The organism is Bradyrhizobium sp. USDA 3364, assembly GCF_054056355.1.
In genome coordinates this window covers 1632501-1863186 of record NZ_JBSRYG010000002.1, presented here as the reverse complement: position 1 = coordinate 1863186, position 230686 = coordinate 1632501, and the positions used below count along the sequence as shown (strand labels likewise).

Here is a 230686-nt window from a genome sequence, read left to right as displayed (position 1 = left end):
TCGACGACAGCGCGATCCGCTACGGCTTCGTCAGCGTCGACATCGACCGCGCGGCGCGCATCGCCACCATCTCGATCAAGGCGCCGGAAGCCACCGCGCCCGCCGACATCGACGGCATGATCGCGCAGGGGGCTTCGTTCTGGCCGCTGCAGGTCGCGCGCGAGCTCGATGACGCGATCCTGCATCTGCGCATCAACGAGCTCGAGATCGCGATGCTGGTGTTCAAGAGCCATGGCGACCGCGCCAATGTCGTGTCCTATGACGCGTTCCTGGAGGCCAACAAGGCACACTGGCTGGTCAACGAGGTCAGGCATTACTGGAAGCGCGTGCTCAAGCGCATCGACGTCACCTCGCGCACGCTGGTGACGCTGGTCGAGCCCGGCTCCTGCTTCGTCGGCACGCTGGCCGAGCTCGTGTTCGCCGCCGACCGCTCCTACATGCTGATCGGCCAGAAGCAGGGCGACAACCGTCCGCCGCCAGCGATCGAACTGACGGCGATGAATTTCGGGCCGTACCCGATGAGCCACGGCCTGACCCGGCTGCAATCGCGCTTCCAGGCCGACCCGTCGGATCTGGAGCGCGCGCAAGGCGCGATCGGCAAGGCGCTCGACGCCGAGGAGGCCGAGGAGCTCGGCCTCGTCACCTTCGCGCTCGACGATATCGACTGGGACGACGAGGTCCGCGTGTTCTTCGAGGAGCGTACCTCGTTCTCACCCGACGGCCTCACCGGCATGGAAGCCAATCTGCGCTTCGTCGGACCCGAGACCATGGAATCGAAGATCTTCTCGCGCCTCACCGCGTGGCAGAACTGGATCTTCCAGCGGCCCAACGCGGTCGGCGAAGACGGCGCACTGCGCCGCTACGGCACCGGCCAGAAGGCGCAATTCGACATGACACGCGTTTGATTTTGTGTCCCGGGCGCAGCGCGGCACGCGAGTGACGCGCTGCCCGGGACACACATGGACCACGAATGAATGGGTCCCGGCCCTGCGGCGCACCGCTTCGCACCGCGTCCGGGACGCGAAACCCAGCAAGGAGCACGCCATGAACATGAACATCATGAACGTCGATTACTCGACCAAGATTCCGAACAATGTGAATCTCGCCGAGGACCGCCAGGTGCTCAAGGCGCTGGAGGGCTGGCACCCCGGTTACATGGACTGGTGGAAGGACATGGGGCCGGACGGCTTCCAGGAATCGCTGGTCTATCTGCGCACCGCCTATTCGGTCGATCCGCGCGGTTGGGCCAAGTTCGACTACGTGCGGATGCCCGAATATCGCTGGGGCATTCTGCTCGCTCCGCAGGAGGAAAACCGCGTCATCCCGTTCGGAGAAGACTACGGCAAGCCGGCCTGGCAGGAAGTCCCGGGCGAGCATCGGGCGATGCTGCGCCGCCTGATCGTGATCCAGGGCGACACCGAACCTGCCTCGGTCGAGCAGCAGCGCCATCTCGGCAAGACCGCGCCCTCGCTCTACGACATGCGCAATTTGTTCCAGGTCAATGTCGAGGAAGGCCGCCATCTCTGGGCGATGGTCTACCTGCTGCAGAAGTATTTCGGCCGCGACGGCCGCGAGGAGGCCGACGATTTGTTGCGCCGCCGCTCGGGTGACGCGGATTCTCCGCGCATGCTAGGGGCCTTCAACGAGGCGACGCCGGACTGGCTGTCGTTCTTCATGTTCACCTACTTCACCGATCGCGACGGCAAGATGCAGCTGCACTCGCTGGCGCAGTCGGGCTTCGATCCGCTGTCGCGCACCTGCCGCTTCATGCTGACCGAGGAAGCCCACCACATGTTCGTCGGCGAGACCGGCATCACCCGCGTCGTGCAGCGCACCTGCGATGCGATGAAGGAAGCCGGCATCACCGATCCGAACGACATCGCCAGGATCCGGGCGCTCGGCGTGATCGACCTGCCGACCATCCAGAAGAAGCTGAACCTGCACTATTCGCTGTCGCTCGATCTGTTCGGCTCGGAAGTGTCGACCAATGCGGCCAACGCCTTCAACGCCGGCATCAAGGGCCGCTACAAGGAAACCACGATCGAGGACGATCATCAGCTCAAGAACTCGACCTATCCGGTCATGAAGCTGGTCGACGGCCAGATCAAGCTGGTGGACGAGCCGGCGCTGACCGCGCTCAACATGCGGCTGCGCGACGACTACACACAGGATTGCGTCAAGGGCATGCTGCGCTGGAACAAGGTGATCTCGACCGCGGGCATCGACTACAAGCTCCAGGTGCCGAACACCGCCTTCCACCGCCAGATCGGCGAGTTCAAGGACGTTCATGCGACGCCCGATGGCATCCTGATCGACGACGCCACCTGGGCGAGCCGCAAGAACGACTGGCTGCCGTCGACGGCGGACGGCGACTTCATCGCCTCGCTGATGAAGCCGGTCACCGAGCCCGGCGAGTTCGCCTCCTGGATCTCGGCGCCGAAGGTCGGCATCGACAACAAGCCCGGCGATTTCGAGTATGTGAGGATCGAGAGCTGATCCTTTCGAGCACGATCCGGAAAAGTTTGAAGCGGTTTTCCCTCGCGACAAACGCCCAAGGCGTTTGCGCGGAGATCGTGCTCAAACAAAAAACTGGGTCATGATGCGGGATCGCATCATGACGTGACAGTTCCTCTCCTCCCGGAGGGGCCGGAAAGGGGTGAGCCGAAAAGGTCCTGGCTCGCCCCTTTTCTTCTTTGAAAGCAGCGGTTTTTACCCCGCGATCTCCAGTCCCGCGGTCGCGTAGACCACGCCGCCATCGACCGCGATGGTGTTGCCCACCACATAGTCGCCGGCGCGGGAGGCGAGATAGATCGCGGTGCCCGCCATGTCCTCATCGCTGCCGACCCGCCGCGACGGAACGCGTTGGGCGACTTCATCCGCATGATCGCGGGCGGCGCGGTTCATGTCCGACTTGAAGGCGCCGGGCGCGATCGCGGTGACGTTGATGTTGTCCTTGATCAGCCGCGTCGCCATCCGGCGCGTCAGGTGGATCACCGCGGCCTTGCTCGCGGCATAGGAATAGGTCTCCATCGGGTTGACGAAGATGCCGTCGATCGAGGCGATGTTGATCACCTTGCCCGGCCTGTCATGCGAGGCCGCCGCGCGCAGCGGCTTGGCCAGCGCCTTGGTCAGGAAGAAGATCGACTTGACGTTGAGGTTCATCACCTTGTCCCAGCCGCTCTCCGGGAATTCGTCGAAGTCCGCGCCCCATGCCGCGCCGGCATTGTTGACCAGGATGTCGAGCTTCGGCTCGCGCTTGATGATTTCGCTCGCGAGCTTGTCGCAGCCCTCAACGGTCGAGATGTCGATCGGCAGCGCGATGCATTCGCCGCCATAGTGGGCGGTGAGCTCCTGGGCGGTGGCCTCGCAGGGACCTGCCTTGCGCGCGGTGATGTAGACCCTGGCGGCGCCCTGCGCGAGGAAGCCGGCCGCGATCATCTTGCCGATGCCGCGCGATCCCCCGGTCACCAGCGCGACGCGGCCTTGCAGTGAAAACAGATCCTTGAACATGCGCTCCTCCATTGCGTTGCCGATGGTTCTGGGCGCGGCCGCGGATCGAGTCAAGGAGAGGTGGGAGGCGTAGCCCGGATGAAGCGCAGCGAAATCCGGGGCAGAATTATCCGGTCAAGAGGTCGTCCCGGATTGCGCTTCGCTGTATCCGGGCTACGTCCTGACCTCCCCTTGAAAAGGGGAGTCGCTTTGCTCGCAGAGCAAAGCGGGTGGGGATCTGCTCTCTCCTCAGACACCGTCGTCTGTGGCTGACTCCCATCCCGACCTTCCCCCTTTCAGGGGGAAGGAGAAGACGTAGATCTGAGGCGGTGTATCCTACGCGCGCGTCACGCCGCATCGATCCGGCGGAAGCCGTTCCACACCGCGGTGGCGGCGCCGGAGGTCAAGACCGGCAGCAGGCGCGCGTCTTGGTAGTTGCCGTTCAGCGAGACGCGCTGCAGCGCGGTCAGATGGTCGGCGCTTTCGGGAAACAGCATGCCGGGCCGCGTCGTCACCGCGGTCCGAAAGCCGATCGACCTGGCGAGCGCGAATTCGCGCTGGCCGGCGGCGATCCTGTCGCCATAGGGATAGGCGAGATGCAGCGCCGGCCGCTGCAGGGCATCCTCGATCCGCGCCCGGCTGGTGGCGAGCTCGAACGAGGCGATGGTTTCGCTCTGCTTGGCGAGATTGCAATGCGTGATGGTGTGCGCGCCGATGGTGACCAGCGGATCGTCGGCGAAGCCGCGCAGCTCGTCCCATGACATGCACAGCTCGCGTGCGATGCCGGCCTCGTCGACGCCATGGCGGACGCACAGCGCGGAGATCTCCGCCTGCATCTCCTTCTCGCCCGGCAACGAGCGGAGCCAGTCATGCATGCGGCCGAAGGCGGCCTGCTTGGCCTGCGGCGTCGCGGTATCGAGCCGCGTCATTGTACCGTCGATCGGCACCTCGATCGCGGGCGCTGCCGCGATCACCCGCTCCAACGCGATCCACCACAGCTTGCCGCAGCCCTCGGCGAAGTCGCTGGCGACAAAGACGGTGAGCGGCGCGCCGAACTCGCGCATCACAGGCAGCGCGAAATCGCGGTTGTCGCGGTAGCCGTCGTCGCAGGTGAGGCAGGCGAAGCGCCGCGCGAAATTCCGTTCGGTGAGACGGCGATGTGCCTCGTCCATGCTGACAACGTCGACGTCGAGCGCACGCAGATGCGTCAGCATCGCGTGCAGGAAGTCCGGCGTGACCTCGAGATGATGATTCGGCTGGAACGCGTCATCGCGGCGCGGGCGGACATGGTGCAGCATGAAGATGGCGCCGACGCCGGCGAAGATCGGCCGCAGCAGGATATGCGCACCCGAGAAATACAGCGCCTCCATCCCGGCACGGATCACGGTGTTGCGGAGTTGTTTCATGAGGGCGCGGGTCGGCCGATTTGCATTCCGCCGCAAACTTAGCGAAAGACCACTGAAGAAACTGTTATCCCGGTCCAACACGGCGCCCCCGCCATGGCGCTTGATTTGGGGTTTGACAGTCAGCCAAGGGTTTGTTTTCTCTCTGGTTCTCGACCCGCAGGACGCTGGATGCACGGACTTTTCAAGTGGAGTAGCAAGTGGTGGCCGGGGGTGATTCCACTGGTCGTCCTCTGGGGTATCGCGGCCTGGACCTCAACGGCAACGGTCGAAGCGGATCTCGCCGCGCGCTCTAATGCCGCACTCAAGGACACCGTGCTCGACAAGCGCCGCATCAGCGTCGACGGCCGCGACGTGACGTTTGCGGCCAATGCCTTCTCCGAGGACGGCCGTCTCAGCGCGGTGGCGTCGGTCGAGGCCGTGCCCGGCGTGCGCCTGGTCAACGACGAGACCCACCTTGTTCCCGAAGCCAAGCCCTTCGTCTGGTCGGCCGAACGCGACGTCGTGCGGGTCACGCTTGGCGGCAATGCGCCGCTGCCGTCGAGCAAGAGCAAGCTGGCCGAGGCCGCGAAGACCAGTCTCGGCGGTGTCGAGGTGGTGGATCAGATGGCGCTCGCCCGCGGCGCGCCGCAGCGGTTCGATGCTGCGGCGCTGTTGCTGCTCGACCAGATCGGCAAGCTGAAGGAAGGCAAGATCACGCTGACCGACAACAAGATCAATCTCGCAGGCATGGCGCGCGAACTCGGCGGACGCGAAGCGATCGCGGCGGCGCTGAAGAACCTGCCGGAAGGCTATTCGATCGCCGCCAACGACATCAAGGCGCCGCCTTACGTCTTCCAGGCCTACAAGGACCCGGTCGCGCTGACGCTGACACTGACCGGCTATGTGCCCGACAACAACGTGCATGCCGCGCTGGTCGCCGCCGCCGGTCGCAAGTTCTTCAGCGAGAAGGTGGTCGACAACCTCAAGGCCAGCATCGGCGCACCGTCGGGCTTTGCGGCGGCGGTGGTGCCGGCGCTCGGTGCGCTGTCGCGGCTGTCGACCGGGACGCTCGTGGTGTCGGACCGCGAGGTGAAGCTGTCGGGCGATGCGCTCTACGATGCCGCAGCCGGCCAGATCCGCGACGGGCTCGGCAAGGACTTTCCGCAGAACTGGCAGTACAAGGCCGAGGTCACGGTGAAGCCGGCGGCGGCGCCGGTCGATCCCACCGTGTGCCAGCAGCTGTTTTCCGAGATCCTGTCCAAGGGCAAGATCCGCTTCGAGTCGGGGAAGGCCGACATCGTTCCTGATTCCGCCGGTCTGCTCGACCGCTTGATCGAGACCGCGATGCGTTGCCCCAATGCGACGATCGAAGTCGCCGGCCACACCGACAGCGACGGTGAGGAGGCTGCCAACCAGGCATTGTCGGAGCGCCGCGCGCAGGCCGTGGTGGATTACCTCGTGCGCGCCGGACTGGCCGCCAACCGTTTCACGCCGATCGGCTATGGCAGCACGCAGCCGCTCGCCGGCAACGAGAGTGACGACGGCAAGGCGCAGAACCGCCGCATCGAATTCGTGGTGAAGTAGCAATGACCGTGCTTGCGACATTCTTCTGGGGTTGGCTCGTCGGCGCAGCGTTGCTCGGCTTCTGCATGGGCTGGATCGCGGTGGTGCACCGGGCGCAGGGCGTCTCCAGGGTCTGGATCCGTTGGCTGGCCCTGCTCGCCGCGGCGCTGGTGGCGGCGTCGTTCGCCCGGATCGTGCCCGGTCGGTTCGGCTACTGGCTCGATCTGTTCCTGGTGATGTTCGCGCTCTATCTGGTCGGCTGCGCGATCGGCTCCTGGCTGCGCGACTGGGTGGTGTCGCGCAGCAAGCCCGCGAGCTGACCCTAAACCCCTTGATCCATCGGACCTGACCGGCGCCGCCGTGCGCGGCGCGCGCCGCATGCATTTTAGTGCTTGACATCAATACGTACGTACGTATTAAATCGCGGCCATGCCAAAACCCTCTCTCCGCGATGCCATCCTCGATGCCGGCCTGAAGGAAATGTTCCGGACCGGCTATCACGGCACCAGCGTGCGCGACGTCACCGCCGCGGCCGGCGCGCCGCAGGGCTCGTTCACCAACCATTTCCGCTCCAAGGAGCTGTTCGCCTCCGAAGTGCTCGACCGCTACTTCCTTTATGTCCGCGGCCTCGTCGCGGAAGCACTCGGCGACACCACGCTGCCGCCGCGCCAACGGCTCCGCCGCTATCTCGATCTCATCACCGGCAAGCTTGCGCATGACGGCTTCACCCGCGGCTGCCTGATCGGCGATTTCAGCCTCGAGGCGTCGGGCTCGAGCGAGATGCTGCGCGAGCAGCTCGATGAGATTTTCCGGGAATGGCGCGCGCCGTTCGCGGCCTGCATCACTGAGGCGCAGGCGCAGGGCGAGATCGCGTCCGACTTCGATCCCGACGAGCTTGCCGATTTCCTGCTCGCATCCTGGCAGGGCGCGATGCTGCGCATGAAGGTCGAACGCAGCGCGGCCGCGCTCGAACGTTTCAAGACGATCGCATTCCAAACCGTGTTCAAGGAGTTGCCATGACGACATCTGCCGATATCAGCCTGCATCATCGCGCCGTGCTCGGAAGCACGATGGCCTATCGCGAGCTTGGGCGCAGCGACGCGCCGCACGTGCTGTTCCTGCACGGCAACCCGACGTCATCCTACATCTGGCGCAACATCATGCCGCTGACGGCTTCGGTCGGGCACTGCATCGCACCCGACCTGATCGGCTACGGCCAGTCCGGCAAGCCCGACATCGCCTACCGCTTCTTCGACCATGCCGACTATCTCGACGCGCTGATCGACGAGCTCGGCATCACCTCGGCCTATCTCGTCGCCCAGGATTGGGGAACGGCGCTCGCCTTTCACCTTGCGGCACGCCGCCCGCAACTGGTGCGCGGGCTCGCCTTCATGGAGTTCATCCGCCCGATGCGGGACTGGTCCGACTTCCACCAGCACGAGAGCGCGCGGGACACGTTCCGCAAATTCCGCACGCCGGGAGAGGGCGAGGCGTTGGTCCTCGACAACAATGCGTTCGTCGAGCGCGTGCTGCCCGGCTCGATCCTGCGCAAGCTCAGCGAGGCGGAGATGGTGGCCTACCGCGCGCCGTTTGCGACCCGCGACAGCCGCAGGCCGACCTTGGTGCTGCCGCGCGAGCTGCCGATCGCAGGCGAGCCTGCCGATGTCGATCAGGCGCTCACCGCGGCGCATGCGGCGCTGGCGGCATCGACCTATCCGAAGCTGCTGTTCGCCGGGTCGCCCGGAGCGCTGGTGTCGCCGGCCTTCGCCGCCGAGTTTGCAGCAACGCTGCAGCATTGCGCCGTGATTCAGCTCGGCGCCGGTGCGCACTATCTGCAGGAGGATCATCCGGAGGCGATCGGCCGCTCGGTCGCAGGCTGGATCGCCGGTATCGAGGCCGCCAACGCGCAACGCCGCGCGGCATGAGTGGATGGGAGAGCACGCCATGACCGATCTCGCGATCACCTATTGCCGTCCCTGCGGCTATGAGAAGCGCGCCAGGGAGGCCGCCGCGCTGCTGCGCGAGCGCCTCGGGCTCGAGGCGGAGCTGGTGCCCGGCAAGGGCGGCATCTTCGCGGTCACGCTTAACGGCAAAGTGATCGCCGGGCGGGTGAAGGGACATTTCCCGGATGCCGCGGAAATCGTCACCGCGGTGGCTACCGCGCGGGCATAATATGATGCACGGGCTTGCCGATCGCCGTCGCATGACCAATGCGGCGGCGATTTTGCTGCTTGGGCGCCGCGCCGTCGCGCCCGCTCACCGTAGTTTCCCGGATGGCCTTTCGCACCATTCGGCGGGCTAACTGCCGCACGTGTATGTCAAGGCTTGTCGAAGACGGCGAGAAACGCGAATATTTGTGCATCCGATGTCATGAATCATCCCTAATATCTTGAAGATGCGCGTTTTATCGTCGTTTGACGAATTCCACTCCGGTCTAAAACGCGCTACACGGGACAGGACACAGCGAAGCGTCGGCGGGGTTCGCCCGCAAGCCGTCGTCGCGGGATCGCAATTCGAGGTCTAGATGCTGGAAGCAATACGCAGGGCGATGGCGTTTCTGCGCCAGAAGCAACTCCTGCACCGGCTGGGTGTTGTCATCAGCATCGCCGTCATCGGCATCGCCTGCTACGTCCTCTATCACATGCTGCGCGGCATCGACACCAACGAGGTGCTCGAGGCCATCAAGAGCACCGAGCCGCGACAAATCGCGCTGGCGGGACTGTTCGTCACGGCCGGCTACTTCACGCTGACCTTCTACGATCTGTTCGCGGTGCGCGCGATCGGCCACGCCCATGTGCCCTATCGCATCAATGCGCTCGCGGCGTTCACCTCCTATTCGATCGGCCACAATGTCGGCGCCAGCGTCTTCACCGGCGGCGCGGTGCGGTACCGGATCTACTCGGCCTGGGGACTGAACGCGATCGACGTCGCCAAGATCTGCTTTCTCGCCGGCCTGACCTTCTGGCTCGGCAACGCCGCGGTGCTCGGGCTCGGTATCGCCTACCACCCGGAGGCGGCCGCCAACATCGACCAGCTGCCGCCCTGGCTCAACCGCACGGCGGCATTCGCCATCATCGTCGCGCTGGTCGCCTATGTGGTCTGGGTCTGGACCCAGCCGCGGGTGGTCGGCCGCGGCCCCTGGACCGTGACCCTGCCGGGCGGTCCGCTGACGCTGCTCCAGATCATGATCGGGATCGTTGACCTCGGCTTCTGCGCGCTGGCGATGTACGTGCTGGTGCCGGACGAGCCCAATCTCGGCTTCGTCGTGGTCGCGGTGATCTTCGTCTCGGCGACCCTGCTCGGCTTCGCCAGCCACTCCCCCGGCGGGCTCGGGGTGTTCGACGCCGCCATGCTGGTCGGCCTGTGGCAGATGGACCGCGAGGACCTGCTCGGCGGTATGCTGTTGTTCCGCCTGCTCTACTATATTGCCCCGTTCGTCATATCTGTAATCTTGCTGACGTTTCGGGAGGTTATCGTCGGCGCCCGACTCAAACGGCTGCCGCAGGCTGATTCGGGTCCCCGCGCCGAGCCGCATCATGAGGCGGTTCTGGTCCGCAAGCGCGGTGATTCCGGCGTCTGATGACGCGGCCCGATGCCTCCCCGAGGGAAGGTCGATGTGACCGTGCCGGGGCGAGACATGAACCGACGGGAAGAAAGCCGCCGCAATGGCAATTGACGATACGCCGCAGTCCATTTTCTCGCCCTGGCCCGACCGGCTGCGCCATTCCGCGCTGATCCTGCTGGCCGCAGCGCTGGCATTGAGCGTGGTGGTGGCGCTCGGCGAATTGTCGCTGGTGCGCGCCTGTGCGGTGTTCGTCTGCATCGCGGCCGCGGCGCTGGTGCCATGGCGGCTGCATGATGCCGGGACCTCGCGCGAGGACGTCCGCGGCGTCAATCCGGTGGAGGCCGCAGCGGTCAGCGCCGTCGTCGCCGGCATGCCGGATCCGGCCGTGCTGCTCGACCGCGCCGGCCGCGTCATCCATCTCAACGCCGCCGCGGCGCAGCTCGCGCCGGCGCTGCGGCGGAACGAATTGGCGCAATTTGCGCTGCGTTCGCCGGAGATTATCACCGCGTTGCGCGAGGCGATCGCGACCACCGAGCCGCGCCGCGCCACCTACACCGATCACGTTCCGGTCGATCGCTGGATGGAGCTCGTCATCACGCCGGTGCCGGTGCCGACCCAGTTCGGCGGCACCGAGAAGTGCATGCTGATGACCTTCCACGACCTGACGCCGCTGCGCCGGGTCGAGGAGATGCGCGCCGATTTCGTCGCCAATGCCAGCCACGAGCTGCGCACGCCGCTCGCCGCCTTGTCCGGCTTCATCGACACGCTGCAGGGGCCGGCACGCGACGACGCACGGGCGCGCGAGCGTTTCCTCGGCATCATGCACACCCAGGCCACCCGCATGGCGCGGCTGATCGACGACCTGCTGTCGCTGTCGCGGGTCGAACTGTCGGCCCATGTGCGGCCCGAGGCGTCGATCGACATCGTGCCGATCATCCGCCAGGTGGCCGACGGGCTCGAGGCGCTGGCGAGCGAGCGCCAGGTCGAGATCGAGGTCGACCTGCCCCAGACCCCGGTCGCGATCGCCGGCGACCGCGAGGAACTGCTCCGCCTGTTCGAGAACCTGATCGAGAACGCCCTCAAATACGGCGCCTCGGGGGGCCGCGTCATAGTGTCGCTAAGTCAGACCGTTCCGGGCGCATCGGGCGAGGGGGCCCCCGAAATCCGTGTCCTGGTACGGGATTTCGGCCCCGGCATCGCCCCTGAGCACCTGCCGCGGCTGACCGAGCGCTTCTACCGGGTGGACGTCGGCGACAGCCGCAACCAGGGCGGAACCGGCCTCGGATTATCGTTGGTGAAACATATTCTTAACCGTCATCGCGGGCGTCTGTTGATCGAGAGCGTGCCGAAAAATGGCGCGACTTTTACCGCCTGCTTTCCCCGACCGAAGACCCCGTTGATACCTCAAAGCTAAGCCTTTTCAGCTGCTTAGCTATGTCATCCAACTGTCATCCAACCTTCGTAAAAGCAGCACCGACCGCTCCTAGATGGACCGGCGTGAGCGCGATCGGGCGCATTCGGCGCTTCGCTCACAAGATGGAGACGACCCCATGAATTTCATCAAAGCAATCGTCGCTGCCGGCATGGTCGCCGCTTCGACGTCGGCCTTCGCTGCCGATATCACCGGCGCGGGCGCGACGTTTCCGTTCCCGATCTATTCGAAGTGGGCTGACGCCTACAAGAAGGAGACCGGCAACGGTCTGAACTACCAGTCGATCGGCTCCGGCGCCGGCATCAAGCAGATCCAGGCCAAGACCGTGACCTTCGGCGCCACCGACGCGCCGCTCAAGGCCGAGCAGCTCGAGAAGGACGGCCTCGTCCAGTGGCCGATGGTGATGGGCGCGATCGTTCCGGTCGTGAACGTCGAAGGCGTCAAGTCGGGCGATCTCGTGCTGTCCGGCGAAGTGCTCGGCGACATCTATCTCGGCAAGATCACCAAGTGGAATGACGCGGCGATCGCCAAGCTCAATCCGAAGCTGACCCTGCCGGCCGACGCGATCACCGTCGTGCGCCGTTCGGACGGTTCGGGCACCACCTTCAACTTCACCGACTACCTCTCCAAGTCGAACGCCGACTGGAAGTCCAAGGTCGGTTCCGGCACCGCGGTCGAGTGGCCGGTCGGCGTCGGCGCCAAGGGCAACGAAGGTGTTGCCGGCAACATCAGCCAGACCAAGAACGCGATCGGCTATGTCGAATACGCCTATGCCAAGCAGAACAAGCTGACCTACGCCGCGTTGGTCAACAAGGCCGGCAAGACCGTGCAGCCGACCATCGGCGCCTTCCAGGCGGCTGCCTCGAATGCCGACTGGGCCAAGGCCCCCGGCTACTACGTGATCCTGACCGACCAGCCGGGCGATGCCTCCTGGCCGATCACCGCGGCGACCTTCATCCTGATGCACAAGGACGCGACCGATAAGGCGGCCTCGCAGGAAGCGCTGAAGTTCTTCAAGTACGCCTTCGAGAAGGGCGACAAGGCTGCCGAAGAGCTCGACTACATCCCGATGCCGGACTCAGTCGTCAAGCTGATCGAGAAGACCTGGTCGTCGGACATCAAGAGCTAAGTCTGACGGTTTGAATACGCCTGTGCCGCCTCTCGGGGCGGCGCAGGTTGAGCGGATAAGACCCGGGCTCCATCACAGCGGCAACAAACGCGGGTGAGGCCCGGGGTTCGCGCTCTCGGAGGCGCAAGCCGGAACGACGCCCGGCCTCATATGCGTCCGTAAAGATCGCTTCGGGGCGTGGCGGTTTGTGCAGGTTCAAATAAAAAAGAGGGGATAGGCGTGGCAGACATGGCTGTTCAGGGCGATGTAATGGAAGCCGCGGGACCTTACGATCGCGCCAAGGCCCTCAGCGCCTTCAAGCTCGGTGATCTCACCTTCTACTGGATCACCCGCATCTCGGCGATCTCGGTTCTGCTGATCCTCGGCGGCATCATCCTGTCGCTGATCGTCGGCGCCTGGCCGGCGATGAAGGAATACGGTTTCGCCTTCCTGTGGACGCAGCGCTGGGCGCCTTCGGCCGATCCGCCGGTGCTCGGCGCGCTCGGCCCGATCTACGGCACGCTGATCACCTCCGTCATCGCCATGATGATCGCCATTCCGGTCGGCATCGGCATCGCCGTGTTCCTCACCGAGCTCTGCCCGCAATGGCTGCGCCGCCCGATCGGCATCGCGATCGAGCTGCTCGCCGGCATCCCCTCGATCATCTACGGCATGTGGGGTTTCTTCGTGCTGGGCCCGTTCCTGGCCAACACCTTCCAGCCCTTCATGATCAGGATCTTTGAGGGCGTTCCGGTGCTGGGCGCGGTGTTCGCAGGTCCGCCGTCCTATCTCAGCCTGTTCAACGCCGCGCTGATCCTCGCGATCATGGTGCTGCCCTTCATCACCGCGATCTCGGTCGACGTGTTCAAGACCGTGCCGTCGGTGCTGAAGGAAGCCGCCTACGGCATGGGCTGCACCACCTGGGAAGTCGTCCGCAACGTCGTGATCCCCTACACCCGGGTCGGCGTGATCGGTGGCGTCATGCTGGCGCTCGGTCGCGCGCTCGGCGAGACGATGGCGGTCACCTTCATCATCGGCAACTCGTTCCGCATCTCGTCGTCGATCTTCGCGCCGGGCACCACGATCTCGGCGGCGATCGCCTCCGAATTCGCCGAGAGCGACGGCCTGCACCAGTCCGGCCTGATCCTGCTCGGCCTGCTGCTGTTCGTGCTGACCTTCTTCGTGCTCGCCGGCGCCCGGTTGATGCTGATGCGGCTTGAAAAGAAGGCGGGGAAGTAACGCCATGAACCCGATCTACAAGTCCCGCCGCCGCAGCGACATCGTCATTCGCGCACTCTGCGTCGGTGCGGCGCTGTTCGGCGTCACCTGGCTGGCGCTGATCCTGATCACGCTGCTCTATAACGGCATCGCCGGCCTCAGCGTGCAGCTGTTCACCCAGAACACGCCGCCGCCGGGCTCGACCGATGGCGGCCTGCTCAACGCCATCGTCGGCTCGGTCATCATGACCGTGATCGGCGTCGGCATCGGCGCGCCGCTCGGCCTGTTCGCCGGCACCTACCTCGCCGAGTACGGCAAGCACGACAAGCTCACCTCGGTGATCCGCTTCATCAACGACATCCTGCTCAGCGCGCCCTCGATCATCATCGGCCTGTTCATCTATGGCGCGGTCGTGGTCCCGATGCGCGGCTTCTCGGCGATCGCCGGTGCGCTGGCGCTCGCCGTCATCGTGATCCCGGTCGTGCTGCGCACCACCGAGGACATGCTGCTGCTGGTGCCCAATCCGCTGCGCGAGGCGGCCTCGGCGCTCGGCCTGCCGCGTTCGCTGGTGATCAAGCGGATCGCTTATCGTGCGGCCCGGTCGGGTCTGATCACCGGTGTGCTGCTGGCGACCGCGCGCGTCGCCGGCGAAACCGCGCCGCTGCTGTTCACCGCGCTGTCGAACCAGTTCTTCAGCTGGGATTTGACCAAGACGATGGCCAACCTGCCGGTGACCATCAACAACTTCGTGCAGAGCCCCTACGCCTACTGGAAAGAACTGGCGTGGAGCGGCGCACTGCTCATCACATTCACCGTGCTCGCGTTGAATATCGGCGCGCGTATCCTTGGTGCCGAAAGGGCCGCAAAATGACCGAGCTTTCCGTCTCCACGACTGCCGCGGGCCACGTTCCCCAGGTTCCGCTTCCGGAAGCGCCGCCGAAAGTCACGGTGCGCAACCTCAACTTCTATTACGGCGAGCACCATGCGCTGAAGAACATCAACCTGACGCTGGGCACCAACCGCGTCACGGCGTTCATCGGCCCGTCGGGCTGCGGCAAGTCGACCCTGCTGCGCATCTTCAACCGGATGTATGATCTGTATCCGGGCCAGCGCGCCGTCGGCCAGCTGATGCTGGACCAGACCAACATCCTCGATCCCAAGCTCGACCTCAACCTGCTGCGCGCGCGGGTCGGCATGGTGTTCCAGAAGCCGACGCCGTTTCCGATGACGATCTACGAGAACATCGCATTCGGCATCCGCCTCTACGAGAAGATCTCGAAGTCCGAGATGGACGACCGGGTCGAGAAGGCGCTGCGCGGCGGCGCGCTGTGGAACGAGGTCAAGGACAAGCTGAACGCCTCCGGCCTGTCGCTCTCCGGCGGCCAGCAGCAGCGGCTGTGCATCGCGCGCACCGTGGCGGTGCGTCCCGAGGTGATCCTGTTCGACGAGCCGTGCTCGGCGCTCGATCCGATCTCGACCGCCAAGGTCGAGGAGCTGATCCAGGAGCTCTCCGAGGACTACACGATCGCGATCGTCACCCACAACATGCAGCAGGCGGCGCGCGTCTCCGACAAGACCGCCTTCATGTATCTCGGCGAGCTGATCGAGTTCGACGACACCAACAAGATCTTCACCTCCCCGAGCGATCGGCGCACCCAGGACTACATCACCGGCCGGTTTGGTTGACCGGGCTGAGGAGACAAGCGATGGCTTCTGAACATACCGCCAAGGCATTCGACAGCGACCTGCAGGAGTTGACCCGCCTGGTCGCCGAGATGGGCGGCCTCGTCGAACGGATGATTACCGAATCGGTCGATGCGCTGATCCGTCGCGACGTCGCGCTCGGCAAGCGCGTGGTCGCCGCCGACATCGACATCGACAATCTGCAGCGCGTCATCGAAGAGCGCGCGGTGCTGACGATCGCCCGCCGCCAGCCGATGGCGATCGACCTGCGCGAGATCGTCAGCGCGATGCGAGTCGCCACCGACCTCGAGCGGATCGGCGACCTCGCCAAGAACATGGGCAAGCGCGTCGCGGCGCTGGAGAGCGATTTCCAGCCGTTGAAGCTGATCCGCGGCCTGGAGCACATGACCGACCTCGTGCTGTCGCAGGTCAAGTCGGTGCTCGACGCCTACGCCGCGCACGATCTGCCGGCGGCGATGAACGTCTGGAAGGGCGACGAGGAGGTCGACGCGATCTGCACCTCGCTGTTCCGCGAACTGCTCACCTACATGATGGAGGATCCGCGCAACATCTCGTTCTGCATCCATCTGATGTTCTGCGCCAAGAACATCGAGCGCATCGGCGACCACGCCACCAATATCGCCGAGACCGTGTTCTACATGATCGAGGGCCAGCAGATCACCGACAAGCGCCCCAAGGGCGACATGACGACTTTTGCCACCACGGTGCCGGGTAACTAGGGCATGATCTCCAATAGCGGAAACCGGATTGTCTTCGCGACAAAGCGTTTGCGCGAGGATCGTGCTCGAGAGAAGTGAGCGTTTCGGTTTGCGTCTGGGCAACGGATCACCACAAAGAAAGAACTTAGACCGATGAGCGCACGCATTCTGGTAGTCGAAGACGAGGAAGCGCTGACGACGCTGTTGCGCTACAACCTCGATGCGGAAGGCTACGATGTCGAAACGGTTGGGCGCGGCGACGATGCCGACACCCGTCTGAAGGAGCGCGTCCCCGACCTCGTGGTGCTCGATTGGATGCTGCCGGGCCTGTCCGGCATCGAGCTGTGCCGCCGCCTGCGGGCGCGGCCCGAAACCAAGCAGCTTCCGATCATCATGCTGACCGCGCGCGGCGAGGAGAGCGAGCGCGTGCGCGGGCTTGCTACCGGCGCCGACGATTACATCGTCAAGCCGTTCTCGGTGCCGGAACTGCTGGCGCGGGTGAAGGGCCTGCTGCGCCGCGCGAGCCCGGAGCGGCTGGCGACCGTGCTGACCTATGGCGACATCGAGCTCGACCGCGAGAAGCGCCGCGTGGCGCGCTCGGGCCGTCCGATCGATCTCGGTCCGACCGAGTATCGTTTGCTCGAGTTCTTCCTCGAGCATCCCGGCCGCGTGTTCAGCCGCGAGCAGCTTCTCGACAGCGTCTGGGGCCGCGACATCTACATCGATGAGCGCACCGTCGACGTGCATATCGGCCGCCTGCGCAAGCTGCTCAATCCGGGCCGCGAGCAGGACCCGATCCGCACCGTGCGCGGCGCCGGCTATGCGCTCGACGACCGGTTTGCCAAAGCCGAGCCGCAACCGTAACGGCGGCTGGTGATGTGAGTTGGTTCGCTATCACGTGAGGTGAGCACACTGTCTGGCTCCCTCCCCCCTTGCGGGGGAGGGTGGGGAGAGGGGTGAGCCCCGGGCTGTGGCGTAAGGCGTGTAGCGACGTCCTCAACCGAACCGACGGTGCATTCTTCGCGATCGATAATCAGCGGAGCAAGCGGTACCCCTCTCCCCAACCCTCCCCCGCAAGGGGGGGGGGAGGGAGCCCGACGTGCGTGCTCACCTCACGTCGTGCGCTGCGCTCCATCCGGGCTACGCATCACACAAAAAATCCCCGCTTGCGCGGGGATTTGTTTTGCAGTCCAGGCTAGCTTCCCGAGTGCTACTTGATCTGTGGTTTCGCCGACGGCCGGCGGCGATCGGCGGCGGGCTGGTAGGCGACGCGCGAGTGATGCGCGCAATAGGGCAGGCCGGCGAGCGCCTTGCCGCCGCAGAAGAAGAATTCCGGGCTCGAGGGATCGCCGACCGGCCAGTGACAGGTGGCCTCGTTGAGCTCGAGCAGCGACAGCCGCTGGCTCATCGGCACCACGTTGTCGTAGGAGATCGGATCGGGCTCCATCTCGACCTCGAAGGCGTGCGCGAGCGCGGTGTTGCCGCGCGAGACCGGGCGCGCCACCCGCATCATGTGCTGAGCGGGACGCGCCTTGCGCTGCCGCGGCGCCGCCGTGGAGGGTGCTTTGGCGCGACCGGAGAGGCCGAGCCGGTGCACTTTGCCGATCACGGCGTTTCGCGTCACATTGCCAAGTTCCGCTGCGATCTGGCTGGCCGAAAGGCCAGACTCCCAGAGCTTCTTCAGCTGCTCGACGCGATCGTCGGACCAGGTCAATACCGTCATCGCATTCTTCCTTTCGCATGGCGCCGGCCAGTCATTGGAGCGGCGCTGCGAGCCAAATCTGGACAAATATCCCTGCGGCCAGAATCCCTTAGCCCTCGCCGGGCACGGTGTTGCGCCCGAACGTTTACGCGAGACACGAAGGCTACTTAGAGGGTCCAGTACTGCCGCACGAGATGTCGTACCCGACAGGCCAAACGCTACAATATGGCGTGACTCTGGCGCAAGAGTCCGCGGCCGTGCGTCCACATGTTCCAGCACAGTTAAGCATTGCAATGAGGCTTTTCCACCGCACCGGAATGCTACGGATTGTGTACGCTGCGCATCGCAGGAAGGCCGGCAAACGGCGGCTCCTGGCGATTGACACTGACCCGCCGCAGCATAGAATGTTGGCCACGTGCCGCCCGCAAAGGCGGCCGTTTTGTTTTCCGAAGCTGGCCGTTGCTGCGCTGGCGTCAATGCGCGCGGCAATTGTCGGCCTCAAACCGGCAGTGAACGCCATGACCAACGTTGCCTCGTCGCATCTGCTCCCCGTCTTCGCCCGGGTCGATCTCGGCTTCGAGCGCGGTGAGGGCGCCTGGCTGATCGCAACCAACGGCGACCGCTATCTCGACTTCACCTCGGGCGTCGCGGTGAACGCGCTCGGGCACGCGCATCCGCATCTGGTCAAGGCGCTGCAGGAGCAGGCGACCAAGCTCTGGCACATGTCGAACCTGTTCAAGAGCCCGGACGGCGAGGCGCTGGCCGCGCGGCTCTGCGAGCAGAGCTTTGCCGACTTCGTGTTCTTCTGCAATTCCGGCGCGGAAGCGATGGAGGGCGTGATCAAGCTGGTCCGTCATCATCACTTCTCCAAGGGCCACCCCGAGCGCTACCGCATCATCACCTTCGAAGGCGCCTTCCACGGCCGCACGCTGGGCACGCTGGCTGCGACCGGCTCGGCGAAATATCTCGAAGGCTTCGGCCCGCCGATGGATGGCTTCGACCAGGTGCCGCACGGCGACATCGAGGCGGTCAAGAAGGCGATCGGCCCGCACACCGCCGGCATCCTGATCGAGCCGATCCAGGGCGAGGGCGGCGTACGCTCGGCGCCGCAGGCTTTCTTCAAGGCGCTGCGCGCGCTGTGCGACGAGCACGGCCTGCTGCTCGCCTTCGACGAGGTGCAGACCGGCATGGGCCGCACCGGCGACCTGTTCGCCTACAAGCGCACCGGTGTCACGCCGGACGTGATGTCGCTGGCGAAGGCGCTCGGCGGCGGATTCCCGATCGGCGCAGTGCTGGCGACCGCGCAGGCTGCGGCCGGCATGGCGCCGGGCTCGCACGGCTCGACCTTCGGCGGCAATCCGCTCGCGGTCGCCGCGGCCAATGCCGTGCTCGACGTTATGCTGAAGCCCGGCTTCTTCGATCACGTCCAGAAGATGTCGCTGCTGCTCAAGCAGAAGCTCGCTTCCGTGGTCGACCGCTATCCCGGCGTGCTGGCGGATGTGCGCGGCGAGGGCCTGTTGATCGGCGTCAAGGCGGTGGTGCCGTCGGGCGACCTGATCGCCGCGCTGCGTAGCGAGAAGCTGCTCACCGTCGGCGCCGGCGACAATGTGGTCCGGTTCCTCGCGCCCTTGATCGTGACCGAGGCCGAGATCGACCAGTCGATCGCCTCGCTCGAGCGCGCCTGCGCGACATTGTCGGCGCCGCAGCCGAAGAAGGCGGCCGGATAATGAGCAAGCCGGTGCGTCACTTCCTCGACATCAACGAGCTGCCGCTCGGCGAACTCCGCAACATGCTGTCCGCCGGCGCCGCCATGAAGGCGCGGCTGAAGGCGCATGAGAAGGGCAAGAAGCCGCTCGAGGGTAAGACCTTGGCGATGATCTTCGAGCGCCCGTCGACCCGCACGAGGGTGTCGTTCGACGTCGGCATGCGCCAGCTCGGCGGTGAATCGATCATGCTGACCGGCGCCGAGATGCAGCTCGGCCGCGGCGAGACCATCGCCGACACCGCGCGCGTGCTGTCGCGCTATGTCGATGCGATCATGATCCGCATCCTCAACCATGACGCGCTGCTCGAGCTCGCCGCGCACGCCACCGTGCCCGTCATCAACGGCCTGACCCGGCGCTCGCATCCCTGCCAGGTGATGGCCGACCTCATGACCTATGAGGAAAACCGCGGCTCGATCGAGGGCAAGACCGTGGCCTGGACCGGCGACGACAACAACGTGCTGGCCTCCTGGGCGCATGCCGCCGAGCGGTTCAAGTTCCAGCTCAATGTCGCCACCCCGCCGGAGCTGTCGCCGAAGAAGCCGATGCGCGACTGGATCAAGGCGACCGGCGCGCCGATCATGCTCGGCACCGATCCGGAGGCCGCCGTGCGCGGCGCTGACTGCGTCGTCACCGACACCTGGGTGTCGATGGGCGACAAGGAGGGCGAGCACCGCCACAACGTGCTGCGGCCCTATCAGGTCAATGCCAAGCTGATGTCGCTCGCCAAGCCGGACGCGCTGTTCATGCACTGCCTGCCCGCGCATCGCGGCGAGGAGGTCACCGACGAGGTGATCGACGGGCCGCAATCCGTGGTGTTCGACGAGGCGGAAAACCGGCTGCATGCGCAGAAGGGCATTCTGGCCTGGTGTTTCGACGCGGTCGCGTAGGTGTCTACAACTGTCGTCCCGGCGAAAGCCGGGACCCATACGCCGCGGCCTGTGAAAAAGGCGCAAGGGGAGACGCCTTGTGTCACAACAAGCTCCTGTGGTGATGGGTCCCGGCCTTCGCCGGGACGACGATCTCTCGTTGAGTGAACCCCTTTATTTCATGGTCCGAGACCCCAGATAGAGCGCCATGGTTTCACAATCCCCCGACATCAAAATCACCACCACCGAGGCGCCGGTTCGCGCGCCGTCAGCGGTTCCTGTCGACGATGCCGTGCTGGCCTTCGAGGTCGGCGCGCTGGATTTGCGCGGCCGGCTGACCCGGCTCGGCCCCGCGCTCGACGAGATCCTGCACAAGCACGATTATCCGCCCGCGGTCGGCAAGCTGCTCGGCGAAGCCATCGTGCTGACCACGCTGCTCGGCTCGTCGGTCAAGTTCGAGGGCCGCTTCATCCTGCAGACCCGGACCGAAGGTCCGGTCTCGCTCTTGATCGTCGATTTCCAGGCGCCCGACCGGCTGCGTGCCTATGCGCGCTACGATGTGGCGCGGCTCAAGGACGGGCAGAGTTCGGGTGAACTGCTCGGCAAGGGTCATCTTGCGATGACGATCGATCAGGGCTCCAACACCAGCCGCTATCAGGGGCTGGTGGCGCTCGACGGCGGCGGCCTGGAAGAGGCGGCGCACGAATATTTCCTGCGCTCGGAGCAGATCCCGACCCGGGTGCGGCTCGCGGTCGGCGAGGAGATGCGCGGCGGCGAAGGCGGCAAGCTGCACTGGCGCGCCGGCGGCATCCTGCTGCAATTCCTGCCCAAGGCGCCCGAGCGCGCCAAGCAGGCCGATCTGCATCCCGGCGACGCGCCGGAAGGCACCGTCACGCACTCGGTGCCTGACGATGATGCCTGGGTTGAGGGTCAGTCGCTGATCTCCACCGTCGAGGACGTCGAGCTGATCGATCCCGATCTGTCCGGCGAGCGGCTGCTGTACCGCCTGTTCCACGAACGCGGCGTTCGCGTCTTCACCCCGCAACCGCTGCGCGCGCAGTGCTCCTGCTCGCGCGATGCGGTCTCTGCGATGTTGAAGAGCTTTGCGCCGAACGATCGCGCCGAGATGGTCAAGGACGGCAAGGTCGTCGTGACCTGCGAGTTCTGCTCGTCGGTCTATGAATTCACGCCGCAGGAAGCGGGCGTCGAGTAAAAGGCCTGTCGTGGCCGGGCATAGCCGTCCGACAGGACGGCGTCGCTTCCGCTAGCCTATGACCCGGCCATCCATCACTTCAGAAAAAACTTCGTTTGTCAGGATGGATCGCCGGGTCAAGCCCGGCGATGACGCTTTGTGCGCGTCAGTTCAGCACCCTTTTCCCATCCGGGCTCGGGCTGTCCAGCGAGAACGTCGGCACGTCGATGTCGAAGCGCTCGCCGGCTTCGGTGACCATCTGGTAGCTGCCGGTCATGAAGCCGGAGGCGGTCGGCAGCGGCACGCCGCTCGTGTATTCGAAGCGCTCGCCGGGCGCGAGCACCGGCTGCTCGCCGACCACGCCCTCGCCGCGCACCTCCTGACGGCGGCCGGTGGCGTCGGTGATGATCCAGTGCCGCGTGCGCAGCTGCACCGTTTCCGGGCCCGAATTGACGATCACGATCTTGTAGGACCAGAAATATTCGCGCCGGTCGATAGACGAGCGCTCCGGCATGAAGTTCGGCTCGACGGTGACTTCGATCTGGCGGGTAACGGCGCGGTACATACGGGTCGATCCGATGGTCTTGGTGCGTGATCCGCTTTCGACCGGATCACACGCAAACGGGCACCTATCATAGCCAATTGGTCCGCCGGAACCAATCGCCTGCCAGGCCGTGAAAAGCCGCCCCAGACCCCGGCGCGTTCATCGCGGTTTCAACATAGTTCCGCTCTAAAGCGCGGCCGCATGCCGCCGCACTCTGCGCTTTGTCGGGAAGTCGCGGACCGATATTATCTTTTCAACTGGGCATGCGGGCGTCCGCGGCCGACACGGTGTTTGATGAGCTCGATTGCCGATCCCATAGCCGGTTCGCCGGTGGCTGATGCCAAGACCGACGTCAAGACGGACGCCGAGATCAAGGCGAAAGCCGTGGCGGCGGCACCTGCGATCACGCTGCCGGCAACCGGCGAGCGCGAGCTCCGGCTCGACCTGTTCCGCGGGCTCGCGCTGTGGCTGATCTTCATCGATCATCTGCCGACCAATCTTTTGACCTGGCTCACGATCCGCAATTACGGCTTCTCCGACGCCACCGAGATCTTCATCTTCATCTCCGGCTATACTGCGGCCTTCGTCTATGGCCGCGCGATGCTGGAGGGCGGCTTCGTGATCGCGACCGCGCGCATCCTGCGCCGGGTCTGGCAGATCTATGTCGCGCATGTCTTCCTGTTCACGATCTTCCTCGCCGAGATCTCCTATGTCGCGACCTCGTTCGAGAACCCGCTCTATAGCGAGGAAATGGGGATCATGGACTTCCTCAAGCAGCCCGACGTCACCATCGTGCAGGCGCTGCTGCTGCGCTTCCGCCCGGTCAACATGGACGTGCTGCCGCTTTACATCGTGCTGATGCTGTTCCTGCCGCTGATCCTGTGGCTGATGAAGTGGAAGCCCGATGTCACGCTCGGTCTTTCCGTGCTGCTCTACGCGCTGACCTGGCAGTTCGATCTTTATCTGTCGGCCTATCCGAACGGTTTCTGGGCGTTCAATCCGTTCGCCTGGCAATTGCTGTTCGTGTTCGGCGCCTGGTGCGCGCTCGGCGGCGCGCGGCGGATGTCGCGCATCCTGTCGTCGAACATCACGATGTGGATCTGCATCGTCTATCTGGTCGCCGCGTTCTTCGTGACGATGACCTGGTACGTGCCGCAGCTCGGCCACATCATGCCGAAGGTGATCGAGCAGTGGATGTATCCGATCAACAAGACCGACCTCGACGTATTGCGGTTCGCGCATTTCCTGGCGCTTGCGGCGCTCACCGTGCGCTTCCTGCCGCGGGACTGGCCAGGGCTGAAATCGCCCTGGCTGCGACCTTTGATCCTGTGTGGCCAGCATTCGCTTGAGATATTCTGCCTCGGGGTCTTCCTCGCCTTTGCCGGTCACTTCGTGCTTGCCGAAGTCTCGGGCGGTGCCGCACTGCACGCCTTGATCAGCGTCTGCGGCATCCTCATCATGTGGGGCATGGCGTGGATCATTTCGTGGTACAAGCACTCCGCCGACAAGAGCGCTTCGAAAAAGGGCGCCGCCGGCAACGCCGATCTGGCGGGAGGGGGAGCATGAAGTCCGCACGGACGATGCTGGGCCTGATGGTGCTGGCCGCCACTTTGGCGGCAGCGCCCGCGCGCGCCGGCGACACGCCCGAGCCTGCACCGGCGCCACCCTGCGACGTACCCGCCTATCTGCTGGCAAGCGAGAGCGCGCTGCCGAAGGTCACCGAAGCGGTGAAGGCCAACCAGCCGCTCAACGTGCTGGTGGTGGGCAGCCGTTCCTCGACCATTCCGGGCAACGAGGCGAGCGCCTATCCGGCCGCCATGCAGGCGGCGCTGAAGGAAGCGTTTCCGCAGGCCACCATCGATTTATCCGTAGAATTACAGGGAAAAAGCACCGCCGAGGAGACCGCGGGAACCCTTGTTAAGCTTGTTGAAGCAAAAAAGCCTACTTTGGTTATCTGGCAGACCGGAACTGTGGATGCTATGCGAGCAGTCGATCCCGACGACTTCCGTGCCGCCATCAACGACGGCGTTGTTGCGTTGCGGGGCGCCGGGACTGACGTGGTGCTGGTCAATCTGCAATACAGCCCGCGTACGGAGACGATGATCTCTGCACCGCCATATCTCGACAATATCAAGGTGGTGGCGCAGCAGCACGACGTTCCGCTGTTCGATCGATTTGCGATCATGAAGCAGTGGAGCGATACCGGATATTTTGACCTGTTCAGCACCGCGCATGGTGTCGACCTGGCCAAGAAGGTTCATGCCTGTCTCGGCCGCGCACTGGCGAAATTCGTGATCGATGCGGCCCATCTGGGCCCGGTGCAGCAGAATTAGAGGAAGCAGAGTAAATGCGTTTTGCCTTCCCTTTTGGTTTAGCCGCAGCGCGGAGCTTGTGTGCCGTTGCGGCGCTGGTGCTGCTCGCGCCGCTCGCGGTCGCGCCGTTGTGCGCGCAGACCGGCCAGGCCGACCAGCATGCCGCGTTGTCGTCTGGCGCCAAATCTGAAACGACAAAGGCCGAGGCTGCAAAGCTTGATGAATCGAAGCCCACCATCGTCGCAGCCGAGGCGGCCACCCAGCAGCAGCAAGGCGGCGTCGCAGCAAGCGCGTTCGACAAGGTGAAGCAGGTCGCGAAATCCGCCAGCGACATCTTCCACCGCGTGCCCTGCCATCAGCCCAAGGGCGTGCCCAACACCACCGGCTCGCTGCCGCATGTCGCGGCCAAGCTCGCCGCCGGCAAGCCGGTCGTCATCATCGCGTTCGGCTCGTCGTCGACCCAGGGCTATGGTTCGTCGGCGCCGGAATTCACCTATCCCAACCGGCTCGCCGGACAGTTGCGGCGGCAATATCCGTCCGCCGACATCACCGTGCTCAATCGCGGCAAGGGCGGCGAGGATGCGCCCGAGATGATGACGCGGTTGCAGTCGGAGGTGATCGACGTGCATCCCGACATGGTGATCTGGCAGGTCGGCACCAACGCGGTGCTACGCAACCTCGATCCCGCCGAGACCGCCAAGCAGGTCGAGGACGGCGTGGCGCGCCTTCAAGCGTCCGGCGCCGACGTCGTGCTGGTCGATCCGCAATATTCGCCGCGCGTCACCGAGCGACCCGAAGGCGCGCGCGGCATGGTGAAGCTGCTCGGCCGCATCGCCGCGCTGCGCCATGTCGGTATCTTCCCGCGCTTCGAGGTGATGCGCGACTGGCATGAGAAACAGGCGATCCCGATCAGCGATTTCGTCACCGCCGACGGCCTGCATATGAACGACTGGGGCTATGCCTGCTTTGCCCAGCTGCTCGGCGACGACATCATCCGCTCGGTCGGCGCGATCAAGATCGGCGTCAACGTCCCGGCTGACGTGCGGACCTACCGGCCGATGTGATCGGCGTCTTCCCTTTTTTAGTCCCGTCACCCTGAGGTGGCCGCTTCTTCAGCGGCCCTCGAAGGCCGACGGCCCGGCTGGTGACCGATTCATCCTTCGAGACGCGCTTCGCGCTCCTCAGGATGACGGAGCTGAAAGCTGTTCCCCCAGCTTGACCTCGCCGCGGTAATCCGCTCCCTTGGCGCCTCTGCCAAGCCTCAAGGGAAACGCTCATGTCTTTCGTGCTGGCCATCGATCAGGGCACCACATCGTCGCGCGCCATGGTGTTTCGCAGCGACATCTCCATCGCTGCCGTGGCGCAGCAGGAGTTTCCGCAGCATTTCCCGGCCTCAGGCTGGGTCGAGCACGAGCCGGAGGACATCTGGACCTCGACCGTGATAGTGTGCCGCGAGGCGCTGGAGAAGGCCGGCCTCAAAGCGAAAGACATCGCCGCGATCGGCATCACCAACCAGCGCGAGACCACCGTGGTGTGGGACCGCGCCACCGGGCAGGCCGTGCACCGCGCCATCGTCTGGCAGGACCGCCGCACCGCCGACATCTGTGCCAGGATGAAAGCGGAGGGCCACGAGCCCGCGATCTCGGCCAAGACCGGCCTGATCATCGATCCCTATTTCTCCGGCACCAAGGTCGCCTGGATCCTCGATCACGTGCCGGGCGCGCGCGAACGCGCCGAGCGCGGCGAGCTGTTGTTCGGCACCGTGGACTGCTACCTGCTGTGGCGGCTCACCGGCGGGCGCGTGCACGCCACCGATGCCACCAACGCCTCGCGCACGCTGCTGTTCAACATCCACACCGGCGCCTGGGACGACGACCTCATCAAGCTGTTGCGCGTGCCGCGCTCGATGCTTCCCGAGGTGAAGGATTCCTCCGCCCGGTTCGGCGAGAGCACCGCCGACCTGTTCGGCGGCCCGATCGCGATCTCCGGCATCGCCGGCGACCAGCAGGCGGCGACCATCGGCCAGGCCTGCTTCGAGCCCGGCATGATGAAGTCGACCTACGGCACCGGCTGCTTTGCCTTGCTCAACACCGGCACCACGCCGGTGGCCTCGAAGAACAAGCTGCTCACCACCATCGCCTACCAGCTCAATGGCCAGCGCACCTACGCGCTCGAAGGCTCGATCTTCGTCGCAGGCTCCGCGGTGCAGTGGCTGCGCGACGGGCTCGGCATCATCAAGCACGCCGCCGAGACCGGCCCGCTGGCCGACAAGTCTGACAGCATGCAGAGCGTCTACCTGGTGCCGGCCTTCGTCGGCATGGGCGCGCCGTACTGGAATCCGCGCGTGCGCGGCGCGCTGTTCGGGCTGACCCGCAACACCGGCCCGGCCGAGCTCGCGCATGCGACGCTGGAGAGCGTCTGCTACCAGACCTTCGACCTGTGGGCCGCGATGCGCACCGACTGGCCGGAGGCCAACGCCGCCAACACCGTGCTGCGCGTCGACGGCGGCATGACCGCGTCCGACTGGACCATGCAGCGCCTCGCCGACCTGCTCAACGCGCCGGTCGACCGTCCGATGATCCAGGAAACGACAGCGCTCGGCGCCGCCTATCTCGCCGGTCTCGACGCCGGCGTCTATCCGGAGCCCGCAAAATTCGCCGACAATTGGCGGCTCGAGCACCGCTTCCGCCCGGCGATGAGCGAGGCGACCCGCGACCGCAAGCTCGCCGGCTGGGCCCGCGCCGTGAAGGGCGTGCTCGCGAGCGACGAGGGGGAGTAGTTGCACTCGTGCGGCAGAGTCTTTTCACCTCCCCCGCAAGCGGGAGAGGGGGCGCAGTATCGCTGCGGCTGAAGACGTCTCATAACCAATAACAACCATCGGAGAACAATATGAACACGGATATCAACCGCGTCACCAGACTGCTCACCGCCGCGCTCTGCGCTGCAACACTCGCCGCACCCGCCACCGCACGCGAGAAAGCGAGCCCGCTTGTCGCGGCGCGCGAGATCAAGACCGACGTCGCGGGACTGAAGGCACCAGGCCAGATCCTGGTCGACGTCTGGGGCATTCCGCACATCTATGCCGGCAACGACCAGGACCTGTTCTTCCTGCAAGGCTTCAACGCCGCGCGTGACCGGCTCTGGCAGATCGATCTCTGGCGCAAGCGCGGGCTAGGTCTGTTGGCGAAAGACTTTGGCCCGGCCTATGCCGAGCAGGACAAGGCGCTGCGCCTGTTCCTCTATCGCGGCGACATGAACGCGGAATGGGCCGCCTACGGCCCGAAGGCGAAATCCTATGCGGAAGCCTTCGTCGCCGGCGTCAACGCCTATGTCGCCGACGTCAAGGCGGGCAAGCGTCCGCTGCCGATCGAATTTCGCATCGCGGGCACGATGCCAGATCTCTGGTCGGCGGAAGACGTCGTGCGCGTCCGCAGCCATGGCCTGACGCGCAACGTCGCCTCCGAGGTGAAGCGCTCGCTGGTCGCCTGCGCTGCAGGCCTCGATGCCGATCGCTTCCGCGTCAAACTGGAGCCGGCCTGGACCACCAAGATCCCCGATGGGCTCGATCCCTGCAGCGTGCCGAAGGGCGTGCTCGCGGCCTACGATCTCGCCACGCGCCCGGTCAAGTTCGCCGCCCCGAAGGACCAGAAGGCGGCGCTGGCGCATGATCCCGACCAGTTTTTGGCCGAAGCCGATCAGCAGCGCGACACCATCGGCTCCAACAACTGGGTGATCGCGGCATCGCGCACCGCGACCGGACGTCCGATCCTCGCCAACGATCCGCATCGCGAGCACTCGGTGCCGTCGCTGCGCTACATCGTCGGCCTCAACGCGCCCGGCATCTCCGTGATCGGCGCCGGCGAGCCAGCGCTGCCGGGCATCTCGATCGGTCACAACGACACCATTGCGTTCGGCCTGACCATCTTCAACGTCGACCAGGAAGACCTCTACGTCTACGAGCTCAACCCCGACAATCCGAACCAGTACCGCTTCGGCACCGGCTGGGAGGACATGCGCATCGTGCACGAGAAGGAGGCGGTGAAGGGCGAGGCCGATCGCGACCTCGAGCTGAAATTCACCCGCCACGGCCCGGTGATCTTCGTCGACGCCGACAAGAAGCATGCCTTCGCCGTCCGCTCGATCTGGTTCGAGCCCGGCACCTCGGCCTATTTCGGCTCGTCCGACTACATGACCGCGAAGTCGTGGACCGGCTTCCTCGGCGCGATGCGGCGCTGGGGCGCGCCGTCGGAGAACCAGGTCTATGCCGACACGTCAGGCAATATCGGCTGGGTCGCCGCCGGCAAGACGCCGCGCCGCACCAGCTTCGACGGGCTGATGCCGGTGCCCGGCGACGGCCGCTACGAGTGGCATGGCTTTCTGTCGCTCGACGAACTGCCGAAGCTGTACCAGCCGAAGCAGGGCTTCATCGCCACTGCCAACCAGATGAACCTGCCGGCGGACTATCCGGTAGGCGAGCGCCGGGTCGGCTTCGAATGGGCCGACAGCGCGCGCTGGCAGCGCATCGTCGAGGTGCTGCAGGCCAACAGCAAGGTGACGCTGGCGGATGCGATGGCGTTGCAGAACGACGACACCGGCATGCTCGCGCGGCGCCTCGTCGCGCTCTTGAAGCCGCTCACGTCTGACGATGTCAACGTCAAGAAGGGCCTCGACCTCTTGAAGGCGTGGGACGCGCGCGATGCCGAGGATAGCGCCGCGGCCGCGGTCTACGAGGTCTGGATCGCAAACCACCTCGGCCCGGTCTTGCTCAAGACCACGGCGCCGAAGGCGGCCGAGCTGATCGCGCCGGAAGCCTCCAGCATTTCCGCCATCGTCGGTTATCTCGAAAAGCCTGACGCGGCGCTCGGCAGCGATCCGGCAGCGGAGCGCGACCGCGTGCTGCGCGACAGCCTCGGCGAGGCGGTTGCCGACGTGGCGTCAAAGCTCGGGGATGATGCGTCGACCTGGCGCTGGGGCCGCCTGCATGTCGCGCAGTTCAATCACGCGCTGATGCCTCTCGCCGACAAGGCCACTGCCGTGCAGATGCAGGTCGGCCCGCTCGCTTATGGCGGCGCCGCCAACGTGCCGCGCGCCGCCACCTACCGCCGCTCCGACTATCACCTGACCTCGGGCGCCTCGTTCCGCATGGTGCTCGATGTCGGCAATTGGGATGCGAGCCGCACCATCAACACGCCCGGCCAATCCGGCGATCCCTTCAGCGGCCACTACCGCGACCTCGCACCGCTCTGGGCGACGGGCCAGTATGTGCCGCTGCTCTACAGCCGCGGCGCGGTGGAAGCCGCGACGGCGGAGGCGATCACGCTGACGCCGCGGTGAGGGGGAGCGTACGTCTCACTGGCTGCGCCACAGACTCACTGTCGTCCCGGCGCAGTCCGGGACGACGGCGAATACGCGGCGCTGCATTGCCTCTGCGGCGACATGCGGATATCTCCCGCCGACAACGTAGAGAAAAGGTCGCGCGATGCTGCTGCCCGACGGTTACTCCGACATCCCCCGCGGCAAGATCGCCGCCGTCGTCACCTATCTGGAAATGACCGCACGCCCACTGCTCCGCGATGATCCGCCCGGCGCGTGGCGCCTGCGCAAGGTCGATCCGCCCGCGCTCGACTGGTATCGCGATCTCTACCGCCGGGTCGGCGAACAGTGGCTGTGGTTCACCCGCACCGGGCTGGATGACGCCGATCTCGCCGCGCGCATCCACGCGCCCGGCATCGAGCTCTACGGGCTGGCCGTCGATGGCCGTGATGAAGGCCTGCTCGAACTCGACTTCAGCGAGCCCGGCAATTGCGAGCTGCTCTATTTCGGCGTCACCGCAAAATTCATCGGCACCGGCGCCGCGCGCTTCCTGATGAACCGCGCCCTCGAGATCGCCTGGTCGCGCGATATCGGCCGTTTCTGGGTGCACACCTGCACCTTCGACCATCCCGCAGCCGTCGCGTTCTACCAGCGCTCCGGCTTCCGTGCGTTCAAGCGGCAGATCGACGTGGCGGATGACCCGAGGCTCGACGGCAAACTGCCGCGCGACGCGGCGCGGCATGTGCCGGTGATTGCATAGCTCGTCCGGTTGCAATGCGGCGCAGCCCATCTACGATGGTGCAAAGCGCAACCTTTGACCCCGGCGTAGCCGCAACCTCGAAAGCCCCTGCTTTCGTGGGCGGCAGTTTGCCGCGGCATGACCGACGAGATGACAGATGTTCCTGATCGGCCAGTACGACTCGCCCTTCGTCCGCCGCACCGCGATCGCGTTGCGGCTTTATGGACTGCCGTTTGAGCACAGACCGTGGTCGACCTTCGGCGATGCGGAGGAGATTGCGGCCTACAATCCGCTGCGGCGGGTGCCGACGCTGGTGCTCGATGACGGCGAGGCGCTGATCGAGAGCGGCGCGATCCTGGATTATCTCGACGAACTGGTCGGGCCGGAGCAGGCGATGATCGCGCGCTCGGGCGAGGCGCGGCGCAAGCATCTGCGCATCACGGCGCTGGCGACCGGGCTTGCCGACAAGGCGGTGAGCCTGATCTACGAGCGCGTGTTGCGCAAGGAGCAGTTGAAGCTTTGGGTCGAGCGTTGCGAGGCGCAGATCGCGGGCGTGCTCGCGGTGCTTGAGCAGGAGCGGGCGGCGGTGCGGTCGCCGTACTGGCTGGGCGATCGCATCGGTCACGCCGACGTCGCGGTGGCCTGCGCGCTGCGCTTCACCGGCGAGGCGCATCCGCATCTGTTCGATGCGCGCTATCCGGCGCTAAGGGCCCATGCCGCGCGCTGCGAGGCGCTGCCGCCGTTCCAGGAGATCGTGCAGCCGCTGGCGCCGCCGAGCGGTTAGGCTCCGGCTCCATCCATTTGAATCGAGAACCATCCTCATCGCCGTCGTCCTGGCGAAAGCCAGGACCCATTACCCCGAATCTTCTTTGCTGCGCGATGCTGGGGCCGACATCCCCTTCATCACCAAGCGCGGTGGTTATGGGTCCTGGCTTTCGCCAGGACGACATCGGTGAATGCGGAGCCGGCTATGGTCAGTCGCGGGTAATGCCTACTCACCACTCCCCGCGTCCGCGCGACCCCGCAGCGCTTCGGGCTACCCATTGCTCACCCGATCTTCTATGGTGACTTGTTCGGGTCGCATGCGGCGAACTCGATAATTCCATGATATCAAAGGCTTAAGGCTCGGATCGAAGCCTTTGGAGGGCGGTTTGACGCGGTATATTTCGACCAGGGGCGAGGCCCCGGTGCTTGGCTTCTGCGATGTGATGCTGACCGGGCTTGCCCGCGACGGCGGGCTCTACGTGCCCGAGACCTGGCCACAGCTGTCGCATGAGACCATCGCCGGCTTCTTCGGCCGGCCCTATTGGGAGGTCGCGGTCGAGATCATCCGTCCGTTCGTCGCCGGCGAGATTTCCGATGCCGAGCTCGGCCGCATGGCCAACGAGGCCTATGCCACGTTCCGTCATCCCGCCGTGGTGCCGGTCGACCAGTCCGGGCCGAACCAGTTCATGCTCGAGCTGTTCCACGGGCCGACGCTGGCGTTCAAGGACGTCGCGATGCAGCTGATCTCGCGGCTGATGGATCACGTGCTGGCCAAGCGCGCGCAGCGCACCACCATCGTGGTCGCGACCTCGGGCGATACCGGCGGCGCCGCCGTCGAGGCGTTTGCCAATCTCGACAATGTCGACCTCGTCGTGCTGTTTCCGAACGGGCGGATCTCCGAAGTGCAGCGCCGCATGATGACGACGACGGGCGCGGCCAACGTCCACGCGCTGGCGGTCGAAGGCACCTTCGACGATTGCCAGGCGCTGGTGAAGGAGATGTTCAACAACCACCGCTTCCGCGACACGGTGGCGCTGTCGGGCGTCAACTCGATCAACTGGGCGCGCATCGTGGCGCAGGTGGTTTACTACTTCACCTCGGCGGTCGCGCTCGGCGCGCCACAGCGCACCGTCGACTTCACGGTGCCGACCGGCAATTTCGGCGACATCTTCGCCGGCTATGTCGCCAAGCGGATGGGGCTGCCGATCCGCTGCCTGCGCATCGCCGCCAACGTCAACGACATCCTGGCGCGCACGCTGAAGACCGGCATCTACGAGGTACGCGAAGTGCACTCGACGACCTCGCCGTCGATGGACATCCAGGTGTCCTCGAATTTCGAACGGCTGCTGTTCGAGGCGTCTGGCCGCGACGCCGATCAGGTCCGCCGCCTGATGGGCTCGCTGAAACAGTCCGGCCGCTTCGTGCTGCCGGATGCGACGCTGGCCGCGGTGCGCCGCGACTTCGACGCCGGCCGCGCCGACGAGACCGAGACTGCAGCCGCGATCCGCGCCGCCTGGCGCGAGGCCGGCGATCTGGTCGATCCACACACCGCGGTGGCGCTCGCGGTCGCCGACCGCGACACGTCGGACTCGGGGATCCCGAACATCGTGCTGTCGACCGCGCATGCGGCCAAATTCCCCGACGCGGTCGAGGCCGCCTGCGGGGTCCGTCCGCAGCTGCCGGCCTGGCTCGGCGGGTTGATGACCAAGTCCGAGCACATGACGGTCATGAAGAATGATTCTGCCGAGGTCGAGCGCTTCGTGCTGTCGGTCAGCCGTGCCGCCAAGCAGGGAGTTGCCTGAATGAGCGTCGAGATCACCAAGCTGCCGAGCGGCCTGACCATCGTCACCGACACCATGCCGCATCTGGAGACCGCGGCGCTCGGGGTCTGGGCCGGCGTCGGCGGGCGCGACGAGAAGCCGAACGAGCACGGCATCTCGCATCTGCTCGAACACATGGCGTTCAAGGGCACCGCGCGGCGCTCCTCGCGCGAGATCGTCGAGGAGATCGAGGCCGTCGGCGGCGACCTCAACGCCGGAACTTCGACCGAGACCACGGCCTATTATGCGCGGGTGATGAAAGCGGACGTGCCGCTGGCGCTCGACGTGCTGTCCGACATCCTCGCCAACCCGTCCTTCGTGCCTGACGAGCTCGAGCGCGAGAAAAGCGTCATCGTGCAGGAGATCGGTGCCGCGCAGGACACGCCCGACGACGTCGTGTTCGAGCATCTCAACGAGCTCTGCTATCCGGACCAGCCGATGGGCCGCTCGCTGCTCGGCACCGCCAAGACGCTGAAGGCGTTCGACCGCGACATGCTGCGCGGCTATCTCTCGACGCATTACCGCGCCCCCGACATGGTGGTCGCCGCCGCCGGCGCGGTCGATCACCGGCGCATCGTCGAGGACGTCACGCAGAAGTTTTCGAGCTTCGACGCCACGCCGGCGCCGAAGCCGGTGCCTGCGATGTTCGGCAAGGGCGGCTCGCGCGTGGTGCATCGCGATCTTGAGCAGGCGCATCTGACGCTGGCGCTCGAAGGCGTGCCGCAGACCGACCCGTCGCTGTTCTCGCTGCAGGTCTTCACCAACACGCTGGGCGGCGGGATGTCGTCGCGGCTGTTCCAGGAGGTGCGCGAGAAGCGCGGGCTGTGCTACTCGATCTATACCTTCCACGCACCCTACACCGACACCGGCTTCTTCGGCCTCTACACCGGGACCGATCCGGCCGACGCGCCGGAAATGATGGAAGTGATCGTCGACGTCATCAATGACGCGGTCGAGACCCTGACCGAGGCCGAGGTCGCGCGCGCCAAGGCGCAGATGAAGGCCGGGCTCCTGATGGCGCTGGAAAGCTGCTCATCCCGGGCCGAGCAGCTGGCACGCCATGTGCTGGCCTATGGCCGGCCGCAGACCGTGGACGAGCTGGTGGCGCGGATCGACGCGGTCTCAGTCGAATCGAGCCGCAACGCCGCCCGCGCCCTGCTGGCGCGCAGCCGGCCCGCCGTTGTTGCCCTCGGCAGCGGAAGGGGTCTGGACACGGCGGTGTCTTTCGCGGAAGGATTGACGAAGTCGAAGGCAAAGACGCTGCTGCACTAAGGGGGCCGCAAGGCTCGGGGCAGGGTGTCACGCCCGAATGGGCGGGGGAGTGTTGGGCCATGGCCCTGTTTCGTTTGCCGTCTAATGGACCCGCTGCATTGATGCCGCGTGGTCACGGGCTGCTGCTGCGGGCGCCGCAGATGTCGGATTTCCCGCAATGGGCGCAACTGCGTGAATTCAGCCGTGCCTATCTCACGCCATGGGAACCGATCTGGCCGTCCGACGACCTGACCCGGGCCGGCTTCCGCCGCAGGTTGCGCCGCTACACCGAGGACATCGCCGCCGACCGCTCCTATCCGTTCATCATCTTCCGCGAATCGGACGGGGTGATGATCGGCGGGATCACGCTCGCCAATGTGCGCCGCGGCATCGTGCAGGCCGGCACGATCGGCTATTGGGTCGGGCTGCCGCACGCGCATCGCGGCTACATGACGACGGCGCTGCGGGTGCTGCTGCCCTCGCTGTTCGGCGAGCTCAACCTGCATCGCATCGAGGCGGCATGCATTCCCTCCAACGCGTCGTCGATCCGGGTGCTGGAGAAGTGCGGCTTCACCCGCGAGGGCCTGGCGCGGCGCTATCTCTGCATCAACGGGATCTGGCAGGACCATTTGCTGTTCGGCCTGCTGCACGAGGATTTCCGCGGCTGAATCCTAAGCCTATTGGCTGATGGCGATGCCCTCCCGGATGCCTTGGGTTCGCCGCCATTGCCTTGTTATAACGCCCGCGAAACAGGAACCGGGCTGGAGATTTGAGGATATTGATGGGTGACAGGGTGATCAGGTTCGCGCTCGCGGCGGCGGTATCGATCGGGCTCGGTGCGACCCTGCTGCCGTCAGCGGCGTCCGCGCAGTCGCTGAGCGACCGCTTCAAGAGCCTGTTCGGCGGCGGCTCGTCTGACCAGGACAAGGCGGCCAAGCCCGCAGCCCCGCAGCAGCTCAACGACGCCGACGCCGAGCTGACCTGCCCGCCGGTGCAGATCCGTTCCGGCGCCTCGACCTATTCCGTGGCCGCGGCGGGCAAGGAGGCGGTCGGCAACGACCTCAAGTTCCTCGCCTCGATCACGCGCACGGCACGACAGTGCAGCCTGAACAGCGGCCAGATCACGGCCAAGATCGGTATCCAGGGGCGGATCATCGTCGGTCCCCAGGGCGCGCCGCCGACCATTCAGGTCCCGCTTCGCGTCGCCGTGGTGCAGGGCGGCGTCGGCGAGAAGACCATCATGACCAAGGCCTACACCACCACGGTGCAGATGGACGAGAGCGGCAGCGTGCCGTTCAGCCTGGTCGCCGAGGATGTCGTCTATCCGGCGCCGTCGCCGGCCGACAACGACAATTACATCTTCTATATCGGCTTCGACCCGCAGGCCCTGAAGCCGGAGCCCAAGCCCCGTGCGCCGCACAAGAAGAAGTAGCGGCAACACAAAAGCGTCCCGCGTGGTGAAGCCGGACTGGAACAAAGAAAAAGGCCGGCGCGATCAGCTCGCGCCGGCCTTTTCTTTGAAGGAAGTGAGATCGCGTCAGTTCAGCTTGGAGCGGACTTCGGCGATGCCCTTGCCGACGAGGTCGTCGGCAACCGAGCCCTTGACCGACTGCGACAGGATGGTCGAGGCGGCGGTCACGGCGGCGTTGGCCGCGGCGGCGCGGACATCGGCCACGGCCTGGGCCTCGGCCTGGGCGATCTTGCTCTCGGCGGTCTTGGTCCGCCTTGCGACAAAATCTTCCATCTTGGTCTTGGCATCGGCCGCGATCCGCTCGGCTTCGGCCTTCGCGCTGGAGACGATCTCTTCGGCCTCGCGCTCCGCGCTGGCGCGGCGCGCCTTGTACTCGCCGAGCAGCTTGGCGGCCTCGTCCTTCAGACGGCGGGCGTCCTCCAGCTCGGCCTTGATGCGCTCGGCACGGTGGTCGAGCGCCGTCAGCAGGGTGCGATGGACGCCGAGATAGCCGAACACGACCAGCAGAATGACGAAGGCGATCGCAACCCAGGTTTCCGGTTCGTAAAACATCGTCTATCCCTTCAACGACGCGTCGACGGCGCTGTTGACCGCATTGGCGTCCGGCGTGACGCCGGCGAGTTGCTGGACGATGGCGCCGGCCGCATCCGCCGCGATGCCGCGGACATTGCTCATGGCATTGGTCCGGGTCGTTGCGATCTGCTTCTCGGCATCGGCGAGCCTGGCCGCCAGCTTTTCTTCCAGCGCCTTGCGCTCGGCTTCCGAGGCCGCGTTCAGCTTCTCGCGGGTCTCGTTGCCGATCGCCTGCGCGTTGGCACGCGCATTCGCCAGTTCGGTTTCGTAGGCCTTCAGCGCCGCGTCGGACTCGTCCTTCAGCTTCTGCGCCTCGGCCAGATCGCCCTCGATCTTGTTCTGGCGTGCATCGATCGTCCCGCCGACGCGCGGCAGAGCGATACGTGACACGATCAGATAGAGCGCGACAAATGCGATCGCCAGCGACACCAGCTGCGAGGCGAAATTGGACGAATCGAACGGCGGAAAGGCTCCGCCGTGATGTCCGCCATCGGTCTCGGTGTGGGCGCCGGCTTTCTGGCCTTTTGCCTCGCCATGACTCTCAGCCATGGTGTTCTCCTGTTGCTGTCATGCGCGCCGCCCTTGGTACGACCTTTGGGCGGCGCGACAGGTTACCGCTAGAGCGGAACCGGGGTGCCGCTCAGAGCGGAACGAACAGCAGGAGCAGCGCGATCAGCAGCGAGAAGATGCCGAGCGCTTCGGTCACGGCGAAGCCGAAGATCAGGTTGCCGAACTGGCCCTGAGCGGCCGAGGGGTTACGCACCGCAGCGGCGAGGTAGTTGCCGAAGATGATGCCCACGCCGACGCCCGCGCCGCCCATGCCGATGCACGCGATGCCCGCGCCGATAAGTTTTGCTGCTGCCGGTTCCATATGTAGCTCCTTGAGAAAGATAGACAGATTGGTGGGTGGAGATTCCCCGGACCGCTTAGTGTCCCGGATGAATGGCGTCGTTGAGGTAGATGCAGGTCAGGATCGCGAACACGTAGGCCTGCAGGAACGCGACCAGCAGTTCGAGGGCGTACAGTGCGATGGTGAGCGCCAGCGGCAGCACGCCACCGACCCAGCCGAGCGCGCCCAGCGAGAAGCCGAGCATCGCGACGAAGCCCGCGAACACCTTCAGTGCGATGTGGCCGGCCAGCATGTTGGCGAACAGACGAACGCTGTGCGAGACCGGCCGCAGGAAGAACGACAGGATCTCGATGAACATGACCAGCGGCAGGATGTAGATCGGAACGCCGTGGGGGACGAAGATGCTGAAGAATTTCAGGCCGTTCTTGTAGACGCCGTAGATCAGGACGGTGAAGAACACCAGGAGCGCGAGCGCCGCGGTCACGATCAGATGGCTCGCGATCGTGAAGGTGTAGGGGATGACGCCGACCAGGTTCGAGACGCAGAGGAACATGAACAGCGAGAAGATCAGCGGGAAGAACCTCATGCCTTCCGCGCCGGCCGTGCTGCGAATCGTGGTGGCGACGAACTCGTAGGAGATTTCGGCGACCGACTGCAGCCGGCCCGGAACCAGGTCCCGGCCGCTCGCCAGCATCAGCAGCGCGATCAACAGCACTGCGATGAACATGTAGAGCGACGAATTGGTGAAGGCGATCGTGTGATTGCCGATGTGGCCGAGCGTGAAGAGGGGCTCGATATTGAACTGATGGATCGGGTCGATTTTCATCCGCGCGGCTCTTGGTCCACCGGCCGTCCTGCCGGTTATCGAATTTCAAATGTCGTGACTTCCGCCAGCGCTCAACGCTTGCCCGAGGCCACGCCCGCGGACCTCACCACGTTGACCACCCCGGCGACGAAGCCGAGCAGCGTTAACACGATGAATCCGAATGGCGACGTCGACAGCAAACGGTCGACCCCCCAGCCAAGCGCCGCTCCGACGGCAACGCCCGCGATCAGCTCCGAGGAAAGACGAAAACCGAGCGCCATCGCCGAAGCTCTGGCGGCACTGTCCCCGCTTTCAGTACCGGATTGATCAGTCTTGCTCCTGCGGCTGTCGCGAATTTCTGACAACCGATGATCGAGACTTCCGAGCCTTGCGGAAAGCGCAGCTTCGTCAGGCGACGAATGATCGCGACTTCCATTTGCGTCGTCGTTGGTGTTTCCAGCCATGCTGCAAACACTAACTGAAGCCGCGGATGATGGAAATTGCGCCCGTCCCCGTCAAAAGCCGCGCGGACCATACTTACCACGTCTAATCAAGTCAAGATTGCGTCGTAACCAGTTATTGCTTTGATTCTGCTGGATTTATCTGGAGATATTCAAGGTCAGAGTGACGCAGTGATCGCAGTGCAACAGCTTGCGCGGCATTGAGCGATATTGCGCGGCTTTTCCCGCTCTGCTGGGATCAGCGAAAGTCCCGTCCTCTCGTGCAGTCAAGGTTCCGCATGGCGCGCCAGATCGACTACTACTTCTCGCTGCAATCACCCTGGGCCTATATCGGCCACAGGCCCTTCGTCCAGCTCGTAAGCACTTACGATCTCAAGGTAAATTATCGGCCCGTGCTGCTGGTCGATCTGTTCTCGGAGACCGGCGGACTGCCGCTCGCCAAGCGCCACCCGGTGCGGCAGCGCTACCGGCTGATCGAGTTGCAGCGCTGGCGCGACAAGCGCGGTCTGAATTTTCATCTGCAGCCGGCCAACTGGCCGTTCAACGGGCGCCTCGCCGATGGCGTCGTGATCGCGGTGCTCGAGGCGGGTCTCGACCCCGAGCCGTTCTTGCGGCGGGCCTATCCCGCGGTGTGGGAGCAGCAGCTCAACCTCGCCGATCCCGCAACGCTGGTGAAGCTCGCCGACGATGTCGGCCTGCCCGGCCGGCAGCTGGTGGAGCGCTCGGGCAGTGAGGCGATCAGCGCGGCCTATGAGCAGAATCGCCAGGACGCATTGGACGCCGACGTGTTCGGTTCGCCAGGATATGTGCTCGATGGCGAGGTGTTCTGGGGCCAGGACCGGATCGAATTGCTCGAAGACGCGTTGAAGTCGGGCCGCAAGCCCTATAGCTCTGAGGTCTAGGGGCAGGGAATCAGGTTGAGGCGGAGCAAGCCATGCCCATCGCGATGTCGCCATCGAAATTGTCGATCGCAATTGCTGCCGTCCTGTTCTCAAGCGCCGCGGCAATGGCGCAAAGCGCGCCCGACACCGAGAACGGCCGCTACGCGTTGTCTCCGGCCGGCGACGGCTTCCTGCGGCTCGACACGCGCACCGGCGCGGTCTCGACCTGCACCAATTCCAACGCCGGCTGGGCCTGTTACATGGTGCCCGACGAGCGCGCAGCGCTGGATGCCGAGATCGGGCGTCTGCAAGCCGACAATGACAAGCTGAAGGGCGAGCTTGCCGCGCGCGCACCGTCGGCCAAGACCGACGAGGCGTTGCCGAAATCGGACCAACTGAAGAAGCCGGAGTCGAAGACAGCCGAGGGCGAGCGCAAGATCGAGATTCCACTGCCGAGCGACCGCGACATGGATCGCGTGATGTCGTTCGTGGAGCGGGCGTGGCGGCGGCTGATCGAGATGGCCAACCGGGTGCAGCGCGACGTCAACGGCGGCAAGATCTGACGTGACGTCGGCGCTGTCTCTACAGTGTCGTCCCGGCGAAAGCCGGGACCCATACGCCGCGGCTTCTCGATTTCGACGACTCGGAGTTGATGTCTCGCCTAACCAATGGGCATAGGTGGTTATGGGTCCCGGCCTTCGCCGGGACGACGTGTCGAGAAAGTACAGATGAACTCAACGAGAATGTCGCGCGCGGCGCTATCTTCCATCACGGCGAACAGTATCGTGTCGTCGCGCTTGACGGTCGAAACGCAGGGCACAGGCTTCACCGACATCACGCGCGAGGTCGCCAAATTCCTGCGCGAGGTGCGTGCCGGCGAGGGCGCGGTCACGCTATTCATCCGTCACACCTCGGCCTCGCTGACGATCCAGGAGAATGCCGACCCGACGGTGCTGGTCGACCTGATGACGGCGCTCGACCGCGCCGCGCCGGAGAACGGAGGCTGGCGTCACGACACCGAGGGTCCCGACGACATGCCGGCGCATATCAAGACCATGCTGACGGCGACCTCGCTGCAGGTCCCGGTGCTCGATGGCGAGATGGCGCTCGGCACCTGGCAGGGCATCTATCTGATCGAGCATCGTGCCCGCCCGCACCGGCGCGAGATCGTGCTGCAATTCATCGGCGCCACGCGCTGACGCGTTCCGCTGCTATTCAAAACGACATCGGCCGCGGATCGCTCCGCGGCCGATGCATATTGACCGAACCGTCGACCGTCAGGTCTTGGTGATGTCGACGTCCTTGGTTTCCGGAATGAACAGCGCGCCGACCACGACGGTGATTGCCGCGAAGATGACCGGATACCAGAGACCGGAGTAGATATCACCGGTCGAGGCGGTGATCGCGAACGCGGTCGCCGGGAGCAGACCACCGAACCAGCCGTTGCCGATATGATAGGGCAGCGACATCGAGGTGTAGCGGATGCGGGTCGGGAACAGTTCGACCAGCATGGCGGCGATCGGGCCGTAGACCATGGTGACGTAGAGCACCAGGATGAACAGCAGGCCGATGACCGAAGCCACCTGCGGACGGAACACGTCGAACGGGTTCGACATCTTGACGATGCCGGGGTCACCCGCCTTCGGATAGCCCGCGGCCTGCACCGCCGCCAGGATCGCGGGGTTCGACGTCTTGGCGTCCGTGTACGGCACTTCCTTGTCGTTGACCAGGATCTTCACCGGGGAGCCGGCCGAGCCCGGCACCGTCGTGTATTTCACCGACGACTGGGCGAGGAAGGCGCGGGCGGTGTCGCAGGGCGCCGTGAAGACGCGGGTGCCGACCGGGTTGAACAGGTCGCCGCAGCCTGCGGGATCCGCCACCACCTGCACCTTGACCGTCTCGTAGGCCTTCTCCAGCGCCGGGTTGGCGTTGGTCGTGATCATCTTGAAGATCGGGAACAGCGTGAGCGCACCGATCAGGCAGCCCGCCAGGATGATCGGCTTGCGGCCGATCTTGTCCGACAGCGCGCCGAACACCAGGAAGAAGCCGGTGCCGAGCAACAGCGACCAGGCGATCAAGAGGTTGGCGGTGTAGCCGTCCACCTTCAGGATCGATTGCAGGAAGAACAGCGCGTAGAACTGGCCCGTGTACCAGATCACCGCCTGGCCCATGGTCAGGCCGAGCAGCGCGAGGATCACGATCTTGGCGTTGCTCCAGGTCGCGAAGGCTTCGGTCAGCGGCGCCTTGGAGGTCTTGCCCTCTTCCTTCATCCGCTGGAACACCGGCGATTCGTTCAGTCGCAGACGGATCCAGACCGAGATGCCGAGCAGCAGCACCGACACCAGGAACGGAATGCGCCAGCCCCACTCAGCGAAGTCCTTTTCGCCGGTGAGGGTTCGGGTGAACAGGATCACCAGCAGCGACAGGAACAGTCCGAGCGTCGCCGTGGTCTGGATGAACGAGGTGTAGTAGCCGCGCTTGCCGGGCGGTGCGTGCTCGGCAACGTAGGTCGCGGCACCGCCATATTCGCCGCCGAGCGCGAGGCCCTGCAGCAGGCGGAGCGAGATCAGGATGATCGGCGCCGCGATGCCGATGGTCTTGGCATTGGGCAGCAGGCCGACGATGAAGGTCGACAGACCCATGATCAGGATGGTGACGAGGAAGGTGTATTTGCGGCCGACGATATCGCCGACCCGGCCGAACACGATGGCGCCGAACGGACGGACCAGGAAGCCCGCGGCGAAGGCCAGCAATGCGAAGATGTCCCGGGTCGCCGGCGGATAGTCGGAGAAGAACTGCGCGCCGATGATGCCGGCCAGCGAGCCGTAGAGATAGAAGTCGTACCACTCGAACACGGTGCCGAGCGACGACGCGAGGATGACGAACCGCTCATCCTTCGTCATGCCGGCGGGCCGCGCCGAAGTTGCCGTCATTGTGGACATCTGGATAGCTCCCCCCCGAATTGTTGCTGATGCTCGCCCCCGGCTGGCGGGTCAGGGCCAAATGAGCCCTAGGCTTGGTTTCAGGGTAACATCGCAGTGAAACCCGCCCCAATAAGACTTTTGGCTTTTGCACGCCTGAACCTATCTTGAGAGGTGAGAGCTGGATGGAACGCCCCGGCGTGCGTCTATTGCGGCGCACAAGCTAGGCGAGTTAACTGCGTTGGCATCTGGTATTATCGGGCCCTTGCGTGATACTGCCGCGCGGGCGACAACCGAACGGCGCGGGCTCAACAAAAGCCCGCTTGTGGGACTGAGATGACTACTCCTGCCAATACTCATCTTGTCATCGCCGACGACCATCCGCTGTTCCGCGATGCGTTGCGTCAGGCGGTGTCGAGCGTCGTGAGTTCGGCCACGATCAGCGAGGCCGGATCGTTCGAGGATCTGACTGCGCTGCTGGAACGGGACTCCGAAGTCGACCTGATCCTGCTCGACCTGAGCATGCCGGGGATCAGCGGCTTTTCCGGCCTTATCTATCTGCGGGCGCAATATCCGGCGATCCCGGTCGTCATCGTCTCCGCCAGCGACGATGCCGGAACCATCCGCCGCTCGCTCGATTTCGGCGCCTCCGGCTTCATCCCCAAGCGCTTCGGCGTCGAGACGCTGCGCGATGCCATCATGAAGGTGATGGAGGGGGATGTCTGGGTTCCGCCGGACACCGATCTGTCGGCGGCCGGCGATCCCGACATGACCCGGCTGCGCGACCGCCTGGTGACGCTGACCCCGCAGCAGGTGCGGGTGCTGATGATGCTGTCCGAGGGGCTGCTCAACAAGCAGATCGCCTACGAGCTCGGCGTCTCCGAAGCGACCATCAAGGCCCATGTCTCGGCGATCCTGCAGAAGCTCGGCGTCGAAAGCCGGACGCAGGCCGTGATCGCCGCCGCCAAGATCGCCGGCGGCCAATGGCGCCAGGGCACGCCGTCGACGTAGGTCCCGGTCAGCTACAACTGCGATTGCCGGGCTCGAACCTCGGCATCGCGGGTCAACGGGCGGCGCGAATGCGCGTCCGATGGCAGGCGTCCGCGACGTCATCCAGCTCTCCACCTGAAGTGTGCGTTGGTCGAAAACCGAGTATCCTGCCCGGCATCGGCCCGTGAGAGGCCGTTTGCTTTTGGGGAGAACGCTATGATCTCTGCAACTCGTGTCGCCGGAATGTCTCTGGCTGCGGCAATCCTTCTCGGTGCCGGCGCTTTCAATTGCGTTCAGGCCAAGCCGCTGATGATCGTCGGCCTGGACGAGAAACTGTTGTGGGACGACGACGGCAAGCCGGTGTTGTCAGCGTCCGGCAAGGATCAAGTGCTGATAGTCGATCTCGCCGATCCCGAGAACCCGAAGATTGCGGCTTCTCTCCCATTGAAGAACTCAGTGGTCGGTCCCCCGGTCAACGTCGCTATCGATCCGACCGGAACAGTGGCGCTGGTCGCGGATTCGGTCGACGTGGTCAAGGAGGGCGACGCTCTGAAGCAGGTGCCGGACAACAAGATTTATGCGATCGATCTCAAGACGACCCCGCCCAAGCTGGCGGCGACCATTACTGGCGGAAAGCAGCCATCAGGGTTGAGCTTCAGTCCCGACGGAAAGATGGCGCTGGTTGCCAACCGCGGGGACAACTCGATCAGCGTACTTTCGGTCAACGGCACTGACGTCAAGATCAGCGACACGCTATCGATGCCTGACAGTGTCGCGCATGTCGCGTTCGCGCCAGACGGCAAGCACGCGCTCGCTGTGCGTTTTCCCGCGCACAAGATATCGGTGCTCGATATCGCCGGCGACAAGGTCACCTACACCAAGATAGACCTGCCGGCCGGTCAATGGCCTTACAACGTCGCAGTGACCCCGAACAGCAAGATCGCGTTGACGTCGGACAATGGCAACGCGGGCGCGTCGGACGGCAGCGTCGACACGACAAGCGTCATCGATCTCGAAGCGAAGCCGCCGCGCATCATCGATCGCGTGGTAGTCGGCGATGGACCGGAGGGGCTTGCCATCAGTCCGAAGGGGGATCTCGCAGCCTCTGTGATCCTGCGCGGCTCGAACATGAAGAATGCGTTCTTCCACGAGAAGAACGGCAGCGTCTCGGTCCTGAAGATCGACGGCAAGAAAGTGACCAAGACCGGAGATATCGAAGTCGGCGGACTGCCGGAGGCTGCGGTGTTCACGCCTGACGGAAAATACATCCTAGTCGGGAACTACCTCAGCCAGGACTTCTCGGTCCTCAAGGTCGACGGAACAAACGTCACCGACACAGGCAAGCGGTTTCAGGTGCCAGGGCACCCTGCGTCGGCCAGAATGGGGCCGAACTAAACCGTCGCTTGATGATCTTGCGCTGGAGCATGTGGTTTCTGGTTGAGCCGGCCACACCACATGCTCGCTTCACCTCTCCCGCTTGCGGGCAGGGCAATCGCATATGACGTCCGCAAACTCTGGGGCTGACGTTTCCGCGTGCCGCGGCCGGGCTTGTCCCGGCTATCCACGTCTTTCCTCAGATGCTCACTCCGCCGCCACCATCTGCTGTGTCCGCCACTGCCCGAGCAGGGCGCGCAGCGACGCGGGTTTGACCGGCTTGTTCAGCACGGCGATGTTTTCCTCACGCGCGGCGGCGCGTACCGCCGGGCTGCGGTCGGCGGTGATCAGGATCGCCGGGATGTTGTCGCCGAAGCGGCGGCGGATCTCGCGGATCGCGGCGACGCCGTTGCCGCGGTCGAGGTGATAGTCGACCAGGACGCCGGTGACGCGGCCGCCGGCGGCCTCGATCGCGCTGATCGCACCGTCGGCATCGAGCACTGCGATCACCTCGGCGTCCCACGCCGTCAGCAGCGTCTTCATGCCGTCGAGAATCGCGGGATCGTTCTCGATGCAGACGATCAGCGAGCCGCTCATCGGCGTCTTCGACAGCGGCGTCGCGCTGGTGACGGCGGCGGTATGGTTGACCGCGGTCGCGACCGGCACCGTGACCGAGAACGCCGAGCCGCCGCTGACATTGGCCGAGATCGCGATGCGGTGGTTGAGCACGCGCGCCAGCCGCTCGACGATCGACAGCCCGAGGCCGAGGCCGCGGGCGATCCGGGCGCCCTGCTCGAGGCGATGGAATTCCTTGAAGATCTCGCCGCGCTTCTGCACGGGAATGCCGACGCCGGTGTCGAAGATGCCGATCTGGAGCGTATCGCCGCGGCGGCGGCAGCCGATCAGCACGCGGCCGCGCGGGGTATATTTGATCGCGTTGGAGATGAAGTTCTGCAACAGCCGGCGCAGCAGCGAGCGGTCGGATTCGACCGGCAGCGAGCAGGGCACGAAGCGCAGATCGAGGCCCTTGTCGCGCGCGATCGGCATGAACTCGATCTCCAGCGAGCGCATCAGGTCGGCCATCCGGAAGCTCGTGATCGCCGGCGTCATGGCGCCGGCGTCGAGCCTGGAGATGTCGAGCAGCGCGCCCAGAATGTCCTCGATCGCCTCGAGCGAGTCGTCGATGTTCTCGACCAGGCGCGAATCCTCGCCGCCGTTCTGGCGCTCGACCAGGCTCGTGACATAGAGGCGCGCCGCATTGAGCGGCTGCAGGATGTCGTGGCTGGCCGCGGCCAGGAAGCGCGTCTTGGAGGCGTTGGCGTCTTCCGCGATGCCCTTGGCGAGCGCGAGCTCCGAGTTCAGCCGCGTCAATTCCTCGGTGCGGTCGCGCACCCGCTTTTCCAGCGTCGCATTGGCGCGCTCCAGCGCCTCGGCGGCTTCGAAGCTCGGCGTGACGTCGGAGAAGGTGATGACGAGCCCGCCGCCCGGCATGCGGTTGGCGCGGACCTCGATCACCAGATGGCGGTCGGTGAAGCGTTCCAGATAGGGCTCGCCCTCGGTGGTGTAGGCGCGCAGCCGCTGTTGCAGCAGGCTGTCTCCGTCGCCGGCCGACGGCGGACTGATCGCGCCCATGAATTCGAGGATCTCGGGCAAGGGTATGCCGAGCTGCACGAGGTGCGGCGGCAGCCCGAGCAGTTCGGAGAACTGGCGGTTGGAGCAGATCAGCTGCAGATCGGCGTCGAACACCGCGATGCCCTGGCGCACATGATTGAGCGCGGTCTGCAGGATCTCGCGGTTGAAATGCAGCGCGGCGTGGGAATCGTCGAGCAGCTTCAGCGCGGCCTTGGCCGACACCGTGCGCCGCTGCAGCAGCAGCGACATCACGAGGCGCGAGGACGCCGCGCCGATCGAGGAGGCGATCAACCGCTCGGCGTGCTGCAGCAGCTCGAAATCGGCCGGCGCCGACGCCAGCAGCACGACATTGCGGTCGACGGCGAACGAGGCGAACGCCTCGCGGGTGCGCTCGGGGCCGAGATATTGCGTCACCGTGCTCTGGATGTCCTGCACCGTCACCGTGGTGCGCCAGCGGCGGAAGCTCGGCGCGATCGGCGCCAGCGCGTTGGGCACGAACACGTCGGCCTGCAACAGCTCGATCGAGGACGGCGCGCCCGCCAGCGAGAACAGCACATAGGTGAGGATGTTGAGCGCGAGGCTCCACAGCACGCCGTGCAGCAGCGGCGGCATGTCGGCGCCGAACAGCGCCTGCGGCCGCAGCGCCTCGATCCCGAACGGCCCATGCTGCAACAGCATCAGGCCGGCGGTCGAGTTCTCCAGGAAGCTCGGGATGAACAGCGTGTAGAGCCACATCGCGAAGCCGGCCAGCATGCCCGCCATGGCGCCGCGTGCGGTGGCCCGGCGCCAGAACAGGCCGCCGAAGAAGGCCGGCGCCAGCTGGGTGATGGCGGCAAAGGACAACAGGCCGATCGCGACCAGCTGGGTGTTGCCGAGCGCGCGATAGTAGAAATACGCCATCACCATGATGGCGAAGATCGAGAAGCGGCGCGCCTTCAGCAGGAAATCGCCGAAGTCCTTCTGGCCGGCGCCGATATCGTCGCTGCGCGGCAGCACCAGCGGCAGCACGATGTCGTTGGAGACCATGATCGACAGCGCGACGCATTCGACGATCACCATCGCGGTCGCCGCCGACAGCCCGCCGACGAACACCGCGAGGCTGAGCAGTTGCGAATTGCCCTCGATCGGCAGCGCCAGCACGAACATGTCGGCATCGACGGCGCCGAACGGGAAAATCACGAGGCCGGCGATCGCGATCGGGATCACGAAGATGTTGATCACGATGAGGTAGAGCGGGAACAGCCAGCGCGCCCTCGTGACCTCGGCGGGCGTCGAATTCTCCACCACGCTGACATGGAACTGGCGCGGCAGCAGCATCACCGCGCAGAACGACAGCAGCGTCATGATCAGGAAATTGCCGATCGACGGCACATATTCGATCGCGCGCACCGCCTCCGGCGTCTTCAGGGCGCGCTCGTAGAGCTCCACCGGAGAGAACATCCAGAAGGTGACGAAGGCGCCGGCGGCGATGAAGGCGACCAGCTTGACGATGGATTCGGCGGCGATCGCCAGGATCAGGCCGTGCTGGTGCTCGGTGGCGTCGGTGTGGCGGGTGCCGAACAGCACCGCGAACACCGCCATCGCCAGCGTCACCATCAGCGCGATGTCGCCGATGATCGGGACTTTCGAGAACGCCTGATCCTCGCTCAGGATGGTCTCCAGGGACGAGGCCATCGCCTTGAGCTGCAGCGCGATGTACGGCACCGAGCCGATGATCGCGATCAGCGCTACCGTCGCCGCGACCGCCTGGCTCTTGCCGTAGCGGGCGGCGATGAAGTCGGCGATCGAGGTGATGTTCTGCGACTTGGCGAGCGCGATGACGCGGCGCAGCAGCGGCGTGCACAGCCCGATCATCACGATCGGGCCGACATAGATCGCCAGGAAGTCGATGCTGGTGCGGGTGGCGAAGCCGACCGAGCCGAAGAAGGTCCAGGAGGTGCAGTAGATCGCCAGCGACAGCGGGTAGATCCAGTGGCTGGCACGGCCGCGCTCGCCCGGCGGCATCCGGTCGCCGCGGCTGGCAATGAAGAACAACAATCCGATGTAGGCGAACGCCGTGGCGATTACGCCCCAGTCGTGCAGCATCGCTGCTCATCTCCTGTCCCGGCCGCCAAAAAGGGCCGGATGTCAGGATTATAACGCAAAGGCCGGCCGCGCGATGCACGGCCGGCCCAAATTCGCAGCTTGAAGCGGATAGGGTTACTCGGCGGCCAGCGGCTTCCGGTGCAGGGGCAGGCCGAGCCGGTCCCAGACCTGGAGCAGGGCCTCGGCCAGCGCGTCGATCAGGCCGTCGTCATGGTAGGGCGAGGGCGTGATGCGCAGCCGCTCGGTGCCCTTGGCGACCGTCGGATAGTTGATCGGCTGGATGTAGATGCCGTGGTCCTCGAGCAGCAGGTCGGAGGCGCGCTTGCACTTCTCGGGATCGCCGACGAACAGCGGCACGATATGGGTGTCGCTCGACATCACGGGCAGGCCGGCGGCGGTCAGGATCGCCTTGGTGCGGGCGGCGCGGTCCTGGTGGCGCTCGCGCTCCCAGTTCGAGGTCTTCAGGTGGCGGATCGCGGCGGTCGCGGCCGAGCAGATCGCCGGCGGCAGCGCGGTCGTGAAGATGAAGCCCGGCGCATAGGAGCGCACCGCGTCGATCACCTCGGCCTTGCCGGCGATATAGCCGCCGAGGCAGCCGAACGCCTTGGCCAGCGTGCCTTCGACGATATCGATCCGGTGCATCACGCCGTCGCGCTCGGCGATGCCGCCGCCGCGCGGGCCGTACATGCCGACCGCATGCACTTCGTCGAGATAGGTCATGGCGCCGTATGTCTCGGCGAGATCGCAGATCTTGCCGAGCGGCGCGACGTCGCCGTCCATCGAATAGAGGCTCTCGCAGACGATCAGCTTCGGCCGGTCGGGACCGGCGGCGATCAGGAGCTCTTCGAGATGGGCTGTGTCGTTGTGGCGGAAGATCTGGCGGTCGCAGCCGGCCTGGCGCACGCCTTCGATCATCGAATTGTGGTTCAGCGCGTCCGACAGGATCAGGCAATTCGGAATGAGCTTGGCGAGCGTCGAGATGCCGGTCTGGTTCGAGACATAGCCCGAGGTGAACAGCAGCGAGGCTTCCTTGCCGTGGAGGTCGGCGAGCTCGGCCTCGAGCTGCACCAGCGGATGATGGGTGCCCGCGATGTTGCGGGTGCCGCCGGCGCCGGTGCCGACCCGGGTCGCGGTCTCGACCATGGCGCCGACCACCTTGGGGTGCTGGCCCATGCCGAGATAGTCGTTGGAGCACCAGATCACGACGTTGCGGCTGCCTTTCGGCGAATGCCAGGTCGCGTGCGGGAAGCGTCCCGCGATCCGCTCGAGGTCGGCGAACACCCGATAGCGCCGCTCGTCATGCAGGCGGTTGAGGGCGGTATTGAAGAACTGGCTGTAATCCATCGGCAAACCCAGAAAGCGGAACCTGACCGGAAGAAACTGCATCTTCTTAGAGCTTTTCCAGCTCTAATGTCCATGCATTGGCCCACATCTGGGCATGCGTTGCAGTTGGGCAAATTGCCCTAGTTGGCTCCGTTCGGTCTGTTTTGCTCAAATCGACCGGGACGCCGCCGCCCCGGCCCGGCTCAGGTCGTCCTGAAGCGCAGCATGCCGTCGTCGTGCATTTCGGCCGTCAGACGGCCCTCGACCAGCATGTAGTTGACATGGGCGACCAGTTCGCCGGCCGCAAAGCCCATCTGGTGCTCGTCCAGCACATGCTTGTGGAACACCACGGGCACCAGTTCCTTGGAGGTCTGCGGCACCTCGCGGCAGGCCTCGGCGATCAGCCGGCAGCGCTCCTCATGGTGATCGGCGAGCTGCTTGATCCGGGTCTTCAGCCCGTAGAACGGCACGCCGTGGCCGGGCAGCACCATCACGTCGTAGGGCAGGGTGGTGGTCAGGCTCGCCAGCGAGGCCAGATATTCGCCGAGCGAGTTCTGCTCGGGCTCGACCGCCCAGACGCTGACATTGGGCGAGATCTTGCTCAGCACCTGATCGGCGGACAGGAACAGCTTGTCGGCGGCGCAATACAGCATCACCTGGTCGAGCGCGTGTCCGCCGCCGGTGATCACCTTGAAGCGCCGCGTGCCGATCACGACCTCGTCGCCATGGGTGAGGCGGTGATAGGACGGCGGCAGCACCGACACGCGCTTCAGGTAGTCCTGGCCGCGGCCGAGCAGTTTCTCGGTCAGGTCCTCGTCCATGCCGTGGCGGCGGAAGAACAGCCGCTGCGCATTGCGCCGCTCCTCGGTGCCGCGGTTCTGGTGATAGACCGATTGCAGATATTCCACCTGCGACATGAACAGCGGGCAGTCGAAGCGCTCGGTGATCCAGCCGGCGAGACCGACATGGTCGGGGTGCGAATGCGTCACGATCAGCCGCTTGACCCTGACGTGCGTCAGCGGTCCCTCGAACAGCGTGGTCCAGGCCGCGATCGATTCCTCATTGCCGAAGCCGGCATCCACCATGGTCCAGCCGTCGCCGTCGGCGAGCAGGTAGATGTTCACATGGTTGAGGCGGAACGGCAGCTTCAGCCGCGCCCACAGCACGCCGGGGGCCACCTCCACGACCTGGTCGTGGCCGGGATGATTTTCCCAGGGGTATCGCAGTGCCTCCGCCGAGGAGTGCACGGGGTCGGTCTTCTTGTCCATGCTACGGGCTTAGCGGCACACGGGCCGCCGCGCCAGCCGAAAAATCAGATAGTCGTCCGGAGAATTGACCCATTCCCGTAGCCCGGATGAAGCGAAGCGCAATCCGGGGCAGCCGGTCCACGACGCGCGGCCCCGGATTTCGCTGCGCTCCATCCGGGCTACGGAATATCGGAGTTACGCCGCGCGGATGTTCGACAGGAAGCCGTCGATCTCGGAGCGCAGCACGTCGGCCTCGCGGCGCAGCGCGTCGGAGGCGCTCAGCACCTCGCCGGCAGCAGTGCCGGCCTCGGCCGAGGCGGTCGAGACGCCGACGATGTTGCTCGACACCTCGCTGGTGCCGCCCGCCGCATGCTGGATGTTGCGGGCGATCTCGCGGGTCGCCGCGCCCTGCTCCTCGACGGCGGCGGCGATCGCGGTGGTGACGTCGTTGATCTCGCCGATCGTGCTCGAGATGTTGCGGATCGCGGAGACGGCCGTCGTCGTCACCTCCTGCATGCTGACGATCTGCTGGCGGATTTCCTCGGTCGCCTTCGCGGTCTGGCTCGCGAGGTTCTTGACCTCGGAGGCGACCACCGCAAAGCCGCGGCCGGCCTCGCCGGCGCGCGCCGCCTCGATGGTGGCGTTGAGCGCCAGGAGATTGGTCTGCGAGGCGATGGTCTGGATCAGATCGACCACGACGCTGATGCGCGCGGCGTTGTCGGCAAGCCCCTGCATCGTTGAGTCGGTGGCGCTGGCCTCCTCCACTGCCTTGCGGGCGATCTCCGCCGAGGTGACGACCTGGCGGCCGATCTCCTGGATCGACGACGACAGTTCCTCGGTGCCGGCCGACACCGTCTGCACGTTGACCGAGGTCTCCTCGGCGGCGGAGGCCACCGCGTTGACCAAGGCGCTCGACTGGTCGGCGGTCGCCGACATGCTCTGCGCGGTCGACTGCATCGAGTTCGCCGCGGTCTGCAGGCTGCCGAGCGCGCTGCGGACGTTGGACTCGAACGCGACGATCTGGGTCTCCATGCGCGAGGCGCGCTCCGCCTTGGCGCTGCGGTCCTTGTTCTGGTTCTCGGCGAGCTCGCGGCTCTCGATCATGCTCTCGCGGAACACCTGCAGCGCGTCGGCCATGACAGTGATCTCGTCGCGCTGGCGGCTCTGCGGGATCTCGGTGTCGAGGTCGCCGTCCGACAGCAACTGCATCGAGCGCTGCAAACCGCGGATGCGGCGCAGGATGTTGCGCCCGACATAGAGCCAGACGAACAGGAACGAGCCGACCAGCGTCAGTGCGCCGAGGCCGATCATGACCGTGGTCGCGAGCGAGATCTGCTGCCGCGCCTGGAAGGTCGACGCATCGGTCTCCTTCTGCACGGCGTCGACCAGCTGCTGGACGCTGATGCCGAGCCCGACATTGAGCTTGCGGGTCTCTTCCAAAATGGTCTGGCCGTAGTCGATCGAGTCGAGCTCCTTCTGGCGGATCTTGAACACGCCGGTCTTGCCTTCGCCGAGCACGAGCAGCTTCGTGGCGGTGTCGCGCACGGCGACGATCGCCGGATTGTTCGGCAGGTCTTCGAGGTTGGACTTGACGCGCTCGCGGCCCTTCTTGAACTCGGCCTCGATCGCATCGAGCGTCTCGCTGGAATTCGCCGACAGCGCCGCGGTCATGTCCGCGGCCATCAGATTGCCGGCGGCGAGCACGTTGCTGATCTGGCCGACGGTGCGGGCCGCCTCGGTGGCGTCGTCGGCGGAAACTTCGGCCGCCGCGAGGATCGCGTTGAGCCGGGTCTGCGCGTCGAGCATCGCCGGGCTCGCGGCGGAGACGAAGGCGGCCTGCGCCTTGCGCAACGCATTATACTGCTTGTCGCGCAGCGCGCCGACCTCGAGCCGCTCGCGTGCCGCCGAGATCAGGCTCTTGGTGGCCTCGTCGGTGTTCTTGACGTTCTCCTGCAGCGCGCTGACGACGGATTTGTCGGCGCCGAGCTCGATGATCTCGCCGAGCTTGGCATTGGTCTGCTGCGCGACCTCCTGCACCTTCTTGGTGCGGTCGTTCAGCGCGTCCTCGCTCTGCACGGCGAGCAGGCCGGGACCCTGGGCTGCGAGCGAGGCGCTCTGCGCCGACAGTTGCAGGCTCGCGGCAAGCCGCGGAATGTCGCGGCCGGAGAGATCGCTCATGGTGCCGCCGAGCTGATGCAGCACGATGCCGGCGCCTGCGCTGATCACGAGCGCCATGCCCGCGATCACCGCGAAGGCCGCGAACAGGCTGCCCCTGACGCCCATCTGCGGCAGGCGGATACGCTTGAGATTTGGTTTGCCGAGCTTGAACCGAAACGCCATTGCCCCCGTGTCCCCCTGAGCACTACTCTTGGATGTTTCCCCGGCGCGGGAGTATCGGTGCGGCGGGTTAACAAAATCGGGAAAATTGTGGCGATCTGCCGGATTTTTCACGACTTGCCGCGCTGTCATGGTTCGCTGTGCGGAATCGGTGCACGCGACCGGACGCAAAAAAGGCCGGCGTGAGCCGGCCTTTCCACTCTTGGTTGTGGTGTCGGCTTCCAAGCCGTGATTCCATCCGGTCCGTCATTGCGAGCGCAGCGAAGCAATCCATCGCGCAGCAAGTCCAGACGTGGATTGCTTCGTCGCTTCAGCGCAAAATTGGCTTTGCAATTTTGTCGCGAGCTCCTCGCAATGACGAGGATAGATTCACCTCAATAGCGGCCGTAGGCGGGGCCGCCGAGGTTGCCGAGATTGAAGCGGTAGTTGAGGCCAGCCTTCACCGTGTGCTCGTCATTGTGGAAGCTGCCGACCGGCACCAGCGCGCTGGGCGCGGTGAAGCGGCTGTCGCCGAAGTCGTAGTACTGGTACTCGACCTTGGCCGACCAGTTCGGCGCGAACATGTACTCGACGCCGCCGCCGATGGTCCAGCCGTTGCTGTGATTGTCGGTGAGCGCGAAGCCGACCGGCGCGCCGCCGAGCGTTACCGTTTCGTTGTTGTCGGAGTAGGCGTAGCCGCCCTTCACATAGATCAGGCCCGGGCCCCAGGTGTAGCCGACGCGGCCGGTGATCGAGCCGATGCCGCGCTGGTTGTTGTTGTAGACATAGCCGCCCGGGAAGATCGCGTTGAGCTGGTGGCCGCTGAGCCAGGAGTACTGGCCTTCGAGGCCGATCACCCACATCGGCGACAGCTGCCAGTCGTAGCCGCCCTGCACGCCGCCCATGAAGCGGGCATCGGAGTCGGACAGCGCGAGGCCGTTGAAATTGTTGTTCTGCGAGAACACGCCGCCGAGATGGCCGCCGAGATAGAAGCCGGTCCAGTTGTAGAGCGGCGCGGCGTAAACGGGCGCGGGCGCCTGCTGGTAATAGCCGCGGGAGCCGAGGTCGGCGGCCTGGGCGGTCGCGCCAAAGGCGGCGACGGCAGCAACTGCGGCTGCGGTTGCGAGCAGGAACTTCTTCATGGGGGCAGTCTCCGGACAAGTCATGAGGCGCAGCGTGAATGGCGCCATCCATGAGCGATGCGTTAGACCGCATTTGAATAAAATGCTGTCACCGGAACGCTGCTCGGAACGCTAAGTCGCACCGTTTGCGCTTAAACGTTTTCTTGTGCCTAACGAACCCTTAAGCCGGGATGAAGGAAGGCTTAACGCGCCGCGCGCGACAGGCGTCACAAGACCCTCATGGTGAGGAGCGCGAAGCGCGTCTCGAACCATGAGGCCCGTTCTGTGGCCTACATCCTTCGAGACGCCCGCTCTGCGGGCTCCTCAGGATGAGGGGACATGGCGTTCTGACGCAGTAGAGTTAACCGGCCTGTCGGCTAGGCGAGCCGCTTGCGCACGTCGTCGCGCATCTGCTCGCGGAATGCCTCGCGGCGCGCGGCACGGTCCTTGACCGGCACGTCGTGGCGATCGAACACGTCGAACTTCTCCAGGATCGGATAGTGCTCGCTCGCCATCGCCAGCACGCGCAGCAGCCCGGCGACCTTCGCCGGCGGGCCGGTGACTTCCCACCTGCGCAGCTTCTCGGCGCCGCCGGCGCCCGTCAACCCGCACAGCTTCGCCATGTCGGCCACCGTCAGCTTGCGGCCGATCGCCTCGCCGAGATGTTCGCGCAATTTCCTCAGTTCTGGGCCGGTCACTCTTAGGTCCGCTCCGCGATGGCAAAATGTGAAGTGAGTCACATGACGTGCTCGGGATGCAGGCTATACGCCGCGCATGCGACTTCTAGAGCATGATCCGGAAAAGTGCGAAGCGGTTTTCCGAAAAGATCATGCTCAAACAAGAAGCCAAAGTGCGACGGCACTTCAACCTGAGTTCATCGCGCCTGAAGGGAATCCATCATGCACGGCATCATCGAAAGCCTCAGCCCCGAGCACGGACAGATCGATTGGACATGGGTCGGCAGCGTGTTCGCGTTCTATATCGTGCTGATGATCGGCGGAGCAGGGTTGTTGCTCGCGCATTGATCCGGCTGACGCGGCGGGGCGCGTGCTCATCGCGGCGATCGTTGTTGCGAAAGATCCTGGTGCTGCCAGACAGGATTGAACTGTCGACCTCTCCATTACCAATGGAGTGCTCTACCACTGAGCTACGGCAGCATGCCCGGGAAAAATTGAATCGGCCCCAAGGGCCCGTCCAAGCGGGCGGTTCTTGCCACAGGCCTCCCTTTCGCGCAAGCGAAACAGCGCCCCTCTTGCCGGTGAAATCGGCCGAATTGGCGTTCCGCGGCGGCGAATGCGTCCAATCGGGCCGTTTTCGGCCGGAATCGGTTCCCTAATCCTGCCGGAAGGCTCCCGATCCGCCAAGTCAGCGAATCATGCCGTCGCGTGCAACTGGCCGACCGGGCAGGGTGCGCGGGCTGCGGCCATTGTCTATGCTCGCCACGTGCAGGGCGTCGGCGGTTCGAGAGTTTTGAAATGACAGGCGATCGGGACAGAGGCGGCGGGCCGGCCGGGGCCCGCGTGAAGGATTCACGACAGGATCGTCTCAAGCTGGCGCTGCGCGAAAATCTGAAGCGGCGGAAATCGCAGGCGCGCGGTCGCGAGGATGTGGCTTCCGAACCAGCCCATGTCTCGCTAGATGACGGCCCGGACGACGACGGCGGAAGCGAGCCTGGCCGCTAACCCGGCTCGCAGGTGTGGTGCAAAGAGAAGCGGGTCGCCGACATGGCTATAGTAGAAGACACGACAATCAACCGGCTCAACGCAACCGCCACCGCCTTCCCGCGCCATGAGCAGACCTTTCCGACCCTGACCGCGCATGAGATCGAGCGGATGCGCCGCTTCGGCGAGCCGCGCTCGTACAAGGACGGCGAGGCGCTGTTCGAGACCGGCAAGCCCGGTCCCGGCATGTTCGTTGTGCTGTCGGGCAGCGTGTCGATCACCCAGCGCGACGGCCTCGGCCGTGTCACGCCGATCATCGACCAGGGGCCGGGGCAGTTTTTGGCCGAGATCGGCCAGCTCTCCGGCCGCCCCGCGCTGGTCGACGGCCATGCCGACGGTATCGTCGAGACCTTGCTGCTGCCGCCCGACCGGCTGCGTGCGCTTTTGGTCGCCGAGGCCGACCTCGGCGAGCGCATCATGCGCGCGCTGATCCTGCGCCGCGTCAGCCTGATCCAGGGCGGCGCCGGCGGGCCGGTGCTGATCGGCTCGGCGTCGGTCGGCAACATGGCGCCGCTGCAGAATTTCCTGACGCGCAACGGCCAGCCGCATCACGTGCTCGATCCCGAGGCCGACACCGATGCCGCAGATCTCATCGCGCGCTATTCGCCGACGCGCGCCGAGATGCCGCTGGTGGTCTGTCCCAACGGCACGGTGCTGCGCAATCCCTCCGAGATTGCGCTGGCGATGGCGCTCGGCATGATCGGCAACAATACGCAGGACAAGCTCTACGACGTCGCCGTGGTCGGCAGCGGCCCCGCCGGGCTCGCCACCGCGGTCTATGCGGCTTCCGAAGGCCTGTCGGTCGCGGTGTTCGATTCCCGCGCCTTCGGCGGCCAGGCCGGCGCCAGCATGCGGATCGAAAACTATCTGGGCTTCCCGACCGGCATCTCCGGCCAGGCGCTGGCCGGGCGGGCCTTCAACCAGGCGCAGAAATTCGGCGCCGAGATGCTGATCCCGGTCTCGATCAAATCGCTCGACTGCTCGAAGGCGTCAGGTGCGTTCGCACTCGATACTGCCTGCGGGCATAAGCTGCGCGCGAGATCGGTGGTGGTCGCAAGCGGCGCGCGCTATCGCCGGCCGGTGATCGACAATCTCGAGGCCTATGAGGGCCGCGGCGTCTGGTACTGGGCCTCGCCGATCGAGGCGCGGCTCTGCGCCCAGCAGGAGGTCGTGCTGGTCGGCGGCGGCAACTCCGCGGGCCAGGCGGCGGTGTACCTGTCGGCGCATGCCCGCAGGGTCAACATGATGATCCGCGGCGGCGGGCTCGGCTCCAGCATGTCGCGCTATCTGATCGAGCGCATCGAGGCGACGCCGAACATCGAATTGATGTTCAACACCGAGGTGGTCGGGCTCGAAGGCGCGGAGACCCTGGAGCGCGTGCGCTGGCGCAGCCGGCTCGCACCCGACGAGTTCACGATGGATATCGGCAATCTCTTTTTGTTCGTCGGCGCCGATCCGGCGACCGGCTGGCTCGAGGGCTGCGGGGTGCAGGTCGACCGCGGCGGCTTCGTGAAGACCGGCATGCAGAACGGTGAGGGCGCGCGCGCCGTGCCGCTGCTCGAGACTACGGTGCCCGGCGTGTTCGCGGTCGGCGACGTCCGCTCCGGATCGGTCAAGCGCGTCGGCGGCGCGATCGGCGAAGGCGCGCAGGTGGTTGCTGCCCTGCATGGCTATCTCGCCGATGCCGGGAGTCCGTCGTTGTAGTTGATAGTCGATGCGACGAATGCAGAGAGTCCCGTCATCCTGAGAGGCTGTGACCCTATTTGAAGTTAGCAGCTGCGGCAAAAGCGGGATTGGGCTTTGACGATTTGATGGCCAGGCTTCAAGCTGCAGCCTGGAGCAGGCGGTGGCCGGCCAGGATGTTGTTGGTGAGTGCGAACCAGCGCAGGACCGTCTGGACCTTTTTGAGGCCGCGTACGGTGAACTGCTGCAGGCCCCAGTTGCGGAAGCGAGCGTTGATACACTCCGCCTGGGCTCGACGCTTGTAGATCGACTTGCCACGTGGGCTCTTCATGCGGGCTCGCCAGGCGGCGACGCCGGGCCCATCGTTGTCGCGTGGCTCATATGGGTCGCGCTGGTGCTTGCTGCGTGAAGGCGGCCCGTAGACCTTGATGCCGCGGTCAGCCGCCCACTCGGTATCCTCATTCTTGTTGAAGCCGCCGTCGATCAGCAACCGCTTCGGCCATCGGCCATGGCGGCGGTTGATCTCCTCCAGCATCGGCCGGGCCAAGCCGCGGTCGGAGCCGACGGTTTTGACGTCCGGGATGATCACGATCTGGCCACCGGCGACGGTCGAGAGCTGGCAATTGTAGGCGGGGCGGAAGCCGCCATCGGCCATTTTCATGACGCGGGCATCGGGGTCGGTGGTGGAGGCGCGCGGCTCCTTCTGCTTCTCGACCTCCTTCTTGTTGGTCTTGCTGCGCCGTTCGCGTTCCGCCTCGATCTCGGCCAGCTTTTTCAGCGCTGCCGCCACGCGCTGCTCGCGTTCACGCAGGGCCCGTTCGTTGGCCGCAGCGATCCGCCGGCTGCTGGCTTGCGGATCGTCGGCTGCTTCGTCCTTCAGCTGTCGGATCAATCGTTGCGCCTTGCGCAACTCCTTGTGAAGCTTCCTGCGGCGGCGGAACGACTTGCTCCCAGCCGAGGCACGTACCCGCACTCCGTCCTGCGCCACCTCATCGAGGTCGATGATCTCGGCCACCGACAGGCTGGCGATGTTTTCGCTCAACAGCCGATCCAGAAGCTCCGGATGCGCCGTGCGGAAGTCGGCAAGGCCGTGATAGTTCACACTCACCCCGCCGCAGAGCCACCGATAGACGTCGTGGCTCTCACACAGCCTGGCCAGCGCTCGCGCGCTGCCAACCCCCTCGCTCGTCGCATAAAGCCACAGTGCCAGTAAAAGCCGCGGGCTCGCCGGGGCCTGTCCCGCCGTGTGGGTTCGAGCTCTAATCGCCTCTTCAAGCTCGCCCAGATCAAGCTTCTCGACGTAAGCCCAGATCACCCGGACTGGATGATCGGCGGCTACCAGCGCCTCCAGATCGACTGCCCGAAGCTCGATCTGATCGCGTACCGGTTCCCGCATCCGCGGCTGCCCCGGATCGCTCTCCCGCTCAGCTTTCTGTACCGGAAGATCGGCAAACAGTTCGTCGCCAGGCATCGCTGCACCTCTCGGATAGTACAGCTGCAGGAATCACTCCGCGTAGGAAAACTCAACCCTCATCCCGAACAAAGATTCACACCCTCTGAGGAGCCGCGAAGCGGCGTCTCGAAGGATCGACGGCCCCGCCTGTGGCCGATTCATCCTTCGAGACGCGCGTTCCGCGCTCCTCAGGATGACGGGTTAAAAAAGACGCACAAGCAAGAGGTCACAATGTCAAAAGGCTGCACCCATCTCGCCGGCATCCAGGACGTCACGCCGAGCGCGCTCGGCTGCGAGGAATGCCTGAAGAGCGGCAGCCGCTGGCTGCATCTGCGGATCTGCCGCAGCTGCGGCCATGTCGGCTGCTGCGACGATTCGCCGAACCGCCATGCAACGGCGCACTTCCACGCCACCGGCCACCCCGTGATCGAGGGCTACGATCCGCCGGAAGGCTGGGGCTGGTGCTATGTCGACGAAGTGCTGTTCGACCTGTCGAAACGCAGGACGCCGCACAACGGACCGATCCCGCGCTACTATTGATTCAACGTCTCACGACGACCACGTGCTGCGGTGCGTGACACCGGCGCGAAATTTTTCAGCAAGCGCCGGCATTATTTTCATGCGATGTCGGCCATCCTGCCATCGAACCATGTAGCAATTTTCAAGGACGCATCGTAACGTGGTGCGGGTTCTCAACGGGGAGTGCGCCACATGTCGACGATCGTGCTTGTGCATGTCATTATCAGCCTGATTGCCATTGTCGCCGGTGTGATCGTGATGTTCGGCCTGCTCGGCTCGCGCTCGATGCCCGGCCTGACCTCGATCTTCCTCATCCTCACGATCCTGACCAGCGCCACCGGCTTCGTGATCCCGCCGCTGGTGACGGAGAAGCTGCTGCCGTCGCACATCATCGGCGGCCTCTCGCTGGTGCTGCTCGCGATCGCCTGCATCGCGCTGTATGCGATGCAGCTCAGGGGCGCCTGGCGCCCGGTCTATATCGTGACCGCGATGGTCTCGCTCTATCTCAACGTCTTCGTGCTGGTGATCCAGAGCTTCCTCAAGATCCCTGCGCTGCAGGCACTGGCGCCGGCGGTGCCGCCGAACCCGCCGGCGGGGCCGGTGTTTGCGGCGATACAGGGCATCGTGCTGGTGTTCTTCGCCGTGATGATCATCGGCGCCTGGCGCCGGTTCAGGCCGGCCATGTTCGCCTGATCATTCCGGGGCGCGCGAAGCGCGAACCCGGAATCTCGCAACCCAAACTTCTGGATTCCGGGTTCACGCTGCGCGCGCCCCGGAATGACGATCAGCTGAAGGAGTGCTTCAATGCCCACCATCACCACCAAAGACGGCGTCGAGATCTTCTACAAGGATTGGGGTTCGGGCCAGCCGATCGTGTTCAGCCATGGCTGGCCGCTGTCGTCGGACGACTGGGACGCGCAGATGCTGTTCTTCCTCAACCACGGTTTCCGCGTGGTCGCTCATGATCGCCGCGGCCACGGCCGCTCCGCCCAGGTCGCCGATGGCCATGACATGGATCACTATGCCGATGACCTCGCGGCCGTCACCGCGCATCTCGACCTGAAGAACGCCGTGCATGTCGGGCATTCCACCGGCGGCGGCGAGGTCGTGCACTACATCGCGCGCCACGGCGAGAGCCGGGTGGCGAAGGCGGCGATCCTCAGCGCCGTGCCGCCCTTGATGGTGCAGACGGCGAACAATCCCGGCGGCCTGCCGAAGTCGGTGTTCGACGGCTTGCAGGCCCAGCTCGCCGCCAACCGCTCGCAATTCTACCGCGATCTGCCGACCGGACCGTTCTACGGCTACAACCGGCCCGGCGCAAAACCGTCGGAAGCCGTGATCCAAAACTGGTGGCGGCAGGGCATGATGGGCGGCGCCAAGGCGCATTACGACGGCATCGTCGCGTTCTCGCAGACCGACTTCACCGAGGACCTGAAGAAGATCACCGTGCCGGTGCTGGTGATGCATGGCGACGACGACCAGATCGTGCCCTACGCCGATTCCGCTCCGCTCTCGGCCAAGCTTTTGAAGAACGGCACGCTGAAGACCTACAAGGGCTTTCCGCACGGCATGCCGACCACCGAAGCGGAGATTATCAACGCGGACCTGCTGGCGTTCATCAAGGGGTGAGGCGGCTGGCTGCGCTCGCCGAGGAACGCTGAACTAAGCGCGGCCCTAACGACTGCGACGTGAGGAGGCCACAGGCGGTAGGGTTCCCTCCCCCCTTGCGGGGGAGGGTTAGGGAGAGGGGCCCACACGACGCGCTCTCTCGAAATGCCCTTCGATGATCGGTTGCGATGCCGATCGCTTCATCGATCATCTCGCCCGGGTCACACCCCTCTCCCCACCCTCCTCCGCAAGGGGGGAGGGAGCCTGACCGCAGTGCTCACCTCACTAGGGCTGATGCGCTAATCTACGTGCTCCGAGGACGCGGCATCCCCGCATCCGGCGAGAAGGAGCTCATCGCATGAAAGTCGTCCTGTTCGACCGGCATGGGTCGGGCAGGGCGTGCCGCGCGAATGCCTGCTCGATCCCCATGTCGAACGCCGTCGCCCTCAGCTCCTTTGCATGGGGTTGTTTTCGATATTTGCTCGTGCGCTCGCCGGTTCCCTCGATCGGCATTTCCTCGCGGCCGCGTGGTACCTCCGGCGGCCGAAGGCGTTATAATTACCGCCATGTTCCCACCCGCGCCGCTGAAACTGATCGCTCTCGACGCCGATGACCTCGCGGTCATCTCCGCTCACGTGCAGGACGCCCGCGTCCAGCCCTCCGACATCATCTGGCGCCAGGACGAGAAGCGCCTGGTGGTCGGCCTGAACCGGCTCGACTGGGAGCAGACCCTGTCCGGCGGCACCTGCTCGCGCCGGCTGATCGCCGCGCTCAGGTTCGACCGGGTGCTGGCATGCAAATCGCGCAATATCGACCTCGAAGCCCCGGAGGCGGCCCTGGAACTGCTCGGGATCGAGTTCTATGCCTCCGACCCGCCCGGCGGCAGCGCGCTCTTGATGTTCGGCCATGGCGGGGCGTTGCGGCTGGATGTCGAGTGCCTGGAGTGCGAATTGACCGATCTTGGGGATGACGATCTCGGGATGGCGGTGGGTTAGTTAACCGTCGTCCCGGCGAAGGCCGGGACGACGGCGCGTTGTGTGTTTTCCAAGGGTTGACGGCCATTATCCGCCGCGCCATTGAGCAGGGAGCCGAACTCCTCCTAAGAAAGCCGTCATGCCCGTTCGCCTGGACCGACAGAGCGCCGATTTCGACCAGCGTTTCCGCGATTTCCTGGCGGCCAAGCGCGAGGTATCGGCCGACGTCGAGCGCGCCACCCGCGCCATCGTCGACGACGTGGCGGCCCGCGGCGATGCCGCGCTGCTCGAGGCGACCAAGAAGTTCGACCGGCTCGATATCGACGCCGCCGGCCTGCGCGTCACCGCGGCCGAGATCGACGCCGCGGTTGCGGCCTGCGACCCCAAGACGGTCGAGGCCCTGACATTCGCCCGCGACCGGATCGAGACCTTCCATCGCCGCCAGCTGCCGAAGGACGAGCGCTTCACCGATGCCGCCGGCGTCGAGCTCGGCTGGCGCTGGAGCGCGGTCGATGCGGTCGGGCTTTATGTGCCCGGCGGCACCGCCGCCTATCCGTCCTCGGTGCTGATGAACGCGGTGCCGGCCAGGGTGGCCGGCGTGCCGCGGGTGGTGATGGTGGTGCCGGCGCCGGACGGCAAGCTCAACCCGCTGGTGCTGGCGGCCGCCCATCTTGGCGGCGTGTCCGAGATCTACCGGGTCGGTGGCGCCCAGGCGGTGGCCGCTTTGGCCTATGGCACGGCAACGATCGCGCCAGTGGCAAAAATCGTCGGTCCCGGCAACGCCTATGTCGCCGCCGCCAAGCGGCTGGTGTTCGGCAAGGTCGGCATCGACATGATTGCCGGCCCTTCCGAGGTGCTGGTGATCGCCGACGCGACCTCCAATGCCGACTGGATCGCGGCGGATCTTTTGGCGCAGGCCGAGCATGACGTCAGCGCGCAGTCGATCCTGATCACCGACAGCGCGCGGCTCGCCGCCGATGTCGAGCGCGCGGTCGAGGCGCAGCTCGCGACGCTGCCGCGTGCGGCGATCGCGCGCGCCTCGTGGAACGATTTCGGCGCCGTCATCATGATTGCAAAACTCGACGACGCGGTCGAGCTCGCCAATGCGATCGCCGCCGAGCATCTGGAGATCATGACCGCGGACGCCGAGGGCCTGTCGAAGAAGGTCCGCAATGCGGGCGCGATCTTCCTCGGGCCGCATACGCCGGAGGCGATCGGCGACTATGTCGGCGGCTCCAACCACGTGCTGCCCACCGCGCGCTCGGCGCGATTCTCCTCGGGCCTCGGGGTGCTTGACTTCATGAAGCGAACCTCGATCCTGAGGTGCGGGCCGGATCAGCTTCGTGCGCTCGGGCCCGCCGCGATGACGCTCGGCCAGGCCGAGGGTCTCGATGCCCATTCACGTTCCGTCGGATTGCGCCTCAATCTCTCATGAACAAGCCACCAGACGACGAGGATTCCAACAATCGCATCGTCGCGGTGACGCTCGACGAGGAATCGATCGGCCGTTCCGGGCCCGACATCGAGCATGAGCGGGCGATCGCCATCTACGATCTGGTCGAGCAGAACCTGTTCGCGCCCGAAGGCGCCGCCGGGCCGGGCCCCTACACGCTGCATATCGCGATCACCGGCAACCGGCTGATGTTCGATATCCGCAAAGAAGACGGCTCGCCGGTGGTCGCGCATCTGTTGTCGCTGACCCCGTTCCGCCGCGTCGTGAAGGACTACTTCATGATCTGCGACAGCTACTATCAGGCGATCCGTACCGCGACACCGGACAAGATCGAGGCGATCGACATGGGCCGTCGCGGCATCCATGACGAGGGCTCGCGCACGCTGCAGGAGCGGCTCAAGGGCAAGGTGCGCGTCGACTTCGAGACCGCGCGGCGGCTGTTCACGCTGATCACTGTGCTGCACTGGAAGGGTGAGGGCGCATGATCCCGAAAAGTGGGTACCGGTTTTCGGTCGCGACAAACGCAAGCGTTTGCGCCGAGATCATGCGCCAAAATAAGAGGCGCATGATCACGATCATGGTCTCTGTCTCGCTAAACGACGGGGGCGTACCCCGGTCGAAAAAAGCCTGATCGCATGGAAGCGCCGCGCGCGCGCAACCCCCAGGCCGTGCTGTTCGCATGCGGCCACAACGCCGTGCGCTCGCCAATGGCCGAAAGCCTGCTGCAGCACATGTTCCCGCAAGGCGTCTATGTCCGCTCGGCCGGCGTCAAGAAGGGCGAGCTCGATCCGTTCGCGGTCTCCGTGATGGCCGAGTTCGGTCAGGACATTTCCGGCCACAAGCCGCAAACCTTCGAGGAACTCGAGGATTGGGAGGGGCTGAACTTCGACCTCATCATCACGCTGTCGCCGGAGGCGCATCACAAGGCGCTGGACCTGACCCGCACGCTTGCCGCCGATGTCGAATACTGGCCGACGCATGACCCGACCGGCACCAGCGGCAATCGCGAGCAGAAGCTCGCCGCCTATCGCGAGGTCTGCGACGGGCTCTTGATGCGGATCCGCCGCCGCTTCGCCAAGGCCGGTGCGGCGAACCTGTGAGGCGCTCGGTGAGGTTCCGATTCGCAGAACCGGCCCTTGTCGCCAGACTGACAAACAGCTGTGCTTATGGGGCCTTGTCTCCAAGCGGGAGCGCGATTCGCGGCCGGTTCCAAGGTTGTGCATCCATGCCCCATCCGATAGGTTCCGCCCGCGTCCGTCCCCCCGATCCAGCCCAAAAGCCCGCATGCTAGGCCGTCCCAAATTCGTTCTTGCTTCCGGTTCGCCGCGGCGGCTGGCCCTGCTCAACCAGGCCGGCATCGAGCCCGACGCGCTTCGCCCGGCCGATGTCGACGAGACCCCGCGGCGGGGCGAGCTGCCGCGCGCCTGTGCCAACCGCCTGGCGCGTGCGAAGGCGGACGCGGCGCTGAAGTCGGTTCAGCTCGACGACGATTTGCGCGGCTCCTTCATCATCTCCGCCGACACCGTGGTCGCGGTCGGCCGCCGCATTTTGCCCAAGGCCAATCTGGTCGACGAGGCCGCGCAGTGCCTCAGGCTGCTGTCGGGCCGCAATCATCGCGTCTACACCGCGATCTGCGTGGTGACGCCGCGCGAGGCGTTCCGCCAGCGCCTGGTCGAGACGCGCGTGCGCTTCAAGCGGCTCAGCGAGGACGACATCCAGGCCTATATCGGCTCCGGCGAATGGCGCGGCAAAGCCGGCGGCTACGCCGTGCAGGGCATCGCCGGATCCTTCGTGGTCAAGATGGTCGGCTCCTACACCAACGTGGTCGGCCTGCCGCTCTACGAGACCGTGACCCTGCTCGGCGGCGAAGGCTTTCCGATCCGCCACGGCTGGCTCAACGCCGTCGCGGTGTGAGTTCGAGGAACCTCGCGTCTTCAACGCCCTTGCATCTCGATTGATGTAAGCTACGTCCGAGCCATGACCGACCAGCCCCGAACGCCCCCGGCTACCCCGCGCGCCTGCCCGATCTGCGGCAAGCCCGTCGAGCTGGCCTTCCGCCCGTTCTGTTCGTCACGCTGCCGCGACGTCGACCTCAACCGGTGGCTGACCGGCCGCTATGTCGTTCCCGGCCGCGAGGACGACGAGGAGGACCCGGAATAGCCAAGATTCCCAACAAGTTGGGGAAACTTCGGAATGCGGGCCTGCCACGCCGAAGCCTTTGGCGAAGGCGGGTGGACACAGCGCCCCGACCTCTCTATAAACCGCCCGCTCGCTCCGGCCTTTTCGGCCCCGCGGGTTTGCCCAGGTAGCTCAGTTGGTAGAGCATGCGACTGAAAATCGCAGTGTCGGTGGTTCGATCCCGCCCCTGGGCACCACGCTTCGCCCTTGCGGGCTACGCGTGGCGGGGCCACGCAAGATAGCGACGCGATGCGTGTCCGGCGTAGCTTGAGCAGAGCGAAGAAGGACTTTTCCTCTCATGGCCGATTTGATCGGCTCGTGGCCTGGACGAGCAGACCGGTGAATTGAGCCACCTACCGATAGTCCTTGTTGTTGATCGTCTTGCTGTCCTTGCCTTCGTCTCCGCCGGTCGGCATGCATTCGACCTGCACGAGGTCGGGATAGAGCTCCCAGGATCGCACCAGAAATTTCCGGCGCACGCCGTAAGAGGTGATGACGCAGCGGTTCAGCACCGGGCTGACGGCGGCGGCGACGTAGCCGGGATAGAACAGTGAACCATGATGGAGGATGCTCCAGATCTCGTTGAACCAGGTCGCGCGCACCCGGAAGGTCACGGTGTTCTGCTCGGTGCAGGGCAGCGTCTCGCAACCGTAGACCTCGTGGACCTCCTGGCCTTCGGTTTGCGAACTGGAGAGGTTCTGGGAGTTGGAGAGATAGAGCTGCTCGTCGCGCTGCACGGTCGCCAGGTACCACGGCAGGGTCGCCGCGACCGTCACCGCGCCGTAGACGACGTAGCAGACGGCGATCGTCGCGAGGATCACGATTCCGCCGCGCGCCTTGCTGAATTCCGGATCGCCATAGGCGTCCTTGGCGTAGACGCAGCGCGCCCATAGCGCGCGGTAGCCGGCGAATAGCCAGCGCACGAAGCGGTAGATCCGCCAGGTGACCGGCGCGATCAGCTTCAGGTAGATCCATCCGCAGGAGCGGACGAACTGCGACCAGAACCGGCCGAGCATGCTCAGTTCGCGGTGGGCGCGCCCGATCTCGGACTGGTCGTAGGACTTCTTGGCCTCGTAGGCCTTGGTCTTGAAGTCGGACAGCGTCTTGTCGATGCCGTCCAGCAACGCATTGGCGTCGTCATGCGGCTTTTCTGTCATGGGGGATCCAGCTCGACGTGAAATTGCGGCTCGTGGCATCGAAGCCGATGTCGAGCGTGCCACGGAAGGCGGCGTCCGCCATCGTCTTCTCGACGATCATGGCTTCGATGCGTTTGATGCGCCCCGGCAGGCCGCGCGCGCCGATCTCGGGCGAATAGGTCTTGTCGCAGAACTCGCGCAGCTGGGCCTCGGGGAAGCGCACCTCGATCGATTGCGCCATGTAGAAGGCGTTGATGCGCGAGATCTCGCGGAACACGATCTTCTCGATCGTGTCCATGTTGAGCTTGTGGAACAGGATGATGTTCTCGCGGCCCTCGAAGCGGTTCAGGAATTCGGTCCGGAAGGCCTTCTTCAGGTCGCGGATGGTGAGCTCATAGGCTTCATCCTGGCTCAGATCGCCGGGACCGGTGCCGACCCGCAGCGCATGATCCGCGCCGATGTTGGTGGTCATCGGCATCACCACGTCGCCGAACTCGACCTTGCGGCCGAGATTGTCGCGGCAGCGGCCGTCGTCGAGGATGTTGAGGCAGATGTTGAATATGTCGGGGTGAGCTTTTTCGATCTCGTCCCACAGCATGACCTGATACGGATTGGCCCGCACCGAATTGGTCATCTCGCCGCCGGCCGCGAAGCCATCGTAGCCCGGAGGCGCGCCGATCAGCTTGGTGACGTCGTTCTTCTCCATGAACTCGCCCATGTCGTAGCGGTTCAGCGCCTTGTCGGTGTCGAACAGGGCTTCCGCTAGACCCTTGGCGACCTCGGTCTTGCCGACGCCGCTGGCGCCGCAGAACAGGAACGGCAGCGGCCTGTCGGTGCGCCGTCCGCGCCGCCAGACCTTGACCGCGCGATCGACATGATCGAGCACGTCGTCCTGGCCGAACACGCGCCGCTTCAGTGAGCCGTGCAGATTGAGCAGCTTGACGGCGTCGTTCTGCTTGAGCTTGGAGGCATCGATACCGGAGATCAGCGAGAATTCGTCGATCACCATATCCGCGGTGAACAGCAACCGGTCGTTGATCTCCTTGGTGACGGCCTTGTACTTCACCCGATTTTCGTCGACGGCCGCCTGGGTCCGCGCGATCTCGCCGCGTAGCTGGAGGATCTCGGGCGTCGCGTAGCCGGAGGCTCTCGCGATCAGGTCGAAATCGGCATCGCCGGCGGAAGCCTTGCCGGCGGGCTCGTCGAGGTGCCGCTTCTTCTCTTCTTCCTCGAGCGCGCGCAGCTGGGCTTCCATGTGTGCGATCGACTTCTCGCCGTCGCGTTGCGCCGCGTAGTAGTCCTTGATCCTGGCCTGGTATTCGGCGAACTCGGCCTTGTGGCGTGCGATGGCGGCGCGCACGGCAGCGGCCTTCTCCTCGTTTCCGGCGGCCGACCCGCTGGCCGTGAGGCGCGCCAACTCCGCCTCCAGCTGCGCGAGCAGCGGCGGCGTCGAATGCGCTCGCAGCAAATAGCGCGCCATGCCGCGATCGAGCAGGGTGCGGGTGCGCGCAGGCTGCGCCGCGGTCAGGCCGGTGTCGAGCGAACGATACTTGCTCGACATGTCGATGGCGGCCTTGACCGCGGCCGGATCAATCCGGACCTCGTAGTTCTCCTCGAGGTCCTTGGCGCCGTGCAACGCGATCTCCTCGAGTTCGGCGCCGACCGGCTCGGTCAGGTCCATCAGCGTGAAGTGATCGCGGAAGTCGGAATGGCACTTGAGGACCTGCGTCAGGTCGGCCTCGCGTACTTCGAGGAAGACCTGCGTCTTCTTCGCCTTCACCATTGCCGTCAGCGCGTTGACGATGTGCATCAACCCGCTGTTGCGCAGCGCATCGATCAGATCGAGCGTGTCCTCGACGATCAGCACGCTGTCCGGGGTGCGGTTCAGGATGGCGAAGATCGCCTTGAACTGCTTGACGATCGCGTCGTTGTCGCCGAGCCCGAACAGGCCGTCGGTGTCGAGCCAGAACAGCCGCTTGTTGACGATGTCGAACGGCGCGTCGGGGTCGGCCTTGCGCGCCTGCAGCGCCTGCGCCAGTGTGGTGATGCCGACGCCGCTCGGGCCGGAGACGATCACGCTGTTGGCTTCCATCCGCGTCAGGATGGTGCATAGCTCCTCGAACTTCTCGGTGCGGCCAACCAGCTTGAAGTTCTTCCGGCTGGTGAGCATGTCGCTGCCGGTGATCAGGAAGTTGTCGGCCATCGGGATTCCCATCAGTCAGGCTTGCAGGTGCGGAAGGCCGGACCGGCAGTGCCGGTCCGGCGAGCGGGGTATCAGATCTGCCCGAACGTGATTTCCTTGTCGTCGACCGGCTTCGGCGCCGCGGCAGCGGTTGACGCGCCGGCATCCTTGGCGTCCATGCCGATGCTCTCCTGCAGCCGCGCACGGACGGTGGCGGTGACGTCGCTGAGCTCGCCGAGCCGGCTCTGGATGTTGGAGAGCCCGTCTTCGCGCAGCTTGTTGGCGGCCTGCAGCGATTCGGCGATGTTCGACATCGACTCGACCTTCTCCATGATCCGCTTGGACGCCTCGTCGACCTGCAGCGCCTGGCGGATGACCTCCTTGTTGGCGACGTCGTCGGTCACCGCATTCATCGCCCGCATCGAATCGCGCACGCTCTCCGAGGCCTCGTTGAGCGCCGAGTTGTTCAGCGCCTGGATGGTGGTGTTCAGGCTGGTGGCGACACTCGCGATGCCGTCGCTGGAGAGTTCACGCAGGTTGACATTCTGCTTGCCGAGTGCGTCGTGGAAGGTGTTGGCGTCGACCGCGTCCTTCTCGAGATCGGCCACGGTCTTCTTGGTGCCGCGCCCGCTGTCGAGCAGGGCGGTGACGTGGCGCTCGAAATCGTTCTTCTTGCGCTCGCGCTCGAGGCGGGCGAGCGTATCCTCGCCCTCCCGCGCAGTCGACAGCGCTTGCACCTTCTCCTTGTTCGCCGCGCTGGCGAGGTCGATGCCCTTGTCGAGAATCGCGACCACCGTGATCATCTGCGAGTTGATCTTGACCAGCTTGTCGGCCTGGCCCTCGATCCCGCCGAGTTCGTCGCGCAGCTCCGAGACCGTCACCTGCGACTTGTCGATGTAGTCGAGCGCAGCCTTGATGATGCCTTCGACGCGCTTGACGTGCTCGGGCCCCGAGATGTCGAGCATCTTGCGGACCTGGTCCTTCTCGGCCTTGAACTTGCCCTGCTTGGCGTCGCGCTCGGCCTTCTCCGCGATGATCGCCTTCGCCTTGTCGCGGCAGGTCGTGAGGCCCTCGATCCGCTTGGCGATCAGCAGCTCCTTGGCGGCGATTTCAGCCTGCGCGGATTTCTTGATGCCGCCGAACAGGCCGGTCTGCGTCTTCAGCTGGGCGATGTCGCGCTCGAGCATCTCCTTGTCGGAGGTGATCTGCCGCGCTTCGGATTCGATTTCCGAAGTCCGGTGGTCCCAATCGGCTTCGCGCTTGCGATCGTCCTCGATCTCCGCGAAGGTATCGAGCACGACATTGTCGCCGGCGGTGCGCAGCGTGTAGAGTGCGTCGAGATTGTCGACCAGCGGCCGGATCATCTCGCGGAAGTCGAGAACGCCCTTGTTCATGTCCGCAAAGGTCTGCTTCATCTTGGCGAAGACGGTCGTCGACGACAGCTCGATCAACTTGCGCTGCATCAGCGTGCGCTGCTGCGCCAGATATTCCTTGTAGGCCTCGAGCTGCTTGACCGACGCCTTGCACTCCTCGGCAAGGTCGGGCGAGAGCAGGGCGCCGATCTGGCGGCTGCGCTCCTCGGGCGCGACTTCGGGGTTGAAGACGATCTTGGCCACGGGGTTGGCGGTGATGTCGACGGGCGCGGCCTGCGTCGCCTGCTTCGGCGCCATCCGCGCCTTGATGGCCTCGTTGACGGCAGTCGATTCCGCGAGTTTCGGGGATGCAGAGGTAGACATTGCAGTCGTCTCCAGGTGGGGCGGCTCCGAGCGGGAGCCGCATGGGCAGCGCGGGCGTTCAGGCCGCGTTGCGGGAAATCGTCCTTGGGCGGGCAAACATGAGAAATCCGGCCGGTGCGGAAGCTAGATGTGACTCATGGGCCACACAACCATAGGGGAGTTCAAATTCGAGCGGTTAACCAAAGGAAGCCGCGACATTGTTTATGCATCGTTCTGCGATTGCTGTGTGTTTCAGCCCAGAAGGAAGCTCATTGTTTTGTTTTCGCTGGTTGTTTTGTCGCTTCGCGGCCGGTCTGGTTCGATTGAATATTTTGCGGGCCGGTTCTGAATTGATGCGAGGGGTCTCCGACATTGGTCGCTCAGGACATGCGCCCTCTGGTTGACGCCCGCAAGGTTCGCACGGCGATTTGAACTCGCGATCCGGAATCCGCAAGTATCCAAGGCGTAAGCATTTGATTTTATTTTTAAATTGTCATGATCTGGCATTGCCTTACAGGCGATTCCGTTTCGCCGGTACCCGGCGCGCCTCGCGTTCAATGCCGGCGGCCACCAGCGGCGCCTGGTCGGCGGCGACGGGCGGGGAGAAGACGAAGCCCTGCACCAGGTCGCAATCGAGCCCGCCAAGCACGTCCAGTTCGGCCGGCAGTTCGGCCCCCTCCGCGACCACGGTCATGCCGAGCCCGTGCGACAGGGCGATGATGCCGCCGAGCAGTTTGCGCTTCTCCGGCGCGGCGGAGATGCCGTCCACGAAGGCGCGGTCGACCTTCAGCCAGTCGAAGGGCAGGCGCGTCAGATAGCCGAGCGAGGAATAGCCGGAGCCGAAATCATCCAGCGCCAACCGGACGCCCAGATCGGAAAGCGCCGTCAGCGTGCGGCTGATCCGCTGCTCGGTATGATCCACAAACAGGCTTTCGGTCAGCTCCAGGCAGAGCAGCTCGGCCGGAAAGCCGGTCTCTGCCAATGCAACCGAGACAGCGGCCTCGAAATCCACGTTCCAGATCTGCGCCGGCGAGACGTTGACCGAGACGGAGCGCGGCGGCAACCCGGCATCGAGCCAGGCGCGGCCCTGCCGGCAGGCCTCGCGCAGCACCCACACGCCGAGCTCGACGATCAGCCCGGAGCTCTCGGCGATCGGGATGAATTCCGCCGGCGAGATCGGTCCGCGTTCGGGATGGGTCCAGCGCAGCAGCGCTTCGAAGCCGGTGACGCGGCCGGTCCTCAGGTCCACCTGCGGCTGGTAATGCGCCTCGAGCGCGCCGGCCTCCACGGCGTGGCGCAGATGCCGGCCGAGATCGAGCCGCTGATCGACCGCCTGGGCATAGACCGGCTCGAACAGCTGCGCCCGGCCGCGCCCGGCCTCCTTGGCCATGTAGAGCGCGAGGTCGGCGTTGCGCACGGCTGTCTCCGCCGTCGCCCCGTGCTCGGGCAGGCGGGCGATGCCGATGGTGGCGCCGACGCAGGCCTCGCCCTCGGTGAGGTCGACGGGGACGGACAGTCTGCCGATGAGCCGATCGGCAAGCCCGGTGAGCGCGACATCGGACATGCCGCGTCCCTCCGCCAGCACGGCGAATTCGTCGCCGCCGAGCCGGGCGATGAAGGCGCGCGGCCCGAGGTCCTGCCGCAGCGCCGCCGCCACCTGGATCAGCAGTTTGTCGCCGGCGGCATGGCCGAGGGAATCATTGACCTCCTTGAAGCGATCGAGGTCGATCAGCAGCAGCGCGCCGCTCCGGCCTTCCAGGGCGCAGCCTTCGATCAGCGCGGCGAGCTGGCGGGTGAACAGCGCGCGATTGGCAAGGCCGGTCAGCGGATCGCTGTAGGCGAGGTGCTCGAGCTGGCGCTCGGCCTCCTTGCGCTCGGTGACGTCCTGCACGGTGCCGATGATGCCGATGACCTTGTCGTGGGCGATCTCCGCCTTGCAGATCACAGCCAGATCGCGGGCCGCGCCATCCGCGTGCAGGATGCGCAGGTCGGTGGCTTCGGTCCTGCGGGTGCGGAGCACCCGCTTCTGCACGTCGCGGAAGCGATCGGCGTCGCCGCCCAGGAAACGAGGCCTGATGTTCTCGTCGGTCGGCTCGAACGTATCGGGGTCGAAGCCGAGCAGCTGGTAGAGCTCGGGCGCCCAGACTGTGCGGCCGGTGTCCAGCCGGTAGCTCCAGGTGCCGATCTTGCCGAGTTGGTGGGCCTCCTCCAGCGCCCGCGTGCGCTGGTCGAGCAGCGCCTTGGCTGCCCTCAGCTGGGTGATGTCGCTGGACGTGCCGCGATAGCCGAGAAAGCTGCCGTCATCGGCGAAGATGGGCTTGCCGCTGGTGCAGATGCTGACGCGCGACCCGTCCCGGCCGATCAGCGTATAGGTGAAGTCGCGAAAAGGGCGATGGGCCTCCATATCAGCCCGGTGCCGCGCCATCGCGTCCTCGTCCTCGGGCGCATAAGCCAGTTCCCAGCGCGCCTTCCCGCCGGAGGCCACCGTCTGGAAGGCGGCATTGCCGGCAAGCGACTTCGGATAGGGCAGCAGCCGATGCGCGGCGTCGCTCTCCCAGCACCAATCCGAGGCGGTAGAGACAAAATCGGCCAGCCGCTGCTCGCTTTCCGCCAGGCGCCGCAGCGCGGAGGTCTCCTCCGTGACGTCGCGGACAATGCCGGACACGCGGCGAACCTGACCCCGCGCGTCGAATTCCGGTTCGCCATGCACCACGCAGTCGAGCACGCTGCCGTCGGACCTGCGCAGCCTGGTCTGCACCGCATAGCGCTGCCCCTCCGCCCAGCAGGCCGCGTAATGCGCCTCCAGAACCGTCCGGCTTTCAGGCAAATAGCGCTCGCGCACCGTGGCGATGGGGATGAAGCCGTTGACCGTCTCGAATTCGTAGAAGGCGGCGAACTCGGGCGATATCCAGACATCGGTCGCAGCGGCACTATGCGACTCCCAGTAGCCCATGCGGGCCATCCGCATGGCGTACCGCAGCGACCGTTCCTCATGCCAGCGGCGACGCGCTACCCGAGTGGGGGCCTGACCTTGCGGCGATTTGCGAGCGGCCATCGGTCCCCAACCAAAACGCCAGCGTCCAATTACGCGGCGAATTCGATAGCACATCGCGCGACAACCTTGGAGCGATCCAGGTCACAGTCGGGGGGTCTTCGGCTGATTTGGTATAGTATCGGTGAATCCTGCAACCAGCATCAGGTGCGCAGAGGAACCTAACCCGGATGAAACTTTTGTTGTCGCGGTAAAATTCGGATTGCCTTGGCATCCCGCGCACGAAGGACGCTTCGAAGATGGCCAAAAAATTCAAAATCGGCGATCACGTCAGATGGAATTCCGAGGCCGGCCGCGTCTCGGGCACCATCATCGCGGTTCACACCAGTGATTTCGACTACAAGGGGCACATGCGCCGCGCCTCGGAGGCTGATCCGCAATACGAGATCAAGAGCGACAAGACCGATCACGTGGCGGCTCACAAGGGCAGCGCGCTCCATCATGCCTAGCAAGGACGGTGCCCTTCCATTCTTCACGATCGGCCATTCAAATCGAACTCTCGAGGATTTCATCGCCCTCGTGACGGGAGCCAAGATCGACCGTGTCGTCGACGTCAGAACGGTGCCGCGGTCGAGAACCAATCCGCAGTTCAACACGGACGCGCTTCCCGAACCGCTCAAGGCCGCGGGCATCTCCTATGAGCACCTGGCCGATCTCGGCGGGCTGCGCGGCAAGGCGCGCAGCGTGCCGCTTTCGGTCAACGGATTCTGGAGCAACGAGAGCTTTCACAACTACGCCGACTACGCCCTGTCGTCGCAGTTTCACGCAGGGCTGCAGCACCTGCGCGACGAGGGGCACCGGCAACGCTGTGCGATCATGTGCGCGGAATCGGTGTGGTGGCGCTGCCACCGCCGCATCATCGCCGACCATCTGATTGCCGCCGGGGAGACCGTCGTCCACATCATGGAGCAGGGCCGCCTCGAGCCCGCCCGCCTGACTGAAGGCGCCGTCGTGCAGAGCGACGGCACGGTGGTCTATCCGGCGACGGGGCAACTCGATTTGTGAGGTCTGCGAAGCCTGCGGACGTTGCCCTCGCGCCGCGCGCCTCACTCCACGCTGCGCTTCCAATAGCCGGTGCCGAGCTTGCCGGTGATCACGGCGGTCGCGTCGTGCACCTCGTAGGAGCCGGCATCGCTGTAATTCCTCAGCCCCTTCAGCGCGTGCAGCGTCCAGCGGCCGTTGGCGAAGGTGACGGTGCCTTCGTGGGATCGCGCCGAGCGGAACGGCTCGGCGTGGAATTTGTAGGTACCGTCGGCCATGATCTGCCAGATCCAGCGCGACTGGCCGCGGCCGCTCGCGACCATGATCTCCCAGGTGCCGACCAGCGCGGGATCGATGGCGCCGGCCGGGGATGCTGGTGGCGCAGGCAATGCGGGAGCCGCGGCTGCCGGCGCCGCGTTCGCCTGTTTCGCGCCCGCGGTATCGGCGGGCGGCGCCGCCAGATAGATCGCCTTGCGCGACAGCGAGCCGTAGACGAAAGGCTGCTGCTCGTTGCGCGTTGCCTCCATCACGTCGTCGCGGACGTTGCGGAACATGAAGGTCACCTCGACGCCCGGCGTCTCGATGTTGCGCAACAAGGCCGCGGCGAACGGGCTGTTGCGGCCGTCGCCGTCGAGCGCGGTGGTGCCGTCGCGCGCGGCATAGGCGACCAGCACATTGCCGACCGGCTCGATGCGGCCGAGCCCGCTGCTTGCCGCGGCCCGGGTCGCGAGCGAGCGGCTCATCTTCGCCGCGAACGGATTGTTGCGGCAGGCATCGAGGATGACGAGGCCGAGGCTTCCGGTGCTGGAGACCTGCAGCATCACGCTCTGCAGGCTGATCGCCTCATTCGCAGCGTCGGTATCGCGCTTCAGCTCGGCATCGATCGGGATCAGCCAGTTGTCGCCGTTGATCTCCATGCCGTGGCCCGCGAAGTACACCGCCGCCATGTCGGCGCCGGCGGCCTCGCGGCCGAACGCGATCAGGCTCCGCCGCATGTCGTCGAAGCGGCCGTTGGTGATCAGGGTGACGGTGAAGCCGAGGCGCTTCAGCGCCGCGGCGATGTCGCCGGCATCGTTTGGTGGGTTGGAGAGCGCCGGCACGCTTCTGTAGGCGCCGTTGCCGATCACCAGCGCCACCCGCTTGCCGTCGGCCGCAGCCGGCCCCGCGGCAATGCCCGCGAGCGCCGCGGCGATGGCCAGTCCCGAAACAAACGCGCGGCGGTTCATGCTGGACCCGATCGGACGCAATGCCCGAATGGTACAGCAGTCAGCGTGATGCAGCTACCGGCCGCGCGCGGTCAGGCCGCCTGCTTCGGTGTCCAGACGCCGGCCGGCACCGGCTCGGCCGGCAACAGATTGGCGCCGGCGGCGCCCGCGATCGACATCGTGATCTCGTGGATGTCCTGCACCGACCGCTGCATCGAGAAGCGCGGATAGAGTTCGCTCATGGTGGTGGCGGTCGCCGCCTGCGCGGTGGCAGGATCGGTCAGCACGGCCTCGACCGCGGCGGCGATGCTCGCCGTGTCCTGGCCGAAGCTGTAGCGGGCGAGATGCGGCATCTCCGCCGCCGAGAAGCGGTTGGCGTCGAACACCGGCACGGTGCCGGCGCCGAGCGCGAAGAACACCCGGTCGTGCACCGACAGGTCGATATTGGGATTGAGCGAGACCGCGCCGAGATAGCAGCCCAGGCCCTCGCGCATCGCATCGAAGGTCATCGCGCCGAGCACGCGGGCCGGGCGTCCGGCAACGTCGAGATCGCTCCAGCCGCCGCCGATGAAGTCGACCGGATAGTCGGCGAGCACCGCGCCGACCTCGCGCGTGCGCACCCCACGCGTGTAATTGTCAAGCCGGGTCAGGATCACGTTGAACAGGTCGCCGCCGGGCTTCAGATAAACGAGATGCCGCTCGGCGACGTCGACAATGATTTTGGGAAACGCGCCGCAGGTCTTGCCGCGCGCCTCGGCGATCGCGTCGAACAGCAGCGCGAACAGCTTTGGCGGCATCGTCTTGCGCCAGCCGCGCTCGAGCCCCAGCGGATTCCAACCTGACTTGGCGAAGATCAGCCGGCCGTTGCGCTTTTCGGGCGGCAGGCCGCCGAAGAAGCCGGGATCGGGGATGCCCATATGGGTCGCGAACACCGCGCCGTTGGCGCCGAGATGGTCGCGGTTGAACGCGGCGTGGTCCGGAAACACGTAGCCATGCGCGGCATAGCGGCTATCGAGTCCGTGCCGCTTGGCGAAGTAGCAGGGGTGATCGCAGAACCAGGTGAAGACCGGGATCTGGGCGACGTCCCAGAACAGCCGGCCGTCCTTGGTGTGGATGTCGAGCCCGATGCCGGAGAAGCCGAGCGCCATCGTCTCGCTCCGCCGCGGCAGCAGGGCGTTGAGCCGGGCCGAGAAATCCGGCGCCAGCAGGTCCAGCATCCTGACTTCGTGCCCGAGCCGGTCGAGTTCGGCGGCGGCCATCGCGAGGATGCCGCGCAACGAGTCATAGGTGGTGTTGCTGGAATGGAGGACGCAGATCACGGACATGTGGGCCCCGCGCATGATGCTGTTGCTGCTCGCGCGGACGACACCATCGCCTCGCATGCTGTCAGTTGAACGGGCGAGCCGGCCGTTCCGGGCTCGGAATTATCGCGGCCTTAACCAAATTCTTCGCCGGAAGCCGGCCACCCCGCCGTTGAAGCTTGGTCGGGATGTCGCGGCGGGCCTCCGCCCGGGCCCGCGCGGGGCGGGGGCCACATGCAGCTTGAGAGTTTCGACGTCGTCGTGGTGGGCGCGGGCTTCTTCGGCGCCGTGATCGCCGAGCAGGCGGCGAGCCGGCTCGGTCGCAGTGTGTGCGTGCTCGACCGCCGGCCGCATATCGGCGGCAACGCTTATTCGGAAGTCGATCCCGACAGCGGCGTCGAGGTGCATCGCTACGGCACGCATATCTTCCACACCAATTCCGAGACCGTCTGGCGCTATCTGCACCGCTTCACCGAGTTCACCGGCTATCGCCACCGCGTCTTCACCGTGGCGAACGGCCGCGTCTATGCGATGCCGATCAATCTTGCGACGGTGTGCGCCGCGTTCGGCCGCATCATGTCGCCGGACGAGGCGCGCGCCGTGATCGCGGCGGAGGCGCATGGTGCTGGTGGGATCGGCAATCTCGAGGACAAGGCGATCGCCTCGGTCGGCCGCACGCTCTACGATCTCCTGATCCGCGGCTATACGCAAAAGCAGTGGCAGACCGATCCGCGCGAGCTCTCGGCCGAGATCATCGGCCGCCTGCCGGTGCGCTTCACCTTCGACGATCGCTATTTCGCGGACCGCTACGAGGGCATGCCGGTCGATGGCTACACCGCGATCTTCCGCCGGATGCTCGATCACCCCAGGATCGCGGTCGAGCTCGGCGTCGACTATTTCGACGTCGCTGAGCGCATCACTCCGCGCCAGCTCGTGATCTATACCGGCCCGATCGACCGCTTCTTCGGCTATGCCTGCGGTCATCTCGGCTGGCGCACCGTCGACTTCGCGCGCGAGGTGCACGATGTCGCCGATTTCCAGGGAGCTGCCGTCATCAATTATGCCGATGCCGAGGTGCCGTTCACCCGGATCCACGAGTTCAGGCACCTGCATCCGGAGCGCGCGCATCCGCGGCCGAAGACCACGATCTACCGCGAATATTCCCGCTTCGCCGGCCGCAACGACGAGCCGTACTATCCGATCAACACCGCTGCCGATCGCGCCATGCTCGCGTCCTATCACGCCATGATGGCCTCGCATCCGAATGTCATTTTCGGTGGCCGGCTCGGCTCGTACAAGTATCTCGACATGCACCAGGCGATCGGCGCCGCGCTGAAGACGTTCGAGCACGAAGTCGAGCCGTTCTTCGCGCAAGAAGGCATGCACCACGGCGACGCGGCCGCGCGCGGACACGCCTTGTCGCCCTTGCCGGTGTGATCTAATCCTGCGAGCCGCGGGCAGCCAACGCCATAACAAATCGCCCGCGGTCCCCGGTGAGGAAACAATGAGAAAGATCGTCATTGCCGCGGCTGCCGCCGCCACGTGTCTTGCTTGCAATATCGCCCATGCCGCGCCGCCGCTCCCGGAAGCCTCCGCGCACCAGGTCGGTTTCTCGGAGCAGGGGCTGGCGCGGCTCGACGACTTCTTCGCGCGCGAGATCGCGGCCAAGCGCGTGCCCGGCGCCGTGGTGGCGATCGCGCGCGACGGCAAGCTCGTGCACTACAAGGCCTATGGCCAGCTCGATCCGGTCAAGGGCACGCCGATGCCGATCGACGCCGAGTTCTCGCTGGCGTCGATGACCAAGCCGATGGCGGCGGTCGCAGGCCTGACGCTGATGGAGCAGGGCCGGCTGCCGCTGCAGGCCAAGGTCGCCGAGTACTATCCGGCGTTCGCCGACATGAAGGTCGGCGTGCAGCAGGCCGACGGCTCGCTGACGATGGAGCCGCAGGCGCGCCCGATCTTCGTTCATGATCTCTATCGACACACCTCCGGCCTGATGTATGGCGGGCGGCCTGACAGTTCGAGCGCGCTGGCGCGCCTCTATCCCGACGGCACGGCGCCGGCGGTCGAGGGCGATACCCAGGCCTTCATCGACCGCATCACCCAGCTGCCCCTGGTGCATCAGCCCGGCACCGAGTTCGAATACGGTTTCTCGATCGACGTGCTCGGCGCCGTCGTCGAGAAGGTCTCCGGCCAGCGGCTCGGCGACTATCTTTCGGCCCATGTCTGGAAGCCGCTCGGCATGACGGATGCGACGTTCCATCCGTCCGACGCGCAGCGCGCGCGGCTGGCGCGGCCGTTCCCGAACGATCCGCTCACCGGCAAGCCGCAGGCGATCAGGCTGCTCGACACGCCCACGAAGTTCGACTGCGGCGGCGCCTGCTCGTTCGCCACCGTCGGCGATTATGTCCGCTTCGGACAGATGCTGCTCAACGGCGGCGAGCTCGACGGCAAGCGCATTCTCAGCCCGATGACCGTGCATCACATGACTTCGAACCATCTCGAGCCCGAGATCAAGAACAACGTCGCCGCGGTCGAGCCGCATCGCGGCGGCTTCGGCTTCGGACTGGCGGTCGCGGTTCGCACCAGCGAGGGCCTGTCGTCGGTGCCGGGCAATCCCGGCGAGTTCACCTGGAACGGCGCCTACGGCACGCAGTTCTTCTGCGATCCGAAGGAGCGCCTCGTCGTCGTGGTGGGGACCGCAGCGCCCGGTGAGCTGCGCAAATATTATCGCGAGAACGTGCAGGACATCGTCTACGGCGCGATGGTGAAATAGGCCGCATTGCTGCGGTGTCGGTCATCAATATGTGACGAACAGCAAAAGGCCCGTCCACTCAAGCCGAGCGACGGGCCTCAAATTTGCGTGGCTACCACTGCCGGTAGACGCCGGTCAGCGTGCCGTTGTTGTTCCCTTCAGGACCGACGTCGCCCTGTGTCGAACTCGGCGTCGGATGGTTGGTGCCGTTCATCGCGCCATAGCCGTACCAGCCCGGTTCCACCTGATTGTATGTCACGTATGGCTGGGCACCGTAGCGCGGGCCGCCATAGTAGCGTGTACCGGGGCTCGCATACGGATAATAGCTCTGCGCGAATGCACCCGCTGTCGTTGCGATCAGGGACGCCGCGGCCAAGGCCAGGATTTTGGTGTTCCGCTGCATTCATACACTCCTTGCTGGTGTCACGACCAACGACCGCCATGGAGTGGCGTTCCTGAGTTGCCATGCGAGTTGCGCAGGCGACGCTGCGCGAGCGTCGGATCAGGATTTGGTGAGGAGGGTTTGCGCCTTGACGGAGCAGTTCCGTCGCTCTGCCCGGTAAAATGCATCCGTCGCCCGCCCGCTATGCTTTTCCGGATATAACGGCCCGCAGCCGGGCTGCGCCGGCGCAGCTGCGAGAGCCAGGGCGCTTCGGAAAAGGAAGCCCGCCACTGCGGCGGGCAAGGTCTCAGGGAGGAAAGCGCTCTGACAAGGGAGCGTGGCGTCAGTGTCCCCGATTCGAGTGCGGCTGCGAAGATCGTATAACTACTGTCATCAGGACCGGCATTATGCCAATGCTGCTGCGGGCCGCGGCCGGCAAGACACGACAAGACACAATAATAACAGGGGAAGTTCATGAGCACGTCTGGAGTTTTTGCCCGCGTCGTCGCGGCGATCGGGGCCGGCGCCGTGGCGTGGCGGCGGATGCAGGGCGCCGAGCCCGCGCCCGCCTGGGGCAGCGCGCCGCAGATTCCGGCGGCGAAGTCGCAGGGCGCGATTCCGACGCTGAAGATGCCCACCGCAAGGGGCTGGGACAAGGGCCAGCTTCCGACCGCGGCGCCGGGACTCAAGGTGAACGCGTTTGCGACCGGGCTTGATCATCCGCGCTGGATCAACGTGCTGCCGAACGGCGACGTGCTGATCGCGGAGGCAACGCAGATCGCCGGCACCCCGCGCAGCGTCTTCCACTATGCGATGCAGGCGACGATGCGGCGCGCCGCGGCGCTCGGCGTCAGCGCCAACCGCATCACGCTGCTGCGCGACCGCGACGGCGACGGCGTCGCCGAAAGCAGCAGTGCCTTCATGGAAGGGTTGCGTCAGCCGTTCGGCATGGCGCTGATCGGCGACACCTTCTATGTCGGCAACACCGACGGCGTGGTCGCCTTTCCCTACATCGCGGGCGCCGATCGCATCACCGCAGCGGGACGCAAACTCGTCACCTTCAAGCCCGACGGCCACTGGACGCGCAGCCTGCTGCCGAGCGCCGACGGCAAGAAGCTCTATGCCGGCGTCGGCTCGCTCAGCAACATCGCCGAGAACGGCATGGCGGTCGAGGAAGGCCGTGCCGCGGTCTATGAGCTCGATCTCGCCGCCGGCACCAGCCGCATCTTCGCCGGCGGCCTGCGCAATCCGGTCGGGCTTGCATGGGAGCCCAGCACGAACGTGCTGTGGACCGTCGTCAACGAGCGCGACGGCATCGGCGACGAGACGCCGCCGGATTATCTGACCTCGGTGTGCGACGGCGGCTTCTACGGCTGGCCCTATTGCTATTGGGGCCAGACGGTGGACGACCGCGTGCCGCAGGATCCGGCGATGGTCGCCAAGGCGATCCAGCCGGACTACGCGCTCGGCGGCCACACCGCCTCGCTCGGCCTGTGCTGGATGCCGCAGGGCACGCTGCCCGGCTTCCCCGACGGCATGGTGATCGGCCAGCACGGCTCGTGGAATCGCTCGACGCTGTCGGGCTACAAGGTGGTGTTCGTGCCGTTCGAGAACGGCCGTCCGTCAGGTCCGGCGCGCGACATCCTGTCGGGTTTCCTCGCGCCCGACGAGAAGGTGTCGTACGGCCGTCCGGTCGGCGTCGCGCTCGGCCCCGACGGCTCGCTGCTGGTCGCCGACGATGTCGGCAACGTGATCTGGCGCGTCACGGGAACGTAGGGCGGCGAGTGCCGTCTCACACCGTCCTGATCTCGCCGCCATCCATCCGCAGCACGGTGCCGGTCATCCAGCGTGCCGGCGGCGACACGGCGCAGGCGGCAAGGTCGGCGATCTCCTCCGGCGCGCCGAAGCGCGTGATGCCGGCCTGTCTGAGGGAGCCCGCCTTGGCGGTGTCCAGATCGACTTGCCTCGCTGCTGCCGATTTCTCCAGCATCGCGAGGCGGCGTCCGGTCATGATGGCGCCCGGCGACACGCAATTCACCTGCACGCCGTCGTCGATGCCGCGCTCGGCGAAGGCCTTTGCGAGCGCCTCGATCGCCGCGTTGATCGCGCCGACCGCCGCGGCGCCGGCGCGCGGCAGCACGGCGGCGCCGCCGGAGGTGAAGATCACTGCGCCTTGCGATGCCTTCAGTGCGTCCCAGGCGCGGATCGTCAGCCGCCTGGCGCCGTGGAGCTTGAGCGCGAGGCCTGCGTCCCATTGCGCATCGGTCATCTCGAACAAATCGAGCCCGGGCACGGCGCCTGCGACATTGACCAGCGCGTCGATGCGGCCGAAGCGATCCAGCGTGGCGTTGATGATGTCGTCGGCGGCTGCTGGCGCCGCGAGGTCGCGGCCGAGCACAAGCGGCGTGCTGCCGCCGGCTTCGATCTCTCGACCGGCTTCGTGCAGCTTCTCTCCACTGCGTGCGACGAGGACGATCGCGGAGAAATCGCGCGCGAGCCTGAGCGCGGTGGCGCGTCCGATGCCGGAGCTTGCCCCGGTCACGATGGCGACGGATCTGGTCATGGTGGTTTCCTTGCAGCCCGACGTCAGCGAGCCAGGAACTCGCGGATGCTCTGCGCGATCTCGGCGGCGTGCGTCTCAAGCGCGAAATGGCCGGCGTCGAAGAACTTGACGACCGCCTTTGGATTGTCGCGCTTGAACGCCTCGGCGCCCGGCGGCAGGAAGAACGGATCGTTCTTGCCCCACACTGCGAGGAACGGCGGCTGATGGGTGCGGAAGTAATTCTGGAAAGCCGGATAGAGCGCGACGTTGCTCTTGTAGTCGCCGAACAGGTCGAGCTGCACGTCATACGCGCCGGGCCGCGCCATGTAGTAATTGTCGAGGTTCTGTCCATCCGGCGACACCGCCTCCGGATCCGAGGTGCCGTGGGTGTACTGCCAGCGCGTGGTCTCCGGTGCGAGGAAAGCGCGCAGCGCGTCGCGGTTCGCCTGCGATGGGTCTTGCCAATAGGCCTTGATCGGAGTCCAGCCGTCGCTGAGGCCTTCCTCATAGGCGTTGCCGTTCTGCGAGATGATTGCAGTGATCCGCTCTGGATGCTTGAGCGCGAGGCGGAAGCCGGTCGGCGCGCCATAGTCGAACACATAGACCGCGAAGCGGTCGAAGCCGATCACCTCGGTGAAGCGATCGATCACGCCGGCGATGTTGCCGAACGTGTAGGCGAACTTGTCGCGCGCGGGCATGTCCGACTGGCCGAAGCCGGGCAGGTCCGGCGCCACGATGTGGAATTTGTCCGACAGAAGCGGGATCAGATCGCGGAACATGTGGCCCGCGCTCGGGAAGCCGTGCAGCAGCAGCAGTTTCGGTGCGCCGGGAGAACCGGCCTCGCGATAGAACACTTTGAAGCCGTCGACATCGGCGGTGCGATACTTGATCTCAGACATCTGTCACTCCTTGTGGTCGTGATGTGGTGAGGTTGGAGGCTAGGATTTGATCTGCCTGACAAGCCCGCTGATGGCCTCGGGCCTGAGATAGAGCAGCAGGGCGCAACACACAGTGGCGAAGCCGAGCAGCGGCACGAAGGGGGCGATGGCCGCGCCGGTCGCGAAGACCAGCACCGCGAGCAGCGTGCGGCGCTGTGTCCAGGTGCGGACGCGATCGGAGATCACGCTCTGGTCCGCCTGCGCCAGCACCGCGCGCTCGAAGGCGAGATAGGCGAGGTCGATCAGGAGGAAGATCACCGCATAGACCACCACCGGAGCCGCGGCCATCTGCGATCGCGCGACCCATGCGGTTGCGAACGGCAGCAGCGAGACGGCAAACAAATGGACGAAGTTCAGCCAGATCAGCCGCGGCGTCGGCTGCCGCACCAGATGCAGCAGATGGTGATGGTTGACCCAGATCACCGCGATGAAGAGGTAGCTCGCCGCGTAGCTGATCGCGGTCGGCCACAGCGGCAGCAGGTCCGCGAACGCCACGCCCTCCGGCGGCTTCAGCTCCAGCACCATCACGGTGATGATGACGGCGATCACCGCGTCGGAAAACGCACCGAGCCGTTCGGCGGTGAGAGGTTTGTCCTGCATGGCAGCGCTCCTGTCCAAAATCGTGGAACGAGGTCAGTGCTCTGTAACGCGTTTGACCGCTTCCCGGATGATGTCGGTGACGAGCTTCGGCGCGGTCACGATCGGGGTGTGATCGACGGCATGCGAATGCACCGTCGCCTTCATCCGCGCCGCCATGCTGCGTTGCGTCTCGGGCGCGATCATCCGGTCCTCCTCGGCGACCAGGAACCAGCTCGGGACATCCTTCCATCGCGGGCGGCCGACCGGCACCGTGATGCAGGCCGGCGAGATCGGCCGCTGCACGGCGGCGAGCACCGCGAGATCCTCGGCGCGAGCGCCCTGCGCGAACGCCGATGCGAAGGCGGACTCGGGCAGCCAGATCAGGCCGTTGGCGTCGGGCGCAAGTTTTGGCGCGAACGGATGCGGCGGCAGGCGGTAGAACACATCGGCGACGGTCTCGCCCTCGTCCGGCGCCAGCGCCGCGACATAGACCAGCGCCTTGACGCGGGGCGAGCGGGCCTCGGCGATGACCGCGCCGGCATAGGCATGGCCCGCTAGCACGACCGGTCCCTCGATGCGATCCAGTGTGCGGTTCAATGCGGCGACGTCGTCAGCGAGCGAGGTCAGCGGCAGCGGCGCCGCCACCGCATTGATGCCCTCGGCATCGAGCGCCGTGATCACCTTTGCCCAGCTCGACCCGTCGGCCCACGCGCCATGGGCAAGCACCACGCTGACATCCCTGTTCGACATTATCCGCTCCTTGGTCCGTTAGTAACCATCATATTGCTATTTGACAGGTTACGCGGCTTATGATCCAATGCACGTAACTTGTCAACTGGATTTAATCAGGTTATTTGCGGCGAGGTCGAAAAAGCCGCCAGGAGGGCGTCACCGTGCAATCCCATCCGCCCGCGATGTTCATCGCCGACAGCCTGGGCCTCGATTTCATCAATTCGATCGCGACCCCGGTCGACACGCCGGTGGACTGGATCGCCGATGGCGACGGCCTGTTGCGCTGGCTGGCGCAGGCGAAGCTGGTGCCGTCGGACGTACTCGACGAGCTCAAGGCGCGCGCGAAGCCGGGCGAGCTCGACGACGTCGCCGGTCAGGCCCGTGATTTGCGCGAATGGTTCCGCGGCTTCGTCCGCAAGCATATGGGCCGGCCGCTGGCGCCGCGGGCGCTCAAGGAATTGGAGCCGCTGAACCGGCTGCTCGAAAGCGATCAGGCGTTCAGCCGGATCGTGGCGCATCGCCACAAGGACGGCGGCGACGGCCATGACGGTTTTGCGCTGGAGCGGACGCGGCGCTGGCACTCGGCCGAAACATTGCTGCTGCCGGTCGGCGAGGCGATGGCCAGGGTGGTCTGCGAGGAGAGCTTTTCTGACATCAAGGCGTGCGAGGGCCCGGCCTGCACGCTGATGTTCGCCGATCACACGCGGGCGCGTGCGCGCCGGTGGTGCAGCATGGCGATCTGCGGCAACCGCGCCAAGCAGGCCGCGCATCGCAGCCGGTTGAAGGATAAGGGCTGAGCATGATCCGGAAAAGTGCGTAGCGGTTTTCCGAAGAGATCATGCTCAAAACAAGGGGAACCAACGAGAACCAACCAACCCAACGGGAGACGAGAATGGCGCTTCCCTTGATCGTGTTCGACGTCAACGAGACCCTGCTCGACCTCGAGACCATGGAGCCGGTGTTCGCGCGCATCTTCAACGACAGGAGCGCGATGCGGCTGTGGTTCGCGAACTTCATCATGTATTCGGCCTCGCTCACGGTCGCGGGCTGCTACGTGCCGTTCACGGACATCGGCGCCGCCGTCATGAAAATGCTGGCCGACACCCGCGGCATCAAAATCGACGACGCCGACAGGAAGGAGCTGACCGAGAAATTCTCCACCATGCCGCCGCATGCGGAAGTGCCGGCGGCGCTGCGCAAGCTGCGCGCGGCGGGTTTTCGGCTGTTCACGCTGACCGACAATCTGCTCGAGGTGCAGACCCGGCAGCTGACCAATGGCGGCATCGTCGACCTGTTCGAGCGGCGCTTCTCCGCCGACGGCGTCAAGCACCACAAGCCGTCGCGGCAGGCCTATGCTTATGTCCAGAAGGAGCTCGGGGCAAAAGCTTCGGAGTTCTGCCTGATCGCCTGCCACACCTGGGACACGCTCGGCGCGGTCGCCGCCGGCTGGGAGGCCGCGCTGATCAAGCGTCCCGGCAATGATGTGCTCGGGGTCGGCCCGCAGCCGCAGGTGGTAGGTCGCAATCTGGACGATGTCGCCGACCAGCTGATCCGCCGCTATGGCGCGAAAGGGTAACGGCTCCTGACGGATCGCGCACCGGAGCGCAGGCCAAAAGCCCCTCCGGACCCGATCGCTCGGAAGCGCCTAAAACCGGAATGAAATCCATAGCGGTTTTCAACCATGCCCCTTGAGCCTTCCTCAACTTCCGCGGCCGATGCTGCGCCTGCCGCAGGGACCGACACGGGATCGACAAGGAGCTTGAGCATGCCGGCCAAGGCACGAACAACCGGACGAGCGACCGCGACCAACGCCGCCGTGCAGGCGCGCGAGGATATCCTGAACGCACGCGCCATCAGCACGCTGGGTGCCGGCGTCGTCAGCGCGATGAGCGCGGTCGGCGCCGCCGTCATCAAGAAGAACAAGCCGGCGCTCGGCAAGAGCCCGGATTGGTTCTGGCACATGTTCGCGAAATGCGAGGCCAAGGCCGCGCGCGTCGCCGAGCAGGCCGCGCGCGACCCGGAAGCGTGCGGCGATGCCACCTTCATCGAGGTCTATGCCGCGCAATTGCCGAAGCTGATGACGGCCGCACTCGAGAGCCACGACAAGGCGCTCAAGGCGAAGTGACCTGAGGCCGTCAGATATCTTTTCGCTCGGTGATATAGGCGCAGGCTGTCCGGATTAATGGCCGGATCGCCGGCCCCCAGGCCCCGATCGGGCAGCCGGCCTGATCCGCGATCTTTTCCGCGCTGGGGCATGGTGATTTGGTTGTTCTTGGCGTAAAGCAGCGCCAAATCGTCATGCGGCTCTGCCGCCTGCCGGGGTCGCAGCCTCAGGTCGTCCCGCTCGACGTTCTGCGCCCGGACCAATCAAGGTTTCCCATCTCGTGCCCTTTCCGACCACCAGTCAGCCGCTCGCCCGCGCCCTGGCCGAGCGCAACTACGATCAGCCGACCCCTGTCCAGCTCGCCGTGCTTGCGGACGACGCCGTCGGCCGCGACCTCCTGGTTTCGGCCCAGACCGGCTCGGGCAAGACCGTTGCCTACGGATTGGCCATGGCCAAGGACCTGCTCGACGGCGACGAGCGGTTCGAGCCGGCCGCCGCGCCGCTGGCCTTGATCGTCGCGCCGACCCGCGAGCTGGCCTTGCAGGTCCAGCGCGAACTGTCGTGGCTCTATCAACAAGCTGGCGGACGCGTCGTCTCCTGCGTCGGCGGCATGGATCCGCGCCGCGAGCAGCGCGAGCTGGCCGACGGTGCCCACATCGTGGTCGGGACGCCCGGCCGGCTCTGCGACCATTTGCGGCGCGGCCGCCTCGACATCTCGGGATTGCGGGTCGTCGTGCTCGACGAAGCCGACGAGATGCTCAATCTCGGCTTCCGCGAGGACATGGAATTCATCCTCGAGACCACGCCGGAGACCCGCCGCACTTTGCTGTTCTCGGCGACGTTTCCGCGCGGCATCGTCGCGCTGGCCAAGCAGTATCAGCAGCAGGCGTTCCGCATCGAGGTTGCCGGCGACGAGGGCGGCCATGCCGATATCGAGTACCGCGCCATCCGGGTCGCCGCCGACGATGTCGAGCACGCGGTCGTCAACGTGCTGCGCTTCCATGAGGCGCCGAGCGCGCTGGTGTTTTGCAACACCCGCGAGGCCGTCCGGCATTTGCAGGCAGCGCTGCTGGAGCGCGGGTTCTCCGTCGCGGCGCTGTCAGGCGAAATGACCCAGAACGAGCGCACCCAGGCGCTGCAGGCCTTGCGCGACGGACGGTCCCGGGTTTGCGTCGCGACCGACGTCGCGGCGCGTGGCATCGACCTGCCGAGCCTCGACCTCGTCATTCATGCGGATCTGCCGAAGGACCCGGAGGTGATGCAGCATCGCTCGGGCCGCACCGGCCGCGCCGGCCGCAAGGGCGTCAGCATCCTGCTGGTGCCGCCAGCGCGGCGGCGGCGCGCCGAACTGCTGCTCGATCTGGCCGGCATCGATATCGCGTGGGGCTCCGCGCCGCAGGCGGACGAGATCCGCAAGCTCGACCATGATCGCCTGCTGCAGGATGCGGTGTTCTCGGAAGAGGCGACATCAGACGATCTGGCGCTCGCGCAAGTCTTGCTTGCCGAGCGGACTCCGGAGGCGATTGCCGCGGCGCTTGCCCGGCTCTATCGCGCGCGGCTGCCTGCGCCCGAGGACATTCTCGATCCCGGCGAGGGGCGCGGCCGGGACCGCGACGACCGCCGCGGCGAGCGCGCCTCGCGCCGCGACGACCGTTCGGACGGGCCGCGATCGAAGAGCGGAAAATCCGTGCGTCACGGCATGGAGGAGGCGACCGTCTGGTTCCGCGCCGCCATCGGGCGCAGGAAGAATGCCGAAGCCCGCTGGTTGTTGCCAATGATCTGTCGCCGCGGCGGCATCGACAAGCGCGACATCGGCGCCATCAAGATCTCGGATACGACCACCGAGTTCGAGATCGCCGCGCGGGTCGCAGACTCCTTCGCCGTCAAGATCAAGCGCCCGGACAAGGAAGACAGCATCCGGATCGAGCCGCTGGCGGATGCTCCGCAGCGCGAGGCGCGCGCGGAGAAGCCGGCGCGCAAGCCCTGGCACCCCAAGGATGACGGCGGCTTCAGTGCGCCTCGCGACGGCGCGCAACGTGACGAGGTGGAAGGAAAGCGTCGCGGCAAGCCGGACCGTGAGCACAAGCCGAAATTCGACACCGAGCCGAGGTTCGCAAAGAACAAGAAACATCGCAACAAGCCCGGCCAGGCCAGCCGCTCGCAATGGCCTGACGTGTCGACGGCAAAGCCGAAGTTCGGCAAGAAGCCAAAGAAGAACCGGCGGGGCTAGCGGTGCTTGATGTCACAACATGTGAGGTGAGCAACCTGCTCAGGCTCCCTCCCCCCTTGCGGGGGAGGGTGGGGAGAGGGGCCCCCGGGCGAGATCGTTGACGTGACGTCGGCTCGTGCGACTTCGGCTGGCGCGTGGAGCATACTTTACTGAGTGGAGAGAGCTTGCCGTGCGGCACCCCTCTCTGAGCAACCGGCGACTTAGGTAACACTTCAACCCGACGACATGGGTAACACAATTCTCGTTTCGTTCAGGTCTGTTGTTGTTGAGGCTGTGGACCCTGAGGGCAACGCGCAGCGTTGTCCTCAAGTCCACAGCCTTTTGCTTTTCGTTTGGGTCTGCGGAGCTGGTCACTGCGATGAGCGATCGTGCCGAGCACGATCGGACCATAGCTGACGGTCCAGCCGTCCTGATCCTCGGCCAGGCCGACGGGCTCGCCGATCAGCGCTTCGCTGATATAGATCGTGTTGCCCAGCCACTTGATCTCTCCGTTGCGCCGGACCGAGCGAACGTCCTGGTCATCAGCGTATTCCGGCTTGCGCAAGGTCCCGTGGAAGCGGCGCGGGGAGGCCTGGTATCGGTCGGCTGGCGTGGCGTTGTCGAGCGACTGGTGCGGACGCTCTTCGTTGTAGAGGTGCTGGAAGCTGCGTAGGCGCTTGAGCTGCTCGCGCATGGTCGGAGCCGGGGGACTGGCGACGTCCTGCAACAGGGTCAGATGCATCCGTTCATGGCGGCCATTCTGCTGAGGTTTGCCCGGCGCGATGCGCTCCGGCGTCACGCCGGCCTTGATCAGCTTGACCGACAGCCGCGACAACCCACCGGCACCGCGCGAGGCGAACGGGGAGCCATTGTCGGAGCGCAGATACCACGGCAGCCCAAACTCGCGGAACGCCGCATCAAGCACCGGCCAGACGTGATCTGTGTCGGTGCGTGCCAGAGCCTGGCAACGCAGCAAATAACGACTATAGGCATCGGTGATCGTCAGCGGCTCGCATCGCTTGCCGTCCCCGGTCAGGAACCAGCCCTTGAAGTCGATGCACCACACATCGTTGGCCGCCTCGCAACCGGCAAAGGGCGCACTCGAGGGCGGCCCGCGCCGGCGCAGCTTGCGCTTCACCGTCAGTCCTTCGCGGTCGAACAGTTCCCCGATCGTGCTCGCCGCAGGCCATGCCGTCCGGGGTGACTTCCGTTCCAGAAAGGCGCGGATCTTGATCGGTCCCCAGCTCGGATGCGCCCGACGCACCTCAAGGCAACGCTCCGCGATTCCCTCGGCGATGCTCTGCGGATGGCGCAGCGGGGCACGAGAACGATCGAACAGACCGGCCGCGCCTTCCTCCTCAAACCGCGCCAGCCATTTGTACCCGATCCGGCGGCTCACGCCGAACCCTCGGCATATCGCCGCAAATGACTCCTCGTGCTTCTGCACCGCCACCACAAACCGCATCCGTTCGTCCACCGCACAGGTCTCCGCCCATCCCATCAGCAAGGCCCTCCCTGCCGATCAGTTGACCTGTTACCTATGTCGCCGGTCTATTCTGTTACCCATGTAGCCGGTTAGGACCTCTCCCCAACCCTCCCCCGCAAGGGGGGAGGGAGCCCTTCTGTCGGAGCGTCCCTTACACGTCGCGGGGACGACGATGTGGAAGGAGCTACTACCCTACGCCACCAGCGCGATCTTCGGCACGGTCGCGAGCACCGACTGGTTGCGGCCGTTGGCCTTGGCGGCGTAGAGCGCCTTGTCGGCGGCTTCGATCAAATCGGACCATTGCTGGCCGGCGAGCGGCCGCATGCTGGCGACACCGATGCTGACCGTCGTGATCAGTTCGCCCTCGCACCATTGCTGGACCTTGCCGCGGATGGTCTCGGCCAGGTTGAGGGCCTCGAGTGCGGTCATGTTGGGCAGCAGCACCGCGAATTCCTCGCCGCCGAACCGCGCCGGGCAATCGCCGGCGCGGCGCACCGCGTCCGAAATGCAGATCGCGATTCCGACCAGCACCTGGTCGCCGGCCTGATGCCCGTAGGTGTCGTTGTAGGCCTTGAAATGATCGGCATCGATCATCAGCAGCGCGACCGGCTGGCCGTAGCGGCCGGCACGGCGCCACTCGCGGTCGATCTCGGCATCGAACTTGCGCCGGTTCTTCAGGCCGGTGAGGGCGTCGGTGGTCGCGAGCTCTTCGAGCTTGTCCTCGGCGTCGGCGCGGCGGACGATCTCGCGGGCGAGGACGAGGGCGGTCGAGAGCACGAACACGATCAGCGCCGCCATGATCGACCCGATCCGGATCGCCTCGGTGCGCCATAGGTTGAAGACGGCCTCGAGCGGCTTGCCGACCACGACATACAGCGGGCCGGTGCTGCTGCGCCTGACATAGAGCCGTGGCGTGTCGTCGACCGGGCCCTTGCCGGAGAAGGCGCCGCCCGCCTTCAGGTTCTCGGCCTTCCAGTCCAGCTGCTCCGCGAGGTTCTTGCCGATCACGTCGAGATCGAACGGCGTCCGCATGATGATGGTGCGGTCGTTGCGCAGCACGGTGATGGTGTCGCCCGGCATGAGGTTCAGCCGCCCGAACAGATCGTGGAAATAGCTGAAGCGGACCGAGCCGACCACGACGCCGAGGAAGCGGCCGTTGTCGTCGACGATGCGCCGGCTCAGCACGATGGCGTAGGCGCCGCGATGCAGCATCGGCCGGCTGATGTAGAGCCCGGTGTCGGGGTGGTCGCGCTGGATGGTGAAATATTCCTCGTCGCCGCGGTTCTCCGGACGCGGATCGAGGCTCGCCGCGTCGATCGTCAGGTCGCCCTTGGCGTCGAACACCTGTATCGCGCCGAAATATTTCGCGGTCGCGGCGTGGTCGAACAGGATCAGCTGGCGCAGTTCCTTGCTGACGTTGCGGATCTCCGGCATTTCCAGGTTGCTGGCGACCGCGCGCAGCGACAGGTCATAGAGCTCGATGTTGCGGCTGATGTCGGCCTCGATGCCCGAGGCGAGGTTCTCCAGGGTTCGGCGGGCGAGCTGCTCCTCGCCGCGGCGCATGTCGAACATCACGCCGGCGCAGACCGCGGAGAAGCCGAGGACGGTCGCAACCGACGCTGCGATCAGCAGCTTTGCCGATAGCCGCCAGCGCCGCCTTGCGTCGTTTCCCCGTCGAAATGGCATGTCCCGCTCCAAAGCGCCGTCATGCAACGGGAAATCTTGTTGTCGCCTTAAGTGGCGACAGCGGCCGCCGAATGGGTTAACGGGTGGTTGCCGGAATCCAGTCTCTTGCCATCGAGGACGTTGTGAACGACTACGACGCGCTGCGGGATTATCTGAAGAAGCAGCATCTGCCCGAATTCGTGCTGACCTTCGAGGAGATCGAGGCGATCATCGATGCGGCGCTGCCGCGCGCTGCGCACCGGGCGTCGTGGTGGGAAACCCTGCGCAGCCCGCAGGAGAAGATGCCGCAGCGCGAGGCCTGCATCGAAGGCGGCTATATCGCCACCCGGCAGGCCGACGGCAAGAGCGTCAAGTTCAAGCGCATGCCGAAGCCGCGTTAGCTCGGACCCAAGTCGGAAGCTGCTGGTATCTTGCTTGCGGCCATCCTTCGAGACGCCCGCAAGAGCGGGCTCCTCAGGATGAGGTCAAGTTTTGTGGAGCAACTTTGGACCCTCATGGTGAGGAGCGCCGCTTGCGGCGCGTCTCGAACCACGAGGCCGCGAACGTGTCCAGCGTCGCGTCAGCTCGCGGCTTCCAGCCGTTCCTCGGTCAGCAGCCGCGTGGCGGCATCGGCGTCCATCGGCTCGCCGAAGGCAAAGCCCTGCGCGTATTCGCAGCCGAGCTGGTAGAGCTCGACGGCATCCGAATCCGTTTCGGCGCCTTCCGCGACCACCTCCATGCCGAGATCGTGCGCCAGCGCGATGATCGATTTCAGGATCACCGGGCGGGTGCCGCGGCTCGTGGTGCGGACGAAGGACTGGTCGATCTTGATGGTGTCGAACGGGAAGCGCTGCAGATAGGACAGCGAGGAGTGACCGGTGCCGAAATCGTCGAGCGACAGCCCGGTGCCGAGCTCTCGGATCCGCGCCAGCATCTGGGCGGCGTGCTCCGGGTTCTCCATCACGAGCGATTCCGTCAGCTCCAGCTTCAGCGTGCCGCGCGCCACCGTGGAGCGCGACAGCACGGTGCGGATATCGTGGATCAGGTCGTGGCGCAGCAATTGCCGCGACGACACGTTGACCGACGCGAAGATCGGCTCGCGCGCGCGCATCGCGCGCTGCCACACCGCGAGCTGGCGCGCGGTCTGGTCCATCACGAACATGCCGAGATCAACGATCAGGCCGGTCTCCTCGGCGACGTTGATGAATTCCGACGGCGACATCCGGCCGAGCTTGGGATGGTCCCAGCGCGCCAGCGCCTCGAAGCCCGCGATCGCGCGATCCTCCAGCCGCACGATCGGCTGGTACAGGATGGTGATCTCCTGGCGCTCGATGGCGCGGCGCAGGTCGCTTTCCAGCGTCAGGCGGTCGGTCTTCCGCGCCCGCATCGCGGGCTTGTAGACGTCGATGCGGTCGCCGCCGATCCGCTTCGAATGATACATCGCAAGCTCGGCGTCCTTCATGATCTCGTCGGTGAGCGGCGCCGCCGGGTCGGACAGCGCGAGCCCGATCGAGGCGGTCAGGAAGATCTCGCGGTCGTTGAACGCGATCGGCGCGCGGATCGTCTTGCGGATGGTCTCGGCGAAATTGGTGATCCGCGCCGGGTCCTGCTCCGACAGCAGGATCAGGCCGAACTGGTCGCCGGCCATGCGTGCCAGCGTGTCCTGCGGCTTGAGGATGCGGGTCAGCCGCCGCGCCAGCGTCAGCAGGATGGAATCGCCGACCGCGATCCCGACGGAATCGTTGACCTGCTTGAAGCGGTCGAGGTCGATCACCATCAAGGTCGGCCGCAGGTTCGGCATGGTCTTGGCGAGGTTCGCAACCGCGCCGAGGCGGTCCATGAACAGCCTTCGGTTCGGCAGGCCGGTCAGATTGTCGTGCACCGAGTCATGCAGCATCCGCTCTTCGGAGTTCTTGAACTCGGTGACGTCGGTCAGGGTACCGACCACGCGCGAGACCTCGCCGTCGGAGCCGACCACGGGCCGCGCCTTCAGTGCGAACCACATGAAATGGCCGTCGGGCGTGCGCAGCCGGAAATCCTGCACCAGGCGGCCGCGGCGCTGGTCGAGCACGCTGTCGAGCGCGGCGCGGAAACGGTCCTGGTCGAGCGGGTGGAGCACCTCGAGCCATTTCGCCGCCGGGCCTTCCAGCGTGCCGCGCTTGAGCCCGAGCAGCGCCTCGGTCTCCGGGCTGGTGAACACCTTGTCGGCGGAGACGTCCCAGTCCCAAATCAGGTCGCCGGAGCCGGTCAGCGCCAATGCGCGGCGCTCGACGTCGGAGACCACGCCGGTGGTGGCGCCGCCGCCGGCGAAGGCGTGCTGCATGACCGTGAAGCCGATCAGCATCACGATCAGCACCAGGCCGCCGAGCAACGCCGGGCCGACGATGTCGTTGGTGACGGAGCCCGCGACCGTCATGCCGGCCGCGACCACCCAGACCACCAGCAGGAACCAGGTCGGGATCAGCAGCACCGCGCGGTCGAAGCCGTGGGTCGAGAGATAGACGATCAGCGCGAAGCCGGCGAAGGCGATCATGACGAGCGACATGCGCGCGATGCCGGAGGCGACCGCGGGATCGAACAGCGCCAGCGCCACCAGCGAGCCGAGGAAGACCAGCCAGCCGATCGTGATGTGCGAGTAGCGGACGTGCCAGCGACTCAAATTCAGATAGGCGAACAGGAACACGAGCAGTGTCGCCGCGAGGATCGCCTCGCCCGCCGCGCGCCAGACGCGCTCGGCGTTGTTCGACATGTCGAGCACCTTGCCCCAGAAGCCGAAGTCGACGCCGATATAGACCAGCACCGCCCAGGCCAGCGCGGCGGCGGCGGGGAACATGATGCTGCCCTTGACCACAAACAAAATCGTGAGCACGAGCGCGAGCAGGCCCGAGATGCCGATCACGATGCCCTGATACAGCGTGAACGAGTTGACCTTGTCCTTGTAGGCGTCGGGTTCCCACAGATAGAGCTGCGGCAGCTTGTCGGTGCGCAGTTCCGCGACATAGGTGACGACGGCGCCGGGATCGAGCGTGATGCGGAACACGTCGGCGGTCGGGCTATCCTGTCGCTCGGGGCGATCGCCGACCGACGGCGTGATGGTCGCGATGCGTGACAGGCCGAGGTCGGGCCACAGCAGCCCTGATGACACGATGCGATAATGCGGTGCGACGATCAGGCGGTCGAGCTGGTCGTCGGTGTTGTTGGCGAGCGCGAACACCACCCAGTTCTGGCCGCCTTCGCGGGCGCGAACTTCGATGCGGCGCACGATGCCGTCGGTTCCGGGCGCGGTGGAAACCTGGATGCGGTCGTTTTCACTGCGTTGATGGTCGAGAACCGCCGTCAAGTCGATCGCCGGCGCATCGCTGCGCACGCTGACGGCGTCGATCGCATACGCGTCAGGCGCAGCGGCAAACATCATGAGGCCCAGCGCCAGCAGCGCAAGGCACCTGATCAGACGCAATGTCAGTACTCCGCGATCGACAAACTGCCCGGGCCCGGCGACCGGCCCGGAGGTGGCGCGATAAATGACACGAAAGCGAAGGGAATCAAAGGGTTTCCGCCCCCGCTTCCGTTGCGAGAGTTAAACCACCAACACAATTTTGCCAATATGTTCGCTGGTCTCCATGCGCCGGTGTGCGTCGGCGGCCTTTTCCAGCGGGAATGTGCTGTCCATCAGCGGTTTGACGCGTCCTTCGCGCAGCAGCGGCAGTACTTTCGCCTCGATCGCCGCGACCATCGCCGCCTTGTCCGCATTACTACGGGGGCGCAGGGTCGAGCCGGTGTGGTGCAGCCGCTTGACCATCAGCTTGGCGAAATTGGCCGACGCCTTCGGTGTTCCCGACAGGAACGCGATCTGGACGATGCGGCCCTCGACGGCGGCGGCGTCGTAGTTCCGGTCGATATAGTCGCCGCCCACCATGTCGAGGATGACATTGGCGCCGTTGCCGCCGGTGACCTTCTTCACCGCCTCGACGAAATCCTCGGTCTTGTAGTTCACCGCATGATCGGCACCGAGCTTGAGACAGGCCTCGGCCTTGTCCTGCGAGCCGACGGTGACGATCACCTTGGCGCCGAACGCCTTGGCGAGCTGGATCGCCATCGTGCCGATGCCCGACGAGCCGCCGTGAATCAGCAGCGTCTCGCCGGCCTGCAGCGCGCCACGCTCGAACACATTGTGCCACACCGTCATCAGCGTTTCCGGAATGGCGCCGGCTTCCTGCATCGTGAGCTGCGACGGCACGGTCATCGCCTGGGCGTCCTGCGCGATGCAATATTGCGCGTAGCCGCCGCCGGCAACGAGCGACATCACCTTGTCGCCGAGCTTGTGCTTGGCGCCTTCGCCAAGCGCCACCACTTCGCCTGCGATCTCGAGCCCGGGCAGGTCGCTGGCGCCGGGCGGCGGCGGATAGGAGCCGGAGCGCTGCGCGACATCAGGGCGATTGACGCCGGCGGCCGCGACCTTGACCAGGATCTCGCCGGCCTTCGGCACCGGCAGCGCGCGGGTCTCGGGCACCAGCACCTCGGGGCCACCGGGCTTGCTGATGGCGACGACGGTCATTTGCGCGGGCAGGTTTGTCATGGCGGGTCCCTGGTCAGAGAAGAGGATCGGCGGATGGCATACCGCCTTTTCCAATGAAGCGAAACGCCATTAAGCCCCGAACCTAGCCGTCAGATGGTCGGCTCTCTCAGGCGTGATTTTCTCGACCAGCGGGCCGAGCCTTGCGACCGGTGTGCCTGCGCCACGATCCAGCAGCGCGATCAGTGGGCCATTGGGCCAGCGCGGCACCGCATCGTTGTTGCCGAACGCGCCGAGCACGCGCTCGGACAGGTTCGGCACGATGCTCCACGCCAGCGTGGCGCAGAGCGCGACAAGGTTGAGCCCGACACGGGTGACGACCGCCGCACGCGCAGGATCGGATTTGATCGCCGTCCAGGGTGCTGTGTGTTGCAGGTAGGCGTTCGCGATGTCCCAGATCGCGCGGGTCGTGGCAGCAGCCGCGCGAAACTCCAGTGCCGTATGATGGCGGTGTAGCGCCGCGATGCGCTGCTCCAGACCATGCGCGAGCTGCCGCTCGGCGTCGCCGGGAGCGCCGCCATCCGGGATGCAGCCGTCGAGGCCGCGATGCGCAAAGCTGATGATGCGGTTGGCGAGATTGCCGAAGATGTCGGCGAGATCCTTGTTCACGTCGGCGACGAACCTCGCGACGCTGAAATCGGTGTCGGCGCTCTCGGGCGCGTTGGCGATCAACCACCAGCGCCACAGATCGGCCGGCAATTCCTCCAGTGCCGCATCGGTGAAGATGCCGCGCTTCCTGCTGGTCGAGAACTTGCCGCCCTCGTAACTGAGCCAATGGAATCCCTTGATCACGTCGGCGGTCTTCCATGGCTCATCGGAGCCGAGCAGCGTCGCCGGAAAACTCACGGTGTGGAACGGGATGTTGTCCTTGCCGAGAAACTGGATGTAGCTGACCTCGTCGGCCTGCCACCACCATCGTTGCCAGTCGCGGCCTGGTGCTACGTCGGCCCATTCCCGCGTCGCTGCGATGTAGCCGATCGGCGCGTCGAACCAGACGTAGAACACCTTGCCGTCGAAGCCTTCGCGCGGCACTGCGATGCCCCAGGCGAGGTCGCGCGTGATGCAGCGGTCGCGCAAGTCCGCATTGAGCCAGCTCTTTGCGGTCGACACCACGAAGGGCGGCCATCCGCTGCGGCTGTCGATCCAAGCGCCGATCTTCCCGACAAGTTGCGACTGGCGCAGGAACAGATGATTGCTGTCGCGGATCTCGAGCGCGCGGTCGCCGGAGAGTGCCGAGCGCGGATCGATCAGCTCCGGCGGATCAAGCAGCGTGCCGCAACCGTCGCATTGATCACCGCGTGCCGATCCATCGCCGCAATGCGGGCAGGTTCCGAGCACGTAGCGATCGGGCAGGAAGCGTTTGTCGACCGCCGACCATACCTGCTGCGAGGTGCGCGCCTCGATCAGCCCGGCATCATTGAGCCGGCGATAGAAGTGCTGCGTCAGCGCATGATTGTGCGGTGAGCTGGTGCGGCCGAAATGATCGAAGGAGAGGCCGAAGCGCCGGTAGATGTCGGCCTGGACGGCGTGCTGCGCGTCGCAGAACGCCCTGACGTCTTGTCCGGCCTGGATGGCGCCGAGCTCGGCCGGCGTGCCGTGCTCGTCGGTCGCGCAGATGAAGAGAACGTCGCAGCCGGTCTGCCGACGGAAGCGGGCGTGGACGTCGGCGGGCAGCAGCGAGCCGATCAGATTGCCGAGATGCTTGACGCCGTTGACGTAAGGCAGCGCGCTGGTGATGAGAATCCTGGTCATGGGTGCAGTCTTTCGCGTTCGGTGATGCCGACCCCGGACAATCAAAATCAAAAAGCCCTCCCGCGTGATCGGAAGGGCTTGGGTCGGCTCATGCCTGGCGCGCAGGCGCGCGTTATCCCGTCCGGTCAGACTCCTTGCGGTCGGGCCGGGGCATTCGCGTCAGATGTTGCGCGCACACGAAAGTCACTGCAAAATTCTCCTCGAGCATGATCCGGAAAAGTGCGAAGCGGTTTTCCGGAAAGATCATGCTCAAACAAAGAGCTAAAGCACGATGACGATTCAACCCGATCTCATCGTGCTTCACGAGATTTAACATCTCTGGACGCGAGGCGCCAGATCACATCGCCGGGAGGACACATGCCGATTGAGGATGAGGACCGGCCGCGGAAGAAGATCAGCCACGAGATCGGACAGGATCTCTCGCTGCTGTCGGTCGAGGAATTGACCGAGCGCATCGCGCTGCTCACCGCCGAAGTCGATCGCTTGAAAGAAGCGATGACGAAGAAGCGTGCCTCGAAGGATGCCGCGAACGCGTTCTTCAAGTCGTAGCGGCCGACATCACATCCGCGTCGTCCCGGACAAGCGAGCAAAGCGAGCGCGATCCGGGACCCATATGTGGACGGCCCCCGTGGCACAAGAGGTTTCTGGAACTGGTCGGATCGCTGTCATCCATATGTCCGGCCTGTTTGATGCGGTCGGATTGACCGCTGGGCCAAGATGGTTTCCGCGACGCGAGTGCCAAACAACCTGGCGACCTTCTGAAGGCCAATGGGTCCCGCGGCTTGTCTCGCGTGCTGGATCGATCGATCATTCCATCTGCTCTTGCAGCTCCGGTTCGGCCGGCGAGTGCAGCGTCCGGCCGGCCAAACTCTTAGGTGACGATTGCCGGCGCGGCATTGATCCGTGCGGCGTCGTAGTTCTCGCCCGTGACCATCAGCTTCCAGGCGATGCGGGCAACCTTGTTGGCGAGCGCCACCGCCGCCAGCTTCGGCGGCTTACGCTTGAGCAGCGCAACGAGCCAGCGCGAGGGCTGGCCGCGTCCGAGCCTTGCTTGCCGGATCACCGCAGTGGCTCCTGCCACGAGCAGCCGACGCAGGGTCTCGTCGCCGGCGCGGGTGATCTTGCCGAGCCTGGTCTTGCCGGCGGTGGAATGGTCTTTGGGTGTCAGGCCGAGCCAGGCCGCGAACCACCGGCCGGAGCGGAACGCGTGCGGGTCGGGGGTCTTCATCACCAACGCCGTCGCAATGATCGGACCGACCGAGGGGATCTGGGCCAGACGGCGGCTCGTGGCGTTGGCCCGGTGCCAGGCCAAAAGCTTGGCCTCGATCGTCTTCAGTTCGCCCTGCAGCTGCGTGTAGTCGCGGCCCTGCATGGCGAACAGCTCACGCGCCAGCGCCGGAAGGCTCTCGTCCTGCGCAATCCGTGCCAGCAGCGGCTCGATCTTGTCCAGTCCCTTGGCGGCGATCAGGCCAAACTCCGCCGCATAGCCGCGGATCGCATTGCTGAGCTGGGTGCGGCGGGCGATTAGCCCGTCGCGGACGCCCGTCAGCATCAGCGCGGCCTGCTGCTCGGCGCTCTTCACCGGCACAAACCGCATCCGCGGCCGGCTCATCGCTTCGCACAGCCCGTCCGCGTCTCGCCCGTCATTCTTGTTGCGTTCCACATACGGCTTCACCAGCTGCGGCGCCATCAGCTTCACCTCATGGCCGAGCTTGCCAAGCTCCCGAGCCCAGTAATGGGCCGCACCGCACGCCTCCATCCCGACCACGGTCGGCGGCAGTTTGGCAAAGAACTCCAGCACCTGCTTGCGCGACAGCTTCTTGCGCAACACCGCCTGCTCCGCCGCATCAACCCCATGCAGCACAAAAATATGCTTCGACGTATCCATTCCAATGCGGATAATCTCTCTCACGGACGGCTCCCTTGTCTGAGATTTGCAACAACCTCATTCTGGCACACTGATGCCGTAGGGGGCCGTCCACCCCATCAACCACCGCTGTTCCTCGTTGCGTACGGCTGGGCCGCAGCCGCGCGCAACCGCGGGCAATGGTGGTTATGGGTCCCGGCGTTCGCCGGGACGACTCATGGCGATCGACTTGGGCGTCAATCTGCACCTGTCCCAAACTAGGTCAATGGCCGACATGGCAAACAAACCGTCAAGAAATCCGTTCATTTACGATCGGTTAAGCTTTCTCGATTATGACTGTATTGTCCTCGTTTGGACACCGAGTGGCTCCTGTCCACTCTGTTTGACGCCTCCCTGTTATCAACTTCAAAAGCCGCCGGAAACGGCGGCTCTTTTTTGTGCGCCCATCGGCTGGAAACCATAAATCCGGTTGCGGCTGGACTCTTCGGCGCGCCCGCGCAATGATTTGTTCATCATAAGCTGGCGCGTGAGATGCCGGCGGGCGTTACGATGGTGTGAGGGCGTTAACCATGGCCGATCGTTCCCAGAACGAAGCCGGGCTTGTGCTGTTCAGTGAACGGCTGACCAATTCTGCGGCATTCGGCGTGCTGTTCCGGGAAGGCATGGATTTGGTCGAGCAGACCGCCGCCTATCTCGACGGCGACGGCCGTGCCGAGGCCAAGGCGCTGGAACGGTCCGTGAGCCTGACCTATGCCACCGAAAGCATGCGCCTGACCACGCGGCTGATGCAGCTCGCGTCCTGGCTGCTGCTGCATCGCGCGGTCAAGGAAGGCGAGATGACGCTGACCCAGGCCAATCGCGAGAAGACCAAGGTGAAGCTGTCGGCCGCCGATCCCGGCCCGGCCGACATGGTCGTGAAGCTGCCGGAGCAATTGCAGCAGCTGATCGCCCGCTCGATGAACCTGCAGGCGCGCGTCCGCCGCCTCGACACCACGATCCACGCGCCGGCGCCGGACCGTTCGACCATCGGCAACCCGCTGGTGCCGCAGCTCAACCGCCTGAAGGCGGCGTTCGAGCAGTAAGATCCATTCAGTGTGATGCGTCGAGACGGCGCGGCTTGACCCGTCGTCCCAATGCATGTTGATCGATGACGCGCCGCAGCCGGATCGCGGCTGCCTCCAGCTCGTTCGGCTCGAATCCACCGAAGCCGAGCATCAGGCCGGATTGTGCTGCTGCCCTGTACATCGGTGAAATCGGCCGGACCACGATGCCATCGGCGAGCGCTGACTTCGCCAGTTGCACATCGTCGAAACGTTGCGGCAGCCACTGCAGTAGATGCATGCCCTGGTCGCTCGGCTGCAGCGTGACGTCATCGGGCATGTGTCGGTCGAGCGCTGCGATCAATGTCGCGCGGCGCGCGGCGTAGACGCCGCGGATGCGCCGGATATGAGCTTCGAACAATCCCTCGCGCATATAGGCCGCCAGCACATGCTGGTCGGCGGTCGGCGAATGCCGGTCGAGCAGCGCCCGCGCGCCCGCGAAGGCGTCGATCAGCGGCAGCGGCGCCACGACATAGCCGAGCCGCAGCGAGGGAAACAGCACCTTGCTCAGCGTGCCCAGATAGATCACGCGCGACGGCGCGAGGCCCTGCATCGACGGGAAGGGATGTCCGGCATAGCGCAGCTCGCTGTCGTAATCGTCCTCGACGATCCAGGCATTGCTTCGCTGCGCCCACGCCACCAGCGCGTTGCGGCGGGCCATGCTCAAGGGCATGCCGAGCGGATACTGATGCGAAGGCGTCACGAACGCCGCGCGCGCATCAGGACAAGCATCGATCGCGGCATCGACGTCTATGCCTTGCGCATCGACGCCCACGCGCGTGGTGACGAGATCGAGATCGTCGAGCACGGCCGTCATGCCGGGATAGGCGGGATCCTCGGCCCACACCCGATCGCCCGATGACAGCAGCACGCGGCCGGCGAGATAGAGACCCTGTTGCGTGCCGGCGGTGATCACGACCTGCTCGGGCTCGCAATGCACCGCGCGCGATTTGCGCACATAGTCGGCGATCGCCTGCCGCAATTCCATCAGGCCGCGCGGATCGCCGTAGCTCGCAGGCGCCGCCGCGCGCGATGCGCGCACCCGGTTGCCGAGGCGGCGCCAATTGTCGTCGGGAGCGACCGCGCCGCCGGGGACCGCGATCGCAAACGGGACTTCCGGCATCGGTGTGAAGGCTGCCACCACCTTGGCAAGCCGTGCCGCGCGTGCAGGCAGTTGGATCGGCGCCGATTTGTTCGGGCTGCGATCGACCGCGACGGGCTGTGCTTGTTCCGCAAGCGTCGGCGCGACGCAGGTGCCGGCACCGACCTGCGATTCCAGATAGCCCTCGGCCTGCAACTGCTCGAAGGCCTCCGTGACCGTGCCGCGCGCAACGCCGAGCGAGGCCGACAGTGCGCGGGTCGACGGCAGGAATTCCCCGGCCTTCAATTCGCCCTTTGTGATCGCGGCGCGCAGGGCCTGCGCGAGCTGCCGCCCGACCTGTCCGGCGGCGCGGTCGATCGCGCCGAGCGAGGGGATGCTGATGGTGGCGCGCAGGCGGGGCATAGTGGACCAATAAAGATGATCGAAAGTGGCTCTTATCATAGGCCACTTCGGCGCTATGGTGCGAGCAACAATTGATGAGGTTTTCGATGTACTTGCCGCCGCATTTCAGGATCGATGAACTCGGCCCGATCCACGCCGCGATGCGGGCCTCAAAGCTCGCGACGCTGGTCACCGCGACCGCGGACGGCCTGATCGGAACGCCGCTGCCGCTGATTCTCAATGAAAGCGAGGGTGACTACGGCACGCTGTACGGTCACGTCGCGCGGCCCAATCCGCAGTGGAAGCTGCCGGCGGTCGGCGAGGCGATGGCGATCTTCATGGGGCCCGACGCCTATGTGACGCCGTCCTGGTATGTGACCAAGGCCGAGCACGGCAAGGTGGTGCCGACCTGGAATTACGTTGCCGTGCACGCTTATGGTTCGGCCGAGTTCTTCGAGGATGCGGACCGCCTGCTCGACGTCGTGACCCGGCTGACCGAACTGCACGAGAAGTCGCGCAAGGAGGTCTGGCAAGTCAGCGATGCGCCTGACGATTTCATCAAGGCGCAGCTGCGCGGCATCGTCGGCTTCCGGATGCCGATCACGCGGATCGACGCCAAGAAGAAGATGAGCCAGAACCGCAAGCTCGGGGATCGCGCCGGCGTCATCGCGGGGCTCGGCGAAAGCGATAACCCCGTCGACCACGCGGTCGCGGCGATGATCCCGGCGAACTGAGAGGCCTGAAAAAATGCAACCTGTCATTGCGAGGAGCGATAGCGACGAAGCAATCCATCCATAGGCATATGCGGGCAGATGGATTGCTTCGCTTCGCTCGCAATGACGGCGAAAGGAAGTAGAGCGCTCGTTCAGCCCCCTTTCAGAGATGGACGCCCCCATATGGAATTGTACCTCGCCTTCGCGATCACGACCGCGACCTTCGCGCTGATCCCGGGGCCCGCCATGCTGTATGCCGCGGCCCGCACCTTGGCGGGCGGCCGGCGGGCGGGGCTGATGGCGTCGCTCGGGTTGCATCTCGGCGGCTATGTCCATGTCGTCGCTGCGGCTGCCGGGCTGGCGCTTCTCTTTCATGCGGTGCCGCCGCTCTTCATGGCGATGAAGCTTGCCGGCGCGGCCTATCTGGTCTGGCTCGGGCTGTCGCTGTTTCGCGATCGCGACAACACCAAGCGCCCCGAGCTGGCGCCGCTGTCCGCGGAGCGCGCCTTCGCGCAAAGCATCGTCGTCGAGGTGCTCAATCCGAAGACCGCGATCTTCTTCCTGGCGTTCCTGCCGCAGTTCGTCGATGCGTCGGCAAGCGTTCCGATCTGGGCCCAGCTGTTTCTGCTCGGCACGATCGTCAACCTGACGTTCTCGGCGGTCGATATCGTCTGCGTGTTTTTCGCCAGCGCCGTGATGTCGAAGTTGCAGCGCTCCCGAAGGTCACAGCGGATCATGCAGCGGATCGGCGGCAGCATCCTGGTCGCGCTGGGTGCGCGGCTCGCGTTCGGGGATCGTTAGTGGTTCACGTCCAGCGAAGCCGCGCCAGGATCGCGCGGCCCATGATCCAGTCCTTGTCGCTCTCGGTGAGGAACGGAAGCTCCTCCGTGAATTCCGTCACGCGCTGCCGGTATGTGGCCCGGGCGAATGAATTGGTGATATCGGTTCCCCAGTGGCAGCGCTCCGGGCCGTAGGCGTCGAACAGGCGGTGGATATGCGGGGTCACATCACGGAATGGATATGGCTCAGTCGAAATCAGCGGTACCGACGACAGCTTCACCGACACATTCGGATATTTTGCGAGCGCGGCCGCCTGGACAATGGCTTCCGGCACCACGTTGTTTTTCACGGATTCCGACGAGTCGGGACGAGGGCGAAGGCTCGCGCCGACGCCCATGTGATCGATGATGAGCGTAAGCTGCGGGTGTCGCTCGGCGATGCGAGCAAACAGCGATGTCTGGCCCGACGTGAGAAACATTACAGGCAGGCCGGCCTTCTCCGCCGCCGGCCAGAACCAGTCCGCGGTGCCGTCCGTCAGCCACGCCGCTTCGCGGGGGCCGAAGTTCAACCTCACGCCCAGCACGCCGGGCTGGTCACGCCAGGTCGCAAGCTGTACCGCCCGGTCGGGCTTGTCGAGGGCTACACGCGCCATGATGGCAAAGCGGCCCGGGTATCGCTTGACCGCCTCTTGGGCATAGTCGATGCGCTCGCCTTCGAGCGATACCGGCGGAACGATGACGACGCGATCGACGCCGGCCTCGTCCATCAGTGGAATGATCCGCTCGATGGTGAAGGGCTCCGGGAGCTGCGGTTTGGCACCGGGGAGCCATGGTCTTTCCGGGGTGCTCGCCGGCCACAGGTGAACCTGCGAATCGACGATCACTCGCTTTTGCTGCGCGGCTGTTGCCGTGGCGTGCTGCATTGACAGCGCGACGCCGGTCGCGACGGTGCCGGCCAGAAATCGACGGCGTGAAGGCATGTGATGTCCTTCCTGTTCTATAATTTTAGTCACGACATGATGTGATCGACACCGCGCCCCCGCGCAGGGATCACAGCAAATTGGCTCGCAATGCCGAAGATCACATCAGGAAATTGCGACCATAGAAATAGGGTTCAAAGGTCGATTTGCGTCGCAACAATCTTGGACCGTCCTGGTTGGGACGCTTGCGGAAATCCCGCGAGCGAACGCCGGGCTCGGCTTTGGCCCAGAAACGAACATCGCAACGGCGCGAGCAGTCAGCGCTTTCATGGTTGCCATGTCGATGGCGAGTCGTCTTCAACCCTGGGTAGCCAACCTCGCGGTGTATGGTACCGTGCGCTTGGCGGGACGGCATTTCCGTCCCAGATTTGGGAGGGCATGTCATGAGATTTTTGCCGAGCCTTGTCGCGCCTTCAAGTGTCGCTGTCTTGTCGACTGTCTTGCTGTGCGGCCCGGCCGCGTCGCAAACAGACTCCGCCAAACCGCTACCTTCCATCACGGTCGATTCGCCGAAGCAGGTGGCAAGGACAAATCGTCCGACGCAAGCGGCAGGCACGGGGGTATCTCACCGGAGATCGAGAACCGCCCAGACGTCGTCGTCATCAGCTCGAACGCCATCGCCGGCGCCGGATTCAGTGCTGGGCAGGATTGCCGCGCTGGAGAAAGTCGCCAGCAATTGCAACGGTGGCTGCGAATCGAGCCTCCCGCACGGCAAGGACCCCTGGGTCGGCTGTAGCGAGTCGACGGGCGGGCAAACCCATGGACCGTTCTCGTCGACGTGCAGGGATAACCTCACCTACAAATCCTACGTGGATTGCGTCGAGACCAAGTGGTTCCTGGGCGAGTACCGAAACCGAGCCTACTGGCTTTGCAGCAGCTTGCAGGCCGCCGGGAAGTTCAAGGTCGCCGAGCTCAAGCGACCAAAGCGCCCGCGTTAGGTCAGACCTCCCGCAGGCTGTCTGTTCCGGTTGAACGCAAGTTCGCCGGTGATGACACTGCGCGAACCATTCGCCGCTGCCGTCCTGGCGAAAGCCAGGACCCATTACCCCGAATGGTTATTGTCGAATGCTGTTGGGGCCACGGTCGCTGTCACAGCCAATGGCTGTGGCTATGGGTCCTGGCTTTCGCCAGGACGACGACGTGGAGGGAGTGGCGGGTTTCTCAATCCGGCCGGTCCGGAGCAGCCCCCAAAACAAAAACGCCCCCCGCGAGGGAGGCGTTTTGCGTTCGATTGCGAGGGCGATCCCGAAGCGGACTTTAGTCCTTCTTGAGGAAGCCCGAAAACTTTTTCTGGAAGCGCGAGACGCGGCCGCCGCGGTCCATCAGCTGCTGGGTGCCGCCGGTCCAGGCCGGGTGCGACTTGGGGTCGATGTCGAGGTTCAGCGTGTCGCCTTCCTTGCCCCAGGTGGAGCGGGTCAGGTACTCGGTGCCGTCGGTCATGACGACCTTAATCGTATGATAATTCGGATGAATATCGGCTTTCATGACAGTTCCTTCGGCGCGCCGGCGCCCAGTCTCAAGACATTCAGGTACGGGATTTGGGCGGCTCTATAACCCATGGAGCCCCCCAAAACAAGCCAAGAAAGGGCGCCAACCCCATCACCGGATTGGGACTTTACCGGATTTGCCAGCCGGGGGTCGGCGGGCCTATGTGGGGGGCGATAGAACCGGTCTAGATTGATGAGCGTAGCCGAACAGCTTGAGACCCCGCACGGCGCCCACGAGCCGCCGCGCGACGCGTTGCTCGATGAGGAAGCCTTCATCGAGAGCCAGATCACGGAGCCTGCGAAGAGCCGCGCCCGCTTGCGGCCGCTGCTTGCGCTCGCGCCCTATGTGGCGCGCTACAAGGGGCGGGCGATCCTCGCGCTGATCTCGCTGACGATCGCGGCGATCACCACGCTGATCGTGCCGGTCGCGGTGCGGCGGATGATCGACATGGGCTTCACGCCCGAAGGCATCGCGATGATCAATAGCTATTTCAGCGTGATGATCGCGGTCGTCGCAGTGCTCGCCTGCGCCAGCGCCTCGCGTTACTACCTGGTGATGACGATCGGCGAGCGCATCGTCGCCGATCTTCGGCGCGACGTGTTCGCGCATCTGATTTCGCTGTCGCCCTCGTTCTTCGATTCCGCGCGCTCCGGCGAACTGGTGTCGCGGCTCACCGCCGACACCACCCAGATCAAGTCCGCGGTCGGCGCCTCGGTGTCGATCGCGCTGCGCAATCTGATGCTGTTCTTCGGCGCCGCCGCGATGATGGTGATCACGAGCCCCAGGCTGTCCGGCTTCGTGCTCCTTGCGATTCCGGTCATCGTGATTCCGTTGGTCGCGTTCGGCCGCTGGGTGCGGCGGCTGTCGCGCACCGCCCAGGACACGCTGGCCGATGCCAGCGCCTATGCGAGCGAACTGGTCAACGCGATCCGCACCGTGCAGGCCTATACCGGCGAGCGGCTCGCCCGGACGCGTTTCGCCGGCGAAGTCGAGCAGGCCTATCAGGCCGCGCGCAGCTCGACCAAGGCGCGCGCGGTGCTGACGCTGATCGTCATCTTCATCGTGTTTGCCAGCGTGGTAGTGATCCTCTGGGTCGGCTCGCACGACGTGCTGGTCGGAACCATCAGCCCGGGCCGCCTCGGCCAGTTCATTCTCTATACCGCCTTCGCGGCGAGTGGCCTCGGCCAGCTCAGCGAGGTCTGGGGCGAGGTCTCGGCCGCATCGGGCGCCGCCGAGCGGCTGTTCGAGATTTTGCGCGTCAGGCCGCAGATCGCGGCACCCGCGTCGCCGCGCGCGCTGCCGCAGCCCGCACGCGGCGACGTCGGCTTCGACAATGTCAGCTTCGCCTATCCGACCCGGCCCAACGCGCTCGCCGTCGACGGTGTGTCGCTGGCGGTCCGATCAGGCGAAAAGGTCGCGATCGTCGGCCCCTCCGGCGCCGGCAAGAGCACGTTGTTCCACCTGCTGCTGCGCTTCTACGATCCGAAATCGGGCACCATCTCGCTCGACGGCGTGCCGATCCGGCAGGCCGATCCGGCTGACGTGCGGGCGCGGATCGCGCTGGTGCCGCAGGATTCCGTCGTGTTCGCCGCGAGCGCCCGCGAGAACATCCGGTTCGGCCGGCCCGACGCCACCGATGCCGAGGTCGAGCGCGCCGCCGATCTGGCGCATGCCAGCGAATTCCTGCGCCGGCTGCCTGAGGGTTTCGACGCCCAGCTCGGCGAGCGCGGCGTGACGCTGTCCGGCGGCCAGCGCCAGCGCATCGCGATCGCGCGTGCGATCCTGCGCGACGCCCCGCTGCTGCTGCTCGACGAGGCGACCTCGGCGCTCGACGCCGAGAGCGAGACGCTGGTGCAGACCGCGCTGGAGGAACTGATGCGCCACCGCACCACGCTCGTCATCGCGCATCGGCTGGCGACCGTTCTGTCCTGCGACCGCATCCTGGTGATGGACCAGGGCAAGATCGTCGAGCAGGGCACCCATGCCGAGCTGGTCGCCGCCAATGGCCTCTACGCACGGCTGGCGCGGCTGCAATTCGAGGGGATTTGACGGAACTCGGGACCCCGTGCGCTCCGCCTATGCGATTCCTATGCGATCGCCCGCGCGCTCCCCTCGAAAACCTATTCCCGCGCAAGGATAGTCGCGCCGCGCCTGATCTCCCTCGACAGCCGAAGCAGATCAGGCGCGCGGGGTATTGGACTGATGCGCGACAACGTGACCGAACCGGAGAGCAGGCTGCTCCGTGCCTGGCAGCTTGCCGTGCTGCGCTTCGCGGTGACGCTCGACGACGACGATCGGATGCATGCGCTCGCCGTCGCCGGCGAAGTCGACCGGCTGGGTGGCGCGGCCGATGACGCCTTCCACTTCTTCCGCAGGACGACCGCGGAGCTCTGCACGGCGATCTCCGGTCAGGGTGCGGATCAGGATGCCGTCATCCAGCGGTTCCTGGCGCAGATCGACAATGTCAGGCTCAAGCGGGCGGTCGAAGCGGCGATCGCCAAGGAACGCACGCCGCCGAAGCTCGTGGCGAGCCGCATCAAGCATGGCCCCGATCTCTGGCGAGGGCTGCCGCCGCGGCGTGCAACCGGAACGTAGGGAAGGGCTCTCTGCAGTCGCCGGTACGGCGCGGCGGATATTCCGCCACAGCATGTCGCCACAACCCTGGCCGGGTTGCTGCGATGAGCGCGATGCGCTTCTCTGTGCACGAAAGAGACCGGTCGGTTTCGGAATGCGGGGAGTGGCGAGATGGGTGGCTTGGTGATCAGCGGCGGCCGGGTGGTGGACCCGGCGAGCGGAATGGACGTGATCGGCGACGTCGCCGTCGTCGACGGCAAGATCGCCGCGGTCGGCACCGGGCTCGGCGGCGCGGAGCGGCAGATCGACGCGACCGGGCTCGTGGTGGCGCCGGGCTTCATCGACCTGCACGCCCACGGTCAGACCATTCCCGCCGATCGCATGCAGGCGTTCGACGGGGTAACGACATCGCTCGACCTTGAGGCCGGCGTGCTGCCGGTCGCATCCTGGTACAAGCGCCAGGCCGAGAAGGGCCGGGTGCTGAACTACGGCGCCGCGACCAACTGGGCCTTCGCGCGGATCGGCGCGATGACCGGCTCGAATTCGGAAAGCTCGCTGGAATCGTTCGGCAGCGCGATGCGCGATCGCCGCTGGATCGAGAATGTCGCGACCGAAGGCGAAGTGGCCGGCATCCTCGAGCGTCTCGCCAACGGGCTGAACGAGGGCGGCATCGGCATCGGCATCCTCAACGCCTATGCGCCGGGCGCCGGCGTGCAGGAACTGACCGCGGTGTGCCAACTCGCGGCCGATCATGCGGTGCCGACCTTCACCCACGTCGCCTACATGTCGCGCATCGATCCGGAGAGCGCGGCCGAGGCCTATATCCGCCTGATCGGCTATGCCGGCGCCACCGGCGCGCACATGCACATCTGCCACTTCAACTCGTCGAGCAAGACGGATATCGAACGTTGCGTTGCCCTGATCGCGAAGGCGCAGGCGCAGGGCCTGCCGATCACGGTGGAGGCCTATCCCTACGGCACCGGCTCGACCGTGCTGGCGGCGACCTTCTTCAGCGACCCCAAATTCGAGGAGCGTAACGGTCTCGGTTACGACTCGGTGCAGCGCGTGACCGACGGGCATCGCTTCGGCAGCCGCGAGGAGTTGCTGGCTGCACAGGCGGCTGAGCCCTCGACGCTGGTGCTGTGGCATGTGCTCGACATCGAGAACAACGCGCATCATCGCGATCTGCTCGACATGGCGGTGCTGTATCCGGGCGGCGCGATCGCGTCCGACGCGATGCCGTGGACGCTGGCGGATGGCCGCCCGTACAGCGGCGACGCCTGGCCGCTGCCTGACGATGCCACCTCGCATCCGCGGTCGGCCGGCTGCTTCACCCGCTTCATCCGCGAATGGGTGCGCGGAGCGCAAGAAGGTGTCGTTGCTCGAGGGCATCCGCAAATGCGCGCTGATTCCGGCCGAGATCCTGTCGGCGAGCACGCCGGCGATGCGCGCCAAGGGCAGGCTGCAGGCCGGCGCCGATGCCGATGTCGTGGTGTTCGACTTCGAGACGCTGAGCGACCGCGCGACCTTCTCCGCGATGAACCGTCCGGCGGAAGGCGTGCGGCACCTCGTAGTCAGCGGCCAGCCGCTGATCAACGACGGCGTCCTCGACGTTGCGGCAAGGCCCGGCCGGCCGGTGCGCCGCCCCGTCACCGGGGGCTGAGATGCCGGTCCCGATCCTGCTGGTCGCGGGTTTTCTCGGGGCGGGCAAGACCACGGTCGTCAACCATCTGCTGGCGCATGCGCAGGGAAGGCGCATCGCCGCCGTGGTCAATGATTTCGGTGCGATCAATATCGATGCGGAGCTGATCGCCGGCGCCAGCGACGGCGTGGTCAGCCTGAGCAATGGCTGCATCTGCTGCACGCTGGAGGGCGATCTGCTGCGCACGCTCGCAACCTTGCTGCGGCGTGATCCGCGCCCCGAGTTCATCGTGATCGAGACCAGCGGAATCGCCGATCCCGCCGACATCGTGCGCAATTTGATGGATCCGGTGATCTGGAAGGAGGCGCCGCTGGAGACGGTGCTGTGCGTGGTCGACGCGACGCAGCCCGTGGCCGCGCTGGATGATGCGCTGCTGCGATCGCAGTTGCGGGCGGCCGATGTGGTGGCGCTGAGCAAGGTCGATTTGGCCGACGCCGCCGCGTGTGCTGTAATCCGTAGCGCCGTGCGGGCGGTGCGTCCGGCGACCGTGGTGGTCGACGCGCTGCATGGCGAGGTGCCGGCAGAGTTGCTGTTTCCGGCGGATCTCGATCATGTGCCGGCGCCGCGCGAGACCGCGCCGCGACGGCCGGTGGCTGACCGGTTCGAGACGCTGAGCTGGACCTCGGAGCGGCCGGTGCGGTTGCCCCGCTTGCAGCAGGCGATCGGCACGCTGGCGCCGAAGCTGGCGCGGGCGAAGGGATTGTTCGAGACGGTGGAGCAGCCCGGGCGGCTGACGGTCTTTCAGCTCGCCGGCGGTCGCGCGACATTGGCCGCCGGCGGCGTCCTGGCGCCCGGCGTGCCGCGCACGCGGCTGGTCTTCATCGCCGAGATGGGCGCTCTCTCGCGCGCCGAGATCGATGCGATCATGCAGGGCTGTGTCGAATGACGTGAATCCCCGTCATCCTGAGGAGCGCGTAGCGCGTCTCGAAGGATGCACGGCCCGGCCGGTGGTCGTCGAACCTTCGAGACGCCGCTTCGCGGCTCCTCAGGATGACGGGATGATAAGTCTCCGCATCAGCGCGACAGACGCTGTGTCGTGGCGGGAGCACCATTTCGCAAAACATGTCTGCGACAATCGCGTCGAATTGACAGCCCTGCAGCCAGCACCTATCGTTTTGCCGACGGTTCCCTTCGGGGATCAAAAGGGAATGCGGTGCGAGGGTAACCCCAATGCCGCAGCTGTCCCCGCAACTGTAAACGGCGAGCCTTTCGTCAATTTGCCACTGGGCTGTCAGGTCCGGGAAGGCGTCGACAGGCGATGACCCGTGAGCCAGGAGACCTGCCGTCAGTCGTGGTCACACGCGAGCACATCGGGCGGGGCGTCCTGGTGGGATCGGAGCACTGCCTTTCCGGCAATGCGCCTGTCCGCGTTCGCGGTGACGTGCCACGTTACCGCGAGTCCTTTTGATGTCTCCGTCCTCTCCCGTTGCGCGCCGCTGGCGCCTCGGTCTCGTTTGCTCCCTGTCATCGCTGCTGCTGCCGGCCGGAGGCTCGGCACAAGCACCTGCGCCCACCAGGCTCGATCCGATCGAGGTCGCGCCTTCGGCGACCGCAAAGCCGAAGCCCACGGCGCGCAGCGGCAACACGGCCGCCGCGGCGCGGCCACGGCCGAGGTCAGCGACGGCTGCGACGGGCGGCGGCACGCCGCGTGCCGCAGCATCGGGTGCATCGGGTGCGGCGTCGCCGACGCTCAATGCCACCGCGCCAGGCGGCACCGGCAGCCGTCTCAATCTGACGCCGCTGCAGACGCCGGCCAGCGTCGAGATCATCACGGCAAAAACCATCAAGGAACGCGGCCAGCATAACGTGCTCGATGCCGTCACCCAGAACGCGACCGGCTTCATCGCGACGCCGGCGCCCGGCAATGGCGGCCTGTCGTTCAGCACCCGCGGCTTTGCCGGCAGCAACTCGGTGATGACGCTGTATGACGGCACGCGCTTCTATATCGGCTCCGGCACCCTGACGTTCCCCTACGACACCTGGTCGACGCAACGCATCGAGGTGCTGCGCGGTCCGGCCTCGGTGCTGTACGGCGAGGGCGCGATCGGCGGTGTCATCAACGTGATCCCGAAGAAGCCGTTAGCCACGCCCTACAACGAGGCCGAGGTCTCGCTCGACAGCAACATGACGCGGCGGCTCTCGGTGGACTCTACTGGTCCGATCAATCCCAATGTGTCGTATCGTGTCAACGCCACCGGCAACATGTCGGACGGCTGGGTCGATCGCGACAAGACCTCGAATGCAGCGGTCTCGGCCGCCGTGCGCGTGCAGGCCTCGGAGAATCTCGCCTTCACGCTGTCGGAAGATTACGCCGACCGCAGCCCGTCACGGTATTTCGGCACGCCGCTGATCAACGGCGCGATCCAGGACGCGCTGCGCTTCAAGAACTACAATGCATCCGACAGCGCGATCCGCTACAAGGATAGCTGGACCCAGTTCAAGACCGAGTGGGATGTCGCCGACGGCATCAAGGTCAACAACACGCTGTATTATCTGACCAGCGAACGGCACTGGCGCGACATCGAGAACTATGCCTTCAATCCGAAGACGCAGCTGATCGACCGCTTCAGCTATATCGAGATCTTCCACGACCAGAAGCAGTCCGGCAACCGGATGGACGCGACGTTCAGCGGTCACATCCTCGGCCTGGCGAACCAGTTCGTTGCCGGCTTCGACGTCAATCACATCGAGTTCTTCCACACCAACAACTCGCCCTATGGCGGCGCGTCGTCGGTGAATCCGTACATGTTCGATCCCGGATCGTTTTTCGCAACGACGACCGCGACTACGCCGGGCTTCAATTCGATCGTCAATCAATACGCGCTGTTCGCCGAAGACCGGCTGAAGCTGACCGATCAATTGTCGCTCGTTACCGGAGTCCGATACGATCGTCCCGAGATCGATCGCACCGACTACAAGACGCCGGGCAACGGTTTCGAAACCACGCTGTCGGGCACCAGCTGGCGCACCGGCCTCGTATACGAGCCGATCAAGAACCTCGCCTTCTACGGCCAGTATGCAGTCGGCGTCGACCCGGTCGGGAATCTCATCTCGCTGTCTACTTCGCAGAAGAACTTCCAGCTCTCCACCGGGAAGCAGACCGAGTTCGGCGTCAAACAGTCGTTCCTCGGCGGACGCGGCGAGTGGACGCTGGCAGGCTACGAGATCGTCAAGAACAATCTGCTGATCGCAGATCCCGGCAATCCCGGATCCTCGCTCCAGGTCGGGCAGCAATCATCGCGTGGCGTCGAGGCCTCGGTCGGGTTCGCGCTCGATTACGGTTGGCGCATCGACGCCAACACGGCGCTGCTGCGCGCCAAATATGACAACAACAGCCAGCTGGTCGGCGGCAAGATCGTCAGCTATGCCGGCAATGTCCCGGTCAACGTTCCGCAGCAGGTCTCCAATGTCTGGCTGACCTGGGATTTCGCACCCAACTGGTCGGTCTATGGCGGCGTGCAGATCGTCGGCGCGATGTACTCCGACCTTGCCAACACCCAGAGGCGGCCAGGCTACAATGTGGTCAATGGCGGCATCAGGTGGAAGCCGGACGATCGCACGACGGTTGCGTTCCGTGTCTACAATCTGTTCGACCAGGCTTACGCGGTGACCTCGAACGGCACCGGGCAGTGGCTGCTGGGCATGCCGCGTACCGCGGAATTGTCCGTCAACGTGAAGTTCTGACCATGCGCAACGCTCTGATCCGGCGAGGGCGGCGGTGGCTTTATGTCGTCCATCGCTGGATCGGCATTGCGACGTGTCTCCTGTTCGCGATGTGGTTCATCTCCGGCCTCGTCATGATGTACGTGGCGTTTCCGCGCCTCACCGACGCCGAGCGGTTGGCCGCGCTCCCGGTCATTCTCTGGAACAAGGTCCAGGTCTCACCGGATCGCGCGATGGCGATCGCGGGGATGGAGCACTATCCGCGCGATCTCCGGCTCTCGATGATGAACGATGTACCGGTCTATCGCATCGCCGCCTGGAAGGGGGCTGCTGTCACCGTTTCGGCGGTCGATGGAAGCGTGATCGACCAGGTCACGCCGGATCAGGCGCTTGCCATTGCCGCGCATCATCCGCATGCGGCGCAGCCGCAATTGCTCGACACCGTGACGCGCGACCAGTGGTCGGTCACGGCGCGCTTCGATCCGCTGCGGCCGCTCTATCTGATCGGCCTCGGCGACGCCGGCGGCACCGAGCTCTACATCTCCTCGCGCAGCGGCGAGATCGCGCTCGACACCACACGGCGGGAACGCGTCTGGAACTGGCTCGGCTCGATCCCGCACTGGATCTATCCGACCGTGCTGCGCAAGGACGGCCCGCTGTGGCGCGACGTGGTGCTGTGGATCTCAGGCATCTGCCTTGTGGTTGCCGTCACCGGCTTCTGGATCGGCATTCTCCGTCTGCGGCTGACGCGCCGTTACGCTGATGGCGCCGTCTCGCCTTATCGCGGCTGGATGGCCTGGCATCATATCGCCGGCCTGATCGGCGGCATCTTCGTCTTCACCTGGATGTTCAGCGGCTGGTTGTCGCTCAATCCGGGCGGCGCCTTCTCCGGCCGCGGCCTTACCCGCGAGATCGGCTCCAGCTATAGCGGCCACGATGCGCCGGACATCGTCACCGGCTTCAAATCGCCGCCGTCGCCGCCGGCGGTGGAGGCGCGCTTCGTCTGGATCGGCGGACGCCCGCTGATGATGCTCGACGACCGCAATAGCCATCGCACCCTCGCAGATCCCGTAACCGGCGCGCCGGCGGCGCTCTCGCAGGACGAGATCATCGCGGCGGCCCGACGCGCGGTGCCCGGCGCCGCCATGATATCCGCGCGCCAGCTCGATGAACCGGACGCCTACTGGTACACGCTGCACCATGCGCGCGAGCTGCCGGTGCTGCGCATCGGCTTCGACGATCCCGCGCAAACCTGGCTGCACATCTCGCCCGTCACGGCCGAGATCCTCGACCGCAGCGACGACAGCCGCCGTTCCTATCGCTGGCTGTTCAATGCCCTGCACAGCCTCGACTTCCTGCTGCTGCTGCGGGTCTGGCCGGCGCGCGACGTCGTCGTCTGGCTGCTGTCAGCCATCGGCACGATCGTCTCGATTAGCGGCATCGTGATCGGCTGGCGCCGGTTGCGGCGGCGGAAGCTGCGAGCGAGGCGCGTGTCCGCGGGCCTCGTGCGCACGCCGTCATGGCGGTAACTATTTGACCGTCAGGTGTACGTCCGGCGCCGCCCGGGTGGGGACCCAGTCCAACGCAAAGCGCTGGCCGGCGTCGATCTCATAGCGCGAGAGTTTGATTGCGACCGCATCGCGGTAGCGGAGATAGGCATCGCGCTGCCGCCCGCCGGTGCGGGCCGCCGCCAGGTTGAGCCATTTGTAAGCCAGCACGAAGTCGAGCGGAACGCCGTGGCCCTTGTCGTACATCAGGCCGAGTTGGGCTTGCGCGAACGGATCGCCCTGCATGGCGCCGCGATAGTAGAGATCGGCGGCGGCATCATAGGCCTGCGGGACGCCGAAGCCGTGCTCATATAAGAAGCCGAGCAGGCCGAGCGCCCTTGGGTTGCCACGGTCGGCGGCAGGCGCGAGCTCCCGTGCCGCCCTGACATAATCGCCGCGATGGTAGGCGGCCGCTCCGCGCGCGACGCTGTCGGCGCTTGCGACGGACGCGGTCGCCGTCCAGAGCGCGACCGCAAGCGACGCGCGGAGGCATGTCCGTTGCGTGAACACACGGCGCCTGCCGTTGCCCGGCTCAGTGGAAGCTGGTGGTGATCGGCGCATTGGTCGATGTCGTTGCGATGCTGCCGCGCAATTTCGAGCGAAGCTCCTCGGCCACGGTCTGGGCGTCGGAACCATTGCGGATGATCTGCGGGCGGATGAAGATGATCAGCTCGGTACGCTGGGTGCCGTTGCTCTGATGCCCGAAGGCATCGCCGAGGCCGGGGATCTGGTCGAGCACCGGAAGCGCGTTGCGAGCGCCGCTTTGCTGTTCGCTGATTAGGCCCGCGAGCAGCACGGTCTGGCCGTTGGCCACCGAAATCTGGCTCTTGACCCGCCGTTCCGAAACGGTCGGCGTCAGGTTGACCGTGCTGCCGTTGCTCTGCGGAACGTTGCTGATCTCCTGCTCGACATCGAGCCGCACGGTGCCGTTCACGCTGACGCGCGGCGAGACCTTCAGGATGATGCCGGTGTTGCGATAGTCGATGGTGTTGACCACCGTGTTGCTGGTGGTCAGCACCGTCGCGCTGCCGGTCGACACCGGGACGACGTCGCCGACCTGCAGGGTCGCGACCTGGTTGTTGATCACGACCAGCGAGGGATTGGACAGCACCTTGACGCTGGTGACGGCGTGCAACGCATCCAGGATCAGGCTCGGCTGCGTCGCGTTTCCGATCAGGAAGTTGAAGCCGGGAAAGGCCTGGTTGATGTAGGCATTGGTGAGCGAGCCTGCGGCGCTGACGATCCCGGTGGTCGCGTCCGTGGTGGTCGCGGGCGCTGCGGTGGCCTGGGTGCCGAGGATCGAGCCGGTGTTCGGCTTCAGGCCAAGGTTCTGGCTGGTGAGATAGGTCTGCACGCCATAGGACAGGGTGTTGTTGAGCGTGACCTCGGCGATCGTCGCGTTGATCGCGACCTGGAGCTGCGGCTCGTCGATCTGCATCAGCGTCGATTCGATGATGCGGTAGTTGGCCTGGTCGGCATAGATCAGCAGATTGTTGTTCACGACATCCGGCGTGATCCGCACGTCCTGCATGACGGGCTGGCCGTTGCCGCCGCCGGCGCCGCGTCCGGCATCCAGCGCGGCATTGTTGCCCTGGCCTTGATTGTTGGGATTGTTCGCCTGGCCGCCGGCGCCAAATCCCTGGCCGAGGCCCTGGCCTGTGCCGCCAGTCCCGGAGGTGCCGCGGGAAGCGAAGCCGCTCATGCCCGAATTCGAGCCGTTGTTGTTGTTGAGCGACAGACGGTCGGCGACGCTTGAGGTCGACGAGGTGCCGGAGCCGGGCGCGAGCTGGCTGTCGGCACTGTCGAGCAGGTTGCCGGACGAGCCGCCAAGGAACATGTCGGTCAGCACGCGCGCCATCTGACGTGCATCGCCATATTTGACGCGGTAGACATGGACCGTGGTGCGCGCGGTGTCGTTGCGGTCGAGGCGCTTGATCCAGGTCGCGGCCGTGCGCAGCATTTCAGGCTTCTTGGTCACCACCAGCACCGCGTTGAGGCGCTGGATCGGCATGAACTTGATGACGTTCTGGCTGAGGCCGTTCTCGCCGGAATCGACGATCTTCTCCAGCTCGGCAATCACAGGCGCAGGCGATCCGCTCGAGATCGGGAAGATGCCGACGGATTGGCCGCGCATCCAGTCGACGTCGAAGCTGAGCACGGTGTCGACCGCGGTGCGGCGCTCGGCGCCGGTGCCCTGGATCAGAAGCAGATTTCGCGTCGTATCGGCGCGAACCGAGCCGGCCCTGGTGGCGAAGCTGTCGGTCAGCTTCAGCAGGGTCTGCGCCGACACATATTGCAGGGGAACGACCGAGATGCCGAATCCGGCTTCGGGATTGGCGGCGGCGGCGTCGACGCGGCCGCCGCCGACGGCGTCGCCGAGCGGCGTCAGGCGATAGCCCGCCGTATCCTTGAGCAGCACCACGCCGCTCAGGCGGAGTGCGTTCTCGAGCACGAAGACCATGTCGGATTTCGGCACCGGGCGGACCGACACCAGGCTCACCGTGCCCTGCACCCGCGGGTCGATGGTGTATCCGACATGCAGGATGTCGCCAAGCACAACCTTGGCGACGGTCGCCACCGGCGTGCTCTCGAAGTTCAGGTCGAAGCCGTTGCCGTTCGACGCCGGCTGCGGACGCGCGTCCGCGATGCCGGTCACTTCGCTTCCTTCATACATCGCTGCGCGGACGCTGCCGCTCTGGCTGCCGCCCGTCGCGGCCTGCGCGCCCACCGGCTGCGGCTGGCGCGGCAGCAGATCGAGCGACTTGACCTTGTCGGTGACGTCGAGCTGGGACGCGTCCACGCTCTCGCCGACCGTCGCGGAATTGCAGGACGCCAGCAACCCCAATGACGTCAATGCAAAAATGGCTGCGAGGCCGCCACGGATCGTCGGGCAGCGGCCCACTGTGCCTACGCGTTGCATGAAGGCCCTTCGCTCTGACTAACTGGAATTTCGATTGCTTGCGACGATCGGTCCTACCCCGGAGGGACTCTTAGCGATCGAACATGACAGAAATAAATTGGTTACATGATTGTCGTTCGCGACCTGCCGGGTCGCATCGCACCAAAATTTGTGCAGCCGTCGCGTCCGTGTCCGCGATGCCACCCTCAAAGCTTCTTGAGCGAGGCGAGCGATGTGACTTCGCACAGCTGTCACACTTCGGATCGATAACCGCACACTGCGGGGAGCCGAGCGCGATGGCGCATGGCATGAACTGATCCGGGATAGTGTGGCGGGATATCGGGAATGGCCAACGACCTGTCCGTTCGGTTCGTGGATTATCTTCGTCAGAACAATCATCTGGCGCGGTCCGATGGATCCGACGACCGGACCGGGCAGGGTGCCGATGTCCGGCAGCTGAAGCTGTGGGAGATCACCACCCTCTCACCGACCGAATTCGCCGACGAAGCCGCGCGCTTCTTTGCGCTCGGCCGCCTGACGCTGCAGGAGATGACCTCGGCCGATCCGCTGGTCGGGTCGTTTTCGCCGCGCTTCCTGCGCGAGACCATGGTCTATCCGTGCCGGGCGGCCGATGGCACGACTGTCCTTGCGGTCGTCGATCCGACCGACCAGGCGACTCTGCGGGCGGCACAGATCGTGCTTGGCGCCGGCATCGAAGTGAAGGTGGCGTCCTCGGAAGACGTCGCGATCGCGCTGAACAACTCGTCCAGTGCCGAGGAGGCCGAGGCCGCCGATACGGCGGCGGCGCTGCCCCGCGAAGACGACATCGAGAGCCTGCGCGATCTTGCCAGCGGCGCGCCGGTGGTCCGTGCGGTCAACGATCTGATCGAGAAGGCCGTCGAGCTGCGCGCCAGCGACATCCATATCGAGCCGTTTTCCGCCGGCCTGATGGTGCGCCTGCGAATCGACGGCCTGCTGCGGCCGGTCGCGGCGCTGTCGGGTGTGCTGCCCCAGGCGGTGGTCTCCCGCATCAAGATCATCGCCAATCTCAACATCGCCGAGCGCCGCCTGCCGCAGGACGGCGCGGCGCGGCTGCGGGCCGGGCGCACCGACATCGATATCCGCGTCGCGATCATGCCGACGCAGCACGGCGAATCCGCCGTCATCCGTATCCTGCCCAAGGATCGCGGCCTGCTGGTCGTCGAAAAGCTGGGGTTCTCGGAGCCTGACGAAAGCAAGCTGCGGCGGCTCCTGAAGCTGCCGCACGGCATGGTCGTGATCACGGGGCCAACCGGCAGTGGCAAGACCACGACGCTGGCGACGATCCTGTCGATCCTCAATGAGCCGAGCCGCAAGATCCTGACGATCGAGGACCCGGTCGAATACGAGCTTCCCGGCGTCAATCAGTCCCAGATCAAGCCCGCGATCGGTCTGACCTTCGCGACCGCGTTGCGGTCCTTCGTTCGCCAGGACCCTGACGTGATCATGGTCGGTGAAATCCGCGACTCCGAGACCGCGCATGTCGCGGTTCATGCCGCGCTGACCGGGCATCTGGTCTTGACGACGCTGCACACCGAGACGGCGGCGGCCGCCGTGCCGCGCCTGCTCGATCTCGGCGTCGAAGGCTATCTGCTGCGTTCGGTGCTGCGCGGCGTGATCGCGCAGCGCCTGGTCAGGCAATTGTGCGAGCGCTGCAAGACGGCGCGGCCGCTGGCAGCGGCGGACTTCACTGAGGATCCCCGGCTCGCCGCGCTCGGCTTTCGCGCCGACGAGATCGTCCAGGAGCCATGCGGCTGCGAACGTTGCGGCGGCACCGGCTATCGCGGCCGCCTCGGCGTTTTCGAGCTGCTTGAACTATCCAATGAACTGCGTGAACTGATCGGAGAGCGAACCGACGGGCTGAAGATCGATACGATGGCGATCCGGGCGGGCATGACCACGATGCTCGATGACGGGGTCGCCAAATGCCGCGCCGGACTGACCTCGCCCGCCGAGATCCTCCGCGTCGCAACGGTGCGGTGACGCTGTGCCGAATTATCGCTATCGCGCTTTGACCCAGGCCGGCGAGATCGTCAACGGCACGATCTCCGCCCCGACCGCGGCCGAGGTGGCGCGGCGGATCGAATATCTCAAGCTGCTGCCGATCGAAACCACCGAGGACAAGCGCGCATCCAGCGCCGCCGGCGGCCGCAGCCTGTTCGGCGGGCCGAGTGCAGCCGAGGTCACCACGTTCACGCGCGATCTCGCGCTGCTGCTGAAGGCCGGCGCGCGTCTCGACGATGCGCTGGAGCTTTTGTCCGGCGACGCCGATGTCGGCCGGATGCGTCCGGTGGTGGCGAAAATCCGCGCCGCCCTGCTCACCGGCGAGAGCTTTGCCGATGCGGTGGCGGATCATCCGACCCTGTTCCAGCCGATGTATGTCGCGCTGGTCCGGGTCGGCGAAATCTCCGGCACGCTCGACTCCGTGCTGGAGATGCTGGGGACCGAGCGCGCGCGCTCCGAACAGATGCGGCGCAAGCTGACCGACGCCATGCAGTATCCGGCCTTCGTGCTGGTCGCGGCATCGGGCGTGATGCTGTTCTTCCTGCTGTTCGTGCTGCCGCAATTCTCGACCGTGCTCGGCGATTTCGGCGGCAAGTCGGATACGGCGCTCGCGAGCTTCATCGCGGTATCGGATTTCCTGCGCGCCAATGCCACGGCGGCAAGCCTGATCAGTGCGGCCACGATCGCACTGGCTTGGTGGCTGCTGCGGCAGGCGCGCGTGCGCGCCGCGCTGGTCAACGGGATTTCGCGGGTGCCGGGCATCAGCAGCGCCTTCCAGTTCTATCGCGCCAGCCTGTTCTGCCGCAATCTGGGCGTCCTGCTCGGCAGCGGCGTCAACCTCACGGCCGCGCTGCGCATCCTCGTCGACATCATGGCGGTGACCGGGAGCGAGGCGAACTGGACCGCCGCCGCCGACCGCGTCCGCCATGGCGGCAAACTGTCGGAAGCACTCGCGGTGGCGGACAGCCTGCCGCCGATGGCGGTCCGCATGCTGCGGCTCGGGGAAGAGACCGGGCAGCTGCCGGTGCTGGCCGGGCGGGTCGCGGAATTCTACGAAGCAAAATTGCAGCGCAGCCTCGACCGGGTCGTCGGCATCGTCGGCCCGCTGGCGATCATCACGATCAGCACCGTCGTCGGCGGACTGATCGTGTCGGTCATGACGGCGCTGCTCTCGGTCACGCAGCTAGTCGGTTAAAGCAGAGGTCATCGGTCATGATATCGCGCAACACCATCATCGCGGCATTTTCCACACGAGCGGAATGCGATCGCACGCCATCGCAACGGCCAAGGCGTTCGGGCGAGGCGGGCTTCACCCTGGTCGAGATGCTGGTCGTGATCGCGATCATCGGCCTCATCATGGGGCTGATCGGGCCGCGCGTGCTCAACTATCTCAGCGAATCCAAGGTCAAGACCGCGCGCATCCAGCTGCAGAGCTTCTCCAGCGCGCTCGACCTGTTCTATCTCGATGCCGGGCGCTTCCCGTCCACGGCGGAGGGACTTGCCGCACTGGTCCGGCGCACGCCGGGGGTCGCGGCCTGGAATGGCCCGTATCTGAAGGGCGGTAACGTTCCGAACGATCCCTGGAATCACGCCTATCTCTACCGCTCGCCGGGCGAGCATGGGCCTTACGACATCGTCTCCTATGGCTCTGACGGCCAGGAGGGCGGCAGCGGCACCTCGGCCGATATCTCGCTCGAGAAGACCACGGCCGCCAACAACGAATGACGCGAAGGGTGCATGGCAAGCATGAATGACGCGACGCAGCGCGGTTTCACCCTGCTCGAGATGGTGTGCGTGCTCGCCATCATCGCGCTGCTGGCGGCCGTGCTGCTTCCGTTCATTCCGCACCAGACGTCGCGCTCGCGCTTGCAGGCCTATGCGTTGCAGACCGCGACGCTGCTGAAGGCCGATCGGAATGCCGCGATCGAGCGCAGCACCAGCGTTGCGACGCTGGTCGATGCGCCGAGCCGGGTGATCCATTCCGGGGCGTCGCGCATGACCGTGCGGATCCCCGATGACGTGCGGTTCGACGCCGTGCTGCCGAAGAGCTGTCAGCGCCGTGCCGCATTGTCGACCATTCGCTTCTTCGCCAATGGCGGTTCCTGCGGCGGCTCCATCGCGCTGACGCGGCTCGATGCGGGCTATGAGGTCCGCGTCAACTGGCTCACCGGAAGGGTTGAAATCGTTGCGCGCGACGTCGCCGTCAACTAACCGCGCCGATGCGGGGTTCACCATCATCGAGGTGCTGGTGGCGCTCGCGCTGGTGGCCGTCTCAATCGTTGCGATCGGCGCCGTCATGGGCGTCAAGACGCGCGGCGTGCGGGCCATGGAGCAGCACGTGGCGCTGATGCAGGCGGTGCGCACATTGATGACGGTGGGCATTCCGCCTCGCGCGGAATTGCAGTCGGGCACGTCGACCGGGCAGGCGGAGGGCTACCGCTGGACCGTCGACGTCAGTCCGCTCGGTGGCGACTGGACGGTGCCCGAGGGCAACGTGCCCTGGGCCCCGGAACTGGTGAGGATTCGCGTCAAGTCTCCAGGCGGCGCCCTGTCCGACATTCGCACCGTGCGCCTGATGCCGAGGTCGGCGCAATGATCCCGGCAAGGACAGCAACGCGAACGCATGAGCGCGGCTTCACGCTGATCGAGATGATCGTTGCGCTGGCGCTGATGGGGCTGTTGCTGTCGGCGCTCGCCGGCATCACGGGCGAATGGCTGCCGAGCTGGAACAGGGGGCTCGACCGCATCCAGCGCAGCGAATTGATCGGGATCGCGCTGGAACGGATCGGCGCCGATCTTGCGGCGGCGGAGTTCGTCGCCGCCAACCGGGATACCCACAAGCCGTTGTTCGATGGATCGGAATTGTCGGTCACGTTCGTGCGAACCTCGGTCGGGCCGAATGCGGGGCCCGGGCTCGACGTGGTGCGCCTTGGCGAGATCCGGGATCGCGGCGAGTTCGTCACGGTTCGCTCGCAGGCGCGCTTCACGCCGCTCGCCGACGGGGTATCGCTGTCGGAGCAGGTGCATCTCGGCAGCCCCGTCGTGCTGCTGCGCGCACCCTATCGGCTGTCCTTCGCCTATGCCGGTGCCGATCGGCAATGGAAGAGCGCGTGGAAGGAAGCCGACAGGCTGCCGGCAATGATCCGGCTGACCGTGCGTGACGCGGCGAGCCAGCGCGTCCTGTCGGTTTCGACCATCGCACCGCTCCATGTCCAGATTCCGAGCGACTGCACCAAGCCGGACGGCAATTGCGGCGACAAGAGCAGTTCCAACAGTGCACCTGATCCGGGGAAGACGTGATGGGCGCGTCCGGCAAACTCGGCCGATCGCCGGCCAATCGCGGTTTCGTCATCGTTGCGGTGCTCTGGATCCTGTTGGCGCTGTCGTCGCTGGCGATCATCTTCTCGGCCTATCTGGCGGCATCGGCGCGCGCATTGGCGGCCAGCGACATCTCGTTGCAGACCGAAGCGCTGGTGTCCGCCGGCGTCGAGCTCACCGCCTATCAGCTGACGCTGACGGACGACAAGACGAGGCCGCAGCGCGGGGCGTTTCATTTCGGGCTGGACGATGCCAGCGTCGGCGTGACCTTCACGTCGGAGGCCGGTCGTGTCGATCTGAACTATGCGTCGAAGGAGATGCTGATCGGCCTCTTCGTCGTGCTCGGCGCCCAGAAGGACGCCGCCGTCGAATATGCCGACCGGATCGTCGGCTGGCGAACCCGGCCCGCGCCGGGCAGCGAGAATGTCGAGGCCGCGCGCTACAACGCGCTGGGCTATTCGCCCCGGCAGGGGCTGTTCACCCACGTCAATGAGCTGGCGCTGGTCGCCGGCATCCCCGAGGCCTTCGTCGATCGCGTGCTGCCGTTCGTGACGGTGTTCAACGGCAGTCCGGATGTCGATCCGAAAATCGCCGCGCCGGAAGTCGCGCTCGCCATGGATAAGGCATCGGGGAAACAACAGGACGGTTTCGGCTCGGGTGCTCTTGGATCGAATGTCCTCGGCTCGAACGCTCCCGGCTCGAATGCTCCCGCGCCGAACGGTCTGGGCGCTGCGACGCAGGCCCCGAACCCGCAAAGCGCGGCATCGACGGCCCAGAGCCCGTGCTACCGGGTCGCAATATCGATCCGGTTCCGCAACGGTCACCGCACCACGTCTGAAGCGGTGATCGCGCTCGGCGACAAGGTCGAGCCTTATCGTGTGCTGTCCTGGCAGAACGATATTGAGCCCCGAAGTGTGGTTCTTCTGTCGCGAGGGAGAGGTTGATGGCAATGCTCGCCGAGGCACGGCAATGGTTCGAGCAATGGATCGGCGCGGTCGCGACTGCGGTTGACGGCGTCGCGGGCAGGTTCATGCGCCGGCGCAGCGTCGAGATCGATGAGAATGGCGACGGCACGTTCACCGCCCGCCTCGCTGAATCGAAAGACGGCTCGCTCTCGACTCCGGTTTCGTTCCGGCTCGATCATGACGCGCCGCAGCCTCCGCTGTCACCTGACTGGAAGACGGCGTGCGACGGCAGCCGCGTCGAGGTGCGGTTGCGAGCGGATCACGTCGTCAGCCGCGTGCTCGATTTCCCGAGCCAGGCCGGCGACTTCCTCGACGGCATGATCCGCGCGCAGGTCGACCGGCTGACGCCATGGACCGCCGCCGATGCCGTCTTTGGCTGGGGTTCACCGCAGCCGATCTCCAATGACCGCATCGAGGTCGCGTTCAGTGCGACCGCGGCGGCCAAGGTCGATCCGTTGGTTCGGTTGGCCAGGACGCTCGGCGCGGCCTCCGTCGCGGTCTCGGCGCCGACGGTCGGCGGCGATGGCGCCTCGCAGCAGGTGACTCTGCTCGACAGGTCGCTGCGCGGCCTTGCCGGACCCGCGGTGCCGCGCCTGTTGCGCATCGGCCTGATCTCGACGGCGGCTGCGGCCGCGGTCTCCCTGCTGCTCAACATCTATCTCGGCGGGTGGCTGCAATCCGAGCAGGAAGACCTGCAACATCGGATCTCGCAGCGTCGCGCAGCGCTGCGCATCGATTCCAGCGACTCGTCCGGCATCGGCCTGCTGGCCAAGCGCAAGCAAGCGACGCCGTCGAGCGTCATGGTTCTGGAGGCGGTCTCGCGTGTGCTGCCCGATACGACCTATGTGACCGAGCTGCGCATCGAGAACAACAAGGTGCAGGTGGTGGGGCTGACCCAGGATGCGCCATCCCTGATTCGCTTGCTGGAGCAGTCGCCGCAATTCAACCGCGCGACGTTCTTCGCGCCGACGACGCGCGCGGCGAATGAATCGGCGGAGCGGTTCCACGTCGAGGCCAACATCACAGCCTATTTTGGGTCCGGCTCATGAGCGCAGCATCCCGATCGCTGACCGCCGTCAGCACCTCGCCGCTGGTCGCGACCGCGAGCTATCTCGGCCTGTTCGTGCTGCTGCTCTTTGTCGTGATCTCGTCGCTTACCGACATCATCAGCCTGCGCAGCGATGTTGCGGCATCAGCCGGGATGCTGGAACAGCTCGAGGGACGGTCGAGGGCGAACGCCGCGCCCGGCCAGCCCGCGATGCCGGCCGGCTCGGCCTATCTCGAGGGGGCGACCGTCACGGTCGCCGGCGCCACCCTGTTGCAGCGCGTGTCGGGCGCGGTGATCAAGGCCGGCGGCAACGTGCTGTCGACGCAGCTCGACGTTCCCAATGTACCGGCCAAGGCCGGCTTCATCAGCATGGTCGCGAGCTGCGAGATCGAGCAGGCGCAGTTGCAGCAGGTGCTCTACGATCTCGAAGCCGGCATGCCGTTCCTGTTCGTCGACCAATTGGTCGTACAACCCGTCGCCGACGAAGCCGCCAAGGGCGCCGATCCCGGCAAGCTGCGCGTGCTGCTCGGCGTTTCCGGACAATGGCGAGGAGCCAAATGATGCGACGCTTCGCAGCGACCATCGTGCTGTTGGCGATGTCGGCGTATGCCGTGCCGGCCGCCGTGCCTGACCGGTCCGGCGATGCGCTGGACGGCGGGCTGCTCGACGATACCCGGCTGGGCGGACCGGTGCTGAATTCACCGCCGCCGTCCGAACCGGTGACGTCGGTCCGCGTGGCTCCCGCGCCGGAACCGATGCCGCGGCCGCTCAGCGCGAATCCGCTGTGGGGCATTCCGCTCAAGACGCTGTCCAACACGCGCGATCGGCCGGTGTTCTCGCCGTCGCGGCGGCCTCCGCCCGTCGCCGTCGCGGAACCGGAAGTCAGCAAGCCACCGCCACCGCCGCCGCGCAAGGTCGCGCTCGAGCCGCCGCCGCTGGTGCTCGTCGGCACCATCGCGGGCGACGATGAAAGCTTCGGCATCTTCCTCGATCAATCGAACAAGACCGCATTGCGGCTGAAGATCGGCGAGGACTTCCAGGGATGGAAGCTGCGATCCATCAACGGACGCGAAGTCACGATGCAGAAGGACGAGCAGGCGGCCGTGCTCACATTGCCGCAGCCCGGCGGTGAAGAGGGCGGCGAAGCCCGCCTCGTTCCGGTCAGCACGGAGCGGAAACCCTTGGCCGCGCGGCGCCAGATGTGATCGGGCGCTAGTGTCCCGAATCCGAAGTTCGCATCATTTGCCGCACCTTCGGAGCGAACTTCGGATTCGATAAGGACACTAGCAAACTATGATTCTAGTGTGCTTTATGAATGCGAAGTTCGTGAAAGTGGCTGCCGCGAATTCGCACGAACTTCGCATTCAGCACACTAGTTCAACGCCAGCCAGCTCTGCAAGGCCGGTGTGAGGAGCAGGCCGAGCGCGAGGAAGGGGCCGAACGGGAGCGAGGTCTGGCGCTTCATCTCGCGGCCCGCGAGTCGCAGGCCTCCGGCAACGCCGAGTGCCGCGAGCGCAGCGATCAGCAGCAGGGTCGGAATTCCCCCAGCGCCGACCCAGATCGATGCCGCGGCGAGAAACTTGACGTCGCCAAGTCCCAGTCCGTCGACGTGCCGCAAGGCGAAGTAGAGACGCTGCAATAGCCAGAACAGCACGCCGACGAGGCCGGCGATCGCCATCGCGCTGAACGCCGCGCTCGTTCCATCAGTGATGACGACGTTTGCGAGTCCGAGCGCGCCGATCGCAAGATTCAGCCTGTCGGGAATGATGCCGTGGCGAAGATCGATCAGCGCGACGGCGCAGCAGAGCACGCAAAGCGCGCCGTAAGATCCAATGAAATAAAGAACTTCGCGATCGATCTGCATGGTAGCGGGACAAGTGTGACGCGTGCACGCTCTGTGTTGCAACAACTCGCGCGCGTTGAACAGTGCATTTCAATCGTCCGCGATTGCATGATGCGTTTGCGGGATTGTGATCGTCATCGACGATGACGAAACAGAAAAGATGCGACAAAAAGTCTGCGCTGTCACAAATCCGCATAGGATACCGACAATAGTTCGCACCGCTATGTGCCACGAGCCCTTCGTGGCGGTTGAGTGGGTTGGCTATGCACAAGATGTGGTTGGCGGCGTGCCTTGCTTTGCTGGCAGCATTCGCAGGCGTGCGCGCTGCGAATGCGGGCGCTCTCGAGGACGGCGCCGAGCGTTATCGGCCGTATCTGATCGAGGGCGTTGCCAGTGCGCTGGCGGGTGCGCGTGCCTTGCGCGAGCGCGCCGCTGCGGCGGATTTGCCGGGTGCAAAGAAGGCCTGGTTGTCTGCGCGCGCCGGTTGGGAGCGCTCGGAAGTGTTCACCGCGGGCTTCGTGCCTGAGCTCGATGCGCAGATCGACGCCTGGCCGAATGCCGACAGCGGGTTCCACGCCATCGAGGCGAAATTGTTCGGAGCTGGAAGCACCAACGTCGCCGCCGACGCGACCGGCCTCGTCGAGCACCTGGATGATCTTCACGGCAAGCTCAAGGACATCAAGCTGACGCCGCAGGGCCTGCTGGACGGCACGGTGCGGCTCGCCTACGAAGTCGGCGAGAGCAAGGCCGATGGCGGCGAGTCGCGCATCAGCGGCACCTCGCTGGACGACATGCGCAACAATATCGCGGGCATCGATTTCGCCTACCACACGATCTTCTCCGCCGCGCTCAACACGGTCGACGGCAAGCTCGACGAGATGGTGACGAACCGGATCGAACAGCTCGAGGCGATCGTCGCCACGCCCGATCTGCCGCACGTCAACATTGCCGATCTGCGCCAGACCAGTGAGGAACTGGTTATTGCGTTGCAGAGCGCCTCGGCGAAGCTCGGGCTGCAGCGTCCGACCCTGGAGGCCCAGGCGCGATGACATCGCTGCACCTGCGTCTGGCTGCGCTGCTCTCCGCCGTCATCGCCCTTGCATCGTTCGGGCATGCGGTGGCATTCCCGGTCGACGGCGACAAGACCGTGCTGCCGGTTGCGACCGAGTTGAACGAGGATGCGCTGGACAAGCCGCGCGAGGTGTTCCAGTCCGAGCGGACCGGCGCCAAGTCGTATCTGGTGAATCTCGGCGATCTTGCCTTCAATTCGCCGGGGCTGCTCGGCGAGGTGGCACGGCAGGCTGGCGTGAGTTGCGGCACCTGCCACGTCAATGGCGCGAACAACGCCAAATTCTTCATGCCGAAGATGTCGAGCCGGCCCGGCACGTTCGACACCACCGGGGCACTGTTCAATCCGAAGGCCAACAACCTGGCGTTCGACCCGGTGCGGATTCCGAGTCTGCGCGGCGCGCGTTATCTCGCGCCCTATGGCGCCGACGGCCGGTTCGCCTCCCTGCGCGACTTCGTCCACAACGTCATCACCAGCGAGTTCGCCGGACCCGAGCCGTCGCCGGCAACGCTCGATGCGATCGTGGCCTATCTTCACGACATCGACTTCCTGCCCAATCCGAGCCTCGGTCCCGCCGGACGGCTGGCCGGCAAGATTACCGACGCGGAGCGCCGCGGCGAGGCGCTGTTCGCAAGGCCGTTCCCGCACGATCCGTCGCTGAGTTGCGCGGGGTGCCACGTTCCGTCGTCCAGCTTTGTCGATCACCAGCAGCACGACATCGGTTCGGGCGGCCTGTTCAAGACGCCGACGCTGCGCAACGCCGACTTCAACGCGCCGTATTTTCACGACGGCCGCTTCGACAATTACAACCAGGTCGTCGATTATTTCGACCGGACCTTTCAGCTAGAGCTCTCGGCACAGGACAAGGGCGACCTCGTCGCCTACCTCACGGCGGTCGGCGACGGCGTGCAGCCCTACGAACGCGACGGCGCCGGCGCAACGCTGAAGGAGATCAACGATTTCTCCTCGGTGCTCGCGACCGCGATTCCCGCCGGCGACAAGGACATCGTCGCGCTCGCGGTCGATACGATCGGCCGCGAACTGCGCGAACTGACCGAGCAATATCCCGATCGCAAGAACACCAGCGTGTCGGGCGGCGAGCAGCAGCGCGTGCTGGCGCGCAACGGCCTCAAGGAGCTCGTGCTCACGCTGCGGCGAGTAGAGATGGCGGTTGCAGCAGGACGCAACGCCGATGCTGCAAGCGAGTTCAGGAACTATCGCAATCTGATGGCCGCTGCAGTGCCCGCGCTATTGGCCAGCGCCGAGCCGTGGTCGCTGTTCAATCAGGGCGTGCATGACCAGCATTATGCTGCGCTTCGCGAGGTGATGCGTTCCAGGCACGTCGCGCACTGATTGAGCTTGTTTTTAGTACATTTTCGATCCGCAACGCTGTGCGGATCGCGCAATCTATTTTCCATCGCCGGTTGAAGAGTTGAATATCGGAGATGCAGTGCGTCGTTGCAGATGTCTCCACAGAAAATCTTTGAACGTTTCGAAATTTCCCGCGCGCTTTCACGTAAGCGAAAAGCATGCGTCATACTGCCGCACTATTCAGTGTGTGTTGCTAACCGCAAACACCCTGAGGTCGACAATGAGTTTGAATTACAAAAAGCACTGGCGAACCAGCACCGCGCTCTGCATCGCGTCAACGGTGCTCGTCGCAACAGCCGCATACGCCGCTCACTATCCGGGCGGCCGCAGTGATTGGGACAAGCGTTCGCATCACAATCACCAGGCGCACGAAGAGGGCGATCGTGCCAAGCATGATCACGGTGACAAGGATCACGGCGACAAGGGCAAGACCGCCTCGCCGATCAAGCACGTCATCATCCTGATCGGCGAGAACCGCGGCCTGGATCACACCTTCGGCATCTACAAGCCGAAGGGCAAGGGGCAGACCATCTCCAACCTGTTGTCGAAGGGCATCGTCAACGAGGATGGAACGCCGGGCCCGAACTTTGCGCAGGCGCAGCAGTACTCGGTCGCCGGCCAGACGTCCTTCTATATCGGCGCGCCTGTCATCTCGAAGTCGCCCTACAACGCGACCAACCTGATGCCGCAGCCGAACACCAACGGTACGCCGACCGCGCAGAGCGACACCGGCGCCCCGTTCAAGACGATCGCCGAGGCCAGCGTCGAGAAGGACATGGATCCGGCCGATCTCGACATTCTCACCACCGGCTTCAGCGGCCTGCCGACCGGTGTGCTGGATACCCGCGTTCCGGGCGCCGGCGGTCTGAACGGGCCGTTCCAGCTGCAGGGCGAGCAGATCAGCGACGACGACTACACCGGCGACTCGACGCACCGCTTCTATCAGGACTGGCAGCAGGAAGACTGCAGCGCCGCCAGCGCCACCAAGAAGAACAATTCGGGCTGCCTGAACGACCTGTTCCCGTTCGTGATGGCGACCTATTCGGCGTCGAACAAGAGCATGGCCAACTCGATGGGCTTCTATAACGCCCAGCAGGGTCAGGCTCCGGTCCTGAAGATGCTCGCCGACCGCTTCACCCTGAGCGACAACTTCCACCAGTCGTTCCATGGCGGCACCGGCGCGAATCACTTCATGCTCGGCACCGGCGATGCGGCCTTCTGGAGCGACGGCAAGGGCAATCCGGTGACGCCGCCGGCGAACCTGATCGCCAACCCGAACCCGGTCACGGGTTCGGTCAACCGCTACACCGTCGATGGCAACTGGAGCAACTGCTCGGACGTGTTCCAGCCCGGCGTGAAGCCTATCGTCACCTACCTCAACAATCTGCCCTACGCGGCGGAGCCGAACTGCAAGCCCAACCACTACTACATGCTCAACAACGTCAACCCGGGCTACCTGCCAAACGGCGCGCTGTCGGGCGGCAACAACGTGCCGCCGTCGTCGGTTCGCACGATCGGCGATGCGCTCATGGAGAAGAACATCTCCTGGGCGTTCTATGGTGGCGCGTTCAACGACGCCGTGGCGCTTTCCAACGCCGCGGTTGCCGCCAATCCGTCGAACCCGAACCTCACCGCCGCTGCGGTCGCCGATCCGGCGCACGCGCTCGGTGTTGCCTACTGCCAGATCTGCAATCCGTTCCAGTATGCGACCTCGATCATGGCCAATCCGGCCGTGCGTCAGGCGCACATGAAGGACACTGCCGATCTGATCACGGCGATCCAGGGCGGCACGCTGCCTGCGGTGTCGTTCGGCAAGCCGGACGGCCTGCTCGACGGTCATCCGCAGAGTTCGAAGGTTGATCTGTTCGAGGCCTATGTCCTGAACGTGCTGAACGCGCTGGACAACAATCCGGAGCTGAAGGCCACGACCGCGGTCTTCATCACCTGGGACGAGGCCGGCGGCTATTGGGACTCGGGCTACCAGCAGTCCATCGACTTCTTCGGCGACGGACCGCGCATTCCGACCCTGATCCTCTCGCCCTATTCGACGGGCGGCAAGGTCAACCACAACTACGCCGACCACGTCTCGCTGCTGAAGTTCATCGAACGCAACTGGGGCCTCCAGCCGCTCACGAACCGCAGCCGCGACAACCTGCCGAACCCGAGCTACTCGAAGAACAACGAGTACGTTCCGACCAACAGCCCGGCGCTGTCCGACCTGTTCGACGCGTTCGACTTCAGCAAGCCGGTGACGCTGTCCTACACCGAGTGATCGAGCTCTCGTCCGGAACGAGGTCTTGACCCCAATTGAGACCGGCGCCGATCGAACCAATGGTTCGGTCGGCGCTGTCATGTTTTACCCGCCCCCCACCTGATCGATCGGGACCATGCGATGAAGCGCAGCGAGAAGACGTGTTCGATACGCCGGAGCGTGGCAGCCGGCCTGCTGGCGGTCGCCGTTGTGGCCCATGCTCCGAAGCCGGCCACGGCGCAGCAGTTTTCGGCCGACCTCGTCGCGCGGAAGGACGAAACAGTCACCGTGCTGGGAACGCTGCGTGTTGCGCAGCAAAAGGCGCGAATCGAAGCAACGGCATTGCCGGACGGCTTCTTCCTGATCGACACGGCCAGGCCCTCGGCATATTTCGTCCGTCCCGGCGCACATGTTTTCATGGATGCAAGGCAGTCGAGCCCGCTGACCCAGATGTTCGTTCCGGTCGATCCGGACGATCCCTGCCGGCAATGGCAGGCGATCGCGCAGCTGTCGGCCCCGATTGATCACGCGGCGTGGCATTGCGAACGCGACGGAGCGGAAGTGACGGCCGGTCGCGACACTGACGTTTATCGCATCACGGCGCCGTCCGGTTCCGGCTTTATCGGCTGGATCGACCGCGCGCGCCGGTTTCCGGTACAGGTCAAGACCGCCGATGGGACGCTGATCGTGGCCGATCACATCCGCGACGCGCCCCAGCCGGCGCAGGCCTTCGAAATTCCCGCCGGCCTGCGCAAATTCGATCCGCAGGCGCTGATCCGCCGGATCCAGCAGAGCGACGTATGGGTTGCGCCACCGGCCTCGCAGTGACCCGCGTCGTGCGCTACTGCGATTGCTGGCTTGTCGCCGGCAGCAGCATCCGGCCGAGCGCCGTGTAGTGCGACTGATGCACGTTGCTGTTGAACAGCGACCAGGGCTCGGCCTTTTTCAGGGCGACCGGAACGTCGAAATGCACCAACTGGGCGAATTTGCGGTATTCCGCCATCGCCTCGTCGATATGACCGGCTCCGACTTCGAGATCGATGCGGCGCAGGGTGAGGACGAGGTCCTTCAGGATCGCGCGCGCCGCCAGCCGCTCGTCCTTGCCGCCGATCGAGGCGTTCCTGATGTCGGGGATGTGCTCGGTCAATTCGCGTAGTTCGGCGCCGACCCCGGTCACCGCCAATGACACCACCGCGGTGTCGGCGGCCGGGATGGCGACCTCGAGTACGCTCGAGAGCTCAAGCACTTCCTTCATCCGGAGCATGACGCCGTCCTTGTCGAACGGGCGTTCGCCGTCGCCGACCGCTTTCAGATAGGCCACGAGGTCCTGCGTATCCTGGGTCGACAGTTCGAGGTCGAACACGCGATCGAAATGTTCGACCACCTGTTCGTAACTGTCGTAGCGGCCATCGTGGAAATAGGGCGCGTTGAAGTTCGCGTTCAGCAAAGTGGGGGTCTTGACCAGTCCACCCGATCCGACGTCGTGCCGGACCTGGTCGTTGAAGGTCCCACCCGGAATATGACAGCCGGCGCAGCTCAACTCGGCCTGCTTCGGGAACGGCTTGAAGAACAATTGCTCGCCGCGGCGTTCCTCGATGCTTGCCTGCGCGGCCAATCTGCCGCCGGGCGCAATCTTCGGATTGGGGAGGAAATCGATGTCGTTGATATAGGCGACGAGGCCGTCGACGACCTCGTCGCGCGGCTTCGGACCGGAAAACTCGTTGACGATGACATTATATACGAAGTCACGCAGCGAGGTCATGCGCCCGTCATGTCCGTAGGGGGCGAGGAAGCGGGCGCCGCGCAGGCTCGGAATCCTGACCGGATCGAGGATGCTGTTGAACGTCTTGGCGTTGAACGCAAGGCTGGTGGTGTCGAATGTGCCCGGGCGGGATGACGCGCCGGGGACGAACAGTTTCGGGTTCGATGCGCCGTTGACGTGACAGGTGCCGCAACTCATCTCGGCCTGACGGGCCTTGCCGCCCAGGATGGACGGCGAGTTGAACGCGAGATCGCCGAGATTGACCAGGTAGGATTTGTGCCCGCCGATCGCTTCGGAATGAAAGATTTCGCGCGGCCGCGCCAGCGCTTCCTCGGAGAATTCGGTGCCGGCCGGCAGCACGGTCTGGTCGCCGCCCAGCGGGAACGCGATCGCGCGCAACGGGACGAGCGCAACGACGAGCGCCAGCAACGCGATCCGCGCCGGCCTGACGCTGCGATCGGCAGATGCCGCACGACATTTCCCGGAGCCGAACGCCAGAATATCCCAAGCCATTGCGAGAAAACGCCCCTGTCACAATGCATTTGCGCTGCCGTGCGTGCCGGAAGATGTCACGGAGGTGACAGTTTCCTGTCGGCAGGATCAATGACCATCTGTTTGGATAAACGACTGTTGATTGCGGTTTGATGACGATCGATCAACGAATGCAAAGCGATGTGTGTTTGACGGCGCGAAAAATTCGTCGACACGCGCGCATCTTTTCACGCGTTTGTGCGCGCGTCGAAAAACAGTCATCCCAGCGAAATGTGTTTTGCATAGCGTGTAGCTCCATTTCTATTTCTTTCTGAAATCAGGAGAGCACTATGCGGCTTTGGGGAGCCATTCCGGCGCTCGCAGTTGTTGCTGGCGCCGTTGCCGTCTCACCGGTGGCAAACGCCGAGAATTTGGTCGAAAAGATCGTTGATGAGTTCAAGCACGAGGTGCGTGACGAGCTGCGTGACCTGCGGGATCGCGGTCATGAGGGCGTGCATCAGTACAAGCACATCGTCGTCATCTATCAGGAAAACCACAGCTTCGATAACCTCTACGGACACTGGGGCGATGTCGGCCGTGACCGGATCAACGGCACCTCGGATGCCGATCAGGCGCATACGCTGCAGGTTCGGCAGGACAATCAGACCGTCTATGGCTGCCTGCTGCAGAACGACGTCAACCTGACCTCTCCGTCGCCGCAGCCGACGAGTTGCACCGACAACACGGGCACGGTCGCGATCCTCAGCGCCTTCAAGAACAAGCCGTTCGAGATCAACGACTTCATCCCGACCTCGGCGACCACCTGCCCGAAGCCGCTCGGCGCTTTCGCGGCGCATGGCTTCCTCAACGGCACCGGCGCGCCCGGCGGCTGCACCGAGGACATCGTGCATCGCTTCTACAGCGAACAGTACCAGCTCAACGGCGGCCGGCAGAACCGTTACGTGACCGGCAGCGACGCGTCGGGTCTCGTGATGGGCTACTATGACACCAAGAAGCTGCCCATTTACACCTATCTCCATGGTCACGGCGCCCCGAACTACGTCATCGCCGACAGCTTCTTCCAGGGGGCGTTCGGCGGTTCGTTCCTCAACCACCAGTTCCTGGTCGCGGCTGCGGCGCCGCAGTTCGTCGGTGCCCTGAACGACGGCAGCGCCAACGACTTCCACTCGATCGTCGATGCCAACGGCATGCCGACCAGCACGCCGCTCTACACGCCGGCCTCGACGGTGAAGGACGCGCAGCTGACGGCCAAGTGCAACCAGACCGGCCTGCCGGCCGGCCTTGCCTGCGGCGACTATGCGGTCAACACCACGCAGCCGTTCTATCAGCCCTATTCGCCTGGTACGGCCGATATCAAGCGTCTGCCGCCGCTGCATACGCCGAACATCGGCGATCGGCTGTCTGCCAAGCATGTCGACTGGGCCTGGTATTCGGGCGGCTGGTCGAACGCCAACGGTGATGTCGGCGCTTCCGGCTGGACCAACGGCAACGGCACGACCTGCACCGATCCGAACCACAATTCCAATGCGGTGTTCCCGAACTGCCCCGATGTGGACTTCCAGTTCCACCATCAGGCGCTCAACTACTTCGCCAACTACGCTCCCGGAACGCAGGCCCGCAGGGACCACCTGAAGGACGAGGCGGAGTTCATCCAGGCCGCCAAGAACGGCCGGTTGAAGCAAGTCAGCTTCATCAAGCCGATCGGCGAGGAGAACGAGCATCCGGGCTACACCAGCGAATCCGAAGGCAGCCAGCACCTCGTCGATCTCGTCAAGGCGATCACCGAGGGGCCGGATGGCAAGGACACGCTGATCGTCATCACCTATGACGAGTTCGGTGGACAGTGGGACCACGTCCCGCCGCCGCCGCACAACCGTCATGGTGTCGAAGCCAAGGCGGCGGATCAGTGGGGCCCGGGCACCCGCGTTCCGGCGCTGCTGATCGCCAAGCGCTTCAACAAGTCGGGCGTCGCGCATGAGGACTTCGACACCACGTCGATCCTCCGGATGCTCGAAAAGCGCTTCGATCTCGATCCGCTGGTGACGCGCCCGGTGCGCAGCCTCTCGGCGGCGCTGAAGGCCGGCGAAGGCTGGCACTGATACGCGAGATCATCCCGGCCCGCGTCAAGGTCCGACGCGGGCCGGGACCTTGGTTACGCTTCAGGGCGTTACATGATCAGATCGTGCTGTATGTGCGTAACTTGATCTGAAACGATGTTGCTGCCCGCCATCGCGGCGCTTTCCATGGGAGCCGCGAACGCGATGGCGGGCGCGGGCGCTCCGGTCGCGAGGCAATGAATGCCGACCTGAAGATTGGTTGTGGCCGAGTCGCCGTCGCCGTCGACGGCAGAGACATCGAACAGGAGGTCGACGCTCGGGACGGTCGTCTTCGCGTCATAGGTGATGTTGTTGACCGTGAAGGTCGCGTTTCCACCTGCTGCCTGATCGTAGTCGACCTGGACCTGATTGAACGCCTTTCCAACGTAGAGCGTGTACGTCGACGTCGCGTTGTCAAACATATACGTGTTGATCAACGAAGCGTTCGGCGTTTCCTGCACCACGATGTCGGCATTGCCGCCGCCGTATGGCTTGGGGATGCAGATGTTGAAGTCGTGAACGTCGGCGCTGCCGTCGAGAACCTTGAAGGTCACGCTTGCAGCGCCCTCGCCCTGCCATTGCGCGAGAGAGAAGCCGACTTGCGCCTGCTTCTCGGAGAGGGCGAGATTCAACTGCTCGGCGGGATCCATTTGCAGGCCGTAGTCGCCAACCGCGATACCGTTGCCCGAAGCCTTGACATCGGCGGGCTTGCCGCAGTCGGTGCCGGTGATCACCAGTTGTCCGTCCGCGGAAGTCAGGGACGGCGTGCCGCTGCCCGAGGCGCCGAAATCGGAGCCGGTCACGGTGGCTCCCTTCACCAGATCGACGCTCTTGAGATCAAAGCAGAAGGTCCCGTCCGGATCGATCAGCAATTTGAAATACGGATCGGCGAGCGTACCCCCGCAATCCGTCAGATAGGCGTCCAGTTCGACGCCGCCACCCGTCTCGTGGGTCGAATAGTAGAAGGTGAATTGGTCGCCATGCCCGGTGACGTGCACCGAGGTGATGCCGTCGCCCAGGCACCAGGTTGCCAGATCGTATCCGGTGTCGCCGACGGGACCATCGTGAATGGCGACGAGCATCGCGGCATCACCGTCGGCGCCGAAATTGACGTTGAAAGTCCCGGACGCGACTTGATTGTCCTGGTCGGCGACGAGGATCTTCGAGAAGCAATCTATCGTCGGGCTGTCGTCCGTGATCGTCAGTTGCTTGCCGAGATCGATGCACGCGCTCTGAAAGTCGCCGTCCTTGTCCGTGATCGTGGCGACCAGATTGACGACGCCGGCGTTCAACGTCGCGCCGTCAATGCTGTCGCAGGACGGATGCTCCACCGCACGATACTCGGTGAAAGTGACGCATCCCGTGGCCGGATCAAGCGCGATGGTGAAGGCCAGCTTTCCGCTTGCCGAACCGACATGGCCTTCGATGGTGTTGCCGTTCAGAACCAGGATGTCGGCGAGCCCGGTATGCGAGTCGATCAGGCCCGATGCGGTGCAGTTGCCACCGGTGATCGTCAGCGCGTAGCAGACCGTCGCACCGTCGGCACCTTGTTTCGAGACGAATGCCGTCGAGAAATCAGCCGACATTGTCGTCAGCGACGCGTCCGGCATTGAACCCGCAACGCAATCGTCCAGCGCCGTTGCCGTCAGATGCGTCTCGCTTAGCGTCAGCGACGGCACGTTGCAGCTTGGCTTGATGCACGGGCCGTCGTCCGTGATGGTCAATTGATTGCCAAGGTCCACGCTCGCGCTCTCGAAGTCGCCGTCCTTGTCCGTGATGGTTGCAGTCAACGACACGAGCCCGGCGGTCAGCGACACGGCTTCGCCGCCGTCCGGGTCGGTGCCGAGCGGCTGCTTCACCGGCCGGTAGTCGGTGAAGGTCACGTACCCCGTGGCCGGATCAACCGTGATGGTGAATGCCAGCGTGCCGTTGGTGGTGCCGACGTGACCTTCGATCGTGTTGCCGTTCAGGACCAGAATGTCGGCGAGGCCGGTGTGCGAATCGATCAGACCTGACGCCGTGCCGTTGCCGCCGGTGATCGCCAGCGCATACTTGATCGTTGCGCCATCCGCGCCTTGAACCGAACTGAATGCCGTCGAGAAGTCGGCCGACTTCGTCATCAGCGCGGCATCCGGCGCAGACCCCGCGATGTTGTCGTCGAGCGCGGTCGCCGTCAGATGCGTCTCGCTCAGCGACAGCGACGGGATCGTGCCACTTGCCTTGACGCTCGGGCCGTCGTCCGTGATGGTCAGCTGCTTGCCGAGGTCAATGGTTGCACTCTGGAAGTCGCCGTCCGTCTCCGTGACGGTTCCAACCAGGTTGACGAGCCCGGCTCCGAGCGACAGGCCTTCGCCACCATCCGGGCCGGTGCCCAGCGGCTGCTCCACTGCCCTGTGCTCGACGAAGGTCACGAGGCCCGTGACGGGATCGACCGTGATGGTGAATGCCAGCGTGCCGCCGATCGAGCCGACATGGCCTTCGATCGTATTGCCGTTCAGGACCAGCACATCGGCAAGGCCGGTATGCGAGTCGATGAGCCCCGACGCCGTGCCGTTGCCGCCGCTGATCGTCAGCGCATAGCTGACCGTCGCACCATCCAGGCCTTGCGCGGTGGTAAACGCGGCCGAGAAATCGGCCGACGTCGTCGTCAAGGCGGCATCCGGCGCCGAGCCGGCGATGTTGTCGTCGAGCGCTGTTGCCGTCAGATGCGTCTCGCTCAGCGTCAGCGACGGTGCCGCCTTGGTCCCGATCAACGGGCCGTTGACGACGATCGTCACCGTCTGTGGGGTGCCGCCGATCGTGGTCACCGTGAAGCTGTCGGTCAGCACACCGCCGACTTTGAGGGCTTGCACGGAACTGTTGGTGTTGTCGAGCGTGTAGGTCCAAATACCGGCCGTAGTCAGCGTGAAAGAACCATAGCCGCCTGTGCTTGTCGTCGGCGTGCTCACGGCCGTGAAGGTGTTGGCGGGATCGTCGACATCAGTGTCGGTAAGCAGGCCGGTCGCCTTGAGCAGGCCGGGCGAGGCGGCGCTGACGCCGACTGCCCCCACAACCGAGCCGGCCTTGGCGCCGGAAATGATGGAGGCGTCATCGACCCCGGCGATGGTGATGTTGAAGCTCTCGCTGGCCGAAAGCGCGCCGTCCGCTACGGTGATGACGAAGCTTTGGATCGCGTCGACCTTCAGCGCGTTGATCGCATCATTGTTCGGAATGAAAGTGTAGGCACCGGTCGCGCTGTTGAGATAAAGCGTGCCAAACTCGCCGGTACTCGCCTCGTCGTAGGTGTTTTGCCCCAGGACGATATTGGCTGGCACGCTACCGCCGATGCCGAAGGTCAGCTTGCCGCTCCCGCTGGCGGCGAAAGTCCCGCTCGACGAGCCGAAATCGTCAAATATCTTCGTATCGATCTCGATCGGCGCCGTTCCGAGATTCAGCTTCGGCGGCAGTGGCGGTGGTTCGAAGGTTATAATGAACTTGGGGGCGACCCCCGGCAGCGGCCCAAGCGCATCCTGCACGATGGGTGACGAACCAGGCTGGATGAAATTGATCGGTTGCAAGATCAGCTGCTCGTCGAGAGCAGGCATGCCGGAACCCTTCGATCCCGCTCCCTTCTCGAAATTGGCAAGCGTCTCCTGCTGTGCCTCGCGCAATTCCTCCATGTGGGTAGCGGAATTCGTGAGATGGCTCACGCTGACCGACGACCCCCTCTTGGTCAGAACGATCGTCTCTCCGGGATCCTCGACGACGATATGCCGGGGGATCGCTTCCTTGGTCACCAGCTCGAATACGCCGTGATGGAGGTCCTTGTAGTTGATGTTGTCGTCGTCAAGGAACGTGACGTTCGGCTCCGCAGCTTGGGCGTCCTTCAGCAGTGCGACGGTCAGCGCAGCGAATGACAGCATGCCGAGGCCGCTGGCCCTGATGGTGCCAACAGGCGTGTCCGCCGTCAGGATGCCGGATCCTGCCAGTCGGCCGCCAATGAGGCGCAAGAGGTTTCTGGTTTTCGCCAACAGCCCCGGCCGCAGGCTGCTGGTCCGGGCCAGATCGCCCAACTCCAGCCGGCTGCCGGCCGGCAGGTTCAACAAGGTGCCATCGATCAGGCGGATTTCGACCTGTCCGCCGGCTTCGACTTCGATGATGTCACCCTGGTAAACGGGATCGCCGGCGACGGCTTGAATGGCAATGCCGCGCGCGCGCGCGACGGTGCCGCACCCGACCGCCGTCTGAACAATGCCAACCATTCGGGACAGCCGGCCTAAAACGGCCGAACTCTCGTCCCCGAACGCTACGCCGGACGCGACTAACATTGGCTTTTCGCTTGCTGAGCAGCTTAGGCAGGGCGCGATGCCGCAGTGTTTTTGGTCTGGCTTTTGCTCGCTGCGAGGTGAAAAATCCCCGCATCGGCAGCCATAGGCTTGCCCGCCGAAACGTCCCGATTGAAACTAAATTACGTCGTGAAAATCGAAGTCCGGTACTACAAAGAGCGATTGCGGAAACGGCAGAGCTGCTGTCCTTTTTCGCCAGTGCGACCCCACTGACTTTAGTGTATATTTACCAAGTAAATTGTCCACATATTAATTTCTACTCGAACTCCACCAGGCCTTTAGGTCTGTTTGCAACAACTCGTTTGGCACTCAAGGTCCTGCGGTCTCGGCCAGGCGGTACAGGTCACCATCATGCCGCGACACGACAAGATCTTCTCGGAAAGGGGAGAGGATCGTGCGCACCAATTTGAACATTCAATTGCTCGCAAGCCTCGTTTTGGCGCTCGTCACCCTGACATCTGGTCCAGCGCCGGCGCAAACCCTGCCGGCCGAACCCGCGGTCCAGGATTCGTCAGCGAAGCTGATCGGGAAAGTCGTCGCGGCCACCGGCTCGGTCACGATCGAGCATGCGAGCGCGGTCGTCGTTCAGGCCGCGCTGTCTGATCAAAAGCCTCAAGCCAAGGTTGGTGATCTCGTCTATCTGGGCGATGTGGTGCAGACCGGAGCCGACGGGCGGGTCGGGATCAACTTCACCGACGGCACCTCGTTCAATCTGTCGAGCAACGCCAAGATGGCCATGACCGAGTTTGTGTACGACCCGAACGGCAAGTCGAATTCCACCTTGTTCAAGTTGGCCAACGGCACGTTCACCTTCGTTGCCGGCAATATCGCGAAGACCGGCGACATGAAGATCGACACTCCCGCCGCGACGATGGGAATTCGAGGCACCACGCCGCGCATCGAAATATCCGACGATGGAACGGTCAAGTTTGCAACGCTCGTCGAGGAGGGGAAGAGCAAGCTCCTCAGAAAGCCCGCGACACGTGCGACACCGCAAGGGGAGCAAAACACCTACCACAGGTTCAACCCGAACATCTGTCGAGGGTGCTAGGCGAGCGGAAACCAGCGTCTGCGCATCGTCAAAACCGGAGCTCGACATGAAGCCTCGTGCAGGCCTGGCGGTGGTGCTCATCCTGCTGTTACCGGCATCGCCGGCCGGCGCGGAAAACGCAAAACCAAAAGGAAGCTATCTCAAGGATATCGGGTTGTGCAGCGGCCTCAATCATACACCGGCCGATGCGCGCATCGGCGCGTGCACGACGCTCATCGATGCGGGGCAGGACATGACGCCCGGCGGCCTCGCGATCGCCTACAATAATCGCGGCAACGCCTATGCCGCCAAGGGAGACTACGACCGCGCCATCGGCGATTTCGATCGATCGATCGAGCTCAATCCAACCTACACCAAGCCGTTCAACAACCGCGGCGTGGCCTACTTCAAGAAGCGCGAATACGATCGCGCGACCGATGCGTTCGATCAGGCCATCAAGCTCAACCCGAACTACGGCGAAGCCTTTGCCAACCGTGCGGGGGTCTATCTGAAGAAGAATGACTATGCCCGCGCCGCGCAGGACTACGATCAGGCCATTCGCCTCGAGCCTAACCTGGAGGGCGTGTGGAACGGACGCTGCTGGAGCCGGGCTATCATCGGCGCGTTGCAGGAGGCGCTGGACGACTGCAACAAGGCGCTGCAATCGGGATCGGCCAACGCCGCGACCTACGACTCGCGCGGGCTGATCCACCTGAAGACAGGCGAGCTCGGCGCGGCGATCGACGACTATAGCTCCGCACTTCGCATCGATCCGAAGCTGGCAAGCGCACTCTATGGCCGCGGGCTGGCGAAGCTGAAGCAGGGCGACAAGGCCGGCGGCAACATCGACGTCTCGGCGGCCAAGGCGATGCAAGCCGGCATCGGCGACGACTTCGCGCGTTACGGCGTGCAATAGACGGGCATCGCCGGCGGAGCCGGCCGCAAGGACGGCCGTCGGCTAGTTCATGATCTCAACCGTCGCCGAGCGGCCGGCGACCAGCGCGATGCCATCCGGCAAATGATCCAGCGCGATGCGCACGGGGACGCGCTGTGCCAATCGAACCCAGCTGAAGGTCGGATTGACGTTGGCAAGCAGGTTCGCGCCGTCGGTGCGGTCGCGGTCCGCGATGCCGGCCGCGATGCTCTCGACATGCCCGGTGAGCCGGACCGGCTCGCCCATCAGCCGGATCTGCGCCTTGTCGCCGACGCGAATGCGCGCGAGCTTGGTCTCCTCGAAATAGCCTTCCACATGCAGCGTATCGGTATCGACCAGCGCCATCACGCCCTTGCCCGCGGTGACGTAGGCGCCGGGCCGCAGGTCCATGTTGGTGATGGTGCCGTTCACCGACGCGTGCACCTCGCTGCGATCGAGGTTGAGCTGGGCGACCGCGCGATCGGCGACCGCCTGGTCATAGGCGGCCTTGGCCTGGAGCTGCGTGGCCAGAACCTGCTCCTGCTTCTGCTGCGATACCGCATCGGTGGTCAGCGCGCTGTAGCGCTTGAGGTCGGAATCGGCCTGGTCGAGCGTCGCGCGACGGCCGGCGACCGCCGCATCGGCCTGCTGCAATGCCAGGGCAAAGCGTGCGCGGTCGATCCGGAACAGGACGTCGCCGCGATGCACCTGCTGATTGTCCTTGACCAGCACGTCGGTGACGAAGCCGGACACGTCGGGCGCAACCTGAACCACGTCGGCGCGGACCCGGCCGTCGCGGGTCCATGGCGATTCCATGTAGTAGACCCAGAGCGCGCGCGCGACGGCGAGCGCGGCAACCAGCGCAACGGCGGTCAGCGCGACCCGGCCAAGCCAGGCGAAATTTCCCTTCATGGCAGAAACTCCGAAAGATAAACGACGACGCCGAGCAGGCATACATACAGGGCGAAATTGAACAACGCGCGATGCCATACCAACCGGTAGAGCCCAAGACGCTGCATGATCCGGCTCACCACCGCGCTCAGTGCGTAGGCCACGACCAGCCACAGCAGCAGCGCCGGGACCAGGACACCGTAGATGTCGAGCTCATATCTCATGCGGCAAAGCTCTCCCCGGGCTGCGATCGATACGCGGGCGCATCCGGAAACAGGCCGCGGCGGATGCCGACGAGGCCGAGCAGTGCATAGTCCCGCGCGCGTTCATTGGAATCCTTGACGACCGCGGTCACCGCCGCATCGATGCGTGACAGCAGTTCGGCCGGCATTGCCTGGTCTGCATGGGCGCGAAACGCCGCCGCGAGGTCGTCCAGCATGTCGTCGAGAGCACGCACGGTCGACGCGGCAAGGCCGTAACGCGCCCGCCTGAGGTCGATGATGTTGAGCCCGATGCGCAGCTGGACCAGGCTGTCGGCATCGCGGCGGTCGGCCTCGGAAATGAAGGCGATGCGCTGGACCAACAGTCCGAGCCGATGCAGCATCAGGCCGGCGAACTGGGCGCGGTCGCCGCGGCCGCGCCGCTCGGCCGCGACCGCGAGCGTCTGCCAGCTCGACGTCATCAGCCGCTTGGCGATCCATTCGGCGCCGACGCCGCGCGCGATTCGCGTCACGATCTCGGCGATGACGACACCGAGGAAGAAGGCGACGGACGTGTTGGCAAAACCGGCAAAATCCGCGCTATAGGTCGATTGCAGCGCCAGTAGTGTCGCGGTGTTGGCCGCCAGCGCCATGCCGGTCGGCGCGGTTTTGGGCCGCGCGATCAGGAAGCCATACAACAGGAAGGTCGGCGCCAGCGCGGCGATCAGGACCTCGACATGGGAGATGGCCGGCACCAGCGCGAACTGATAGATCGCAACGACGACGATCGCGACCAGCGAAAACAGGCCGAAAGCCCGGATGCTGCGCGCCGGCTCATCCTGCGCGGCGAAGAAGGAGCAGGCGACCGCCGCCATCATCGGCGCCGAGGCGCCATCGGACCAGCCGATCCCAATCCACAGGCCGCAGCAGATCAGGATGGCCACCGTCGCTCCCGCGGCCGACCACAGCGCCATGCCGTGGTCGCGATGGCGGACCGGCGCGGCGCCCGACTCCGGCTGGAACGCCAGCGGGACGGTGGAGATATCCTGGCCCGCGGCGATCGCATCGCTGAGCGCGCGGCAGTCGGTCGAGATGTCGACGAGCTCGCGCAGCCGGAGCAGCAGGTTGATCGTGATGATGCGTTCCCGCGACGCAAGGCCGTCGAGCGCCGATTGCCGCTCGGCGATCGCGGTGCGGATCTGGTCACCAGACTGCAGCAGGCGATCTTCGTCCACGATCCATTCGGCGAGATAGCCAATCAGCCGCCGCAGCTCCGGTCGGCTTTGCAGCATCGCTTCGCCAAGTGCGGCCAGCCGGTCTTCGATGGACGTGATGATCGGCAGCAGCATCAGCATGCGCAGCCGGATCTCGGCGAGGCCGCGCACGGTGCCGGTGTCGGCCAGCCGGTCATAGGCAAGATGGGTGGCCAGCGTATCGATCTCGACGATGTCGGTCGCAAGGCGGAGGCGTTGCGCCCGGCGTGTCTCGCTGGTCCCGCGATCGAGCAGCACGTCGCGGGACAGCCGGCGCGCATCGGACAGCCAGCCCCCGACGCGGCCGCCGACCGCCGGCGCGACGCTGCGGGGAAACACCACGGTCGACACCAGGCTCGCACAGATGATGCCGAGCGAGATTTCCTCGACCCGCGCCAGCGCCACGTCGAAGATGCTGCCCGGTTCGGCCACCGACGGAAAGCCGATCAATGCGACGGTATATCCGCCCAGCATGAAGACGTAGCTGCGCGGCGTGCCGTCGAGCAGCGACAGATAGAGGCAGAGCCCGACCCAGAGCGCGATCGCGAGGCAGAGCAACTCCGGCGCGTTGACCAGGTTCGGCACCAGGGCGACCGTCATGCTCGCGCCGACCAGGGTGCCGATCACGCGGAAGAACGCCTTCGAGCTGGTTGCGCCGGCCAGCGGCTGCGACGTGATATAGACCGTCGCCATCGCCCAGTAGGGACGCGGCAGATCGATCGCCAATGCGATCACAAGCGCCAGCATCGACGCGGCGAAGGTCTTCAACGCGAAGATGAGGTCCGCGTGGCGGACCAGGAACGGCTCTTCCGCGCGCATGACTATTTCGCCTCTGGAGCGGTCTTGGTTAGAGCAGCCTTGGCTGAAGCAGTCTTGGCTGGAGCGGTCTTGGCTGGAGCGGTCTTGGCGTCGTGCAGGCGGCTCGCCCGCTGCTCGATGCGCTGCAGCGTCTCGAAGGTTACCGCAAGTTCCTCGTCGTCGATATCCTTCAGCAGGCTGGCGCGCACCCGGCGCAGCACCCGGTTGATCTCCTCGACCTTGGCTTCGCCTGAAACGGTGAGATGCAGCGTCTTGGCGCGCCGGTCGGTCGGATCCTCGCGACGCTCGAGCAGGCCTTCGGACTCGAGCAGATCGATCAGCCGCACCAGTGAAGGCCCCTCGATCCCGAGTTCATCGGCCAGCACGCCCTGGCGGACGTTTTCACCCTGCCGCGACAGCACCAGCAGCGGGATCGCGGTCGCGTAGGACAGGCCATGATCGGACAATGCCTGATCCGACTCGCGACGCCAGATTCGCCCAAGCCTGGTGATCAGGCGGCCGATCTCGGCGTGGATATGAGATTGCGAAAAAGGCATGGGATTAGATAGGATGCGAACTATTAGGTTGCAATCATAAACCCGGGATGATCACGCAAATGCGAACGCGCGTTACGGATGGGAGGACGCGAGTGAGCTTGCCCGGATGAGTAATCGTCAGAATTCCTGCACGGTCGATCGGAAGACGATCCAAATCGTGACCGACAAAAGCCCCAGTCCGCCGAGCACCAGGAAGACCGGGCCGTAACCGACCCACTGTGCGATCCAGCCGCCGAGCGCGGGGCTGAGCGAGGCGCCGATTCCCTGAACGGTAATGACCGCACCTTGTCCGAGATTGACGCGACCGGTTCCGTTGAGCGAGCGCGCGACCATTCCGGGTACCGCCACGCTTTGCAGGCCGGCGCCGATGCCGTCGAGGATTTGTACCGGCAGCACGCCCCACCAGCCGGAGAGGAAGAAAGCCAGCACGCCGCGCACCGGCAAGGCCAGGAACGACAGCAGCAGCACCGACCAGTAATTTCGGCGCTCGGCTGCGCGCATGCCCACGATCGATGCAAGGATCATCACTCCCTGTGCCACCACGATCGTGGTCGCGACGAAGCTCGGTCCGTTGGCATGATTGCCGGCGACCGCGGCAAGGCCGTAGAGCGGTACGATCGCGGCGTTACCGAGGTGGAACGCGGCCAGTGCGACCGCCAGCACCAGCAACGGCTTGTGCTTGACCAGTACGGAGAAGCCGCTGGGCTGGCTGTCCGGATCTTCTTCCTTGCCGCGTGCGGCGTGGTGATCGATGCTGTCGGCCGGGATCATCAGGACGCAAGCGATGGTGATTGCGCCGAACATGGCGGCGAGGACGAAGACCGCCACATAGCCATACTGCCAGCCGAGATAACCCGATGCTGCGGCACCGACCATGTTGCCGGCATGGTTGAACGCCTGGTTGCGGCCGTTCTGCCGGTTGAAGCCGCGTTGCCTGACGATGCCGAGCGTGATGCCGGTGACCGCCGGAACGATCGCCGCGCCCGCGATCGACGTCGCGACCTGGGACAGCGCGACGGCCCAGAATTCTTGCGACAGCAGGATGACGGCTGACGCCACCACGACCGCAGCGCCCGGCACGATCACCCATGCCCGCTTGTGGTTGGTCGTATCGATGCAGCCGCCGATCGGCGTCGTGATCACCATGCCGGCGACGTTGCCGAGTGTTAACGCGGTGCCGATCAGGCCGCTGGTCCAGCCATACAGCTGGAGGAAGACCCCGACGAATGGCCCGATCCCGGACTGCATGTCTGCCATGAAGAAGTTCACGGCCAGCAGCGGCCACAGGCGTGCTGGCGCAGACGATGTTTTCGCTTTGCGATCGGGCATGTTCCATGAACGCGCGGGATCGCGGAACGGAGCGGTGAAGCGTGGATATTTCTGCGCAACCGGCTATGCCGCAATGTGCATGGCGATCAGGCGCGATTCCCGAGATGTGTGCGGGATGCGGGCCGGCTTCCGGCTTTATCGCATCAGCATGTAGACCACGGTGATGATCACGAGCGCGATGATCGCCGACGTGACCATCATGCCGTAGGAACGCGCCTGCCTTGTTTGGGTCGTCTCTGCCATGCTTGCCGGCGCTGGCTCAGCCGGACCTTCTCGGACCATGGTTGGCGTCCTGCTCGTCACAACGCTATTCCGACGCCGCCGGCGCAGCTTCGTTCCTAGCAGGTGGCGGAGCCGGGCCGGCCGCGCCTAGGAACTTCGCTCCGAACAGGCCGTTGGCCGTTGGCCGGTTGCGACGCTGGTCGCGAGGGATATCGGCGCAATCAGACGCGACGCGGCGGCAATTTGCGCAAGGAGAACGCGATGGGCTTGGCTCAATACGCGGTGATTGCGGCTGGTGAGGAATGGGCCGTCCTGCATGACGGCAATCTCAATGCCGGATACGCCACCAAGGAAGCCGCATTCGAGTCGGCGGCGGCCGCCGCGGCGCTGGCGATCAGATTGGGGCACGAGGTCCACGTCAGCGTCCCCGGACGCGACGAGGGGGAGGCGGCTCTCACCAGACAGCCGACTTAGTTCGACAATCGCGGCTTCTGTCTGGTCGCGCGTGAGTTCGATGAACGTCCGCGCCGCCTACGGATCGAGCTCAGTATCCCAGTAGAGATAATCGAGCCAGCTCTCGTGCAGATAGTTCGGCGGGAACAGCCGGCCGTTGCGATGGAGCTGATGCACGGTCGGTGCGTAGGGTGTCTGCTTCGGAAACATCCTGGCCTGCTGCGGCGTCAGATTGCCTTTGCGCAGATTGCAGGGCGAGCAGGCGGCGACGACGTTCTCCCAGGTGGTCTGGCCACCCTTGCTGCGCGGAATGATGTGATCGAAGGTGAGGTCGTCTGGCGACAGGCAGTACTGGCAGGAGAAGCGGTCGCGCAGGAAAACGTTGAATCGGGTGAAGGCGGGATGGGTGCTCGGCTTGACGAAGGACTTGAGGGATACGACGCTCGGCAACTGGATTTCGAAGGAAGGACTTCGTACCGCCCGGTCGTAATATTCGACGATGTTGACACGATCGAGGAACACCGCCTTGATCGCGTCCTGCCAGGACCAGAGCGACAGCGGGTAATAACTCAGCGGCCGGAAGTCCGCATTCAAGACCAGCACCGGCCAACCGCCTTGCGAGACATGTGCGTTCAAATAACGCTCCTGACTCCCATTAGCTGCGAAGCAGCATGCACTCACATACTACAGGCAGCGTGACGGGATTGTGAAGAGCAATGAGCGGCTTATCCGCCATGCACTGCCATGTTCCTGCCCCGATTGCTTCCCGCCCGCGAGGCCCGTAAAGGGAGCCGCAAGGCCCTGTCGGCCAGTGACGGACCTGCCGATGACCACGACCACAAGCTATCTCGAGGCACCGCGCCGGTTGCGCGCATTCGTGCGTGCGCACGAGACGAGCCTCGTGGTGCTGGCGGTCTTGATCGGCGCCATTGGCGGCCTCGTGGTGGCGGTCATGAGCGTGCTGGTCTCCGTACTGCATGCCGTGCTGTTCAATCTGCCGTACGGCGAACGGCTGTCGAGCCAGCCGGGCATCGATCCCGTGCGGGCGCTCGTGGTTCCCACGGTTGGCGGCCTGCTGCTGGGAATTGCGTTCCTGCTGCTGCTCCGGGTCCGCCCGGCCCGCGAGATCGATCCGATCGAGGCCAACGCGCTTTATGGCGGGCGGATGTCGTTCCGCGGCAGCGTGATCGTCGCGCTGCAGACGATCTGGTCGAGCGGCGTCGGCGGCTCGGTGGGGCTCGAGGCCGGCTACACCCAGCTGTCCAGTGGTCTTGCCGCCTCGCTCGGCCGCGGCTTTCACCTCCGTCGCAACGACCAGCGAATCATGGTCGGCTGCGGCGCGGCGGCGGCGATCGCCGGGGCGTTCAGCGCGCCGCTCGCCGGCGCCTTCTATGCTTTCGAACTTGTGATCGGCGGCTACACGCCGGCGAGCCTCACGCCGGTCGGCGTGGCGGCGGTGACCGGCTATTTCGTCGCCCATGCCTTCGAGCCGCTGCCGCTCGGCGTTGGCGTCGGAACCGTCGGCGATGTGCTCGGACGGGATCTCGCGATTGCCGCGCTGCTCGGCATCATCGCGGCGCTGACCGGCATTGCGATCATGCGCGGGGTGACGCTGTGCGAGGCGCTGCTGGCCAGGACGCGGCTGTGGCCGCCGCTGCGGCCGGCGCTAGGCGGGCTTGCCGTCGGCGCAATGGCGCTGGTGACGCCGCAGGTGATGTCGTCGGGGCATGGCGCGCTGCGCTTCGCGGGCATCGTGGCGATGCCGCTCACCTTCATCGCCGGCGTGTTCGCGCTCAAGGCGGTGGCTTCGATCGTGTCGCTCGGCTCCGGCTTTCGCGGCGGCTTGTTCTTTGCCACCCTGTTCATGGGCGCGCTCGGCGGCCGGCTGTTCGCCGCCGGCGTCGACATCGTGTGGCCGGGGCTCAACCTCGACCCCAATGCTTACGCGGTGATCGGCATGAGCGCGCTGTCGGCCTCGGTGATCGGCGGTCCGCTGACGATGTCGTTCATCGCGCTGGAATCCACCGGCAATCTCTGGCTCACCACCGCGGTGCTGGTCGCGGTCATCATCTCGACCACGATCACGCGCGAGCTGTTCGGCTATTCGTTCGCGACCTGGCGGCTGCATCTGCGCGGCGAGACCATCCGCAGCGCCGCCGATATCGGCTGGATCCGCGATCTCACCGTCGGCAAGATGATGCGGCAGGACATGACGACGGTGAGTGCCGCGATGCCGATCGAGGCGTTCCGCGAGGAATTCCCGCCCGGCTCGAAGACCCAGGTCGTCGCGGTCGACGGCGAAGGGCATTATGCCGGGCTCGCGCTGGTGGCGGAAGCGCACGCTCCGGACCTCGAGGCCGACAAGGGGCTTGCCGGCATCCTGCGCTACGCCGACGTGGTGCTGCATCCCGCCATGAACGTGCAGGAGGCGATCGCGGTGTTCGACGCGGCCGAAGCGGAATCGCTCGCCGTGATCGAGGGCGACGGCGACCGGCGGCCGATCGGCCTGCTCACCGAAGCGCACGCGATGCGGCGCTACGCCGAAGAATCCGAGCAGCGCCGCCGCGAGGTGATCGGCGAGATTTGACAGCGCGGCTGAACTCTTTGACCCGTCATCCTGAGGTGCGGGCTCTTGCGAGCCTCGAAGGATGTACGGCCACCGGCCGGGCCGTCGACCCTTCGAGACGCACGCTATGCGCGCTCCTCAGGGTGACGGAGTAAGCAAAGGCGGCCTTAGCGAGACTACGCCGTAATCCTCTCCAGCTTCTGCAGGCACCGCGTCACGCGCACCGCGGCCGGCATCTCGGTGTCCGGAAAGCTGGTCTTCCAGTCGGTGACGCCGACCTCGCCGACATAGATGTCGCCGCGCGAATCCAGCGCGATGCCGTGCGGCGCCAGGAATTTTCCGGTCTCGACGCCCGGTCCGTGCTCGCCGCCGAGCCGGGCGATGCGCTTGCCGGTGGCATCGACGATCGACAGCCGCGGACCGAGATTGGGCACCTTGCGGTTGACGGCCATGCCGGGACCGAGCTCGCCGATCACGAAGTTCGGCTGCTTGCCGCCACCGCAGCAGCACAGCGCGCAGGGCCGGTGCAGATTGTTCCACTGCGTCTCGTATCTGCCGTTGCCGTCGAACACCTGGACGCGGTGGTTCTCGCGGTCCGCGACATAGACCCAGCCGTCGGTATCGGTCGTGATGTTGTGCACGATGTTGAACTGGCCGGGATCGGTGCCGGGCTCGCCCCAGGTTTTGATCAGCTTTCCATCCGGCGTGTATTTGTGAACGCAGGCATTGCCGTAGCCGTCGGAGACATAGATCTCGCCCTTCGGCGACAGCGCGGTATGGGTGCAGCGATGGAACGGCTCGCCGCTCATGAACGGCGCCGGCTTGTTCGGGATGCCGATCGTCAGCAGCACCTTGCCGTCGGTAGAGCATTTGCGCACGGTGTGGTCGCCGTCATCGGTGCAATAGAGATTGTCGTCGGCGTCGATGTGCAGGCCGTGGGCGCGCGAGAACACGCCTTCGCCAAAACTCCGGATGAAGTTTCCCACGCGATCGAGCACCACCATCGGGTGTTCGCCGCGGTTGAAGACGTAGACTCGGTCCTTGCTGTCGACCGCGACGGAGGCGACATCCGTCAGGCTCCAGCCGTCGGGCAGCTTTGCGAAATTCTCGACGACGCGATAGCGGTGCTCGCCGGTGCCGAGGATGGTTGGCATTAGATCTCTCCTCTCGGGTGTCGTTCCGGGGCGCGAAGCGAACCTCAGATGCGCAATTGCGCATCGGGGAACCTCGACATTCCGGGTTCGATGCTGCGCATCGCCCCGGAATGACAGTGGTGGGAGTTACGAAAGCTTCGCCACCGGCCCGACGTCGCGCGGCAACAGACCTTCCTCGATCGCCTTGATCTGCAGCGCGAGGTAGCGCGAGTTGATGCGGCATTGCGCGAGGCTGCCGGCGATGAACCAGAGGCCGGGCTGTGGCGTGCGGGTGTACATGTTGCGCAACTCCTGGCCGTCGCCAAAGCCCCAGATCGGGCCGACCCGTGCGGCCATGGCCTCGCCGAACAGCTTCTTCACCAGTTCCTCCTGGGGCCGGTAGCCGGTCGCGAGCACGATCAGGTCGGCGGCAACCGTCTCGCCGCTCTTCAGCCGCGCGCCCTCGCTCACGAAGGTCTCGATGTCGGAAAACTGCTTCAATCCGACCGCGCCGTTCGCGACCAGATCCGAGCAGCCGACATTGAAGTAATAGCCGCCGCCGCGCGTGAGGTACTTGAACTGCCAGCCGGTGCCGCCGTCGCCGAAATCGAGCTTGAATCCCTTGCGCGCGAGGCCGTCGAGCAGCGGCATGTCGAGCTCTTTCGACTGCTCGGTCATCAGCACGTGGCTGCGTTTGGCCAGCGCGAGCGGCATCGAGGTCGCGATCAAATCGTTGTCCTCGAGCGAGCCTTCATTGTAGGCGGCATAGGCGAGCTGCGCCGACGGCTCGATATTGGTGATCAGGGTCGAGGAGCGCTGCACCAGCGTGACCTCCGCGCCGGAGGAATGCAGATCCTGCGCGATGTCGTGGCCGCTGTTGCCGGTGCCGATCACCAGCGCGCGCTTGCCGGTCCAGTCCTCGCCGTCCTCGTAGCGGCTGGAATGCATGACCTTGCCGGAAAAATTCTTCAGGCCTGACATGTCGGGCAGGTTGGGGATGCCGCTGACGCCGGTCGCCATCACCACATGGCGCGGCCGCATTGTCCGTGTCGTGCCGTCGGCGCGGCGCAGCTCGACGCTCCAGCGTCCCTGCGCGTCGTCATAGCTGCCGCCGACGAATTCCCGTGCCGGTCCAGAAATTCAGCTCCATCGCGTCGACATAGGATTCGAACCAGTTGGCGAGCTTGTCCTTCGGGATGTAGGTCGGCCAGTTCGGCGGGAACGGCATGTAGGGCAGGTGATTGACCTGCACCTGGTTGTGCAGGGTCAGCGCGTGATAGCGCTTGCGCCAATTGTCGCCGACGCGCGCTTCGCGGTCGACGATCAGCGTGTCGATCCTGAGCTGTTGCAGCCGGGCGGCAATCGCAAGCCCCGCCTGTCCGCCGCCGACAACCAGCACATCGGGATCGCGGTCGGCATACTCAGTGGATGCCTTGCGCAGGTCGAGCCAGTTGGGCCCGCGGAAGTCGCGCGAATAGGCCTGCCCACGCGGCCTGGTGTGGCCTTGCTGCTCCTCAAAACCCTTCAGCTCCTCGAGCGCGGTCAGCAGCGTCCAGGCCTTCAGCCGATCGTCGTCGGCGGCATCGGGGATCAGCCGCACGATGCCGTGGCCGCGGCCGGTCGCGGTCTCGAACTTGAAGATCGCCTCGATCGCGTTGGTGCCGGCGCGCATCACCCGGCGGGGCGCGGCGCGCTCGGCATCGATGCGGAAGTCATGCGGCGTGCTGCGACGGGCATGCGCCGGCAGTTCCTCGATGATGGCAAAGGCGCGGTTGACGGTCTGGATGTTCCAGCTCAGCGCCAGTACGTCGCGCCAGTAGCTGTCGGGGTGGAACAGCGGCTTCAGCAGCACATCGTCGGGGCCGGCCAGCGCATCCTCGAACTGCACGAGCCAATTGTCGGCGGCGACCGAAATATCGTCCGTCTTGTCGAGCATTGGGCGTTTCTCGTCATCGGCCGCCCTGGTCTCGTTTTCTTGGCGGCATTCCCTTTGCCGCAAAGCCTATACCCATTGGCGACGCCGCAGAACGGGCGCGACGGGATATCGCCTATTCGGCCAGCGACAGGATCAGGCCTTGATCCGGCGGCACGCGGCCCTGCAGGGTATCGAGATAGGCCTCGCGCACCGCGGCCGGGCCGCGCCGCTCGACGACCTCGAGCCAGTCGGGGAGATGCGGCGCGAGCTCAGCCCATGCGGCGCCAAAGCGCTGGTCGACGCCGCCGGGACCCCATTCCTTGGCGCGCTTGCGGATCTGGTCCGGCGCGAAGAACCGCACCGGCTTGGCGCCGGGCAGCGCCGGCTCGTCCGACTCGCTGGCGCGATGGGTGAGCCCGACCCGGCCGGAATAGACCATCTGCGCGCCGAAGTGTCGGTGCAGGGCCTCGCGCAGCGCGCTGTTGCCGGCCATGTCGACGTAGGCCACCGGCTCGGCCGACGGGATCGTGCTGACCTGGTCATAGGTGACGACCTCGTCATAGCAGCCGAGCGAGCTGACGAAATCGACATTGCCCCTGGAGGTCAGCCCGATCACGGGGATGCCGCGTTTGTGCAGGAGATGGGCGAGGCCGAACGCGGTCTTGCTCGAGGCCGACGACAGGATGACCCGGCGCGCGCCGTAGAACGCATTCTCGGCGAGGTAGTCGTCGACCAGGAACGAGAGCATGAACAAAGGCAGCAGCAGCGCGCGGAAATCGCCCTGCCGGCCGGCATAGGTCGGGTCGCCGGAGACGCGGGCATAGGCGTTGTAGACCGGCGAGACCTCCTGCTGGTGCGCGGCGCCGTCGTGCAGGCCGCGCTTGCCGACGTCAGCCGCCTCAATGACAAGGTGCGTTGCCATCGGGAAATAGCCGAATAGCGTTTCGCCGACTGCGATCATGGGATGTTTCGAGGCCAGCACCTCGCCAAAGCCCCAGACCGGGATGATGCCGTAGCCCTCGGGCGCCGGGAACAGCTGCCAGTATTTCAGCTGCTCGCCGATCACCGCGTAGGTGATGTTGTTGGCGGTGAAGGCGAAGCGGGTGACTTTCACCAGCAGCGCATCGGCCGGCAGCGCCGCGGCATCGGGCAACCGGGTCTCGATCACCTTGCACTGCTGCAGGTCGTTGCGGGTGACGATGAAGTCAGTGGAGTTCATGGCGATGATCCCGGCTTCAGATGTGCCGGCATCGTTGCGTCGATTGCCGGCCGTTTGCAACAGCAACTAAGTTTCAAACGCCGTTCGCTTCATCGTCACCTCAGCTGAGCTGGCCTTCGCGGTAGAGGTCGCGCAGCTTGCGCTTGAAGATCTTGCCGGTGGCCTCGCGCGGCAGCGCCTCCATGAAGCGAATATCTTTCGGCACCTTGAAATTCGCGAGCTTGCCGCGCAGGAAATCCTGGATCGCCGCAACCGACAGCGTGCTGCCGGACTCCGGCTCGACGCAGGCGAACAGCCGCTCGCCATACTCGTCGTCGGGAACGCCGAACACCGCGCAGTCGCGGACGCCGTCCATGCCGATCAGGGTATTCTCGATCTCGGCGGGATAGATGTTGACGCCGCCCGAGATCACCATGTCGCGCTTGCGGTCGCACAGGAACAGATAGCCGTCGGCGTCGAGATAGCCGACATCGCCGACGCTGATCAGGCCGTCGCGGTCGGCCTCGGCGCGCGCCTTGGCGTTGCCGTGATAGTCGAAATCTGACGTCGCGGTCTGGCGCATGAAGATCTCGCCGGGCTCGCCGACCTCGCATTGCGTTCCGTCGGGTCGGAAGATCTTGACGATGCCGCCCTCGATCGCGCGGCCGACCGTGCCGGGCTTGGCCAGCGCTTCCGCCGACGAATGCCAGACCGGGATGCCGGTCTCGGTCGAGCCGAGATATTCGTTGATGACCGGCCCCCACCACTCGATCATCGCGCGCTTGACGTCGACCGGGCAGGGCGCCGCGCCATGCACGATGAAGCGCAGCGAGGACAAATCGTAGCGGCGCCGCGTCTCCTGGGGCAGGCGCAGCAGCCGCACGAACATGGTCGGCACCATGTGCATGTGCGTGACATGGTGGCGCTCGATCAGCTGCAGTAGATCCTCCGGATCGAAGCGCGGCTCGAGCACGATCACGCAGCTATTGCGGAATGCGAGCATCCCGTAGGAGTGCGGCGCCGAATGGTACATCGGGCCGTTCATCAGGATCACCTGGCCCTCGTTCGGCTTGACGCCGTAGCTGATCGCGCCGACCCGGGCGGCCGCCGCCTGCTGCTCGGGCCGCATCGGCTTGCGCTTGACGCCTTTCGGCAGTCCTGTTGTGCCCGAGGTGTAGAACATCGGCGCGGCGCCGATTGGCGCATCGGTCAGCGGTTGGTGCGTGTCGCGCCAGCTGTCCCAGTCGGTCATGCCGTCAGGCACGCGCGTGGCCGCCGGCGTCACGCCATAGGCCGCGGCGATCTCCGGCGGCGTGGTCACCACCAGCAGCTTGATATCCGGCGACAGGCCGTCGCGGATCTGGGGCAGCAGGTCGGCGTGGCAGACCAGCGTGTCGGCACCGCTGTCCGAAAGAATGTAGGCGACCTCGTCGGCCTTCAGATGCCAGTTGATCGGCACCACCGGACTGCCGAGTGCGGCCGACGCCGCGACCACCTCGAACAGTGCGAAATCGTTGCGCAGCATCATGCCGACCGGCTTGCCGTCGCGCACGCCGAGCGCGCGGAAGCCGGTGGCCGCCCGCGCGACGCGGGCGTGGATGTCGCCATAGCTGATCTGTCGATTGCCGCTGATGATCATGCTGGGTTTCTCCAGGCGCTCGTCCAGTGTCAGGCGCTGGCCTTCATGAAGTCGTTGCGCGCCTCATTAAACTCCGTCTTCAGCCGCGCCACCAGTTCGGCGACCGGCGGGGCATCGGTGATCTGGCCGATGCCCTGGCCCGAGCCCCAGATGTCGCGCCAGGCCTTGGCCTTGGTGTTGCCGCCGGAGCCGAAATTCATCTTGGTCTTGTCGGCGACCGGCAGGTTGGCGGGATCGAGCCCCGCCGCCGCGATCGACGGCCCGAGGTAGTTGCCGTGCACGCCGGTGAACAGGTTGGAGTAAACGATGTCGTGGGCGGCAAACTCGGTCAGCGCCTGCTTGTACCTGACGTCGGCGTTGGCTTCCTCGGTCGCGATGAAGCGGGTGCCGATATAGGCGAGGTCGGCGCCGAGCGCGAGCGCAGAGGCGATGCTCCAGCCGTCGGAGATCGCGCCCGACAGCAGGATCGCGCCCTTGAACCATTGCTTGACCTCACGCACCAGCGCGAACGGCGACAAAGTGCCGGCATGTCCGCCGGCGCCGGCGCAGACCAGGATCAGGCCGTCGACGCCCTGCTCGGCGGCCTTGCGCGCATGCTTGACGTTGATGACGTCGTGGAACACCACGCCGCCATAGAAATGCGCGGCCTCGACGATCTCCGACGGCGGCCGCAGCGAGGTGATGATCACGGGCACCTTGTGCTTGACGCAGGTTTCCATGTCGCGCATCAGCCGGTCGTTGGAGGCGTGGCAGATCTGGTTGACCGCGTAGGGCGCGACCTTCTTCTCCGGATGCAGCGCCTGGTATTCGCCGAGCTCGCTCTCGATCTGCGTCAGCCATTCGCCGAGCTTCTCGGCCGGGCGGGCATTCAGCGCCGGGAAGGAGCCGACGATGCCGGCCTTGCACTGCGCGATCACGAGCTCGGGCCCAGAGACGATGAACAGCGGGGAGCCGACGACCGGCAGTTCAAGCTTGTTGGCGAGCGAAGCGGGCAGCGACATTTTCGGATCCTCCATGCGCGCCGCCCGGCCGGCGGCCGGGGCGGATCGCGATGTGTTGTGATGGCTGGAGCGGCGGCTCTGCTGGTGCGGCAATATAAGGCTGGACGGCCGCGTCATGCCGTTCAATATTGAACAGCTGACTGGCCAAGAATGAACGAAGCGCGGGAGCCAACGGCATGGATTGGGATCTCTGCAAGACGTTCGTCGCGGTGGCGGAGACGCGCAGCCTTGCCGCCGCCGCGCGGCGCCTGCGCATCAGCCATCCGACCGTCGGCCGCAACGTCGCGGCGCTCGAGAAGCAGCTCGGCACCCGCCTGTTCGCCCGCTCCAATGACGGTTTGTCACTGACATCGTACGGTCGCAGGTTCCGCGAGCACGCCGAGGCGATGGCCGCGGCCGCCTTGCGCGCCGAAGCCTCGGCGTCTGCGACCGGTGAGCAGGCCCGCGGCGTCGTCAAGCTGTCGATCGGCGCGACGCTGGCCGCGCACTGGCTGATGCCGCGGCTAGGGCCGTTCCTGCGCGATCACGCCAACATCCAGCTCGAGATTATCACCCACCCGTTTCCGGCGAGCGTGCGCCGCCGCGAGGCCGACGTGGTGCTGCGGCCGGTCGATGCCGGCGACGAGAACCTGATCGGGCGCAGGATCGGGCGGCTCGGCGCCGGCTTCTACGCGTCACGCCTCTACGCGGTGGGGCGCAAGCTTCCGGAGCGGCCGGACGAGTGGAAGGGCCACAGCGTGATCGGGTTTGCCGACCAGGCTTCGAATGCGCGTCTGGCGCAGTGGAGCGATGTCATCACGCGACAGGGCACGCTGGTGATGCGCTGCTCCTCGCAGGGCGACATGCTTGCGGCCGCGCGGGCCGGGCTCGGGATCACGGCGCTGTCCTGCCTGGTCGGGGCCGACTATCCCGATCTGGTCCGGGTCGCGCCGCAGAAGCTGTCGAGCCTCTCCGATCTCTGGCTGCTCGCCCATCCCGATCTGGTCGAGCTTCCCGCGGTGCGCGCCGTCATCGGCTTCGTCACCGACTGCGCGCGCGAGGATCGCGTCAGGCTGCGCGGCTAGAACGCATGCTCATAAATCCGAGATGTCTGCTTGGAGAATAAAGCGGCCACGCGATCTGACGAGAGGGATGCCGCCTTGTGACCCAGAGCTGTCATTGTGCCGCCGGTAGAAGAGGATAGGCTTAGCGTGGAAACGAGGTCGGTTGTGGGCCGCATATCCGCTGCCGCATCACGAATTAGATCGGTGAGGCCATGGCAGTAAAAAAAGACACGGGAACGCCACAGGCAAAAAGTGTCGAGCTTCTGGTAGCGATGACCGGCAAGGCGAGTCCCGCGAAAGCGGCCGAAGGCGACAAGCCAGTATTTGCCTATATCGAGAGCCTTCCTGAACCGCAGAAGAGCATCGCCAAACATGTCGATGCCTTGGCCTCCAAGACACTGCCGGACCTCAAACGCGCGGTGAAATGGGGAATGGCTTACTATGGCGTTCCCGATGGGTGGTGCTTCACTTCCGGCGCGTTCGTCGGTCACCTGAAGCTGATGTTTATCCGAGGTAACGAACTGCAACCAGAACCCCCGGTGACACCGATCGGAATGGGCAAGGCCACCCGCGGCGTCGAGTTGACCGCCATGGACGAGCTCGACGAAGACCAGGTGCTATCGTGGATGGCTCAGGCCGCCGAGAAACCGTTCGTCGGGGGGAAGAAGAAATAGGCCTCCGGGCGGCTGCCGTTTCTGGCCCATCTCCGACATCACCCCTCCGGCACCCCGGCTATGCGCATGCCCTCACAGAGGCGCTCTTGTCCAGAGAGATAAATAGGATTGTCGCTTATTTTGGCGGCGCGCAAGCGGCGGATCGTAAAGCCTGGGTTGAGCGCCAATCCTGCTTTCGCAGCAGTTCGCGCCTCATCGAGCGCGCCGAGCAAGCCCAAGGCAGCGGCGAGCGAAAAATGCGCGAGAGGATGAGTGCGGTTGGCCTCAATGCTTCGTCGCAGCCAACTGACGGCTTCGGCATCCGCACCGAGGTGTAGCTTTGCCACGCCTACAAAACGCATCAACCGGTTGGCACCGCGATCGCGAGGGGACAGACGGAAAGCCTCCAGTACATGGCCTTCAGTTTCGGTAGGGCGCCCCATATAGAGTTTGGCTAAACCAATAGCGCCGTGAGCATAAGCCAAATTGTGATCAAGTGCTAATGCCTGCTCGCATTCGGTAATGCCTTGCCTGGCGCGGTTTGTTGCAATGTAGACGAGAGCCAGGATCAGGTGGGCCCCAGGAACGTTTGGGGCTAGCGAAAGTGCTTTGATCGCGTTCGCTTCGGCTGCTGAAAGGAGCGCGGCCCGTTCGTCCGTTAGCAGGTCGGCTCCCACTGTCAGATCGACGTTTGCCATGCCGATCAACCCCCAAGCCGCTCCGATACCTCGGGAATCGATCACCAAAGCACGTTCAAAAAAGCCGCGCGCCCTGGTCAAGTCCTCAAGGGTCGGCCCGTTATAGAAGCAGGCAGTACCCTGAAAGAGCAGGTCTAGTGCGTCGGGATGCAGCGACCGCTCCGCTTGTCGTGCCTCGACTACAACGAGCTCTTCACCTAACGAGTGGGCCAGCCTCGATACGATTTCGTCCTGCATATCGAAGAGATCGGCGACAGGCTTTTCGAAGCGCTCGACCCAAAGATGTTTGCGGCTTTTGGCATCGATGAGCTGCACGTTCACTCGAAGCCGCTTGCCGCTGCGCTGCATGGAACCTGCAAGCACGTACCGGACGTTCAACTCGCGGCCGACTTGCTGTACGTCGATTGCTTTGCCCTTGTATGAGAACGCGCTGTTTCGGGCGATTACGAACAAGCCACCGATGCGCGACAAGTCCGTTGTTAAGTTCTCGGTTACACCATCGACGAAATAATCTTGTTCGGGATCGCCGCTGAGGTTGGCGAAAGGCAGTACAACGATGGAAAGACGAGGCGGTGAAAGTGCGCTCGATTCCGTGCGCTGACACCGTGTCGTTGGGTTGGGTTCATCCCACATCACGGCATAGGCTCGAACCGGACGGTCGATGTTTTTAAGGTTCTGTTCGCCCAGATCGGTGATCTTACCTCCAACCTTGCCTTGGACTTGCTCGTAAACAGCAGAGGAGATGCAGATCCCGCCGGGCACAGCAATGCCCTCAAGCCGTGCCGCGATATTGACGCCATCGCCAAAGATGTCGTGAGGCTCGACGAGCACATCACCAATGTTGACGCCCACGCGAAAAGCGATGCGTCTGTCTTCCGGGTCGCCGGTCGTAAGTTCGTGGACCCGGGCTTGGAACTTCATCGCAGCCCGAACCGCTTCGACCGCGCTCGAAAACTCCACCAAGAACCCGTCGCCGGTGTTCTTCACGATGCGGCCACCGTGTTCCGCAATTGCGGGCTCGACGCCGTCAGCGAGGAGCCCCATGAGCTTGGCATGGGTAGCCTCCTCGTCATTGTGCATGAGCCGCGAATAACTCGCCACGTCAGCCGCCAATATCGCCGTCAACCTGCGCTCGACCCGCATTGACCGCTCCTGCAGCATAGTCGCAATCCAACCAGTGCTTTACTACAACAAGTTGAAAGGACTGCCCATCCGCTATGTCGCCTATTGGCCCTTCGCGGACATTCAATCTGCCATCGTTGACGTCTGCTCTTTAGGGCAATCCGGACCCCGCCATTTCCGCACGCCTGTACGGGATCTATGAGTACGCGCCCTAACTAAAGCTGGAACGCACGCTCAGGCTCGCGCCCGCCATAGCGTCGCCGCGAGCAGGACGAAGACCGCGCAAGTCCACAGCGACTGCCAGTTCTCCAGCCCTTCGTTGAAGATCATGTAGATGGCGGCGGCGACAAAAATGCCGGCAAAGATCGATTCCGCCAGCGGGCGAATTCCTTTGCTTGGAGGATTGAGCAGCGTCATCGCCGCAAACGGCACCGCCGCCATGGTGAGGGGCGCGAACGGAAAATCGATGAAGCGCGGGTCGAAGATCAGGCCGAGCGCGGCCGCCGTGCCGACCACGACCGTGACGATCAAGGCCAGGCCGTGCAGGGTCACCAGCACCGATTCGGTGTGTTGGCCCTTCGGACCCAGCAATTCCAGGAAGCTCGACGGTGCGCGACCCGACACCAGGGCGTTGGCGCCAAACACCGGCGACGCCGTTGCCGCGGCCAGAAGCGAGCCCCACACCAGCCAGCCTCCCGTTCCATAGCTTTCATAGACCAGCCGTTGCGCGGCCACCCCGAACAGGATTCCTGCCGTGATCGCCGATACGCCGACCGCGAGCCATGCCGCGAACCCGGGGTCCCTCGGCTTGCGGCGCAAGGTCAGCCATGCCGCGCCGAACACCAGGATCACCAGCGCCATTCCGCTGCACATCTGCAGTTTCGAGAGCGGAAAATTGCTGATCGGATGTCCGGGCGGATATTTCAGCGTGCGCTCTTCGGAATCGAACAGACCCCAGGATCCGCCGACCGTGCCCTCGATCTCCCGCTTCCACCCTTCGTCATAGGCCTCGAACAGGTTGACGCGGAAATGCTCGCGCCGGGCAAGGTCGAGGACCTCCGAGACCACCCGCGCCTGATTGACGCGCGACGGCAGCGCGGACTCGCGCATGCGCCCCTCGCTCGGCCAACCGATCTCTCCGATAAAGATTTCCTTGCCTGGAAAAGCCGCGGCGATCTGCCGTCGGATCTCGCCGGCGTGAGCGGCCGCATCTTCGGCCCGGATCGGGATGTTTTCCCAGTACGGCAGGATATGAACCGTGATGAAATCGACGACGTCGGAGAGTTCGCGATTGCTGAGCCAGAACTCCCAGACCTCGGCATAGGTGACGGGGACGCTGACCTGCGTCTTGATCGAGCGGATCAGGGCGGCGAGGTCGGACGCCGACATTTCCTTGCGCAGCAAGACCTCGTTGCCGACCACGAGCGCGATGATCGTGTCCGGATATTCCCTGGCGAGGCGGATCGCCGTTTCGACCTGCGTTGCATTCTTCTTGCGGTCCCGATCGAGGAAAATGCCCTGGATGAGTTTCAGCCCAGCCTTGGCTGCGAGTCCAGGAATCTGATCGAGACCGAGATCGGTCGCATAGGTACGGATGCAGTTGGATATTTTCGCAAGCTGCGCCAGATCTTCCGCGATCTGTTCCGGCGAGACCTGCGTCGCCGGCGAGAGCGATGTCTGATCGTTACGGAAGGGCGCGTAGGAGATGCACTGGACCTTGTCGTTCGGATCGATCGGTGCGCGCACCAGGCGGACCGGGATGCCGAGCCACCACCAAACGGCGGCGACGGCGCCCAGCGATACCGCGAGAAGCGTCAGCGGGATACGGAGAGAAACCAGGTCCGTCTCCTTGCAACAAGGACGTGCTGGGCGTGCCAAATAGTCGAGGCCGGCAAATTGAAAAAGTATCAGTCCAGTGATGCTATATCACGCGATCACGCGGTTGGCGTGTTTTTCTCGGCGGCGCGCTACTTCGCACCGGCGATCACGCCCTCGCGATTCCTGAGCACGCGGTAGTAGGCCCACCAAAGGTGCGCTGCAGCCCCGCGCAGCGGACGCCAGGGCTCGGCGAGCGGCGCCATCTGCTTCGGCGTCGGCCGCTCCTTCAGCCCGAGCCCGGCCTTGACCGCTTCCTGAACGGCGAGGTCGCCCGCCGGCCAGGCGTCACCATGGCCGAGGCAGAACAGCAGATAGACGTCGGCGGTCCAGGGGCCGATCCCGGGCAGCGCGGTCAGCGTGTTGTGCGCGGCGTCGGCCTCCTCGTTGGCGAGCACGTCGAGGTTCAACCGTTCCTCGGCAAGCTCGCGGGCGATGTGCTTGAGCGTCTTGATCTTGGCCGCGGACAGCCCGAGCCGCCCGAGCCGGTCGGTCCGTGCCTTGCGGATCGCATCATGGTGGAACGGATCGAATGCCTTGCTGACGCGCCCCCAGATCGCGGCAGCACTCGCGGTCGACAGCTGCTGGCCGCAGATGATCGCGGCAAGCCCGGCAAATCCGGGCTCCCGCTGCCGGATCGCCGGCATCCCGGTCAATTCGAGGATCGGGCGCAGCCGGCGGTCCTGGTCGACCAGTTTGTGGATGGCGTCGTCGAGGTCGGCCTGGGTTTCGAGATGAATCAGCATTGCGGGATCTGCATCGACTCGTCATTCGCGGGCTTGACCCGCATGTCCATCTCCTATCGTAACAGAGTCTTGTCCAGATGGATCGCCGGGCATAGGCGAGCGGAAGCGACGCCGTCCTTCAGACGGCTATGCCCGGCAATGACGCGCGATCACACGCCATGCCACCCGTTTTCCGTTTTGCACCGAGTCCGAACGGCCATCTGCATCTCGGCCACGCTTTTTCGGCACTGCTCAATCACGACCTCGCGCGGCAGTCGGGCGGACGCTTGCTGCTGCGGATCGAGGACATCGATTCGACGCGCTGCCGGCCGGAATTCGAGGCCGCGATCTACGAGGACCTCGCCTGGCTCGGCATCGCGTGGGAGACGGCGGTGCGGCGGCAGTCGGAGCATTTTGCCGCCTATGGCGCGGCGATCGACCGGCTGTCGGCGCAGGGGCTCGTCTATCCGAGCTTCGAGAGCCGGGCCGACATCGCGCGGCTGGTTGCGGAGCGTGAAGCCGGCGGCGCCTGGCCGCGCGATCCGGACGGTGCGCCGCTCTATCCCGGGATGGCCAAATCGCTGCCGGCCGAAGAGCGGGACCGGCTGATCGGGCAGGGCGCGCCGTTCGCGCTGCGGCTCGACATGGCAGCCGCCTGCGCGCGGGTCGGCGACCTGCGCTGGCGGGAGGCGGGCGAGGGGCCGGCCGGCGAGAGCGGAGACGTAGCGGCCCGCCCTGAGGCCTGGGGCGACGTGATCCTGGCGCGCAAGGAGACCCCAACCAGCTACCATCTGTCGGTCGTGATCGACGACGCCCTGCAGGGTGTTACGGATGTGGTCAGGGGCGTTGACCTGTTCTGGTCGACCAGCGTGCATCGGCTGTTGCAGGAACTGCTTGGCCTGCCCGTGCCGGCCTACCGGCACCACGCGCTGATCCGGGACGCGGCCGGTCGGAAACTGTCGAAATCGACCCTCTCGACCGGATTGCGCGAGCTGCGGGCGGAGGGGGCGAGCCCGGCCGATATCCGCCGCCTGGTCGGTTTGGTGTAGTCCGCCAGGAAGGTGCGGCGCTCCTCTTCCTCTTGCGGCGTCAGACACCGGCGGCCGCCGGCTCCTTTGCATGGGGTTGTTTTCGACATTTTGGCCGGTGGCGCTCCTGCGACAGCTCTGCTCTTGCAGGGAAGGGCGCCGCAAGTGGACGGACCGCTTACCATCATCCCGATTTGCCTTGGCCCTCCCAAACAGCGCCGTGACTCCGCCGCTCCCGGCATGCCATGTTGCCTCCGGGGCGGGGTCACGGAGATCATGGCGACATCATCGCGCGGAGAGCGCAGCAAGCGGCGAGCAAAGGGCGCGCCTTCGAAGACCCGCGCCGCCAAGACCCGCAAGACCCGCAAGGCCAAGGCGGCGGCCAAGCCGCGCCACATGCGGTCCGCGCCAAAGGCATCGGCCAAGTCCGGACCCGGCATGGTCGAGACTGCGCTCGCCGCCTTTGCCCATGAGGTGCGGACGCCGTTGACCGGAATCCTCGCGATCAGCAACCTGCTCGCGACATCGGAACTCGGCGAGCGCGAGCGGCGCTGGGTCGACACCATCAAGGCCGGCGCCGAGCACCTGGCGAGCCTTGCGACCCTGTTCGTCGATGCCGCCCGCAGCGAGGGGCCCGGGCTCGAGATCCGGCAGGACTTCTTCGACCTGCGCACGCTGGCGCGCCACGCCGGCGATTCGCTGGCCGGCCGCGCAGCCGCCAAGGGGCTGCAGGCCTCCGTCGAGATATCCGACAAGCTGCCCGGCTTCGCGGTCGGCGATCCCGTCCGGTTGCGCGCGGCGCTGGAGAACCTGATCGACAATGCCGTCAAGTTCACCGAGCAGGGCAGCATCGAGCTGCATGTCGCGCCGGTGCGCGCGGCCAAGGGCAGGAACGGCGGTAAGAACGGCGGTGGGATTGGCGTAGCCTTCGCGATCTCGGACAGCGGCATCGGCCTGACGCTGTCCGAGGTGAAGCGGCTGTTCCGGCCGTTCTCGCAGGCCAATGTCTCGATCGCCGCGCGGTTCGGCGGCTCCGGGCTCGGCCTGTCCTCGGTGAAGCAACTCGCGCGGGCCATGGGCGGCGACGTGGTCGCGGCCCGGCGTGCCGGCGGCGGCACCACCTTCACGCTCAATGTGGTGCTGGCGCCCGCAGAACGGCCGGCCGGCGCGACGTCGAGCGACGCGGCCGCGGCGCTGTCATCGCAGGGATTGCGGCTGCTCAGTGTCGAAGACAATCCGTTCGGCCGCGTCGTGCTCAACACGATCCTGACCGAGCTCGGCCACCAAACCGAATTCATCGGTCAGGGCGAGGGCGCGCCGGAGCGGCTCGGCAAGGGCGGCTTCGACGCCGTGCTGATGGACATGGTGCTGCCCGGCATCGGCGGCGTCGAGGCGATCAAGCGTATCCGCGCGCTGGCGCCGCCGCATGGCCGTATCGTGATCGTCGGGATTTCCGGCCGCGGCGAGGACGAAGCGGCGGCGCGCGCCGCCGGCGCCGACGCCTTCCTGGTCAAGCCTGTTTCTCCGCGGGCGCTAGCGACTGCGCTGCTTGAAGCGACACGCCGCGCGGCAGCCGCGACTTGATGATCGCGGCGTTCAATTCGCCGCCGAACACGAAGATCGCGGCGATGAAATACAGGAACACCAGCGCGATCACCACCGAGGCGAGCCCCGCATACATCGTGACGTAATTGTTGGCGAAGCGCGCGAGGTACATGCCGAAGCCGATGCCCGAGATCAGCGACGCCACCACGGTAAAGATGATGCCGGGCAGGATCTGCGTGAAGCCGCGGCGGCCCGCCGGCAGCCAGGCGTGCAGGATGAAGAGCGCGACGACCAGCGCCAGCACCGTGATGCCGTAGCGGGCGGTGTTGAGCAGGCTCTCGTTCGATTCGACGAAGAACGGGATGTAGCGCCGCGCGGCCTCGATGATCAGCGGCCCGAGCACGATCAGGAACGCCATCGCGAGCGACGTGAACGCCGCGACCAGCGTGTAGCCGATCGACTCCAGTCGCAGCCAGTACCAGCGCCGCGGTTCGATCACGGCATAGGCGCGGTTCAGCGCCACCCGCAGCGCCTCGACGCCGTTGGAGGCGAAGTAGACCGCGAGCACCGCGCCAATGGTCAGAATGTCGCCGCGCGTCGTGGTCAGCACGTCGTGGATCTGGCCGGACAGCGCGTCGGCGACCTGCTGCGGCCAGACCTGCAGCAACAGCCCGACCGCCTGGTCGGCAAGCTCCTTGGAGCCGACGAATCCGGCCACCGACGTCAGCACGATCAGGAACGGAAACAGCGCCATCAGGGTCGACAGCGCGATATGGCTCGCGATCGCCCAGCCGTCATCGGCGAGGAACGTGTAAAAGGCATCCATCACGACATGCGCGACGTAACGAAGCTGCTTCACATTCCACCCGGCATTGTCGAAAACCGCTCGGTCCGAGAACCGACCCAGCATCTGATATTACGCACTGAAAAGCCAGTTGGTTGCATGGCCGGGCTGTGTGGAAGTCCGCGTCCTGCGGTGTTATGTACCGCAGATGACATCCCTTCTCAGCACGATCATTCTTCCCATCGCCGTCGGCGCCGTCGCGCTGGTGCTCCTGCTCGGCCTCATCAACATGATGAAGGGCGGCTCGCCGAACACGTCGCAGAAGCTGATGCGGCTGCGCGTGCTGCTGCAGTTCGTCGCCATCGTCATCGCGATGCTCGCGGTCTGGGCGATGGGGCGATGACAGCAATGCGCAAACCTTAGGAGATCGCGGCCATGGTCGTACTCAATCGGATCTACACGCGCACCGGCGATGACGGCACCACCGCGCTCGGCTCCGGCGAGCGGCGGCCGAAATACGATCTGCGCGTCGCCGCCTACGGCACCGTCGACGAGACCAACGCCGCGGTCGGCGTGGTGCGGCTGCATCTCGCCGGCAGTCCCGAGGTCGATGCGATGCTCGGCCGGATCCAGAACGACCTGTTCGATCTCGGCGCCGACCTCGCGGTGCCCGAGCGCGAGGGCAAGGCTGAACGTCTGCGCATGCTGGCGAGCCAGGTCGAGCGGCTCGAGCGCGACATCGACAGCCTGAACGACCAGCTCGCACCACTGACCTCGTTCGTGCTGCCCGGCGGGACGGCTGCCTCCGCATATCTGCATCTTGCCCGGACGATATGTCGCCGCGCGGAACGGATGATGGTGGAACTCGCCGCCCGGCCCGACGAGCCGGTCAATGCCGCTGGCATTCAGTATATGAACCGGCTGTCGGATTTCCTGTTCGTTGCCAGCCGCTTCCAGAACAATAAGGGGGCGGGAGACGTGTTGTGGGTGCCGGGCCAGAACCGCTAAACTGGTTCAAAACCGGGTGACGGTTTTTTGGCATTGGCGCGTTGACCGGGGGAAAACGGACCTTTAGGTTCCGCGCCAGCCAACCGAAACCCATAAAATCAAAGCGAAAGAGGATCGATGAAGGTTCTTGTGCCGGTAAAGCGGGTCGTCGACTACAACGTCAAGGTCCGCGTCAAGAGTGACGGGACGGGCGTGGAGCTCGCCAACGTCAAGATGTCGATGAACCCGTTCGACGAAATCGCCGTCGAGGAAGCGCTGCGGCTGAAGGAAGCCGGCAAGGCGACCGAAGTGGTGGTGGTGTCGATCGGACCGGCGCAGGCCTCCGAGACCATTCGCACCGGGCTTGCGATGGGTGCCGACCGCGGCATCCTGGTCAAGGCCGAAGGCAATGTCGAACCGCTCGCGGTCGCCAAGATCCTGAAGGCGGTGGTCGAGGCGGAGCAGCCCGGCCTCGTCATCCTCGGCAAGCAGGCGATCGACGACGATAGCAACCAGACCGGCCAGATGCTGGCCGCGCTGCTCGGCTGGTCGCAGGCGACCTTCGCCTCCAAGCTCGAGGTCGAAGGAAGTGACTTCAAGGTCACGCGCGAAGTCGACGGCGGCCTGCAGACCATCAAGCTGAAGGGCCCGGCGATCGTCACCACTGACCTCCGCCTCAACGAGCCGCGCTATGCGTCGCTGCCCAACATCATGAAGGCGAAGAAGAAGCCGATCGACGACAAGAGCGTTGCTGACTACGGCGTCGACGTGACGCCGCGTCTGGAAGTGCTGAAGACCGCGGAACCGGCAGGCCGCAAGGCGGGCGTCAAGGTCAAGGACGTCGCCGAACTCGTGAACAAGCTCAAGACCGAAGCCGGGGTTCTCTGATGACGACGCTGTTGATTGCTGAACACGACCACGAGACCCTGAAGGACTCGACCAACAAGGCGCTGACCGCGGCGAGCCAGCTCGGCGGCGACGTGCATGTGCTGGTTGCCGGCGGCGGCCAGGGCACCAAGGCCGCGGCGGAAGCCGCCGCCAAGCTTGCCGGCGTCACCAAGGTGCTGGTGGCCGAAGGCCCCGCCTATGAGCACGACCTTGCCGAGCCGCTGGCCGCGCTGATCGTGGCGCTGGCCTCCGGCTATGACGCCTTCGTGGCGCCCGCGACCTCGCGCTTCAAGAACGTGATGCCGCGCGTCGCAGCGCTGCTCGACGTCATGCAGGTCTCCGAGATCATCAAGGTCGTCGCGCCCGACACCTTCGAGCGGCCGATCTATGCCGGCAATGCGATCCAGACCGTGAAGTCGAAGGATGCCAAGAAGGTGATCACGGTCCGCACCTCGACCTTCGCCGCCGCCGGTGAAGGCGGCAGCGCTGCGATCGAGAACGCCGCTTCGGCCGCCGATCCCGGCCTGTCGACGTTCGTCGGCGAGGAAGTCGCCAAGAGCGACCGTCCGGAACTGACCTCGGCCAAGATCATCGTCTCGGGCGGCCGCGCCATGCAGAGCCGCGAGAACTTCGCCAAGTACATCGAGCCGCTCGCCGACAAGCTCGGCGCCGGTGTCGGCGCCTCGCGCGCCGCGGTCGATGCCGGCTATGCGCCGAACGACTGGCAGGTCGGCCAGACCGGCAAGGTGGTGGCTCCGGAACTTTATGTCGCGGTCGGCATCTCCGGCGCGATCCAGCATCTGGCCGGCATGAAGGACTCCAAGGTGATCGTCGCCATCAACAAGGATGAAGACGCGCCGATCTTCCAGGTCGCCGATTACGGCCTGGTCGCCGACCTCTACCAGGCGGTTCCGGAGCTGACCGAAGCGCTCGGCAAGCTCGGAAAGTAAGCGACAGGACGCCGGCCGGATGGCTAAGCTCCGGCCGGTGTTATGATTTTCGAGGCAATGATCCGGAAACGTTTTTCCGAAAGGATCATGCTCGACAGGGGAGAACGGGATCGGGATGTGATGACCTGTCATCACATCATGGTCCCGGGAAACGTTTTCCGGCGGATTGGGCAACCCGGAAGGCTTCACTTCGGGTATCGTTGGAATTGGGCAGGCGCGACATGCGCGCCGTTCCGGTGGATGACAAGATGACCGTGGCAATCAAAAAGGTCGGCGTGATCGGTTCGGGCCAGATGGGCAATGGCATCGCCCATGTGGCGGCGCTGGCCGGCTTCGACGTGGTGCTCAACGACGTGTCCGGCGACCGGCTGAAGTCGGCGCTGGCAACCATCAACGGCAATCTGACCCGCCAGGTTTCCAAGAAGGCGATCAGCGAGACCGAGCGCAAGCAGGCGCTCGACCGCATCACCTCCGCCGAGACGCTCGATGCGCTCGCCGATTGCGATCTCGTGATCGAGACCGCGATCGAGAAGGAAGAGACCAAGCGCAAGATCTTCCACGAGGTCTGCGCGGTGCTGAAGCCGGAAGCGATCGTCGCGACCAACTCGTCGTCGATCTCGATCACAAGGCTCGCCGCCTCGACCGACCGCCCGGAGAAATTCATCGGCATTCATTTCATGAATCCGGTGCCGGCGATGGAGCTGGTCGAGTTGATCCGCGGCATCGCCACCGACGACACCACCTTCGACACCGCCAAGGCGTTCGTCGCCAAGCTCGGCAAGCAGGTCGCGGTGTCGGAGGATTTCCCCGCCTTCATCGTCAACCGCATTTTGCTGCCGATGATCAACGAGGCGATCTACACGCTGTATGAAGGCGTCGGCAACGTCGAGGCGATCGACGCCGCGATGAAGCTCGGCGCGCATCATCCGATGGGCCCGCTCGAGCTCGCCGACTTCATCGGCCTCGACACCTGCCTGTCGATCATGCAGGTGCTGCACGAGGGGCTGGCCGACTCCAAGTACCGGCCGTGCCCGCTGCTGGTGAAATACGTCGAGGCCGGCTGGCTCGGACGCAAGAGCCAGCGTGGCTTCTACGACTACCGCGGCGACAAGCCGGTCCCGACCCGGTAGGCGATGCGTCAGCCTGACGCGGCCACCCGTTACCCAAGCATTAACTTTCGCGCGCTACGTCAACCCGGACTTGCACGTTGAACTTGCAAGTTGGACTTGGGAGTACCGCGTATGGACATGATGAGCATGGTCACCAGCATCCTCTCGATGCAGCAGGGCAACCTGCAGGGTGAGATCGCGACCCGCGTGACCAAGCAGAACCTCGACGCGGAGAAGTTCGCGGTTCAGACCCTGCTCGGCAGCCCGTCCACCGCCAATCTCGGTCCCGGCATCGGCGACAATCTCAACGCCGTCGCTTGATTTCGCGGCATCTTCCCTAGCTTTCTCCTCATCCTGAGAGGCTGTGACCCTATTTGAAGTTAGCAGCTGCGGCAAAGCGGGATTGGGCTTTGACGATTTGATGGCCAGGCTTCAAGCTGCAGCCTGGAGCAGGCGGTGGCCGGCCAGGATGTTGTTGGTGAGTGCGAACCAGCGCAGGACCGTCTGGACCTTTTTGAGGCCGCGTACGGTGAACTGCTGCAGGCCCCAGTTGCGGAAGCGAGCGTTGATACACTCCGCCTGGGCTCGACGCTTGTAGATCGACTTGCCACGTGGGCTCTTCATGCGGGCTCGCCAGGCGGCGACGCCGGGCCCATCGTTGTCGCGTGGCTCATATGGGTCGCGCTGGTGCTTGCTGCGTGAAGGCGGCCCGTAGACCTTGATGCCGCGGTCAGCCGCCCACTCGGTATCCTCATTCTTGTTGAAGCCGCCGTCGATCAGCAACCGCTTCGGCCATCGGCCATGGCGGCGGTTGATCTCCTCCAGCATCGGCCGGGCCAAGCCGCGGTCGGAGCCGACGGTTTTGACGTCCGGGATGATCACGATCTGGCCACCGGCGACGGTCGAGAGCTGGCAATTGTAGGCGGGGCGGAAGCCGCCATCGGCCATTTTCATGACGCGGGCATCGGGGTCGGTGGTGGAGGCGCGCGGCTCCTTCTGCTTCTCGACCTCCTTCTTGTTGGTCTTGCTGCGCCGTTCGCGTTCCGCCTCGATCTCGGCCAGCTTTTTCAGCGCTGCCGCCACGCGCTGCTCGCGTTCACGCAGGGCCCGTTCGTTGGCCGCAGCGATCCGCCGGCTGCTGGCTTGCGGATCGTCGGCTGCTTCGTCCTTCAGCTGTCGGATCAATCGTTGCGCCTTGCGCAACTCCTTGTGAAGCTTCCTGCGGCGGCGGAACGACTTGCTCCCAGCCGAGGCACGTACCCGCACTCCGTCCTGCGCCACCTCATCGAGGTCGATGATCTCGGCCACCGACAGGCTGGCGATGTTTTCGCTCAACAGCCGATCCAGAAGCTCCGGATGCGCCGTGCGGAAGTCGGCAAGGCCGTGATAGTTCACACTCACCCCGCCGCAGAGCCACCGATAGACGTCGTGGCTCTCACACAGCCTGGCCAGCGCTCGCGCGCTGCCAACCCCCTCGCTCGTCGCATAAAGCCACAGTGCCAGTAAAAGCCGCGGGCTCGCCGGGGCCTGTCCCGCCGTGTGGGTTCGAGCTCTAATCGCCTCTTCAAGCTCGCCCAGATCAAGCTTCTCGACGTAAGCCCAGATCACCCGGACTGGATGATCGGCGGCTACCAGCGCCTCCAGATCGACTGCCCGAAGCTCGATCTGATCGCGTACCGGTTCCCGCATCCGCGGCTGCCCCGGATCGCTCTCCCGCTCAGCTTTTTGTACCGGAAGATCGGCAAACAGTTCGTCGCCAGGCATCGCTGCACCTCTCGGATAGTACAGCTGCAGGAATCACTCCGCGTAGGAAAACTCAACCCTCATCCCGAACAAAGATTCACAGCCTCTGAGGAGCCCGCGTCAGCGGGCGTCTCGAAGGATGCAGGCCACAGACCGGGCCTCATGGTTCGAGATGCGCGTTCCGCGCTCCTCACCATGAGGGGCGATAGATATCAGAACCCCGCCGCGGCCGGTTGCAGCGCCGCCTTCACCAGCTTGATCGCGTCGTCGCTTGCCCATTCGGCGGGACCGGCGATGTTGGCGATTTCGCAGCCCTTGCCGTCGACCAGCACCGAGGTCGGCATGCCCAGCGCCTTGCCTATGTTCTTAAGGTCCTGAAAGACCTTGGCTTTCTGGTCGCTGAAATAGCCGAGCCTGGTCAGATTGGCCTCTTTCAGGAAGTTTTTCGGCTTGTCCGGGTCGCGGGTGTCGATGTTGATCGCGACCACCTCGAAATCCTTGCCGCCGAGCTTGGTCTGCAGGTTGTCGAGCGCCGGCATTTCCTTGCGGCAGGGCACGCACCAAGTCGCCCACAGATTGACCAGCACGGTCTTGCCGCGCCAGTCCGAGAGTTTCTTCGGCTGGCCGTTGGCGTCCTCAAAGGTAAGGTCGGGCAGCTTCAGCGGGATGGTGGCCATGGTCAGCGCCGCGACCTCGCCATGGGCGAGCGGGGCGATCTTCTTCGCCAGGTCCACCGCGCTGTTGCAGGCGACATCGCCGCCCGCGGGATGCCTGAGGCTGGAGACCCCGATATAGCCGATCACGGCCCCGGCAAGCACGGCGCCGATCACCAGCGGGATGCGCCGCTTGGCAGTCGGCTTGGCCGTCGACTTGGCGGTCGGCTCGGATGGGGTCGTCTCGGGCATATCGTTTGTCATCCTGGGTCAGATGTGGCTATGCAGTGCCGGGAATACGTTCGGAACCGCCATGCTGTTTCGCCGCTACGGCCAAGGAAACGGCAAGGCCTGCAATACAAATTCGTGAGCGAGATGTCATGAGCAACAAGATGTGGGGCGGCCGGTTCTCGGAGCGTCCCGACGCGATCATGGAGGAAATCAACGTCTCCATCGACGTCGACCGTCACCTTTATGCCCAGGACATTGCCGCGTCCAAGGCCCACGCCGCGATGCTCGCCGCGCAAGGCATCATCACGTCAGCTGATGCGAAAAATATCGGTAAAGGTCTAGACACGATTTTGTCAGAGATCGGCAAGGGCGATTTCGACTTCAAGCGCGCGCTCGAGGACATCCACATGAATGTGGAGTCGCGGCTGTCGGAGCTGATCGGGCCCGCCGCGGGCCGGCTGCACACCGCGCGCTCGCGCAACGACCAGGTCGCGACCGATTTCCGGCTCTATGTCCGCGACACCATCGACGAGACAAACGCGGCGCTGGCCGCGTTCCAGCAGGCGCTGGTCACCCGCGCGCTGGAACATGCCGGAACGGTCATGCCGGGTTTCACCCATCTGCAGACCGCGCAGCCCGTGACCTTCGGTCATCATCTGCTGGCCTATGTCGAGATGGCCTCCCGCGACCGCGGCCGCTTTGCCGATGCGCGCAAGCGGCTGAACGAATCGCCGCTGGGTGCCGCCGCGCTCGCCGGCACCTCGTTTCCGATCGACCGCACCGCGACCGCCAGGGCGCTCGGCTTCGACCGGCCGATGGCCAATTCGCTCGATGCGGTGTCGGACCGCGATTTCGTGCTGGAGACGCTGTCGGCGGCGTCGATCTGCGCCGTGCACATGTCGCGCTTCGCCGAGGAGATCGTGATCTGGACCTCGCCCTTGGTCGGCCTCGTCAGGCTCAGCGACAAGTTCACCACCGGCTCGTCGATCATGCCGCAGAAGCGCAATCCGGACGCGGCCGAGCTGGTGCGCGCCAAGACCGGCCGCGTGATCGGCGCGCTGTCAGCGCTGCTGATCGTGATGAAGGGCCTGCCGCTCGCGTATCAAAAGGATATGCAGGAGGACAAGCAGGGCGCCATGGAGGCGTTCGAGGCGCTGTCGCTCGCGATCCGGGCCATGACCGGCATGGTCGAGGACCTGGTGCCGGACGAGGCGAAGATGAAGGCCGCCGCCGGCGAGGGTTACGCCACCGCGACCGACCTAGCCGACTGGCTGGTGCGCACCCTGAAAATGCCGTTCCGCGACGCCCACCACGTTACCGGGCGCATCGTCGGCCTCGCCTCCAAGCAGGGCATGGCGCTGCACGAGCTGCCGCTTGCGGCCATGCAGGAGGTCGAGCCGAAGATCACCGCCGATGCGCTGAAGGTGCTCAGCGTCGAATCCTCGGTGAAGAGCCGGAGCTCGTTCGGCGGCACGGCGCCGAAGAATGTGATGGCGCAGGCCAAGGCCTGGGCCAAGCGGCTGGAAAAAGAGCGAAAATTGGGCTGAACGGGAAAATTTGGCCGTGATTTCATCGCGCTCCGCCTCTCGCCAGAGCACGCCAATGTTTGTATGGTGCGGCCCGAATTGGGGAATTCGTCGTGATTAGCAAGAACCGCCTGACCCCCTCGGGATGGGCCATCATTGTGCTGAGCGTATCAGCGCTTGTGCTCGGCGGCTGCGGCCGCAAGGGACCGCTCGACCTGCCGCCGACCGCGAACGCCGCGCCGGGCGCGGCACCGGGCGACACCGATAGCGAGCGGGCGGCGCAGCCCAGCGTGTTCAATCCGACCTACGGCTCGGAGGCCGCGCCGGCCGCGTCGCGCGGCAATAAACGGCCCTTCGTCCTCGATCCGCTGCTCGGCAATTAATATCTCGAGCATGATCCGGAAAAGTGGAAGCCGGTTTTCCCTCGCGACAAACGCGGAACGCGTTTGCGCGGAGATCATGCTCAAACAAGCTCGCGTGTCATGAACCATTTCGACTATCGCAACGGCGTGCTGCATGCCGAGGCGGTCAATCTCATTGAGCTGGCGGAGGCCGTCGGCACGCCGTTCTATTGCTATTCGACCGCGACGCTGGAACGGCACTACCGCGTCTTCACCGAAGCCTTCGCCGGCGAGAAGGCGCTGGTCTGCTACGCCATGAAGGCGAACTCCAACCAGTCGGTGTTGCGCACGCTGGCCAAGCTCGGCGCCGGTGCCGACGTGGTGTCCGGCGGTGAATTGAAGCGGGCGCTGGCGGCCGGCATTCCGCCGTCGAAGATCGTATTCTCCGGGGTCGGCAAGACCGAGGGCGAGCTGCGCGCCGCGCTTGCCGCCGACATCCTCTGCATCAACATCGAGTCCGAGCCGGAGCTCGAGATGCTGTCGCGTCTCGCGGTCGAGATGAAAAAGACCGCGCGCATCTCGGTGCGGGTCAATCCCGACGTCGATGCCGGCACCCACGCCAAGATCTCGACCGGCAAGTCGGAGAACAAGTTCGGCATTCCGCTCGCCCGCGCCCGCCAGGTCTATGCCCGCGCGGCGAAGCTGCCGGGGATCAAGGTCACCGGCACCGACGTGCATATCGGCAGCCAGATCACCGATCTCGGTCCGCTCGAGGTTGCCTTCCGGCTGCTCGCCGAATTCGTGCAGACGCTGCGCGCCGACGGCCACGATATCTCGCATATCGATTTCGGCGGCGGCCTCGGCATTCCCTATTACATGGACCGCGCCGCGCCGCCGGCACCGGATGCCTATGCCGCGATGGTCAAGCGCGTCACGCATAATCTCGGCTGCACGCTGATGTTCGAGCCGGGCCGCATGATCGTCGGCAATGCCGGCATCCTCGTCACCCGCGTGATCCATGTGAAGCCGGGCGATGCCAAGAACTTCGTCATCATCGACGCCGCGATGAACGATTTGATCCGGCCGACGCTGTATGAAGCGCATCACGATATCCTGCCGGTGCGCCAGCCGGCGCAGGGCACGCCGATCATGGTCGCCGACGTGGTCGGGCCGGTCTGCGAGACCGGCGACTATCTCGCGCTCGACCGCGCGATGCCGCAGCCGAAGGCCGGCGATCTGCTGGCGATCATGACCGCCGGCGCCTACGGCGCGGTGCAGTCCGGCACCTACAACACGCGGCCCCTGGTGCCGGAGGTGCTGGTCAAGGACGACCAGTACGCCGTGGTCCGCCCGCGCATCGACGTCGACGCGCTGATCGCGATGGACAAGCCGGCGCCGTGGCTGTGAGCCGCTGATGGTGCATCGTATTCGGTGTCGTCCCGGCGAAGGCCGGGACGACACCGTTTATTTGGCGCACAACTTTACTTCGCGGCGTGCGCGCCGCCCTTCACCCCGCCGACGATCACGCCCGCGGCCTTCTCGATCGGCTTGATCGCCGCGGTGAAGTCCGACTCCGGTCCCTCGTCGCGGATGATGACTTCCCAGAGCCGGCCAACCGCTTCGGCGACTTCCATCGAGAGCCCGAGCGAGCGCATTTCCTCGACCGCGAGCCGCACATCCTTGACCATCAACCCGGTGGCGAAGCCGAAGTCGAAGCTGCGCGGCAAGACCGAGCGCGGAAACTTGTCGCGGCTCGCGGTGTTCAGCCCCGAGCCCGCATTGATGACGTCGATCATCACGGCCGGATCGAGCCCGGACTTCACGCCCATCACGACAGCTTCCGAGGTCGCGACCATCGCGGTCGCCGACAGGAAGTTGTTGGCGAGCTTCATGGTCTGGCCGGAGCCCGGCTTGGTGCCGATGAAGAACACCTTGCCGATCACGTCGAGCGCGGGTTTGACCAGCTCGAAATCCGCCTTCGGGCCGGACACCATCACTGCCAGCGTGCCCTTTTCGGCGCCGGAGACGCCACCGGAGACCGGGCTGTCGATCTGCACGATGTTCTTCTTCGCCAAGAGATCGTGGATCTTCACCGCCATCTGGGAGCCGACGGTGGAGAGATCGATAAAGCGCCTGACGCGCGTGCCCTCGATCACGCCGCCGCTGCCGGTTGCGACCTCGAGCGAGGCCTGCAGCGAGGGCAGGCTCGCCATCACGGTCTCGACGCGGTCGGCGATGTCCTTGGGTGACGTTGCGGCCTGGGCGCCGAGCGCAACCAGCCTGTTCAGCGCGTCCTTGCTGGTGTCGAACACGGTGAGCTTGTGACCGGCCTCGATCAGCCGGCGCGCCATCGGGAACCCCATCTTCCCGAGGCCGATGAATCCGATTTCCATGGGTCGTTTCCTTCTTGTGTCGGTGTGCCCGAGGCGGCGCCTCACACGCGATGTCGTCCTGGCCTAGTGCGCAATTGCGCACGGGGGGCCAGGACCCATTACCCCAGGATATTGTTGTTTCACCGACCTGGGCCACCGCTTTCGTAGCGATGACGTTCGGTGGTTATGGGTCCTGGCTTTCGCCAGGACGACGGCGGTGAGGCAGCAGCGCCTCACGCCTTGTCGAGTTCGGCGAACACTTCGCGCGCGATGCGGAAGCTGTCGACGCCGGCCGGGATGCCGGCATAGATCGAGACCTGCATGAAGATCTCGCGGATCTCGTCGCGCGACACGCCGTTGGTCAGCGCGCCCTTGATGTGCGCCTTCAGTTCGTGCGGCCGGTTCAGGATCGAGATCATCGCGAGGTTGAGCATGCTGCGGGTCTTGCGCGGCAATTCCTCGCGGCCCCAGACCGCGCCCCAGCAATATTCCGTGACCAGTTCCTGGAACGGCTTGTTGAAGCTGTCCGAGTTCTTCAGCGCATTGTTGACATAGGCCTCGCCGAGCACCGCCTTGCGGATTTCGAGCCCCTTGTCGTGCGTCTTCTGATCCATATCGTTTCCTCATGCGTTAAGACGATGGTTCGGCCGGGACGTTACGGGGTCGAACCGCCGCAGTCACGCCTTCGTGTTATGCGTATTTCCCGGTGTGGGTTACGCCCCGGAACGGGTGCCCCAAAGCCGCCGTTGTGCTAGGCTGACCTGCCGGCTACCCCGGAGATTTTATTGAGCGGAGCCAACATCGACCCGTCTGACAACCCGTCAAGCGCCGTCCGCGACAGCGATGCGATCGCGCGGCTGAAATTGACGCAACAGAGACTTAGCGAGGCTCTGCAGCGGGCAAAGTTTGCGATTGCGTGGGAACGGGCCTGGCCGCATCTGGCGCGGTTCCTGACGGTCGCCGGTCTCTTCCTGGTCGCGTCCTGGGCCGGGCTGTGGCTGGTGCTGCCGTTTGCCGCACGCCTGGCCGGCGCGGGCCTGTTCGCCATTGCCGGGCTCGCGGCACTGGCGCCGCTGGTGCGCTTCCGCTGGCCGAGCCGCGAGGAGGGCCTGAGCCGGCTCGACCGCGGCGCCGGCATCCGCCATCGCCCGGCGACCACGCTCTCCGATACGCTCAGCAACAAGGACCCGTTTGCGCTGGCGCTGTGGCAGGCGCAGCGCGAGCGCACGCTGGCCTCGATCAAGCGCATTCGCGCCGGCCTGCCGCGGCCGCGCGTCTCGCTGCACGACCCGTGGGCGCTGCGCGCGCTGGTCATCGTGATGCTGGTCGCGACCTATGTCGCCGCCGGCGATGAGCGCGGCCTGCGGATCGCCTCGGCGTTCGACTGGAACGGCATCATGGCGCCGGCCAATGTCCGGGTCGACGCCTGGGTGACGCCGCCGAACTACACCGGCAGGCCGCCGATCATCCTGTCGAACGCCAACAAGGACGCCGCCGCGGCCGACGCCACCCCGCTCGCGGTCCCGGCCGGCAGCACGCTTCTGGTGCGCTCCAGCGGCGGCAGCATCGACGTCGTGGTCGGTGGCGGCGTCGCCGAGGTCGCGCCGGAAGGGCAGGCCCCGAAGGGCACCAATGAGCGGCATTTCAAGATCACCGGCGACGGCACCGCGCATGTCCGCGCGCCGGCCGGCCAGCCGCAATGGAAATTCACCGCGACGGCGGACCGTCCGCCGTCGATCGCGCTCGCCAAGGATCCGGAGCGGCAGGCCCGCGGCTCCCTGCAGATGTCCTATCGCCTCGAGGACGACTATGGCGTGACCGAAGCCCGCGCGCAATTCGCGGCGCGGCCCGCCGATGCGCCCAAGGATGCCGAAGGCAAGAAGGATACTGAAGGCAAGAAGGATGCCGACGGCAAGACGGCCCAGCCGCGTCCGCTGTTCGAGCCACCGCAATTCGCGCTGGTGCTGCCGAATGCGCGGACCCGCAACGGCGTCGGCCAGACCGTGAAGGACCTCAGCGAAGACCCTTATGCCGGCGCCGATGTGACGCTGACGCTGACCGCCAAGGACGAGGCCGGCAATGAGGGCAAGAGCGAGCCGTTCAGCATGCGGCTGCCGGAGCGCCTGTTCACCAAGCCTTTGGCGCGCGCGCTGATCGAGCAGCGCCGCATCCTGGCGCTCGACGCCAACCAGAACGGCCAGGTGTTCGCCGCGCTCGAAGCGCTGATGATCGCGCCGGAAATGTTCATGCCGGAGACCGGCCATTATCTCGGCCTCCACACCGTGAGCCGCCAGCTCGAGGCGGCGCGCACCGACGATCAGCTGCGCGAGGTCGTCGCCAGCCTGTGGGCGCTCGCCGTCACCATCGAGGACGGCAACATCACCGATGTCGACAAGGCGCTGCGCGCGGCGCAGGACGCGCTCAAGCAGGCGCTGGACCGCGGCGCGACCGACGAGGAGATCAAGAAACTCACCGACAATCTGCGCGCGGCGCTGGACAATTTTCTGCGCCAGCTCGCCGAGCAGTACCGCAACAATCCGCAGCAGCTCGCCCGGCCGCTGGATCCCAATGCCAAGGTGCTGAGCCAGCAGGATCTCAAGAACATGCTCGATCGCATGGAGCGGATGTCGCGCTCCGGCGACAAGGAAGCGGCGCGGCAGTTGCTGGAACAGATGCAGCAGATGCTGGAAAACCTGCAGATGGCGCAGCCCAATCAGGGCGACGACGACATGCAGCAGTCGCTCAATGAGCTCGGCGACATGATCCGCAAGCAGCAGCAGTTGCGCGACAAGACCTTCAAGCAGGGCCAGGATTCCCGCCGCGACCGGATGCGCGGCAAGCAGGGCAACGACCAGTCGATGGGCGACCTGCAGCAGGATCAGCAGGCGCTGCGCGACCGCCTGAAGAAACTGCAGGAGGAGCTCGCCAAGCGCGGCATGGGTCCGGAGCAGCGCGGCCAGAAGGGCCAAAAAGGTCAGAAAGGCGATCAGGCGCAGCAGGGCGAGCAAGGCGGCGACCAGGGGGACCAGGGCGACAACGGCGACGGGCTCGACCAGGCCGATTCCGCGATGGGCGATGCCTCCGGGCGGCTCGGCGAGGGCAATGCCGACGGCGCGGTGGATTCGCAGGGGCGCGCGCTGGATGCGTTGCGCAAGGGCGCCCAGAACCTCGCCGACGCGATGCAGCAGGGTGACGGCGACCAGCCCGGCGATAGCCCCGGCAACCGCGCCGGCCGGCAGCAGAGCGGCGGCAACCAGACGGATCCTCTCGGCCGTCCGCTGCATGGCCGCGAATTCGGCGACGACTACACCGTGAAGATCCCCGGCGAGATCGACGTGCAGCGCGTCCGCCGCATCCTCGAAGAGCTGCGCCGCCGCCTCGCCGATCCGTCACGGCCGCAGATCGAGCTCGACTACATCGAGCGGCTGCTGAAGGATTATTGAGCCCGCCACAGATTCCACTGTCATTGCCCGGCTCGGCCGGGCGATCCAGTATTCCAGAGACGTCAGCGCCTGAATCGAGAGGCCTCGACGTACTGGACACCCCGCATGCGCAGGGTATGACACCGAATGTGTGGTCGACTATTGCGCCTTCCGTGCCGCCAGCGCATCCGCCACCGCAGTGCGGATATCGGCGACCGAGAATGGCTTGGTCACGACGTCATGCACGATTGCGTCGAGCCCTGAGGCGCGCTCGCGCTGATGGGCGAAGCCGGTCATCAGCAGGATCTTCAGCGCGGGGAAGTCGCGCGCCGCGGTCAGCGCCAGCGCGATGCCGTCCATCACGGGCATCTGGATGTCGGTGAGCAGCAGGTCGAACGCGCCGTCATCGCGCGTCAGCACCTCCAGCGCTTCGGCGCCGTCCTGCGCGGTTACGGTCTCGTGGCCGTCCATGGCGATCGCGCGCGCCACCAGCGAGCGCATCGAGTCTTCGTCGTCGGCGATCAGAACACGCGTCATGGTGATAGTTAGTTCCGTAAAGTGTTGGCCGGCAGCTTCACGCGCGGCCGCCGGTGAGATCACGCTTGTTGAAGAAGCGTACGTCGATATTGCGGCCTTCAGGCGGCGGCGAGGCGAGGCGTGACTTGAAGAAGGCGCGCTCGCCGGGATTGAGCACCGCCTGCTCCAGCACCGCATTCCAGGCATAGATTTCGGCGCCCTGCGCGTCGCGGACCGCGAAGCGCAGCCGCGGCAGTTCGACCGGCTTCCTGGTCTGGCCGACGATCATGCCCTCGATCACCAGTACCGGCTTGCCGTCCACGGTCTCGTTGGTGATCTTGAGGTCCCTGAAGGCGAGCCCGCGCAAATTCACGTCGAGCCCGACCATCTTGTAGAACAGCGCCGTCTGCGGCAGCAGCCGCACCACGTCGTTGCGCCAGACGAACAGCGCGATGATCAGCGCGGCCATCGCGCCGCAGGTGGTCGGCAGGGCGCCGATCACGGGCATGAAGGGAATTCGGGGCAGCGAGGGCAGGCGGAACAGCCGGGGCAGCCGCGGCAGGCGGAAGCGGCGCCTGGTTCCAGCCGCCTTCCCGGTGTCGGCATGATCAGCGGCATCCGCCTCGGTCACCGCCGGCCATTCGGTGGCAACGTCGCCGCCTTCGCTGGGCAGATCGGCCGAAATCGAGGGGCTTTCGACCATCGGGGTCTCGTCGGCCTCCTCGCGGCCCATCGCCTCCCATTCGGCGGCAAGATTGGAACCCGCGGCCTCATAGGCCAGGGTGGGGGTCGTCGCCCCGATCGCGTCCTCCGGCCGGGCCAGCCAGACCTCGCGGCAGCGCGAACAACGGACAGAGCGCCCGGCCTCGCCCAAGGTGGCCGGATTGATGGCATAGGATGTTGTACAATGCGGGCAAACAATATGCATGGAGTCGAATCTCCACCGTGTGGATGCCCGGATGCTACTTAGCGACCGTTAACGAATCGGAAACCATAACCGACGCACAACCCTTCTGTGCGGTTCGGGCCGCAAGTTCAGGGGCACGCGTGGGGTATTGGGCCATCGGCCCTCTCGAACGGAGCTAGCGCATTGGTTCGGTTCGAAAATGTCGGTCTGCGCTACGGGCTCGGCCCGGAGATTTTGCGCGACCTCTCCTTCATGATCCCGGCGCACTCGTTCCAGTTCCTCACCGGCCCGTCCGGCGCCGGCAAGACCTCGCTGCTGCGGCTGCTCTTCCTGTCGCTGCGGCCGACCCGCGGGCTGGTCAATCTGTTCGGCAAGGACGTCTCCCTGCTCAACAAGGATCAGGTCGCCGATTTGCGCAAGCGGATCGGCATCGTGTTGCAGGATTTCCGCCTGCTCGACCACATGACGACCTATGAGAACGTCGCGCTGCCGTTCCGCGTGATGGGCCGCGAGGAATCGACCTATCGCCGCGAGGTGATCGACCTGCTGAAATGGGTCGGCCTCGGCGAGCGCATGGATGCGCTGCCGCCGATTCTTTCGGGCGGCGAGAAGCAGCGCGCGGCGATCGCGCGCGCGGTGATCTCGCGGCCGCAATTGCTGCTGGCGGACGAGCCGACCGGCAGCGTCGATCCGACACTCGGGCGCCGCCTGCTGCGGCTGTTCATCGAGCTGAACAAATCCGGCACCGCTGTTATCATCGCAACCCACGACATCACGCTGATGGATCAATACGAGGCGCGGCGGCTGGTGCTGCATCAGGGACGGCTGCACATCTATGAATAGGAGCGGCGACGAGAAAGTGTCGTTGGTCGATCTCGGGCGCGAACGCCCGCAGGTCCCGGCCACCGCGCGCAACATGTCGCCGATCGTGCCGCGCGCCTCGATCTCCGGTCGCGCCTTGGTCGCAGTCGTCGCGATCATGACCTTCCTCGCCTCGCTGACCACAGGCACCGTGCTCCTGGTCAGTGCGTCCGCGGCCGAATGGCAGTCCGAGGTGTCGAGCGAGATCACCATCCAGGTGCGCCCGTCGCCCGGCCGCGACCTCGATCGCGATGCGCAGGCGGCGGTCGACGCGATGCGGGCGCAGCCCGGCATTCTCGAGGTCCGTCCGTTCAGCAAGGAGGAATCCGCCAAGCTCCTGGAGCCGTGGCTCGGCAGCGGGCTCTCGATCGACGAGCTGCCGGTGCCGCGCGTCATCGTCGCGCGGGTGCAGCCGGGCTCCACGCTCGATCTCGCGAGCCTGCGCGCGCGGGTGACGCAGGCGGCGCCGACCGCGAGCGTCGACGATCACCGCGCCTGGATCGAGCGCATGCGCTCGATGACCGGCGCCACGGTGTTCGCCGGCGTCGGCATCCTGATCCTGGTGATCATCGCCACGATTATTTCAGTATCCTTCGCCACGCGTGGCGCGATGGCCGCCAACCGCCCGATCGTCGAGGTGCTGCATTTCGTCGGCGCCGGCGACAGCTTCATAGCCAACCGCTTCCTGCGGCATTTCCTCCGGCTCGGCCTCGAGGGCGGGCTGATCGGCGGTGGCGCCGCGATGCTGGCGTTCGGCTTCTCCGAGTCGATCGCCAACTGGTTCTCCGGCACGCCGGTGGGCGACCAGTTCGCGGCCCTGCTCGGCACCTTCTCGCTGCGTCCGTCCGGCTATCTGGTGCTGGCGATGCAGGCGGTGCTGATCGCGGCGATCACCGCATGGGCGTCGCGGCGCACCCTGTTTGCCACGCTCGACGACATCGACTGACGGCCAACGACAGCGCAATCATGGTGCCGTTCTCGTGATCGCGTTTCGTCGCCGGAGTATGATTTCGCGCGCAAAGCGCGGCCCCGGCCGCGGCAAATCCGGTTTCCACTTTTCCGGATCATGCTTTAAAATCCCCCGGGGGGAAGGGATAACCGCATCACATGAGTTTGCAGTCCGACGATACGTCGCCGAATGGCTTTGCCGCGCGCCCGCGCGGCTGGCTGCGCGCCGTCATCGTCGCGCCGCTGGCGCTCGTCTTCGTTGCCGCGGCGGTCGGCTTCATCGGCTTCCTGTCGCAATTGCGCGGCGTCGAGACCGATCCGCCGCAAAATGCCGACGGCATCGTGGTGCTGACCGGCGGCTCGTCGCGGGTGTCGGACGCGATGGAGCTGCTGGCCGCGGGCTACGGCAAGCGCCTGCTGATCTCGGGCGTGCATCCGACCAACGACGCCAGCGATATTTCCCGCTCGGTGCCGGACAGCCAGGGGCTGATGCGCTGCTGCGTCGATCTCGACCGCTCGGCGGTGAACACCCGCAGCAATGCGGCGGAGACGCGGCGCTGGGTGCGCGAGCGTGGCTTCAAGTCGCTGATCGTGGTGACCTCGAACTACCACATGCCGCGGGCGATCGTGGAACTGTCTCATGCGATGCCGGACGTCAAGCTGATCCCGTTCGCGGTGGTCGGCGACAAATGGCGCGACGAGCCTTGGTGGACGAGTGGCGGAACGTTCCGTCTCTTGCTATCGGAATACGCCAAATATGTCGCCGCCGAGGTCCGGGTGCGGCTCGCCGATATCGGCCTCGACCTGACCTCTGATCTCGCCGAGCAGCCGGCGGCCGCGCCGCGCCGCCCGGCGACCGCGCAGGCGTCGAACAAGGACTGAAATGATCTTCCTGCGCTCGCTCATCTTCAACGTGCTGTTCTATCTGGTGCTGGTGGTGCTGTGCATCGTCGCGCTGCCGGCGCTGCTGCTGCCGCGCGGCGCGCTGATGGCGATCGAAGCCGCGTGGGCCAACACCAGCCTGTTCCTGATGCGCGTGATCTGCAACATCAGGATCGAGTTCCGCGGCGTCGAGAAGATTCCGGCGGGACCACTGGTCGTCGCCTCGAAGCACCAGTCGTTCTGGGAGACCTTTGCGCTGGTGCGCTTCTTCGAGCATCCGCTGTTCATCCTCAAGCGCGAGCTGATGATGATCCCGGTGTTCGGCTGGTATTTGAAGAAAGTGGGGATGATCTCGGTCGAACGCGGCGGCGGACCGCGCTCGCTGATCAAGACGCTGAAGCGCGCCGCGGCCGAGGTGAAGCTCGGCCGGCAACTCGTGATCTTCCCGGAAGGCACCCGCACCGCGCCGGGCGCCGCGCCGAATTACAAGGCCGGCGTCGCGCAGATCTATGCCGAGAGCGGCGTACCGTGCCTGCCGATCGCGCTCAATTCCGGGCTGTTCTGGCCGCGCCGCACCTTCATGCGTTATCCCGGCACGCTGGTGGTCGAATTCCTCGATCCGCTGCCGCCGGGCCTGCCGCGCGACGAATTCATGACCCGCCTGCGTGAGGCGATCGAGACCGCCACCGCCCGCATCGTCGACGCCGGCCGCGCCGAGCAGGCGAAATTGTTCGGCGGCCTGCCGGGTGAGGCCAAGGGGTAGGGGCAGACCTGTCAACGTTCAGCGTTTGCAACGCGTGCCTGCATCGCAAGAGCCGCGCACCTCATGAGCCGGATCGTTGCTCGACCGGCTCCACCAGTTGCTCCAGCAATAGTCTCGCATCCCGCAGGACAGGCGTATCGAGCCCTTCGGTAAACCAGTCGTAGATCGGTGCGAGCAGATCGCGCGCCTGCGGATGTCTCGCTTGGCCGTGCCAGAGGCGCGCGAGGCTGGTAGCCGCGCGGAGCTCCCATAGTTTGGTGCCGCGATGGCGTGCGATGTCGATGGCTTGCCGGAAGCTCGCTTCCGCTCGCGCGGTATCGCCGAGATCGACCAGCAGCTCACCGCGGATGCGATGCAGATCCGCTTCGGCCCAGCGTTCTCCGGTCGCCTCCATTTCATGTGCGGCCTTTTCCAGCTGTTCCAGGCCGGCGCTCGGAAGACCGGCTTTCCGAAGCGCCTCGGCGAACGACATGAACCAGGTCGGCTTGTACAGGAAGTGGCGCTCGGCGCGCAGTTCCGCGGTGAACTCGGTCTCGAGGCCGTCCGGCGCGCACCGGCCAAGCGCGATCAGATAGCAGGCGCGATGCCACTTGGCGAACTTCTCGAACTCCGAGAAGAACCCATGCTGCGTGCAGTATGCCTCCAGCTTCGAGAACCGATCGAGCAGGACCGCGGGATCGGTCTCGGTATGCGCGTCGCAGACGGCGACGTTGGCAAAGATGACGACGGAGGTGGCGGCGCGGTCGACGTCGCGCGCCCGCGCCAGCGCCTCGTCGCGACGCGTGCGCGCCTGATCCAGATATCCGAGATAGGTCAGCGATCCCATGCTGACCGAGAGCAGCACCGCTTGAACGTCGATCATCCAGTGGCCGGGCAGAAGCGCCGGATCGAGCAGACGAAGTGCCTCGTCGGCGTCGGCCCGAGCCGTTGCGAAATCGCCCAACCACAATCCGCTCTGCCCCCGCAAATAATGCGCCACGGACGCGATGGCATTGGACGTCCAGCGCCGGGCAGGCGAAGCCGGGTCCTGCCAGCTCGCACCGAGATCGAGGAGTTCGTCGGAAAGCCGGTATGCGGCGCGCGGCTCGCCGCCGTACAGACGATTGACGGACTGGCAGGTGAGGATGGTGGGGAGCTCGTCCGGTTGCTTCCGGCCTGCACAGAGCTCGCGGGCACGGTCAAAGGCCTCACCTGCCGAAGCGTGGCCTCCGCCGCGCGTGCCGAACCAGGCCGAGCCGAGCGCGATCTGCAATCGCAGCTCGTGCCGGCGGCGTTCGGGTCCCTCGGGCAGTGCCGGAAGCAGGCTCAGCGCCCTGAGCAGCTGGGCCTCTGCCTCCGTCATGGCCCCGTGCGCGACCGCCTGCTGCCCGGCCTGCCGCAGGTAGCCGACCGCCTTTTCCGTCAAACCTGCCTCTTCGCTGTGATGGGCGAGCAATGCCGGATGGGTCGCTATCGTATCCGGAAACTGCTCTTCCAGCGTCTTCGTGATCCGGGCGTGCAGGAGCTGGCGCTGGCTGCGCGACAACGTCCCGTAGGCCGCGTCCTGCACCAGGGCGTGCTTGAAGGTGTATTCCGCGTCGGGAGCAACTCCGCGCCGGAAGATCAGCCCGGCATTCACCAGTCGCACCAGGGCATCGCCGAGTTGATGCTGTGGCATCCCGGCAACCGCGGCAATCAGCTCGTGAGAGAACGAGCGGCCAAGCGCGGCGCCGATCTGCACGACTTCATGGGTTTCAGGCAGACGATCAAGCCGCGCCAGGAGCGAGGCCTGCAAGGTCGACGGGATCGCCAGCGGGACGGCGTGCGCGACCGCGCTGCCGCGGCCGCCTGCCTCGTCGAGAATGCCGCTCTCAATGATGGATTTGGTCAGCTCCTCAACGAACAGCGGCACGCCATCGGTGCGATCGATGATCTGTTCGAGGATCTCCTGCGGCAACGCCCGGCCGCCGGTCAGCGCCGCGACCATTTCCGCGCGCCGGGCGGGCGGCAGACGGCTCAGCGCCAGCAGGGCGACCTGCGGACGACCGATCCAGGGTGGCACGAACTCCGGCCGGAACGTGATGATGAGCAGGACCGGGATGGTCGATACCCGCTCGACCATCAAGTCCAGCAGTTCCAGCGACGTCGGGTCGATCCAATGAACATCCTCGAACACCATCAGCACCGGCGTGCGCGCGGCGAGCCCCTCGAGCCGGGCCAGCAGCGCCAGCAGCATCCTCTCCTTGCGCTTTTGCGGCGTGAGATTGAGCGGCGGATAGCGGGCGGCGGCCACCGACAGCAAGCTCGCCATCAATGGGACGGCGTCGCGGGATTCGTTCGTCGTCTGGGCGAGAATACTCTCCAGCTTTTCCAGCCGCTGCTCGTCGGTGTCGTCACGGCGAAATCCCGCAGCCCGTTCGAGCTGGCTGATGATCGGATGCAGTTCGTTGTCGCGGTGGTGCGGCGAGCAGAAATGAGGCAGCCGGGCATGCGCCTCCACCTGAAGCCGTTGCTGGAGCTCCACCGTCAGCCGTGACTTGCCGATTCCCGGCTCACCCGCCAGCAGCACCACGCAGCCTTCGCCTTGGCTGGCAAGCCGCCACCGGCGCTGCAGCAGCTCAAGCTCCTCTTCGCGTCCGATGAGCGGCGTGGTCGGCGCCCGCAGCGCTTCGAACCGGCTGTCGATGCCGCTCGGCCCCAGCACCCGGCAGGCCCGAACCAGCTCCGGGACTCCATTGAGCGCGATCTCGCCGACGTCATGGCAGTCGAACAGGTTTCCGACCAACTGGCGGGTGCTCGGTGCGATCAACACGGTGCCGGGTGCGCCAACCTTTTGCAGGCCGCCCGCAAGCTGCACCGCTTCGCCGACGATGACCTGCTGGTCCGCGCCATCGCCGGGGAGATCGCCGACAACGACCGGACCGGTCGCGATGCCGACGCGCAGCTCCAACGGTCCGGCGCTGCCGCCATCAAGCCTGGAGACCGCATCGACCAGCGAAAGACCCGCGCGGACCGCGGATTCGATATCGTGCTCGTGCGCCTGGGGATGGCCGAAACAGGCCACCATCTCGGTCCCGGACAATCTGCCCAGCACGCCACCGGCGCGAGATATGATCGGCGCGCAGCTGCGCTGATAGGCGGTAATCAGGACCTGCAGATCATCCGGATCGATTTGAGCGGCAAGCGCGCTCGTGCCGACCAGATCACAGGCCAGCACGGTGACCTGACGCCGCTCCAGGGCGCGCGGCGCGGCCGGCGCTTCAGCGTCGATCTCGTCAAGCGGCTCCGGCTCCGCCGCGCCGTCCGGGAGCGCATCCTGCCGTTGATTCCACTCGCGAAGGATCTCGCGGCGCAGCGCCTTCGTTGCGGCATCGGGATCGAGTCCCAACTCCTTTTTCAGCAGATCGGCGCAGGTGCGGTACTGACGGAGGGCCGCGCTGTGTCTTCCCTGCCGGTGATACAGCTCCATCAGTGCGCGATGAATCCGCTCCTGCAGCGGGTCGACCGTCAGCAGCCGCGCCGCGATGTGAATGCCGCGGTCGACCGAGCCGTTGGACAAATGATGGTCGAGCAGCCCCGTCATCGCTTCGCATGCCAGCTCTCGAAACCGCTCGCGTTCCGCCCGCATCCAGTTCTCGAACTCGGGAGCCGGAATCTCGAAGCCCTCGAGCAGTTCGCCGCCATAGAGGACCGCGGCCTTGTCCAGGCTGCCGATGTCCTGTCGCGTCACCAGATCAGAGAAGGCGACGACATCGCTCGTCAGCGCGGTGGGTTCGAAGCTGATCGCATCCTCGTAAGCAACCAGGGCCCGGGAATCGATCTGCGACATCGCCTTGCGCACCAGGCTGAGCGCCTGCCGCAAACTGTCGCGCGCCTGAACCTCGTTGCGGTTGCCCCAGAGCAGCGCGGCCAGTTTTGGCCGTGCCTGCGCCTGGCCCGGGTGGAGCGCGAGATAGGCCAGCAATGCGCAGGCCTTCTTGGTCGACAGCGGGATCGGCTCCCCGCTTTCGGTCTGGAGCCTGAAACCACCCAGCAGTTCGAGATTGACCTTCGCCATAGCGGTCGCACGCGAGCTGAGGGCGCCAACCGGCGCCCGGCCGATGATTTTGCGCTTCTATCACGTTTGGAACCACAGGTCGATTGCGGTGCAGCGGTAGCGTGTTTTGGGACCGGAAGGCGCCGCGGAGGCCCCGCAACCCGGCCCGACGGAGGACGGCATGCGCAGGCTTGGCTTGATCGTGCGAGCAGCACTCATCCTGCTCAGCATTCTCGGCACCGGGGGCTTGATATTGCCAATCATTGACGAGTTGGGACTCCCTGAGGATTGAGGAGATACCACCATGAGCATTGCAACGGAGCTCGGACGGACGACCGCATCGACACCGCAAATCTCGAATTTGATCTGGAGATCGTGGACGGCACTGCGTGCCTATCAGGAGGGACAAAGGTTGCGCAGGAGTCTGTCGCGACTGAGCGATTGGGAGCTCCAGGACATGGGAATCTCGCGCGGCGAGATCGATTACGTCGCCGACAATCGTTCAATCGATCCGCGCGGTGCCGTCGGTCCGCCCTGAGACGAGCCGTGAGAGGATCGTGTCATGCGGCCGAACAAGTTTGACCCGGCTGAGCTCGAACAGTCGCTGTCGCCGTTTCGAGTTCGGCCTGGTTGGTATGACGAATACTGGTTGAAGCCGGAGCCGGCCTCCGGCTCCGCCCGAGCACGAAGGCGCCGTTCGCGCCTCCTTCTGCATTCGACCCTCTACGCAGCGATCGCATCGGTGTTCGTCTACATGTCCGGTTCACTTCTCCGATGAGGCGATGTGAACGGACAGCACGTGCTCGCCGCATCACGAATGGACTGACCGGCACGTCCGTTGCGGTGGAGATCCAGACGCGGTGTCCTGATATTCGCGCGCCGCGTTGCGCGGTTGATAGTGCGAGCGCTAGCCGCGCTTTCTCTGCCGCGCGTCGTGGTGCCGTAGCGCATCGACGATCACCTTGAATGCAGCCGAGTTCTGCCGGGACGTCGGGTAGTAGATGTAGTAGCCGTCGAACTCCGGCGACCAGTCGTCGAGCACGACAACCAACTCACCCGACCGGACGTGCTGCGCAGCCATGTCTTCGGGAAGGTAGGCAATGCCGAAGCCCTTCACGGCGGCATCGATCATGGCGCGCGAGTCGTTGAAGGTCATTTGCCCCTCGACGCGCACCCGGAGTTCAGCGCCATTCTTGGCGAATTCCCACACATAGTGACCGACCGCTACCAGGCGCCGCTTGATGCAGACATGGTTGACGAGGTCCTGTGGACGCTTGGGTCTGGGATGTTCCCTCAGATAAGCGGGCGAAGCGACCGCGACCAGCCGCCAATCGGGGCCGATGCGCACCGCGACCATATCCTTCTCCACGCTCTCGCCGAGCCGGACTCCGGCATCGAAGCCGTCCTTGACGATGTTGCGGAATCCCGTGTCGAGGCTGAACTCGACCTTGATATCCGGATATCTCTTCAGGACGGGCGACAGCTTCGGCCAGACGGCGGTTTGCAGCGCGTGGTCCGAGAGCGTGATCCGGATGGTGCCCGATGGCGTGTCGCGCAGCGACATCAGCGCCGCGATGTCGCGCTCGATCTCCTCGATCCGCGGCGCAAGCGATTGCTGAAGGCGCTCGCCCGCCTCGGTAAGGCCGACGCTGCGCGTCGTGCGCGTGAGAAGCCGCAGCCCCATCTGCATTTCGAGGCGCTTGATCGTGTGGCTGAGCGTCGACTGCACGACGCCGAGCTTGGCTGCGGCCTTGGTGAAGCTGTGCTCGCGCGCGACCGCCACGAAGGCCAGTAAGTCGTTGAAATCCTGGCTTGCCATAGTGTTCAGTATTCATGGCCCAGGTCGATTAATGCAAGCGAATTATAGCGACTAATCGAACACGGTGCCGGGCTCTATGTCTTGCCGTGAACAGCGCCTGCTTGGCGCCTCCCTGAACTTGGATGCCCGATGGACGCCACAATCGATCAAAAGACAACGCAACCGATGACCGCGTGGAGCGCTGTCTTCGCGCTGGCCCTCTGCGCCTCGACCCTCGTTGCAACCGAGTGGATGCCGGTGAGCTTGCTCACGCCCATTGCAGCAGGGCTTGATTTGACTGAAGGGCAAGCCGGGCAAGCTATTTCCGTGTCCGGCTTCTTCGCCATCCTGACCAGCCTTTTCATCTCGGCGGCCACGCGTGGCGCCGATCGCCGGGCCGTCCTGCTGTGGCTGACCAGCGCCATGCTGATCTCCGGCGTCGTTGTCGCGTTCGCGCCCACTTATACGATTTTCATGGCCGGGCGTGCGCTCGTCGGCATGGTCGTTGGAGGCTTTTGGTCGATGTCCGCCGCAACGATGATCCGCATCGTACCAGCCGCCGCTGTGCCGCGCGCGCTCGCGATCCTCAATGGCGGCAATGCGCTCGCGACGACGATTGCCGCGCCTCTTGGCAGCTTTCTTGGCCAGTATATCGGTTGGCGCGGCGCGTTCTTTTGCGTCGTGCCGATCGCGGCGCTGACGCTGCTCTGGCAATTCGTCACGCTTCCCAGAATGCCGAGCCATGAACGGACGAGCGCGACGGCGGCATTCAAGGTGCTGCGCCGGCCTGGAGTGCCCTACGGCATGTTCGCGGCGGCGCTGTTCTTCCTCGGGCAGTTCGCGCTCTTCACCTATTTGCGGCCATTCTTCGAAACGGTCACGCGCGTCGACGTCACGACTATTTCGGCACTGCTGCTCGTAATGGGCGTTGCCGGTCTTGTCGGCACGACCCTGATCGGCCTTGTCATCCGCGACCGCCTTTACACGTTCCTTGTCTTGATGCCGTTCGCAATGGCCGTGATTGCCGTTGCCCTCACGGCATTGGGCCGTTCGCTTGGCGCGACGACGGCGCTGATGTTCCTGTGGGGCTTCATCGGCACGGCGGCGCCCGTCGGCTGGTTTACCTGGTTGAGCGAGGCCTTGCCCGATGACGCTGAAGCAGGCGGCGGCTTGATGGTCGCGGTGATCCAACTGGCCATCACGGCAGGTGCCGCGGGTGGTGGCATTCTATTCGATAGCAGCGGCTATCGCGCCACGTTCCTGTTCAGCGCCGTCATCCTCGTCCTCGCGTCGCTCGTGATCCTGGTCGGGGCGCTTCGCCGCAAGGCAAGAGCCGACGGGGAGTGCGCTTCCTGCTCGACGGCCCGGCGCCCGTCCGGCGTTTCTTGCCCGACCTGATGGACCGGGTGCTCAAGGGGCGCATCCAGCCCGGCAAGGTCTTCGATCTGACGCTGCCGATCGATCAGATGGCGGAGGGCTACCGTGCAATGGACGAGCGTCGCGCGATCAAGACGCTCCTCACCGTGTGACAGCTTGTTGCACCTCTCCCCGCGGGAGAGAGGTGCAGGCCACGCGCTTGCTCACCGCATCACGAACGGATTCGCCGGCACGTCCGTTGCAGTGGAAATCCACACGCTCTTGGTCTCCTGATATTCGCGCACCGCGTCGATGCCGCTCTCGCGGCCGACGCCGGAGAACTTCATGCCGCCGAACGGCATCATGTAGCTGATGGCGCGATACGTGTTCACCCACACGGTGCCGGCGCGCAGCTGCTTCGGCACGCGGATGGCGCGGGCGAGATCCTTGGTCCAGATCCCGGCGGCGAGGCCGTAGATCGTGTCGTTGGCGATCCGGATGGCGTCTTCCTCGGTGTCGAAGGAGATGATCGACAGCACCGGCCCGAACACCTCCTCGCGCGCGATCCGCATGGTGTTGTCGACATCGGTGAAGATGGTCGGCTCGACGAATTGCCCGCCCTTGATGCCGTCGCCGGATGCGGGCTTGCCGCCGAGCAGGCAGCGCGCGCCTTCGGCTTTTGCGATGTCGATGTAGTCGAGCACCTTCTTGTACTGCGCGGGCGTCGTGATCGGGCCGACATTGGTGTCGGACTGCATGGGATCGCCGATCTTGGCGGACTGTGCGAGCTCCAGCACGCGGGCGACGAACTTCTCCTTGATCGAGCTCTGCACCAGAAGGCGCGATCCGGCGATGCAGGTCTGCCCCGTCGCGGCGAAGATGCCGGAGATCGCGCCGGCCGCGGCCGCCGTGAGGTCGGCATCCTCGAACACGATATTGGGCGACTTGCCGCCGAGCTCGAGCGAGACCCGCTTCAGGCTCTTGGCCGCGGTCTCGTAGACCCTGGCGCCTGTCGTATCCGATCCCGTGAAGGTGATCTTGGCGACGCCGGGATGCGAGATCAGCGCCGAGCCTGCCTCGGGACCGAACCCGGTCACGACGTTGAAGATGCCGTCGGGAATCCCGGCCTCTTTTGTCAGCGCGGCGAATTCCAGCGTGCTGGCCGAGGTGAATTCCGACGGCTTGACGACGACGGCGCAGCCGGCGGCGAGCGCGGCGGCGCATTTCCAGGCCACGAACAGCAGCGGTGAATTCCAGGCGGTCAGCGCCGCGACGACGCCGACCGGCTCATGCGTCGTGTAAGCGAAGGTCTCCGCCTTGTCGATCGGCACCAGGCCGCCCTCGAGCTTGTCGACGAGGCCGCCGAAATACCACCACCATTCCGGATGGTAGCGGAGCTGGCCCAGCATCTCGGCCATCAGCTTGCCGTTGTCGCGCACCTCGATCTCGGCGAGACGCTCGGCATTGGCGGCGACGAGGTCGCCGAGCTTGCGCATCGCCTTGCCGCGCGCGGACGCCGTCATCTTCGCCCACGGGCCGTTCCACATCGCCTCATTGGCGGCCTTCACCGCCTTGTCGGCGTCGGCGGCCGTGCCGCGCGGAATCTTCGCCCAGGCCTCGCCGCGATAGGGATCGATCGATTCGAACCACTCGCCATTGGCGGGGTCGACATACTGGCCGTTGATGTAGAGCTGATAGGTCTTCATGGGACGCTCCCGCACGATGGTTCTGGTTGACCTGAAGCTATCACGCCTTGCGCGACGCCGTCATAACGCGGCTGCGTGAACGGGGTTGCTCGGGCGTCAGGCGCGCGGTGCGGCAAGCTCGGCCGCGATGATCGCGCCGAGCGCCATGTCGCTCTGCTGGCCGAAGCCGTGATGCACGATATTGCCGTCGCGGCCGATCAGGATGCTGGTCGGGGTTCCTTGCATGCCGTAGCGCTGCATGGTGACGGGGATCGGCGTGCCGTCGCCGGCCTCATCGACGCCGATCGGGAAGGTCAGCCGGTATTCGTGGATGAAGGCTTCCAGCGACACCTCCGTCATTGCCACGTGGTGCTCGAATACGGTGTGCAGCCCGATCACCTGCAGGTCGGAATGTTTGAACAGCTCGAACGCGCGCTGGGTCTGCGGGGTACCGTGCGCGACGCAGCCGGGGCACAGCATCTGGAACGCGTGCAGCAGCACCGGGCGGCCGCGCAGCGCGGCCAGGGTCAGGGGTTCACTGTTGAACCAGCGCGACGCGGCGATTTCAGGTGCTGGAGTCACAAATCAGTCTCCTTGCGTCCGCCCACGGCGCGAGGTTGGCAAGATCGGCGCGGGCCTGTCAACGGCTGGCGGCGCTTGCCGCAGCCCGCCTTGCGCGGCGTGCCGCGCGGCGGCGCTGGGTCCAGAGCCGCGCGCGGTCGAGATAGAGATAGACCACCGGTGTGGTGTAGAGCGTCAGGATCTGGCTCAGGATCAGCCCGCCGAAGATCGCGATGCCGAGCGGCTGGCGCAGCTCGCTGCCCTCGCCGAGGCCGATCATCAGCGGCACCGCGCCGAACAGCGCGGCGAGCGTCGTCATCATGATCGGGCGGAAGCGCATCAGGCAGGCTTCGTAGATCGCGTCGCGCGACGACAGCCCGCGCTGGCGCTCGGCGTCGAGTGCGAAGTCGATCATCATGATCGCGTTCTTCTTGACGATGCCGACCAAGAGGATCACACCGATCATGCCGATGATGTCGAAATCGGTGTGCGACAGCATCAAGGCCGCCACCGCGCCGACACCGGCCGAGGGCAAGGTGGAGAGGATGGTCAGCGGGTGGATGTAGCTCTCGTAGAGCATCCCGAGCGAGATGTAGATCGTCGCCAGCGCGGCGAGAATCAGGAACAGCTCGTTCGCCAGCGCCTGCTGGAAGATCTTAGCCGAGCCCGCGAAGCCGCCATTGATGCCGGCCGGCATGTTGATCGCGTGCATCGCGTTCTCGATCGTTGTGGTCGCGGTGCTCAGCGAGACGCCCGGCGGCAGGTTGAACGAGATGGTGCTGGAAACCAGCAGGTCCTGGTGGTTGACCGAGAGCGGCGTCTCGCCATGCTCGAAGCGGGCGACGCTCGACAGCGGGATCATCGTCTCGGCGCTGGTCGAGACCGCGGTGCCGGTCGAGGCGACGCCCTTGCCGGTGGCGCCGATCGAATTGGTCGCCTGGTTGCGCACCACGTTGGCGGCGACCGAGCTGACCGAGCTCTTATGCGACGACGAGGCCACCGTTCCGGCCACCGCATTGGTGCTCTGCGTACCGGTCGCCGATCCGCCCGAGGTCGAGATGTAGACCTGCTTCAGCGTCTCCGGATCCTGCGAGAAGCGCGGCGCGACTTCCATGATCACGTGATACTGGTTGCGCGCGACGAAGATGGTCGAGACCTGGCGCTGTCCGAAGGCGTCATAGAGCGTGTTGTCGAGCTGGCTGACCGTGATGCCGAGCCGGGAGGCGGTGTCGCGGTCGATGACAAGATTGGCCTGCAGCGCCCTGTTCTGCTGGTCGCTGTTGACGTCGGCGAGCGTCGGCTCCTTCTGCAATGCGGCGACGAGCTTCGGCGTCCACTCGTTCAGCTCCTCGAAGGTCGAGCCCTTCAGCGTGTATTGATACGCCGCATTGCCTGAGCGTCCGCCGGCGCCGAGATCGCCGATCGATTGCAGGAACAGGGTGGCGCCGGCGACGCTTGCCAACGGCTCGCGCAGCCGCTCGATCACCTTGTCGGCGCGCAGATTGCGCTCGTTCATCGGCTTCAGCGAGGCGAACACGGTGCCGGTATTGGTGCCGCCGGGGCCGACACCGCCGCCGCCGGTGAAGCCGACCGCGGTATCGACCGCCGGATCCGACTTCACGATGTCGATGAACTGGGTCAGCTTCTGCTGCATCAGCTGGAACGAAGTGCTCTGGTCGGCCTGGATCGAGCCGACCAAGAGCCCGGTATCCTGCTGCGGCACGAAGCCCTTGGGCACGACCCTGTAGAGATGGAAGTTCAAATAGAGCGTCGAGCCCAGGATCAGCATCACCAAAAGCGGATGGCGCAGCGCAAGGCCGAGCGTCGCGCGGTAGCCGCCCAGCATCAGCTCGAACACGCGCTCGCTGATCCGGTAGATCCGGCCATGCGGCTGGTCCTCCTGCTTGCGCAGCAGCACCGAGCACATCATCGGCGTCGTGGTCAGCGAGACCACCAGCGAGATCACGATCGCGATCGTGATCGTCATGGCGAATTCGCGGAACAGGCGGCCGACCAGCCCGCCCATCAGGAGGATCGGCACGAACACCGCGACCAGCGACACGCTCATCGACAGCACGGTGAAGCCGACCTCGCGGGTGCCGAGCAGCGTGGCCTCCATGCGTGACAGCCCGGCATCCATGTGGCGGGTGATGTTCTCCAGCACCACGATGGCGTCGTCAACCACGAAGCCGGTCGCCACCGTCAGCGCCATCAGCGAGAAGATGTCGAGCGTGTAGCCGAGCAGGTACATCACGGCGAAGGTCGCGATCAGCGACACGCCGACCGCCACCACCGGCACCAGCGTCGCCCGCGCATTGCGCAGGAACGCGAACACCACCAGGATCACCAGGGCGACCGCGATCAACAGCGTGATCTCGACGTCGTGCAGCGAGGCCCGGATCGTCTTCGAGCGATCCATCGCCAGCGTGATGTCGATCGCGGGCGACACCGAGGCCTTCAGCTGCGGCATCAGCCCCTTCACGTTGTCGACCATCTTGATGATATTGGCGCCCGGCTGCCGGTACACGATCATCACGACGGCCGGCTTGCCGTTGGCGAGGCCGAGCGTGCGGACATTCTCGACGGAATCGATCACGTCACCGACGTCGGTCAGCCGCACCGCGGCGCCGTTGCGATAGGCGACGACCAGCGGCCTGTAATCGGCCGCCTTGCGGGCCTGGTCGTTGGCGTAGATCTGGTAGCGCTGGTCGCCGACGTCGATGCCGCCCTTCGGGCTGTGCGCATTGGCGCTCGACAGCGCGGCGCGGACGTCCTCGAGCCCGATGCCGTATTTGTAGAGCGCCGGCGGGATCAGCTCGACGCGCACCGCGGGCAGCGACCCGCCGCCGACCGAGACTTCGCCGACGCCCTCGACCTGCGACAGCTTCTGCGCCAGCACGGTCGACGCGGCGTCATAGAGCTCGGCGGGCGTCAGCGTGTCCGAGGTCAGGGTGTAGATCAGGATCGGCGCCGAGGCCGGGTTGAACTTGCGGTAGGTCGGATTGGCGCGGAGGTTGGTCGGCAGGTCGGCGCGGGCCGCGTTGATCGCCGCCTGCACGTCGCGCGCGGCGCCGTTGATGTCGCGGTCGATGTCGAATTGCAGCGTGATGCGGGCGGAGCCGAGCGAGGACACCGAGGTCATTTCGGTGACGCTGGCGATCTGGCCGAGGTGACGTTCCAGCGGGCTCGCCACCGTGGCGGCGACGTCGGCCGGGCTCGCGCCGGGCAGGGTCGCCTGCACCATGATGGTCGGGATGTCGACGTCGGGCAGCGGCGACACCGGCAGCTTGAAGAATGCGATGACGCCCGCCACGACAAGTCCAAGCGACAGCAGCGTGGTGCCGACCGGCCGGCGGACAAAGGGGGCGGAGAGGTTCATTGCATCAGCGAGCGACGTTTGCGGATGAGCTTCTATCCGTCCGCGCCGCGATGCAAAAGCCTAAATGTCACAGGGCGCTGCCATACGGCCGCCGCGATTTGTCGGATCGCAACAAGGCGGCATCGGATTTGCGGCCCGGTCCGTCGGCGCCGTTCAGCCCGCCTCCGGTCCGGCGTCCTTCTTGGCCCGGAGCGCGCCGCGTTCGAGCAGCCAGGCCGCGACCTCGCGATGTTCCGCTTGCTCCGCGATGTCGAGTGGCGTCTGCCCGGACCACGGAGCGGGCCAGTGGAGGTCGGCGCCGCGCTCGAGCAGATATTTTGCGGCGGCGAGTTGTCCGCCATGGCAGGCGTTCCAGAACGGTCCTGACAGCTGTTCGGCCGGGAGCGGCGTGGTCTCGAGCCGGCGGACGATCTCCGGCATCATGCCCAGCGCCGCCTCGTGCCACAGCTGTGTCTGCGCGCCCCGTTCGGCGAGCCGCCGTGCTGCCGCCCATTGGCCGTAGCCGACCGCCGACGACAGCGGCGGACCGCCGTCGATCGACGAGCCCTCATGCTCGATATCGGCGCCGGCATCGAGCAGCGCATCGACCAGCGCGACATCGTCATTGCTGGCGGCCCAGTGCAGCGGAGTTTCGCGATGCCACATTGCGACCGCCGGCGCGTCGAGATCGGCACCGGCTGCAGCCAGGATCTGCACGATCGCCGCCGCATTGGGGTTGTCACCCGGCCAGTCGGCGAACAGATGCAGCGGGCTCCGTCCGCCGCCCTTCGCATCCACGACGACGCAGCCGGCAAGTTCGGGGTGCGACGCGAGCAGCGCGCGGAGGCGCTCGGCCTCACCGGCCTTGAGAGCTGCCGTCAGCTCGACGGCAAGCGGGTCATCGCTTCGCAATCTCGGCATGTCGGTGGTCATCGTCTGCCTCTCGCAATCCCGCACGCCGCCGTCCGGACTACTTCGCGGCATTCTGGCTCGCCCCGACGAAGTAAAAATCCTCGCTGCCCGGAACCGAGCCATAGCTGAAAGGCTGCTGCCGCCGATCCGTCGCGGCCATGACGTCGTCGCGCACCAGGTCGAACAGCTTGCGGATCTCGATCCGGGGCGTCTCGATGCGCTTGATCAGGGCCGTCACGAACGGGCTGTGGCCGTCGTCGCCGTCGAGCGCGACCTGGCCGTGCTTGGCGGCGTAGACGACCAGTGTTCCGCTGTCGGGTTCGACCTGGGCCAATCCCCGCCCGATGGAACGCGACGCGACGGTCCGCTTGATCTGGTTGGCGAAGGGATTGTCGCGGCAGGCATCGAGAATGACGAGGTGCAGCTTGCGCGCACCCTCGGTGGCGCCCATCACCTGCGCCAGGGCGACGGCCTCGAACGGCACGTCGCGGTCGGTCGCGAGCTTCGCGTCGACCGGTACCAGATAGTTCTCGCCCGCCATCTCCATGCCGTGCCCGGCATAATAGATCACGGCCCAGTCGGCGCCGTCGGCTGCGTTGGCAAATGACTTGAGAGCTTCGACCAGGCCGTCGCGCGTGGCGTCGGTGACGAGGCGGACGTCCTGGAAGCCCACGGCGCGCAGCGTACCGGCAATCGCAGCGGCGTCCTGGCCGGGATTCGGCAGCACCGGCACCGAGCGATATTTTGAGTTGCCGACGACGAGGGCGACGCGCTTCTCAGACGTCGTTGCCTTCTGGCCCGCGCCGACCGGCGGGATCGGCACGGCCGCGGCGAGCGCGGGCGCTGGCTTGGCCGCACTGTGATCCGCGACCACGCTCTTGTCCGTGGTGGCGACCTTGTCCAGCCGTTGCAGGCCGTCCCTCGCGACGCGCTGGCCCTGTGTGCGGTCGAGCTGATCGAGGCCGATGACGTCGAGTTCTCGTCGGCGAGACCGCGCCGCGCGTAGTTCAGCGCGCCTTGTGCGTTGAGTTGCGTGGCGTGGTTGTAGTCGCGGATGGCCCGATCGAGGTCGCCCTTGCTCGCCAGCGTCAGGCCGCGCAGCGAGTAGAACTCGGATTGGTCGTCCTTGATGGCGATCGCGCGTTCGACGTCGCGCGCGGCATTGTCGATGTCGCCGGCGCTGATCTCGACGACGGCACGGCAATAATATGGGCCGCCTGCGCGCGGCGCGAGCTTGATCGCTTGCTGGCAATGCAGCGCCGCGAGCCGGTCCTTGCCGCGGAAATCATAGACCAGCGCGCGATTGACATAGGCGTACCACGAGTTCGGATCGAGCTCGATCGACTTGCCGTAATCGGCAAGCGCCCGATCATAGTCACCGGTGGCAACGAACAGCTCGGCGCGATTGTTGAACCAGCCGGCGCTGAACGGGCCGGCGGGCTTCAGCCGGATCGCCTGGTCGAAGTCGCTCAGCGCGCGGTCATAGTCCTGGTTCTGCAGGAACACCTTGGCGCGCTGGCCATAGGAGGGCGCGAACGACGGATTGATCGCGATCGACTGATCGTAGTCCGCCTTGGCTTTCTCCAGATCGCCCTTGTTATGCCAGGCAAGCGCGCGGTTGTAATAGGTGATCGAAAGGTCGCGCCCCCGGGGATTGGCCGCAATCAGGCGGGTGCAGGCAGGGATCGCGAGCTCCGGGCGCGGATCCTTGGCGTCGCACGCTGCGCCATCCTCTCGCAGCCCGGCATGAGATGGTGAATTCAGCAGCAACAGCAGGCCGATCGCGGCGAGTCTGGGCAACGAGGGGCGCATTCCAGTCATTCCATTCCAGCGACCGGAAATGGAGACCACAATGTTGTTCGCGCCGTGGCAAAAATCCGCGAGCGAGGTTCCGCGCTCAGGCCGGGTCGAGCCCGCCCGCTGCGCGTGCATCCCGATGCAGCGGGCCGGAATCATGCAGCATCGCCGCGAGCTGGTGCAGCTGGGCATCGCGAAAACCCTGCTTCTCGATCGCGGCCACCGTCGACAGCACATAGTCGCGGTTGTTGCCGGAGCGGCCATGGCCCTGCAGCACCAGGCGCAGCTGCTCGGCCAGCGACAGCCGCCCGGCATATTGCACATGGCCGCGATCGACCACATAGGCCAGCGCCGAGACCCGGTCGCGCGCCGCGTTCTCCAGCCACACCGAGCGCATCACCTCGCGATAGACATTGGTGGTCTGCTCGCGCGACCGCAGATAGGCGACGGTGTCATGGCGCAGGCGGGCATCGACGCGGAACGCGATGCCGCGGCAGGCGCCGCCGCGGTCGAGCCCGAGCACCAGGCCCGGCTTCTCCGGCGTGCCGCGGTGGTCGAACGAATAGACGCAGAGCGCGCGATGCTCGCCGATCAGCCGCGCCGGCACCTGCTCCAGGAACTCGAAGCCCGGCTTCCACATCAGCGAGCCGTAGCCGAACACCCAGAGGTCGCCGTCGGTTTCGGAATGGGGGGGATTTACTGACATCGCGCAGATGGGCTACCAGAACGGGCCGCCGAAGCGAAGCAGATTCCGTGATGTTTCCAAGGGTTGCGCAGGGCTTGGTCAAGGGTTGTTCGAGCCGCGCAGCCGCTTAGATTCTGACAAATTCGCGCTCCAAAGGACGCCGCATGTCCGATTTGACTTCCGCCCCTCGCCGCCGCTCGCGGTTCGGCCTCTATGCCGTCCCCGTCGCGGTCCTGATCGCCGCGGTGCTGTGGAGCGGCTTCTGGTTCTTCGCCGCCTCGCAGGTCGGGGTGCAGGCCGATGCCTGGCGCGCGCAGGAGGCGAAGGCCGGCCGGGTCTATGATTGCGGCAAGCGCTCGGTGGCGGGTTACCCGTTCCGGTTCGAAGTCCGCTGCGAAGAGCCCAGCGTGATGCTGGTGTCACAGACCGCCTCGCCGCAGATGGCGTTCGTGGCGCGGCTCGCCGAGATCCTGGTCGTGGCGCAGATCTATGATCCCAAGCTCGTGATCGCGGAGTTCAAGGGCCCGGCCACGGTCGCCGAGCGCAACGCGCAGCCGACGCTGCAGGTCGACTGGCGGCTCGGCCGCAGCAGCGTGGTCGGCCTGCCGGCGGTGCCGCAGCGCGCCTCGCTGGTGTTTGACGATCTCGCCATCGACCGCACCGGCGGTCCCGCGCCGACGCCGCTGATGCGTGTCAATCATATCGAGCTGCACGGCAGGCAGGTCGACGGTTCGGCGCCGGACAGCCCCGCGATCGAGACCGTGCTGCAGATCAATGGCGGCACCTTGCAGGAGGTGCATCCGCTGCTCACCCAGCCGTTCAATGCCGACATCCATGCGCGGCTGAACGGCTTGAAGGATTTCTCGCCAAAACCGTGGCCGGATCGTTTCCGCGAAATCCAGGCGGCGGGCGGCAGCGTCGAGATCCAGCAGTCGCGGATCGAGCAGGGCGATGTGCTGTCGGTCGCGGCCGGCACGCTGCGCCTCAACGCGCAGGGCCGCATCGAGGGCGAGCTGCAGATGACGGTCGCCGGCCTCGACCGCGTCATCCCCGCGCTCGGCATCGACAAGATGCTCGAGGACGGCGTGCCGCAGTCGACGCTCGATCGCGTCGCCCCCGGTGTGAAGAGCCAGGACCTCAGCAATCTCTTTGGCGCGCTGGATCGCGCGATCCCCGGCCTCGGCAAGGTGATCAAGCAGAATGCCAATGCCGGCATTTCCGCCGGCATCAACTCGCTCGGCACCGAGGCCACGCTCGAAGGCAAGAAGGCGCGCAGCTTCCCGCTGCGCTTCGCCGACGGCGCGGTGTTTCTGGGCCCGCTGAAAGTCGGGCAGATCCCGCCGCTGTTATGAGCGTTTTCTGATCGATACTTGGGAGATGCTGTGCCTTTGCGTCAGAAGTTGAAGTTCTTCTCCTTCAACTGCTCACATGCACCGTCGAGCCCCGGAAATATCGATCCTGCGGTGATACCCATCAGACCCAATTCCTGGATGATCCGCGGACGCTCGGAAACAGGTAAGTCGATTACCTCGAGATACGTCTTGTGACGCTGGAGCTCATTGAACGCGATGAATTCCTCGATGTCATCGACGTTTGCAATGGTGGAAAGTGCCTGCTGCGGGACCATTCGGGGATTGTTGATCGCTAAGGGACTGAGAAGAGAAAAATGAGGCAAAGTGCCGGTCACGAGCGGTGATCTTGGGATGTCCCTAACCCACTCTCGCTGATCGAACACGAAGATGCGCGCGTACTCACCTGCGGTTCGCCTCTTACGGAATGCGAAGTACGTGGCAATAAACGGTGAGTACGTCCAGTCCAAGAGAGGTGTCGGATAGCCGTGGTGTTGTACAAGGCTATAGAAAGCCCCGTTCTCTAACTCGTCTCTCAGATTAAAATGGTGTTGTGTTAAGCTGCTAAGGTGAGCATGAAGCTGTGAGATATCTTGATTCACAAACTTGAAGAGATTGGCCCGGCCTGAGCGATGGAAGAACGTACGTAGTCGCCACTCGCTGCTTTCTTGTCCTCTAAAGACGTAACGGTTGGGCTCTAGAGCAAGTGCATACTCCTTAAATGCGCTCCAGTCGCCAATTTTCGTGATTGGCTTCCGGTCCGGCGGTCTGCTCGCGTCCGATCGTCTAAGATGTGCCTTTCCTGATCCCGACGATGCGCTGGTGAAGTCAACAACGAGGACGTTATTCGTCTCATCGCACGACCACACAGTGTCGATTGCCGGATCGAGCGTAACATTAGGATAATGCTGCTTTACTGCGCTCCACGGAACAAGGACACCATGTTGTAGGTCGATGGCGTCCGTCATGATCCGCAAGGAGAAGTTATCCGATTTGTCGGTCGTCCTCACTGCACCAGCGATTGGCGGGTAGGTCGGATCGCTCGGAAAGACGTAAGCCATTCCTTCAAAATGGTCGCCGAGATCGTCAAGTTCGATCGTGACAGCGCCTTCCGTTGTACCTCGATATGAACCCAGCCACTGTCCTCGCATCGCGGTTATTCCAATTGTTCGGTTGCCTGTGCAACCTGAGGTAACATGACCGCGGATCAGGAGGTATCCAAATGGCAAAAACGATTGTGGATGAAGCGACTGAGATGGCAAGGCTCGTCAATATCGATCTTTCAAACATCGAGGGGTCTACTGCGTTGTCACTCGCCATCAACAAGATGGTTATTGCTGAGGTGGTAATGCAATACACATTGGTAGACGAAATGCTTGCCGAGATCATTGTCCGATATTTCTTTGATATCGAAGCCGACGTGGTCCATTTCGAGCAGGCTTGGAAAACGGATAAATTCAGAATCTTTGTCCATCATGTGCTAGATGAAACTTTCCTGCTGAAGAAGCTTAGTATTGTCCAAGCGATCTCGCCGGTGCCGCCAGAGATCACGAAGATAATCAATCGTATTAACGCAGTGCGCAACGGCCTCGCGCACAGCTTCTTTCCGGAGAATAGGAAGGAGAATAAGGGGTCAGGAAATGTGCTTTACGCTGGCGCCGATATTCGCTCGTTGGACGGCATGCGCCAATTCAAAGACGAGGCCGACCAAGCTTATCGGTACCTTTATGACCGCGTATACGCGCCAGAGTTCGGGGCCTAGACGTGGAGCGCATGCATGCAATCGAGAGTGAGCCCGCAGCTTCCCGCTGCGCTTCGCCGACGGCGCGGTGTTTTTGGGCCCGCTGAAAGTCGGCCAGATCCCGCCGCTGTTCTGAGCGAATGCGCCAGCTTTGTAGGGCGGATTAGCGTTAGCGTAATCCGCCATCTTGCACCGTGCACTGCGCGGCGGATTACGCCTTCGGCTAATCCGCCCTACGGACCGGTTTTCTCTCACGAATGCTCGAACGGGCCGACCTCGCGGATCACCTTGCAGATTTGCAGGAAGCCGCTGGCGTAGAATTCGGCGTGGCCGCGCTTCATGGTCTCGACGTGCTCCGGGTGAGTGCGCCAGGCTTCGAGCGCGTCCTCCGAGGCGAAACGAAACAGGGTGAGCTCCTCGCCATCCTCCGCCTTGAATGATTTGACCGAGAGGAAGCCCGGAAGGCGGCTGACGATCTCGTACATGCGTTCGCCGAGCCGGTTGTATTCGTCGAGCGGGGCGCGCTCGCGGAGCTTCAGGTCCCCAACGACAATGATTTCACCGATCATGTTCCGTCCTTTGTCCGTTGATGTCCATGGCGGCTTGAAAACAAGAGTCCAACGGCAATTCGAATTCGTGACCGGTTTTGTTACACGTCGCGCGAGACGGAGAGGCGGATGACGCTGCGCCAATCCCGCCCTCCGCACCGGGCGGACTCACTAATCCCTCGCGCGCGATATCGTTCGTTCCGGCAAACTATTCCCGCGGTCGCGATGAGAAAAACGTGACCGGAATATTGCGGGCCGCCGCGAATATCACTCCCCGAGTACCGCTCTTTCTCGCCTGAGGAAACAACCTCGTGTGGAGGAGAAGCGATGCGAATTCTCGGGGGAATTCTGCTCGGCAGCATGCTGCTGTCGGCAGGTCCGGCGTTGGCGGAGGACGATGCGTCCGAGCTGCGTGCGCTGAAGGCGCGGCTCAAGCAGCTCGAGCAGAAAATGGAGACGCAGGCGCGCAAGGAGGAGGCGCTGGCCGCAAGACAGAACGCAATTCAGAACGCGCAGATGACGGCGAAGGCGCCGGTGCCGTTCGATCCCTGCGCGTCGGGCAAGCTCTGCTACAAGGGCGTCACCTTCACCTTCGGCGGCTGGGTCGATCTCACCGGCATCTATCGCACCCGCAACCTCGCCTCCGACACCGGCTCGGTCTACGCCTTCATTCCGTTCCCGCAGAGCAAGAACTTCAACACCGGCGAGTCGCGGTTTTCGGCGCGGCAGACCCGCTTCTCGGTGCTTGCCGAAGCCGAGGTGTTCGCCAACACCCGTGTCGCCGGCTACGGCGAAATGGACTTCGAAGGCGCGGCGCAGACCGCGAACTCGGTCGCCACCAACTCGTTCAACCCGCGGCTGCGGCAGGCCAGCGTCGAGCTCAGCCGCACCGATCTCGGCCTGCACGTGCTTGCCGGCCAGAGCTGGTCGCTCAACGCGCCGAGCAAGGCGGGGATCGACCCGCGCGGCGTCGATGCGCCCGGCGTGATCGATTTCGAATCGGTGCCCGGCTTCCTCGCGGCGCGGCAGCCCGGCATTCGCGTCTGGCAGGACATCGGGCCCGAATTCAAGCTCGCGGTCTCGGCGGAAAATCCGCAGACCTCGTTCTTCGGCGGCAACACGCCGCTGGTCGGCACGCCTGCGGTCGGGCCGCAGGGCGTGCTCAATCCGAACCTCTTGGTCAACCTCACCGGCCCGGGCGGCAGCTTCTTCAACAACGCCAACAATGTCAGCCTCAACCACGTGCCCGATTTCACCGTGAAGGGCGCGTGGGATCCGCGGCTCGGTCCCTACAAGCTGCATGTCGAGGGCTGGGCGATGTATCGTGACTTCTACGATCGCTTCAACTTCGCCAATCACGACGTCAACACGGTGAGCTTCGGCGGGCATTTCTCGGCGGAGATCGTGCCGAAGCTGCTCGAGTTGCAAGGGTCCGCGTCCCACGGCGCGCTCGGCCGCTTCACCGCAACCCCGTTCCCGGACGCGACGGTGCGCCAGGACGGCACGATCCAGCCGCTGCCGATCACGGCGTTCCTGCTCGGCACGGTCTGGCACACGACGCCGTCGCTCGATCTTTACGCCTATGCCGGCCTCGAGAAGACCAAGGCGACGTTCTCCAATGTCGGCACCGTGCCGTTCGGCTACGGCAATCCGCTCTACAACAATCTCGGCTGCAACATCGAGAACTCGCCGGCCGCGACCTGCAACGGCAACACCTCGGAGGTCAGGCAGTACACCGCCGGCTTCTACGACACGATCTTCAAGGGCGACTACGGGGCGATCAAGGCCGGCGTCCAGTATTCCTACAACCAGCGCTTCGCCTTCGCCGGTGTCGGCGGCGCGCCGAAGACCGACGACCACATCATCATGTCGCAAATCCGCTACTACCCGTTCTCCCCGTAGCAACGGAGAGAGCGCGCAGAACCGGTAAAGGAGACCGCACATGAGGATCATGTCCAGACCGAAGGAGCGTGCCGTGATCGCGCGCGAGTTGATGATGGTCAGCCGCGCCGCGCACGTGCTACAGCGAACGGGGCTGGCGATGGCGGGTGCGATGGCCGGCACCTTCGTCGCCGCCCAGCTCGCCAAGGGCCACGTTGCGATGTTCGGCACGCTCGCCTTCATCGCGACGACAATCGTGATCGGCGCCGTCGGCTTCTATCTCGGCATCGATGTTCCCAAGCCCGCGATGCGCGGGACCGGGCGCATCGATACTGTCGAGCTCTTGACTGCGAGCGGCATCTTCCTCGCGGCGCTGGCCGCTTTGGTGTCGGTCTATGGCATCATCTTCGACGAGATTCCACCGCGGGCCTGGGAATTCGTGATCGCCTCGTGGTGGTTCGGCGGCGTCGTCATGCTGGCAATCGCCGGCCTTGGCGGCCGCCAGCGGCCGGCGCAGAAGGTCGCGACAATATCGACAGGGTCGATCCGGGATCAGCGGTTGCGGCGGTGAGCGCCATCGCCGCGGCCCGCTGCGCCAATCCGAGTCTCAGGCCTCCCGCTGGACCAGCTCGAAGGTGATGCCCTCGGGGCCCTCGAACAGCCGGAGCTTTCGGCTGATATAGTCCATCTCGTCGCTCAGCATGGTGACACCGTTGGCGATCAGGTGCGCGGTGGCTGCCTCAATGTCGTCGACGCGGAACGCGAGGTGATTGAAGCCCAGTTTTCGCAGATTGGTCGGGTGCACCCCCGGATCGGCCCCCGGCGGCGGGTCGAACGCGAGCAGCTGTATCTCAAAACCTGCTCCTTCGAGTGTGAGGGTGATGTGCTGCGCTTTCATCGCCGGCATGCCCATGTACTGCGCGGGAACGCCACCGTCGATGGTCGCGACGTGAGTTGTCTTGAAGCCAAGCAGCGCGAAGAATGAGATCGCCGGGCCGGCGTCTGCCACCGCGATCGTCACATGATCGGGACTGAGTATCATCTGATCGCTCCCTGTCATCGATGCCGCACGAGCTTACATCGCTTCGGGTTGCCGCGGAATGAGGGCAGACGCTGCGACAAGCGCGTCGCTGGGGCCACGATCCCGTTCGCAATCAAATGCCGTGGTTATAGGTCCTGGCTTTCGCCAGGACGACGACGTGGGGAAAGTCGCGGGCCGGATGCTACTTCTTCAAATTCGCATGCGGCCGGCCGAAGTCGGGCGCTGCCGAATCCTGGCCGGTCTCGACGATGCCGCGGCGGATGGCGCGGGTGCGGGTGAAGTGGTCGAACAGTGCTTCGCCGTCGCCGCGCCGGATCGCGCGGGTGAGCTTCGACAGGTCCTCGGTGAAGGTGCCGAGCATCTCGAGCACGGCGTCCTTGTTGGCGAGGAACACGTCGCGCCACATCGTCGGGTCGGAGGCCGCGATGCGGGTGAAGTCGCGGAAGCCGCCGGCGGAGAACTTGATGACCTCCGACTCCGTCACCTGCGCCAGCTCGTCGGCGGTGCCGACGATGGTGTAGGCGATCAGATGCGGCAGATGGCTGGTGATCGCCAGCACGAGGTCATGATGGTCCGGCGTCATGATCTCGACCTTGGCGCCGAGCGCAGCCCAGAAGGCGCGCAGCCGGTCGGTCGCGGCAGGGTCGGTGCCGTCGGGCGGCGTCAGGATGCACCAGCGGTTGATGAAGAGCTCGGCGAAGCCGGAATCCGGCCCCGAGTTCTCGGTGCCGGCGACGGGGTGCGCGGGCACGAAATGCACGGCGCCAGGCAAATGCGGCGCCATGTCCTTGACCACGGCTCCCTTCACCGAGCCGACGTCTGAGATGATGGCGCCGGGCTTCAGGTGCGGCGCGATCTCGGCGGCGACCGGACCACAGGCGCCGACCGGGATGCAGAGGATGACGAGATCGGCATCTTTCACGGCCTCGATGTTGGTCGCGACGACGCGATCGACGATGCCGAGCTCGGCGACGCGCGCGCGTGTCTTCTCCGAGCGTGCGGTGGTGACGATCTCGCCGACCAGGCCCTGCGCGCGCGCGCCGCGCGCGATCGAGCCGCCGATCAGGCCGAAGCCGATCAGCGCGATGCGATTGAAGAGCGGAGCCGTGGTCACGATGTCACTTTCCACCTAAGAAGTCGCGCAGCCCCTCGACCACGAGGCGGTTGGCCTCCTCGGTGCCAATGGTCATGCGCAGCGCATGCGGCAGCTTGTAATTGTTGAGCGCGCGCAGCACGAGGCCGCGCCGGGTGAGATAGGCGTCGGCCTCGGCCGCGGTCCTGCCCTTGTCGGTCGGGAAGTGGATCAGCACGAAATTGGCGACGCTCGGCGTCACCTTCAGCCCGAGCTTGCCGATCTCCTCGGTCAGCCAGTTGCGCCACTGTTCGGTGTGGGTCCGCGACATCTGCACATGCGCGGTGTCCTCGATCGCCGCCACTGCCGCCAGCATCGCCGGCGTCGTGACGTTGAACGGACCGCGGATCCGGTTGCAGGCATCGACGATATGCGCCGGGCCGAACATCCAGCCGACTCGCAGCGCGGCGAGGCCGTGGATCTTGGAGAAGGTGTGCGTCACCACCGTGTTGTCCGTCGTCGCGACCAGCTCGATGCCGAGCTCGTAGTCGTTGCGCGAGACGTAGTCGGCATACGCCGCGTCGAGCACCAGCAGCACATGCGAGGGCAGCGCGGCGCGCAGCCGCTTGACCTCGTCGAACGGGATATAGGTGCCGGTCGGATTGTTCGGGTTGGCGAGCCAGACCAGCTTGGTCTTCGGCGTCACCACCTTGAGGATGGCGTCGACGTCGGCGGTGAAGTTGGTCTCGGCCGCGATCACGTTCCTGGCGCCGTTCGCCATGGTGGCGATCGGGTAGACCAGGAAGCCGTGGGTGGTCGAGATCGCCTCGTCGCCCGGCGCGAGATAGGTGTGTGCCAACAGATTGAGGATCTCGTCGGAGCCGGCGCCGCAGATGATGCGGTCGGGGTCGAGTCCATAGGTGCGGCCGATCGCCTCGCGCAGCACGCGCGAGGTGCCCTCCGGATAGTCCTCGAGATGGTCAGCGGCGGCCTTGTAGGCCGCGATCGCCTTCGGAGACGGGCCGAACGGCGTCTCGTTGGCGGACAGCTTGAACACCTTGCGGCCCGGTTCCGGCATCGGGCTCTTGCCGGGCGTGTAGGGCGCAATATCGAGGATGCCGGGGTTCGGCACGGGGCGGGACATCATCAACTCCGATTAGCGCGTTTTCCAGCGAAGTGGATACCGGTTCGCGTCAAGAAAACGCGTCAAAACAAGAATCTGCACGGGCGGCTAGCTTTTGGCCGATCCGTTAGAGGGCACCGTATAGCGCGTTGCGTGGCTGCCGACGAGGGCCGACGAGCGCACCGAGGCGCCGGCCTTGATCAGCGCGAGCTTGATGGCCTCGAAACCCTTGTTCTTAAGGTCTCGCCCGGCGACCGAGACCAAGAGCGCCGCGCCGTCGAAGGCGGTGTCGGGGACCGCCACGATCTCGGCGAGCGGGGCCAGCGCGCGGGCGACGTCGGCGTTCCAGCCGGAGACGCGCACGCTCCAGGTCTGCACCTCGGTCACCATCGCATCGTCGGCGACCCGCGAGATCACGAACACCGGCAGCGCGGCGGGATGGTCGGCGCGTTCGAGGAACGGCAGCCGCGCGATGATCTTCGGCGCGCCGTCGGCCTCCAGCGCATTCCACCACGGCGTGCGGCTCGCGATCGCGGAGACCAGCGCGAGGTCGCCCTTCGACTTCGTCACCGCCTCGACCGCGGCCTGTGCGCTGAAATGCGAGACGTAGGGCACCACGAAGCCGAAGTGAAACCGCGCCGAGTCGCGCATCGCCGACTCGCCGACGGACACATCGGCATGCACCGCGAACGGCGCCTGCACGTAGGTGAAGGTCGAGATGATGACGCGCCAGATGCCCTCGATGGTGTCGAGCGGCAGGATGCCGCGATGACGCTGCACCAGTTCGCGCATCATGCTGGCCTCGCGTGCCGGGCGGAACGCCGAGCCGACCTCCTGGGTCTTCTTGACCTGGATCAGGCGGTCGATGATGTCGCCGCGCGCCATCAGCAGGCGGTGGACCTGCTCGTCGATCGCGTCAATCTCCTTGCGCAACTCCTGCAGCGTGGGCGGCGACGGGGGTGGGTTGGACATGCTCTCAAACCTTGTCGTCGGGGCGGCCCGTTGCCGCGTCGGACAGGGCCCCTGATTAGGAAAGACGGCCACTGAAAGCAAAGAGAAACCTCGCGGTCCAGCCTTGCGGAAACGGTTAACCAATTGGCCGGCGACAGGGCTGCCTTGACGGCGGGGGCCCTGGGGACTACGTTCCCGGCATCCCGTGGTCATTTGAGCCGGCCGGCTTGCAGCCACGTTAAACAACTCGCTAAACAGGCCGGGGACAGATCAGCTCCCGGCCGAACCTATGTTCAGGCCGGGTTTTTTATGGCTTGATTTTCTGTTCGAGGCCTCCCGCGCGGAGGCAGGGTCGCCTAAATGAGCAACGTGCGTCCGATAACGAGCCAACCGATCCCCAGCGATGATCGCGCCCATGAGGCCGATCATCCGTCGTCATTGGTGGCGAAGTTCGGGATGGATCAGCCGCTCAAGCTCGATTGCGGCGTCGATCTCGCACCGTTCCAGATCGCCTACCAGACCTATGGCGAGCTCAATGCCGACAGGTCCAACGCGATCCTGATCTGCCATGCACTGACCGGCGACCAGCACGTCAACAACACCCATCCTGTCACCGGCAAGCCCGGCTGGTGGGACACCATGGTCGGCGCGGGCAGGCCGATCGATCCCGACAAATACTTCATCATCTGCTCCAACGTGATCGGCGGCTGCATGGGCTCGACCGGGCCCGCCTCGTTCAACCCTGCGGCCGGCAAGGTGTGGGGGCTCGATTTCCCGATCATCACGATCCCCGACATGGTGCGGGCGCAGGCGATGCTGATCGATCGCCTCGGCATCACCACGCTGTTCTGCGTGGTCGGCGGTTCGATGGGCGGCATGCAGGCGCTGCAATGGACCGCGGCCTACCCCGCGCGCGTGTTCGCGACGCTGGCGATCGCCTGCTCGACACGCCACTCGGCGCAGAACATCGCGTTCCACGAGCTCGGCCGCCAGGCCGTGATGGCCGATCCGGACTGGCGCGGCGGCCGATATGTCGACGAGGACGCGCATCCGCATCGCGGATTGGCAGTTGCACGCATGGCCGCGCACATCACCTATCTCTCGGACGCCGCGTTGCATCGCAAGTTCGGCCGGCGGATGCAGGACCGCGAGCTGCCGACCTTCTCGTTCGATGCGGATTTCCAGGTCGAGAGCTATCTGCGCTACCAGGGCTCGTCCTTTGTCGAGCGCTTCGATGCCAATTCCTATCTCTATCTGACCCGCGCGATGGACTATTTCGACATCGCAGCCGACCACAACGGCGTGCTGGCGAAGGCGTTCACCGGCATCGAGACCCGGTTCTGCGTGGTCTCGTTCACCAGCGACTGGCTGTTTCCGACCTCGGAATCGCGCGCGCTGGTGCATGCGCTGAATGCCTCCAGCGCACGGGTGTCGTTCGCCGAGATCGAGACCGATCGGGGGCACGACGCCTTCCTGCTCGACGTGCCCGAATTCCTGGAAATCTCCCGCGCTTTCCTGCAGGCCGCAGGCAAGGCGCGCGGACTGAAGAATGACGGCCAGTCATGAGCATGCAGCAGACACTGCCCTTGCCGGGCGTCGCGCCGGAGCGGACCGGCGGCTATCGTACCGATCATCTTTTGATGGCCGAGATGGTGCGGCCGGGCTCGCGCGTGCTCGACGTCGGCTGCGGCGATGGCGAGCTGCTGCAGCTGCTGGAGAGCCGCGGCATCGACGGCCGCGGCATCGAGCTGTCGCGCGAGGGCGTCAATGGCTGCGTCGCCAAGGGGCTCGCGGTAGTGCAGGGCGATGCCGACACCGACCTCGTCAACTATCCCGATGACGCGTTCGACTACGTGATCCTGTCGCAGACCCTGCAGGCGACGCGGCAGCCGAAGGTGGTGCTGGAGAACCTGCTGCGCATCGGTCAGCGCGCGATCGTCTCGTTCCCGAATTTCGGGTTCTGGAAGATGCGGCTGCAGCTCCTGATCGGCGGCCACATGCCGCGGACGGAGAATCTGCCGGCGAACTGGTACGACACCTCGAACATCCATTTCTGCACCATCAAGGATTTCGTGCAGCTCTGCGAGGAGATCAACGTCAAGATGGAGCGCGCGGTCGCGCTCGATCTCTACGGCCGTCCGGTGCCGCTCAACCTGCCCTGGTGGGTGTGGAACATGTTCGGCGAGCAGGGCGTGTTCTTGCTCAGCCGCGGCGGGCAGGGGAAGTAGCCATCGACGTCATTGCGAGGAGCGAAGCGACGAAGCAATCCATCTCTCCGCATGTGCGGACGAATGGATTGCTTCGCTCCGCTCGCAATGACGGTCTAGACCGGCGCCGCCACCAGTGACCTCGGATCGCGCACCGGCCAGCGGCCGGCCTCGACCAGCGCGATGAAGCGCTCGACCATCTCGTTGAACAGCGCCGGCTCCTCGAGATTGAGCACGTGGCCCGATTTCGGGAAGAACGACAGGCCGGCGGCCGGCAGATGCTGTTTCAGGAACATGCTGGGCGCGATGCAATTGTCGTCCTCGTCACCGCACAGGATCAGCGCCGGCGTCGCCGCGCGCTTGATGGCGTCGGTCATGGTGTAGATCGAGGGCCTGCCGCCCTGAAAGCTGCGCATCGTGTTGGCGGAGCCCCTGGCGTCATGGCGGGCGAGCGCGGCGTAGAAGTCGGCGTGGCCGCGCGGGTCCTTGACCAGGAACGGGATCCGGCTCGGCGCCTCGCGCGTCACCTTGGCGACCTCGACCGCGCCGATCGTCTCGTATTGCTCGGCGTTGGCGCGGCATTGCGCGCGGAAGGCATCGAGATTCTCGAGGCTCGAGCCGGAGCCGACCGCGGCGAGCGTCATCGACAGCGCGCGCTCCGGCGCGTTGAGCGCGACCTGCAGCGACGAATAGGAGCCCATCGAGAGGCCGACGAAATGCGCTTTGGCGATGCCGAGGTGATCGAGCACTGCGAGCGCATCGGTGTAGAAATGCTTGTAGGTGTAGACATCGGCGCTCGGTGGCACGTCCGACGGCGTGTAGCCGCGCGCGGAATAGGCGATGCAGCGGTGGCCGCGCGCGAAGTAGCGCAGCTGCGGCTCCCAGTTGGTATGGTCAGCGGCGAACTCGTGCAGGAAGATGATCGGGGTGCCGTGGCCAGCCTCTTCGAAATGCAGGCGGACATTATCTTTCGTGACGGCGTAGGGCATTGAAATTCTCCTCTCGTTGGCCAGCCCCAGATTTGCAGTTAATTTCCGCGGCTGCAATGCGGCAGCTCTGGTTCCTTTTTCGTCATCGAATCAGCCCGGAATGACCCAGAAATCGTTTCTGCAGCGCCGCATGAAATCTTCCTCGCGCCACATCCCGATTTTCAAAACGCCCGCCGCATTCCCTTGGGGAATGCGATGGGGACTCGGGGGTGTTACAGAGGATCTCGTGAAGTATGGTTCAGTTGCTTGCGTATCGCCGGTCGCTTCGTGTTCTGGCGCTGGCTCTGTGTTCGCTCACTCTCGCCGTCGTTTCGGTTTCTTCGGCATCCGCCCGTCCGCACCATCAGCGTCACGCGCATTCGGCACATGCCGGCCATCACGCGCGCCACTATGTCCGTCATCGCTACCGGCATGCCGCGCGGCTGTCGCGCGCCGAGCGCCGCGCACTCGCGCAGCCGCGCAGAATCGTCGAAACCAATCCGGCCGCGCTGCCGGGCAACGCTGAAGCCGTGCCCAACACCGGCGGCGTGAGCGCAGCAAGCGGCTTCGGCTCCTCCGGCTTCGGCTCGTCCGGCATCGTCGCCGAGGCGCGCCGCTATCTCGGCGGCAATCCGACCGGGCGCTCCAGCCTGTGGTGCGCGCGTTTCATGAACATGGTGCTGCAGCACACCGGCCATCGCGGCACCGGCTCCGACATGGCGAGTTCGTTCGCCAAATACGGCACCCGCGTTTCGGGTCCGCAGGTCGGCGCCATCGCCGTGATGGGTCGCCGCGGCGGCGGTCATGTCGGCATCATCACCGGCGTCGACGCCAGGGGCAATCCGATCATGATCTCGGGCAACAGCAGCCATCGCGTCCGCGAGGTGCCGGTCTCGCGCGGCCGGATCTACGCCTATGTGATGCCGACGAACTGATCGGCCGAAAGCCGGGCACGGCGCATGCGGGTCTTGCCCGGCGTTCGGAGGCTACGGGCTTATGCGGCGGCGATCGTGTCGCCGACGGCGGCACCACCATCGCTGATGATCTCGGCATAGATGCCGCATTCATTGTTGCCGAAGCGCTGCATCAACGTGTTGGGAACAGAGAGGTCGCGCACGCCGGTATCGGGATCGACATTGACCGCGGCGCAGCGGGTGATGCGCTTCACCACCCTGGCCCGCGCATTACCGATCGCAATCGTCTGGTCGAGCAGGCTTGCCTCATGCCAGGCCGGCCAGCCCTCGACATAGAGGTTGGCGCGGAAGCGCAGCGGATGGACCGGCGCCTGCACCATGTCCTCGATCGCCCGCAGGCTCGCCAGGTTGATGATCGAGACCACCTTGCGCGGCACGTCGGAAAAACTGTGCCCGGGGCTCACCAGCACCTTGGGCGCTCCCCTGATCTGGCCGGCATGACGATCGGCGAAATAGCGCTCGATCGCCGCGCGGCCTGCCTCGGTCTCGAGATCGCCCTGGGCGACCATCGCGCCGTCGCGGCGCAGCGTCAGCACATGGCTGTCGTCGTCGAAATGGGCGCGCAGCGGCGCCAGCCATTCGTCCCGCTGCAGCATCAGGAAATGCGGCTTCGGCAGCCATTTCGGCGCCGACGGATCGAAACCGCTCGGGCCGTTCTCGATCGCGTAGCGGCGATCCGAGCGGAGTGTCTCGCCGGTCTTGAGCTCTGCGCGGGGCAGGGGCTCGGGCGTCAGACCCTTGACGGGGTAGCGGTAGATGCCGGTGATCCTGGCGGAGGAAGTGTGCGTCGTGTCCATCCGTCCGCTCTAGCCTGTTTGGCGCGCGAGGAGAACCACCGCCCGCGGGACAGCAGCTAGTCGGGCCGCGCTGCGCCTGGCGCGTCCAGCACGCGCTGCATGAACACCAGTTCGAGCCAGCGGCCGAACTTGCGACCGACCTCGGGCATCCGTGCGACCTCGACGAATCCGGCCTGCGCGTGCAGCCGGAGCGAGGCCGGATTGCCGCCGTCGATGCCGGCGATCATGATGTGCTTGCCTAGCGCGGCCGCTGCGGCCACCAGCTCGTCGAGGATGACGCGGCCAAGGCCGCGGCCGCGATGACCGGCGTGGATGTAGACGCTGTGCTCGACGCTGTAGCGATAGCCCGGAAAGGCCCGGAAATCGCCGAATGTGCCGTAGCCGAGCACCACGGGCCCCTCGACGGCGACCAGCACCGGATAGCCCAGCGCCAGCCGCGCCTTCATCCAGGCGAGCCGCTCGGCCTCGGAATCCTGCTTCTCTGTCCAGATCGCGTTCGAGTTGACGACCGCCTCATTGAAGATCGCGGTGATGGCGGGGATGTCCTGCTCGGTGGCGGGCCGGATAATCATTGGCGGTTCCCTAACGAGGCTCTTGAAGAGACCCGATCGTCTACTATATAAGACAGTATGTCAATTATAGAAGACAAGGCCGATGAGGCTCTCGGGCGGCGGGTTCGCGCCGAACGGGAGGGGCGCGGCTGGTCGCTGGCGGACCTCGCCGAGCGGGCAGGCGTGTCCAAGGCCATGTTGAGCAAGATCGAACGGGCCGAGGCAAGCCCGACGGCGGCAACGCTGTCGCGGATCGCCACGGCCTACGGCCTGACCATGGCCGCGCTGTTCGAGGTTGCCTCGCACAGTTCCCGCCTGCAGCGGGCCGACGATCAGCCGGTGTGGCGCGATCCGAAGGCGGCCTATCTGCGGCGGCAGGTGTTCCTGCATCCGGCCAATCCGCTAGAGCTGGTGGAGATCGAGCTACCTGCCAAACAGGAGGCCGGCTTTCCCGCCAGCGCCTATCACCTGGTCCGCCAGGTGGTCTGGGTGATCAGCGGCCGTCTCACCCTGATGGAGGGGGCGGAGCGCCACGAACTCGCTGCGGGCGACCGTGTCGAGCTCGGGCCGCCATCGGACATCGTCTTCCGTAACGAAACTGCTCAGCCCTGCCGCTACCTTGTCGCCATCGTGCGGCGCTGAGCTCGAGCGGGCGAAATCGCGGACTGTGGCTCTTCCGTTTCGGAACCAAGTGCCCACATCTGCGGCAAGCCTGAAAATGATGGCGACGACCAGAGGCTGGTTGAGGAACGTCAACGCGGCCCGCGGAAACCCAATGAAGATGCCGGAACCATGCCTTCGCGCGTGGTCCGCGAAAGTGTTTGCGGTTTCGCGACAAGACCACGCGCAAACTTAAGGTTTGGGCGCGATCGGACGCAAAACCGGTACCCACTTTTGCTGATCGCGCCTGGGTGGTGACGGCAGGCCGAGGGAAAACGAATGAACATTGAGAAGTACACCGAGCGCGCGCGCGGATTCATCCAGTCTGCCCAGTCGCTCGCAATGCGCGACGGCCACCAGCAGTTCTCGCCGCTGCATCTGTTGAAGGTGCTGCTGGACGACAATGAGGGGCTCGCCGGCGGTCTGATCGACCGTGCGGGCGGCAATTCCAGAGCAATCCTGAAATCGACCGAAGAGGCGCTGAATAAGCTGCCGAAAGTTTCGGGCAACGGTGCCGGGCAGGTCTACCTGTCGCCGGAGCTGGCGCGCGCCTTCGATGCGGCGGAGAAGGCTGCCGACAAGGCCGGCGACAGCTTTGTCACCGTCGAGCGGCTGCTGCTCGGGCTCACGCTCGAGAAGGGCAGCGAGGCGGCCTCCATCCTGAGCAAGGGCGGCGTCACGGCGCAGAACCTGAACGCGGCGATCGAAGCGCTGCGCAAGGGCCGCACCGCCGACAGCGCGACCGCGGAGAACGCCTATGACGCGCTGAAGAAATATGCCCGCGACCTGACCCAGGCTGCGCGCGACGGCAAGCTCGATCCCGTCATCGGCCGCGACGAGGAGATCCGCCGCACCATCCAGGTGCTGTCGCGACGGACCAAGAACAATCCCGTCCTGATCGGTGAGCCCGGCGTCGGCAAGACCGCGATCGTCGAGGGCCTGGCGCTGCGCATCCTCAACGGCGACGTGCCGGAGAGCCTGAAAGACAAGAAGCTGCTGTCCCTCGACATGGGCGCCTTGATCGCCGGCGCGAAATATCGCGGCGAGTTCGAGGAGCGGCTGAAATCCGTGCTGCAGGAGGTCTCGTCCGCCGAGGGCGGCATCATCCTGTTCATCGACGAGATGCACACGCTGATCGGCGCCGGCAAGGCCGATGGCGCGATGGACGCCTCCAACCTGTTGAAGCCCGCGCTGGCGCGCGGTGAACTGCACTGTATCGGCGCGACCACGCTCGATGAGTACCGCAAGCATGTCGAGAAGGATGCCGCGCTGGCCCGCCGGTTCCAGCCGATCTATGTCAGCGAGCCGACGGTCGAGGACACCATCTCGATCCTGCGCGGCCTCAAGGACAAATACGAGCAGCACCACGGCGTGCGCATCACCGACTCCGCGTTGGTGGCCGCGACCACGCTGTCGAACCGCTATATCACCGACCGCTTCCTGCCCGACAAGGCCATCGACCTGATGGACGAGGCGGCGGCGCGGCTGAAGATGCAGGTCGATTCCAAGCCCGAGGAGCTCGATTCGCTGGATCGCGACATCATCCGGCTGAAGATCGAGCAGGAGGCGCTGAAGAAGGAGAACGATGCCGGCTCCAAGAGCCGCCTGCAGTCGCTGGAGAAGGAGCTCGCGGGCCTCGAGGAGAGGTCGACGGCGCTGACGGCGCGCTGGAGCGCGGAGAAGAACAAGCTCTCCAATGCCCAGAAGCTGAAGAGTGAACTCGATGCGCTCCGTGTCGAGCTCGCCAATGCGCAGCGTCGCGGTGAATTCCAGAAGGCGGGCGAATTGGCCTATGGCCGGATTCCCGAGCTGGAAAGGAAGCTCGCCGACATCGAGGCAAGCGAGAGCGGCAAGCAGAACGGCGGCGTGATGATGGAGGAGGCGGTCACCGCCAACCACATCGCGCAGGTCGTCTCGCGCTGGACCGGCGTGCCGGTCGACAAGATGCTCGAGGGCGAAAAGGACAAGCTCCTGAAAATGGAGGACAGTCTCGCCAAGCGCGTCGTCGGCCAGGCCGAAGCCGTGCGGGCGGTGGCAACCGCCGTGCGCCGTGCCCGCGCGGGCTTGCAGGATCCGAACCGGCCGACCGGCTCGTTCATGTTCTTAGGCCCGACCGGCGTCGGCAAGACCGAACTGACCAAGGCGCTCGCCGCTGATTTGTTCAACGACGAGACGGCGATGGTCCGGCTCGACATGTCCGAGTTCATGGAGAAGCACTCGGTCTCGCGGCTGATCGGCGCGCCTCCCGGCTATGTCGGTTACGACGAGGGTGGTGCACTGACCGAAGCCGTGCGGCGCCGACCCTACCAGGTCGTGCTGTTCGACGAGATCGAGAAGGCGCATCCCGACGTCTTCAACGTGCTGTTGCAGGTGCTCGACGACGGCCGCCTGACCGATGGTCAGGGCCGCACCGTCGATTTCCGCAACACGCTGATCATCATGACCTCGAACCTCGGTTCGGAGTTCCTGGTGAATCAGCCGGAAGGCGAGGACACTGCTGCGGTCCGCGATCAGGTGATGGGCGTCGTACGGGCACATTTCAGGCCGGAATTCCTGAACCGCATCGACGAGATCATCCTGTTCCACCGCCTGCAGAAGAGCGAGATGGGCCGCATCGTCGAGATCCAGTTCGCGCGGCTGACCAAGCTGCTCGAGGATCGCAAGATCGAGCTCACGCTTGATCCGAAGGCGCGGGATTGGCTTGCGGAGAAGGGCTGGGATCCGGCTTACGGCGCCCGGCCGCTGAAGCGGGTGATCCAGCGCAGCGTGCAGGATCCGCTGGCCGAGATGATCCTCGCCGGCGAAATCAAGGACGGCGATCGCGTGCTGATTTCGGAGAAGGGCAACGTGCTGACCTTCAACGGTCAGGTGCCCAAAACTGCCGAGATCGTGCAGTTCGAGGCTCCGGTCTCGAAGCGCAAGCTGAACTGAGCATCGTTGTAGCGAAACCAGATGCGGCCTGGCGACAGGCCGCATCCCTGTGAGAAGTCCAGGGCCGCCTGCGCCAGGGGTTCCTGTCCGGCGGCCCGATTTATGGCCCGGTTTTAATGAAACGCCCGTCGACGGCGTTCGTTTTCCTCATGAATGATCGGCTGGCGTGGCCACGTCCCGCGCAGCTGCAGGCCGTATTTGGCCCGAATTCGCGTCGCTGATTCGCGTGCCATCCCGCAAAAGCCACACCGCCGGTCGCCCTCAGCAGAAGGCGAATTGCATGAGCAGAGAACTCATTGCCCACAACCGGCCCGTCTATGACGATCTTCATCCCCGCGTTTACGGCGTAGCCGCAGGCCTGGTCGGATGGTTCGTGCTGTCGGCCTGGATCTTGTTCGACCGCCAGAGCGAGGTGGAGCTGTCGCTGATGTTCGTCAGCGTCCTGCTGTTTGTCGCGGTGCTCCTGCCGTGGCTGCTCTCGCAGATCTGGCAGAGATACGATGATCGGCACGACCCGCATCGGCGATCGATTCCGTTCCGCGAGTGGCGGAGAGGCGAATTCGCGGTCTGGGGCAGCACGATCAACGCCACCCACGCCACGATCGACATGCTGCTGCCGCTCGCGGCCGTCGCATTCGGATTGACCGCGATCGGGATCGTTTTCCTGATCTGTGCGAGCCTCGCGCCGTAAACTTTCATTCCTGCGGGGCGATGGGCGGTGAGGGCTCATCGTCCTCCTGGGGCTCGAGTTCGGACAGGATGTCGACCAACTCGCGGGCGCGGCCGGTGGCCAGCGGTTTGCCGGCATTGATCAGCGGCTCGTCATTGGCGAGCCAGGCCTGCGCCTCGGCGAGCTCGGCGACCGTTGCCCCGGACGCGATGATTCGCGCGATCGTGACGTCGTCGGCGTGGCTGACGGCTTTCAGCACGTCATCGCGGGTGAGGCTGGCCATACGCACCTCCTTTGCACGGGGTTGCCCATTCCGGACAAGCCGAATCGGGCACGAATCGTTCCGTTTTGGAGCAGCTTTGGAGAGGTTTCGCCGTCAGCGGTTGGTGACGGAGCGGGTCTGCGGCGTGGAGCTCGTGGCATCCGAGACGATGCGGGAGCTGCCGCGGCTCGACATCTGAGCCTCGATCCGGTCGCGCTCCTTCTCGAAGCTCGCCAGCATCGGGCCTTCGAGCGAGCGGCCGCGCGGCAGTTTCACGCGCATCGGGTCGACGAACCGGCCGTTGACCAGGATTTCGTAATGGACGTGCGGGCCGGTCGATTGGCCGGTCGAGCCGACGAAGCCGATCACCTGGCCCTGCCGCACCTTCTTGCCGGCCTCCATGCCCTTGGCGAAGGCCGACATGTGGCCGTAGGCCGTCTCGTAGCCGTTGGCGTGCTTGATGCGGATATATTTGCCGTACCCGCCTTCGTACCCGGCCGTTTCGAGCACGCCGTTGCCGGAAGCGAAGATTGGTGTGCCGTAGGCGGTGGCCCAGTCGACGCCGGTGTGCATCTTCACATAGCCGAGGATCGGGTGGCGGCGGCCGCCGAAGCCCGATCGCATGATCGCGTTGTTGACCGGCTTGCGCACCAGGAATTTCTTCGCGCTCTTGCCGGTCTCGTCATAGTAGTCGACGAGGCCGTCGTCGGAGCTTTGGAAGCGGTAGTATTTCTTGGTTTCGCCGCCCACGGTCAGCGCGGCGTAGAGCACTTCGGTCTTTTCGGTGCTGGTGACGCCCTCGTCCTCGCCGGCATAGAACACGTCGAACGAGTCGCCGGGCTGCACCTTGCGCTGGAAATCGACGTCGTAGGAGTAGATCTTGACCATGTCGTCGATCACGGTCGGCGGCACCTTGCTGCGCAGCGCGGTCTCGTAAATGCTCTGATAGAGCCGCACGCCGCTGCCATCGTCCTCGTCATCGTCGCTGGAATTGTCGGCGGTATCGGTGACGGTGTTCATGCTCTGCACGTCGACGGCAACGTATTTGCCGATGTCGGACAGTGCGGCGACGGCTTCGACATAGGAATCGTTGGCGACGATGACGCGATAGGGCTGCAGCCGCGCGCCCGGCGCCGACGGCGCCATCAGGATTCGCACCTTCTGGCCTTCCTTCAGCCCGCCATCGCGGCCGCGCGGGCCGAGGGTCGCGGCAATTGCCTTCGTCTCGTCGGGCGTTGCGCCCTGGTCGCGCAGGATCGAGGTGATGCTGTCGCCCTTCTTGACGACGTGAACCCGCTCACCGACCGGATTGCCGCCGGTGACCTGCTCCTTGGTCTTCGGCAGCAGCGTGACGTTCTCCGGCACCACGCGGGTCTCAAAGCCCGCATACGGGTCGGAGGTGTTGCCCTCGGTGGCGTAGGCCATCCGCATGTCGGGGCCGGCGCCGGTGGCATCGGCCGTGGCATTGGCGAGGGACGCGTAGCGCACCGATGCGCCGGAGCCGCGCCAGTTGGCGGCGTCGCGGACCCGCATCAGCACGTCGTCGAGCGCGACAACGGCGGCGAGCTTCGCTTTCGGCAGCACGGATCCGAGATCCTTGGTGACGAACGAGACCTCGGCGTCAGGCTCGGCGGCGGCCGCCGCATTCGGATCCTCGGTCGCCGCCGGCGTGTCGGAGCCGACATCGGTCAGCAGACGCTGCGCGTTGAATGCAGGTATTTTCGACGACAGATCGCTCGTGGTCATCGAGAGATTGCCGGAGATGCGAATGAAGGGCCGCACCCGCATCACGTCGCGGTTGCCGACGCGCGTCACGGTCGAGACGCGCACCAGGCTGCGGGAGGCGGAGTTTTCGTTGGGCGGCGGCAGGCGGTCACCCTTGTGCAGGCTGACGACGCGATCGTTGCCGTTGAAGGCGCCGCGCAGCGCGCCTTCAACGCGCTCCGGCACCTTGGCGAAGGTCATCTCGCCGTCGAGCGACGCAAAAACGGCGCCGCCGATCAGGGCCGCGCCACATAGACCTGTCAGAATGGTGCCGCTGAACCATTGAACGGAGACACGGCGGCGATCGATCACCGCGGCCTCGGTGCCGTCGACTGAAAGCGGCGGTTCGTGACCGAGATCGATCATCCCGGTCTCGCGCCCAATGCCGCTTCCGCGTGACGCCCGTTGGCTCAACCCGATATCCCCCCAAATTCCAGCAACTGCGATCGACCTCTGCTCGTTCTCGTCCCCACCTTGATCCTCTGAGGAGGAATCTCGGTGCTGTGGCGAGCCACACGCATCGAAGTCGAGAAGCCGATGGCCATTAGCTAGCCGCGATCTCGAACGTCAATGGTGTGCAGATCTCTCGATATTGCTCGGCCGCGTAGGGAAGAGGCGACGGGTTCTTTGAGAAAATCGCCTGGTCCCCCAGAAAAACCACCCGTGCCCCCACAGGTTACGAGCGGTTCAGTGCATGTCTTATAGCCAGAACGTCGCAGGATTGTGGCTCAAGTGCGGCATTTGAGTTGGAAAAGTTTCCTGAAGCGCGTGGGCGCCGCCCGCCCCGCCTGAAGCGGCTTGGAACCCGTCCCGAAGGGTCTCACGGGCTCTTCGGCGACAAACTTTTTTTCAAGTTTTTTACCGGGTGCGTCGGGCGATGAATTTTTACCTCCGACCTAAGCTACGGAAAGCATGAGAATTTCTTCGCACTGCACAAGCGATTTGGGCGTACGACGTTTTGTTGACAATGGCCGTTGACAATCCCGAGGGGTGGGGACTATAAACCAACCACTGAGCGCGGCGCCGCCGGGTCACTGACCAAGGCGAGCGAACGCGCCTCTGATGCTCCTCACTTAGATGAGTGACACAACAGCCGACATAAATCGGTTGATGCTCACTGTCGGTCGGTGAAGGGTAGAACCACCCTCCAAGGGTGTGGGGTCGTCTGATCCCGGGCTGTTTGACAAGTGAAGATGAAGAAAGAGAAACGTGGACGGCGGAGTCCTTGCGTCTCTCGGGATACTTGAAAGCTTCGGCTTTTGACTTCTGAGAGTGGACGAAAGACTTCGGCGGTACACGTTTTAAAGGTTACACCATCGCTGCCAACGATGTGAATCGCAGGCGGCTCGTTGACTTCGGTCGGCGAAGAATGGTGGGACCTCGTCAAACGTTGTGATCAGCCGGTTCAAGGTTTCAAGTCCAACTTGAGAGTTTGATCCTGGCTCAGAGCGAACGCTGGCGGCAGGCTTAACACATGCAAGTCGAGCGGGCATAGCAATATGTCAGCGGCAGACGGGTGAGTAACGCGTGGGAACGTACCTTTTGGTTCGGAACAACTGAGGGAAACTTCAGCTAATACCGGATAAGCCCTTACGGGGAAAGATTTATCGCCGAAAGATCGGCCCGCGTCTGATTAGCTAGTTGGTGAGGTAATGGCTCACCAAGGCGACGATCAGTAGCTGGTCTGAGAGGATGATCAGCCACATTGGGACTGAGACACGGCCCAAACTCCTACGGGAGGCAGCAGTGGGGAATATTGGACAATGGGCGCAAGCCTGATCCAGCCATGCCGCGTGAGTGATGAAGGCCCTAGGGTTGTAAAGCTCTTTTGTGCGGGAAGATAATGACGGTACCGCAAGAATAAGCCCCGGCTAACTTCGTGCCAGCAGCCGCGGTAATACGAAGGGGGCTAGCGTTGCTCGGAATCACTGGGCGTAAAGGGTGCGTAGGCGGGTCTTTAAGTCAGGGGTGAAATCCTGGAGCTCAACTCCAGAACTGCCTTTGATACTGAAGATCTTGAGTTCGGGAGAGGTGAGTGGAACTGCGAGTGTAGAGGTGAAATTCGTAGATATTCGCAAGAACACCAGTGGCGAAGGCGGCTCACTGGCCCGATACTGACGCTGAGGCACGAAAGCGTGGGGAGCAAACAGGATTAGATACCCTGGTAGTCCACGCCGTAAACGATGAATGCCAGCCGTTAGTGGGTTTACTCACTAGTGGCGCAGCTAACGCTTTAAGCATTCCGCCTGGGGAGTACGGTCGCAAGATTAAAACTCAAAGGAATTGACGGGGGCCCGCACAAGCGGTGGAGCATGTGGTTTAATTCGACGCAACGCGCAGAACCTTACCAGCCCTTGACATCCCGGTCGCGGACTCCAGAGACGGAGTTCTTCAGTTCGGCTGGACCGGAGACAGGTGCTGCATGGCTGTCGTCAGCTCGTGTCGTGAGATGTTGGGTTAAGTCCCGCAACGAGCGCAACCCCCGTCCTTAGTTGCTACCATTTAGTTGAGCACTCTAAGGAGACTGCCGGTGATAAGCCGCGAGGAAGGTGGGGATGACGTCAAGTCCTCATGGCCCTTACGGGCTGGGCTACACACGTGCTACAATGGCGGTGACAATGGGATGCTAAGGGGCGACCCTTCGCAAATCTCAAAAAGCCGTCTCAGTTCGGATTGGGCTCTGCAACTCGAGCCCATGAAGTTGGAATCGCTAGTAATCGTGGATCAGCACGCCACGGTGAATACGTTCCCGGGCCTTGTACACACCGCCCGTCACACCATGGGAGTTGGTTTTACCTGAAGACGGTGCGCTAACCGAAAGGGGGCAGCCGGCCACGGTAGGGTCAGCGACTGGGGTGAAGTCGTAACAAGGTAGCCGTAGGGGAACCTGCGGCTGGATCACCTCCTTTCTAAGGATGATCCTTCAGCGAGCTCACGCTCACTATCGGATCGTTTTAGAAACATTCAGGGGCCAACAGTTTCAGGATTGTTGAGCTCCATTGGCGGGATTTCGCCGTCTTCGTTTCTCTTTCTTCGCGGACGAACACGCGCCAGGGGCTGAGCGCTGTGCGATGCACCGACTTGATGTCGAGTGCGCGCCGGCATGTCTCTCGTGTTAGGGGCTTGTAGCTCAGTTGGTTAGAGCGCGCGCTTGATAAGCGTGAGGTCGGAAGTTCAAGTCTTCCCAGGCCCACCATTTTGATCGAGTGCGGAGCATTCGTCTTCTGGTACGGGGCCATAGCTCAGCTGGGAGAGCGCGTGCTTTGCAAGCATGAGGTCGTCGGTTCGATCCCGTCTGGCTCCACCAGATGGAATTGAAGCTTGAGAATGCGCCTCGCTTGAGAAGCCTTGTTCAATCGTCCGCGAAACATCACTTCGCACTCATTGGTCCGGATGGACGGTGACGTGCGTGTTTTCTGACATCGTAAAGAGGAGATCGATCCGAGTTTGGATCTGCGAAGCAATTCGCGGGTACCATTCCTAATCTCCAGATCGTTTTCGGCGCTCGCGCATCGCAGCTCATCGCAAGATGAGTGGGATGAGCGAGTTGTAAAACGATCTTTGTAGCGAAGCTTGACCGCCTCGCTATCGGGCCGATCTTACGAAGCAAGCTGGTCTTTCTAGTCAATGTCCGGCTGTGCAATCGCATCTTCGAGGGTGCGTGCCTTTAATGGCAGTTGTGCAGACAACATTCTGCCGAGTGTGTGGACATTGATAATGAGAGCAATCAAGTGCCTTAAGGGTGTTCGGTGGATGCCTTGGCGCTGAGAGGCGATGAAGGACGTGCTACGCTGCGATAAGCCGTGGGGAGCTGCGAAGAAGCTTTGATCCACGGATTTCCGAATGGGGAAACCCACCTTCGATAGCCGGAACTCCAAAATCTTAGGTTTGATGACCTTGTGTTTTGGGGTTCGACCAGAAATGGAAGAAATCAGACCGCGAGGTTTTGGATTTCCGGTTATCAAGAGAAGGTATGAGACTTCCGAATAAAATAGGAGGTTTTAAGCAAACCCAGGGAACTGAAACATCTAAGTACCTGGAGGAAAGGACATCAATCGAGACTCCGTTAGTAGTGGCGAGCGAACGCGGACCAGGCCAGTGATACATCAAAGACAATCGGAACCAGTCAGGAAAGCTGGGCCTCAGAGGGTGATAGCCCCGTACGAGTAATGCGATGATGTATCCACGAGTAAGGCGGGACACGTGTAATCCTGTCTGAACACGGGGGGACCACCCTCCAAGCCTAAGTACTCCTCAGCGACCGATAGCGAACCAGTACCGTGAGGGAAAGGTGAAAAGCACCCCGACGAGGGGAGTGAAATAGACCTGAAACCGGACACCTACAAACAGACGGAGCCCAAGATACGTTCTGGGTGACGTCGTACCTTTTGTATTATGGGCCAGCGACTTAATTTAACGAGCAAGCTTAAGCCGATAGGCGAAGGCGTAGCGAAAGCGAGTCTGAATAGGGCGTCAAGTTCGTTGTATTAGACCCGAAACCTAGTGATCTAGCCATGAGCAGGTTGAAGGTGAGGTAACACTCACTGGAGGACCGAACGGGTGCCTGTTGAAAAAGGCTCCGATGACTTGTGGTTAGGGGTGAAAGGCCAATCAAACTGG

194 protein-coding genes, 4 tRNA genes, 2 rRNA genes, 6 pseudogenes and 2 riboswitches (2 of these 208 only partly in view) are annotated in these 230686 nt (G+C 65.1%); of the genes and pseudogenes, 121 read left to right on the top strand and 85 right to left on the bottom strand.

Translation table 11 applies throughout. From position 1 onward, the window contains the following. Both boxC and boxB read left to right on the top strand, forming a co-directional pair. On the top strand, positions 1–905 hold the 3' portion of the coding sequence (boxC, locus tag ACVILL_RS08675; protein WP_456728686.1) for a 2,3-epoxybenzoyl-CoA dihydrolase. 784 nt of this gene lie to the left of the window's left edge; only the last 905 of its 1689 coding nucleotides appear in the window; the start codon falls outside the window, past its left edge; its stop codon occupies positions 903–905. A gap of 139 nt (positions 906–1044) precedes the next feature. Next, a complete protein-coding gene (gene boxB / locus ACVILL_RS08670; RefSeq protein WP_456728685.1) occupies positions 1045–2496 on the top strand; it encodes a benzoyl-CoA 2,3-epoxidase subunit BoxB in 1452 nt (483 codons plus the stop codon). A gap of 213 nt (positions 2497–2709) precedes the next feature. Here the strand turns inward: boxB and ACVILL_RS08665 are convergent, their stop codons facing one another. Together ACVILL_RS08665 and ACVILL_RS08660 are read right to left on the bottom strand one after the other, a co-directional pair. Continuing rightward, a complete protein-coding gene (locus tag ACVILL_RS08665) occupies positions 2710–3510 on the bottom strand; it encodes an SDR family NAD(P)-dependent oxidoreductase (RefSeq protein WP_456728684.1) in 801 nt (266 codons plus the stop codon). A gap of 326 nt (positions 3511–3836) precedes the next feature. Beyond that, complete coding sequence (locus ACVILL_RS08660; RefSeq protein WP_456728683.1) at positions 3837–4895, bottom strand: polysaccharide deacetylase family protein; 1059 nt, start codon at positions 4893–4895, stop codon at positions 3837–3839. Positions 4896–5063: 168 nt separating this feature from the next. Here ACVILL_RS08660 and ACVILL_RS08655 point away from each other — a divergent pair, with 168 nt between their 5' ends. The 13 genes from ACVILL_RS08655 (at position 5064) to phoB (ending at position 17026) form a co-directional block, all read left to right on the top strand. Beyond that, complete coding sequence (locus ACVILL_RS08655; RefSeq protein ID WP_456728682.1) at positions 5064–6458, top strand: OmpA family protein; 1395 nt, start codon at positions 5064–5066, stop codon at positions 6456–6458. 2 nt (positions 6459–6460) lie between these two features. Beyond that, positions 6461–6757 (top strand): hypothetical protein, encoded by a 297-nt coding sequence (locus ACVILL_RS08650; RefSeq protein WP_456728681.1) that lies wholly within the window; start codon positions 6461–6463, stop codon positions 6755–6757. A gap of 109 nt (positions 6758–6866) precedes the next feature. Beyond that, positions 6867–7457 (top strand): TetR family transcriptional regulator C-terminal domain-containing protein, encoded by a 591-nt coding sequence (locus tag ACVILL_RS08645; RefSeq protein ID WP_456728680.1) that lies wholly within the window; start codon positions 6867–6869, stop codon positions 7455–7457. Continuing rightward, the gene (locus ACVILL_RS08640; RefSeq protein WP_456728679.1) at positions 7454–8362 is read left to right on the top strand and encodes a haloalkane dehalogenase; all 909 of its coding nucleotides are present in this window, start codon (positions 7454–7456) and stop codon (positions 8360–8362) included. The genes ACVILL_RS08645 and ACVILL_RS08640 overlap by 4 nt, the downstream gene beginning before the upstream one ends. A gap of 19 nt (positions 8363–8381) precedes the next feature. Then, on the top strand, positions 8382–8609 hold the full coding sequence (locus ACVILL_RS08635) for a SelT/SelW/SelH family protein (RefSeq protein WP_456728678.1): 228 nt from the start codon (positions 8382–8384) through the stop codon (positions 8607–8609). Between the two features lie 352 nt (positions 8610–8961). Continuing rightward, the gene (locus tag ACVILL_RS08630) at positions 8962–10017 is read left to right on the top strand and encodes a UPF0104 family protein (protein ID WP_456728677.1); all 1056 of its coding nucleotides are present in this window, start codon (positions 8962–8964) and stop codon (positions 10015–10017) included. Between the two features lie 85 nt (positions 10018–10102). After that, the gene (locus tag ACVILL_RS08625) at positions 10103–11416 is read left to right on the top strand and encodes an ATP-binding protein (protein WP_456728676.1); all 1314 of its coding nucleotides are present in this window, start codon (positions 10103–10105) and stop codon (positions 11414–11416) included. Between the two features lie 136 nt (positions 11417–11552). Then, positions 11553–12563 (top strand): phosphate ABC transporter substrate-binding protein PstS, encoded by a 1011-nt coding sequence (pstS, locus tag ACVILL_RS08620; protein WP_456728675.1) that lies wholly within the window; start codon positions 11553–11555, stop codon positions 12561–12563. Between the two features lie 228 nt (positions 12564–12791). Further along, complete coding sequence (pstC, locus tag ACVILL_RS08615; RefSeq protein WP_456728674.1) at positions 12792–13781, top strand: phosphate ABC transporter permease subunit PstC; 990 nt, start codon at positions 12792–12794, stop codon at positions 13779–13781. 4 nt (positions 13782–13785) lie between these two features. Continuing rightward, positions 13786–14631, top strand: a complete 846-nt coding sequence (pstA, locus tag ACVILL_RS08610) for a phosphate ABC transporter permease PstA (protein WP_456728673.1) — start codon at positions 13786–13788, stop codon at positions 14629–14631. Further along, entirely contained in the window at positions 14628–15446 is an 819-nt protein-coding gene (gene pstB / locus ACVILL_RS08605; protein WP_016844065.1) for a phosphate ABC transporter ATP-binding protein PstB, read from the top strand. Before pstA ends, pstB begins: the two co-directional genes overlap by 4 nt. Before the next feature lie 20 nt (positions 15447–15466). Further along, positions 15467–16183 (top strand): phosphate signaling complex protein PhoU, encoded by a 717-nt coding sequence (phoU, locus tag ACVILL_RS08600; protein ID WP_456728672.1) that lies wholly within the window; start codon positions 15467–15469, stop codon positions 16181–16183. 132 nt (positions 16184–16315) lie between these two features. Beyond that, positions 16316–17026 (top strand): phosphate regulon transcriptional regulator PhoB, encoded by a 711-nt coding sequence (gene phoB, locus ACVILL_RS08595; RefSeq protein WP_016844067.1) that lies wholly within the window; start codon positions 16316–16318, stop codon positions 17024–17026. 346 nt (positions 17027–17372) lie between these two features. On the opposite strand, the gene ACVILL_RS08590 is transcribed toward phoB, so the two are convergent. Then, positions 17373–17885 carry a GcrA family cell cycle regulator gene (locus tag ACVILL_RS08590; protein WP_018269585.1) on the bottom strand — a complete coding sequence of 171 codons (513 nt, stop codon included), beginning with the start codon at positions 17883–17885 and terminating at the stop codon, positions 17373–17375. A 497-nt stretch (positions 17886–18382) separates the two neighbouring features. On the opposite strand from ACVILL_RS08590, the gene ACVILL_RS08585 reads away from it, so the two are divergent. From ACVILL_RS08585 to ACVILL_RS08575, 3 genes are all read left to right on the top strand, one after another. Continuing rightward, positions 18383–19591, top strand: a complete 1209-nt coding sequence (locus ACVILL_RS08585) for an acetylornithine transaminase (RefSeq protein WP_456728671.1) — start codon at positions 18383–18385, stop codon at positions 19589–19591. Further along, entirely contained in the window at positions 19591–20517 is a 927-nt protein-coding gene (gene argF / locus ACVILL_RS08580; RefSeq protein ID WP_456728670.1) for an ornithine carbamoyltransferase, read from the top strand. The genes ACVILL_RS08585 and argF overlap by 1 nt, the downstream gene beginning before the upstream one ends. A gap of 187 nt (positions 20518–20704) precedes the next feature. Beyond that, positions 20705–21709, top strand: coding sequence for an Hsp33 family molecular chaperone (locus ACVILL_RS08575; protein WP_456728669.1), 1005 nt, complete (start codon positions 20705–20707; stop codon positions 21707–21709). Between the two features lie 145 nt (positions 21710–21854). On the opposite strand, the gene apaG is transcribed toward ACVILL_RS08575, so the two are convergent. After that, positions 21855–22253 carry a Co2+/Mg2+ efflux protein ApaG gene (gene apaG / locus ACVILL_RS08570; protein WP_092123063.1) on the bottom strand — a complete coding sequence of 133 codons (399 nt, stop codon included), beginning with the start codon at positions 22251–22253 and terminating at the stop codon, positions 21855–21857. Between the two features lie 273 nt (positions 22254–22526). On the opposite strand from apaG, the gene ACVILL_RS08565 reads away from it, so the two are divergent. From ACVILL_RS08565 to ACVILL_RS08515, 11 genes are all read left to right on the top strand, one after another. Beyond that, a complete protein-coding gene (locus ACVILL_RS08565) occupies positions 22527–23798 on the top strand; it encodes an OpgC domain-containing protein (protein WP_456728668.1) in 1272 nt (423 codons plus the stop codon). Beyond that, positions 23795–24565, top strand: coding sequence for an SGNH/GDSL hydrolase family protein (locus tag ACVILL_RS08560; protein WP_456728667.1), 771 nt, complete (start codon positions 23795–23797; stop codon positions 24563–24565). The genes ACVILL_RS08565 and ACVILL_RS08560 overlap by 4 nt, the downstream gene beginning before the upstream one ends. 14 nt (positions 24566–24579) lie before the next feature. Beyond that, positions 24580–25608, top strand: coding sequence for an SGNH/GDSL hydrolase family protein (locus tag ACVILL_RS08555; RefSeq protein WP_456728666.1), 1029 nt, complete (start codon positions 24580–24582; stop codon positions 25606–25608). 212 nt (positions 25609–25820) lie between these two features. Continuing rightward, on the top strand, positions 25821–27323 hold the full coding sequence (gene glpK, locus ACVILL_RS08550) for a glycerol kinase GlpK (protein WP_456728665.1): 1503 nt from the start codon (positions 25821–25823) through the stop codon (positions 27321–27323). A gap of 110 nt (positions 27324–27433) precedes the next feature. Continuing rightward, the gene (locus tag ACVILL_RS08545) at positions 27434–29878 is read left to right on the top strand and encodes a penicillin acylase family protein (RefSeq protein ID WP_456728664.1); all 2445 of its coding nucleotides are present in this window, start codon (positions 27434–27436) and stop codon (positions 29876–29878) included. A gap of 145 nt (positions 29879–30023) precedes the next feature. Then, the gene (locus ACVILL_RS08540; protein ID WP_456728663.1) at positions 30024–30617 is read left to right on the top strand and encodes a GNAT family N-acetyltransferase; all 594 of its coding nucleotides are present in this window, start codon (positions 30024–30026) and stop codon (positions 30615–30617) included. Positions 30618–30753: 136 nt separating this feature from the next. Beyond that, entirely contained in the window at positions 30754–31380 is a 627-nt protein-coding gene (locus tag ACVILL_RS08535) for a glutathione S-transferase family protein (RefSeq protein WP_456728662.1), read from the top strand. Positions 31381–31747: 367 nt separating this feature from the next. Next, positions 31748–33163, top strand: a complete 1416-nt coding sequence (gene thrC, locus ACVILL_RS08530; protein ID WP_456728661.1) for a threonine synthase — start codon at positions 31748–31750, stop codon at positions 33161–33163. Next, the gene (locus ACVILL_RS08525; RefSeq protein WP_456728660.1) at positions 33164–34453 is read left to right on the top strand and encodes a M16 family metallopeptidase; all 1290 of its coding nucleotides are present in this window, start codon (positions 33164–33166) and stop codon (positions 34451–34453) included. A gap of 59 nt (positions 34454–34512) precedes the next feature. Next, entirely contained in the window at positions 34513–35100 is a 588-nt protein-coding gene (locus ACVILL_RS08520) for a GNAT family N-acetyltransferase (protein ID WP_026191927.1), read from the top strand. 113 nt (positions 35101–35213) lie between these two features. Continuing rightward, the gene (locus ACVILL_RS08515) at positions 35214–35864 is read left to right on the top strand and encodes a hypothetical protein (RefSeq protein ID WP_456728659.1); all 651 of its coding nucleotides are present in this window, start codon (positions 35214–35216) and stop codon (positions 35862–35864) included. A 105-nt stretch (positions 35865–35969) separates the two neighbouring features. On the opposite strand, the gene ACVILL_RS08510 is transcribed toward ACVILL_RS08515, so the two are convergent. From ACVILL_RS08510 to ACVILL_RS08490, 5 genes are all read right to left on the bottom strand, one after another. After that, entirely contained in the window at positions 35970–36455 is a 486-nt protein-coding gene (locus ACVILL_RS08510; RefSeq protein WP_456728658.1) for a F0F1 ATP synthase subunit B family protein, read from the bottom strand. Between the two features lie 3 nt (positions 36456–36458). Continuing rightward, positions 36459–37025 carry a F0F1 ATP synthase subunit B gene (locus ACVILL_RS08505; protein ID WP_456728657.1) on the bottom strand — a complete coding sequence of 189 codons (567 nt, stop codon included), beginning with the start codon at positions 37023–37025 and terminating at the stop codon, positions 36459–36461. Positions 37026–37116: 91 nt separating this feature from the next. Beyond that, positions 37117–37347 (bottom strand): F0F1 ATP synthase subunit C, encoded by a 231-nt coding sequence (locus ACVILL_RS08500; protein ID WP_016847054.1) that lies wholly within the window; start codon positions 37345–37347, stop codon positions 37117–37119. A gap of 55 nt (positions 37348–37402) precedes the next feature. Beyond that, the gene (locus ACVILL_RS08495) at positions 37403–38152 is read right to left on the bottom strand and encodes a F0F1 ATP synthase subunit A (protein ID WP_456728656.1); all 750 of its coding nucleotides are present in this window, start codon (positions 38150–38152) and stop codon (positions 37403–37405) included. 71 nt (positions 38153–38223) lie between these two features. Continuing rightward, positions 38224–38595 (bottom strand): AtpZ/AtpI family protein, encoded by a 372-nt coding sequence (locus ACVILL_RS08490; RefSeq protein WP_456728655.1) that lies wholly within the window; start codon positions 38593–38595, stop codon positions 38224–38226. 275 nt (positions 38596–38870) lie between these two features. On the opposite strand from ACVILL_RS08490, the gene ACVILL_RS08485 reads away from it, so the two are divergent. From ACVILL_RS08485 to ACVILL_RS08475, 3 genes are all read left to right on the top strand, one after another. Beyond that, a complete protein-coding gene (locus ACVILL_RS08485) occupies positions 38871–39494 on the top strand; it encodes a DsbA family protein (protein ID WP_456728654.1) in 624 nt (207 codons plus the stop codon). Positions 39495–39526: 32 nt separating this feature from the next. Continuing rightward, positions 39527–40036 (top strand): hypothetical protein, encoded by a 510-nt coding sequence (locus ACVILL_RS08480; RefSeq protein ID WP_456728653.1) that lies wholly within the window; start codon positions 39527–39529, stop codon positions 40034–40036. Positions 40037–40201: 165 nt separating this feature from the next. Beyond that, positions 40202–40672, top strand: a complete 471-nt coding sequence (locus ACVILL_RS08475; protein ID WP_456728652.1) for a secondary thiamine-phosphate synthase enzyme YjbQ — start codon at positions 40202–40204, stop codon at positions 40670–40672. Between the two features lie 78 nt (positions 40673–40750). Here the strand turns inward: ACVILL_RS08475 and ACVILL_RS08470 are convergent, their stop codons facing one another. Continuing rightward, complete coding sequence (locus ACVILL_RS08470; RefSeq protein WP_456728651.1) at positions 40751–42415, bottom strand: MFS transporter; 1665 nt, start codon at positions 42413–42415, stop codon at positions 40751–40753. Positions 42416–42730: 315 nt separating this feature from the next. Here ACVILL_RS08470 and ACVILL_RS08465 point away from each other — a divergent pair, with 315 nt between their 5' ends. Both ACVILL_RS08465 and ACVILL_RS08460 read left to right on the top strand, forming a co-directional pair. Then, positions 42731–43405, top strand: a complete 675-nt coding sequence (locus tag ACVILL_RS08465) for a response regulator (protein WP_456728650.1) — start codon at positions 42731–42733, stop codon at positions 43403–43405. Positions 43406–43600: 195 nt separating this feature from the next. Next, the gene (locus ACVILL_RS08460; RefSeq protein ID WP_456728649.1) at positions 43601–44779 is read left to right on the top strand and encodes a lactonase family protein; all 1179 of its coding nucleotides are present in this window, start codon (positions 43601–43603) and stop codon (positions 44777–44779) included. A 186-nt stretch (positions 44780–44965) separates the two neighbouring features. Here the strand turns inward: ACVILL_RS08460 and ACVILL_RS08455 are convergent, their stop codons facing one another. The 6 genes from ACVILL_RS08455 to ACVILL_RS08430 form a co-directional block, all read right to left on the bottom strand. Continuing rightward, positions 44966–48475 carry a PAS domain-containing hybrid sensor histidine kinase/response regulator gene (locus tag ACVILL_RS08455; RefSeq protein WP_456728648.1) on the bottom strand — a complete coding sequence of 1170 codons (3510 nt, stop codon included), beginning with the start codon at positions 48473–48475 and terminating at the stop codon, positions 44966–44968. 114 nt (positions 48476–48589) lie between these two features. After that, on the bottom strand, positions 48590–49819 hold the full coding sequence (hemA, locus tag ACVILL_RS08450) for a 5-aminolevulinate synthase (protein WP_456734209.1): 1230 nt from the start codon (positions 49817–49819) through the stop codon (positions 48590–48592). 182 nt (positions 49820–50001) lie between these two features. After that, positions 50002–51066: an MBL fold metallo-hydrolase gene (locus ACVILL_RS08445; RefSeq protein ID WP_456728647.1), complete on the bottom strand. Its 1065-nt coding sequence runs from the start codon at positions 51064–51066 to the stop codon at positions 50002–50004. A 174-nt stretch (positions 51067–51240) separates the two neighbouring features. Further along, positions 51241–53385, bottom strand: a complete 2145-nt coding sequence (locus tag ACVILL_RS08440; protein WP_456728646.1) for a methyl-accepting chemotaxis protein — start codon at positions 53383–53385, stop codon at positions 51241–51243. A 371-nt stretch (positions 53386–53756) separates the two neighbouring features. Then, positions 53757–54503 carry an outer membrane protein gene (locus tag ACVILL_RS08435; protein ID WP_456728645.1) on the bottom strand — a complete coding sequence of 249 codons (747 nt, stop codon included), beginning with the start codon at positions 54501–54503 and terminating at the stop codon, positions 53757–53759. Positions 54504–54859: 356 nt separating this feature from the next. After that, on the bottom strand, positions 54860–55180 hold the full coding sequence (locus ACVILL_RS08430; protein WP_456728644.1) for a hypothetical protein: 321 nt from the start codon (positions 55178–55180) through the stop codon (positions 54860–54862). Between the two features lie 201 nt (positions 55181–55381). Between ACVILL_RS08430 and ACVILL_RS08425 the strand changes: the two genes are divergently transcribed. Then, positions 55382–55507 (top strand): hypothetical protein, encoded by a 126-nt coding sequence (locus ACVILL_RS08425; protein WP_456728643.1) that lies wholly within the window; start codon positions 55382–55384, stop codon positions 55505–55507. A gap of 57 nt (positions 55508–55564) precedes the next feature. On the opposite strand, the gene ACVILL_RS08420 is transcribed toward ACVILL_RS08425, so the two are convergent. After that, positions 55565–55639 (bottom strand) — tRNA-Thr (locus ACVILL_RS08420). Positions 55640–56206: 567 nt separating this feature from the next. Here ACVILL_RS08420 and ACVILL_RS08415 point away from each other — a divergent pair. Continuing rightward, positions 56207–57907 (top strand): FAD-dependent oxidoreductase, encoded by a 1701-nt coding sequence (locus tag ACVILL_RS08415; protein ID WP_456728642.1) that lies wholly within the window; start codon positions 56207–56209, stop codon positions 57905–57907. 118 nt (positions 57908–58025) lie between these two features. On the opposite strand, the gene ACVILL_RS08410 is transcribed toward ACVILL_RS08415, so the two are convergent. Next, the gene (locus ACVILL_RS08410; RefSeq protein WP_456728556.1) at positions 58026–59357 is read right to left on the bottom strand and encodes an IS1182 family transposase; all 1332 of its coding nucleotides are present in this window, start codon (positions 59355–59357) and stop codon (positions 58026–58028) included. Between the two features lie 213 nt (positions 59358–59570). On the opposite strand from ACVILL_RS08410, the gene ACVILL_RS08405 reads away from it, so the two are divergent. The 10 genes from ACVILL_RS08405 (at position 59571) to ACVILL_RS08360 (ending at position 66268) form a co-directional block, all read left to right on the top strand. Further along, on the top strand, positions 59571–59879 hold the full coding sequence (locus tag ACVILL_RS08405) for a UBP-type zinc finger domain-containing protein (protein WP_456728641.1): 309 nt from the start codon (positions 59571–59573) through the stop codon (positions 59877–59879). Between the two features lie 171 nt (positions 59880–60050). After that, the gene (locus ACVILL_RS08400; RefSeq protein WP_456728640.1) at positions 60051–60551 is read left to right on the top strand and encodes a hypothetical protein; all 501 of its coding nucleotides are present in this window, start codon (positions 60051–60053) and stop codon (positions 60549–60551) included. Positions 60552–60662: 111 nt separating this feature from the next. Then, positions 60663–61487: an alpha/beta fold hydrolase gene (locus ACVILL_RS08395; RefSeq protein WP_456728639.1), complete on the top strand. Its 825-nt coding sequence runs from the start codon at positions 60663–60665 to the stop codon at positions 61485–61487. Positions 61488–62032: 545 nt separating this feature from the next. Beyond that, the gene (locus ACVILL_RS08390; RefSeq protein WP_456728638.1) at positions 62033–62461 is read left to right on the top strand and encodes a DUF2948 family protein; all 429 of its coding nucleotides are present in this window, start codon (positions 62033–62035) and stop codon (positions 62459–62461) included. Positions 62462–62579: 118 nt separating this feature from the next. Then, positions 62580–63875, top strand: a complete 1296-nt coding sequence (gene hisD / locus ACVILL_RS08385; RefSeq protein WP_456728637.1) for a histidinol dehydrogenase — start codon at positions 62580–62582, stop codon at positions 63873–63875. Beyond that, positions 63872–64378, top strand: a complete 507-nt coding sequence (locus tag ACVILL_RS08380; RefSeq protein WP_456728636.1) for a UPF0262 family protein — start codon at positions 63872–63874, stop codon at positions 64376–64378. Before hisD ends, ACVILL_RS08380 begins: the two co-directional genes overlap by 4 nt. Before the next feature lie 150 nt (positions 64379–64528). Continuing rightward, the gene (locus ACVILL_RS08375) at positions 64529–64993 is read left to right on the top strand and encodes an arsenate-mycothiol transferase ArsC (RefSeq protein WP_456728635.1); all 465 of its coding nucleotides are present in this window, start codon (positions 64529–64531) and stop codon (positions 64991–64993) included. 184 nt (positions 64994–65177) lie between these two features. Next, positions 65178–65807, top strand: coding sequence for a Maf-like protein (locus ACVILL_RS08370; protein WP_050423304.1), 630 nt, complete (start codon positions 65178–65180; stop codon positions 65805–65807). Between the two features lie 63 nt (positions 65808–65870). Beyond that, positions 65871–66053, top strand: coding sequence for a DNA gyrase inhibitor YacG (gene yacG, locus ACVILL_RS08365; protein ID WP_456728634.1), 183 nt, complete (start codon positions 65871–65873; stop codon positions 66051–66053). A gap of 139 nt (positions 66054–66192) precedes the next feature. After that, a tRNA-Phe gene (locus ACVILL_RS08360) sits at positions 66193–66268 on the top strand. Positions 66269–66424: 156 nt separating this feature from the next. On the opposite strand, the gene ACVILL_RS08355 is transcribed toward ACVILL_RS08360, so the two are convergent. The 4 genes from ACVILL_RS08355 to ACVILL_RS08340 form a co-directional block, all read right to left on the bottom strand. After that, positions 66425–67228 carry a hypothetical protein gene (locus ACVILL_RS08355; RefSeq protein ID WP_456728633.1) on the bottom strand — a complete coding sequence of 268 codons (804 nt, stop codon included), beginning with the start codon at positions 67226–67228 and terminating at the stop codon, positions 66425–66427. Beyond that, on the bottom strand, positions 67209–69410 hold the full coding sequence (locus ACVILL_RS08350; RefSeq protein ID WP_456728632.1) for an AAA family ATPase: 2202 nt from the start codon (positions 69408–69410) through the stop codon (positions 67209–67211). The genes ACVILL_RS08355 and ACVILL_RS08350 overlap by 20 nt, the downstream gene beginning before the upstream one ends. A 71-nt stretch (positions 69411–69481) precedes the next feature. Continuing rightward, the gene (locus ACVILL_RS08345; RefSeq protein ID WP_456728631.1) at positions 69482–71125 is read right to left on the bottom strand and encodes a hypothetical protein; all 1644 of its coding nucleotides are present in this window, start codon (positions 71123–71125) and stop codon (positions 69482–69484) included. A 490-nt stretch (positions 71126–71615) separates the two neighbouring features. Next, entirely contained in the window at positions 71616–74057 is a 2442-nt protein-coding gene (locus ACVILL_RS08340) for an EAL domain-containing protein (protein ID WP_456728630.1), read from the bottom strand. A 338-nt stretch (positions 74058–74395) separates the two neighbouring features. On the opposite strand from ACVILL_RS08340, the gene ACVILL_RS08335 reads away from it, so the two are divergent. Both ACVILL_RS08335 and ACVILL_RS08330 read left to right on the top strand, forming a co-directional pair. After that, complete coding sequence (locus ACVILL_RS08335; protein WP_456728629.1) at positions 74396–74605, top strand: DUF2945 domain-containing protein; 210 nt, start codon at positions 74396–74398, stop codon at positions 74603–74605. Then, the gene (locus ACVILL_RS08330; protein WP_456728628.1) at positions 74598–75161 is read left to right on the top strand and encodes a DUF488 domain-containing protein; all 564 of its coding nucleotides are present in this window, start codon (positions 74598–74600) and stop codon (positions 75159–75161) included. The genes ACVILL_RS08335 and ACVILL_RS08330 overlap by 8 nt, the downstream gene beginning before the upstream one ends. A gap of 41 nt (positions 75162–75202) precedes the next feature. Here ACVILL_RS08330 and ACVILL_RS08325 read toward each other — a convergent pair whose 3' ends face one another. Then, positions 75203–76363: a caspase family protein gene (locus tag ACVILL_RS08325; protein WP_456728627.1), complete on the bottom strand. Its 1161-nt coding sequence runs from the start codon at positions 76361–76363 to the stop codon at positions 75203–75205. A 71-nt stretch (positions 76364–76434) separates the two neighbouring features. Beyond that, positions 76435–77667, bottom strand: a complete 1233-nt coding sequence (locus tag ACVILL_RS08320) for a hypothetical protein (RefSeq protein ID WP_456728626.1) — start codon at positions 77665–77667, stop codon at positions 76435–76437. Positions 77668–77877: 210 nt separating this feature from the next. On the opposite strand from ACVILL_RS08320, the gene glf reads away from it, so the two are divergent. Both glf and ACVILL_RS08310 read left to right on the top strand, forming a co-directional pair. Continuing rightward, positions 77878–79080: a UDP-galactopyranose mutase gene (gene glf / locus ACVILL_RS08315; protein WP_456728625.1), complete on the top strand. Its 1203-nt coding sequence runs from the start codon at positions 77878–77880 to the stop codon at positions 79078–79080. Positions 79081–79147: 67 nt separating this feature from the next. After that, positions 79148–80419 (top strand): serine hydrolase domain-containing protein, encoded by a 1272-nt coding sequence (locus ACVILL_RS08310; protein ID WP_456728624.1) that lies wholly within the window; start codon positions 79148–79150, stop codon positions 80417–80419. Positions 80420–80510: 91 nt separating this feature from the next. On the opposite strand, the gene ACVILL_RS08305 is transcribed toward ACVILL_RS08310, so the two are convergent. Continuing rightward, positions 80511–80801: a hypothetical protein gene (locus ACVILL_RS08305; RefSeq protein WP_456728623.1), complete on the bottom strand. Its 291-nt coding sequence runs from the start codon at positions 80799–80801 to the stop codon at positions 80511–80513. 453 nt (positions 80802–81254) lie between these two features. On the opposite strand from ACVILL_RS08305, the gene ACVILL_RS08300 reads away from it, so the two are divergent. Next, the gene (locus ACVILL_RS08300) at positions 81255–82556 is read left to right on the top strand and encodes a PQQ-dependent sugar dehydrogenase (protein WP_456728622.1); all 1302 of its coding nucleotides are present in this window, start codon (positions 81255–81257) and stop codon (positions 82554–82556) included. Positions 82557–82572: 16 nt separating this feature from the next. Here the strand turns inward: ACVILL_RS08300 and ACVILL_RS08295 are convergent, their stop codons facing one another. From ACVILL_RS08295 to ACVILL_RS08280, 4 genes are read right to left on the bottom strand one after another with little or no spacing between them, the layout of a single operon-like run. Then, positions 82573–83343, bottom strand: coding sequence for an SDR family oxidoreductase (locus ACVILL_RS08295; protein WP_456728621.1), 771 nt, complete (start codon positions 83341–83343; stop codon positions 82573–82575). A gap of 23 nt (positions 83344–83366) precedes the next feature. Beyond that, complete coding sequence (locus ACVILL_RS08290) at positions 83367–84221, bottom strand: alpha/beta fold hydrolase (protein ID WP_456728620.1); 855 nt, start codon at positions 84219–84221, stop codon at positions 83367–83369. A gap of 39 nt (positions 84222–84260) precedes the next feature. After that, the gene (locus tag ACVILL_RS08285) at positions 84261–84860 is read right to left on the bottom strand and encodes a TMEM175 family protein (RefSeq protein ID WP_456728619.1); all 600 of its coding nucleotides are present in this window, start codon (positions 84858–84860) and stop codon (positions 84261–84263) included. Between the two features lie 33 nt (positions 84861–84893). After that, on the bottom strand, positions 84894–85589 hold the full coding sequence (locus tag ACVILL_RS08280) for an alpha/beta fold hydrolase (RefSeq protein ID WP_456728618.1): 696 nt from the start codon (positions 85587–85589) through the stop codon (positions 84894–84896). Positions 85590–85753: 164 nt separating this feature from the next. Here ACVILL_RS08280 and ACVILL_RS08275 point away from each other — a divergent pair, with 164 nt between their 5' ends. From ACVILL_RS08275 to ACVILL_RS08260, 4 genes are all read left to right on the top strand, one after another. Next, positions 85754–86368 carry a CGNR zinc finger domain-containing protein gene (locus ACVILL_RS08275; protein WP_456734208.1) on the top strand — a complete coding sequence of 205 codons (615 nt, stop codon included), beginning with the start codon at positions 85754–85756 and terminating at the stop codon, positions 86366–86368. 95 nt (positions 86369–86463) lie between these two features. Beyond that, the gene (locus ACVILL_RS08270) at positions 86464–87147 is read left to right on the top strand and encodes a haloacid dehalogenase type II (protein WP_456728617.1); all 684 of its coding nucleotides are present in this window, start codon (positions 86464–86466) and stop codon (positions 87145–87147) included. 189 nt (positions 87148–87336) lie between these two features. Beyond that, entirely contained in the window at positions 87337–87696 is a 360-nt protein-coding gene (locus ACVILL_RS08265; protein ID WP_456728616.1) for a hypothetical protein, read from the top strand. A gap of 259 nt (positions 87697–87955) precedes the next feature. Next, entirely contained in the window at positions 87956–89905 is a 1950-nt protein-coding gene (locus tag ACVILL_RS08260; RefSeq protein WP_456728615.1) for a DEAD/DEAH box helicase, read from the top strand. Positions 89906–90269: 364 nt separating this feature from the next. On the opposite strand, the pseudogene ACVILL_RS08255 reads toward ACVILL_RS08260, so the two are convergent. After that, positions 90270–91385, bottom strand: a pseudogene (locus ACVILL_RS08255) (integrase core domain-containing protein); the annotation flags it as partial. Between the two features lie 177 nt (positions 91386–91562). Beyond that, positions 91563–93056 carry a diguanylate cyclase gene (locus tag ACVILL_RS08250; RefSeq protein ID WP_456728614.1) on the bottom strand — a complete coding sequence of 498 codons (1494 nt, stop codon included), beginning with the start codon at positions 93054–93056 and terminating at the stop codon, positions 91563–91565. Positions 93057–93178: 122 nt separating this feature from the next. Here ACVILL_RS08250 and ACVILL_RS08245 point away from each other — a divergent pair, with 122 nt between their 5' ends. After that, positions 93179–93436: a DUF7662 domain-containing protein gene (locus tag ACVILL_RS08245; RefSeq protein ID WP_456728613.1), complete on the top strand. Its 258-nt coding sequence runs from the start codon at positions 93179–93181 to the stop codon at positions 93434–93436. Between the two features lie 179 nt (positions 93437–93615). Here the strand turns inward: ACVILL_RS08245 and ACVILL_RS08240 are convergent, their stop codons facing one another. From ACVILL_RS08240 to metG, 3 genes are all read right to left on the bottom strand, one after another. Then, on the bottom strand, positions 93616–96492 hold the full coding sequence (locus tag ACVILL_RS08240) for an EAL domain-containing protein (protein WP_456728612.1): 2877 nt from the start codon (positions 96490–96492) through the stop codon (positions 93616–93618). 120 nt (positions 96493–96612) lie between these two features. Beyond that, positions 96613–97611 carry an NAD(P)H-quinone oxidoreductase gene (locus tag ACVILL_RS08235; RefSeq protein WP_456728611.1) on the bottom strand — a complete coding sequence of 333 codons (999 nt, stop codon included), beginning with the start codon at positions 97609–97611 and terminating at the stop codon, positions 96613–96615. 69 nt (positions 97612–97680) lie between these two features. Next, positions 97681–99360, bottom strand: a complete 1680-nt coding sequence (metG, locus tag ACVILL_RS08230) for a methionine--tRNA ligase (protein WP_456728610.1) — start codon at positions 99358–99360, stop codon at positions 97681–97683. Positions 99361–99717: 357 nt separating this feature from the next. Here metG and ACVILL_RS08225 point away from each other — a divergent pair, with 357 nt between their 5' ends. Then, positions 99718–99909 carry a DUF1192 domain-containing protein gene (locus ACVILL_RS08225; protein WP_076865389.1) on the top strand — a complete coding sequence of 64 codons (192 nt, stop codon included), beginning with the start codon at positions 99718–99720 and terminating at the stop codon, positions 99907–99909. A gap of 322 nt (positions 99910–100231) precedes the next feature. Here the strand turns inward: ACVILL_RS08225 and ACVILL_RS08220 are convergent, their stop codons facing one another. Then, positions 100232–101272, bottom strand: coding sequence for an IS110 family RNA-guided transposase (locus ACVILL_RS08220; protein WP_456728609.1), 1041 nt, complete (start codon positions 101270–101272; stop codon positions 100232–100234). A gap of 524 nt (positions 101273–101796) precedes the next feature. Here ACVILL_RS08220 and rcdA point away from each other — a divergent pair. Then, on the top strand, positions 101797–102309 hold the full coding sequence (gene rcdA, locus ACVILL_RS08215) for a protease adaptor protein RcdA (protein ID WP_456728608.1): 513 nt from the start codon (positions 101797–101799) through the stop codon (positions 102307–102309). A 7-nt stretch (positions 102310–102316) separates the two neighbouring features. On the opposite strand, the gene pdxR is transcribed toward rcdA, so the two are convergent. Then, on the bottom strand, positions 102317–103831 hold the full coding sequence (gene pdxR, locus ACVILL_RS08210) for a MocR-like pyridoxine biosynthesis transcription factor PdxR (RefSeq protein ID WP_456734207.1): 1515 nt from the start codon (positions 103829–103831) through the stop codon (positions 102317–102319). A gap of 86 nt (positions 103832–103917) precedes the next feature. Here pdxR and ACVILL_RS08205 point away from each other — a divergent pair, with 86 nt between their 5' ends. Both ACVILL_RS08205 and ACVILL_RS08200 read left to right on the top strand, forming a co-directional pair. Then, positions 103918–104544, top strand: a complete 627-nt coding sequence (locus ACVILL_RS08205) for an FMN-binding negative transcriptional regulator (RefSeq protein ID WP_456734206.1) — start codon at positions 103918–103920, stop codon at positions 104542–104544. Positions 104545–104706: 162 nt separating this feature from the next. Continuing rightward, complete coding sequence (locus ACVILL_RS08200) at positions 104707–105324, top strand: LysE family translocator (RefSeq protein WP_456728607.1); 618 nt, start codon at positions 104707–104709, stop codon at positions 105322–105324. A gap of 4 nt (positions 105325–105328) precedes the next feature. On the opposite strand, the gene ACVILL_RS08195 is transcribed toward ACVILL_RS08200, so the two are convergent. From ACVILL_RS08195 to rpmE, 3 genes are all read right to left on the bottom strand, one after another. Beyond that, a complete protein-coding gene (locus tag ACVILL_RS08195; protein WP_456728606.1) occupies positions 105329–106282 on the bottom strand; it encodes an amidohydrolase family protein in 954 nt (317 codons plus the stop codon). 100 nt (positions 106283–106382) lie between these two features. Further along, positions 106383–106838, bottom strand: a complete 456-nt coding sequence (locus ACVILL_RS08190; protein ID WP_456728605.1) for a hypothetical protein — start codon at positions 106836–106838, stop codon at positions 106383–106385. A 701-nt stretch (positions 106839–107539) separates the two neighbouring features. Further along, positions 107540–107767, bottom strand: coding sequence for a 50S ribosomal protein L31 (gene rpmE / locus ACVILL_RS08185; RefSeq protein ID WP_016845230.1), 228 nt, complete (start codon positions 107765–107767; stop codon positions 107540–107542). A 195-nt stretch (positions 107768–107962) separates the two neighbouring features. Here rpmE and ACVILL_RS08180 point away from each other — a divergent pair, with 195 nt between their 5' ends. From ACVILL_RS08180 to ACVILL_RS08155, 6 genes and pseudogenes are all read left to right on the top strand, one after another. Continuing rightward, positions 107963–109819, top strand: a complete 1857-nt coding sequence (locus ACVILL_RS08180) for an ABC transporter ATP-binding protein/permease (protein ID WP_456728604.1) — start codon at positions 107963–107965, stop codon at positions 109817–109819. Between the two features lie 153 nt (positions 109820–109972). After that, positions 109973–110365 (top strand): hypothetical protein, encoded by a 393-nt coding sequence (locus ACVILL_RS08175; protein WP_456728603.1) that lies wholly within the window; start codon positions 109973–109975, stop codon positions 110363–110365. A 150-nt stretch (positions 110366–110515) separates the two neighbouring features. After that, a pseudogene (locus ACVILL_RS08170) lies at positions 110516–112007 on the top strand (amidohydrolase family protein). 1 nt (position 112008) lies between these two features. Further along, entirely contained in the window at positions 112009–112932 is a 924-nt protein-coding gene (locus ACVILL_RS08165) for a CobW family GTP-binding protein (protein WP_456728602.1), read from the top strand. A gap of 219 nt (positions 112933–113151) precedes the next feature. After that, positions 113152–113347, top strand: a riboswitch (cobalamin riboswitch). Positions 113348–113453: 106 nt separating this feature from the next. After that, entirely contained in the window at positions 113454–115730 is a 2277-nt protein-coding gene (locus ACVILL_RS08160; protein WP_456728601.1) for a TonB-dependent siderophore receptor, read from the top strand. A 2-nt stretch (positions 115731–115732) separates the two neighbouring features. Beyond that, positions 115733–117238: a PepSY domain-containing protein gene (locus ACVILL_RS08155; protein WP_456728600.1), complete on the top strand. Its 1506-nt coding sequence runs from the start codon at positions 115733–115735 to the stop codon at positions 117236–117238. Here the strand turns inward: ACVILL_RS08155 and ACVILL_RS08150 are convergent, their stop codons facing one another. Together ACVILL_RS08150 and gspD are read right to left on the bottom strand one after the other, a co-directional pair. Then, entirely contained in the window at positions 117239–117766 is a 528-nt protein-coding gene (locus ACVILL_RS08150; RefSeq protein ID WP_456728599.1) for a tetratricopeptide repeat protein, read from the bottom strand. It abuts the gene before it with no gap. A gap of 22 nt (positions 117767–117788) precedes the next feature. Then, positions 117789–120176 carry a type II secretion system secretin GspD gene (gene gspD, locus ACVILL_RS08145; RefSeq protein ID WP_456728598.1) on the bottom strand — a complete coding sequence of 796 codons (2388 nt, stop codon included), beginning with the start codon at positions 120174–120176 and terminating at the stop codon, positions 117789–117791. Between the two features lie 324 nt (positions 120177–120500). Here gspD and ACVILL_RS08140 point away from each other — a divergent pair, with 324 nt between their 5' ends. Genes ACVILL_RS08140 through ACVILL_RS08095 form a run of 10 tightly spaced genes read left to right on the top strand, consistent with a single transcriptional unit; the run spans position 120501 to position 128734 of the window. Beyond that, positions 120501–122177, top strand: coding sequence for a GspE/PulE family protein (locus ACVILL_RS08140; protein ID WP_456728597.1), 1677 nt, complete (start codon positions 120501–120503; stop codon positions 122175–122177). Between the two features lie 4 nt (positions 122178–122181). Beyond that, on the top strand, positions 122182–123393 hold the full coding sequence (locus tag ACVILL_RS08135; protein ID WP_456728596.1) for a type II secretion system F family protein: 1212 nt from the start codon (positions 122182–122184) through the stop codon (positions 123391–123393). A 17-nt stretch (positions 123394–123410) separates the two neighbouring features. Next, entirely contained in the window at positions 123411–123923 is a 513-nt protein-coding gene (gene gspG / locus ACVILL_RS08130; RefSeq protein ID WP_456728595.1) for a type II secretion system major pseudopilin GspG, read from the top strand. Positions 123924–123944: 21 nt separating this feature from the next. Further along, positions 123945–124409 carry a pilus assembly FimT family protein gene (locus tag ACVILL_RS08125; protein ID WP_456734205.1) on the top strand — a complete coding sequence of 155 codons (465 nt, stop codon included), beginning with the start codon at positions 123945–123947 and terminating at the stop codon, positions 124407–124409. Then, a complete protein-coding gene (locus ACVILL_RS08120) occupies positions 124375–124794 on the top strand; it encodes a prepilin-type N-terminal cleavage/methylation domain-containing protein (protein WP_456728594.1) in 420 nt (139 codons plus the stop codon). Before ACVILL_RS08125 ends, ACVILL_RS08120 begins: the two co-directional genes overlap by 35 nt. Next, on the top strand, positions 124791–125498 hold the full coding sequence (locus ACVILL_RS08115; RefSeq protein ID WP_456728593.1) for a PulJ/GspJ family protein: 708 nt from the start codon (positions 124791–124793) through the stop codon (positions 125496–125498). Before ACVILL_RS08120 ends, ACVILL_RS08115 begins: the two co-directional genes overlap by 4 nt. After that, positions 125498–126460 (top strand): general secretion pathway protein GspK, encoded by a 963-nt coding sequence (locus tag ACVILL_RS08110; RefSeq protein ID WP_456728592.1) that lies wholly within the window; start codon positions 125498–125500, stop codon positions 126458–126460. The genes ACVILL_RS08115 and ACVILL_RS08110 overlap by 1 nt, the downstream gene beginning before the upstream one ends. Next, entirely contained in the window at positions 126460–127530 is a 1071-nt protein-coding gene (locus tag ACVILL_RS08105; RefSeq protein ID WP_456728591.1) for a PilN domain-containing protein, read from the top strand. The genes ACVILL_RS08110 and ACVILL_RS08105 overlap by 1 nt, the downstream gene beginning before the upstream one ends. Next, on the top strand, positions 127527–128090 hold the full coding sequence (gene gspM / locus ACVILL_RS08100) for a type II secretion system protein GspM (protein ID WP_456728590.1): 564 nt from the start codon (positions 127527–127529) through the stop codon (positions 128088–128090). Before ACVILL_RS08105 ends, gspM begins: the two co-directional genes overlap by 4 nt. Next, positions 128090–128734 (top strand): hypothetical protein, encoded by a 645-nt coding sequence (locus ACVILL_RS08095; protein WP_456728589.1) that lies wholly within the window; start codon positions 128090–128092, stop codon positions 128732–128734. Before gspM ends, ACVILL_RS08095 begins: the two co-directional genes overlap by 1 nt. Before the next feature lie 167 nt (positions 128735–128901). Here ACVILL_RS08095 and ACVILL_RS08090 read toward each other — a convergent pair whose 3' ends face one another. Next, on the bottom strand, positions 128902–129393 hold the full coding sequence (locus ACVILL_RS08090; protein WP_456728588.1) for a prepilin peptidase: 492 nt from the start codon (positions 129391–129393) through the stop codon (positions 128902–128904). 296 nt (positions 129394–129689) lie between these two features. Here ACVILL_RS08090 and ACVILL_RS08085 point away from each other — a divergent pair, with 296 nt between their 5' ends. From ACVILL_RS08085 to ACVILL_RS08070, 4 genes are all read left to right on the top strand, one after another. After that, positions 129690–130421, top strand: a complete 732-nt coding sequence (locus ACVILL_RS08085; protein ID WP_456728587.1) for an EfeM/EfeO family lipoprotein — start codon at positions 129690–129692, stop codon at positions 130419–130421. After that, a complete protein-coding gene (locus ACVILL_RS08080) occupies positions 130418–131794 on the top strand; it encodes a cytochrome c peroxidase (RefSeq protein WP_456728586.1) in 1377 nt (458 codons plus the stop codon). The genes ACVILL_RS08085 and ACVILL_RS08080 overlap by 4 nt, the downstream gene beginning before the upstream one ends. Before the next feature lie 238 nt (positions 131795–132032). After that, positions 132033–134084: an alkaline phosphatase family protein gene (locus tag ACVILL_RS08075; RefSeq protein ID WP_456728585.1), complete on the top strand. Its 2052-nt coding sequence runs from the start codon at positions 132033–132035 to the stop codon at positions 134082–134084. Between the two features lie 120 nt (positions 134085–134204). Further along, positions 134205–134891: a hypothetical protein gene (locus tag ACVILL_RS08070; RefSeq protein ID WP_456728584.1), complete on the top strand. Its 687-nt coding sequence runs from the start codon at positions 134205–134207 to the stop codon at positions 134889–134891. A 13-nt stretch (positions 134892–134904) separates the two neighbouring features. Here ACVILL_RS08070 and ACVILL_RS08065 read toward each other — a convergent pair whose 3' ends face one another. Further along, on the bottom strand, positions 134905–136338 hold the full coding sequence (locus ACVILL_RS08065) for a cytochrome c peroxidase (RefSeq protein ID WP_456728583.1): 1434 nt from the start codon (positions 136336–136338) through the stop codon (positions 134905–134907). Between the two features lie 308 nt (positions 136339–136646). Here ACVILL_RS08065 and ACVILL_RS08060 point away from each other — a divergent pair, with 308 nt between their 5' ends. Continuing rightward, entirely contained in the window at positions 136647–138416 is a 1770-nt protein-coding gene (locus ACVILL_RS08060; protein ID WP_456728582.1) for an alkaline phosphatase family protein, read from the top strand. Between the two features lie 68 nt (positions 138417–138484). Here ACVILL_RS08060 and ACVILL_RS08055 read toward each other — a convergent pair whose 3' ends face one another. Then, positions 138485–142654, bottom strand: coding sequence for a DUF5801 repeats-in-toxin domain-containing protein (locus ACVILL_RS08055; protein WP_456728581.1), 4170 nt, complete (start codon positions 142652–142654; stop codon positions 138485–138487). Positions 142655–143132: 478 nt separating this feature from the next. Here ACVILL_RS08055 and ACVILL_RS08050 point away from each other — a divergent pair, with 478 nt between their 5' ends. Together ACVILL_RS08050 and ACVILL_RS08045 are read left to right on the top strand one after the other, a co-directional pair. After that, positions 143133–143789, top strand: a complete 657-nt coding sequence (locus ACVILL_RS08050) for a FecR family protein (protein WP_456728580.1) — start codon at positions 143133–143135, stop codon at positions 143787–143789. Between the two features lie 46 nt (positions 143790–143835). Beyond that, a complete protein-coding gene (locus tag ACVILL_RS08045) occupies positions 143836–144684 on the top strand; it encodes a tetratricopeptide repeat protein (protein WP_456728579.1) in 849 nt (282 codons plus the stop codon). 42 nt (positions 144685–144726) lie between these two features. On the opposite strand, the gene ACVILL_RS08040 is transcribed toward ACVILL_RS08045, so the two are convergent. The 5 genes from ACVILL_RS08040 to ACVILL_RS08020 all read right to left on the bottom strand — a co-directional run bounded on the left by ACVILL_RS08040 (position 144727) and on the right by ACVILL_RS08020 (position 149709). After that, positions 144727–145593 (bottom strand): efflux RND transporter periplasmic adaptor subunit, encoded by an 867-nt coding sequence (locus tag ACVILL_RS08040; RefSeq protein WP_456728578.1) that lies wholly within the window; start codon positions 145591–145593, stop codon positions 144727–144729. Then, positions 145590–145796, bottom strand: a complete 207-nt coding sequence (locus ACVILL_RS08035; RefSeq protein WP_456728577.1) for a DUF1656 domain-containing protein — start codon at positions 145794–145796, stop codon at positions 145590–145592. Before ACVILL_RS08035 ends, ACVILL_RS08040 begins: the two co-directional genes overlap by 4 nt. Beyond that, positions 145793–147844, bottom strand: coding sequence for an FUSC family protein (locus ACVILL_RS08030; RefSeq protein ID WP_456728576.1), 2052 nt, complete (start codon positions 147842–147844; stop codon positions 145793–145795). Before ACVILL_RS08030 ends, ACVILL_RS08035 begins: the two co-directional genes overlap by 4 nt. A 2-nt stretch (positions 147845–147846) precedes the next feature. Further along, on the bottom strand, positions 147847–148380 hold the full coding sequence (locus ACVILL_RS08025; protein ID WP_456728575.1) for a MarR family winged helix-turn-helix transcriptional regulator: 534 nt from the start codon (positions 148378–148380) through the stop codon (positions 147847–147849). 117 nt (positions 148381–148497) lie between these two features. Beyond that, the gene (locus ACVILL_RS08020; RefSeq protein ID WP_456728574.1) at positions 148498–149709 is read right to left on the bottom strand and encodes an MFS transporter; all 1212 of its coding nucleotides are present in this window, start codon (positions 149707–149709) and stop codon (positions 148498–148500) included. 483 nt (positions 149710–150192) lie between these two features. Between ACVILL_RS08020 and ACVILL_RS08015 the strand changes: the two genes are divergently transcribed. Then, a complete protein-coding gene (locus tag ACVILL_RS08015) occupies positions 150193–150405 on the top strand; it encodes a hypothetical protein (protein ID WP_456728573.1) in 213 nt (70 codons plus the stop codon). Positions 150406–150462: 57 nt separating this feature from the next. Here ACVILL_RS08015 and ACVILL_RS08010 read toward each other — a convergent pair whose 3' ends face one another. Next, the gene (locus ACVILL_RS08010) at positions 150463–151020 is read right to left on the bottom strand and encodes an HNH endonuclease (protein ID WP_456728572.1); all 558 of its coding nucleotides are present in this window, start codon (positions 151018–151020) and stop codon (positions 150463–150465) included. 190 nt (positions 151021–151210) lie between these two features. On the opposite strand from ACVILL_RS08010, the gene ACVILL_RS08005 reads away from it, so the two are divergent. Continuing rightward, a complete protein-coding gene (locus tag ACVILL_RS08005; RefSeq protein WP_456728571.1) occupies positions 151211–152971 on the top strand; it encodes a chloride channel protein in 1761 nt (586 codons plus the stop codon). 155 nt (positions 152972–153126) lie between these two features. Here the strand turns inward: ACVILL_RS08005 and ACVILL_RS08000 are convergent, their stop codons facing one another. The 5 genes and pseudogenes from ACVILL_RS08000 to ACVILL_RS07980 form a co-directional block, all read right to left on the bottom strand. Then, the gene (locus ACVILL_RS08000; RefSeq protein ID WP_456728570.1) at positions 153127–154104 is read right to left on the bottom strand and encodes a peptidyl-alpha-hydroxyglycine alpha-amidating lyase family protein; all 978 of its coding nucleotides are present in this window, start codon (positions 154102–154104) and stop codon (positions 153127–153129) included. Positions 154105–154230: 126 nt separating this feature from the next. Next, positions 154231–156019: pseudogene (locus ACVILL_RS07995) on the bottom strand (flavin-containing monooxygenase). A gap of 112 nt (positions 156020–156131) precedes the next feature. After that, positions 156132–157217 carry a DUF2855 family protein gene (locus ACVILL_RS07990; protein ID WP_456728569.1) on the bottom strand — a complete coding sequence of 362 codons (1086 nt, stop codon included), beginning with the start codon at positions 157215–157217 and terminating at the stop codon, positions 156132–156134. A gap of 100 nt (positions 157218–157317) precedes the next feature. Continuing rightward, positions 157318–158835 carry an acyl-CoA synthetase gene (locus ACVILL_RS07985; RefSeq protein WP_456728568.1) on the bottom strand — a complete coding sequence of 506 codons (1518 nt, stop codon included), beginning with the start codon at positions 158833–158835 and terminating at the stop codon, positions 157318–157320. A gap of 29 nt (positions 158836–158864) precedes the next feature. Then, entirely contained in the window at positions 158865–159836 is a 972-nt protein-coding gene (locus ACVILL_RS07980) for an NAD(P)H-dependent flavin oxidoreductase (protein WP_456728567.1), read from the bottom strand. Positions 159837–160012: 176 nt separating this feature from the next. Between ACVILL_RS07980 and ACVILL_RS07975 the strand changes: the two genes are divergently transcribed. After that, entirely contained in the window at positions 160013–160900 is an 888-nt protein-coding gene (locus tag ACVILL_RS07975; protein WP_456728566.1) for a LysR family transcriptional regulator, read from the top strand. 191 nt (positions 160901–161091) lie between these two features. Beyond that, positions 161092–161553: a DUF1801 domain-containing protein gene (locus ACVILL_RS07970; RefSeq protein WP_456728565.1), complete on the top strand. Its 462-nt coding sequence runs from the start codon at positions 161092–161094 to the stop codon at positions 161551–161553. Between the two features lie 38 nt (positions 161554–161591). Here the strand turns inward: ACVILL_RS07970 and ACVILL_RS07965 are convergent, their stop codons facing one another. The 3 genes from ACVILL_RS07965 to ACVILL_RS07955 all read right to left on the bottom strand — a co-directional run bounded on the left by ACVILL_RS07965 (position 161592) and on the right by ACVILL_RS07955 (position 165973). Next, positions 161592–163391, bottom strand: a complete 1800-nt coding sequence (locus ACVILL_RS07965; RefSeq protein ID WP_456728564.1) for an adenylate/guanylate cyclase domain-containing protein — start codon at positions 163389–163391, stop codon at positions 161592–161594. A gap of 195 nt (positions 163392–163586) precedes the next feature. Continuing rightward, a complete protein-coding gene (locus tag ACVILL_RS07960; protein ID WP_456734204.1) occupies positions 163587–165149 on the bottom strand; it encodes a glycoside hydrolase family 17 protein in 1563 nt (520 codons plus the stop codon). A gap of 170 nt (positions 165150–165319) precedes the next feature. Beyond that, positions 165320–165973, bottom strand: a complete 654-nt coding sequence (locus ACVILL_RS07955; RefSeq protein ID WP_456728563.1) for a DNA-3-methyladenine glycosylase family protein — start codon at positions 165971–165973, stop codon at positions 165320–165322. 158 nt (positions 165974–166131) lie between these two features. On the opposite strand from ACVILL_RS07955, the gene gluQRS reads away from it, so the two are divergent. Then, positions 166132–167001, top strand: a complete 870-nt coding sequence (gluQRS, locus tag ACVILL_RS07950) for a tRNA glutamyl-Q(34) synthetase GluQRS (protein ID WP_456728562.1) — start codon at positions 166132–166134, stop codon at positions 166999–167001. Positions 167002–167256: 255 nt separating this feature from the next. After that, on the top strand, positions 167257–168564 hold the full coding sequence (locus tag ACVILL_RS07945; protein ID WP_456728561.1) for an ATP-binding protein: 1308 nt from the start codon (positions 167257–167259) through the stop codon (positions 168562–168564). Here ACVILL_RS07945 and ACVILL_RS07940 read toward each other — a convergent pair. Further along, positions 168491–169351: a YihY/virulence factor BrkB family protein gene (locus ACVILL_RS07940; protein ID WP_456734203.1), complete on the bottom strand. Its 861-nt coding sequence runs from the start codon at positions 169349–169351 to the stop codon at positions 168491–168493. The two genes, ACVILL_RS07945 and ACVILL_RS07940, sit on opposite strands and share 74 nt — an antisense overlap. 166 nt (positions 169352–169517) lie before the next feature. Between ACVILL_RS07940 and ACVILL_RS07935 the strand changes: the two genes are divergently transcribed. The 6 genes from ACVILL_RS07935 (at position 169518) to ACVILL_RS07910 (ending at position 173564) form a co-directional block, all read left to right on the top strand. After that, positions 169518–169712, top strand: a complete 195-nt coding sequence (locus ACVILL_RS07935) for a twin transmembrane helix small protein (protein WP_028340366.1) — start codon at positions 169518–169520, stop codon at positions 169710–169712. A 32-nt stretch (positions 169713–169744) separates the two neighbouring features. Then, entirely contained in the window at positions 169745–170317 is a 573-nt protein-coding gene (locus ACVILL_RS07930) for a cob(I)yrinic acid a,c-diamide adenosyltransferase (RefSeq protein WP_456728560.1), read from the top strand. 117 nt (positions 170318–170434) lie between these two features. Next, entirely contained in the window at positions 170435–171184 is a 750-nt protein-coding gene (locus ACVILL_RS07925; RefSeq protein WP_016845285.1) for an electron transfer flavoprotein subunit beta/FixA family protein, read from the top strand. Then, positions 171184–172134 (top strand): electron transfer flavoprotein subunit alpha/FixB family protein, encoded by a 951-nt coding sequence (locus ACVILL_RS07920; protein WP_456728559.1) that lies wholly within the window; start codon positions 171184–171186, stop codon positions 172132–172134. The genes ACVILL_RS07925 and ACVILL_RS07920 overlap by 1 nt, the downstream gene beginning before the upstream one ends. A 248-nt stretch (positions 172135–172382) precedes the next feature. Beyond that, the gene (locus tag ACVILL_RS07915) at positions 172383–173264 is read left to right on the top strand and encodes a 3-hydroxybutyryl-CoA dehydrogenase (protein ID WP_456728558.1); all 882 of its coding nucleotides are present in this window, start codon (positions 172383–172385) and stop codon (positions 173262–173264) included. A 111-nt stretch (positions 173265–173375) separates the two neighbouring features. Next, a complete protein-coding gene (locus ACVILL_RS07910; RefSeq protein ID WP_456728557.1) occupies positions 173376–173564 on the top strand; it encodes a putative motility protein in 189 nt (62 codons plus the stop codon). 111 nt (positions 173565–173675) lie between these two features. Here the strand turns inward: ACVILL_RS07910 and ACVILL_RS07905 are convergent, their stop codons facing one another. Together ACVILL_RS07905 and tlpA are read right to left on the bottom strand one after the other, a co-directional pair. Beyond that, positions 173676–175007 (bottom strand): IS1182 family transposase, encoded by a 1332-nt coding sequence (locus ACVILL_RS07905; RefSeq protein ID WP_456728556.1) that lies wholly within the window; start codon positions 175005–175007, stop codon positions 173676–173678. 191 nt (positions 175008–175198) lie between these two features. After that, positions 175199–175891, bottom strand: coding sequence for a thiol:disulfide interchange protein TlpA (gene tlpA / locus ACVILL_RS07900; protein ID WP_456728555.1), 693 nt, complete (start codon positions 175889–175891; stop codon positions 175199–175201). A gap of 128 nt (positions 175892–176019) precedes the next feature. On the opposite strand from tlpA, the gene argH reads away from it, so the two are divergent. The 3 genes from argH (at position 176020) to lysA (ending at position 179144) form a co-directional block, all read left to right on the top strand. Continuing rightward, positions 176020–177417, top strand: coding sequence for an argininosuccinate lyase (gene argH / locus ACVILL_RS07895; protein ID WP_456728554.1), 1398 nt, complete (start codon positions 176020–176022; stop codon positions 177415–177417). Positions 177418–177509: 92 nt separating this feature from the next. Further along, positions 177510–177779 (top strand): LPS translocon maturation chaperone LptM, encoded by a 270-nt coding sequence (gene lptM / locus ACVILL_RS07890; protein WP_456728553.1) that lies wholly within the window; start codon positions 177510–177512, stop codon positions 177777–177779. Between the two features lie 99 nt (positions 177780–177878). Next, entirely contained in the window at positions 177879–179144 is a 1266-nt protein-coding gene (gene lysA / locus ACVILL_RS07885) for a diaminopimelate decarboxylase (protein WP_456728552.1), read from the top strand. A 74-nt stretch (positions 179145–179218) separates the two neighbouring features. Here the strand turns inward: lysA and ACVILL_RS07880 are convergent, their stop codons facing one another. Continuing rightward, the gene (locus ACVILL_RS07880) at positions 179219–180130 is read right to left on the bottom strand and encodes an NAD(P)-dependent oxidoreductase (protein WP_456728551.1); all 912 of its coding nucleotides are present in this window, start codon (positions 180128–180130) and stop codon (positions 179219–179221) included. 212 nt (positions 180131–180342) lie between these two features. Beyond that, positions 180343–180723, bottom strand: coding sequence for a carboxymuconolactone decarboxylase family protein (locus tag ACVILL_RS07875; protein WP_050629459.1), 381 nt, complete (start codon positions 180721–180723; stop codon positions 180343–180345). 171 nt (positions 180724–180894) lie between these two features. Between ACVILL_RS07875 and ACVILL_RS07870 the strand changes: the two genes are divergently transcribed. Beyond that, positions 180895–183552 carry a TIGR02302 family protein gene (locus ACVILL_RS07870; RefSeq protein WP_456728550.1) on the top strand — a complete coding sequence of 886 codons (2658 nt, stop codon included), beginning with the start codon at positions 180895–180897 and terminating at the stop codon, positions 183550–183552. 138 nt (positions 183553–183690) lie between these two features. On the opposite strand, the gene ACVILL_RS07865 is transcribed toward ACVILL_RS07870, so the two are convergent. Beyond that, on the bottom strand, positions 183691–184068 hold the full coding sequence (locus ACVILL_RS07865) for a response regulator (protein WP_456728549.1): 378 nt from the start codon (positions 184066–184068) through the stop codon (positions 183691–183693). A 37-nt stretch (positions 184069–184105) separates the two neighbouring features. Next, complete coding sequence (locus ACVILL_RS07860; protein WP_456728548.1) at positions 184106–184975, bottom strand: MJ0042-type zinc finger domain-containing protein; 870 nt, start codon at positions 184973–184975, stop codon at positions 184106–184108. A 162-nt stretch (positions 184976–185137) separates the two neighbouring features. Between ACVILL_RS07860 and ftsE the strand changes: the two genes are divergently transcribed. The 4 genes from ftsE to ACVILL_RS07840 all read left to right on the top strand — a co-directional run bounded on the left by ftsE (position 185138) and on the right by ACVILL_RS07840 (position 188408). Then, on the top strand, positions 185138–185797 hold the full coding sequence (gene ftsE / locus ACVILL_RS07855; RefSeq protein WP_024584759.1) for a cell division ATP-binding protein FtsE: 660 nt from the start codon (positions 185138–185140) through the stop codon (positions 185795–185797). Next, positions 185790–186761: a cell division protein FtsX gene (locus ACVILL_RS07850; RefSeq protein ID WP_456728547.1), complete on the top strand. Its 972-nt coding sequence runs from the start codon at positions 185790–185792 to the stop codon at positions 186759–186761. The genes ftsE and ACVILL_RS07850 overlap by 8 nt, the downstream gene beginning before the upstream one ends. A 161-nt stretch (positions 186762–186922) precedes the next feature. Further along, positions 186923–187645, top strand: a complete 723-nt coding sequence (locus ACVILL_RS07845) for a YdcF family protein (protein ID WP_456728546.1) — start codon at positions 186923–186925, stop codon at positions 187643–187645. Between the two features lies 1 nt (position 187646). Beyond that, complete coding sequence (locus tag ACVILL_RS07840; protein ID WP_456728545.1) at positions 187647–188408, top strand: lysophospholipid acyltransferase family protein; 762 nt, start codon at positions 187647–187649, stop codon at positions 188406–188408. Between the two features lie 61 nt (positions 188409–188469). Here ACVILL_RS07840 and ACVILL_RS07835 read toward each other — a convergent pair whose 3' ends face one another. Then, positions 188470–192444 carry a BTAD domain-containing putative transcriptional regulator gene (locus ACVILL_RS07835; protein ID WP_456728544.1) on the bottom strand — a complete coding sequence of 1325 codons (3975 nt, stop codon included), beginning with the start codon at positions 192442–192444 and terminating at the stop codon, positions 188470–188472. Between the two features lie 283 nt (positions 192445–192727). On the opposite strand from ACVILL_RS07835, the gene ACVILL_RS07830 reads away from it, so the two are divergent. Next, positions 192728–192961 carry a DUF1127 domain-containing protein gene (locus ACVILL_RS07830; protein ID WP_456728543.1) on the top strand — a complete coding sequence of 78 codons (234 nt, stop codon included), beginning with the start codon at positions 192728–192730 and terminating at the stop codon, positions 192959–192961. A gap of 369 nt (positions 192962–193330) precedes the next feature. On the opposite strand, the gene ACVILL_RS07825 is transcribed toward ACVILL_RS07830, so the two are convergent. Beyond that, positions 193331–194242 (bottom strand): LysR family transcriptional regulator, encoded by a 912-nt coding sequence (locus ACVILL_RS07825; protein ID WP_456728542.1) that lies wholly within the window; start codon positions 194240–194242, stop codon positions 193331–193333. Positions 194243–194371: 129 nt separating this feature from the next. On the opposite strand from ACVILL_RS07825, the gene ACVILL_RS07820 reads away from it, so the two are divergent. Together ACVILL_RS07820 and ACVILL_RS07815 are read left to right on the top strand one after the other, a co-directional pair. Then, entirely contained in the window at positions 194372–195619 is a 1248-nt protein-coding gene (locus tag ACVILL_RS07820) for an MFS transporter (RefSeq protein ID WP_456728541.1), read from the top strand. After that, positions 195574–195750, top strand: a pseudogene (locus tag ACVILL_RS07815) (IMP dehydrogenase); the annotation flags it as partial. The gene ACVILL_RS07820 and the pseudogene ACVILL_RS07815, both read left to right, overlap by 46 nt. Positions 195751–195801: 51 nt before the next feature. On the opposite strand, the gene ACVILL_RS07810 reads toward ACVILL_RS07815, so the two are convergent. The 7 genes and pseudogenes from ACVILL_RS07810 to ACVILL_RS07780 all read right to left on the bottom strand — a co-directional run bounded on the left by ACVILL_RS07810 (position 195802) and on the right by ACVILL_RS07780 (position 204596). Next, on the bottom strand, positions 195802–197283 hold the full coding sequence (locus tag ACVILL_RS07810) for an aldehyde dehydrogenase (RefSeq protein ID WP_456728540.1): 1482 nt from the start codon (positions 197281–197283) through the stop codon (positions 195802–195804). 96 nt (positions 197284–197379) lie between these two features. Further along, positions 197380–197844: a peroxiredoxin family protein gene (locus ACVILL_RS07805; RefSeq protein WP_456728539.1), complete on the bottom strand. Its 465-nt coding sequence runs from the start codon at positions 197842–197844 to the stop codon at positions 197380–197382. 58 nt (positions 197845–197902) lie between these two features. Next, a complete protein-coding gene (locus ACVILL_RS07800) occupies positions 197903–201202 on the bottom strand; it encodes an efflux RND transporter permease subunit (protein ID WP_456728538.1) in 3300 nt (1099 codons plus the stop codon). Between the two features lie 153 nt (positions 201203–201355). Then, positions 201356–202114, bottom strand: a complete 759-nt coding sequence (locus ACVILL_RS07795) for an ankyrin repeat domain-containing protein (protein ID WP_456728537.1) — start codon at positions 202112–202114, stop codon at positions 201356–201358. 37 nt (positions 202115–202151) lie between these two features. Further along, a complete protein-coding gene (locus tag ACVILL_RS07790) occupies positions 202152–202820 on the bottom strand; it encodes a caspase family protein (RefSeq protein ID WP_456734202.1) in 669 nt (222 codons plus the stop codon). Between the two features lie 305 nt (positions 202821–203125). Beyond that, positions 203126–203905, bottom strand: a pseudogene (locus ACVILL_RS07785) (tetratricopeptide repeat protein); the annotation flags it as partial. A gap of 85 nt (positions 203906–203990) precedes the next feature. Next, positions 203991–204596 (bottom strand): gamma-glutamylcyclotransferase, encoded by a 606-nt coding sequence (locus ACVILL_RS07780; RefSeq protein ID WP_456728536.1) that lies wholly within the window; start codon positions 204594–204596, stop codon positions 203991–203993. Positions 204597–204739: 143 nt separating this feature from the next. Between ACVILL_RS07780 and ACVILL_RS07775 the strand changes: the two genes are divergently transcribed. Beyond that, positions 204740–205927 carry a DUF2125 domain-containing protein gene (locus tag ACVILL_RS07775; protein ID WP_456728535.1) on the top strand — a complete coding sequence of 396 codons (1188 nt, stop codon included), beginning with the start codon at positions 204740–204742 and terminating at the stop codon, positions 205925–205927. Between the two features lie 41 nt (positions 205928–205968). Here ACVILL_RS07775 and ACVILL_RS07770 read toward each other — a convergent pair whose 3' ends face one another. Then, positions 205969–207075, bottom strand: coding sequence for an FRG domain-containing protein (locus ACVILL_RS07770; RefSeq protein WP_456728534.1), 1107 nt, complete (start codon positions 207073–207075; stop codon positions 205969–205971). Positions 207076–207146: 71 nt separating this feature from the next. On the opposite strand from ACVILL_RS07770, the gene ACVILL_RS07765 reads away from it, so the two are divergent. Both ACVILL_RS07765 and ACVILL_RS07760 read left to right on the top strand, forming a co-directional pair. After that, on the top strand, positions 207147–207686 hold the full coding sequence (locus ACVILL_RS07765) for a hypothetical protein (RefSeq protein ID WP_456728533.1): 540 nt from the start codon (positions 207147–207149) through the stop codon (positions 207684–207686). Positions 207687–207717: 31 nt separating this feature from the next. Beyond that, positions 207718–207801 (top strand): annotated as a pseudogene (locus ACVILL_RS07760) (DUF2125 domain-containing protein); the annotation flags it as partial. Between the two features lie 115 nt (positions 207802–207916). Here the strand turns inward: ACVILL_RS07760 and ACVILL_RS07755 are convergent. Then, entirely contained in the window at positions 207917–208234 is a 318-nt protein-coding gene (locus ACVILL_RS07755) for an antibiotic biosynthesis monooxygenase family protein (protein WP_456728532.1), read from the bottom strand. 306 nt (positions 208235–208540) lie between these two features. Here ACVILL_RS07755 and ACVILL_RS07750 point away from each other — a divergent pair, with 306 nt between their 5' ends. Together ACVILL_RS07750 and ACVILL_RS07745 are read left to right on the top strand one after the other, a co-directional pair. Further along, positions 208541–210115 (top strand): hypothetical protein, encoded by a 1575-nt coding sequence (locus tag ACVILL_RS07750; RefSeq protein WP_456728531.1) that lies wholly within the window; start codon positions 208541–208543, stop codon positions 210113–210115. A gap of 40 nt (positions 210116–210155) precedes the next feature. Further along, positions 210156–210665: a hypothetical protein gene (locus tag ACVILL_RS07745; RefSeq protein WP_456728530.1), complete on the top strand. Its 510-nt coding sequence runs from the start codon at positions 210156–210158 to the stop codon at positions 210663–210665. Between the two features lie 36 nt (positions 210666–210701). Here ACVILL_RS07745 and ACVILL_RS07740 read toward each other — a convergent pair whose 3' ends face one another. From ACVILL_RS07740 to ACVILL_RS07725, 4 genes are all read right to left on the bottom strand, one after another. After that, the gene (locus ACVILL_RS07740) at positions 210702–211136 is read right to left on the bottom strand and encodes a VOC family protein (protein WP_456728529.1); all 435 of its coding nucleotides are present in this window, start codon (positions 211134–211136) and stop codon (positions 210702–210704) included. Positions 211137–211317: 181 nt separating this feature from the next. After that, positions 211318–212250: a prephenate/arogenate dehydrogenase family protein gene (locus ACVILL_RS07735; protein ID WP_456728528.1), complete on the bottom strand. Its 933-nt coding sequence runs from the start codon at positions 212248–212250 to the stop codon at positions 211318–211320. Positions 212251–212254: 4 nt separating this feature from the next. Continuing rightward, a complete protein-coding gene (gene hisC, locus ACVILL_RS07730) occupies positions 212255–213352 on the bottom strand; it encodes a histidinol-phosphate transaminase (protein ID WP_456728527.1) in 1098 nt (365 codons plus the stop codon). Positions 213353–213439: 87 nt separating this feature from the next. Further along, a complete protein-coding gene (locus tag ACVILL_RS07725) occupies positions 213440–214303 on the bottom strand; it encodes a chorismate mutase (protein WP_456728526.1) in 864 nt (287 codons plus the stop codon). Positions 214304–214477: 174 nt separating this feature from the next. Beyond that, positions 214478–214557: riboswitch (SAM riboswitch) on the top strand. An 85-nt stretch (positions 214558–214642) separates the two neighbouring features. Here ACVILL_RS07725 and metX point away from each other — a divergent pair. Both metX and metW read left to right on the top strand, forming a co-directional pair. Beyond that, positions 214643–215848 carry a homoserine O-acetyltransferase MetX gene (gene metX, locus ACVILL_RS07720; protein ID WP_456728525.1) on the top strand — a complete coding sequence of 402 codons (1206 nt, stop codon included), beginning with the start codon at positions 214643–214645 and terminating at the stop codon, positions 215846–215848. Beyond that, the gene (gene metW, locus ACVILL_RS07715) at positions 215845–216510 is read left to right on the top strand and encodes a methionine biosynthesis protein MetW (RefSeq protein WP_456728524.1); all 666 of its coding nucleotides are present in this window, start codon (positions 215845–215847) and stop codon (positions 216508–216510) included. Before metX ends, metW begins: the two co-directional genes overlap by 4 nt. A gap of 95 nt (positions 216511–216605) precedes the next feature. Here metW and ACVILL_RS07710 read toward each other — a convergent pair whose 3' ends face one another. Further along, positions 216606–217478 carry an alpha/beta fold hydrolase gene (locus tag ACVILL_RS07710; protein ID WP_456728523.1) on the bottom strand — a complete coding sequence of 291 codons (873 nt, stop codon included), beginning with the start codon at positions 217476–217478 and terminating at the stop codon, positions 216606–216608. A 233-nt stretch (positions 217479–217711) separates the two neighbouring features. Between ACVILL_RS07710 and ACVILL_RS07705 the strand changes: the two genes are divergently transcribed. Then, positions 217712–218392 carry a TIGR02594 family protein gene (locus ACVILL_RS07705; protein WP_456728522.1) on the top strand — a complete coding sequence of 227 codons (681 nt, stop codon included), beginning with the start codon at positions 217712–217714 and terminating at the stop codon, positions 218390–218392. A gap of 59 nt (positions 218393–218451) precedes the next feature. On the opposite strand, the gene ACVILL_RS07700 is transcribed toward ACVILL_RS07705, so the two are convergent. Next, complete coding sequence (locus tag ACVILL_RS07700) at positions 218452–219228, bottom strand: MOSC domain-containing protein (RefSeq protein WP_456728521.1); 777 nt, start codon at positions 219226–219228, stop codon at positions 218452–218454. A 56-nt stretch (positions 219229–219284) separates the two neighbouring features. Further along, a complete protein-coding gene (locus tag ACVILL_RS07695) occupies positions 219285–219800 on the bottom strand; it encodes an N-acetyltransferase family protein (RefSeq protein ID WP_456728520.1) in 516 nt (171 codons plus the stop codon). Positions 219801–219857: 57 nt separating this feature from the next. Between ACVILL_RS07695 and ACVILL_RS07690 the strand changes: the two genes are divergently transcribed. The 3 genes from ACVILL_RS07690 (at position 219858) to ACVILL_RS07680 (ending at position 224061) form a co-directional block, all read left to right on the top strand. Beyond that, a complete protein-coding gene (locus ACVILL_RS07690; protein ID WP_456728519.1) occupies positions 219858–220421 on the top strand; it encodes a helix-turn-helix domain-containing protein in 564 nt (187 codons plus the stop codon). A 297-nt stretch (positions 220422–220718) separates the two neighbouring features. Further along, a complete protein-coding gene (gene clpB, locus ACVILL_RS07685; protein ID WP_456728518.1) occupies positions 220719–223370 on the top strand; it encodes an ATP-dependent chaperone ClpB in 2652 nt (883 codons plus the stop codon). 280 nt (positions 223371–223650) lie between these two features. Beyond that, positions 223651–224061 (top strand): hypothetical protein, encoded by a 411-nt coding sequence (locus tag ACVILL_RS07680; RefSeq protein WP_456728517.1) that lies wholly within the window; start codon positions 223651–223653, stop codon positions 224059–224061. 4 nt (positions 224062–224065) lie between these two features. Here ACVILL_RS07680 and ACVILL_RS07675 read toward each other — a convergent pair whose 3' ends face one another. Together ACVILL_RS07675 and ACVILL_RS07670 are read right to left on the bottom strand one after the other, a co-directional pair. After that, entirely contained in the window at positions 224066–224323 is a 258-nt protein-coding gene (locus ACVILL_RS07675) for a hypothetical protein (protein WP_456728516.1), read from the bottom strand. Between the two features lie 93 nt (positions 224324–224416). Further along, positions 224417–226480 carry a M23 family metallopeptidase gene (locus ACVILL_RS07670; protein WP_456728515.1) on the bottom strand — a complete coding sequence of 688 codons (2064 nt, stop codon included), beginning with the start codon at positions 226478–226480 and terminating at the stop codon, positions 224417–224419. A 1006-nt stretch (positions 226481–227486) separates the two neighbouring features. On the opposite strand from ACVILL_RS07670, the gene ACVILL_RS07665 reads away from it, so the two are divergent. From ACVILL_RS07665 to ACVILL_RS07650, 4 genes are all read left to right on the top strand, one after another. Then, a 16S ribosomal RNA gene (locus ACVILL_RS07665) occupies positions 227487–228975 on the top strand. 210 nt (positions 228976–229185) lie between these two features. Next, positions 229186–229262: transfer RNA gene (locus tag ACVILL_RS07660), tRNA-Ile, on the top strand. Between the two features lie 35 nt (positions 229263–229297). After that, positions 229298–229373: transfer RNA gene (locus tag ACVILL_RS07655), tRNA-Ala, on the top strand. Positions 229374–229791: 418 nt separating this feature from the next. After that, a 23S ribosomal RNA gene (locus ACVILL_RS07650) occupies positions 229792–230686 on the top strand; it runs 1960 nt beyond the window's last position. The 16S and 23S rRNA genes sit together here with 2 tRNA genes alongside, the layout of an rRNA operon.

Coding starts and splice junctions, on each gene's coding strand:
- boxB (WP_456728685.1), top strand. CDS start 1,045: ATGAACATGAACATCATGAACGTCGATTACTCGACCAAGATTCCGAAC.
- ACVILL_RS08665 (WP_456728684.1), bottom strand. CDS start 3,510: ATGTTCAAGGATCTGTTTTCACTGCAAGGCCGCGTCGCGCTGGTGACC.
- ACVILL_RS08660 (WP_456728683.1), bottom strand. CDS start 4,895: ATGAAACAACTCCGCAACACCGTGATCCGTGCCGGGATGGAGGCGCTG.
- ACVILL_RS08655 (WP_456728682.1), top strand. CDS start 5,064: ATGCACGGACTTTTCAAGTGGAGTAGCAAGTGGTGGCCGGGGGTGATT.
- ACVILL_RS08650 (WP_456728681.1), top strand. CDS start 6,461: ATGACCGTGCTTGCGACATTCTTCTGGGGTTGGCTCGTCGGCGCAGCG.
- ACVILL_RS08645 (WP_456728680.1), top strand. CDS start 6,867: ATGCCAAAACCCTCTCTCCGCGATGCCATCCTCGATGCCGGCCTGAAG.
- ACVILL_RS08640 (WP_456728679.1), top strand. CDS start 7,454: ATGACGACATCTGCCGATATCAGCCTGCATCATCGCGCCGTGCTCGGA.
- ACVILL_RS08635 (WP_456728678.1), top strand. CDS start 8,382: ATGACCGATCTCGCGATCACCTATTGCCGTCCCTGCGGCTATGAGAAG.
- ACVILL_RS08630 (WP_456728677.1), top strand. CDS start 8,962: ATGCTGGAAGCAATACGCAGGGCGATGGCGTTTCTGCGCCAGAAGCAA.
- ACVILL_RS08625 (WP_456728676.1), top strand. CDS start 10,103: ATGGCAATTGACGATACGCCGCAGTCCATTTTCTCGCCCTGGCCCGAC.
- pstS (WP_456728675.1), top strand. CDS start 11,553: ATGAATTTCATCAAAGCAATCGTCGCTGCCGGCATGGTCGCCGCTTCG.
- pstC (WP_456728674.1), top strand. CDS start 12,792: ATGGCTGTTCAGGGCGATGTAATGGAAGCCGCGGGACCTTACGATCGC.
- pstA (WP_456728673.1), top strand. CDS start 13,786: ATGAACCCGATCTACAAGTCCCGCCGCCGCAGCGACATCGTCATTCGC.
- pstB (WP_016844065.1), top strand. CDS start 14,628: ATGACCGAGCTTTCCGTCTCCACGACTGCCGCGGGCCACGTTCCCCAG.
- phoU (WP_456728672.1), top strand. CDS start 15,467: ATGGCTTCTGAACATACCGCCAAGGCATTCGACAGCGACCTGCAGGAG.
- phoB (WP_016844067.1), top strand. CDS start 16,316: ATGAGCGCACGCATTCTGGTAGTCGAAGACGAGGAAGCGCTGACGACG.
- ACVILL_RS08590 (WP_018269585.1), bottom strand. CDS start 17,885: ATGACGGTATTGACCTGGTCCGACGATCGCGTCGAGCAGCTGAAGAAG.
- ACVILL_RS08585 (WP_456728671.1), top strand. CDS start 18,383: ATGACCAACGTTGCCTCGTCGCATCTGCTCCCCGTCTTCGCCCGGGTC.
- argF (WP_456728670.1), top strand. CDS start 19,591: ATGAGCAAGCCGGTGCGTCACTTCCTCGACATCAACGAGCTGCCGCTC.
- ACVILL_RS08575 (WP_456728669.1), top strand. CDS start 20,705: ATGGTTTCACAATCCCCCGACATCAAAATCACCACCACCGAGGCGCCG.
- apaG (WP_092123063.1), bottom strand. CDS start 22,253: ATGTACCGCGCCGTTACCCGCCAGATCGAAGTCACCGTCGAGCCGAAC.
- ACVILL_RS08565 (WP_456728668.1), top strand. CDS start 22,527: ATGAGCTCGATTGCCGATCCCATAGCCGGTTCGCCGGTGGCTGATGCC.
- ACVILL_RS08560 (WP_456728667.1), top strand. CDS start 23,795: ATGAAGTCCGCACGGACGATGCTGGGCCTGATGGTGCTGGCCGCCACT.
- ACVILL_RS08555 (WP_456728666.1), top strand. CDS start 24,580: ATGCGTTTTGCCTTCCCTTTTGGTTTAGCCGCAGCGCGGAGCTTGTGT.
- glpK (WP_456728665.1), top strand. CDS start 25,821: ATGTCTTTCGTGCTGGCCATCGATCAGGGCACCACATCGTCGCGCGCC.
- ACVILL_RS08545 (WP_456728664.1), top strand. CDS start 27,434: ATGAACACGGATATCAACCGCGTCACCAGACTGCTCACCGCCGCGCTC.
- ACVILL_RS08540 (WP_456728663.1), top strand. CDS start 30,024: ATGCTGCTGCCCGACGGTTACTCCGACATCCCCCGCGGCAAGATCGCC.
- ACVILL_RS08535 (WP_456728662.1), top strand. CDS start 30,754: ATGTTCCTGATCGGCCAGTACGACTCGCCCTTCGTCCGCCGCACCGCG.
- ACVILL_RS08525 (WP_456728660.1), top strand. CDS start 33,164: ATGAGCGTCGAGATCACCAAGCTGCCGAGCGGCCTGACCATCGTCACC.
- ACVILL_RS08520 (WP_026191927.1), top strand. CDS start 34,513: ATGGCCCTGTTTCGTTTGCCGTCTAATGGACCCGCTGCATTGATGCCG.
- ACVILL_RS08515 (WP_456728659.1), top strand. CDS start 35,214: ATGGGTGACAGGGTGATCAGGTTCGCGCTCGCGGCGGCGGTATCGATC.
- ACVILL_RS08510 (WP_456728658.1), bottom strand. CDS start 36,455: ATGTTTTACGAACCGGAAACCTGGGTTGCGATCGCCTTCGTCATTCTG.
- ACVILL_RS08505 (WP_456728657.1), bottom strand. CDS start 37,025: ATGGCTGAGAGTCATGGCGAGGCAAAAGGCCAGAAAGCCGGCGCCCAC.
- ACVILL_RS08500 (WP_016847054.1), bottom strand. CDS start 37,347: ATGGAACCGGCAGCAGCAAAACTTATCGGCGCGGGCATCGCGTGCATC.
- ACVILL_RS08495 (WP_456728656.1), bottom strand. CDS start 38,152: ATGAAAATCGACCCGATCCATCAGTTCAATATCGAGCCCCTCTTCACG.
- ACVILL_RS08490 (WP_456728655.1), bottom strand. CDS start 38,595: ATGGCTGGAAACACCAACGACGACGCAAATGGAAGTCGCGATCATTCG.
- ACVILL_RS08485 (WP_456728654.1), top strand. CDS start 38,871: ATGGCGCGCCAGATCGACTACTACTTCTCGCTGCAATCACCCTGGGCC.
- ACVILL_RS08480 (WP_456728653.1), top strand. CDS start 39,527: ATGCCCATCGCGATGTCGCCATCGAAATTGTCGATCGCAATTGCTGCC.
- ACVILL_RS08475 (WP_456728652.1), top strand. CDS start 40,202: ATGAACTCAACGAGAATGTCGCGCGCGGCGCTATCTTCCATCACGGCG.
- ACVILL_RS08470 (WP_456728651.1), bottom strand. CDS start 42,415: ATGTCCACAATGACGGCAACTTCGGCGCGGCCCGCCGGCATGACGAAG.
- ACVILL_RS08465 (WP_456728650.1), top strand. CDS start 42,731: ATGACTACTCCTGCCAATACTCATCTTGTCATCGCCGACGACCATCCG.
- ACVILL_RS08460 (WP_456728649.1), top strand. CDS start 43,601: ATGATCTCTGCAACTCGTGTCGCCGGAATGTCTCTGGCTGCGGCAATC.
- ACVILL_RS08455 (WP_456728648.1), bottom strand. CDS start 48,475: ATGCTGCACGACTGGGGCGTAATCGCCACGGCGTTCGCCTACATCGGA.
- hemA (WP_456734209.1), bottom strand. CDS start 49,819: ATGGATTACAGCCAGTTCTTCAATACCGCCCTCAACCGCCTGCATGAC.
- ACVILL_RS08445 (WP_456728647.1), bottom strand. CDS start 51,066: ATGGACAAGAAGACCGACCCCGTGCACTCCTCGGCGGAGGCACTGCGA.
- ACVILL_RS08440 (WP_456728646.1), bottom strand. CDS start 53,385: ATGGCGTTTCGGTTCAAGCTCGGCAAACCAAATCTCAAGCGTATCCGC.
- ACVILL_RS08435 (WP_456728645.1), bottom strand. CDS start 54,503: ATGAAGAAGTTCCTGCTCGCAACCGCAGCCGCAGTTGCTGCCGTCGCC.
- ACVILL_RS08425 (WP_456728643.1), top strand. CDS start 55,382: ATGCACGGCATCATCGAAAGCCTCAGCCCCGAGCACGGACAGATCGAT.
- ACVILL_RS08415 (WP_456728642.1), top strand. CDS start 56,207: ATGGCTATAGTAGAAGACACGACAATCAACCGGCTCAACGCAACCGCC.
- ACVILL_RS08410 (WP_456728556.1), bottom strand. CDS start 59,357: ATGCCTGGCGACGAACTGTTTGCCGATCTTCCGGTACAGAAAGCTGAG.
- ACVILL_RS08405 (WP_456728641.1), top strand. CDS start 59,571: ATGTCAAAAGGCTGCACCCATCTCGCCGGCATCCAGGACGTCACGCCG.
- ACVILL_RS08400 (WP_456728640.1), top strand. CDS start 60,051: ATGTCGACGATCGTGCTTGTGCATGTCATTATCAGCCTGATTGCCATT.
- ACVILL_RS08395 (WP_456728639.1), top strand. CDS start 60,663: ATGCCCACCATCACCACCAAAGACGGCGTCGAGATCTTCTACAAGGAT.
- ACVILL_RS08390 (WP_456728638.1), top strand. CDS start 62,033: ATGTTCCCACCCGCGCCGCTGAAACTGATCGCTCTCGACGCCGATGAC.
- hisD (WP_456728637.1), top strand. CDS start 62,580: ATGCCCGTTCGCCTGGACCGACAGAGCGCCGATTTCGACCAGCGTTTC.
- ACVILL_RS08380 (WP_456728636.1), top strand. CDS start 63,872: ATGAACAAGCCACCAGACGACGAGGATTCCAACAATCGCATCGTCGCG.
- ACVILL_RS08375 (WP_456728635.1), top strand. CDS start 64,529: ATGGAAGCGCCGCGCGCGCGCAACCCCCAGGCCGTGCTGTTCGCATGC.
- ACVILL_RS08370 (WP_050423304.1), top strand. CDS start 65,178: ATGCTAGGCCGTCCCAAATTCGTTCTTGCTTCCGGTTCGCCGCGGCGG.
- yacG (WP_456728634.1), top strand. CDS start 65,871: ATGACCGACCAGCCCCGAACGCCCCCGGCTACCCCGCGCGCCTGCCCG.
- ACVILL_RS08355 (WP_456728633.1), bottom strand. CDS start 67,228: ATGACAGAAAAGCCGCATGACGACGCCAATGCGTTGCTGGACGGCATC.
- ACVILL_RS08350 (WP_456728632.1), bottom strand. CDS start 69,410: ATGGCCGACAACTTCCTGATCACCGGCAGCGACATGCTCACCAGCCGG.
- ACVILL_RS08345 (WP_456728631.1), bottom strand. CDS start 71,125: ATGTCTACCTCTGCATCCCCGAAACTCGCGGAATCGACTGCCGTCAAC.
- ACVILL_RS08340 (WP_456728630.1), bottom strand. CDS start 74,057: ATGGGCTACTGGGAGTCGCATAGTGCCGCTGCGACCGATGTCTGGATA.
- ACVILL_RS08335 (WP_456728629.1), top strand. CDS start 74,396: ATGGCCAAAAAATTCAAAATCGGCGATCACGTCAGATGGAATTCCGAG.
- ACVILL_RS08330 (WP_456728628.1), top strand. CDS start 74,598: ATGCCTAGCAAGGACGGTGCCCTTCCATTCTTCACGATCGGCCATTCA.
- ACVILL_RS08325 (WP_456728627.1), bottom strand. CDS start 76,363: ATGAACCGCCGCGCGTTTGTTTCGGGACTGGCCATCGCCGCGGCGCTC.
- ACVILL_RS08320 (WP_456728626.1), bottom strand. CDS start 77,667: ATGTCCGTGATCTGCGTCCTCCATTCCAGCAACACCACCTATGACTCG.
- glf (WP_456728625.1), top strand. CDS start 77,878: ATGCAGCTTGAGAGTTTCGACGTCGTCGTGGTGGGCGCGGGCTTCTTC.
- ACVILL_RS08310 (WP_456728624.1), top strand. CDS start 79,148: ATGAGAAAGATCGTCATTGCCGCGGCTGCCGCCGCCACGTGTCTTGCT.
- ACVILL_RS08305 (WP_456728623.1), bottom strand. CDS start 80,801: ATGCAGCGGAACACCAAAATCCTGGCCTTGGCCGCGGCGTCCCTGATC.
- ACVILL_RS08300 (WP_456728622.1), top strand. CDS start 81,255: ATGAGCACGTCTGGAGTTTTTGCCCGCGTCGTCGCGGCGATCGGGGCC.
- ACVILL_RS08295 (WP_456728621.1), bottom strand. CDS start 83,343: ATGACCAGATCCGTCGCCATCGTGACCGGGGCAAGCTCCGGCATCGGA.
- ACVILL_RS08290 (WP_456728620.1), bottom strand. CDS start 84,221: ATGTCTGAGATCAAGTATCGCACCGCCGATGTCGACGGCTTCAAAGTG.
- ACVILL_RS08285 (WP_456728619.1), bottom strand. CDS start 84,860: ATGCAGGACAAACCTCTCACCGCCGAACGGCTCGGTGCGTTTTCCGAC.
- ACVILL_RS08280 (WP_456728618.1), bottom strand. CDS start 85,589: ATGTCGAACAGGGATGTCAGCGTGGTGCTTGCCCATGGCGCGTGGGCC.
- ACVILL_RS08275 (WP_456734208.1), top strand. CDS start 85,754: ATGTTCATCGCCGACAGCCTGGGCCTCGATTTCATCAATTCGATCGCG.
- ACVILL_RS08270 (WP_456728617.1), top strand. CDS start 86,464: ATGGCGCTTCCCTTGATCGTGTTCGACGTCAACGAGACCCTGCTCGAC.
- ACVILL_RS08265 (WP_456728616.1), top strand. CDS start 87,337: ATGCCGGCCAAGGCACGAACAACCGGACGAGCGACCGCGACCAACGCC.
- ACVILL_RS08250 (WP_456728614.1), bottom strand. CDS start 93,056: ATGCCATTTCGACGGGGAAACGACGCAAGGCGGCGCTGGCGGCTATCG.
- ACVILL_RS08235 (WP_456728611.1), bottom strand. CDS start 97,611: ATGACAAACCTGCCCGCGCAAATGACCGTCGTCGCCATCAGCAAGCCC.
- metG (WP_456728610.1), bottom strand. CDS start 99,360: ATGACCAGGATTCTCATCACCAGCGCGCTGCCTTACGTCAACGGCGTC.
- ACVILL_RS08225 (WP_076865389.1), top strand. CDS start 99,718: ATGCCGATTGAGGATGAGGACCGGCCGCGGAAGAAGATCAGCCACGAG.
- rcdA (WP_456728608.1), top strand. CDS start 101,797: ATGGCCGATCGTTCCCAGAACGAAGCCGGGCTTGTGCTGTTCAGTGAA.
- pdxR (WP_456734207.1), bottom strand. CDS start 103,831: ATGCCCCGCCTGCGCGCCACCATCAGCATCCCCTCGCTCGGCGCGATC.
- ACVILL_RS08205 (WP_456734206.1), top strand. CDS start 103,918: ATGTACTTGCCGCCGCATTTCAGGATCGATGAACTCGGCCCGATCCAC.
- ACVILL_RS08200 (WP_456728607.1), top strand. CDS start 104,707: ATGGAATTGTACCTCGCCTTCGCGATCACGACCGCGACCTTCGCGCTG.
- ACVILL_RS08195 (WP_456728606.1), bottom strand. CDS start 106,282: ATGCCTTCACGCCGTCGATTTCTGGCCGGCACCGTCGCGACCGGCGTC.
- rpmE (WP_016845230.1), bottom strand. CDS start 107,767: ATGAAAGCCGATATTCATCCGAATTATCATACGATTAAGGTCGTCATG.
- ACVILL_RS08180 (WP_456728604.1), top strand. CDS start 107,963: ATGAGCGTAGCCGAACAGCTTGAGACCCCGCACGGCGCCCACGAGCCG.
- ACVILL_RS08175 (WP_456728603.1), top strand. CDS start 109,973: ATGCGCGACAACGTGACCGAACCGGAGAGCAGGCTGCTCCGTGCCTGG.
- ACVILL_RS08165 (WP_456728602.1), top strand. CDS start 112,009: ATGCCGGTCCCGATCCTGCTGGTCGCGGGTTTTCTCGGGGCGGGCAAG.
- ACVILL_RS08160 (WP_456728601.1), top strand. CDS start 113,454: ATGTCTCCGTCCTCTCCCGTTGCGCGCCGCTGGCGCCTCGGTCTCGTT.
- ACVILL_RS08155 (WP_456728600.1), top strand. CDS start 115,733: ATGCGCAACGCTCTGATCCGGCGAGGGCGGCGGTGGCTTTATGTCGTC.
- gspD (WP_456728598.1), bottom strand. CDS start 120,176: ATGCAACGCGTAGGCACAGTGGGCCGCTGCCCGACGATCCGTGGCGGC.
- ACVILL_RS08140 (WP_456728597.1), top strand. CDS start 120,501: ATGGCCAACGACCTGTCCGTTCGGTTCGTGGATTATCTTCGTCAGAAC.
- gspG (WP_456728595.1), top strand. CDS start 123,411: ATGATATCGCGCAACACCATCATCGCGGCATTTTCCACACGAGCGGAA.
- ACVILL_RS08125 (WP_456734205.1), top strand. CDS start 123,945: ATGAATGACGCGACGCAGCGCGGTTTCACCCTGCTCGAGATGGTGTGC.
- ACVILL_RS08115 (WP_456728593.1), top strand. CDS start 124,791: ATGATCCCGGCAAGGACAGCAACGCGAACGCATGAGCGCGGCTTCACG.
- ACVILL_RS08110 (WP_456728592.1), top strand. CDS start 125,498: ATGGGCGCGTCCGGCAAACTCGGCCGATCGCCGGCCAATCGCGGTTTC.
- ACVILL_RS08105 (WP_456728591.1), top strand. CDS start 126,460: ATGGCAATGCTCGCCGAGGCACGGCAATGGTTCGAGCAATGGATCGGC.
- gspM (WP_456728590.1), top strand. CDS start 127,527: ATGAGCGCAGCATCCCGATCGCTGACCGCCGTCAGCACCTCGCCGCTG.
- ACVILL_RS08095 (WP_456728589.1), top strand. CDS start 128,090: ATGCGACGCTTCGCAGCGACCATCGTGCTGTTGGCGATGTCGGCGTAT.
- ACVILL_RS08090 (WP_456728588.1), bottom strand. CDS start 129,393: ATGCAGATCGATCGCGAAGTTCTTTATTTCATTGGATCTTACGGCGCG.
- ACVILL_RS08080 (WP_456728586.1), top strand. CDS start 130,418: ATGACATCGCTGCACCTGCGTCTGGCTGCGCTGCTCTCCGCCGTCATC.
- ACVILL_RS08075 (WP_456728585.1), top strand. CDS start 132,033: ATGAGTTTGAATTACAAAAAGCACTGGCGAACCAGCACCGCGCTCTGC.
- ACVILL_RS08070 (WP_456728584.1), top strand. CDS start 134,205: ATGAAGCGCAGCGAGAAGACGTGTTCGATACGCCGGAGCGTGGCAGCC.
- ACVILL_RS08065 (WP_456728583.1), bottom strand. CDS start 136,338: ATGGCTTGGGATATTCTGGCGTTCGGCTCCGGGAAATGTCGTGCGGCA.
- ACVILL_RS08060 (WP_456728582.1), top strand. CDS start 136,647: ATGCGGCTTTGGGGAGCCATTCCGGCGCTCGCAGTTGTTGCTGGCGCC.
- ACVILL_RS08055 (WP_456728581.1), bottom strand. CDS start 142,654: ATGGTTGGCATTGTTCAGACGGCGGTCGGGTGCGGCACCGTCGCGCGC.
- ACVILL_RS08045 (WP_456728579.1), top strand. CDS start 143,836: ATGAAGCCTCGTGCAGGCCTGGCGGTGGTGCTCATCCTGCTGTTACCG.
- ACVILL_RS08040 (WP_456728578.1), bottom strand. CDS start 145,593: ATGAAGGGAAATTTCGCCTGGCTTGGCCGGGTCGCGCTGACCGCCGTT.
- ACVILL_RS08035 (WP_456728577.1), bottom strand. CDS start 145,796: ATGAGATATGAGCTCGACATCTACGGTGTCCTGGTCCCGGCGCTGCTG.
- ACVILL_RS08030 (WP_456728576.1), bottom strand. CDS start 147,844: ATGCGCGCGGAAGAGCCGTTCCTGGTCCGCCACGCGGACCTCATCTTC.
- ACVILL_RS08025 (WP_456728575.1), bottom strand. CDS start 148,380: ATGCCTTTTTCGCAATCTCATATCCACGCCGAGATCGGCCGCCTGATC.
- ACVILL_RS08020 (WP_456728574.1), bottom strand. CDS start 149,709: ATGCCCGATCGCAAAGCGAAAACATCGTCTGCGCCAGCACGCCTGTGG.
- ACVILL_RS08015 (WP_456728573.1), top strand. CDS start 150,193: ATGGGCTTGGCTCAATACGCGGTGATTGCGGCTGGTGAGGAATGGGCC.
- ACVILL_RS08005 (WP_456728571.1), top strand. CDS start 151,211: ATGACCACGACCACAAGCTATCTCGAGGCACCGCGCCGGTTGCGCGCA.
- ACVILL_RS08000 (WP_456728570.1), bottom strand. CDS start 154,104: ATGCCAACCATCCTCGGCACCGGCGAGCACCGCTATCGCGTCGTCGAG.
- ACVILL_RS07990 (WP_456728569.1), bottom strand. CDS start 157,217: ATGAACTCCACTGACTTCATCGTCACCCGCAACGACCTGCAGCAGTGC.
- ACVILL_RS07985 (WP_456728568.1), bottom strand. CDS start 158,835: ATGATCATCAGCGGCAATCGACAGATCAGCTATGGCGACATCCACGCC.
- ACVILL_RS07980 (WP_456728567.1), bottom strand. CDS start 159,836: ATGTCGCTGCCCGCTTCGCTCGCCAACAAGCTTGAACTGCCGGTCGTC.
- ACVILL_RS07975 (WP_456728566.1), top strand. CDS start 160,013: ATGGATTGGGATCTCTGCAAGACGTTCGTCGCGGTGGCGGAGACGCGC.
- ACVILL_RS07970 (WP_456728565.1), top strand. CDS start 161,092: ATGGCAGTAAAAAAAGACACGGGAACGCCACAGGCAAAAAGTGTCGAG.
- ACVILL_RS07965 (WP_456728564.1), bottom strand. CDS start 163,391: ATGCTGCAGGAGCGGTCAATGCGGGTCGAGCGCAGGTTGACGGCGATA.
- ACVILL_RS07955 (WP_456728563.1), bottom strand. CDS start 165,973: ATGCTGATTCATCTCGAAACCCAGGCCGACCTCGACGACGCCATCCAC.
- gluQRS (WP_456728562.1), top strand. CDS start 166,132: ATGCCACCCGTTTTCCGTTTTGCACCGAGTCCGAACGGCCATCTGCAT.
- ACVILL_RS07945 (WP_456728561.1), top strand. CDS start 167,257: ATGGCGACATCATCGCGCGGAGAGCGCAGCAAGCGGCGAGCAAAGGGC.
- ACVILL_RS07940 (WP_456734203.1), bottom strand. CDS start 169,351: ATGGATGCCTTTTACACGTTCCTCGCCGATGACGGCTGGGCGATCGCG.
- ACVILL_RS07935 (WP_028340366.1), top strand. CDS start 169,518: ATGACATCCCTTCTCAGCACGATCATTCTTCCCATCGCCGTCGGCGCC.
- ACVILL_RS07930 (WP_456728560.1), top strand. CDS start 169,745: ATGGTCGTACTCAATCGGATCTACACGCGCACCGGCGATGACGGCACC.
- ACVILL_RS07925 (WP_016845285.1), top strand. CDS start 170,435: ATGAAGGTTCTTGTGCCGGTAAAGCGGGTCGTCGACTACAACGTCAAG.
- ACVILL_RS07920 (WP_456728559.1), top strand. CDS start 171,184: ATGACGACGCTGTTGATTGCTGAACACGACCACGAGACCCTGAAGGAC.
- ACVILL_RS07915 (WP_456728558.1), top strand. CDS start 172,383: ATGACCGTGGCAATCAAAAAGGTCGGCGTGATCGGTTCGGGCCAGATG.
- ACVILL_RS07910 (WP_456728557.1), top strand. CDS start 173,376: ATGGACATGATGAGCATGGTCACCAGCATCCTCTCGATGCAGCAGGGC.
- ACVILL_RS07905 (WP_456728556.1), bottom strand. CDS start 175,007: ATGCCTGGCGACGAACTGTTTGCCGATCTTCCGGTACAAAAAGCTGAG.
- tlpA (WP_456728555.1), bottom strand. CDS start 175,891: ATGCCCGAGACGACCCCATCCGAGCCGACCGCCAAGTCGACGGCCAAG.
- argH (WP_456728554.1), top strand. CDS start 176,020: ATGAGCAACAAGATGTGGGGCGGCCGGTTCTCGGAGCGTCCCGACGCG.
- lysA (WP_456728552.1), top strand. CDS start 177,879: ATGAACCATTTCGACTATCGCAACGGCGTGCTGCATGCCGAGGCGGTC.
- ACVILL_RS07880 (WP_456728551.1), bottom strand. CDS start 180,130: ATGGAAATCGGATTCATCGGCCTCGGGAAGATGGGGTTCCCGATGGCG.
- ACVILL_RS07875 (WP_050629459.1), bottom strand. CDS start 180,723: ATGGATCAGAAGACGCACGACAAGGGGCTCGAAATCCGCAAGGCGGTG.
- ACVILL_RS07865 (WP_456728549.1), bottom strand. CDS start 184,068: ATGACGCGTGTTCTGATCGCCGACGACGAAGACTCGATGCGCTCGCTG.
- ACVILL_RS07860 (WP_456728548.1), bottom strand. CDS start 184,975: ATGCATATTGTTTGCCCGCATTGTACAACATCCTATGCCATCAATCCG.
- ACVILL_RS07850 (WP_456728547.1), top strand. CDS start 185,790: ATGAATAGGAGCGGCGACGAGAAAGTGTCGTTGGTCGATCTCGGGCGC.
- ACVILL_RS07845 (WP_456728546.1), top strand. CDS start 186,923: ATGAGTTTGCAGTCCGACGATACGTCGCCGAATGGCTTTGCCGCGCGC.
- ACVILL_RS07840 (WP_456728545.1), top strand. CDS start 187,647: ATGATCTTCCTGCGCTCGCTCATCTTCAACGTGCTGTTCTATCTGGTG.
- ACVILL_RS07835 (WP_456728544.1), bottom strand. CDS start 192,444: ATGGCGAAGGTCAATCTCGAACTGCTGGGTGGTTTCAGGCTCCAGACC.
- ACVILL_RS07830 (WP_456728543.1), top strand. CDS start 192,728: ATGAGCATTGCAACGGAGCTCGGACGGACGACCGCATCGACACCGCAA.
- ACVILL_RS07825 (WP_456728542.1), bottom strand. CDS start 194,242: ATGGCAAGCCAGGATTTCAACGACTTACTGGCCTTCGTGGCGGTCGCG.
- ACVILL_RS07820 (WP_456728541.1), top strand. CDS start 194,372: ATGGACGCCACAATCGATCAAAAGACAACGCAACCGATGACCGCGTGG.
- ACVILL_RS07810 (WP_456728540.1), bottom strand. CDS start 197,283: ATGAAGACCTATCAGCTCTACATCAACGGCCAGTATGTCGACCCCGCC.
- ACVILL_RS07800 (WP_456728538.1), bottom strand. CDS start 201,202: ATGAACCTCTCCGCCCCCTTTGTCCGCCGGCCGGTCGGCACCACGCTG.
- ACVILL_RS07795 (WP_456728537.1), bottom strand. CDS start 202,114: ATGACCACCGACATGCCGAGATTGCGAAGCGATGACCCGCTTGCCGTC.
- ACVILL_RS07780 (WP_456728536.1), bottom strand. CDS start 204,596: ATGTCAGTAAATCCCCCCCATTCCGAAACCGACGGCGACCTCTGGGTG.
- ACVILL_RS07775 (WP_456728535.1), top strand. CDS start 204,740: ATGTCCGATTTGACTTCCGCCCCTCGCCGCCGCTCGCGGTTCGGCCTC.
- ACVILL_RS07770 (WP_456728534.1), bottom strand. CDS start 207,075: ATGCGAGGACAGTGGCTGGGTTCATATCGAGGTACAACGGAAGGCGCT.
- ACVILL_RS07765 (WP_456728533.1), top strand. CDS start 207,147: ATGGCAAAAACGATTGTGGATGAAGCGACTGAGATGGCAAGGCTCGTC.
- ACVILL_RS07755 (WP_456728532.1), bottom strand. CDS start 208,234: ATGATCGGTGAAATCATTGTCGTTGGGGACCTGAAGCTCCGCGAGCGC.
- ACVILL_RS07750 (WP_456728531.1), top strand. CDS start 208,541: ATGCGAATTCTCGGGGGAATTCTGCTCGGCAGCATGCTGCTGTCGGCA.
- ACVILL_RS07745 (WP_456728530.1), top strand. CDS start 210,156: ATGAGGATCATGTCCAGACCGAAGGAGCGTGCCGTGATCGCGCGCGAG.
- ACVILL_RS07740 (WP_456728529.1), bottom strand. CDS start 211,136: ATGATACTCAGTCCCGATCATGTGACGATCGCGGTGGCAGACGCCGGC.
- hisC (WP_456728527.1), bottom strand. CDS start 213,352: ATGTCCCGCCCCGTGCCGAACCCCGGCATCCTCGATATTGCGCCCTAC.
- ACVILL_RS07725 (WP_456728526.1), bottom strand. CDS start 214,303: ATGTCCAACCCACCCCCGTCGCCGCCCACGCTGCAGGAGTTGCGCAAG.
- metX (WP_456728525.1), top strand. CDS start 214,643: ATGAGCAACGTGCGTCCGATAACGAGCCAACCGATCCCCAGCGATGAT.
- metW (WP_456728524.1), top strand. CDS start 215,845: ATGAGCATGCAGCAGACACTGCCCTTGCCGGGCGTCGCGCCGGAGCGG.
- ACVILL_RS07710 (WP_456728523.1), bottom strand. CDS start 217,478: ATGCCCTACGCCGTCACGAAAGATAATGTCCGCCTGCATTTCGAAGAG.
- ACVILL_RS07705 (WP_456728522.1), top strand. CDS start 217,712: ATGGTTCAGTTGCTTGCGTATCGCCGGTCGCTTCGTGTTCTGGCGCTG.
- ACVILL_RS07700 (WP_456728521.1), bottom strand. CDS start 219,228: ATGGACACGACGCACACTTCCTCCGCCAGGATCACCGGCATCTACCGC.
- ACVILL_RS07695 (WP_456728520.1), bottom strand. CDS start 219,800: ATGATTATCCGGCCCGCCACCGAGCAGGACATCCCCGCCATCACCGCG.
- ACVILL_RS07690 (WP_456728519.1), top strand. CDS start 219,858: ATGTCAATTATAGAAGACAAGGCCGATGAGGCTCTCGGGCGGCGGGTT.
- clpB (WP_456728518.1), top strand. CDS start 220,719: ATGAACATTGAGAAGTACACCGAGCGCGCGCGCGGATTCATCCAGTCT.
- ACVILL_RS07680 (WP_456728517.1), top strand. CDS start 223,651: ATGAGCAGAGAACTCATTGCCCACAACCGGCCCGTCTATGACGATCTT.
- ACVILL_RS07675 (WP_456728516.1), bottom strand. CDS start 224,323: ATGGCCAGCCTCACCCGCGATGACGTGCTGAAAGCCGTCAGCCACGCC.